The organism is Cellulomonas sp. plas2 (genome assembly GCF_057221735.1).
Genome location: NZ_CM170155.1, coordinates 2,106,830 through 2,337,515 on the forward strand (window position 1 = coordinate 2,106,830; position 230,686 = coordinate 2,337,515).

Consider the following 230,686-nt stretch of genomic DNA (forward strand, 5'->3'; position numbering starts at 1 on the left):
ACGCGTGGATCCTTCCACAGGTCGGGGCCGCCTCCGGCCGTCGCCGCGCAGGGAGCGCGCCCGCGCGCCTACACGTCTGCGAGGCGCCGTTCCGCGCGCTCCCAGGCCGCGGCGCCGGCGGCCGTCGGCTCGTACCGCACGAGGTCGCCCGACGCGCGGACGACCTCGCGGACCGCGGGCAGGCCGCCCTCGAGGTGGCCGAGCGCCACCGCCTGCACGAGCAGGTTGCCCATGGCCGTGCCCTCGACCGGGCCGGCGACCACCGGCAGACCGGTCGCGTCCGCGGTGAGCCGGCACAGCAGCGCGTTGCGCGAGCCGCCGCCGACGACGTGCACCACGTCGACGTCGACCCCCGCCAGCTCACCCGCGGTGCGGACGGCCCGGCGGTAGGCGAGGGCCAGCGAGTCGAGGATGCACCTCGTCACCTCCGCCGGGCTCTCCGGCACGGGCCCGACGCCACCGCCGGTCCGCCGGGCGGCGGCGACGACGCGCGCCGGCATGTCGCCCGGCGGCGCGAAGGCCGGGTCGTCGACGTCGACCACCGCCCGCAGCGGCGGCACCTCCGCGGCTGCGGCGAGCAGGTCCGTCAGCTCCTGGGGGCGGCCCTGCGCCCGCCAGGTGCGCAGGGACTCCTGCAGCAGCCACAGCCCGGCGACGTTGCGCAGGAAGCGGACCGTGCCCTCGACGCCGCGCTCGTTGCTGAAGTTCGCGGCCCGGCCCGCCTCCGACAGCACCGGCTCAGGCCGCTCCAGCCCGACGAGGGACCACGTGCCCGACGAGATGTACGCGGACCGCTCGGACGTCAGCGGGACCGCCGCGACCGCCGACGCCGTGTCGTGCGACCCGACGGCGACGACCTGCGCGCCGGACAGCCCGAGGCCGGCGGCGACGGGGTCCAGCACCGACCCGAGAACGGTCCCCGGGAGGACGACCTCGGGCAGGAGCCGGGACAGGTCCTCCCCCGTGACGGCCTTCAGCGCGTCGAGGGCGGCCCCGCTCCACGTCAGCGTGGCGGCGTCGACCATCGCGGTCGTGGACGCGTTGGTGAGCTCCGCCACGCGGCGGCCGGTGAGCCAGAAGCCCAGGAGGTCGGGGACCAGCAGCAGGTCCTCGGCCGCACGCACCCGGGCGCTGCCCGCCTCGGCCACGAGCTGGAAGAGCGTGTTGAAGGGCTGCACCTGGATGCCCGTCCGCTCGTACAGCGCGGCGGCCGGCAGCGCCTCGAAGAGCCGCTCGGGCGCCCCCTGCGTCCGCGCGTCGCGGTAGTGCACGGGGTTGCCCAGCAGCTCGCCGTCGCCGTCGAGCAGCCCGTAGTCGACCGCCCACGTGTCGACGCCGATGCCGGCGACGGGTCCGTGGTCACGGGCGGCGACGGCCAGCCCTTCGCGCACCCCCTGCCACAGGGAGAGCACGTCCCACGACAGCCGCTCACGGGCGCCGCCCACGCTCCACGCCGTCGTCGTCACCGGGGTGTTGGCGAACCGGCCGACCTCGTGCGTGACCAGCCGTCCCTCGACGAGCCGGCCGGTGAGAACACGTCCGCTGGAGGCCCCGAGGTCGACGGCCGCCAGCGTCGGTGACCGCCGGTCCACTCAGGCCCCCCAGCCGGCCTGCTGCCCGCCCACGCGCTCGGCGACCGTGCGCTCCGCGTAGCCGGACGCCCGGTACGCCGCCAGCGGGTCCGCGGGCAGCCCGCGCTCCTCCCGCCAGGCGGCGAGGTCGGGCCGCACGTCGGTGTAGAAGGCGTCCATGACCAGGCCGTTGGCACCCAGCACGTCCCCGGCGTCCTGCGCCGCCCGCAGCGCCTCCTGGTCGACGAGGAGGGCGCGCGCGGTCATCTCCTGCACGTTGAGCACGGACCGGATCTGGCCGGGGATCTTGTCCTCGACGTTGTGGCACTGGTCGAGCATGAACGCCACCGGCGAGCCCTCCTCCAGGCCGCCCCCGCGGACGACCTCGAAGAGGATGCGGAACAGCTGGAAGGGGTCGGCCGCGCCGACGATGAGGTCGTCGTCGGCGTAGAAGCGGGAGTTGAAGTCGAAGGAGCCCAGCCGGCCCAGGCGGATGAGCTGGGCGACGATGAACTCGATGTTCGTGCTCGGCGCGTGGTGCCCCGTGTCGAGGCACACCATGGCCCGCTCCCCCAGCGCCGTGACGTGCGCGTAGGAGGTGCCCCAGTCCGGCACGTCCATCGTGTAGAAGTACGGCTCGAAGATCTTGTACTCCAGCACGAGCCGCTGCTCGGGGCCCAGCCGGTCGTAGATCGTCCGCAGGGACTCCGCGAGGCGGTCCTGGCGGCCCCGGATGTCCCCCTGCCCCGGGTAGTTGGTGCCGTCCGGCAGCCAGATCTTCAGGTCCTGCGACCCGGTCTCGTGCATGACGTCGATGCACGCGAAGTGGTGGTCGACCGCCTTCCGGCGGATGCGCGGGTCCGTGTGGGTCAGGGAGCCGAGCTTGTAGTCGTCGTCCTGGAACGTGTTGGAGTTGATGGTCCCCAACCGCACGCCCAGGTCCTCGGCGTACGCGGCCAGCTTGCCCCAGTCGTCGACCAGGTCCCACGGGATGTGCAGCGCGACGGACGGCGCCAGCCCTGTGAGGCGGTGGACCTCCGCCGCGTCCTCGAGCTTCTCCTGCACGGTCCGCGGGGTGCCGGGGGTGCTGAACACCTTGAACCGGGTGCCGGCGTTGCCGAAGGCCCAGCTCGGCAGCTCGATGGCCTGCCGCTCGAGCGTGCGCAGGACGGTGGGGTCGATGGTCACGGCAGGTCCTCGGGTGTCTCGACGATGACGACCCGTGAATCGTTTCATCGGCGCGGCCGAGGTGTCAAGCACCGGCGGGAGCAGCAGTCGACCGACGAGGGGGCCGGCCCTCGTCCGGCCGACCCCCTCTGCAAGCCCTCCCGCACGTCCGTCGCGCGGGACCGCTCGTCAGTCCTTCCAGACCTTCCAGGGCGCCTCGTCGGCGTCCCAAAGGGCGTTGAGGTCCGTCCAGTCGCGGAACGTGTCCATGCCGGCCCAGAAGCCGGAGTGCCCGTACACGCCGAGCTGCCCGTCCCGCGCCGCGCGCTGCAGGGGCGCCCGCTCGAGCAGCAGCCCGGGGTCCGTGTCGAGGTAGCGGTCGAGGAACGGCCGCTCGAAGAAGAAGTACCCGCCGCTGACCCAGCCCGTCGTGCTCTGCGGCTTCTCGAGGAAGGCCTCGACCTTCGTCCCCGAGGCGTCGGCCGTCATCTCGCCGAAGCGGCTGGTCGGCCGCACGCCCGTGACGGTCGCGGCCAGGCCGGAGGCCCGGTGCTGCGCCAGCTCGGCGGTGAGGTCGACGTCGCCGACGCCGTCGCCGTACGTCAGCGCGAAGGTCGAGTCGCCGATGTAGTCGGCGACCCGCTTGATGCGGGCGCCCGTACCGGTGAGCAGGCCCGTCTCGGCGAAGGTGACCTCCCAGTCCACGTCGCCGCCCGACCCGTGGAAGCGCGGCGTGTGGTCGCCGCCCACGTGCAGCGTGAAGTCCTCGGAGTGCTCGCGCATGTCGAGGAAGTACCGCTTGATGAGGTCGCCCTTGTAGCCCAGGCAGAGCACGAAGCGCCGGAACCCGTGCGCCTCGTACGTCTTCATGATGTGCCACAGGATCGGCTTGCCGCCGATGTCGACCAGCGGCTTGGGGAGCTTCTCGCTCGCCTCGCGCAGCCGCGTGCCCATGCCGCCGCACAGGATCACCACGGGGATGTCCGCCGGGTCGAGGCCTGTCGTCGGTGCTGCCATGTCGTGCCTTTCCGTCCGTCCGCTGTCGCTCCGACCGTAGGGCGCTCTGCGTCCCTCCGGCGCCCCCGGTGGCCTTTCTCACCCGCGTCTCACCCGTCGGTGCGAGGTGCCCGGTTTGTCCGAGCCTCTACCGTGGGCAGGTCGTCCCGCGTGCGGGAGCACCCCGCGTCCTGGCGGCGACGACCTCCGCGGCCCGCGTCGGGCCGAGAACGAAAGGGACCACGTGCGCATCCTTGTCACCGGCACCGAGGGCTACCTCGGTTGCCTGCTGGCCCCCACGCTCGTCGAGGCGGGGCACCAGGTCGTCGGCCTCGACACCGGGTACTACAAGCAGGGCTGGCTCTACCAGGGCGTGCCGCTCACCGTCGAGACCCTCGCCAAGGACATCCGGGACGTCACGGAGGCCGACTTCGAGGGCGTGGACGCCGTCGTGCACATGGCCGAGCTGTCGAACGACCCGCTCGGCGACCTCCTGGGCGAGATCACCTACCAGGTCAACCACCAGGCGTCCGTGCATGTCGCGACGACGGCCAAGCGCGCCGGCGTCGAGCGGTTCGTGTACATGTCCTCGTGCAGCGTGTACGGCGTGGCGGACGGCACGGTCGACGAGACGTCGCCGGTGAACCCGCAGACGGCCTACGCGGTCTGCAAGTCGCTCGTCGAGCGGGACCTCGCGCCGATGGCGGACGACTCGTTCTCCCCCACGTTCCTGCGCAACGCGACGGCGTTCGGCGCCTCGCCGCGCATGCGGTTCGACATCGTGCTGAACAACCTCTCGGGGCTGGCCTTCACGACGGGTGAGATCGCGATGACCTCCGACGGGACGCCGTGGCGGCCCCTCGTGCACGGCCTGGACATCGCCAAGGCGATCCGCGCCGTGCTCGACGCCCCGCGCGAGGCCGTGCACAACCAGGTCCTCAACGTCGGCAGCGACGCGCAGAACTACCAGGTCCGGGAGATCGCGGAGACCGTCGCGGCCGCGTTCCCGGGGTGCAAGCTGTCCTTCGGGGAGCCCGGCGCCGACAACCGCAGCTACAAGGTGAACTTCGACAAGATCGGCGACGTCCTGCCGGGCTTCACCTGCGACTGGGACGCCGCGCGCGGCGCCCGGCAGCTCGCGGAGGTCTTCTCCCGCATCCAGCTCGACGCGGAGACGTTCACAGGCCGCGGGCACACGCGCCTCAAGCAGCTCCAGCACCTGCTGGACACCCGGCAGCTCGACGACTCCCTGCGGTGGGTGGCCTGATGCGCCTCGAGCCCACCGCCATCGCGGGGGTCTACGTCGTCGAGCTCGAGCTGCGCCAGGACGAGCGCGGCTTCTTCGCGCGGTCCTTCGACCAGGCGGTCTTCGCCGAGCACGGGCTGGAGAACGTCGTCGAGCAGGCCAACGTGAGCTTCAACGTCGCGGCGGGGACGCTCCGCGGGATGCACCTGCAGGTGGCGCCCGCGCCCGAGGCGAAGCTGGTGCGCTGCACGCGGGGCGCGATCGTCGACAAGATCGTCGACGTGCGGGACGGGTCGCCCACGTACCTGCAGCACGTGTCCGTCGAGCTGACGGCCGAGAACCACCGCGCGCTGTACGTGCCGCCGTTCTTCGCGCACGGCTACCAGACGCTCGTGCCGGACACGGAGGTGATCTACCAGGTGAGCGGGCGGTACACCCCGGAGGCGGAGCGCGGCCTGCGGTTCGACGACCCGGTGCTCGGGCTCGAGTGGCCGCTGCCCGTCGACGCGACCTCGCCGAAGGACGCGTCCTGGCCCCTCGTCGACCCGGCGACGCGTCGCCCGCACTTCGCCGGGGAGGCCGCGTGATCCTCCTCGACACGGCGCTCGCGCGCCGGCAGGCCGAGGGCCGCCCGATCCGCGTCGGGATGGTCGGCGCGGGCTTCCAGGGCAAGGGCTTCGCCAACCAGGTCGTCAACAGCGTGCCCGGCATGACGCTCGTCGCCGTCGCCAACCGCACGGTCGAGCGCGGCGTGGCGGCGTACGCCTACGCAGGCGTCGAGGACGTCGAGGTGGTCTCGGCCGCCGACGCCCTCGACCGCGCGATCGCCCACGGCCGCCCCGCCGTCACCGACGACTGGTCGCTCCTCGTCGGCTCCGACGCGGTCGACTGCCTCGTCGACGTCACCGGGGCCGTCGAGTTCGGCGCGCACCTCACGGTCGCCGCCATCGAGGCGGGCAAGCCGCTCGTGACGATGAACGCCGAGCTCGACGGCACCGTCGGCCCGCTGCTGGCCGAACGCGCGCGACGGGCCGGCGTGGTGCTCACCGGCGCCGACGGCGACCAGCCCGGTGTCGAGATGAACCTCCTGCGGTTCGTCCGCGGCATCGGCGCCACGCCGCTCGTCGCCGGCAACATCAAGGGCCTGCAGGACCCCTACCGCAACCCGACGACCCAGAAGGGGTTCGCCGAGCGGTGGGGGCAGGACCCGGCCATGGTGACGAGCTTCGCGGACGGCACCAAGATCTCCTTCGAGCAGGCGATCGTCGCCAACGCCGCGGGGTTCACGGTGCCGAGGCGGGGCATGAACGGCTGGGACCACGCGGGCCACGTCGACGAGCTGGTCTCGCGGTACGACGTCGACGAGCTCGTCGCGCTCGGCGGGGTCGTCGACTACGTGGTCGGCAGCAAGCCGGGGCCGGGGGTCTTCGTGCTCGCCACCCACGACGACCCGAAGCAGCAGCACTACCTCAATCTGTACAAGCTGGGCGAGGGGCCGCTCTACAGCTTCTACACGCCCTACCACCTGTGCCACTTCGAGGTGCCGAACACGGTGGTGCGCGCGGTGGACTTCGCCGACCCGGCCCTGGCGCCGACCGGTGGCCCCCGCGTGGAGGTCGTCACCACGGCCAAGCGCGACCTGCCGGCCGGGCACGTGCTCGACGGGCTGGGCGGCTACGACACCTACGGCCAGGCCGAGGACTACCCGAGGGCCCGGGCCGCGGACCTGCTGCCGCAGGGCGTGGCGGTCGACTGCCGGCTGCGCCGCGCGGTCGCCAAGGACGAGGTGCTCACCTACGCCGACGTCGAGCTCCCGGCGGGGCGGCTCGTCGACCGGCTGCGGGAGGAGCAGACCGCGCTGTTCGGCTGACCCTCCGGACGACCGTTCGGGTGACCGGACGACGAGGGCCGGGCCGCCGGGGACGACGTCCCCCGCGGCCCGGCCCTCGTCGTCGGTCCTACGCCGTGCTGCCGGCCCGCGCCGGTGATGCGCCCCCGGTCGTTCCCGGCGTCGTTCCCGGCGTCGTCCCCGGCACGGAGCGCGGCCGGACGGGGAAGCGCCCGTGCACCGCGTTCCGGGCGACCTCGGCCACCTCGTGCGCGAGCTTGGGCTTCGTGTAGCCGGCGTACCGGCGCAGGGCCCACAGGCACCGCGCGGTCTCGACCGGCGGCAGCCCGGCGCGCCGCAGGCCGCCGAGGAAGCCGCCGAGCAGGTCGAGGTACGGCAGGGGGATCTCCGGCACGTCCCCGCCGGTGAAGACCGGGTAGCGCGTGCGCAGGTCCGTCGAGCGCGTCACCCGACCGCCGAACTCGCGGCGGTGGAAGTGCACCTCGTCGACCTCGACGAGCCGCCCGTGCAGTCCGAGCTCGGCCAGGAGCGCCCGGTCGGAGCTCGGGTACGCGCCGTGCAGGCCCGTCCGGCGCAGCACCTCGATGCGGGTCAGCCCGAAGACCTGCACCGACGGCCAGCCGCGATGGGTGAGCGCCTCGAAGCGCTCGTGCGGCGTCGGCGCGTCCATGGCGATGTCGTTGGGCACGGGGCCGGTGATCGTGCCGTGCTCGTCCATGTCGAGCGTCCGGCAGTGGGCGAGGACGGCCGTCGGGTCGCTCTCCAGCCGCTCCACCGTCGCCCGCAGGTAGCCCGGCAGGTGCACGTCGTCGGCCGCCGCCCACTTGAAGTAGCGGCCGCGCGCCAGGGGGACGGCCCGGTTCCAGTTCCACGCCAGCCCGCGGTTCACCTCCGAGCGCACGTACCGGATCCGCGGGTCCTGCCGCATCCAACCCTCGACCATGGCCCGCGTGCCGTCGGTGGACGCGTTGTCCGTGACGACGAGCTCGAAGTCCTCGAGGTCCTGGGCCAGCAGCGACTCCACCGCCGGGACGAGGAAGCGCTCGGCGTTGTACACCGGCAGCGCGACGGTGACGAGGGGGTCGGTCACGGGCGGGCCTCCGGCAGGATCGGTGCGGGCACGACGAGGGAGCGGTCGAGGGCGGCGACGTCGGGGGACCCGACCAGCGCCATGGCGTGGGACAGCTCGGCGCGCACCTGGTCGAGCAGGTCCGCGACGCCGTCCGCACCGCCCGCCGCGAGCGCCCACAGGACGGGCCGCCCGAGCAGCACCGCGTCGGCCCCGAGGGCGAGGGCGACGAGCACGTCGAGCCCCGAGCGGACGCCGCCGTCGACGAGGACGGGGGCCCGGCCGCCGACCGCGTCGACCACCTCCGCGAGCGCCAGCGCGGCCGGCACCGCCCTGTCGAGCTGGCGACCGCCGTGGTTGGAGACGACGACGCCCGCCGCGCCCGCGTCGAGGCACCGCACGGCCTCGTCGCCGCGCAGGACGCCCTTGACGAGGACCGGCAGCCCGCTGACCTCCTGGAGCCAGGCGATGACGTCGGTGTCGATCGACGGGTCCTGCTCCGTGAGCGCGGGCACGTCGGGGTCGGCCGGCAGGTGCTCGGCGAGGTTGACGAGGAAGTGCTCGGCCGACAGCGGGATGCGTACCCCGCCGACCGCCCGCTTGGCGCCGACGTAGGGCGTGTCGCCGGTGAGCAGCAGAGCGCGCGCCCCGGCGGCCGCCGCCCGCTCGACGAGGGCCCGCGTGAGCGAGCGGTCGCGCATGACGTAGACCTGGAACCACCACGGACCGGCCGCCGCCGCGACGTCCTCGATCCGCAGGGAGCACCGCGTCGACAGGACGAACAGCCCGCCCGTCCGGTCCGTGCCCGCCGCGGTCGCGCGCTCGGCCTCGGGGTGCGCCAGCGCGTGGAAGGCCATGGGGGCGACGCCGACCGGCAGGGCGAGGTCGGTGCCGAGCAGCCGCGCCGCCGTGCTGACGGTCCGCACGTCGCGCAGCGTGCGCGGACGCAGCCGGAAGGCCGACCAGGCGCGCGCGGCCTCCGCGAGCGTCGTCTCGGCGCCGGAGCCGGACGCGTAGTACGCGTACACCTCCGGCGGCAGGAGCGTGCGGGCCAGCTCCTCCCGGTCCGCGGTCCCGGTGCCGGGCCGCTCGGTGAGCGTCTGCGCCACGCGTGGGTCTCCCTCCGTCGCGCGGCGGACCACCGCCGCCGTCGCCGCGTGCACGCTAGCCGAGCGGCCCTCGCGCGCACGCGCCGGACGGGGGTCGCCCCGGTCACACCGGGACGCCGTCCCGCGGTCCCGGCTCGTCGGCGTCGGGCGGACGCACTGCTCCGAACGTGTGGACCGCGCCGCGACGTGCCCCGTCCGGCTCAGGGATTTCACCCGCGCGACCGACCTCCGGAGCATGCCTCGTCGCCGTGCCGCCACCCGTGCCGCCACCCGTGCCGCCACCCGTGCGCCACGCCGCCTGCCCCTGCTCGGCGGGATCACCGCCGTGCTCGCCGCCGCGCTCGTCGCCCCGCTGGCCGCCGCCCCGGCCGCCGCCACGGCCACCACGGACAGCACCGGCACGTCGGCCGTGCGGGTGACCCTCGCCGGCGCACCCTTCCGGGACGCGGCGGGCCGGACGTGGGCGGCGGCGACGGGCACCGTCGGCGGCCGCGCCGCGACGACGCCCCTGACCTCGGTGGCCGGCACCACCGACGACGGCCTCTACGCGCGGCCCCGCGTCGGGCTGTCGGCGCAGCCGGTGCGGGTTCCCGCGGCCGGCACCTACCGCATGACGCTGCACCTCGTCGAGAACTACCACACCGCCGTCGGGCGGCGCGTGCTCTCGGTCACCGCCGAGGGGCGGCCGGTCGTCACGGGGCTGGACCTCGTCGCGACGGCCGGCCCGCGCACGGCCCACCGCGTCACGGCCGACGTCGAGGTGCGCGACGGCGTGCTCGACCTCGCGCTCACGGCGTCGCGCGACCTCACGACGCTGTCAGCGGTCGAGGCCGTGCTCCTGCCGACCACCAGCACGGGCGGTGCGGCCACCGACGCCGCCCCGACCACCCGTCCGGCGTTCCCGCTGCGCGCGTCCGCCGACGGCACCCGCCTCGTCGACGCCGTCGGCGCCCCCTTCACCTACCTCGCCGACACGCCGTGGCTCGCGCCGACGAGCCTCGACCAGGCGGCCACCCGCGCGCTGCTCGACACCCGCGCCGCGCAGGGCTTCACCGCCGTCCAGCTCTCGGCGCTGGCCTTCCTGCACCGCGACGACCCGCGCAACGCGTACGGCGACCTGCCCTTCGTCGGGGGGACGGACCTGGCGCGGCCGCTCGAGGTCGGCGCGCGCACCACCGACCCCGCCAGCCCGGACTACGACTACTGGGACCACCTCGACTGGGTGGTGGACCAGGCGGCCCAGCGCGGGCTCGCCGTGACGCTGGTGCCCTCCTGGTACGGCTACGCCGGGGAGGACTGGCGTCGCCACCTGACGACGACGGCCGCGACGTCCTACGGACGCTTCCTCGCCACCCGCCTCGGCGACGCCCCCAACCTCGTGTGGATGCTCGGCGGGGACAACAACCCGACGTCCGACGACACGGCCCGCGTCCCCGCCGGCGGGGACCGTTCCGACCGCACCGCCGCCACCGACGCCATGGCTGCCGCGATCCGGGCCGCCGAGCCCGTCCGTCACCTCATGACGTACCACGCCCGCCGCACGGTCAGCAGCCTCGTGCACTTCGGCGACCGGCCCTGGCACACCCTCGTCTCCGCCTACGCCGACGAGCGCGTCGCCGCCGCGGTCGCCGCCGCGAGCGGTCGGGGCCGCCCCGTCGTCGTCACCGAGGCCTACTACGACGGCCGGACCAGCACGCCCGTGCTCGACGCGCGCCGGCTGCGCACGCAGGCGTGGGCCGCGGTGCTGGGTGGCGCGGGGTACGCCTACGGGCACGAGGCGGTGTGGGACCTGGACGGCACGTGGCGGACCGCCCTGTCGGCGCCCTCGGCCGCGGACGTGACGCGGCTGCGGACCCTGCTGCGGCCCCTCGGCCCCGTGCGTCCCGGGCCGACGGTCCTCCTCGCCGGCGCGGGCGACCCGGCCACGACGGACCGCGCGGTCACGGGCTGCGCCGGCCGCACCGCCCTCACCTACGTGCCGACGCCCCGCACGCTGACGGTGGACCTCGCCGCGCTCGGCGGCACCACCGTCCGCCTGGCGTGGCTGTCCCCCGCCACGGGCGTGCGCAACGAGCTCGGCGACCGCCCCGCGAGCGGGAGCGTGCGCCTGACGACGCCCGGCACCGCGGACGCCGTGCTCGTCATCGAGGCGCGGTAGGAGAAGGGCCGGTCCGACGCCTGACGCCCGACGCTCGGCGGACAGGGCCCACCGCCCCCGTGACAGGCTGGGCCGGTGCGCGCGTCACGGTCCCCCTCCCCCGGCCCGCTCCCGTCCGTGGCCCTCGTCGCCCTCGTGGCCGCCCTCCTCGTGGTGGTGCTCGTCGTGGTCGTCGTGCTGGTGCGGCGCGACCGGGGCGACGAGGCGCCCGCCGCGCCGGCCTGGCCCCTCGCCGCGTCCGAGGACGGCACGGGGCTGGTCGACGCGGACGGGCGGCCGGTGCTCTACCTGGCCGACACGGTGTGGCTGGCGGCGGCCCGGCTGGACCAGGAGGGCCTGCGCACGCTCGTCGAGACCCGCGCGGAGCAGGGGCTGACCGCGCTGCAGGTGTCCGTCCTGCCCTTCGTGCACCTGCCGGGCCCGGCGGGGTTCGAGGACGACCCGCTGGCCAACGCGTACGGCGACCGCCCGCTCGAGGACGGCGACCTGGGCCGGCCCCTCGAGGTCGGCGGGCGCACGGACGACCCGACGGACGGCGACTACGACTACTGGGACCACGTCGACCACCTCGTGACGCTCGCCGCGGAGCACGGGCTCACCGTCACCCTGGTGCCGTCCTGGTACGGCTACCGCGGCGAGGACTGGCGCGGCGCCCTGGGCGTCGACGACGCCCGCGCCTACGGCGCGTTCCTCGGGGAGCGGCTCGGCCACCACCCGAACCTGCTGTGGCTGCTGGGCGGCGACGACGACGTGCGCGGCGACGTGGACCGCGTCGACCCCGCGGCTGCGGGCCGGGAGGAGGTGCGCGACGCGCGGGCGGCGACGCGGGCGATGGCGGAGGCCATCCGGGACGCGGAGGCCGTGCCGCACCTCATGAGCTACCACGCCTCGCGCGGGACGAGCAGCCTCGTGGACCTCGCGGACGAGGACTGGCAGACCTTCGTCTCGGCCTACTCCGGCACGGCGACGGCAGCCGCGGTGGCGCAGGTGACCGGCACGGGCCGGCCGGTCGTCCTCACGGAGGCGTACTACGACGGCCGCGAGGACGACCCGGTGCTCGACCGGGCGGACCTGCGCGCGCAGGCCTGGGGCGCCGTGCTGGGCGGCGCCGGGTTCGCGGCGGGGCACGAGGGCGTGTGGGACCTGGACCCCGGGCACGGGCCCGACAGCGAGGAGGGCGGCCGGTGGGAGGACCTGCTCGACGCCCCGAGCGCCGGCGACCTCGGCGTCCTCGCGACGGCCGTGCGGGACCGCCTGCCCCTGCGGCCGGCGGCCGGCCTCCTCGCCGGCGGGGAGGACCTGGGCGAGGACCTGGACGACGACGAGCTCGAGGGGGACGCCCGGCCCGCACCCGTGACGGCGGCGGTGTCCGGCGACGGACGCACCGCGCTCGTCCACGTCCCCCGGGGCGGCGAGGTCGACCTCCGGGTCCGCGAGCTGCCCGCCGCCCTGCGGCCCGAGGACGGCCGTCCGGCCGGCGTCGCCTGGCTCGACCCCGCCACCGGGGGTACGACCGACGCGGGCCGCCTCGACCCCGCCGATGCGGACGGGGACGGCGTGGTGACCCTGCGGGCCCCCGAGGGGGCCGGCTCCCCCGACGTCGTGCTCGTGCTCACCGCCGGCTGACCGCGCCCGCGCCTACACCGTGCCGGGGTCCTCCAGCCGCACCGCGAGCAGGGCGATGTCGTCCCCCTCGTCGCCCATGGCCGCCAGCAGGTGGTCGCACAGCGCGTCGGGGTCGGCGGGACCCGCCGCCACGGCTGCGCGCAGCCGGTCGAGCCCGACCTGCAGGTGCTCCCCCCGCCGCTCGACGAGCCCGTCGGTGTAGGCCAGCAGCGTCGTGCCCGGGGGCAGGTGCCGCTCGGCGCTCGTGCGCGGCCCCGGGTCGACGCCCAGCAGGAGGTGGCGGGCCTCGTCCACGGACGCCACCTGCCCGTCGGGGTGGCGCAGCAGCAGGGGCGGGTGGCCCGCGCTCGTGGAGGTCAGCAGCCAGCCGCCGTCCTCGCGGTCGAGCCGGGCGTAGGCCAGGGTCGCGATCGTCGCGATCCCGAGGCCCACGACGAGCTCGTCCACCCGCTCGACGACCGCTGCCGTCGAGCGGCCGGGCGTGCCCCAGGCCGCCGCGCGCAGGAGCCCGCGCAGGTGCCCCATCCGCGCGGCCGCCAGGACGTCGTGCCCCACGACGTCCCCGACCGCCACGCCGACGGCTCCCCCCGGGAGGTCGACGAGCTCGTAGAAGTCGCCGCCGACCTGGGCGCCCGACTCCGAGGCCCGGTACCGGGCCGCCGCCGTCACGCCCGGCACGGCGGGCAGGTCGGGCAGGAGGCTGCGCTGCAACGTCTCGGCGATGCGGTGCTGCGCCTGGTAGAGGCGGGCGTTGTCGAGGATGATGCCGGCCCGCCGGCCGAGCTCGAGCGCGAGGTCCAGGTCGTCATCGGTGTGCGGCGGGGAGGCGGGGCCGCGGGCGAGGACCATCACGTCGGCCACCCGCTGGCGACCGGGCAGGGCGACGATGAGCACCGACGAGCGGCCCAGCCCGTCGCCCTCGTCGAGGACCGACGGGTCGGTCACCCACTCCTCGCGCTCCTCGCGCCGCGACGGCGCGTCGTAGTCCGCGATGCGGCGCGCGAGGCGCCCCTGCAGCAGCGCCGGGATGACCGGTCCGGGCGCCAGGGCCGACCGCACCCGGTCGACGTACGCCTCGAGCTGCGGCGTGCGCGCCGCGTCGCGGTGGCGGGCGGACACCTCCTGGACCCGGCCGCGCTCGTCGGTGGAGGCGATCATGACCCAGTCCCCGAGGCGGGGCAGCACGAGGTCGGCCAGGCGCTCGCGCACCTCGGCCACCTCGAGGCTGCCGGCCAGGCGGGTGGTCGCGCGGGCCAGCAGGTCGAGGCGCTGCTGGGCGCGCTCCGCCAGCGACCGGGCGCGGCGCTCGGCGTCGAGGGCGGCGTCCCGCTCCTCGTCGGCGAGGACGCGGGCGGTCACGTCGGCCTGGATGCCGACGAAGTGGGTCAGCTCCCCGTCCGGGCCGTGGATGGGGCTCATGGCGACCTGGTTCCAGAAGGCCGTGCCGTCCTTGCGGTAGTTGAGCAGGGTGACGGTCACGTCCTGCCCGGCGTCCAGCGCCGTCCGCATGCGCTGCCGCGTCGCGTCGTCGGTGCCCGGACCCTGCAGGAACCGGCAGTTCTTCCCGAGCACCTCCTCCGGCGCGTAGCCCGTCGTGGCCGTGAAGGCAGGGTTCACCCAGACGAGCGGCAGGTCGTCGGCGCGCGCGTCGGCCACGGTGAAGGAGAGCCCCGTGGCCAGGACCGCGCGGTCGCGCAGCTCGGCCTGGGTCTGCGCGGCGTCGATCGCCGCCTGGACCTCCCCGCGGCGCGCCAGCGGCAGCAGGACCACGAGGGCGTGACCGGGCAGCATCGGCGCGTCGAGCATCGGCAGCGCCACCACCCACAGGGGCGCCCGCTCCACGCCGAGCTCGCTGGTGCGGGCGGCGGAGACGGCCTCCCCGGTCACCGGCTCGGAGCGGGCGATGCGGGACAGCGGGTGCGCCGTGTCGGACAGCTCGGCGCCCTCGACGTCGCGCAGGTCCGCCAGGTCCGACCAGGCGTCCAGCCCGACGGGCAGGCGGGCCGCCGGCGCGAGCTGCTCGGCCACCGGGTTGGTGTAGACCACCGTGCGCCGCTCGAGGTCGACGAGCAGGACGGCGGCCGGCGCGGACCCGGTCACGAGGGCCAGGTCCAGCGACGCGGGGACCGCCGCCGCGGTCCCGTCGGGGACGGCGGACGCATCGGGTCCGACCAGCTGCTCGGTCACGGCGAGAGTATGCGGGGGGCGACCTGCGGTCGCCACGCCGACCCGGGGGCGGGACCGTCCGTCGCTCTCAGCCCCGTCCGACGACGACACGCAGGTCGTTGACGATGTCGACGTCAACATCTAGCGTCCTGCGTCAGCGGTGTTGACGTGAACATCGGGGCGACGACGCCCCTGCGGCGAGGAGCCCCCCGGCAATGACGACGGCATGACGACCTTCACCATCGGCGAGCACGACTTCCTCGAGGACGGTCGGCCCGTCCGGCTGCTGTCGGGCGCGCTGCACTTCACGCGCATCCACCCCGGGCACTGGCGCGACCGGGTGCGCACGGCGCGGCTCATGGGGCTCGACACGATCGAGACGTACGTCATGTGGAACGAGCACGCACCGACCCCCGACCGCTTCGACACGGACGGGCGGCTCGACCTCGTCGCCTTCCTGCGGGTCGTGCAGGAGGAGGGCATGCGGGCGATCGTGCGCCCCGGGCCCTACGTGTGCGCGGAGTTCGACAACGGCGGCCTCCCGGCCTGGCTGACCGCCGACCCGCAGGTGGGTCTGCGCCGCCGCGAGCCGCGTTTTATGGCCGCGGTCGAGCGGTACCTGCGCCAGGTGTACGCGCTGGTGGCGCCCCTGCAGGTGGACCGCGGCGGGCCCGTGGTGCTCGTGCAGGTGGAGAACGAGTACGGCGCCTACGGCGACGACCACGACTACCTGCGCGAGCTGGTGCGGATCACCCGCGACGCCGGCATCACGGTGCCGCTGACCTCCATCGACCAGCCCGAGCCCGAGATGCTGCGGGCCGGGTCCGTGCCCGAGCTGCACAGCACCGGGTCCTTCGGCTCACGCGCCGTCGAACGCCTGGCCACGCTGCGCGCCGCCCAGCCGACCGGCCCCCTCATGTGCGCGGAGTTCTGGTGCGGCTGGTTCGACCACTGGGGCGCGCACCACCACACCACCGACGCCGCCGCCTCCGCCGCCGAGCTCGACGCGCTCCTGGCCGCCGGCGCCTCCGTCAACGTCTACATGGTCCACGGCGGCACGAGCTTCGGGCTCACCTCCGGGGCCAACGACAAGGGCGTCTACCAGCCGACGCTGACCAGCTACGACTACGACGCACCGATCGACGAGGCGGGCCGGCCGACGGAGAAGTTCTGGCGGTTCCGGGAGGTGATCGCCCGGTACGCGCCCGTGCCCGACGAGGTGCCGGAGCCGGCCAAGCCGGCTCCGGAGACCAGCGCGCCCCTGCGGCCCGTCGTCGGCCTGCTCGCCGCGGCCGAGCGGCTCGCGCCGTGGCGGGTGCACGACGAGGACGGCGGGCGCACGACCGGGACCGGCCACCGCGGCGCCGGCGTCCCGCCCACCCACGACGACCTCGGGCACTGGCGCGGCTTCGTCGCCTACCGCACGACGCTCACCGGCGGGGACGGCCCGGCGGTGCTGCGGGTGGCCGAGGTGCGCGACCGCGCGCAGGTGCTGCTCGACGGCGCCCCCGTCGGGGTGCTGCACCGCGACCACCACGACACGGCCCTCGTCCTGCCGCGCGGGCACGGCGAGCTGACGGTCCTCGTCGAGGACCAGGGACGCGTGAACTACGGCCCGCGGCTGGGCGAGCCGAAGGGGCTCGTCGGGCCCGTGCGGCTCGACGGGGCACCCGTCGGCGGCTGGTCGACGCTCGCGGTCGACCACGACGGGCTCGTCGGCGTGGTGCACGGCGTCCTCCGCGAGGGCCCGGCGGCCGCCGGGGGCGCGCCCGCCGCGGCGGACGGGCGACCGCTCGCGGGGCCGGTGCTGGCCCGTGCGGAGCTCGTGCTCGACGAGCCCGCCGACCTGTTCCTCGACACGCGCGGCTGGGGCAAGGGCCTCGCCTGGGTGAACGGCTTCGCGCTGGGCCGGTACTGGTCGCGCGGCCCCCAGCGCACGCTCTACGTGCCCGGCCCGGCCACCCGCGCGGGCGTCAACGAGCTCGTCGTGCTCGAGCTCGGGGCCGCCGACGCCGTCGCCCGCACCCTCGCCTGGCCCGACCTCGGGCACACGGAGCAGTAGGCACTGCCCGTCCACCCACCCTCCATCCACCTGCCCACCCGCCCCGACGCCGCCTCGACGAGGAGAGCCGTGACCCAGCCCGCGACGACCGACCCGACCCCCGACCCGACCCCCGACCCGACGACCGGCCCCACGGACGGCGCCCCGCCGCAGGCCGCCGCCACCGCGCGCCTGTCGGAGCGCCTGCAGTACGGCGGGGACTACAACCCCGAGCAGTGGGACCCCGCGGTGTGGGACGAGGACGTCACGCTCATGCAGCAGGCCGGCGTCACGCTGGCCACCGTCGGAGTCTTCTCGTGGGCCCGCCTCGAGCCGCGCCCCAAGGAGTACGACCTCGCGTGGCTCGACGACGTGCTCGACCGCCTGCACCGCGGCGGTGTGCGCGTGCTGCTGGCCACCGCGACGGCCTCGCCGCCGGCATGGCTGGCGCGCGAGCACCCGAGCTCCCTGCCCGTGACGGCCGACGGCGTCACCCTGCACCCGGGCTCGCGCCAGCAGTACAGCCCCTCGTCGTCCGCGTACCGCGAGCACGCGCTGCGCCTCGTCGAGACGCTGGCGGAGCGCTACGGCGACCACCCGGCGCTGGCCGCCTGGCACGTCAACAACGAGTACGGCTGCCACGTCCCCCGCTCCTACGACGCGGAGTCGGTCGCGGCGTTCCGCGCCTGGCTGGCCGAGCGCTACGGCACGGTCGAGCGGCTCAACGAGGCGTGGGGCACGGCCTTCTGGTCGCAGCGCTACGACTCCTTCGACGAGGTCGACGCCCCGCGCGCCATGCCGACGTTCGCGAACCCGACGCAGGTCCTGGACTTCGACCGGTTCAGCTCCGACGCCCTGCTGGCGCTGCACCGGGCCGAGGTGGACGTCCTGCGCCGGGTCACGCCGGCCGTGCCCGTGACGACGAACTTCATGGGCTTCTTCAAGGCCGCCGACTACTGGGCGTGGGCGCCCCACGTCGACGTCGTCACCGACGACGCCTACCCCGACCCCGCGGACCCCGAGGCGTACGTCCGGCTCGCGGCGTCCCGCGACCTCATGCGCTCCCTGCGCGACGGCCAGCCGTGGCTGCTCATGGAGAGCGCGACGAGCGCCGTGAACTGGCGGGCCGCCAACGCGCCCAAGCCCGCGGGCCTGCACCGCGCGCAGTCCCTGCAGGCCGTGGGCCGCGGCGCCGACGGCATCCTGCACTTCCAGTGGCGGCAGTCTGCCGCGGGGGCGGAGAAGTTCCACTCGGGGATGGTCCCGCACGTCGGGCCCGACTCCCGGGTCTTCCGCGAGGTCTGCGCGCTCGGCCGCGAGCTGGCCGAGCTGTCGGCCGAGGTCGCCGGGACGCGTGTGCCGTCCCGGGTCGCGCTCCTGGTCGACTGGGACTCCTGGCGTGCGGTGGAGCAGGAGGCCGTACCGGCCCGGACCGACTACGTCGAGCACCTGCTCGCCTGGTACCGGCCCTTCCTGCGCCGCGGCGTCACCGTCGACCTGCGCCCGCCGGGCGCGGACCTGTCCGGGTACGACCTCGTCGTCGCGCCGCTGCTGCAAGTCGCGTCGACGGAGGAGCTCGAGGGCCTCGACGCCTACGTGCGCGGCGGCGGGCACCTCGTCGTGGGCTACGGCTCGGCGGTGCTCGACCGCGACCTGCACGTGCGCCTCGGGGGCTACCTCGGGCCGCTGCAGGGCACGCTCGGCGTGCGGGTGGAGGAGCAGGCGCCCCTCGTCGGGGCTCCCGGGGCCGCCGCGCCCGTGACGCGGCTGGCCAGCGCGCCGGGCGACGCCGTCGACGGCGGGCTCTCCGGCACGGCGACGACGTGGCAGGAGGTGCTGCAGGTGCAGGACGCGCAGGTGCTCGCGACCTTCGCCGACGGCCACGCCGCCGGCGGGGCGGCGCTCACCCGGCGCGCGCACGGCGCCGGGGCCGCGTGGTACGTCGCGACCCTGCCCGACGAGGCGCTCCTCGACGCGCTCGTCGACCGCTGGACGGGCGAGGCGGGCGTGGAGCCGCTGCTGACCGCGCCGACCGCGGGCGTCGAGGCGGTGCGGCGCGGGGAGGTCCTCGTCGTCGTCAACCACACGCCGCAGGCGGTGCGGGTGCCGCTGGCCGGGGGCGCCCGGACGGTCGCTGGGCACGACGCGCTGGTGCTGCGCGGCTGACGCCGCCGCACCGGCGGGCCGGCGCCACCCTGCGCGGGGTGACGCCGGCCCGTCGCGTCAGGCCCGGTGCCGGCGGCGCACCAGCAGCAGGACCGCCCCGGCGACGAGGCCGGTCCCGGCGACGAGCGCCAGCACCCCGGCCTCCGCACCGGTGCTCGCGAGCCCACCGCGGCCGGGGCGGGCCGCGGCGACCGCGGGCGTCGGGCCGGTCGTGGGACCGGCGGTCGGACCCGTCGTCGGCGCGGCGGTGGGCGCCGCCGTCGGGGAGTCCGTCGGGTCCGGCGCGGCGGTGGGCGTCGGGTCCGGGCCGGGGGTCGGCTCCGGCGTGGGGTCGGGCGCGACGGACCCCGTCGTGAGCGTCCAGTTGGCGTCCGCGAACGTCGCCGGGTCGATCGTCCCCGTGCGCTGCGCCTCCTCGATGAGCAGCTGGCGGATCTCCAGCAGCTCGTCGTACACGACCGGCGCGTCGGCGACGTGCGGGAAGGCCCCGCCGCCGCTCTGCCGGTAGTTGTTGACGGCCAGGACGAACCGGTCCGCGTCGCCGATCGGCCTGCCGTCCGGGTACGTCAGGTCGCGGATGCGCGCGCCCACGGGCTGCGAGACGTCGATCGTGTAGTCGAGGCCCGACAGCACGTCGTAGTTGTAGTCCGGCACGCCCTGGGGGCGGTCGGGGTACGCGGCGTTGGTGCCCGTGGCGGGGTCGAAGGCCGCGCCCGGCGCGGTCTGCACGAAGTACCGGGCCGAGTACTCGAGGTAGTCGCGCACCTGCGCGCCGGTCAGCTCGACGCCGCGCAGGGTGTTCTCGTAGATGTACAGCCCGGCGATGTCGCGGATCGTCACCTCGCCCTGCGGGAAGACGGCGGTCCGGGAGAACGGCGAGGCCTGGCTGATGACGGGCACGTCGGCCAGCGCCGTGCCGTCGAGCGCCGCGTCGAGGGTCCGCGCCTGGACGTCGTTGATGAAGTCGATGATGGGCGTGTCCTCGTAGCGGGAGGTCGCCGCCGGCAGCTCCGTCACGGACGTCGCCACGGGCGTGTTGACGTAGTCCACGGTCGTCGCGTGCTCGTCGGCGACCGCGTCGAGCACGGCCTGGCTCTCGGTCGGCACGTCCTGGCCGTAGCGGGCGACCGCCCGCGGGGCGTCGTCGCCGTCCCAGCTCACCTCGAGGCCGCCGGCGCCGTCGTCGACGAGGTGCAGGGTCGTCTCCGTGACGCCGCGCGCCCAGTAGTACGGCTGGGTCAGCAGCACCTTCTCGCCGGCGACGTTCGTGTACACCTCCTCGGGCACGTCCTGGTGGCTGTGCCCGGCGACGAGCACGTCGATGCCCGGCACCTGCACCGCGATGTTGTTGGCCACGTCCTCGGGCAGCGCCGCGGGGTCGTAGGCGTCGTCGGGCACCGTGCCCTGACCGGTGTGGGCGAGGACGACGACGACGTCGGCCTGCGCGTCGACGACCGGCACCCACTCCTTCGCGGTGGTGACCATGTCGCGGAACTCGAGCACGCCGTCGACGTACTGCTCGTCCCACACGCGCACCCCGGGGGTGACCAGGCCCAGGACGCCGATCGTCACCGTGCGGCCGTCGACCTCCCGCTCGATCAGGGTGTACGGCCGGCCCTCGGGGTCGGTGTGGTACGGCTGCCCGGTCGCGACGTCCACGACGTTCGCGCCCAGCAGCGGCGCGGCGAGGTCGCGGTCGTAGGCGGCCAGCAGGTCCAGGCCGTAGTTGTACTCGTGGTTGCCGACGACCTGCGCGTCGTAGCCGATGGTGTTGAACGCCTGGGCCATCGGGTGGACGGTCGAGCCGGCGAGCACGCCCGCCCGGCCCGGGCCGTAGCCGTACCAGTAGGTCAGGGGCGTGCCCTGGATGGCGTCGCCGTTGTCGACGACGACGACGGACTCCGCCCCGCGCTCGGCGCGGACCTGCTCGACGACGGTGCCGACACGGGTCAGGCCGAGCACGTCGTCGTCGGTGTACTCGGTGTCGGCGAAGTAGTCCCAGTTGCGCACGTGGCCGTGCACGTCGGTCGTCGCCAGGAGGGTGAGCTCGAGGCCCTCGTCGGCGGGGGCCGCGGCGGCCGGGGCGGCGGCGGCGGCGAGGGCGAGGGCGGCGAGCGCGGCGGCGGCCGTGGCGGCGGCCGCGGCGCCGGGGAGCGGACGAGCGGGCATGGGTCTCCCGGGGTGGGGGGACACCGGCGGGCGCCGGCGTCGGTCGGGTGGTGCGCCGGCCGACGTGGGCCCACCCGACCGGGCACGCCGGCTGTGCAGCACCCGTGGGCTGCAGGTGCGTCACCCGTACCCCGTCGGTGCCCCCACCGTACCGCCCGGTACGTCCCCTCTGTCCGGACCCGCCGAGGTGCGGGGCGGCAGCGGCGTGCCTACCGTCGGCGTCGAGGGTGCGCGGACGGCGCGCCGCGACGACGGCCGGCCGGCCGGCAGGACAGGAGACGCAGGGTGCTGACGACCGAGGACATCGCGCCCGTGCTGGCCGGTGGCGGGCACGTGGTGGCCGCCGACGGCAAGGCCGTCGGGCGCGTCCAGGACGTGTTCCTCGGCGCCGGCACCGGACAGCCCGCGTGGGTCGCCGTGCTCGTCGGACGCCTGCGCCACCGGACCGTGCTCGTGCCGCTCGACGACGCGGGCGTCGACGGCGACGCGATCACCGTGCCGTACGACGCCACGCTCCTCAAGCACGCACCGGACGTCACGGCCCCCGACGGGCGTCTCTCCCCCGACGACGAGGCGACGCTGCGCGCGCACTACGTCGCCACGGGCACGGACCACCTGCCCGACCACGACCCCGACGACGACCACCACGACCACCACGACGACCACCACGACGACCACCACCGGACGGACGACGGGGACGGTCCGGCGACGCCGGGCGGCCCGTCCCACGAGACCTCGCGTGCAGCCCATCGCGCCGACGGTCCTGCCCGCTGACCGGCGGGCACCCGACCCCGCGCACCGCGCGCACCCAGGAGGAACCATGAGCACCCCCGTCACCCCGCCGGCCGACGGCCGCGGCACCACCCCCGACCCCGGCGCCTCCGGCACCACCGACCCGACCGGCACCTCCGGTGGGGGCGCCATGTCCGCCAAGGCCTTCGGCCGGGACCGCGCGAGCGTCGTGGCGCGTGAGAAGGAGGCGTTCGGCGGCGTGAAGGTCGGCTCGGCCTTCTTCGGCTGGCTGACCGCGACCGGCACGGCCGTCCTGCTCACCGCCCTCCTGGCGGGCGCCGGCACGGCCGTCAGCGTCGCGACCGACACCACGCTCGACGACGTCGCCTCGCAGCCCGAGACGGTCGGCATCGCCGGCTCGATCGCCCTGCTCGTCATCGTGCTCGTCGCCTACTACTGCGGCGGGTACGTCGCCGGCCGCATGGCGCGGTTCGACGGCGTCAAGCAGGGCATCGCCGTGTGGGTCTGGGCCGTCGTCGTGGCCGTCGTCGTCGCGGTGCTCGGCCTCGTCGCCGGCAACCAGTTCGACGTGCTCGCGCAGCTCAACGCCTTCCCGCGCCTGCCGGTGGGCGAGGGCGAGCTGACGACGAGCGGCGTCGTGGCGGTGCTCATCGTCGCGGCCGCCAGCCTCGTCGGCGCCATCCTCGGCGGCATCGCCGGCATGCGGTTCCACCGCAAGGTCGACAAGGCCGGCCTCGCCAGCTGACGACCCCTCCCGCACGACGACGGCGCGGTCCCCCACCCGGGGGCCGCGCCGTCGTCGTCCCGGGCCGGCCGGACGGTGCGCCGTCAGCCGGCGTAGGGCAGCACGGGCTTCCCGGGCACCTCGACGCGCGCCCGGAACACGGCCCCGGCCTCGGGCTCGGGGTCGTCCAGCCCCTCGCGGGACGTCGTGACGAACAGGTCCCGCCCGTCCTCGCCGCCGAGGGTGCAGGCCGTCACGCCGGACGTCGGCAGCGCGACCTCCGCGAGCGTGCGGCCCTCCGGCGACAGGCAGCGGACCGCCCCGGCGCCGTTGAGCGCGACCCACACGTTCCCGGCCGCGTCGACGACGAGGCCGTCCGGCCGCTCGTCGTCCTGGCCGCGCCACCAGGGCCGCCGCCCCGTCAGCGTGCCGTCCCGCACGTCCAGGACGTCGGTGCCACCGGTCGCCGTGTCGTTGTAGTAGGCCAGGGAGCCGTCCGGGCTGACGTCGATCCCGTTGGAGATCGACACCGGGGTGAGCAGCGGGGCGGCGGTGCCGTCGGCGGCCACCCGCCAGAGCGTCCCCCGCCCCGGGCTCCCGTCCGTGGCCATCGACCCCGCGTACAGCGTGCCGGCCGGGTCGCACCCGCCCTCGTTCATGCGGACGTCCCCCTCTGTCCAGAGCTCGGGCAGCGCCACCGGCGGCGCGTCCACGTCGTCCGCCAGCCCGATCCCGCGCTGCAGCCCGACGACGTAGCCGCCGCGGGTGCGAGGCCGCACGAACGCCGCGAGCGTCCCGACGTGCAGCCGGTCCACGGAGCCGTCCGCCCGCAGCGTGAGCAGGTCCCCGGCGTGCATGTCGACCCAGCGCAGACCGCCCCACGAGGGGTGCCACACCGGCCCCTCCGCGTGGTACGCCAGTGCCTCCGTGACCTGCTCGGCCTGCCCCGTGCCCGTCGCCGCCATGCCCGTGCCCTCCGTCGTCGTCCGCGGCCCGGCACGGGCCGCACCGCCACCCTCCCCGCGGCCGGGGCGGACCGCCACCGCGCGCCCCGCCGGGCCCGGACCCTGGAACCGTCAGGGTGTCGCGCCTCGCACCGCCACCTCCGGGTCCGGCGGAAGCCCCGGCGGGACGCTGCCAGGCCCGGCCTCCGGCGGGCGCGGGACGTCCTGGCGGTGCAGCCGGACACCGACGAGCGCGACGTCGTCGGCCGGCCGCTCGGGCAGCATCCGCCGCACGACCTCGTCGCACAGGGTCTGCAGGGGCGGGTCGCCGGCACCGACCTCGGCGAGCACCGCCCGGAGCTCGTCCATGCCCGCCCGGACGCTGCGGTCCCGCCGCTCGACGAGGCCGTCCGTGTACAGCAGGACCGTCGCGCCGCGCCGCAGCACCGCGACGTGCTCCGTGCGGGAGCACTCGGGCACGACGCCGAGCAACGGGTCGTTCCGGGCGGCGGCGAGGGTCTCCACGGTGCCGTCGGGGTGCAGGACGAGAGGGCTCGGGTGCCCGGCGTTCGACCAGCGCAGCCGGCAGAGCCCCGCGGCGCGCTCCTCGCGCTCCTGCTCCACGCGGGCCACCACCGCCGTCGCGATCGTCGAGGACTGCAGCGTGCGCATCCCCCGGTCGACCAGCGTCAGCAGCTCGGCCGGCCCCGCCCCCGTCGCCACGCCGATCCCGCGCAGCACCGACCGGAGCTGCCCCATCGCCGCGGCCGCGTCCATGTCGTGGCCGGCGACGTCACCCACGACCAGCATCGTGCGCCCGTCGGCCTGCAGGAACGCGTCGTACCAGTCGCCGCCCACCCGCGCCGCGACGGCCGCCGGCTCGTAACGGACGACCACCTCCACGTGGTCCGGCTCGGGCGGGTCGGTGAGCATCGCCCGCTGCAGCGCCTCCGCCAGGTGCCGCTGCTCGCGGTACAGGCGGGCGTTGTCGAGGGCGAGCCCGGCCCGTCCGGCGACCTCCGTGGCGGTGCGCAGGTCCTCGTCGTCGAACGGCGCCCGCTCGGGACCGATGAAGAGGCTGAGCGCACCGAGGGTCCGACCGCGCGCGCGCATGGGCACGACCGCGCCGCCCTCGGGCGCGAGCCGCGCGAGCAGGTCCCGCGCCTCCCCCGGGCGCAGCACGCGCGCCACCTCCGTGTGCGCGGGCCGCGCGACCTGGACCGCCTGGCCCTCCTCGAGCGCCCGCAGCAGGAAGGACCGGTCCTCGAGCGCCGCGAGCCGCGTCGCGGCGTACCGCTCCGCGACGGGCCGCATCGCCGGGTCCCGGTGCCAGGAGCCGACGTCGCGCAGGTCGCGGCGGCTCGCGACGTCCCCGTGGTCCTCGACGAGCGTGACGACGCACCAGTCGGCCAGTGCGGGCACGACGAGGTGCGCGAGCCGGGCGACCGCCTCCTCCGCCTCCAGCGTCTCGCCGAGCCGCGCGCTGACCTCAGCGGTGAGACGGGCGCGCTCCGCCGCCCGGACGACCGCCTCCTCCGTGCGCCGCCGCTCCGTCACGTCCGAGAAGTAGACGGACAGGCCCGCGGGGTTCGGCCAGGCGCGGACCTGGAACCAGGCGAGCAGGGGTTCGGGGTACCAGGCGTCGAAGGCGACCTCCTGCCCCGTCGCCACGGCGCGCCGGTACTGCTCCTCGAACGGCGATCCCGGCGCCGCCGGGAACAGGTCCCACACCACGCCGCCCAGGAGGTCCTCGCGCGTGCGGCCCAGCAGCTTCTCGGCCCGGGCGTTGACGTAGGTGAAGCGCCAGTCCCGGTCGAGGGAGTAGAACGCCGTCGGCATGGTCTCGAGCACGCGCGCCACCTGGGCCTCGCCGTCGCGGCGCAGGGTGGAGTCGAAGGCGGCACCGACGACGCGCTGCGCGGTCCCGTCCGGACCGAGCAGCGCACGACCGCGCGCGGTGAACCAGCGCGGTTCGCCGGCCGCGGTGACCACCCGGTACTCCACCTCGAGGTCCCCGCCCGACGCGAGCGCGGTACCGAGCACCGCTCGCACGGTGGGCAGGTCGTCGGGGTGGACGATGCGCTCGAACGTCTCGATGCGCTGGTCGAACGTCGTCTCGTCGAACCCGGCGATCTGCAGCATCCGCCGGTTCCACAGCAGGCGGCCGGTCGCGACCTCCCAGTCGAAGGTGCCGATGCCCGCGGCCTCGACCGCGGCCGCACCGAGCAGCCCCTCGCGGTCGTCGTCCCCGCCGTCGCGTCGTGCCCGGCCGTCCGCGGGGTCGTCCGCGGGGTCGACGACGGCGCCGTCCGTCGCGTCCATCCGTCCCCCACCCGCCGCGTCGGCCGCTGCTCCGACCCCGTGACCGCTCATCATGGCGGATCCGGGGCGCGCACGCCCGCGACGCGGGCGACGGTGTCGGTGTCGGTGTCGGTGTCGGTAAGGGCTACTCGGCGCGGCGCTGCTCGACCGTCGTCGCGCGCGCCGTCGTCGTGCGCCCGGACCGCTCCCGCAGCCACAGGACGGCGCCGGCGGCGTGCCAGCTGAGCGCGGACGAGCCCGTCATGACCAGGACGAGCCCGATGAAGTGCGTGGCGTCCACGGCAGTCCCCCGGGGTGCGGTGCGCGCCCGCACGTCGCGGGCCGCCTCACCCCCTCCATCGGCAGGCCGGGTCGCGGACCTGAGCGCGTGCCGGCCGTGCGGCCACGACCTGTCTCGCCACGACTGCCACGCAGGCACGGCGCGTCAGGCTGCGGCGTGCGCCCTCACGACGAGGTGCTCCCGCAGCCTCGCGCGGTGCCACGACGCCCAGGCGAGCCGGTGCAGGGCCGACCGCCCTCCGGTACGGTGCAGCTCGACGAGGGCCGGCAGCAGGTCGACCTCGTCCGGCGCGGCGAGCAGCTCGACCACCGGGCCCTGGGCGTCGTCGACGGACACGACCAGGGCCGGCGCGTACTCCCAGGCGGGGCGCACGTGCAGGCGCAGCCCGTCGACCTCGAGGGGCCCGGGCAGGTCGCGGCCGAGCAGGCGCACCCCCGTCAGGGCCGCGCGCACCTGCGTGGCCTCCCGCGGGTCGAGCCCCTCGGTGGCGTCGAGCTCGTCGAGGTCGGCCAGGACCACGCAGTCCAGGCCCGGCTCCTCCCCGTCGGGGTGCCAGGAGCCGTCGAGCTCGACCGTGCAGAAGCCGTCCTCGACGCGCACCGCCGCCGCGAGGAGCGCCAGGCGCTCGGCCAGCGGGGCCCGGCGCAGCGGGTGGCGCCGGACGGAGGCCGCGACGCCGCAGGAGCAGGAGATCGTCACCATGCCCTCAGGGTGCGCCCCGCCACCGACACGGCCGCCCACGACGCGCCGGGACGACCGCGCCCGCAGGGCTGCCCCGTCAGGCGTCGCGCTCGACGACCTTCACGTCCTGGATCGTCACGCCGGGCACCTGCAGGTCCTTGCCCGCCTTGGAGAACGCCGCCACCAGGGAGGACGCGGCGCGGTCCTCGGGACGGATGTCGTCCGGCTGCAGGGAGTCCTCCGGCGTGGAGGCGCGGACCGCGTCGACGAGGGCGTCCTCGTCGGTGATGTCGACCTGGAGCTCGAGCGTGAGGGTGTGCGTCGTCATGCCCCCAGGGTGCTGGACCGGCGCACGCTCGGCCACCCGGCGGGATGCGGGTGCGCGCGACCGGTGCCACGGTGGGGGCGTGCTCGCCCCCACCTCCCCCGTCCGCACGCTCTGGCTGGTCAGGCATGGCGAGAGCCTCGGCAACGTGGCCGCGTCGGAGGCGGAGCGCACCGGCTCGGAGGTCGTCGACGTCGCGACGCGGGACGCGGACACGCCGCTGTCGGACCGGGGCCGGGAGCAGGCGGCCGCCCTCGGCCGGCACCTCGCGGCGCTGCCGGACGGCGAGCGTCCGACCGCCCTCTGGGTCTCCCCCTACGCCCGGACCCGGGCCACGGCGGCGGACGCCCTCGCCGCGGGCGGCCTCGACCTGCCGGTGCGGGTCGACGAGCGGCTGCGCGACCGGGAGCTCGGCGTGCTCGACCGGCTCACCGCGCGCGGCGTCGCCGCCCGCTTCCCGGCGGAGGCCGAGCGGCGCCGGCACCTCGGCAAGACCTACCACCGCCCCCCGGGCGGCGAGTCGTGGTCGGACGTCGCGCTGCGGCTGCGGTCCTGGTGGTCCGACGTGGAGCGCCGCGAGGACCACGAGCGGCTCCTCGTCGTCACCCACGACGCCGTCGTCGTGCTGCTGCGCGCCGTGCTCGAGGGCCTCGACGAGGACGAGCTCATGGCACTGGTCCGCGCCGGCAGCGTCCGCAACGCCTCGGTGACGACCCTCGAGCGGCGTCCCGACGGACGGCAGGACGGCGGCGGGGCCGGCACCGGCGCGTGGCGCGCGCTGCAGGCCGACGAGGTCGGCCACCTCGCGGGCGACGCGCCGGTCACCGAGCACCCCGGACGGAAGGACGACGCATGAGCGACGACCGCGACGGGGACGGCGTGGGCGTGCCGGGCGGGGACCCGGTCGCCCTGACGCCGGCCGTGCTGCGCGACTGGCCGCTGCCCGACCGCCGCGGGTCGAAGGACCGGCGGGGGGCGGTCCTCGTCGTCGGCGGGGCGCGCGGGACGGTCGGCGCCGTGCTGCTCGCCGGCGTCGCCGCGCTCCGCGTGGGGGCCGGGCGGCTGAGCCTGGCGGTGGCGGGGTCCGTCGCCCCGGCGCTCGCGGTGGCCGTGCCCGAGGCGGGCGTCACGGGGCTGCCCGAGACCGCCGCCGGATCTCTCGTCGGGTCCGACGCGGGTCTGCTCGACGGCGACCTGGAGCGGGCGCGTGCCGTCGTCCTCGGGCCGGGGCTCGACGAGCCCGACGGCACGCGGGCGCTGCTGCGGGCGGTCGCGACCCGCACGGGCACGGACGTGCCCGTCCTGCTCGACGCCTTCGCCCTCGGGGTGCTGCCGTCGACGCCCGACGTGCACGACGCGCTCGCCGGCCGCCTCGTCCTCACGCCGAACGGCGCCGAGGCGGACCGGCTGCTCGGCGACGACGAGGGCGGGGCGCACGGGTCCGACCGCGAGGTCGCGCACGCGATCGCGGCGCGCTTCGGTGCGGTCGTGGCCCTCAGCGGCACGGTCGTCGCGCCCGACGGACGCGCGTGGACCTCGCCGACCGGCGCCTCCGGCCTCGGCACGTCGGGCAGCGGGGACGTCCTCGCGGGCGCCGTGGCCGGCCTGCTCGCGGGCGGGACGCCGACCGACCAGGCCGCCTGCTGGGGCGTGTCCATGCACGGCCTCGCCGGCGACCGGCTGGCCGCCCGCGTCGGCCCGCTGGGCTACCTCGCGCGCGAGCTGTGCGAGGAGCTGCCGCGCGTGCTGGTGGAGCTCACCGCCCGCTAGGCGGCGCTCCGGCAGCCGACGCGCGGACCAGCCGCGGGACCCCCCGCGCGGGCGACGGGACGGCTCCCGCGCGACGGCTGCGGTCCCGGTCGGCCCACCGGACGCTCGCCCGGGCGTCCAGCTCGGCGACGACGTCGAGCAGCCGCCGACCGGCCTCGTCGCGCCCGACGGGCTCGTCGGCCTCCATGCGGCGCCGCACGAGCTCGCGCAGCAGGACGTGCAGGTGCTCGCAGGACACGAGCGACAGATCGGACATGACCGCCCCTTGGCGACGCCGACCGTGCGCGATCTTCACCCGGTCGGACGACAACGGTCGCACCTCACGGGCCCCGGGGCAAGACCCCCACGGACTCGCGCACCACGGGTGTCCGGGACCGCACGGCCGCACCGACCGGCACTACGGAGGACCAGCGACGGAGGGAGGTGCAGGCATGGCACGCAGGGACCTGGTGGTGGTGGGCGCGTCGGCCGGAGGGGTCGAGGAACTGCGCACGCTCGTGGCCGGGCTGCCGGCCGACCTGCCCGCGGCGGTCGTGGTGGTGCTCCACCTGCCCCCCTCGGCGGCGAGCCACCTCGCGGCCATCCTGGACCGGTCCGGGGCGCTGCCGGCGCACGAGGCGGTCGAGGGGGACGTCCTCCTGCCCGGGCACGTGTACGTCGCGCCGCCGGACCGGCACGTCGTCGTCGTCGGCGAGACGCTCACGCTCGTGCGCGGGCCGCGCGAGAACGGCCACCGGCCGTCCGTGGACGTCCTCTTCCGCTCGGCCGCCCGCTCGCACGGGCCCCGTGCCGTCGGCGTGGTCCTGTCGGGCACGCTCGACGACGGGACCGTCGGCGCGTTGAGCCTGCACAGCAGGGGCGCCACCTGCCTCGTGCAGGAGCCCGACGACGCCGCGTACCCCGGGATGCCGGCCTCGGTGCTGGCCGCCGACCACCCCGACCACGTCCTGCCGGTCGCCGCGATGCCCGCGCTGCTCGTGCGCCTGCTCGCCGAGGACCTGCCGGGTGGGGGTGGCACCGGCGCTCCGGGAGGCGACGTCGACGGCGGCCTCGACGGCGACCTGGTCGACGTGGAGCTGGCCATCACGCGCATGGAGGACGCGGCGCTGAGCGCCGGCGACCGCCCGGGCGTCCCGTCGCCCTTCGCCTGCCCCGACTGCGCGGGCGTGCTCTTCGAGCTCGTCGACGGGCCGGTGACCCGCTACCGCTGCCGGGTCGGCCACGCGTGGTCCCCCGACAGCCTGTCGGCGCAGCAGTCGACCGCCGTCGAGAGCGCGCTGTGGATGGCGCTGCGCGCCCTGGAGGAGAAGGCCGCGCTGGCCGACCGTCTCGCGGACAACGCGGCCCGTCGGCAGCACCGGCTCACGGAGCACACGTTCACCGTCCAGGCCGGCGAGGCCCGCGCGTCGGCGCTGGTGCTCCGCGACCTCGTCGAGCGGACCTCGGCGCTCACGGCCATGGCGGCCGTGGACAGCGAGGCCGAGCTCGCGGCCGCCCGCGACCTCGCCGCGGAGCTCGCCGGGCGCCGGCCCAGCGCGGGGTACGGGCACGGCTCGGCGGGCGGCCCCGGTGGAGCCGGTGGCCGCGACGAGGAGGGCGGGCGGTGAGCCACGAGGACGACGAGGTCGAGCCCGACGAGGACGGGTCCGCCGCTCTCGGGCCCCTCGTGGCGGAGACGCCCGACCCCCAGCTGACCGCACTGCTCGAGCACCTGCGCGAGCAGCGGGGTTTCGACTTCACCGGCTACAAGTCCGCGAGCCTGGCGCGGCGCATCGGACGCCGGATGGCGGCCGCGGGCGTCGGCTCGTACGAGGACTACCAGGACCGCCTGTCGGTGGACCCGGGTGAGTTCGACGCCCTCTTCGGCACCGTCCTGATCAACGTCACGGCGTTCTTCCGGGACGCCGACGCGTGGGAGCACCTGCGCACGGAGGTCCTGCCGCGCCTGCTGGCGCGCCGCACGGGCCGGCTGCGCGTGTGGAGCGCCGCGTGCGCGAGCGGCCAGGAGCCGTACTCCCTGGCCGTGCTGCTGGCCGAGGCGCTGGGGCCCGAGGAGTTCGCCGACCGCGTGAAGATCTACGCGACCGACGTCGACGAGGTCGCGCTGGCGACGGCCCGCAACGGCCTCTACGACGAGCGCGAGGTCGCCGGCGTGCCGGAGCAGACGCTGGCCCGGTGGTTCGAGCCGGTGGGCGACCGCTTCCAGGTGCGCAAGGAGCTGCGCCGCGCCGTCATCTTCGGCCGGAACGACCTGATCCAGGACGCGCCGATCTCCCACATCGACCTCCTCCTGTGCCGCAACGCGCTCATGTACTTCAACGCGCAGACGCAGGCCCAGATCGTCCGGCGCCTGCACGTCGCGCTCGAGCCGCACGGCGTGCTGTTCCTCGGCAAGGCGGAGATGCTCCTGTCCCACCCGGACCTCTTCCAGCCGCTCGAGCTGCGGCGGCGGTTCTTCCGCAAGGTGGTCGGCGAACCGCGGCGCGTCGCGATGCCGCTGACCGGGGCCGCGCCGGCGGACGCGGTGCCGCCCGAGGACCTGTCGCGGCTGTGGGAGGAGGCCCTGCTCCAGGCCCCGGCCGCGCAGGTCGTCATCGGCCGCGACGGGGTCCTCGTGGCGTCGAACCGCCGCGCGCAGTCCCTCTTCGCCATCGGTCCGCGCGACGCCGGCCGCCCCTTCCACGACCTCGAGATGTCCTACAAGCCGGTCGAGCTGCGGTCCTCGATCGAGCAGGTCCTGGCCGCGCGCGCTCCCCTGTGGCTGCGCGACCTCTCGTGGCAGCGGGTGGGGCAGCGGCCCGTGAGCCTCGACGTCCAGGTCGTCCCGCTGCTGACCTCCGACGGTGAGGTCCTGGGCGTCACGGTGATCTTCAACGACGTCACCCGGTACCGCGAGCTGCAGGACCAGCTCGAGCAGGCCAACCAGCACCTCGAGGCGGCCTACGAGGAGCTGCAGTCCACGAACGAGGAGCTCGAGACCACCAACGAGGAGCTCCAGAGCACCGTCGAAGAGCTGGAGACGACGAACGAGGAGCTCCAGTCGACGAACGAGGAGCTCGAGACGATGAACGAGGAGCTCCAGTCGACGAACGACGAGCTGAACTCGTCGAACGAGGAGCTGCGGCTGCGCACCGCCGAGGTGGGTGAGCTCGCACACTTCCTCGAGGCCGTCCTCGGCGGCCTGCGGGCGGGGGTCGCGGTGCTCGACGACGACCTGCGCGTGCTCGCCTGGAACGAGCGCGCCGCCGACCTGTGGGGGGTGCGCGACGACGAGGCGCTGGGCCGGCCCATGGGCGACCTCGACATCGGGCTCCCGTTCGACCGGCTGCGTCCGCTGCTGGTCGCCCACGCGAACGGCCTGCCCGCCGAGGACGTGGTCCGCGTCGAGGCCGTCAACCGCCGGGGGCGCACGGTTGACCTCGACGTGGCCGTCTCGCCGCTGCGCCGCGGCGGCGCGGGCGCGGACGGCGCCATCGTCGTCATGACCGTCGTCGGCTGACCCCCGGTCGAGCGGGGGCACCGTTCGCGCCGCGCTCCTCCGCAGGCGCGGGGGGCGCGGGCCGGGAGGCGGCGGTCTGCTCGACGAGCGCCGTGGCCAGCACGCGCAGCTTGACGTTGCGCTGCTGGCTCAGGGCCGACAGGAACGCGAACGCCTCGTCCGCCGTGCCGCCGCGGCGCGCCATGATGATGCCCTTCGCCTCGTCGATGACGGCGCGGGAGGTCAACGCCTGGTCGAGCTGAGCGGCCAGGGTCCGCAGACGGTCCTTCTGCGCGACCTCGGCGAGCACCGCGCCCCCGGCCGCCGCGAGCAGCTCGGCGACGTCCACGTCCTCCTCGGTGAAGGCGTCCCGCCGCGTGCTGTACAGGTTGACCGCGCCGACGAGCCCCTCGTCGCCGGTCACCGGGACCGCCAGCACGGAGACCACGGCCGCACCGGCCGCGGTCCGCGCCAGCCCCGCCCACCGGGAGTCGGCCGCGACGTCGCCCGTGACGACGGTCTCGTGCGCCTCGGACGCCGTCACGCACGGCCCCGTCCCGGCCAGCACCTGCGCGCCGTCGAAGGCCGCCGCCAGCTCGGACGTCGACGCGACGGCCGTCGGCTCGGCCGCCGAGCCCAGGTTGACGCTCACCGCCTCCGCCGCCGCCACCGCCCGGTGGGTGACGTCGGCGATCCTCGAGAGGAGCTCCTGCGTACCGCCGGCGCGCGCCGGCAACCAGCACATGTCGGCGAAGGCGCCCGCGAGGGCGAGGGCGCGGCTCGACGCCTGCGCCGCCGGCCGTGACTCGTCGGCCAGGAAGAACGTCCACGCCAGCTCCCCCTCCTCCGCCGTCCAGCCGTCGGAGGTCACCGCGAGGTCGACGACGACGGGCTCGCTCCGTCGCGGCAGCAGCCGTACCCGCAGCCGGACGGGGTCGCCGGAGGCGGTCGCGGAGCCCAGCAGCGAGCGGACCTGCGGGCGGTCCTCCTCGTGCACGAGCAGCGGGAGCGGCTTGCGCACGAGGTGCGCGAGCGCGATGTGCAGCATCTGCCCGGCCGCCGCGTTCGCGGAGACGACGACGCCGGCGCGGTCGGTGACGACCATCGGGACCGGCAGCATCGAGGCCAGCCACTGCCGTTGCAGGCCCGCGGCCCGGCGCTCGGCCAGGAGCCGGGCGATCTGCTCGCGCTGGAGGCGCAGCTCCTCGTCCGCGACCCGCAGCTCCTCGTTGGCGGTGGCGAGCCCCTGGACGGTGGCGTCGTCCATGGGTGCCGCGCCCCCCCGTCCGATCCGGCCGATGAGGTCGTCCAGCGCGCGCAGGTCCCCGGACACCCATGACCTGCTCCCCGGGAGCGGCGTCGTCCGGGGGGTGGTCCGCGGTCGGGGCAGCGCGTGCTCCTCGGTGGTCACCGTGGTCTCCTCTCGCCACTGACGACGGACGGGCGGCCGGGACGAACCGTCCCGACCGCCCGTCCTGGGGGTTCTCGTCCTACCGTAGCCCTAGTCCTTGTGCAGGACGTCCTTGATCTTGCTCGTGACCTTCTCCGCGGTGTTCGGCACCGGCGAGGTGCCGTACAGGCGCGGGTCGGGGACGGTGGGCGGCGGCATGGGCACCCCGGCGGGCGGCTCGGCCACGTAGGTGAACTCGCCCTTGCCGTCCGGGGTGGGGCCCGACGCCCAGGAGCCCTCGGACGCGAGGGGCCCGTTCGAGAAGTTGATGTACTGGTACGACACGTCGCGGTCCTCGTTCGCCAGCGGGAAGTTGCTCGGCACGGGGAACAGCTCGTGCCCCTCCTCCTGCAGCTCCTTCGCGGCCGCCATCCACTGGTTCTGGTGCATGGTGTCGCGGGCGAGGAGGAAGCCGAGCAGGTCCTTCACGCCGTGGTCGTCGGTCATGTGGTACAGCCGGGCCACCTGGAGGCGGCCCTGCATCTCGGCGTTCGCGTTCGCGGTGAAGTCCGCCAGCAGGTTGCCGCTGGCCGTGACGTAGGCGCCGCTCCAGGGGTTGCCGTTGCTGTCGACCGGGCGCGCTCCCGCCCCGGCGACGATGGCGTGCTGGACGTCCATGCCGCCGATGATCGCCGCCACGGTCGGGTCGTCCTGGATGGCCTTCTCCGTGGCGCCCACGGGGGCCTTCTCGAGCAGCTGGGCGATCATCGTCGCGAGGATCTCGACGTGGCCGAACTCCTCCGCGCCGATCCCGTACAGCAGGTCGCGGTACTTGCCGGGCAGGTGGGTGTTCCAGGCCTGGAAGCCGTACTGCATGGCGACCGTGATCTCGCCGTACTGCCCGCCGAGGACCTCCTGCAGCTTGCGCGCGAAGACGGCGTCGGGCTTGTCGGGCTTGGCCTGGTGCTGGAGCTCCTGGCGGTGGAAGAACATGGGGCGGCCACTCCTCCCGCCAGCGCGCGGCCGGCCGGCAGTGCGTGCGCTCCGCCCTGGCGTTGGACGGGGCCGCGGCGACGACGGTCGTCGCTGCCGCTGCTCTCGACGCTAGGTCCGGTCGCCCGGCCCTGCCACCGGGCGACCGGTCCGGCCCGTGGCTACGGTCGGTGACGTGGGACGTCGCGCCGCGCGCTGGGTGACGGCGGGGCCGTCGGGCCTCGTCGCGATCGCCGTCTGCCTGACCTGTGCCGGGTGCGGTGGTCCGGACGGCGACGACGCCGTCCACGTCGCGCTCCAGCTGGAGACGGCTCTGGCCGCCGGTCAGGGGCCGGAGGCCTGCGCGCTCCTGCTGCCGGCCGCGGCGGAGGCGGTGGCCGACCGCACGGGCAACTCCTGCGACGGAGGAGTGGTGGACCTCGTCGGGGTCAGCGGCGCCGACCCGGCGGCCGCTGCGACGACCACGGCACCCCGCGTCGCCGTGGCGGGTCGGCAGGCCCAGGTCGCGCTGTCCGGCGACACCGTCTTCCTCGCGCGCGACGGCGCCCGTTGGACGGTCACGGCGGCGCTGTGCACACCGCGCCCGCAGCGACCGTACGACTGCGCGGTGGAGGCGTCGTGAGGGCCACCCGCGTGCTGTTCGTCCTCGTGCTGGCACTCGTCGTCGTCACCCTCGTCGCGGTGGTGGTGCTCGCGGCGGTCCGCCGATGAGCGGGTCCGCGCCGGGGGCCCGGTGGCGCGCCGCGCTGTGGCGCAACGGCCTGACCCTGGTCTTCCTGCTCCTGCTGCTGCTGTCGCTCGTCGGGCAGGCCGTGGCGGGCGCGCGGCTGTTCGACGAGGAGCAGGTGGCGGCGGGGCTGCGACCCGTCGGCCTGCTCGACTACGTCGGGTCCTCGTCCTTCGCCGTCGACCTCGCGGAGAACTGGCAGTCCGAGTACCTGCAGTTCTTCCTCTTCGTCGTCGCCACGGTGTGGTTGGTGCAGGTCGGCTCGCCCGAGTCCAAGCCGCTCGACGGGGTCGGCCGCGAGTCGGACGAGGAGCAGCGGGTCGGCGAGCACGCCGGCCCGGGCGCGCCGTCGTGGGCGCGCCGTCGCGGCTGGCGGCTCGCGCTCTACTCCCGCTCGCTGAGCCTCGTCATGGGGGGCATCTTCCTGCTCGCCTGGGTCGCGCAGTCCGTGGCGGGCGCTGCCGCCTACAGCGAGGAGCAGATGCGCGACCTGCAGGACCCGGTCACGTGGTGGCAGTACGTCCGCATGCCGGAGTTCTGGAGCCGGACGCTGCAGAACTGGCAGTCGGAGTTCCTCGCCGTGGCGTCGATGGTGCTCTTCGCCGTGTACCTCCGCGAGAGGGGCTCGTCGCAGTCCAAGCCCGTGGGCGCGTCCCACACCACGACCGGCGTCGACGGCTGACGCGGACGGCCGGGATGCCGGGGCCGTGGCCCCCGTCGCGCCCGGACCTCAGCGCGACTGCTGCGGCCGGGCTCCCGTCGCGTAGGCCAGGTGCCCGCCCAGGTAGGCGCCGCCGCCGGCGATGCCGAAGGACGCCAGGCTCGCCGCCACGCCCGCGCGCCGGTGGCCGCGGCGGCGCAGCAGCCACGCGCCGGCGAAGCCGGCGAGGGCCACCCCGTTGAGGGCCGCGTGCACCACGCCGACCCGCCGGACGCCCGTGTCCCCCGCCGACCAGTCCGCGAGCCCGGTGATCACCGCGGGCACGGCCGCCAGGACGCCGAGCCCCAGCAGCCGGTCCGCCGCGTCCTGCGCGCCCTCCCCCCCGACGAGGTCGAGCACCACCGAGGACGTCCACAGCCCGACGGGCGCGTCGGTGAGGACGGGGTGCAGCGGGTGCCCGAGCGCCGCGCCCCTCAGGGTGCGCCACCGGCGCTCCCCGCCGACGACCGGACGCGCGACGGCCTCCAGCACCGCGACGGCGGGGTCGAGGGCCGACCGGCGCTCGAGGGCGTCGGTGAGGTGCCGCGCCGTGGACCGGGAGTACACCCCGGCACCGGCGTGATCGAGGGCTGTGCGGGTCGTGCTCATCCGGGCCTCCGCGCACGGGCCGTGCGCACCGACACGGTCCCGCCCGGGCCTGGACGGGTCGTCGGCGCGTCCCGCTGCGCGGGCCGCCGTGCGCGGCCACCCTCGCAAGGCGGGCCGACGCCCGCCACCGGGGGCGCCGTGCCGGCGTCCGGCGCCGCTCAGGCGGACGGCGCCTCCGCGTCGCCGACGTGCTCGCGCGCGATCCGCGCCACCGCCTTGCGCCCCTCGGGCTCGGTGACCATGGACCGCAGCGCCCTCGCGGCGAGCGCGAGCTCGTACCCCGCCGAGGCGGCCCAGGCCTCGAGGGCCCGGCGCGCCTCGTCCGGCCCGAGGCCGGCGGCCGCCATCAGCACCCCGACGGCCTGGTCGACGACCGCCGTGCCCGCCACCGCGCGCTCGATGGCGCGCCCGGCGGCGTCCGCGGCCGTCCGGCGTGCGTGCTCGGTGAGGTCGACGAGCTGCCCGACGACGACGTCCTCGTCGGACGCACCGTCGGTGCCGACGCCTCGTCCACCGTCGGTCGCGCCGTCAGGCCCGGCGACGGGCCCGGCGCCCGGGCGGTCGGCCAGGAGCGCGACGATCCGCTCCCGGGACCGCGCGTCGCGCAGGGCGTGCACGGACACGAAGGGCTCGAACGGGGCGCCGGCGGCGAAACGCTGCGCGAGCACGTCCCGTGCGGCGGGCTCGACGTGGGCGAGGACGAGGTCCGTGGTGGGCACGACCTCGCCCGGTGCGAAGCCGTGGATGAGGTAGACGGCGTCGGACCAGGTCCAGCGCTGGGCGGTGCGGTCCAGCCGGAAGGCGCCGGCACGCAAGGTGTCCCCCGGGACGGTGTCCGGGGTGGCAGGTTCGAGCACGGGTGCTCCTGGCGCAGGGGTGGTGCAGAGCCGCGTCCTGACTCGGCGGGTGAGGTTACCAGCCGAGTCGCACGCTGCTCGCCGCGCCGAGCACCGGCGGGGAGGCCCGCCGACGGCGCCGGCCGACGTGCGGTCAGGTAGCACTCAGGTACCGTTTCCCGGTCACCCGGTCCGGTGACGTCCGGGGTCCAGAGACGGCCCCGGGCCGCAGGAAGGACCTCGATCATGGTCGTCAACGACATCCGTCCCGCCCCCGGTCCGCACGCGGACCGGGTCGTCCCGGTCCCACCTCCGTCCGCCGCGGTCCCGCGGCGCCCGCAGCCCTCCCCCCGGTCGTCCGGCACGTCCCCGGTGCTCGCGGCGGGCACCGCCGCGGGTGGGAGCACCACACCCGCGCCCTGCTCCGCCCCCCTGCCGGACGCGCTCGCCACCGTCCGGTGCCCCGAGCCGCACCGCCCGCTGCCCCACGGCCGCGCGCACGACCCCGCCGAGGACGTGCTCGCGTGCGTCCACCGCCGGCAGGAGTCCGGCCGGGCGGTCGTCGAGCTGCGCGTGCTGGCACGCGACCACGGGCGGGTCGTCGACGTGAGCGAGGTGTACGACGACCTCGTCGCCCGGGAGGTGGACAGCGCCGTGCGGGCCTCGGTCGTCCACCGCGGGCAGATCGAGCAGGCGAAGGGCATCGTCGTCGCCGAGCTCGGCCTGGACGAGGACCAGGCGTTCGCGCTGCTGCGGCGCCTGTCGAACGAGTCCAACGTCAAGCTGCGGGACGTCGCCGGCCGCATCGTCGCCGCGCGCGCGTGCGCCCCCGTCGTCGCCGCGCTGCGCGCCCCGGAGCAGATCGCCTGACGGCTGCGGCCGGCGGAGCCGTCCGGCGTGCCGGCCGGCGGAGCCGTCCGGCGTGCGGACCCCGGTGGCCGGGGGCGTGGCGGTGTGGTCGCATGAGCGCGTGCTGCGTCCCCGCTCCCCCCGCGTCCTGACCCTCCCCGCCCTCGCCGCCGTGGTGGGGCTCCTCGCGGCCTGCTCCTCGGGCGGCGACGCCGGCGCCCCCGCGTCGGCCGGGGCGTCCGCCGGGTCCTCGGGCGGGTCCGACACCTCGCTGCAGGACGTGCAGGACGCGGGTGAGCTCGTGGTGGCCACGGAGGGGACCTACCGGCCCTTCAGCTACCACGAGGAGGGCTCCGGCGACCTGACGGGCTTCGACGTGGAGGTCGCCCGGGCCGTCGGCGAGCAGCTCGGCGTCGAGGTGCGGTTCGAGGAGACCCAGTGGGACGCGATCTTCGCCGGGCTCGACGCGGGCCGCTTCGACGCCATCGCCAACCAGGTCTCCATCACGCCCGAGCGTGAGGACGCGTACACGTTCTCCGAGCCGTACACGTACTCCCGCGGCGTCGTCGTCGTCCGGGCCGACGACGACTCCATCTCCTCGTTCGAGGACCTCGCGGGGAAGACGACGGCGCAGTCGCTCACCTCCAACTGGTACACGCTGGCGCAGGAGTCCGGCGCGCAGATCGAGGCCGTCGAGGGGTGGGCGCAGTCGGTCGCCCTCGTCGAGCAGGGCCGCGTCGACGCCACCATCAACGACGAGCTGACCTGGCTCGACTACGCGAACACCGACGACGCGTCGGGCCTGAAGGTGGCCGCCGAGACCGAGGACCAGTCGCGCAGCGCCATGGCGTTCCGGCGGGGCAGCGACGCGCTGGCGGGCGCCGTCGACGAGGCGCTGACGGCGCTCGCCGCCGACGGCACGCTGGCCGAGATCTCCGCGGAGTACTTCGGCGACGACGTGACGCAGCCGTGACGACCGCGGAGCTGATCGGCGACTCCCTGTGGCCGATCGTCTCCGGGGCGCTGACCGGGACCATCCCGCTCGCGCTGGTGTCCATGGCCCTCGGGCTCGTGCTGGCACTGCTCGTCGCGCTGGCCCGGCTGTCGCCGCGCGCGTGGCTGCGGGCGCCGGCGCGCGCCTACGTCTCCCTCATCCGCGGGACGCCGCTGCTCGTGCAGCTGTTCGTCGTGTTCTACGGCCTGCCGTCGATCGGGGTGCTCGTCGACCCGTGGCCGAGCGCGATCATCGCGTTCTCGCTCAACGTCGGCGGCTACGCGGCCGAGGTGATCCGCGCGGCGATCCTGTCCGTGCCGCGGGGCCAGTGGGAGGCCGCGCACATGATCGGCATGGACCGGGCCCAGGCCCTGCGACGGATCATCCTCCCGCAGGCCGCGCGGGTGTCCGTCCCGCCGCTGTCCAACACCTTCATCAGCCTCGTGAAGGACACCTCGCTGGCGTCCCTGATCCTGGTGACCGAGCTGTTCCGCCGGGCCGAGCAGATCGCGGCCTTCTCCCAGCAGTTCATGGTGGTCTACATCGAGGCGGCCGCCGTCTACTGGGTGATCTGCCTCGTCCTGTCCGCGGTGCAGAGCCGGCTCGAGACGAGGTTGGACCGCCATGTCGCGCACTGATCGGACGGCCCCGGCCGCACCCTCCCCGCGGCCGCACGGCGCGCAGCCCCTGCTGCGGGTCCGCGGCCTGCAGAAGGCCTTCGACGGCACGCCCGTGCTGCGGTCGGTGGACCTCGAGCTGCGCAGCGGGCAGGTGCTCGCGCTCATCGGGCCGTCGGGGTCGGGCAAGACCACCGTGCTGCGCTGCCTCAACGCGCTGGAGCGCGCGGACGGCGGCGTCGTCGACCTCGACGACGTGCGCGTCGACCTCGGCGCCGCGCCGACGCGGGCGCAGCTCGACGCCCTGCGCGACCGCTCCGCCATGGTGTTCCAGCACTTCCACCTGTTCCCCCATCGGACGGTGCTGCAGAACGTCACCGAGGGGCCCCTCGTCGTGCAGCGCCGGCCCGCGGCCGAGGTGCGGGCCGAGGCGCTGGAGCTGCTCCGGCGCGTGGGCCTCGACGGGCGTGCCGACGCCTACCCGCACGAGCTGTCGGGCGGTCAGCAGCAGCGGGTGGCGATCGTGCGGGCGCTGGCGCTGCGGCCCCAGCTCCTGCTGTTCGACGAGCCGACGTCCGCGCTCGACCCCGAGCTCGTCGGGGACGTGCTGGCGCTCATGTCGGAGCTGGCCCGGGAGGGCTGGACGATGGTCGTCGTCACGCACGAGCTCACCTTCGCCCGGGACGTCGCGGACCAGGTGGCCTTCATGGACGGCGGCCTCGTCGTCGAGCACGGGGCGCCCGCGGACGTGCTGGGACGTCCCCGCCGGCCGCGCACGCAGCAGTTCCTCCGGCGCCTCCTGCGGGGGACGGAGCTGCCGCCCGACGACCCGACCGACGGGGTCCGCACGGTCGCGACCTAGGTCCCAGGTGGAGGGGGGTCCCCCGGGTCGACCCTGGTGGTGTCACCGCACGGTGACCAGGGTCGGGCAGGAGCCGCGGCCCCACCCCCCACGGAGGAGCCCGTCATGACCACCACCACCGCCCCCGTCCGCACCGGCGTCCGCAACGCCGCGGTCGCCCGCGTCGTCGCCCTCGTGGCGATCGTCGCCGGTGCCCTCCTCGTGATCGCCGGCGGCGTCACCTGGGGCATGGTCTCGGCCAAGCTGGCCGACGAGAACATCACCGTCGCCGAGGACGCCTTCGCCTTCGGCGGCCAGCAGGTCACCAACCCCTGGACCGCGTACGCGCAGGCGGACATCATCGCCCACCACGCGCTGGACTCGACCGGCGGCAAGACCTACGCCGAGCTGGACCGGGAGGACCCGCTGCGCGAGGTCGCCATGAACGGCTCGTTCCTGCGGGCCTCGCTGTTCACCTCGGTCGTCGCCTTCGGCATCGCGGCGCTCGTCATGGGCCTCGGGGTCCTGTTCGCCCTGCTCGGCTGGGCCGTGCTGGTCCTCGACCGGCGCACCGCCGCCGTCGCCGCGGCGCCCGCCGGGCGGGAGCCGCAGATCGCCTGAACGGTCGATTGAAGGGTGCGCCGGCCCCGGCCGGCGGCACGCCGCCGACGCCGGTCGTCCCCCGCAGCAGCGCGGGGGCGGCCGGCGTCGTCGTGCGCGCCGGTCTCCCCCGGCCGAGGAGGGCGCCGGTCAGTAGCGGACGCGCTCCGTCAGGTCGAGCCACGCCCGCATGGGGGCGTCGGCGCCGTCGACGCGGTGCGCGACGACGGGCATCGACCAGGTCGCGCGGTCCTGGGCGAACAGCGCGTAGAACGCGGAGTCGTCGAAGCCCGCGCGGGCGGCGTCGTGGCGGTCGGCGGCGAAGACGACGCGGTCGACCCGGGCCCACAGCGTGGCGGCCAGGCACAGGGGGCAGGGCTCGCAGGACGCGTACATCGTCGCGCCGGCCAGGGAGAACGTCCCCAGCGCGCGGCAGGCGTCGCGGATCGCCTGCACCTCGGCGTGCGCCGTCGGGTCCAGGTCACGGGTGACGCGGTTCTGGCCCGTGCCGACGACGCGCCCGTCCACGACGACGACGGCGCCGAACGGGCCGCCGCCCTCCGCGACGTTGCGCGTGGCCAGGTCGACGGCGGCCGCCAGCCAGCGGGCGTCCTGCTCGGTTCCTGCCTCGCTGCCAGCCGGCGGGACAGGCGTCGGGACGGGCGTCAGGACGGCGGGCGCCGCGGCGATCGTGTCGGTCACGAGCCGCATCCTGCAGCGCGCGGGTGTCCGGCGCCGTCCCGAGCCGTTACCACCGTGTTACGGGGCTGTGGCTGCTCTCAGCCGTGGATGACGCCGCCGGTCGCGGTGCCACGATGAGGGCCCGGCGGACCGGGGGCGCGTGACGACGACGGCGGAGGTGCAGGTGCTGGAGCTCGCAGGGCGCCTGCTGGCCGAGCTGGACGCAGGCCGTCGCGTGGCGGTGGCCACCGTGGTCGACGTCGTGGGCTCGGCACCGAGCCTGGGTGGCACGTCGATGGCGCTCACGGACGACGGGCGGGTCCTGGGCAGCATCGCGGGCGGCTGCGTGGAGGGCGCGACGGTGGCCCTGTGCGAGGAGGTGCTGGCGGCGTCGGACCCGGGCGGCACCCACGCGGACTTCGGGGTCTCCGACGCGGACGCGTTCGCCGCGGGCCTCACCTGCGGCGGCACGATCACGGTGCACGTGCGGCTGCTGGGGCCCGACGACAGGCCGGCCCTGCGCGCCGCGGCGGCCGGCGACGAGGCGTGGTCGCTCACGACGTGGTCGGCAGGGCCCGACGCGACGGGGACGGCGGACGCGACGGCCGCGAGGGACGCGACGAGCACCGGCCCGGCGGCCGAGGAGGCGCGGGCGGTCCTGACGGCAGCAGCGGCGGCCCGCGTCGCGCAGGGCCGCTCCGGGCGTGTGGCCGGGGCGTGCGACGACGTCGCGCTGGAGGGCTTCGTCGAGGTGCGGGCCCGGCCCGCACGGCTCCTGCTGTACGGCGCCCTCGAGCTCAGCGCCGCCGTCGCCGTCCTCGCCCGGACCCTGGGTTGGCGCGTCACGGTCTGCGACCCCCGCTCGGCCCTCGCCACGGCCGACAGGCTCCCCGCGGCCGACGAGGTCGTCGTGGACTGGCCCGTCCGGCACCTGGCGGCGGTGGTCGCCGGGCCGGGGCTCGGACCCCGCGACGCCGTGTGCGTGCTGGTGCACGACGACCGTTTCGACACCGAGCTCGTGCTCGCGGCGCTGCGGTCCGGCGCCGGCTTCGTCGGCGCACTGGGGTCGCGGCGCACGCACGGGCGCCGGGTCGCCGCCCTCGTGGCGGCCGGGGCGACGCCGGCCGAGGTCGCCGCGCTGCACTCCCCCGTCGGACTGGACCTCGGAGCCGCCACGCCGCAGGAGACCGCGGTGTCGGTCGTCGCCGGCCTGCTGGCCGCCCGCACGGGCCGCACCGGACGACCGCTCGTCGGGCTCGAGGGGCCCCTGCACAGCCCGGCGCCCGACGTGCGGCCGGCCCCGCGACCGGTGGCCCAGCCGGACCGTCAGACCGGCTGACCCGCGTCCCGCACCAGCCGCCACAGCCGGTCGGCGGTCATCGGCAGCTCGAGGGGTCGCACGCCCAGCGCGTCACGGACGGCGTTGGCGAGCGCCGGCGCCACCGGGTTGTACGGCGCCTCGCTCATCGACTTCGCACCCAGGGGCCCGAGCTCGTCGGAGGTCGCGGCGAACAGGACCTCGGTGGTCGGCAGGTCGCCCATCTGCGGCACGTGGTAGCTGCGCAGCTCGCGGGTGAGGACGCGCCCCTCGTCGTCGAGCCGCACCTCCTCCCACAGCGCGGAGCCGATCCCCTGCGCCACGCCGCCCTCGACCTGACCGCGCAGCTGCTGCGGGTTGAGCACCACGCCGGCGTCGACGGCCTGGATCGAGCGCAGCACGTGCAGGTCGCCCGTCGCGGGGTCCACGGCGACGCGGAACGCCTGGACGTTGAACGCGACGGACCGCGGCGTGCCGTCGTGGCTTCCGCGGCCCTCGAGGTGCGCCCCGGAGGCGGCCAGCTCCGTCAGCGGCACCCGCCCGCCGGGCACGACGACCGCGTCCACCTCCATCGCGCCCGGGGTCCCCACCGCCGTCGGGTCGTCCTGCGGATGGCCGGTGAGCGTCGTCGCCGCCCCGAGCAGGCGGTCGCGCAGGTCGAGCGCCGCGCGGTGCAGCGCCAGCCCCGCGACCACCGTCCCCGCGGAGGCGAAGGCACCCGTGTCGTAGCGGACGACGTCCGTGTCGGACTGCCGCACGACGACGCGGTCGGGCGTGGTGCCCAGGGCCTGCGCGACGAGCTGCGTGTGCACGGTGGTCGTGCCGTTGCCGAACTCGGCGGTCCCGACGCGCACCTCGTAGCGCCCGTCGGGCAGCAGGCGCACGACCGCCTCGGCGTGGTGGCCGCGGGGTGCCACGGTGGCGATCATCGCCAGCGCCATGCCCTCCCCCACCCGGTACCCCGGCGGCACGGGCGGGTCGGCGGACCGGTCGGCGAGCGCCGCCTGGGCCAGTTCCAGGCACTGGTCGAGCCCGTAGCCGTGCAGCCCGAGGTCGCCCTGCTCGTCGGGGTCCGTGACGAGCAGGGGGTCGCCGGGCACGACGACGTTGCGGCGGCGCACCTCGAACGGGTCGATGCCGATCTCACGGGCCAGCTCGTCGAGCGCGCTCTCCACCGCCAGGACCACCTGGCCCAGGCCGTACCCGCGGAAGGCGCCCGACGGCAGCGTGTTGGTGTAGACGACCTCGGCGTCGACGCGCTTGGCCGCGCACCGGTACACCGACAGGGACTCGCTCACGCCGTGGAACATGACGCCCGGCCCGTGGTTGCCGTAGGCGCCGGTGTCGGACAGGACGTCGACGCGCAGCGCCGTGAGCACGCCGGCGTCGTCGGCGCCGAGCTCGACCTCGACGCGGAACGGGTGCCGGGTGGGCACGACCGTCAGCTCGTCCTCGCGCGTCATCTCGTACTGCACGGGCCGGCCCGTCCGCAGCACCGCGAGGGTCACCAGGTCCTCGGTGAGCAGCTCCTGCTTGCCGCCGAACCCGCCGCCGACGCGGCCCGCCACCACGCGGACCCGGGCCGGGTCGAGCCCGAACACGTGCGCGATCTCGTCGCGCACGAGGAACGGGACCTGCGTGCTGGTGCGCAGGACGAGGCGACCGTCGGCGTCGGTCCAGCCGCGGGTCGCGTGCGTCTCGAGGGCGACGTGCGAGACGCGCGCGGTCCGGGTGGTCAGGCGCACGCGGTGCGCTGCGGCGGCGAGTCCGGCGGCGACGTCGCCCATCTCGTCGTGCAGGGCGGCGACGACGTTGCGCCCGGGCTCCGCGATCCGCGACGAGCGGGGCTTGTCCGCGTGCAGGAGCGGGGCGCCCGGCGCGCGGGCGGCCTCGGGGTCCACGACGTGCGGGAGCACCTCGTACTCCACGTCGAGGAGGGCCCGGGCCCGCTCGGCGTCGCGCAGCGTCTCGGCGACGACGGCCGCCACCCGCTGGCCGCGGAACCGCAGCACGGGGTCGAGCACGCGCGTGTCGTCGGGGTCGTCGAGGCGGCTCTCGTGGCGGGCGGTGGAGAACAGGACGTCGGGGCTGTCCTCGTGCGTGAGCACCGCCAGGACGCCGGGCTGCGCCAGGGCGCGGGTGGCGTCGATGCGCACGATGCGGGCGTGGGCGTGAGGGCTGCCGAGCACGGCCAGGTGCGCGACGCCGGTGGCGGGCTCGTCGAGGGTGAACCGCTCGCGGCCGGTGACGACCCGGCGTGCCGCGGGGGCCAGGACGGACCGGCCGACGGCGTCACCCGCGGGGACGTCCTCCGTGGTGCGGCGGCCGGCGAGCGCGTCCCGGATCGAGCGGTACCCGGTGCACCGGCAGAGGTTGCCCTTGAGCGTCCGCGCGGTCCCGGTGGCGTACGCCGGGAGGTGCTCCGCGCCGTCGCCGGCGGGCGCGGCGGTGCCGTCGCCGGTGGTCGCTGCGCCGTCGTCGCCCTCGTCGCCCGTCAGGTCCAGACCGGCGACCGTCGTGACGAAGCCCGCGGTGCAGAACCCGCACTGGAAGGCGGCCGCGTCGGCGAAGGCCCGCTGCACGGGGTGGAGGTGCTCCTCGTCGCCCAGCCCGGCGGCGGTGGTGACCGTGCGGCCGTCGGCACGATGCGCGGGCGTGATGCAGGAGTGCACGGGCCGGCCGTCGAGGAGGACGGTGCACGCGCCGCAGTCGCCGGTGTCGCAGCCCTTCTTCACCGCGGTGGCCCCCTGCGCGCGCAGCAGCGTCCGCAGCGCCTGGCCCGGGTCGGGCTCGACCTCCATCGGCACGCCGTCGAGCGTGAGCCTCATCGCGTCGTCCCCCACCCCTCGTGCGGCACGTCCTGCGGGCCGCCCCCCGCTGCGAGGGCGGCGTGCACCTGGCCCGCCATCCGCAGCGTCATGGCGCGCCGCCAGTCGGGCGCGCCGTGCACGTCGTCGAACCACGCGGGAACGGCCGCGTCGACCGCGGCGACGAGCGCAGCCGCCTCCGGGAGGGCCGGGAACGCGAGCCGGTACGGCCGCGGCACGCCCGCGGTGAGCGTGACCACGACGGACCCGTCGGGGTCGGTGCGCCCGGTGACGATGGCCCCGGACCGACCGAACGGCGCGAGCGACACCCGCCGCAGCACCGCGTGCGCCGCCATGGCGAGCCTCCCGACGTGCAGCGAGCGCAGCACCTCGCCGTCGGCCAGCGCGGTCGTCCCGTCGCCCGTGACGAGCTCGGCGACCGCGACCTGGCGCTCGCCGCCGTCGGGGGTCCAGACGAGAGCCACCGCGTCCAGGGCGACGAGCAGCGTCGTCATCCCGCCGGCCGGCAGCGCGGTGCAGACGTTCCCGCCGACGGTCGCGGCCGCCCAGATCTTCGTCGACGCCACCAGCGCCCGCGCGCACGTGGCGACGAGGTGCTGGGAGCGCCACCCCGGCACCGGAGGAAGGGCGACGAGCTCGGCGACCGTGCACGTCGCGGCGATCGTCACGCCGTCGTCGTCGACCTCGACGGCCGGCCAGCCCAGCGAGGTGAGGTCGACGAGCACCCGCGCCGTCGACCCGGCGTACAGCGCGGTCCCCCCGGCGAGCGGCACCACGTCGCCGCCGACGACGACGTCCGCGCGCGTGCGCGCCAGCCGGACCTCGTCCACCGATGTCAGGTCCATGCCCGTCCCGTCCGCCGTGCCGTCCCGGGACGCGCCCCGGGCGCGACCATCCTGGTCAGCGGCCCGCGAGGGCGCCAGGACCGCACCGCGGGACCTTCCTCACACCGGCCGGCCGGAGCGCCGCGACCCCGAGGCCGCCAGGCAGGTGCGGTGGCGCGGGTCACACGCCGGGGGTGAACCGGGCCGCGGTGGGAACAGCACGGCCCGTACCGTTAGTTGGCGGACCGACGGCACCCGCCGCCCGTCCGCCCCAGCCCCGGAGGCCCCGTGACCCGCACGCTCGAGGAGGAGATGGACGCCGGCGCGCGCAGCACCGGCTCCGCCCCCCAGCGCCTCCTGGCCCGCGTACGCGCGTGGACGGACGGCCGCCCCGGGCGCCGGCTCGCCTACCGCGTGCTGGTCGCGGTCGTCGGGGGTGCCACGGTCGTCGCGGGCATCGCCATGCTCGTGCTGCCCGGGCCGGGCTGGCTCGCGATCTTCCTCGGCCTGAGCATCCTCGCCTCGGAGTTCCCCGTGTTCCGCCCGGTGCTCGACCGGCTGCGCGGCCTCGTCCTGCGCGCGCTCGCCGTCGCGCGGACGTGGTGGGCCCGCCGCCGCGCCGGCCGCAGCTGACGCGCTCCTCTCGGAGGCAGTCGCGTCACGGTGGTTCGGGGATCAACGACGTCCGCTCATGCCGACGAGCGAATAGGATCAGAGAGGACCGGCCGCGAGGGCGATCTGGTCCTCCTCGAGCGGGATCGACGGTGTTCCCGCGACGACCATGTTGGCCCGCTCCCATGGCCGCTGCTGGTCGAGAAAACGGAGCTCCTCGGCCATCCACTCGTGCCAGAACGCGACGGCCTCCTCGGCGTCCCCGTTGACACCCTGCGCGATGTCGCGTGCGATACCTCGCTCTTCAGCCATGGCGAAGTCCGACTGCACCCATACCGTCGCGTCGATCAACCCGGCCAGCTCCCGCTGGTTCGCCCCGACACCTTCTACGATGACGAGGTCGAGTCCGGCAGGGACCTCGATCGATCCGGAGCGGCCGTTCCGCTCCCACGCGGGAGGACGGAAGGACACGGCCTCTCCACGGCGCAGCGGCCTCAGGACGTGATCGGCCAGCAAGTGACCCCACGCGAAGTAGGGCTCGTGCCATGCGACGTCGTCGGTGTGGACGATCGCCGAGCGACCCGTCCCTCGAGACAGGCGCTCGGCAAGCGTCGACTTTCCCGATGCGCCACGACCATCAACAGCCACGACCCTTGGCCGCCCCGCCGGCGACCCGGCCGCCTGCATCAGCAGCTGAAGGAATTGACTTCCCGACACTGCTCTCCAAGGACCTGCAGCTGGCTCTTCCTCACGCAAGGTCATCGATAACATGACTCCAGAATGCCCTAGCGAGCGTCCCCGGACACACGCTGACACTCCCCGTCCAGGGACTTGACCCGGCTATCGGTGGTCGATTGCGGCTTCGGGTGATGGTTGCCGCAGCTGGAGTGGTGCTGGTGCTGCTAGGGACCAGTGGGTGCTACCAGGCCAACCAGGTCACCGAGAACGCCTCGTCGGACGGGTTGCGGCTGGAGCTGGGCGAGCTGCTGATGTCGAACCTGATGGTGTTGACGGCCGATGAGGGCGAGCCAGGGACGTTGCTCGGTGCGGTGAGCAACGACGGTGAGGTGGATGCTGAGGTCGTCGTTTCGATCATGGACCGCGACCCGGCAGCGACCATCGAGGTGGCTGCTGGGCAGACGGTGCTGTTGGGGCCGCGGGACACGCGCGTGCGTCTGGCCGACATGCCGCAGCCTCCGGGCGCGACCGTGGAGATGACATTCGCATCGCCTGAGCACGGCACGGCGACCCTGGAGCTTCCGGTCCTGGACGACACGTTCGAGCGGTACGAGGAGTTGGTGCCCACTTCGAGTGGTCGTTGAGCGACCGGGCCGCCCTACGATCCGCACCGTGCTCACCTCCTCGCGCGGCGCCGCCCGTCCGCCCCGGCGCGCCCGCGCCGCACTGCTCGTCGCCGTCGCCCTGGCCCTCGTCGTCCCCCTCGGCGCCGCCCGGCCCGCCGCGGCGGCCGATCGCGGGAGCTCCCTGCTCGTCGGGCAGGAGCTGCTCGTCGGTGACCGCCTCCTCGGAACCGGCACCGAGCTGGTCCTGCAGGGCGACGGCAACCTGGTGCTCTACGTGTCCGGCACCGCGGCGTGGCACGCGGGGACGGCCGGGACCGATGCGGACCGCTTCGCCGTGCAGACCGACGGCAACGCCGTCCTCTACGACCGGGCGGGGCGCCCGCTGTGGCAGTCCGGGACGCGCGGCGAGGGCGTGCGCCTCGAGGTGGGCACGGGCCCGGGCCTCGATCTGTACGCGGGGGACGGGCGGCTCCTCTGGACCGTCCGGCGGCCGATGGTCCCGGCGGAGGTCGGCCTCGACACACGGGTGACCCAGATGCTCTCGCCGAACGGCGCCGTCCGGCTCTCGGTCGACACCGGCGACTGGTCCGTGCGCGCTCTGGGAGCGACGGCCTGGCACACCCAGACGCGCGGGGGCGACGTCACCCTCGTGCTGCAGGGCGACGGCAACCTCGTGGCCTACCACCCGAGCGGTCGGCCGCTGTGGCAGTCCGGCACCGCGGGACGCGGGGTCGTGCGGCTCGTCCTCCAGGACGACACGAACCTCGTCCTGTACACGGCCGAGGGCCGGGCCGCCTGGTCCTCGTCATGGTCGCCTCGCATGCCCGGCGACTGCCTGTCCTTCGGCAACGCGCTCTGCACCGGTCAGGTGCTCCTGCCCGGGGACGAGCTGCGGACCGGACTGCCCGACGACCCCGCGCCCCACCGGCTCGTGCTGCAGCGCGACGGGAACCTCGTGCGGTACGCGCCCGACGGTCGCGCGACGTGGTCCTCCGGCACCGTCGGCTCCGGCGCCGTCGAGCTCGGCCTGCGTCGTGACGGCGAGGCGGAGCTGCGCCGGGCGGACGGTTCCGTCGTGTGGACGAGCAGGACCGCGGCGGACATGAGCAGGGCCCCGTGGTCCTGGCTGGTCACGCCGTACGTGGGCATCGCCGCCGACGGGTCCCTGTGGGTGGACCGGTTCAGCGGCAGGGCGACCTTCGCCTGACGTCGGCGGGCGTCCGTGCTCGGGCCGGGCGCACCGGAGGAGCGCCGGCGGCGGCCATCGACGCACCCGTCAGGGCCCCTCGTCAACGAGCACGCCCGCGGGGCTCGCGGCCGCGGCGCGCCGGGCCGCCGCCGCCCGGATGCGGGCGCGTCGCAGCACGGCCCACCGACGCCGCAGCACCACCAGCACCCACCCGGCCAGGACGGGCAGCCCTGCGGTGAGCAGGGCCCCCGCCACCACCCACGCCACCAGGCCCCACAGCACGCTCACCCCGTGACTGTCGGTCCCGGTCGCGACCGTGTCCCGGTGGGTGGCCGGCTGTCACCCGGTACATCACCCGTCCGGATGACCCGCGGTCGAGCGAGGGGGTTCGACGGCGCTGCCGCCGCGGGACGGTCAGCGGGCGCCGACCGCCGCTCGCTCCCCCTCGGCGGGCACGGCGTCGTCCATCTCGACGTCGCGGGTCTCCCGCGAGAGCGTCAGGGCGACGAGCGTCACGACGGCCGCGGCGCTGAGGTAGACGCCCACCAGCCACGGGCTGCCGCCGGCCCGCGCCCAGAGCGCGACCGCGACGATCGGCGCGAGCGCCGCGCCGAGGATGGAGCTGACGTTGTAGGCGATGGCCGAACCCGTGTACCGCACGTGGGTCGGGAACAGCTCGGGCAGCAGCGCGCCCATGGGGCCGAAGGTCGCGCCCATGAGCGTGAAGCCCAGGACGAGGAACGCCTGCACGAGCGCGCCCGTGAAAGCCCGGTCGGGCCGGTCGGCGAGGAGCAGCGCGAAGGTCAGCCCGAAGACGGCGATGAGCGCCGTGACGACGAGCAGCAGCCGCCGGCGCCCGACGGTGTCCGCCACGGGCCCGGACAGCAGCGTGAACAGGCCGAAGAACACCACGCCGACGATCTGCATGAGCACGACGTGCGTGTAGGGGATGCCGAGACCCGGCGTCGCGGCGTCCTGCCCGGCGGTGGCGTAGCTCAGCGTGAAGCTCGTCATCAGGTAGAACAGCACGTAGGTCGCCAGCATGATGAACGTCCCGAGGACGAGCGCGCGGCCGTGGTTGCGGACCGCGTCACCGAGCGGCAGGCGACGGATGGCGCCCGCCTCCTCGACCTTCGTGAACGCGGTGGACTCGACCAGCCGCAGCCGCACCCACAGGCCGACGACCACCATCACCGCGGAGAACAGGAACGGGATCCGCCAGCCCCAGGACAGGAACGCCTCGGAGGGCAGGAGCGGGTCCTGCGCGTGCGGCAGGGCGGCGTTGACGCTGAGGAACAAGCCGTTGGCGATGATGAAGCCCAGCGGCGCACCGAGCTGCGGGAACGTGCCGTACCAGGCGCGCTTGCCGCGCGGCGCGTTCTCCGTGGCGACGAGCGCCGCCCCCGACCACTCCCCGCCGAGCGCGAAGCCCTGCGCGAGGCGCAGGACGAGCAGGAGCGCGGGGGCGAGCAGCCCGACCTGGTCGTACGTCGGCAGCACGCCGATGAGGAACGTCGCCACGCCCATCACCAGCAGCGACCCGACGAGCGTCGCCTTGCGGCCCCGTCGGTCCCCCAGGTGCCCGAACACCACGGCTCCGACCGGCCGCGCGACCATCGCGGCGCCGAACACCGCGAAGGAGGCGAGCAGCGCGGTCGTCTCGTTGCCGGTCGGGAAGAACAGCCGCGGGAAGACCAGGACGGCGGCCGTGGCGTAGACGTAGAAGTCGTAGAACTCGATCGTCGTGCCGACGAGGCTGGCGGTGACGACGCGGGACCGGCTGTTCGCCGGGGCGGGGGCTGGTGCGACGGACATGGCCGGCGACGCTACGTCCGTTCCAGCACTCGGACCGGGCGGGACCAGCAGATGGGACGAACCGTCAGAAGTCTCCGCCGTCGAAGCCGCCCGCATCGAAGCCACCCGCATCGAAGCCGCCCGCAACGAAGCCGCCATCGAAGCCGCCGCCGTCGAACCCCGGGTCCTCGTAGCCGCCGCCGTCCGCCTGCACGTCGCCACCTGTGTCGGCGGCGTCGCCGTCGCCGTACCCGTCGCCGTAGCCGTCCGCGTAGGCGTCCTGCATGTCCCCGGCGCCGAACCCGTCACCCATGTCGAACATCGCGTCGGCGATCGCGGTGCCGACGAAGGCGCCGGCCACGCTCGCGAGCAGCGAACCGGCGAGCATGCCGCCCATCGACATGCCACCGCCCCCGAACCCGCCCCCGAACCCGCCGCCGTAGCCGCCGCCGTACCCGCCACCGCCGAAGGACCGCTCGAGCGTGCCCGGCCGGCGCAGCTCGGCGCGCGTGGCCATGCGCGCCAGGGACCGCGGGTCGTCGGCGGTCGACCGCTCCCCCGGCGGCACCTGGTCGGAGAGCTGCTCCAGCACCTGACGCCGCTGCTGCGGCGTGAGGGCCGCGAAGGCCTCCGCGTGCGCCTCCTCGATGCGCTCCGGCGGTGCGGTGCGCAGCAGGTAGCGGTAGCGCTCGACCGCCTGCTCGTCGGACAGGGCGGCACCGCGGCCGCCGGCCGGGCTCCCGGCGCCGCCGGGCGCGGGCGCGCCGGCCCCGCCGGGCGCCTGCCACGGGTCACCGGTGCCGTTCCACCCCGGGGCCGGCGCCGCGGTGGTGGCCCGGCTGCCGCTGTCGCGCCCGTCGCCCTGCCCGTGGCCGCGCCCGTCGCCGCGCACGCGTCCCAGGATCCGGTCGAGCAGTCCCATCGTGGCCTCCGTCGTCGTCGTGCGGCCCGGCGGCCGCGCCCGTCCCCCGGCGCCCACTCTTCCCGGCGGAGGCCGCTCAGGCCACCGCGCGCTCGTGCGCGAGGTGCACGACGGCGGCCGCGAGCGCCGCGATGCCGCGCTCGACGTCGGCGACGGCGACCCCCTCGTCGGGGTGGTGGCTGATGCCGTCCGGGTTGCGCAGGAAGAGCATGCCCACGTCGGTGAGGCGCGCGACGGCCATGCCGTCGTGGCCGGCACGGGAGAACAGGGACGCCGCCTCGCGCTGGCCGGTCGCGCCGATGCCGGCGTGCAGGACGTCCTGGAACAGCCCGCCGCACCGCACCGCCGGCGCGTCGTGCACCGTGCGGGCCGACCACGTCAGTCCCCGGCGCCCGGTGATCGCGTCGAGCTCGGCGGCGATGCGGGTCCAGGTGGCGTCCCGCGTCTCGTCGAGCTCGCCGCGCAGGTCCAGCGACAGGCGCACCTCCCCCGGGACGACGTTCGCCGCTCCCGGGAACGCCTCGAGCTGCCCGACCGTGCCGACGACGTGGTGCTCGCCGCGGCAGATGCGCTCGACGGCGAGCACCGCCTCGCTGGCGCCGACGAGCGCGTCCCGGCGCGCGTCGTAGGGCGTGCCGCCGGCGTGTCGCGCCTCCCCGACGACGGACAGCGCGTACCGCCGCGCGGAGGCGATGGACGTGACGACGCCCAGGGCCTCGCCCTGCCGGTCCAGCTCCGGCCCCTGCTCGATGTGCGCCTCGAGGTACCCCACGAGGTCGGCGGGCGCCCGCGCGGCCTCGGCCACGCGGGCGGGGTCGAGCCCGAAGGCGGTGAGGGCCTCGCGCAGGGTCACGCCGTCGCCGTCGCGCAGGTCCCACCACGCGGGGTCCCACGCACCGGCCAGTGCGGCGCTGCCGAGCAGCGCCCGGCCGAACCGCGCACCCTCCTCGTCCCAGAAGGCGACGACCTCGAGCCCGAACGGCCAGGACGGCACGTGCGCGGCCAGCAGCCGCACGACCTCGACGGCCATGAGGACGCCGACGATGCCGTCGTAGCGGCCCGCGTCGCGCACGGTGTCCAGGTGCGAGCCGAGCAGCAGGACGGGCCCGTCGGGGTCGCGGCCGGGCAGGCGGCCGACGAGGTTGCCGACGGCGTCCTGCCGGGTCGTCAACCCGGCCTCCGTCATCCAGCGGGCCGCGACGCGGTTGGTCCGGGCGTGCTCGGGTGACAGGTAGACGCGCTCGATGCCGCCGGTCATCGACGTGATGGCGGCGAGCTCGTCGCACCGTGCCATCACACGGCGGGCCGCGGCGTGCACGAGGTCCGGCGGCAGCGGCGGCAGGGCGCCGGTGCCGGTGCCGGTGCCGGTGCCGGTGCCGGTGCCGATGGCCGGGCTCACGGGGCGCGCACCTCGTCGTACACCGCGTACGCGGCGTCGACCCCGCCGCCGGGCGGCACCCGCACCCCGCCGCGGCGCAGCACCTGCTCGAGCGCGGCGAGCGTGAGCAGCACGGTGTCCTGGCGGGCGTTGTAGCCCATGGTGCCGATCCGCCACACGCGGCCGTGCAGCGGCCCGAAGGAGGTGCCGATCTCGATGCCGAAGTCGGCGAGCATCGCGGCGCGGCCGGCGTCGCCGTCCAGGCCGGCGGGGATCTCCACCGCGACGACGTTGTGCATCTTGTGCGCCACGTCGCCGAAGACCTGCAGGCCCAGGCCGCGCACGCCGGCCAGCATGGCCCGGCCGTGCAGGGCGTGCCGGTCGATGACGGCCTGCCGGCCCTCCTCGAGCAGGATCCGGGCGCACTCGCGGGCAGCGTAGAGCATGCTCGTCGCCTCCGTGTGGTGGTTCAGGCGCCGCGGCCCCCAGTAGTCGAGGATCATGCCCAGGTCGAAGTAGTTCGAGCGGATGGGGTCGTCGGCGTCCGCGTCGCCCTCCTCGCGGATGCCCGCCTCGACGCGGGAGCGCGCCCGGACGACCTCCACCGCCCGGGGGGACAGGGTGATCGGCGCGCTCCCCGACGGCCCGGCCAGGCACTTCTGCAGGCCGGCGGTCGCCGCGTCCAGGCCCCACGCGTCCGCCTCGAAGGGGTTGCCGCCCAGCGACGCGGTGGCGTCGGTGTAGAACAGCACGCCGTGCCGGGAGCAGATCTCGCCGAGGTCCTCCAACGGCTGGCACATCGTCGTCGACGTGTCCCCCTGCACGACGGCCAGGAGGTGCGGGCGCACGCGCACGACCGCCTCCTCGACCGCCGCCGGCGTGACGACCTGCCCCCACGGCGCCTCGACCGTGTGCACCTCGGCCTGCGCGCGGTGGGCGATCTCCGTCAGCAGGTGCCCGAACCGCCCGAACACGGGGACGAGGACGCGCTGACCCGGCCGCACGAGCGACACGAGCGCCGCCTCGATGCCCGCCCGGGACGTGCCGTCGACGAGGAACGTCGCCTCGTTCGTCGTCGCCCAGACCTGCCGGTACAGCGCCATGGTGTCGTTCATGTAGCCGGTCATCACGGGGTCGTACTGCCCGATCAGCGGCGTCGACAGCGCGCGCAGGACGCGGGGGTCCGCGTCGATGGGACCGGGGCCCATGAGCAGGCGCGCGGGCGGGTTGACCGGGCCGGGCAGGTACGCGGCCGGCAGGGATGTGGCGGGTGCAAGTGTGGCGGGCAGGGCGGTCACGCGGGGCCTCTCGGGTGGTGACGGGGCGGGGCGGTGGGACAGGGGGCGTGGACGAGGGCGAGGCGGTCAGGGCACGCCGGCGAGCGCGCGCCCGTGCCCGACGAGCGCGAGGTCGGACCCGGGCGGGCCGACGAGGCTCACGCCGACCGGCGCGGGCCCGAGCGGCGACGGCACGACGAGCGCCGGCACCGACAGGGCCGGCAGGCCGCCGAGGCCCGCGAGCGCCGTCGTGCGCAGGGTCGCCCCGCGGACGGCCTCGAGGGTCTCGGCGTCCGCCGTCCGGGACGGGGCCGGCCCGGGGGCCGTCGGCAGCACGAGCAGGGCGTCGTCGGCGACGAGGGCCCGCACGCGGTCGCGCAGGACCCCCGCGGCGGCGCGCGCAGCGGCCTCGTCGGCGGACGTGATCGTCGCGGCGACGGCGAACCGCTCGCGCACGCCCGGACCCAGCGCGTCCGGCTGCGCGGTCACCCAGGCGCCGTGGGCGCGCCAGGCCTCGGCGCCCTGCACGATGCGGAAGGCGTCGAGCCAGGGGTCGAGCGGGCCGACCTCGACGGTCTCGACCACGACGCCGTGCCCGTCGCGCACCCCGTCGAGCCAGGCGGTGAAGGCCGCCCGGGTGCCGGGCTCCGCGACGGCGAGGGCTTCGGCCGGCACCCGCAGGCGCAGGGGTCCGCCCGTGGCGTCCGTCGCCCCCGGCAGGCACCAGCGGACCACGGCCTCCAGCGTCGCCCCGTCACGGGTCAGCCACCCCACCGTGTCGAACGACGGCGCCAGGGGCAGCACCCCCTCCCGCGGCACGAGCCCGTGGGTGGTGCGCAGGCCCCACAGGCCCTGGTAGCTCGCGGGCACCCGCACCGAGCCGGCGGTGTCGGTGGCCAGACCCACGTCGGCCTGGCCGGTGGCGACCGCGCTCGCGGGCCCGCTCGACGAGCCCCCCGGCAGGGCGCCCGGCACCGCGCCGTTGACGGGCGTGCCGTGGTGCGCGTTGACGCCGGCGATGCTGTACGCGAGCTCGTCGGTGCGGGCGATGCCGCGCACCGACGCGCCACCGTCCAGCAGGTCGGCGACCGCGGGGGCGTGCGCGCTCTCCGGCGACGCCCTGCGCAGCCACGCGGGGTTGCCGGCACCGACCGGGTGCCCGGCCACGGCGACCACGTCCTTCACCGCGACGTGCAGCCCGGCGAGCGGCCCGGTCGCCGCGCCCGCGTGCAGGGGGTCGCCGACCACCCGCCAGACGGCGCGGTCGAGGGCGGCCGGCCGCCCGGTGACGTGCGCGGCGAGGACCCGCCACGTGCCGTCGTCGTCCGTCCACACCTGCGTCTGCAGGCCCGACCCGCCGCCGGCGTAGGCGGACACCCCGACGAGGAGCCAGGTCCCGGGCGCGAGCCGCCGTGCCTCGAGCCGGGCCGTCCGGCGGGGCGCCACGCCACCGCGCGCGCTGCGGAAGGCGCGGATGGCGTCGTGCCCGACGAGCAGCCCCGCGGCGTCGCCGCGCAGCGTCCCGGGCCCGGCGACGAACGCGTCGTCGAGCGCGACGAGGTCGTCCGCCGCGAGCGCGGCCTCGTAGGCGTCGAGAGCCACCAGCAGCGCCGCGGGCACGGTCTCCCCCGTGCGCGGGTCGACGACGGGATCGGCGGGGGTATCGACGGGGGTATCGACGGGGTCGACCACCGGGCCGGCGGACGGGGCGGTCACCGGTCCCGTCACGGCTGCACGCCCGGCGCCGGCCCCGCGGGCGACGCCGCCACCCCGGGGTCCCCCAGCACGGGCACGGGGGCGGCGGCCGGGGGCACGTCGGCGAAGTCGGCGAGCCGGATGCGCGCGTGCGCCCCGCACACGCGGTCGACGACCTGCGAGATGTCGACGTCGGTGGCCGCGGACAGGTAGGCGAAGGCGAGGTGCTCGGCCATGCCGTACCGGGCGACGAGCACGGCCAGCGCCGCCCGCACGCAGCGGCGCACCGCCTCGTCGAGGTCCGGGTCGAGGCCGGTCGGCACGAGGTGCTCGGGCGTGCGCAGCAGCGGCCCGTCGAGCTCGCCCAGGGCCGCCAGGGCCTGTGCGCGCGGCACGACGTCCACGCGCAGCCGCACCCGCAGGGACGCCTCGAGCGCCGTGAGCGCCACCTCGCCGTCGCCCTGCGCGAAGTGCGGGTCCCCCACGTACAGCCCCGCACCGGGCACCTGCACGGGCAGGTAGAGCGTCGTGCCGACCTGCAGGAGGTTGATGTCGATGTTGCCGCCGTGCGCGCCGGGCGGCACGGAGTGGGCGCGCTCGTCGCCCGCCGTGGCGACGCCGACGATGCCGAGGAACGGCGCGAGCGGCAGCGCCACCACCCGCGGCCCGCCGTCCTGCAGCGGCAGCAGCCCGACGAGGCCGTCGCCGCGACGCCCGACCGGCGTGAACACCGACACCGCGCGCTCGCCGCGCGGCAGCTCCCCCGGCAGCGCGCCGCGGCCGTGGCGGTTGGAGATGACGCCGTAGGGCACGCGGGGGTCGGCGGCGAGGACCGTCACCGCCAGCAGGTCACCCGGCTGCGCCCCCTCCACGTGCACGGGCCCCGTGACGACGTGCGGGCCGTCGGAGGCGGGGTCGCGGTGGCAGGCCGCCGCGACCTCCACGGCGTCGCGCAGCACATGCGGCGCGCTCACGCCGTGCCCGGTGAAGTAGGCGAGCGGGTCCGAGCCCTGGTCCTCGAGCAGGCCCTCGTGGCTGACGGTGTCGACGACGAGCTCGTCGCCCGCGGCCAGGCGCAGCACGGGCGCGTCGGCCGCGCACGGCAGGCGGCCCCACAGCACGGTCCCCGGCGTGGACGGCAGGTAGGCGACGCCCTCCGGCAGGCCCTCGCCGGGCTGCAGCACCGGCACGGCGGGACGCGCGAGGACCGCGACGACCGGTGTGGCGGCCGGTGCGGCGGCCGGTGCGCTCGGCGGGGTGGTCACGGGCGGGTACCTCCGGGGGACGGGACGGGCAGGACCGGAACCGGTCGGACCGGGGCGCGGCGGGCGGCGGCGGGACGGGCGAGGGCGGGACGGGCGGCGGTCGCCGGGTCGGCGGCTGCCAGGATGTGCGCCGTGACCTCCCAGCGCGCCCCCCGTGACCCCGCCCGCCTGCACCTGGTGCTCATGCTGGCGCTGACCTTCACGACCGGGATCGTCGACGCCGTCGGGTACCTCGGCCTGGACCGGGTCTTCACCGCGAACATGACGGGCAACGTCGTCATCCTCGGCATGGCGCTCGCGGGCTCGGACGACCTGCCGGTGCTCGGCCCGGCGCTCGCCCTGGTCGGTTTCATGCTGGGGGCGGCCGTCGGCGGACGCGTCACGGCTCGGGCCCCGCAGGGCTGGAGCGGCCGGTCGACCGGCACCTTCGCGGCGACGGGGGTCCTCGCGCTCGGGCTGGGCGTCGCGGCGCTGCTCGAGCCGCCCGCCGAGCGCACGGTCTGGGCCTTCGCGGTGACGACGGTGCTGGCCGTGGCGATGGGGCTGCAGGCGGCCACCGCCCGCCGGCTCGCGGTCAAGGACGTCACCACCGTCGTCGTCACCTCCACGCTCACGGGGCTGGCGGCCGACTCCCGCCTGGCGGGCGGCACCGGTGCGGGCTGGGCGCGGCGGCTGCTCGCGGTGGTGCTCATCCTGGCCGGTGCGGGGGTCGGCGCGCTGCTGCTGCACGTGGGCGGGCAGTCGGGCGTGGGGACGGGCATGGTCATCGCGGGCGTGGCGACGCTCGTCGCGGCCACCGTCGGCCACCGCTGGGCGCACCACCGCCGCACCCCGGCACCCGCCGCACCGGACGCCGCCCGCGCCTGACGGCCCCGCCTAGGCACCGGCGGGCACCGGGAGCAGGGTCCGGCCGAGCCCGGGCTGCACGACCGCACCGCCCGTGACGACGGGCACGCCGTGCAGCCGGACGTCCCGGACGCGGCCGACGAGGCGCCGGCCGTCGTAGGGCGTCACCTTGTTGCGGTGCTCGAGCCGCTCGACGTCGACGACGTGCTCCTCGTCGGGCGCCCAGGTGACGAGGTGGGCGGGCGCCCCGACGACGAGCTCGCCGAGGCCGGGCAGGCCCGCCACGCGCGCCGGCCCGGTCGTGAACGCCGGCAGCAGGGCCGCGAGCGGCACCCCGCGGCGGCGGGCCTCGTCGGCCACGACCGTGAAGCCGAGCTGCAGGCCGGCGATGCCGCCCCACGACAGCCCGAAGTCCCCGCCCGCGACGTGCTTGAGGTCCGCCGTCGCGGGCGAGTGGTCGGACACGACCGCGTCGATCGTCCCGTCGACGACGGCCTCCCACAGCGCGTCGGCGTTCGACGCCGAGCGGATCGGCGGGCAGCACTTGTACTGCGTGGCGGCGTCCGGGACGTCCTCCGCGTGCAGGACGAGGTAGTGCGGGCAGGTCTCGACGGTGACCGGCAGCCCCTCGGCCCTCGCCGCGCGCAGCAGCGGCAGCGCGCCGGCGTCGGACAGGTGCAGCACGTGGGCCCGCGCACCCGTGCGACGCACGCCCTCGACCACGCGCGCGATCGCCGCCCGCTCGCTCGCCGGCGGCCGGGAGGCGAGGAAGTCGGCGTAGACCGGCCCGAGGCGGCCGTCGGGCGCGGCGGGCAGCAGCGCCTCCGGGTCCTCCGCGTGCACGACGAGGACCGTGCCCAGCGCGGCCACCTCCGCCAGCGCGGCCGCCAGCCCCGCCGGGTCCAGGTGGCCGAACTCGTCCACCCCGGACGGCGTCAGGAACGCCTTGAACCCGCGCACGCCCCGCGCGTGCAGCGGGGCGAGCGACCCGAGGACCTCCGGCACCGCCCCGCCCCAGAACGCGACGTCGACGCTCAGCTTCCCGGCCGCCGCCGCGAGCTTGGCGTCCAGCGCGGCCGGGGTCGTCGTGGGCGGCACCGAGTTCAGCGGCATGTCGACGATCGTCGTCACGCCGCCGGCGGCCGCGGCCCGCGTCGCCGACGTGAAGCCCTCCCACCGCGTGCGGCCCGGCTCGTTGACGTGCACGTGGCTGTCGACGAGACCCGGCAGCAGGACCTCGTCGGCGCCGAGCACGACGTCCGCGTCCGCAGGGCCCGGCGGCGCCGCGAGGGTCTCCACCGCGGCGACCACGCCCCCGTCGACGCGCATCCGCGCCGGGACGAACGCCCCGCCGACCCAGGCCCGGGCCGCGGCCACGGTGAGCGTCGCCCCGGTCGGCCCCTGGACGGACGGGAGCGCCGCCGCGTGGTCGCTCACCGCGCCACCGCCGGCACCCGCGGCGCGACGGCGAACCCGGCGAGCAGGCCGGCCACGGGCTTGGGCGGCGGCGGGGCGTACTCCCCGCCGGCCGCCGGCCGCAGCCCGATCCCGACGAGGGCCGCCACCAGGGCGGTCGCCGCCGCGACCCCGTCCACGACCGGCACGCCGACCTCCGCCGAGACGTGGGCGCACAGCTCCGCCATGCCGGCGCAGCCGAGGACGACGACGTCGGCGCCGTCCTCGACCACCGCGCGCCGGCACCGCTCGGTGACGGCCTCGCGGGCGCCCGAGCGCGGGTCCTCGAGCGCCAGGACGGGGATCTCGACCGCGTGCACCCCGGCGCACGCGCCGGCGAACCCGTACCGGTCGACGAGCTCGCGGGCCCGCCCGACGGTGCGGCCGAGCGTCGTCACGACCGAGAACCGCCGGCCCACCATCGTGGCCGCGTGCAGGGCGGCTTCCGCGATGCCGAGGACCGGGCCGCGGGCCAGCTCGCGCGCGGCGTCGAGGCCCGGGTCGCCGAAGCAGGCCAGGACGTAGCCGTCCACGCCCTCGCGCTCGCCGATCGCGACCTGCTCGAGGACGCCCGGGACCGCCAGGGCCTCCTCGTAGTGGCTCTCGATGGACGCCGGTCCCATGGTGGGCTGCACCGCGTCCACCACCGCGCCGGGCGGGGCCGCTGCGGCCGCCGCCCGGCCGGCGAGCAGCGTCATGCTCGCCGTGGTGTTGGGGTTGATGACCCGGAGGTGCATCAGGCGGTCGCCCGCGTGCTCGTCGCCGGGGCGCCGTCCGCCTGGCCGACCGAGACCTGCGGGTCCGTCGGGTCCAGGAGCGGGATCTGCGGGTTCCGGCGCTCGAGGAGCACCATGACGGCGTACCCCAGCGCGCAGCCGATGAACCAGGAGTACGAGGCGATCCAGCGGACGTCCACCGCGCCCGCGCCGCCGCCGCTGAGGTCGAAGACCGTCTTGGGCAGGACCGCCGAGGCGATGGAGACCACGCCGGCGATGGCCGTGGCGGCCAGGGCGTTGCGGTTGTACCCGCCGGAGAACCAGTACCGGCCCGTGGTCGCCATGGTGAACATGTCGTCCACGTGCACGCGCTGGCGGCCGATGACGTAGTAGCCGGCGATGAGGATGCCGAACAGCGGGCCGATGAGGGCGCCGAGCACGCCGAGCGTGTAGTGGATGGCATCGGCGTTGCCGTACCAGTTCCACGGCGTCAGCAGCACGGAGCCGACCGCGGCGATCATGCCGCCGGCGCGCCAGGAGATCTTCTGCGGCGAGACGTTCGAGAAGTCGAACGCCGGGGAGATGAAGTTCGCGACGATGTTGATGCCGACCGTGGCGGTGACGAAGGTGAGGCCGCCGAGCAGGATCGCGAAGGGCGTGTCGATGGCCTCGACCGTGCGGATGGGGTCGGTGAGGAGCTCCCCGAACACCGGGACCGTCGCCGAGGCGCAGATGACGGTGAGCACGGAGAAGAAGAGGAAGTTCACCGGCAGGCCGAGCAGGTTGCCGCGCTTGACCGCCGCGAAGGAGCGGCCGTACCGCGCGAAGTCGCCGAAGTTCAGCATGGGCCCCGAGAAGTACGACACCACGAGCGCGATCGCCGACAGCATGACCGGGATCGAGGCGGCGAACGACAGCTGCGGCCCGCTCGAGAGGTTGAGCGAGATGTTCTCCCAGCCCGCCTGCGAGACGAGGTAGACGGCCAGGACGATCATCACGACGTAGACGGCGGGGCCGGCCCAGTCGATGAAGCGCCGGATCGTCTCCATGCCGCGCCAGAACAGGGCGGCCTGCGCGACCCAGAGGATCGCGTAGGACACGTAGCCGAGCGCCGACATGCCGAGGAACGTCGGCTCGAGCAGCGCCGCGGAGGACGGGACGAACTTGAGGAAGACGATGTTCAGCGACTCGGCCGCCAGGAACGTCTGCACCCCGTACCAGGCCACCGCGATGAGCCCGCGGATGATGGCCGGGATGTTGGCGCCGAGCACGCCGAACACCGCGCGGTTGATGACGGGGTAGGGGACGCCCGTGCGCTGGCTCGGCTTCGCGACGAGGTTGCAGAAGACCTGGACGATGCAGATGCCGACGACGAGCGAGACGAGCACCTGCCAGGACGCGAGACCGAGCGCGAACAGCGACCCGGCGGTGACGTACCCGCCGACGCTGTGCACGTCGGACATCCAGAAGGCGAAGATGTTGTACGACGACCAGCGCTGGTCGCGCAGCGGCGCGAGGTCCTCGTTGGTCAGGCGGGGGTCGTAGACGGCGTGGCCGTCGGTCGCCGGGGTCGCGGCGACCGCGGTGCGGTCGCCGGCGCTGTCGGTGGGAGCACTCATGGGACACCTCGGGGCAGGAGGGGTGGCGTGGGGGCGGTGCTGATGATGGGCGTCGCGCTCAGGGGCGGGCACGGGCCTGGTGCGGCCCCGCGGCGTCCCGTACGGTGAAGCGCCTCCTGCAGCTGGCGGCTGCTGGGGCGATGCGGTGAACCTATGGCTTCACATCCCCCTGCCGGTTTCATCCGTGTGAACGTTGCGGGTCGTTCGTGCGACACGGGTACGGGGGACGGCAGCGGCACGGGCCGGCACGGCAGCGGCACGGCAGCGGCACGGCAGCGGCAGAGGGCCGGCACGGCGGCGAGGGGAGGCGGGACGGTGCTCGACGAGGTCGCGGCGCTCGAGGGCTTCGACGCGGAGGTGCTCGGCAGCCGGCTGCGGGCGCTGCGGGAGTCCGCCGGCCTGACCCTGCGGGACGTCGCCGGGCGCACCGGCATCTCGACGAGCGCCGTGTCGCAGATCGAGCGCGGCGTGCTCCGCCCGTCGGTGCACCGCCTCTTCTCGCTCGTCACCGCGCTGGACGCCTCGCTCGTCGACGTCTTCGCCAGCGCCGGGGGGCCGCCGACGCTGCCGCGGGACGTACCGGCGGGCGGGGCCTCGGCCACGGCGGACGACCACGGCCTGCACGGCGCCGGGCAGGCCGTCGTCCGCCGGGCCGTCGAGCAGCCCGCCGTCACGCTGGCCGGCGGCGTGACCTTCCGCCGCCTGTCCCCCGGGCCCGTCCACGACGTCGACTTCTTCGAGTCGACCTACCCGCCCGGTGCGACGGCCGGGGACGCCGACGAGCTGCTCGCCCACCGCGGCTACGAGATCGGCACGGTGACCGCCGGCGAGCTCACGCTCGACCTGCCCGACGAGCGCGTCGTCCTGCGCCCCGGCGACTCCGTGTCCTACAGCTGCCGCACCCCGCACCGGCTGAGCAACCGCGGCACGGAGACGGCTGTGGCGACGTGGCTCATCGTGCACCCGGGTCTCGAGGAGCACCCCGCCCTGCGCGCACCGGCCACCGCGCCGCCGGCCTGAGGTCCGGGGACCGCGTCCCGGACACGTGCCGGTCACACCGCCGTCACGGCCCGGTGCCGTCCGGCCGCTACCGTCGCCGCCGTGGACCTCAGCGAGTTCGACACCGCTCCCCCGGACGAGGCGCGCGCGGCGGCCGGCGTGTGGGCGGCCGTGCCGTCCTGGGTCGACGCCCTCGTCGCCGGCCGCCCCTGGGGCGACCTGGAAGCACTCGCCGCCCGCGCCGATGCGCTCGCCCGCACCTGGACCCGCGCGGAGGTGGAGGCCGCGCTCGCCCACCACCCGCGCATCGGCGAGCGGCCCGTCGGGGAGGACGCCGGGGCGGCGGCGTCGCGCCGGGAGCAGGCCGCGGTGGCCCGTGCCGACACGTCCGTGACCGAGGCCCTCGCCGCGGGGAACGCCGCCTACGAGCGCCGCTTCGACCGCGTCTTCCTCATCCGGGCCGCCGGGCGCACGCCGGAGGAAATCCTCGCCCACCTGCGGCGGCGCCTCGACGCCGACCCCGACGAGGAGAGCGCCGAGGTCGCGGACCAGCTCCGGCAGATCGCCCTCCTCCGGCTGCGGACCTCCCTCACGGCCGCTGCGGCCGCCGCACCGGCCGCCACGCCCGCACCGGCGGTGGCCCCGTGACGGGCACGGTGCGCAGCCACGTGACGACCCACGTGCTCGACGGCTCCCGCGGCCGGCCCGCCGTCGGCGTCACGGTCCGCCTCACAGCCCCGGACGGCACGGTCGTGGCGACCGCCGTCACCGACGCCGACGGGCGCGTCGGCGAGCTCGGCCCCCCGGCCCTCGCACCCGGCACCTGGTCGCTCACGTTCGAGACGGGCGCCTACTACGCGGCGCTCGCCGTGGACACCTTCTACCCGGCCGTGACGGTGGCCTTCACGGTCCCGGCCACCGAGGAGGTGCCGGCCCTCGACGCGCCCGGTCCCGCGCGGACGGCCCACCTGCACGTGCCGCTGCTGCTGAGCCCGTACGCCTACTCGACGTACCGCGGCAGCTGAGGGGACCACTGGCAGGACGGCCGGCAGGGCGGGAGGACAGGCACGGGACGGCGGACGACCGGTCCCGCGCCCCCGTCGGCGTGCGGCACGCCCGTGCCGGTGCCACGCTCGGACCATGAGCGAGGACACCACCGGCACCGCCGGCGACCAGGACCAGGACCTGCCCACCTCCGACGAGGTCGGCACCGCGGACGACCCGGACGCGGACCCCGGCATGCTGAACCCCCGCACGGGGGGCGAGGCGTCGGGCGGCGACAGCTCGGGCGACCCGGACGCCGACCCGGACATGCTCAACCCGCGCACGACCTGAGCAGCGCACGGCCGCCGCACGGCCGCCGCACGACGGCCGCACGACGGCCGCACGACGGCCGCACGACGGCCACGCACGACGACGCCGCCCCCGGGAGTCCTCCTCCCGGGGGCGGCGTCGTCGTCCTGCCCGACCGTGCGGGGCAGCCGCGTCAGGCGATGCGGCCGGCCGAGTTCTCGTCGCCGATCTTGTGCACGAGGATCGTGTTCGTCGACCCCACGACGCCCACTGGCGTCCCCGCGACGACGACGACGTAGTCGCCGACCTCCGCCAGGCCCTCGCGCTGCAGCGTCTCGTCCACGTGGTTGACCATCGCGTCCGTGTTCTCCACGTGCGGGACCTGGTAGGTCTTCACACCCCACGACAGGGACAGCACGTTGCGCACGGCCTCGATGGGCGTGAAGGCCAGCAGCGGGATGGCCGAGCGCAGCCGGGACATGCGGCGGGCGGAGTCGCCGGACTGCGTGAACGTGACGAGGTACTTCACGTCGAGCACCCCGCCGATCTCGGCGGCCGCCCGCGTGATCGCGCCACCGCGGGTGTGCGGCGTGGAGCCCAGGGGCGCGATGCGCTCCCGACCCAGCTCCTCGGTGCTCTCGATGATCCGCGCCATCGTGCGGACGGCCTCGATCGGGTAGTCGCCGACCGACGTCTCCCCCGACAGCATGACCGCGTCGGCGCCGTCGAGCACCGCGTTGGCGCAGTCCGAGGCCTCGGCGCGGGTGGGCCGCGGGTTCGTGATCATCGACTCGAGCACCTGCGTGGCGACGATGACGGGCTTCGCGTTGCGGCGGGCCAGCTCGACGGCGCGCTTCTGCACGAGCGGCACCTGCTCGAGCGGCAGCTCCACGCCCAGGTCGCCGCGGGCGACCATGATGCCGTCGAAGGCGGCGACGATCTCGGAGAGGTTTTCCACCGCCTGCGGCTTCTCGACCTTGGCGACCACGGGGACGACGCGCCCCTCCTCGTCCATGATCCGGCGCACGTCGTCGTAGTCGGCCGCGGTGCGGACGAAGGACAGCGCGATGATGTCCGCGCCGATGCGCAGCGCCCAGCGCAGGTCCTCCTCGTCCTTGTCGCTCATCGCGGGGACGGACACCGCGACGCCGGGCAGGTTGAGGCCCTTGTTGTTCGAGACGGGACCGGCCACCTCGACGCGGGTGACGACGCGCGGGCCCTCGACCGCGGTGACGCGCACGAGCACCTTGCCGTCGTCGATGAGGATCGGGTCGCCGACGCGGGCGTCGCCCGGCAGGCCCTTGTGGGTCGTCGAGACGAGCTCCTTCGTGCCCTCGACGTCCTCGGTCGTGATGGTGAAGACGTCCCCCACCGCGAGGTCGTGCTTGCCCTCGACGAACCGCCCGAGTCGGATCTTCGGGCCCTGCAGGTCGACGAGGACCGCCACCGAGCGGCCGGACGCCTGGGCCGCGGCCCGGACGTTCTCGTAGACGCGCGTGTGGGCCTCGGTGTCGCCGTGGCTGCGGTTGATGCGGGCCACGTCCATGCCCGCGTCGACCAGCGCCTGGATCTGCTCGGGGGACTCGGTCGCCGGACCGATGGTGCAGACGATCTTCGCTCTACGCATGTTCAGAGCGTATGCCACCGCGTCCCCCGGACCGGGACGGACGTCCCACGGTGGGACGCCCGTCGCCGTGCCTCAGGGACGCAGCGCGACGGTGCTGGCGCGCACCGGCGCGGGCAGCTCCGTGCAGCCGGACAGGTGCTCGTCGACGGCGGCCGCCGCCGCCCGGCCCTCCGCGATCGCCCACACGATGAGCGACTGCCCGCGACCGGCGTCCCCTGCGACGAAGACGCCGGGCAGCGCGGTGGCGAAGTCGTCGCGCCGCGCGAACGCGCCGCGCGAGGTGACCTCGAGCCCGAGCTGGGCGACCGCGGCCTCCGTCTCGGGCCCCGTGAACCCCATGGCGACGAGCACGAGGTCCGCCGGCAGGTCCTGCTCCGTGCCGGGGGTCGGCACGCGCGAGCCGTCCGGGCGGTACTCCGTGCGGGCCATGCGCAGGGTGCGCACGTGCCCGGCGTCGTCGCCCTCCCCGCCGAGGAACGCCACGGTCGAGGCGAGGAACTCGCGCTCGCCGCCCTCCTCGTAGGAGCTGGAGATCTCGTAGACGACGGGGTCCATGGGCCACGGCTGGCCCTCCGGGCGCTCCTCCGGCGGCCGCTTGCCGATGGCGAGCGTCCGCACGGACGCGGCCCCCTGGCGCAGAGCGGTGCCGACGCAGTCCGACCCGGTGTCGCCGCCGCCGATGACGACGACGTGCAGGCCCTCGGCGGAGATCGGCGTCCGGTCGAGGCGCCCCGCGACGACCTTGTTGGCCGGCGTGAGGAAGTCCATCGCCATGTGCACGCCCGCGAGCTCGTTGCCCGGCACGCGCAGCGCGCGCGGCACCGTGGCGCCCGTCGCGATGACGACGGCGTCGTACCGCGCCCGCAGCTGCTCCCAGCTCACGTCGACACCCACGTGGACACCCGGGCGGAACCGGGTGCCCTCGGCCTCCATCTGCGCCAGCCGGCGGTCGATGTGGTGCTTCTCCAGCTTGAAGTCCGGCACGCCGTAGCGCAGCAGGCCGCCGATGGCGTCGTCCCGCTCGTAGACCGCCACCGTGTGCCCCGCGCGCGTGAGCTGCTGCGCAGCGGCCAGCCCGGCGGGGCCGGACCCGACGACCGCCACCGTGTGACCGGTGAGCCGCTGCGGCACCTGCGGCGCGACGAGCCCCGCGGCGAACGCCTCGTCGATGATCGAGACCTCGACCTGCTTGATCGTCACCGAGGGCTGGTTGATCCCGAGCACGCACGCCGACTCGCACGGGGCGGGGCAGATGCGGCCGGTGAACTCCGGGAAGTTGTTCGTGGCGTGGAGCCGCTCGATGGCCTCGTCCCACTGGCCGCGCCAGACGAGGTCGTTCCACTCGGGGATGAGGTTCCCCAGCGGGCAGCCGTTGTGGCAGAACGGGATGCCGCAGTCCATGCAGCGCCCCGCCTGGCGGTTGAGCACGGGGTCCTGCGACGGGCGGACCGCGAGGTGCTCGTGCACCTCGCGCCAGTCCATGAGTCGCACGGGGACCGGCCGGCTCGGCGGGAGCTCGCGCTCCCGCGTCCGGAGGAACCCCCTCGGGTCAGCCATGCGCCAGCTCCAGGATCTCGTTCCAGGCACCCGGCGCCATCGGGTCGAGGCCGCGCTGCGCCGCCTCGTCCAGGGCGCGGCGGATGCGCGCGTACTCCAGCGGCAGCAGCCGGGTGAAGCGGTGCCGCCAGCCGGCGGCGTCGTCGAGCAGCGCGGTCGCGACCTGCGAGCCGGTCTCCTCGGCGTGCAGGCGCAGCAGGCGCTCGACCGTCGCGGCGTCCTCGTCGTCCAGCGGGTCCAGCGCGAGCTCGCCGCCCGCGGACTGGAGGTTCAGCTGCCCGTGCACGAGGTCGAGCACGTAGGCCGTCCCGCCGGACATGCCGGCGCCGAGGTTGCGGCCCGTCGGGCCCAGGACCAGCACGGTGCCGCCGGTCATGTACTCCAGCCCGTGGTCGCCCACGCCCTCCACGACGAGCGTGGCGCCCGAGTTGCGGACGGCGAAGCGCTCGCCGGCCAGGCCCGAGAGCAGGACCTCGCCGCTCGTCGCGCCGTAGCCGATGACGTTCCCGGCCACGACGTTGCGGTGCGGGGCCAGCTGCGCGCTGCGGTCGGGCCGCACGACGATCCGGCCGCCGGACAGGCCCTTGCCGACGTAGTCGTTCGCGTCGCCCTGCAGCCGCAGCGTGATGCCGCGCGGCAGGAACGCGCCGAACGACTGCCCGGCCGAGCCGGTCAGCGCGATGTCGATGGTGCCCGGGGGCAGCCCGTCGCCGCCGTGCCGGCGCGTGACCTCGTGGCCGAGCATCGTCCCGACGGTGCGGTTGACGTTGCGCACGGGCAGGTCGATGCGGACGGGCTCCCCGCGCTCGAGGGCGTCGGCCGACAGCCGGATGAGCTGCTGGTCGAGCGCCCGCTCCAGGCCGTGGTCCTGCGAGCGGGACCGGTGCAGCGTGGAGCCCTCGGCGGGCTCCGGCGCGGCGAGCACCGGCGACAGGTCGAGCCCGGCGGCCTTCCAGTGGTCCACCGCCTGGCGCGCGTCGAGCAGGTCCACCCGCCCGACGGCCTCCTGCACCGAGCGCAGGCCGAGGGCCGCCAGGTACTCGCGCACCTGCTGGGCCAGGAACTCGAAGAACGTCACGACGAACTCCGGCTTGCCCGTGAAGCGCGCGCGCAGCTCGGGGTTCTGCGTGGCCACGCCCACCGGGCAGGTGTCGAGGTGGCAGACGCGCATCATGACGCAGCCCGACACGACGAGCGGCGCGGTCGCGAACCCGAACTCCTCGGCGCCCAGCAGCGCGCCGATGACGACGTCGCGGCCGGTCTTGAGCTGGCCGTCGACCTGGACGCTCACGCGGTCGCGCAGATCGTTGAGGACGAGGGTCTGCTGCGTCTCGGCCAGGCCGATCTCCCACGGCGTCCCCGCGTGCTTGAGCGACGTCAGCGGGCTCGCGCCCGTGCCGCCGTCGTGGCCCGCGATGAGGACGACGTCCGCGTGCGCCTTGGCCACGCCGGCCGCGACCGTGCCCACGCCGAACTCGCTGACGAGCTTGACGTGCACCCGGGCGGACGGGTTGGCGTTCTTGACGTCGTGGATGAGCTGCTTGAGGTCCTCGATGGAGTAGATGTCGTGGTGCGGGGGCGGCGAGATGAGGCCGACGCCCGGCGTGGAGTGCCGGGTCCGCGCGATCCACGGGTACACCTTGTGGCCGGGCAGCTGGCCGCCCTCGCCGGGCTTGGCGCCCTGGGCGAGCTTGATCTGGATGTCGTCGGCGAAGGTGAGGTACTCGCTGGTGACGCCGAAGCGGCCCGAGGCGACCTGCTTGATCGCCGACCGGCGCTCCGGGTCGTGCAGGCGCTCGCTCTCCTCGCCGCCCTCGCCCGTGTTCGAGCGGCCGCCGAGCCGGTTCATGGCGATCGCGAGCGTCTCGTGCGCCTCGGCGGAGATGGAGCCGTAGGACATGGCGCCGGTCTGGAAGCGCTTTACGATCTCGCTGACCGGCTCGACCTCCTCGACCGGCACGGGCGGCAGGACGCCCTCGCGCAGCTGCAGGAGCCCGCGCAGGGTCATGAGCCGCTCGGACTGCCCGTCGACGCGGTCGGTGTACTCGCGGAACACGTCGTACTGGCGCGAGCGCGTGGCGTGCTGCAGGCGGAACACCGTCTCGGGGTCGAAGAGGTGGTCCTCCCCGTCCCGCCGCCACTGGTACTCGCCGCCGGAGGCGAGGCGCTGGTGCGCCTGGCGGTTGCCCGACGCGGGGTAGGCGTCGGCGTGACGCGCCGCGACCTCGGCCGCGACGACGTCGAGCCCGATGCCGCCGAGCCGGCTCGTCGTGCCGGTGAAGTACTTGTCGACGAAGGGCTGGGACAGGCCGATGGCCTCGAAGACCTGCGCCCCGCGGTAGGAGGCGATCGTCGAGATGCCCATCTTCGACATGACCTTGAGGACGCCCTTGCCGAGGCCCTTGATGAGGTTGGCGACCGCCTTCTCCGGCTCCACCTGCAGGTAGCCGGAGCGCGCCATGTCCTCGACCGTCTCCATGGCGAGGTACGGGTTGACCGCGGCCGCGCCGTAGCCGATGAGCAGCGCGACGTGGTGCACCTCGCGCACGTCGCCGGCCTCGACGACGAGCGAGACCTGCGTGCGCGTGTGCCGGCGCAGGGTGTGGTGGTGCACCGCCGACAGGAGGAGCAGCGACGGGATCGGCGCGAGCTCGGCGTCGGAGTTGCGGTCGGACAGCACGAGGAAGCTCACGCCGTCCGCGATCGCGGCGTCGACCTCGGCGAAAATCTCCTCGAGGCGCGCCTCGAGGACCTCGCCGCCGCCGGAGGCCCGGTAGAGCCCGCGGATGATCGTCGAGCGGAAGCCGTACCGCGGCTCGCGCTGGACGTGCACGATCTTCGCGAGCTGGTCGTTGTCGAGCACGGGGAACGGCAGCACGAGCTTGCGGGCGTGCTCCGGCCCGTCGACGAGCAGGTTCGGCTCGGGACCGATCGCCCCGCCGATCGAGGTGACGAGCTCCTCGCGGATCGCGTCGAGCGGCGGGTTCGTCACCTGCGCGAACATCTGCGTGAAGTAGTCGAACAGCAGCCGCGGGCGCGAGGACAGCACGGCCACCGGGGTGTCGGAACCCATGGCGCCCAGCGGCTCGGCGCCGGTGGCGCCCATGGGGCCGAGGATGACCTTGAGCTCCTCCTCGGTGTACCCGAAGGCGCGCTGGCGCCGGCGTACGGAGGCGGCCGAGTGCGCGACGTGCTCGCGCTCGGGCAGCTGCTCGAGGAAGACGGAGTTCTCCTGCACCCACTGCGCGTAGGGCTTCTGGGCGGCGAGCTGCCCCTTGACCTCGTCGTCGGCGACGATGCGGCCCGTGCCCGTGTCGACGAGGAACATGCGGCCCGGCTCGAGCCGGCCCTTCTGCACGATCGTCGCCGGGTCGAGGTCGAGGACGCCCGCCTCCGACGCGCACACGACGAGCCCGTCCTCCGTGACCCAGAACCGTCCGGGGCGCAGGCCGTTGCGGTCCTGCAGCGAGCCGATGAGCGTGCCGTCGGTGAAGGTCAGCGCGGCCGGGCCGTCCCACGGCTCCATGAGCGTCGAGTGGTACTCGTAGAAGGCACGCCGCGCCGGGTCCATCGTCGCGTGGTTCTCCCACGCCTCCGGGACCATCATGAGGATCGCGTGCGGCAGGGACCGCCCCGCCAGGTGGAGGAGCTCGAGCACCTCGTCGAAGGAGCCGGAGTCCGAGCCCCCGGGCGTGCAGACGGGCAGCAGCGGCGCCAGGTCGCCGAGCGCCTCGGAGGCCAGCCGGCCCTCGCGCGCGGCGACCCAGTTGCGGTTGCCGCGCACGGTGTTGATCTCGCCGTTGTGCGCGATGAGCCGCATGGGCTGCGCGAGCGGCCAGGAGGGGAACGTGTTCGTCGAGAAGCGCGAGTGCACCAGCGCGAGCTCGGAGGCGTAGCGCGGGTCCGAGAGGTCGGCGAAGAACGGCTCGAGCTGCGCGGTGGTGAGCATGCCCTTGTAGGTGAGCGTCCGGGAGGACAGGGACGCGAAGTAGACGCCCGCCTCGCGCTCGGCACGGCGCCGCAGGCGGAAGGCGCGCCGGTCGAGGTCCAGACCCGCCAGGGCGCGGGACGGGTCGGCGACGACGAGCTGGCGGAACGCGGGCATGGACGCGCGAGCCGTGGGCCCGACGAGGTCGGCGGTCACCTGCACGTCGCGCCACGCCAGGACGTCGAGCTTCTCCTCCGCCGCGATCGCGTCGATGCGGCGGCAGGCCTCCGCGCGGGCGGCCTCGTCGGCGGGCAGGAACGCCATGCCGATCGCGTACTGGCCGACCGGCGGCAGCTCCGCGTCGACGACGTCCCGCAGGAAGGCGTCGGGGATCTGCGTGAGGATGCCCGCACCGTCGCCGGAGTCGATCTCGGCGCCGACGGCGCCGCGGTGGTCGAGGTTGAGCAGCGCGGTCAGCCCGGCGTCGACGATGTCGCGCCCCGGCGTGCCGCGCAGCGTCGCGACGAACGCGAAGCCGCACGCGTCGTGCTCGGCCGCGGGGTCGTAGAGACCCTGGGCTCCCGGGACGAGCCCCGGGGGGCTCGCGGGCGTCGTCGACATGGCACCGTCCTCACGGACCCCACGAGGTCCAGCTGTGCAAGGGGATCGCGGGGACGTCGTCGGCCCACCTGTGTGCAGGCGACTATACGGCCACGCACAGGGGCTCGACCGGGTCGTCCCGGCGGGGGCTCTCAGCGCGACCCGAGGGGTCCGTCCGCGGAGCCGGCGGCCTGACCGGCCTGCGTCCCCGTGGCCGGCACGGCGGCCCCGGGGTCCTGCTCGACGTGCTGCTCGACGTCCTGCTCGGGATCGTGCTCGCGGTCCTGCGGCTGCCCGGGTGCGGGGCGCAGGACCTCGGTGTCGCGGTCGGGGTGCCGACGGCCGACGAGCGCGAAGGCTACCAGCGCCCCCAGGCACACCAGGGCGGCGACCCAGACGTTGAGCCGTTGCCCCAGGACCGTCTCCGCGGCGTCGATGCGCAGCAGCTCGATCCAGAGACGCCCGGCCGTGTACAGCGCCACGTACAGCCAGAACACGCGCCCGTGGCCGAGCCGGCGACGACGGTCGACCACGACGAGCACCACGGCGGCCGCCAGGTTCCACAGCAGCTCGTAGAGGAAGGTCGGGTGGAACAGCGTCCCGCTGTCGTACCCGGCCGGCAGGTGCGCGTCGTCGATGCGCAGCCCCCAGGGCAGCGTCGTCGGGCCGCCGAAGAGCTCCTGGTTGAACCAGTTGCCGAGCCGTCCGACCGCCTGGGCGACGAGCAGCCCCGGCGCGAGCGCGTCCGCGAACGGCGGCAGCCGTACGCCCGCACGTCGGCAGCCGATCCAGGCACCGACCGCCCCGAGGGCGATGGCCCCCCAGATGCCGAGGCCGCCCTCCCAGATCGCGAACGCCCGCCAGGGGTCGCCGCCGGGCCCGAAGTAGGCGTCCGGCGAGGACACGACGTGGTAGAGCCGCCCGCCGACGATGCCGAACGGCACCGCCCAGAACGCGATGTCGAGCACCTGCTCGGGCTTGCCGCCGCGGGCGGCCCAGCGCCGCTGCGTGAGCAGCGTCGCGGCGACGATGCCCGCGAGGATGCACAGCGCGTACGCCCGCAGGGGCAGCGGCCCGAGGTGCCACACCCCCTGGGACGGGCTCGGGATGGCGGCCGGCAGCGCGCCGGCCCACGCCGCGAGGGGCATCACCGGTCGCCGCGGGCGGTGGCCGCCGCGCGCACGCCCTCGGCGAGGCCCGCCGTCACCGCCTCCAGCGCGGCGAGGCCGCCGGTGGTGGTCTCCGCGTCGGCCAGCGCGCGCACCAGCGCGGAGCCGACGATGACGCCGTCGGCGTAGGCGGCGACCTCGGCCGCCTGCGCCGGCGTCGAGACGCCCAGCCCGACGCACACGCGTGCGGCCCCGGCTGCCCGGGTGTCCTCGACCAGCCGCTCGGCCTGGGACCCGACCTCGGCGCGCACGCCGGTCACGCCCATCGTGGAGGCGGCGTACACGAAGCCGCGCGAGGCGGCGACGGTGGACGCCAGGCGCTCCGGCGTCGAGCTCGGCGCGACGAGGAACACGCGGTCGAGGCCGTGCTCGTCCGCGGCGGCCAACCAGTCGGCACCCTCGTCGGGCACGAGGTCCGGCGTGATGAGGCCCGCGCCGCCGGCGGCCGCGAGGTCGCGTGCCCACGCCTCGACGCCGTAGCGCAGGACGAGGTTCCAGTACGTCATGACGAGCACGGGGGCGCCGGCGTCCGCGACCTGCTCGACCGCGCGCAGCGTGTCGCGCACGCGGGTGCCGCCGGCCAGCGCCCGCTCCACCGCGTGCTGGATGACCGGTCCGTCCATGAGCGGGTCGGAGTACGGCATCCCGAGCTCGACCACGTCGACGCCCGCGGCGACCATCGTCCGGACCGCCTCGACCGACCCGGGCACGTCGGGGAACCCGACCGGCAGGTAGCCGACGAGCGCGGCCCGGCCGGGGGTGCCGTCCGTGCCGGCGGCCAGCGCGTCGAGGCGGGCGCCCGTCGACGAGGGGCGCGTGCCGGTCGTCGTGCCCGACGGCGTGCGCGTCGTCGTGCCGGTCGTCGTGCTCACAGCTGCTCCCCTTCGCCCGCGTGCAGCGGCTCCTCGTCGTCGATGAGGTCGAACCAGGCGGCCGCCGTCGCGACGTCCTTGTCCCCGCGGCCGGAGAGGTTCACCAGCAGGACCGTCTCGTCCGTGGCCCCGTCGGCGGCGCGGGCGGCCGCCACCTCACGCCCCACCTGCACGGCCCCGGCCAGGGCGTGCGCCGACTCGATGGCCGGGATGATGCCCTCGGTGCGGCACAGGAGCCGGAACGCCTCCATCGCCTCGGCGTCGGTGACGGGCCGGTAGTCGACGCGGCCGATGCTGTGCAGCCAGGCGTGCTCGGGGCCGACGCTCGGGTAGTCGAGGCCGGCGGAGACGGAGTGGCTCGCGCGCGTCTGGCCGTCCTCGTCCTGCAGGACGAACGAGCGGGTGCCCTGCAGCACGCCGGGGCTGCCGCCGGAGAACCGCGCCGCGTGCAGGCCGGAGGTGACGCCCTCGCCGCCCGCCTCGAACCCGAACAGCCGCACCTCGGGGTCGTCGAGGAACGCGTTGAAGATGCCCATGGCGTTGGAGCCGCCGCCCACGCACGCCAGCACGGCGTCGGGCAGCCGCCCGACGGCGTCGAGCACCTGGGCGCGCGCCTCCTCGCCGATGACGGAGTGGAAGTCGCGGACCATCTCGGGGAACGGGTGCGGGCCCGTGACGGTGCCCAGCAGGTAGTGGGTCGTGTCGACGGAGGCCACCCAGTCCCGCAGCGCCTCGTTGATGGCGTCCTTGAGGGTGCGCGAGCCGTTCTGCACGGCGACGACCTCGGCGCCGAGCAGCCGCATGCGCGCGACGTTGAGCGCCTGCCGGCGCGTGTCCTCCTCGCCCATGTAGACGACGCACTCGAGGTCCAGGAGCGCGGCCGCCGTCGCCGTGGCGACGCCGTGCTGACCGGCCCCGGTCTCGGCGATGACACGCGTCTTGCCCATGCGCTTGACCAGCAGCGCCTGCCCGAGCACGTTGTTGATCTTGTGCGAGCCCGTGTGGTTGAGGTCCTCGCGCTTGAGCAGGACCCGCACCCCCTCCCCGACGTGGGCCGCGAACCGCGGGACCTCCGTGACCGGGTTGGGGCGGCCGGTGTAGGTGCGGTGCAGCCGCGACAGCTCCGCGTGGAACGTCGGGTCGGCGAGGGCGGCGTGGTACCGCTCGTCGAGCTCGTCGAGCGCGGCGACGAGCGCCTCCGGCACGAACCGGCCCCCGAACTCCCCGAAGTAGGGGCCCTGCTGGGTGGCGAGCGGGCCGGTCGCGCGCACGGGCACCCGAGGGGCGGCCTGCCCGTCCGTCACCGCCCGCGAGGCGTCGTCGGCACCGATGGACGCGCCGCCGTGCGGTGCGGTCGGCGGTGCCGTCGGCACTGCCTGCGTCGCCGGTGGCGCGTCGGGCGTCGTCGTGCCGCCGTCCGTCGTCCCGACGGCCTCGGCGCCCGCTCGCTGGACGGCGGCCTGCTGGGTCTGGCTCATGCTCTCCTGCTCCGTGGTGCTGCGGGTGGCGCCGACGACCGGCGGACGGCTACTGGCGCACGGCGCGCAGGGACGGGTGCGACCCCGCGGCGACGAGGTCGGCGACGGACTGGCGCGGCGCGTCGTCGGTCACGAGCGCCTCGCCCACCAGGACGGCGTCCGCTCCCGCGCGGGCGTACTCCATGACGTCGCGCGGCCCCCGCACACCCGACTCGGCGATCTTCACCACGTCCGACGGGATGGACGGCGCGAGGCGCATGAACGTCGTGCGGTCTACGTCGAGGGTGCGCAGGTCGCGGGCGTTGACGCCGATGACCGACGCGCCGGCGTCGACCGCGCGGGCGACCTCCTCCTCGTCGTGGACCTCCACGAGGGCGGTCATGCCGAGGGAGTGCACCCGGTCCACCAGGGACTCCAGCACCGTCTGCTCCAGCGCCGCGACGATGAGCAGGACGAGGTCGGCGCCGTGGGCGCGGGCCTCCCACACCTGGTAGGGCGTGACGACGAAGTCCTTGCGCAGGACGAGGCAGTCCACGGCCGCACGCACCGCGTCGAGGTCGGCCAGCGACCCGCCGAACCGCCGCTGCTCGGTGAGCACCGAGATCGCCGTGGCGCCACCGCGCTCGTACTCCACGGCGAGGGCGGCCGGGTCCCCGATGGTCGCCAGGGGGCCCTTGCTGGGGCTCGACCGCTTCACCTCGGCGATGACGGTGACGGCGTCCTCCTGCTTGAGGCGGTCACGGCAGCCCGTGGCCGACTGCCGGCGGGCGGCGAGCTCCTTGAGCCGGTCCAGCGGGGTGGCCGCCTCGCGCACCGCGAGGTCCTCCCGCACACCGGCGACGATGTCGTCCAGAACGGTCATCGGACCCCTTCCCGCGAGCGGCGCTGGCACCGTCCGTCCGTCTGCCGCGACCCGCCCTCCGGCTCGCGACCGTCCGCGACCGGCCCGACGACGGTGCCGCACTCGCGCTCATCGTACGGGCGTCGTCCGACACGTCCGGACGACGCCCACCGCTGCATCCCTCAGCCGGAGCCGGTGCCGCAGGTCAGGGCCCCAGCGCACCCGCCAGCGCCGGGACGTTGCGGAGCACCCCGAAGACGAGGAGAACCACCAGCAGCACGGGCCCGAGGGCCCGCCGGGCGGTCGCCCCGAGGGTCCCGTGGCCCGGCGTGACGTCCGGGCCCCGGCCGCCGGGGGGCACCCGCGTCGGCCGCCCGTCGCGGGGCGCTCGCCCCTGGCGCACCGTCCAGGCCAGCCATGCGAGGACGACGGGCACGACGAGCGCGACGAGCAGCGGGTTGCTCCCCCACGCCCCGGCGACGTCGCCGTGCGCGAGGTCGTGGACCGCCCGCAGGCCGCCGCACAGCGGGCAGGCCAGGCCCGTCAGGGACAGCAGCGGGCACGCGGGCCAGACGCCGGAGGACCGCGGGTCGAGGAGCGCGACGGCCAGCGTGCCCGCCACCGCCAGCCCGCCGAGGACCAGCGGGTCGCGCACCCGTGCCCCGCGGCCGCGTGGGGCCGTGGGCTCCGTCCGGCCGTCCCCTCGGCGGATCACCAGCGCGTCCCGCGACCGGCCCGAGGCGTCCACGACGGTCGCCGCCGGCGTCGCGCGGACGTCCCGTCGCGGGTCCGACGTCAGTGGCCGCGGCCCTCGCGGCGTGCCGCCTCCGCCTTGGCCTTCGTCTTCTCCCCGCCCTGCCCGAACCCCGCACGGCGCAGGGCGAAGCCGACGAGGAGGGCGACGACGACGACGCCCATGCCCACCCAGAACAGCCAGACGAGCGCGAACATGACGCCGAGCGAGGCCAGGACCGCGCCCGCGAGGATCCCGTACACCGTCGTCCAGGCCGCGACCGTGCTGCCGTGGTTGGTCGCCGGGGCGACGGGCGGCAGGTGGACGGCCTCCGTGCGGGTGGCGTTCTGCGCGCGGTGCGCCAGCGAGTTGTCGGCCATGGTGGCGTCCTCCGTGCAGACGTGGGTGCCCACGGGCTGCGGGCAGGTGCTGCCCGTCAGCGTAGCCGAGCCGTGCGTCGGCCGAGGTCCGGGGACCGGGGCGTCCCGGGTGGGACCGGCGTCAGCTGGGGTCCTCGCCCCGGCTGAGCGCGTCCCAGTCGACGGGCCGTGACGCAACGCCCCCGGCTCCCGGGCCCGCGCTCCCCGGCGTCGGGGGATCGCCGGCCTGCGTCCCCGCCGGGGTGCCGCGGACCGCGCGGTGCGACGTCGTGCCGGCCGCCCTGTCCCGCGCCGGGCCGGACGCCCCCCCGGGGGTCAGCCCGTCCGCGACCGCGCCGGGCTGCCCCTGCGTCCGCTCGTGGCGGCGCGAGGGCGCCGACCAGCTGCGGCCGGAGCGCACCACGGCGAGCCCGGACAGGGCCGCCAGCACCCCGACGACCACCGCCACCTCGACCATCGGCGACACGGTCACGGGGCCGGCCAGCACGTCCACCCCGGTCCGCGCGCGGGCGGCGTCCTCCGCGACCGCCTGCGCCCCGCGCCGGACGCCGTCGGACACCACGGCCAGCACGCCCCCGGCCAGCACGAGCACCACGGCGACGAGCCAGCGGCCGACGCGCCCGACGAGCAGCAGGGCCAGCGCGCAGGCCGCCAGCACCAGCGCGACGGCGGGCACCGCCGGCGCGGCGACCGCCCCCGTGACGGACAGCGTCACCGTGCCGTCCACCGGTGTGGTCACCGTGGACCGCACCCAGCCGGCGAGGCTCACGAGGCCGGCGGCTGCGGCCAGCGCCAGCACGCCGACGCTCGTGCGCCCCCGGGACGTCACGGCCGCGCCGCCCCCCGCAGGCGCGCCGCGATCTGGACGGCCCGCACGGCGGCGGCCGCCTTGTTCCGCGACTCCTCGTACTCGGTCACCGGGACGGAGTCGGCGACGATCCCGGCGCCGGCCTGCACGCTGGCGCGCCCGTCCCGCACGAGGGCCGTGCGGATGGCGATGGCCATGTCCATGTCCCCCGCGAAGTCGAAGTAGCCGACGGTCCCGCCGTAGGTGCCGCGACGCGTCGGCTCGATCTCGTCGATGAGCGCGATCGCCCGCGGTTTCGGCGCCCCCGACAGCGTGCCGGCCGGGAAGGTGGCCGTGAACGCGTCGAGCGCCGTGGCGCGCTCGTGCATCCGCCCCACCACGGTCGAGCAGATGTGCTGGATGTGGGAGTACCGGCGGACCGTCATGAACTCGACGACCTCCACCGAGCGGGGGTCGCACACCTTCGCCAGGTCGTTGCGCGACAGGTCGACGAGCATGACGTGCTCGGCGCGCTCCTTCGGGTCGGCCAGCACCTCGTCGCCGAGCCGCCGGTCCTCCTCCGGGGTGGCGCCGCGCGGGCGCGAACCGGCGATCGGGAAGGTCGTGACGTGCCCCGCCTCCACCTTGACGAGCGTCTCCGGGCTGGACCCCACCACCGCGAAGTCGCGCCCGTCCGCGTCCTGGAGGTGGACGCAGTACATGTACGGGCTCGGGTTGAGCGTACGCAGCACCCGGTACACGTCCAGCGGCTCCGCCGGGCAGTCGAGGTCCAGCCGCTGCGAGAGCACCACCTGGAAGACGTCCCCGTCCCGGATCGCGCGCTGCCCGGCGCGCACCGCGTCCTCGAACTCCGCCTGGGTCGTGCGGAACTCGAGCGCGGGCTCCTCCACGTCCGCGAGGGCCGCCAGTGCGGGCGGCGCGGGGTGCCCGAGCGCCGTGTGCATCGCCTCGACGCGGGCGAGCGCGTCCGCGTAGGCCTCGTCCACCCGCTCGTCCGTGCCGTCGGTGTTGACCGCGTCCGCGACGAGCCACACCGACCCGTCGTGGTGGTCCACGACGGCCAGGTCCGTGGCCAGCACGAGCGCGACCTCGGGGACGCCGAGGTCGTCGACCGCGGCCGCGGGCAGCGTCGGCTCCCAGTGCCGCACGACGTCCCAGCCGAGCGAGCCGACGAGGCCGCCCGTGAGGGTGGGCAGGCCGGGGATCCGCGGCGTGCGCAGGACCTCGAGCGTCGTGCGCAGGACGTCGAGCACGTCCCCCTCGGTAGGGATGCCGGCCGGGACCTCGCCCGTCCAGCGGGCGCGGCCCTCGTGGACCGTCAGCGAGGCCATCGACCGCACGCCGACGAAGGAGAACCGGCCCCACGTCCCGTCCGACTCGGCCGACTCGAGGATGAAGGTGCCGGGCCGCCCGGCCGCGAGCGTGCGGAAGAGCCCCACCGGCGTCACGTCGTCGGCGAGCAGGCGCCGCACGACGGGCACGACGCGCCGGTCGCGGGCGAGCCGCCGGAAGGTCGGCAGGTCCGGCCACGTCGCGCCCCAGGGCACGTGGACCGGCGCCTCGTCGGGCAGCCCGTCCGGCGTGCCCGCCTGCGCCCCGGCGCGCACCCCGCCCGGAGCCGTGCCGGCCGTCACCGGACGCCCCCCGTCGCACCGGCCCCGGCGGCGACGACGTCCGTCGTTCCGACCACCGCACCGAGGTCGCCCCCAGCCTCGAAGCACGTCCGCGTCCCCGTGTGGCAGGCGGCTCCCACCTGGTCGACCTCGACGAGCAGGGCGTCGCCGTCGCAGTCGAGGCTGACCCGGTGCACGAGCTGGACGTGCCCGGACGTGTCGCCCTTGCGCCAGTACTCCTGGCGCGACCGGCTCCAGAACGTCACGCGCCCGGTCGTCAGCGTGCGGTGCAGCGCCTCGTCGTCCATCCAGCCCAGCATGAGCACCTCGCGGGTGTCGTGCTGCTGCACGACGGCGGCGACGAGCCCCGACGGGTCGCGGCGCAGCCGGTCGGCGACGGCCGGGTCCAGCGCGCCGGCGGACCGGCCGGTCGGGTGGCCGGTCGGGCTGCCGGTCGGACGGTCGGTGCGCGGGTCGCCGGGACGGTCGTGGGCGTCGGTCGAGGTGGGGTCCACGGTCACCGCGGCATCCTCCCACGCACCTCCGGCACCCCCCGCGCCCACCTCACCGCGTCTGCGCGACCCACGCCGCGTGCAGCGCCGCGTACCGGCCTCCGGCCGCGACGAGCCGCGCGTGCGGCCCGTGCTCGACGACCCGGCCGGCGTCGACGACGACCACCTGGTCGGCGCCCTCGGCGGTCGAGAGGCGGTGCGCGATCGTCACCGTCGTGCGGCCGGCCGTGAGCCGAGCCAGCGCGCGGGCGATGGCCACCTCCGTCGCCGGGTCGACCGCGGAGGTGGCCTCGTCGAGCACGAGGACGTCCGCGTCCGCCGCGTGCGCCCGGGCGAGCGCGACGAGCTGCCGCTCCCCCGCCGACATCGCCTCCCCGCGCTGCCCCACCGGCGTGTGCACCCCGGCGGGCAGCCCGGCCACCCAGGGTCCGAGCCCCAGCTCCTCGAGGACCTGCACGACCCGCGGGTCGTCGGGCCCCGGCGCCGTCCCGTCGGGGGCGTCGGCCGCCAGGCGCAGGCCGTCGGCCACGTTCTGGGCGAGGGTGCCGTCGAACAGGTAGCCCTCCTGCGGGACCAGCACGACCCGGCGGCGCAGGTCCGCGTCGCGCAGCCGGCGCACGTCGACCCCGTCGAGCAGGACCTGCCCCTCCCGCGGGTCGACGAACCGGGCCACGAGCCGCGCGATGGTCGTCTTGCCGGACCCGGTGGTCCCCACGACGGCGACCGAGGAGCCGGGCGCCACGTCGAGGTCGACCCCGTGCAGCACGGTCGGCCCGCCGGGGTAGCCGTAGGAGACGCCCCGCAGCTCGACGCGCCCCGGACCGGTGGACGTCGGCAGGACCTCGTCGTCCGTCGGCTCCGGCACGTCGACCTCGGTCTCGAGGACGCCGAGCACGCGCCGCCAGCCGGCCACCGCGTTCTGCAGCTCCGAGAGGATCTCGGTCGCCATCTGCACGGGCTGCGTGAAGAGCTGCACGAGGAAGAGGAACGCGAGCAGCGCCCCGACGGTGAGGTCGCCGCGGGCGGCGAGCACCGTGCCGACCACGACGACCACCGCGAGCACGCCCGTCGCCACGAGCGTCCCCGAGGAGAAGACGGTCGCGACGAGGTTCTGCGCGCGCACCTGCGCCGCGCGCGTGTCCTCGATGCGGGCGTCCAGCGTGCGCTGCGTGCGGTCGGCGACCCCGTAGGCACGGATGGTCTCGGCCCCGACCACGGCCTCCGACACCGCGGCGAGCATGGCGCCGTAGCGCTCGCGCACGCGCGTGTAGCGGCGGTTCACCCGCGGCTGGACGCGGTGCAGCACGACCGCCAGCGGCACGAAGGTGCACCAGACGACGAGCGTGAGCTGCCAGGAGTAGACGGCCATGAGGACGGTCGCCACCGTCACCTGCAGCACGGAGACGAGCAGCATGAGCCCGCCCCACTGCACGAACAGCGAGATCGTGTCGACGTCCGACGTCACGCGGGACACGAGGGCGCCGCGGCGCTCGGTGCCCTGCGTGAGCACCGACAGCCGGTGGACGTGGTCGAACGCGGCGACCCGCAGCGTGCGCAGCCCGGCCTCGGCACGCCGGATGAGGCGCCCGTTGACGGCGGTGGTGCAGGCGCCGGCCACGAGGAGCCCCACCGCCGCGGCCGCCAGGAGCCGCCACACCCGCGGCAGGTCGGGCCCGCCGTCGGCCAGCAGCGCGCCGTCCACGACCCGCTGCACCGCGACGGGCACGAGCACGCGCCCGCCGGCCGCCAGCACGGCGAGGAGCAGGGTCAGCCAGATCCCCTGCACGAGCTCCGGCGAGACCTGGGCGGCCCGGCGCAGGGTCGCACCGACGCCGAGCTCGCTCGCGGAGGTGAACCGGCCCTCGCGCGGGAGCGCCCGCCCCGCGGCGGGCGGGGCGTCGGCGGTCCCGGACGGGGTCCCCGTCGTCGTGCTGGTCACGCCCGTCCCCCTGCCGTCGCGCGCGGGCGGCCCGCGTCGTCGTCCTGCTCGCGCGTGCGGCGGGCGGACTCCGCCTCGTACGCCGTGGCCAGCTCCCGGTACCCCGGGTCGCGCGCCAGCAGCTCGGCGTGGGTGCCGCGCCCGACCACCCGACCGTCGCGCACGTGCACGACCTCGTCCGCGAGCAGCACGGAGCTCATCCGGTAGGCGACCAGCAGCACGGTCGGCCCGGCGCCGCCGCGTTCGCGCAGCCCGGTGAGCACGTCGCGCTCCACCTGCGGGTCGACGGCCGAGGTCGCGTCGTCGAGCACGAGCACCGAGGGCCTCCGGACGAGGGCGCGCGCCAGGGCGAGGCGCTGCCGCTGGCCGCCCGAGAGGTTGGCCCCGCGCTCGCCGAGCGGCGTGTCGAGGCCCGCGGGCAGGCCGCGGACGACGTCGTCGACGCGCGCGAGGCGCAGCGCGTCCCAGACGGCCGTGTCGTCGGGCGCGCCCGGGTCCTCCGGGTCGGCGAGCGTCACGTTGCCGCGGACGGTGTCCTCGAAGACGAAGGTCTGCTGCGACACGTACGCCACGTGCCGCGACACGTCCGCCGGCTCGATCTCGCGCAGGTCCGTGCCGTCGAGCAGGACGGCCCCGGTCGTCGGGTGCGAGAGGCCCGCGACGAGCGAGACGGCGGTCGTCTTGCCGGCGCCCGTGGGCCCGACCACGGCGACGACGCGACCGGCAGGCACGTCCAGGTCGAGCCCGTGCAGGATCTCGACCGGGCCGTCCGGCGTCTCGACCCCGGCGCGCACGTCGCGCATCCGGACGGCCGCGGCGCCGCGCTCGGGCGTCCAGCGCCGCCGTCCGGGGGCCGCCGGGGGCGTCGCGTCGAGGACGTCCGCGATCCGGCCGTAGCCGACGAGCGCGCGCGGCAGGTCGCCGAGCACCCAGCCGAAGCTGCGCACCCCCGTGCCCAGGAGGGTCAGCAGGTACGCCGCACCGACGACGTCGCCCGTGCCGATGGCGCCCGCCGCGACGCGGGTGGCCCCCACGCCCAGGACGAGCAGCGTCCCGACGCTCGGCAGCAGCTCGATGACCGGGTCGAACCAGGCCCGGACGAGGCCGGCCCGGACGTTCGCCCCGGCGAGGGCGTCCGCGCGTCCGGAGAAGCGGCGGACCTCCCGCTCGCGCAGGCCCAGCGCCTTGACGAGCGCGGCGCCGTCGATGCTCTCGTGCGCGACGTCCGCGACCTGCGCCCGCAGGCGCTGCGCGTCCTGCACGTGCGGGGACATGCGGCGCTGGAAGACGACGTTCGCCCCGGTCGCCAGGGGCAGGACGACGAGCGCGGCCAGCGCGAGCCACGGGTCGGTGAGCACGAGCCCCACGGCGGCCACGACGATCATGACGACGACGCCGAGCGCGAACGGCAGCGGGTTGAACACGGCCGTCGCCGCCTCGACGTCCGCGCTCGTGTGCGACAGCAGCTGCCCGGCGGGCCGGCCGCGGTGCCAGGCCATGGGCAGCCGGACGAGCTGGCGCGTCACGCCGGTGCGGTGGTCGGCCTGGATCGCCGCGAACCCCTGCCCGGCGTAGATGCGCCGTCCGGCGACCGTCAGCGCGAGCAGCAGCGCCACGCCGAGCAGCGCGACCCCCGCCCAGGGCAGCTGGGCCCGCGCCGCCGCGTCACCCTGCGCGGCGGGCACGACGACCCGGTCCGTCACGACCCCGAGCACCCGCCCGACGAGGACGGTCGCGACGCCGAAGACCGCGGAGATGCCGACGGCCACGACGTACAGCCACGGGTGCGCCCGCATCCCGCGCCACACGACCGCGGCGGCCCGCCGCGTGGTCGTCCCCGTCAGGCCGTGGCTGCGCCGCGCGGCGGACGTCGGCGCCGGGTCCGCCGGTGCGCCGGCGGTGGTCAGGGGCGGGTGGGGGGCGGGCGAACGCCGGTCGGGCGTCGGTGGCACGTGCGGCTCCAGGTGGTACCGGGGGGTGGCGTCGATCCTCGCACGCGCGTCCGACACGGTCCTGCCGACGGATCCTCGACGGGGGCCTCCGACGGGGGCCTCGGACGAGGCCTCGGCGCGGTCCTCGGCGCGGTCCTCAGCGGGGCCTTCGGCGGCGTCCTCGCCGGGTCCTCCGCGCCGGTCCTCAGGGCACCGGCCGAGCCGCCCTGGCAGAGTGCCCGCGTGACCGCCCTGCACCTGCGCACGCGCGCCCGCCTCGCCGCCCTGCTCGCCGCCGCCGCGCCCACCGACCCGACGGTGTGCACCGGGTGGCAGGCGCGGCACCTGGCCGCCCACCTGCACCTGCGCGAGCACGCGCCCCTCGTGGCCGCCGGCGTCGTCGTGCCGGCGCTCGCCGGGCGCACCGCCGCCGCCGTCGACGCCCTCGCCGACCGGTCCGCGGACCCCGTGGCCTACGCGGCCCTCGTGGCGCAGGTCGCCGCGCCCCCGGCCCGGCTCTCGCCGTTCTCCTGGGCCGGCCGCGTCGTCGACGTCGTGGAGCACGTCGTCCACGCCGAGGACGTGCGCCGCGGAGCCGGCGCCGACGACCCGACCGCCTCCGACGGCGGCCCCGTCAGGGACGACGCCGACCGCGACGCCCGCCTCGCCGCCTGGGCCGCCGAGGCCTCCCCCGACGGCGGTCCCGACGGCGGTCCCGGCACCCTGGCCGACGCCGGGCTCGGCGACGCGCTCTGGCGCGGCGTGCGCACCACCGGCCGCCTCGCCTTCCGCCGGCCCGGTCCGGGCGTCGTCGTGGTCCTGCCCGACGGCCGTCGCGCAGCCCTGCGCCGACCTGCCCCCGGCCGCGGCACGGTCGTGGTCCGGGGCGGCGTCGTCGAGCTGCAGCTCTGGCTCTCCGGCCGCGGCCGCGTGGCCGACGTGACGGTCACCGGCGACCCCGCCGACGCCCGCGACGTCGCCACGTCCCTCGGCGCACCCTGATCGACGCCCGCGACCACCCGGCACTCCTCCGCGCATCCGGCCGTCACGGCCGACGCGATACCACCGGCTTGCCGGGGGGCGACGAGCCCGGCCGCCGTCAACGCACGACGACCCCCGCCGCGGCCAGCGCCGCCTTCACGTCCCCGACGGTCATGGTGCCGAAGTGGAACACGCTCGCGGCGAGCACGGCGTCGGCCCCGGCCCGCGCCGCCTCGACGAAGTGCTCCGGCGTCCCGGCCCCTCCGCTCGCGATGAGCGGGACCCCGACGCGCGCGCGCACGGCGCGCAGCATCTCGAGGTCGAACCCGGCGGTCGTGCCGTCCGCGTCCATGGAGTTGAGCAGGATCTCCCCGGCACCCAGACCGGCGGCGCGCTCGGCCCACTCGACGGCATCGATGCCAGTGCCCCGCCGACCACCGTGCGTCGTGACCTCGAACCCGGACGGCGTGGGCGGGCCGTCGACGACGCGCCGGGCGTCGACGGACAGCACGAGCACCTGCGACCCGAACCGCTCGGCGATCTCGGCGACGAGCGCGGGCCGGGCGATCGCCGCGGTGTTCACCCCGACCTTGTCGGCCCCGGCCCGGAGCAGGCGGTCCACGTCCGCCGTGGACCGCACGCCGCCGCCCACGGTCAGCGGGACGAAGACCTCCTCCGCCGTGCGCCGCACGACGTCGTAGGTCGTCTCGCGGTCCGACGACGAGGCCGACACGTCGAGGAAGGTCACCTCGTCGGCGCCCTCAAGGTCGTACCGCCGGGCCAGCTCGACCGGGTCGCCGGCGTCGCGCAGCTGCGTGAAGTTGACCCCTTTGACGACCCGCCCGGCGTCGACGTCCAGGCACGGGATGACCCGCAGCGCCAGCGTCACGACGTCGCCCCCGCCGTCGCCCCCGCCGTCGGCGCCGCCTGCGCGGCCGGCAGCCCGCCGACCGGCCGTGCGGCCAGGACGTCCACCACGAACACCACCGTCTGACCCGCCAGGCGGGCCCCCTCCGTCGTCACCCCGAGAGGATACGAGGGCGGCACGACCAGGAGGACCTGACTCCCGACGGTCTGCTCGGTGAGGCCCGCCTGCCAGGACGGCACGTCGGCCAGCGCGAACGACACCGGCTCGCGCGTCTCCCACGTCGTGTCGAACCCCTCGCCGTTCCAGGCGAAGCCCGCGTACTGCACGGTCACGACGTCGTCGGCGGCCACCTGGGGTCCCGCGCCCCGCAGCAGCGGCTGGGCGACGAGGTCCGCCGGCGGCGGGTCGGCCACGGGGACGAGCGTCGGGCGGCCCGCCTCGTCGAGCGTCACGGTCGGCAGGCCGGCCCTGGCCTCCACCGCGGTCCCCTGTGCCCGCAGCGGCAGCACGTCGATGACCGTCACCGTCGGCCCCGACGGTCCCGCGGCCCCCGTCGCCGCGGAGGTCGCCCCGGGCGTCGCCGCCGGGTCACCACCCCCCGCGGCCGCCGTCGCGCCGACGGTCCCCGCCCCGACCTGCAGCAGCCGCGCTCCTGGCGCGGCACCGGTCAGCGTCCGCGCGAGGTCGGCGCCGAGCTCCTCCGGCGAGACCGTGCGCACCTCGGGGGTGCCCGACCACGTGTCCGCCAGTACCGCGCCGGTGCGCGCGTCCTGCAGGAGGTAGTCGAGCAGCACGGTGTCACCGGTCGCCACCGGGTCCCCGGACCCCGGCCACACCGTCTCCCGCAGCGTCCGCGGCACGACGAGGGGCGTGTCGTACACGAGCGTCGGCCGCTCCCCGGGCAGCCCTTGGACCGTCACCTCGGGGTCCGGCACGGGCTCCTCGTCGGCCGTGCACGCCGCCAGCGACCCGACGGCGAGCAGCGCGGCCGCGAGCCCCGCGACCGCCCGCACCCGCCGGCTCACATCGACTCGATCAGCCGGTCCACGCGGTCGTCGACGCTGCGGAAGGGGTCCTTGCACAGCACCGTCCGCTGGGCCTGGTCGTTGAGCTTGAGGTGCACCCAGTCCACCGTGTAGTCGCGGCGCGCCTCCTGCGCCGCGCGCACGAACTCCCCGCGCAGCCGCGCCCGCGTGGTCTGCGGCGGCACGCTCGTCGCCTCGAACACCTCGAGGTCGCTCGTCACCCGGTCGACGAGCCCCTTGGCCGCCATGAGGTTGTACAGCCCCTCGGTGCGCGAGATGTCGTGGTAGGCCAGGTCCAGCCGCTGCACGCGCACGTCGCCGAGGTCCAGCCCGTGCTTGGCGCGGTACCGCTCGACGAGGTTGTACTTGATGACCCAGTCCAGCTCGCGGTCGACGAGCGACAGGTCGTCCTCGCGCAGCGCCCGCAGCCCCCGCTCCCACAGGTCGAGCACCGCCTTGACCGTGGGGGTGACGTCCATCTCCGTGGCCGCGAAGTCGGTGGCCCGCTGCAGGTACTCCGCCTGCACGTCCACCGCCGTCACCGTGTGCCCGTTGGCCAGCGTCACCGGCGCACGGCCCGTCACGTCGTGGCTGATCTCGCGGATGGCGCGGATCGGGTTCTCGAGCGACAGGTCCCGGAGCTGCAGGCCCGCCTCGACCATGCGCAACACGAGGTCGGTCGCGCCGACCTTGAGCATCGTCGTCGGCTCGGCCATCGACGAGTCGCCGACGATGACGTGCAGCCGGCGGTACTGCTCCGCGTCGGCGTGCGGCTCGTCGCGCGTGTTGATGATGGGGCGCGACCGGGTGGTGGCCGACGAGACCGCCTCCCAGATGTGGTCGGCGCGCTGCGACAGGCAGAAGGTGGCGCCGCGCGGCGTCACGACGACCTTGCCGGCGCCCGTGAGCACCTGCCGCGTGATGAGGAACGGCACGAGCACGTCCGACAGGCGCGAGAAGTCCCCCTGGCGGCGCACGAGGTAGTTCTCGTGGCAGCCGTAGGAGTTGCCCGCCGAGTCGGTGTTGTTCTTGAACAGGTGGATGCGGCCGGGCAGCCCCTCGTGCTCCAGCCGCTGCTGGGCGTCCGCGACGAGGCCCTCGAGGATCCGCTCGCCCGCACGGTCGTGCGTGACGAGCTGGCGCACGTCGTCGCACTCGGCCGTCGCGTACTCGGGGTGCGACCCGACGTCGAGGTAGAGCCGCGACCCGTTGCGCAGGAACACGTTCGACGAGCGGCCCCACGCGACGACCTTGCGGAACAGGTAGCGCGCCACCTCGTCCGCGGACAGGCCGCGTCCGTCCTGGGCCGCGCACGTGACCCCGTACTCCGTCTCGAGCCCGAAGATGCGTCGGTCCACGCTGCTCCTCCCGCTGCCTCGTCGTGCCGGTCCAGGTCCCGGTCCTGCCGCTGCTGGACCATGCACGGCACCGTGCACGCACCGTGCCGTGCGCATCGTCGCACCCCGTCGGGGGCACGGCGACGCCGGCGGACCTACGCCGGTCCGCCCACGGGCGCCGCCAGCAGCTCCTCCAGCAGCCCGCCGGCCAGCCGCCGGAAGGTGCGCCGCGGCCGCGTCCGGTCGAGCACCGCGACCTCGAGCTGCGCCGCCGCCAGGGTCCGCGGCTCACCGCCCTCCTCCGCCGGCGCACCCAGCGCCCGCAGCGCGAGCGCCAGCACCTCCGCCAGCGTCAGCCCCGGCCGCCACCCCGCCTGGAGGATCCCGTTCAGGCGCTCGGCCTGGCCGCCCATGACGACGTACCCGTGCTCGTCGGCCACGGAGCCGTCGTAGGAGAGCCGGTACACCTGGTCGTCGGCCGCGGTGGCGCCGACCTCGGCGACGACGATCTCCACCTCCAGCGGCTTGGACTCCGTCGTGAACACGGTGCCGAGCGTCTGCGCGTACGCGTTGGCCAGGCCGCGCGCCGTGACGTCCTGCCGGGCGTAGGAGTAGCCGCGCAGGTCCGCGTAGCGCACGCCCGCCACCCGCAGGTTCTCGAACTCGTTGTACTTGCCGACCGCCGCGAAGGCGATGCGGTCGTAGATCTCCGAGACCTTGTGCAGGGCCCGCGACGGGTTCTCCGTCGCGAAGGCGATCCCCTCGTCGTACTGCAGCACCACCACCGAGCGACCGCGCGCGATGCCCTTGCGCGCGTAGTCCGCCCGGTCCTTCATGAGCTGCTCGGGCGAGACGTAGAACGGCATGCTCATCGGGCGGCCTCCGGGTCCGTGCTGGGGGCGGGGTGCGCCTGCCGGTGCAGCGCACGGCGCTCGTCGAGCAGCGCGGCCACGTGCCCGGCCAGCTCCGCGTCCGGCACGCGCAGGTACCCGGCCTGCGTCACGGTCGCGACGACCGGGTAGACGTCGCGCAGCGTGTCCGGCCCGCCCGTCGCCGAGTCGTCGTCGGACGCGTCGAGCAGCGCCTCCACCGCGACGCGCACCGCACCGGCGGCGTCGAGCCCCGGGCGCCACCGCTTCTTCAGGGAGCCGCGCGCGAACAGCGAGCCGGACCCGACGCTGTGGTGGTCGTGCTCCTCGTACCGCCCACCGGTGACGTCGAAGGAGAAGATGCGCCCGTGCCGCCGGTCGAGGTCGTACCCGGCGAACAGCGGCACGACGGCCAGTCCCTGCATGGCCAGCCCGAGGTTGCCGCGGATCATCGTCGACAGCCGGTTCGCCTTGCCGTCGAGCGAGAGCAGGCTGCCCTCGATCTTCTCGTAGTGCTCCAGCTCGAGCTGGAAGAGCCGCACGAGCTCGACCGCCAGGCCCGCCGTGCCGGCGATGCCCACCGCCGAGTACTCGTCGGCCGGGAAGACCTTCTCGATCTCCCGGCTGGCGATGACGTTGCCCATGGTCGCCCGCCGGTCGCCGGCGAGGACAGCGCCGCCCTCGAAGGTCAGCGCCACGATCGTCGTGCCGTGCGGCGCCAGCGGCGTGCCCGCCGCGCCCGCCGCCGCGCTCAGGCGGCCCGGGACCAGGTCCGGCGCGTGCCCCTGCAGGAACTCCAGGAACGACGCCGACCCGGCGGTGGTGTACGCCTGGGGCAGGCGACCGTCGACCATGCTGACCTCCCTGTCGTGCTCAGCGACGGCGGGCGGCCGTCACTGGCCGCCCTTCTGGACGAACCCGCGGACGAACTGCTCCGCGTTGGTCTCCAGGACGTCGTCGATCTCCTCCAGCAGCGCGTCGACCTCGGCGTCGCGGTCCTGCGCGGACGGGGCCGCCGGCACGGGGACGCCGGCGCCGTCGTCCGGCTCCTCGTCGTCCCGGCGGGACTGGGCGTACTCCTGACCTGCCATGGTGACCTCCCGGGTGGGTCGTTGACCTGCTCCACCCTATGCCCGCGAGGGACGCGCGCCCGGCCGCGGCCCGCGGGTGTGACGCGGTCGCCAGGCCGCCCACAGGTGACCTCCGCGCCGGTCGGGACGCCCGGCCCGCGGCGGGACGTCACCGGCCGAGGGCCTCCAGCAGCGTGCGGGCGTCGGGGCTGGCGTCGAGCAGGTCCCCCACGTGCGCCCGCGTGCCGCGCAGCGGGTCACGCATGGGCACCCGCTGCAGCGTCGCGGCCCCGGGCACGTCGAAGACGATCGAGTCCCAGCTCGCCGCGCTGATGTGCGCGCCGTAGCGGGCGACCGCCTCGCCCCGGAAGTAGGCCCGCGTCGCCTCGGGCGGCCGCCGGACCGCGGCCGCCACGTCGTCCGGCGCCAGGAGCAGCTCCACCGCGCCCGCCCCGACGAGGCGGTGGTACAGCCCGCGCTCCGGCCGCAGGTCCGACCACTGCAGGTCGACGGCCGCGAGCCGGGGGTGGTCCCACCCGAGGTGGTCCCGCCGGCGCATGCCCTCCAGCAGCCGCAGCTTGGCCAGCCACTCGACCTCCCGCGCGCACGACGCGGGGTCGGTGCCCAGCCGGTCGAGGAGCGAGGCCCACCGTCGCAGGACGTCGGCCGTCTCGTCGTCGGCGCCGTCCGGTCTGCCGGTGACGGCCGCCAGGCCCGCGCGCACCGCGTCGAGGTAGGCGCGCTGCACCTCCAGCGCGGTGAGCGACCGGCCGTCCACCAGCGGCAGCCGGGCCGTCAGCGTGAGGTCGTGCGACACGGTGTGCACCGCCGTCACCGGGTCGCGCAGCGCGAGCGCGTCGAGCGCCTCGGCCAGCGGGCCGTGCTCCCCGGCGGTGTCCTGCTCGAGCAGCCACAGCACGAGCGAGGTCGTGCCGAGCCGGACGTACGTGGCGGCCTCCAGCATCGTCGCGTCCCCGACGATGACGTGCAGCCGGCGCCACCGGTCCGGGTCGGCGTGCGGCTCGTCGCGGGTGTTGACGATGGGCCGACGCAGGGTCGTCTCCAGCCCGATCTCGGCCTCGACGTAGTCCGCGCGCTGGGAGAGCTGGTACCCCGCGCGCTCCCCGTGCTGGCCCAGGCCCACGCGCCCGGCGCCCGTGTAGACCTGCCGCGTGGCCAGGAACGGGATGAGGCGTGCGGCCAGCGACGCGAAGGGCACCGCACGCTCGACCAGGTAGTTCTCGTGCATGCCGTACGTGGCGCCCTTGCCGTCGACGTTGTTCTTGTACAGCGTCACGTCCGGCAGCGCCGGGTTGGCCGCGAGCGCCCGCACCGACGCGAGCATGACCTGCTCGCCCGCCCGGTCGTACCGGACGGCCTCGCGCGGGCTGAGCACCTCGGGCGAGGAGTACTCCGGGTGCGCGTGGTCGACGTACAGCCGCGCCCCGTTGGTGAGGATGACGTTGGCGGCGCCGGGGTCGTCGTACTCCTCCACCACAGAGCGCGGCAGGTCCTGCAGCCCGTCGCCGGACGGGCCCGCCGGCGCCGGGCGCGACGGGTCGTCCGTGAGCAGGGACGGGTGCGCGGAGGCCCGCTCCAGGCGGAAGCCGCGCGCGTCGTGCAGCGGGTCCTCGTCGTCGTAGTCCCACCGCGCCCGGGTCCGCGCGCCCTCCCGCGCCGAGGCGTGCACCGCCACCACGTGGCTCGACATCAGCATCGGGTTCGCCATCGGGTTGCCCGGCTGCAGCACCCCGTACTCGGTCTCGATCCCCATCACCCGCTGCACCGTCACGGCGTCAGCCTAGGCGCGGCACGGGGGCGGGCCGTCGCGCCGACGGCCCGCCCCCCGGGGCGTCCCTACAGGTACTGCCCCGTGCTCGTCACCGTCTCGATGGTGCGCGCGCCCTCCTGGCCCTTCTTGCCCTGGACGATCGTGCGGATGAACACGATCCGCTCGCCCTTCTTGCCGGAGATGCGCGCCCAGTCGTCGGGGTTCGTCGTGTTGGGCAGGTCCTCGTTCTCCTTGAACTCGTCGACGACGGCCGCGAGCAGGTGGTCCACCCGGATGCCGCGCTGACCCGTGGCCAGGAGGTCCTTGATGGCCGTCTTCTTCGCGCGGTCGACGATGTTCTGGATCATCGCGCCGGAGTTGAAGTCCTTGAAGTACAGGACCTCCTTGTCGCCGCTGGCGTACGTGACCTCGAGGAACCGGTTCTCGTCGCTCTCGGAGTACATGCGCTCCACGACGCGGCCGATCATCCCCTCGACCGTGGCGCGCGCGTCGCCCCCGTGCTCGGCCAGGTCGTCGGCGTGGACGGGCAGGTCCGGCGTGAGGTACTTCGCGAACACCTCGCGGGCGCCCTCGGCGTCGGGCCGCTCGATCTTGATCTTCACGTCGAGGCGGCCGGGACGCAGGATCGCGGGGTCGATCATGTCCTCGCGGTTGGAGGCGCCGATCACGATGACGTTCTCGAGCCGCTCGACGCCGTCGATCTCCGCCAGGAGCTGCGGCACGATCGTCGTCTCGACGTCCGAGGAGACGCCCGTCCCGCGGGTGCGGAAGAGGGACTCCATCTCGTCGAAGAAGACGACGACGGGGTTGCCCTGCGACGCCTTCTCCCGGGCGCGGGCGAAGATGAGCCGGATGTGCCGCTCGGTCTCCCCCACGTACTTGTTGAGCAGCTCGGGGCCCTTGACGTTGAGGAAGTAGCTGCGGGTGTCGGTGACGCCCTCCTCGCCGCGCAGCCGGGCCGCCGTCTGCGCCAGCGAGTGCGCCACGGCCTTCGCGATGAGCGTCTTGCCGCAGCCGGGCGGGCCGTAGAGCAGCACGCCCTTCGGCGGCTTGAGGCCGTGCTCGCGGAACAGCTCGGGGTGCAGGAAGGGCAGCTCCACCGCGTCGCGGATGGCCTCGATCTGCGGGCCGAGGCCGCCGATGTCCTCGTACTCGATGTCCGGGACCTCCTCGAGGACGAGCTCCTCGACCTCGGCCTTGGGGATCACCTCGAACACGAACCCGGAGCGGGAGTCGACCGTCAGCGCGTCGCCGACGCGCACGCGGGCGTCGGCCACCTGGCCGGCGAACCGCACGACCCGCTCCTCGTCGCCCCGCCCGACGACGAGCGCCCGCCCGTCCCCCAGCAGCTCCTTGACGGTGACGAGCTCGCCGACCTTCTCGTACCCGCCCGCCTCGACGACGGTGAGCGCCTCGTTGAGCATGACCTCCTGGCCGGGCCGCAGGGCGCCGACCTCGAGCGTCGGGCTGGCGCCCACGTGCATCTTGCGGCCCGCCGAGACGATGTCCACGCTGCCGTCGGCGCGAGCGCCGAGGAAGGTGGCGTACGTCCCCGGGGGCTTGGCCAGGTCGTCCACCTGCCGCTTGAGCTCGACGATCTGCTCGCGCGCCGCCAGGAGCGCCTCCGTCAGGCGCTCGTTCTTCGCGGCGAGCACCGCCAGCTGGCGGGCCGTCTCGGCACCGCCCCGGTCGTCCATGCCCGTCATCGCGTCCGTCATCGCGTCGGCCTCCGTCCGTCGTGGCGCGCCGGCCCCCGCGGACTGGTCCGAGGACCCGGCCCCGCCGACCCTAGTGCGGCCCGCGGTCCGACGACGAGCCGTGCAGCCGCGTCGTCACCGGACCGACACACGGGTGCCCGGCCCGTCACACCGCCGCAACGCGGCGCGTGACCGCCACCACGCCCCGACGGCCAGGACGGGCGCAGGCGGTGCGGCTGCTCGCGACGAGGACCGGGGGGCGGACCGTCAGGCGTCGGCCGGCGGCTGCCCGACGGCGCGTCGCGCGCGCCGCACGTGCTTGTCGGACGGCAGCCGCTCGCCGAGGCCCTCGGCGGTCCACAGCTCGTCCTCCCCGCCGTCGTCGCCCGGGCGGCCGTCGGGCGCCACCGGGTAGGAGCCCTTCGCCGGGCGCCGCTTGCGCAGCGGCGCCTCGACCCCGTCGGCCAGGCGGCGGGTGGTCAGCAGGAAGCCCGTGTGCCCGACCATCCGGTGCTGCGGCCGCACGGCGAGCCCCTCGAGGTGCCAGCCCCGCACCATCGACTCCCAGGCCTCCGGCTCGGTGAACCGGCCGTCGCTGCGCAGGTCCTCGGCGGTGCGGGACAGCTGCGTGGTCGTCGCGACGTAGGCGATGAGCACGCCGCCCGGCGCGAGCACACCGGCCACCGCGTCGATGTTCTCCCACGGCGCAAGCATGTCGAGCACGACGCGGTCGACCTCCCCGCGGCCGTGCGCCGTCGGGGCCACGTCCGCGAGGTCCCCGACCGACAGCGTCCACGCCGGGTGCGGACCGCCGAAGAAGCCCTCGACGTTCCCGCGCGCGATGGCCGCGAAGTCCTCGCGGCGCTCGACGCTGTGCACGGCACCCTCGTCGCCCACGGCCCGCAGCAGGGACATGGTCAGCGCGCCGGAACCGACGCCCGCCTCGAGCACGCGCGCCCCGGGGTAGATGTCCGCCATGGCGACGACCTGCCCGGCGTCCTTGGGGTAGACCACCGCGGCCCCGCGCGGCATGGACAGCACGTGGTCGGCCAGCAGCGGCCGCAGCGCGAGGTACTCCACGCCCGACGTGTTCTGCACGACCGTGCCCTCCGGCGCGCCGACGAGCAGGTCGTGCCGCAGGTAGCCCCGGTGGGTGTGGAAGGCGCCGTCCTCGGTGAGGGTGATCGTGCTCAGCCGCCCCCGCGCGTCCGTGAGCTGGACCCGCTCCCCGAGGCGGAAGACCCCGCGGCGCAGGTGGGCGCCCGTCGGGCCGGAGGGGGCGGGGGGTGTGGTCACGACGGGCCAGTCTAGGTGCGCGCCCTCAGGTGGGCGACGACGTCGACGGCGCTGACGAGCCCGACGACGCGGCCGTCCACCACGGCCACGGCCACGTCGGAGTGCTCGCAGGCCGCCACGAGCGCCCGCATGAGGGCGGGCCCCGCGAGCCGGCCGTCGACCGCGGCGCCGGCCGGCAGCGCGGCGGTGACCGCCGACACCGGGGTGGTCGCCGCGGCGGCCGGGGGCACGGCGAGGGCGTCGGGCCGGCGGACCCGACCGACGGGCCGTCCCGCCTGGTCGAGCACGACGATCTCCCCCGCCCCCGCGGCGGCCGCCGTGCCCACCGCGTGCGCCACGCTGGCGCCGGCGGGCACCGTGACCGCCGGCCGCACGACCGCCTCGAGCCGCAGGGCGTCGCGGCGGCGCTCCCACCGGTCGGCCGCGAGCGCGTCGCGGGCGCCCTGGAACAGGTGGGCGCCGAGCAGGCAGGACCACACGGCACCGAGCAGGCTCGGCCGCTCGCCGCGCAGCAGCGGCCCGCCGAGCACCCACACGGGCACGCCGACGGCGAGCACGACGCCCGCCCACGCCGCCACGCGCGTACCCGTCGACCGGTCGTGGACCGCGCCCCACACCGCCGCCTCGACCACCCGTCCCCCGTCGAGCGGGAGCCCGGGCAGCAGGTTGAACAGGGCGACGAAGGCGTTGGCGACGCCGAGCCCCCACAGGAGCAGGTCCGCCACGCCGCCCGGTGCCACGAGCGAGGCGCCCGCGAACCCGACCCCCGCGAGCACGAGGTTCGCGGCCGGCCCGGCGACGGCCACGAGCGCGCTGGTCAGCGGCGTCGGCGACGCCCCCCCGAAGGACGTGTGCCCGCCCCACAGCGTCAGCACGAACTCGTGCGGCTGCTGCCCGCGCGACCGCGCGACGAAGCCGTGCGCCAGCTCGTGCACGAGCACGGAGGCGAACAGCAGCACCGTGAACACCAGCGCGATGCCGTAGGCACCCACCCCGAGCCCCGGGAACTGGCTCCCGACGACCGGCAGGAACACCACCGCGAGCACGAGCGCGGCCACGACCGAGCTCGGCGCGAGGACGACGGGCGCACCGGCGACGCGCCCCAGGACCCAGCCCGGGCTGCGCGTGCCCGTCCGCCCCGGGGCCGCCACGGGCCGGGCGGCGGAGGGGGGCGGGGGCGCGCTGACCGGGTCGCTCACCGGGTCAGGGTAGGTGGCGCGGGGTCCGGGCGCGGCGCGGTGCCCGGGCGTTCCCAGCCCGGTGCCAGCCGGGTGCCAGCCGGATGCCAGCCGGGTGCCAGGCGTGGCACGGGGTGTGCTGTCGGGTGTGCTGCGCGGTGTCCTGCGCGGGTGTCCTGCCGGGGCGTGTCGGTGGGGCCACCTACCCTCGACGCGTGACCATCGACGCACCCGTCCGCCCCGACCTCGACGCGGGACCCGCGCGGCGGCCGGGGCTCTCCCCCTCCCGGGCCGGTGACTTCCAGCGGTGCCCGCTGCTGTTCCGCTACCGCTCGGTGGACCGGCTGCCGGAGCCGGCCAGCCCGGCCGCGGCCCGCGGCACCCTCGTGCACGCCGTGCTCGAGGACCTGTTCGACCTGCCGGCGGCGGAGCGCACGCCGGCCGCCGCGCGGGCGATGGTGGCGGGCCGCTGGGAGCAGCTCCTGCTCGAGGACCCGCGCTGCACCGCCCTGTTCGACGACCCCGCGGCGCTGTCCGCGTGGCTGCGCTCCGCCGAGGCGCTGCTCGACACCTACTTCCGCCTCGAGGACCCGACGCGGCTGGAGCCCTCGGAGCGGGAGCTCGCCGTGCTGCACGACCTCGAGGACGGGCCCCAGCTGCGCGGCATCGTCGACCGCGTCGACGTGGCGCCGAACGGCTGGGTGCGGGTCGTGGACTACAAGACCGGCCGCTCGCCCTCGCCCGGGTTCGAGGCGTCCGCCCTGTTCCAGATGCGCTTCTACGCGCTGGTGCTGTGGCGGACCCGGGGCGTCGTGCCCAAGCTCCTGCAGCTCGAGTACCTCGGCGACGGCACGGTCGTGCGGCACGAGCCCACGGAGGCCGAGCTGCTCGTCCTCGAGCAGCGCGTGCGCGCGGTGTGGGCCGCGGTGCAGGAGGCCGCCCGCACGGGCCGGTGGGAGGCGCGGCCCTCGCGCCTGTGCGACTGGTGCTCCTTCCGGGACCGGTGCCCGTCCTTCGGCGGGACCGTCGTGCCGCCGGACCCCGACGCGGTCGAGCACGCCACGGGGGTCCGGCCGCTCGACGCGGCCCCCGCAGCCTGACGGCGGGGGGGGCAGCGCCCGTCAGGCCGCGTCGGCCCGGCGCAGCACCTCGCCCGCCGCGACGCGCGCGAGGACGGCGAGGTCGACGTCCACGAGCGAGCGCACCACGCTGAGCCCGGGCTGCTCCTGCACGGGAACGACCGCCTCCACCGCCAGGGTGCGGGCCCCGGAGGCGAGCGCGGACGCGATGCCCGACGGCGAGTCCTCGAGCGCGACGCACGCGGTGACGTCCACGCCCAGCAGGTCGGCGCCGCGCAGGTAGGGCTCGGGGTCCGGCTTGGGGTGCTCGACGTCGTCCCCGGCGACGACCACGTCGAACAGGCCGGTGGCCGCGGCGAACGGATCGGCGAGCGTGCGGAAGGACGACGTCACGAGCGCCGTGGGCACGCCCGCGGCGCGGACCGCGCGGACCAGCTCCAGCGCGCCGGGCTGCCACGGCGTGCGCGCCGCGACGGCGGCGGCCATGCGCGCGTTGAGCTCGGCGACGATCTCCTCGACCCCGAGGTCGACCCCGCGGGCCTGCAGGACGCCGGCGGAGTACCGCATCGGCCGGCCGACCAGCGCCATGCCGTCGGCGTGCGACCACGTGCCGCCGTGCGCGGTGACGAGGTCGGTCTCCGCCGCGATCCAGAACGGCTCGCTGTCGATGAGCGTCCCGTCCATGTCGAACAGGACGGCGGCGGGCAGGACGGCGGGCAGCTCGGCAGGCGTGACGGGCGTGGGGTGCACGGGGCTCCTCGGGACGGTGGGGGCGACCCTCGGAGCGGGAGGCCCGCGCGGGGCGGCCACGCCGTCGGGGCACCGTCAGCCTACCGGGGCACCCGCCGCCTAGGCTGGGCGGGTGACCGAGCACGTGCCCGCCGAGGGCGGGACCCTGTCGTCCGACGACACCGTGATGCTGGCGGCCTTCGAGGGCTGGAACGACGCGGGCAGCGCCGCGTCGCTCGCGCTGGAGCACCTCGCGGACGCGTGGGGCGCGGAGCAGGTCGACGAGCTCGACCCGGAGGAGTACCACGACTTCCAGGTGAACCGCCCCACCGTCGGCCCGGGTCCGGACGGCGAGCGCCGGCTGACGTGGCCCACGACGAAGGTGTCCGTCGCGACGCTGCCCGGCGGGCGCCAGGTCGTCCTCGTGCACGGGATCGAGCCGTCGATGCGGTGGCGCCGCTACTGCGCCGAGCTGCTCGACATCGCGACGAACCTGCACGTGGGCTCCGTGGTGACGGTCGGGGCCCTGCTGGCGGACGTGCCGCACACCCGCCCCATCCCGGTGTCGGCGACGACGGACGACCCGGACCTGCGCGACGCGCTCGGCCTCGGGGCCAACACCTACGAGGGTCCGACCGGGATCGTCGGCGTGCTGCAGCACGAGGCGCGGGCGCAGGGCCGGCGCGCGCTGTCGCTGTGGGCCGCGGTGCCGCACTACGTCGCCCACCCGCCGTCGCCGAAGGCGACGCTGGCGATCCTGCACAAGATCGAGCAGGTCATCGGGGCGACGGTGCCCCTGGGCGAGCTGGTCGAGGACGCGGTCGCGTGGCAGCACGGGGTCGACGAGCTCGCGGGCGAGGACAGCGAGATCGGCGACTACGTGCGCCAGCTCGAGGAGGCCAAGGACACCGCGGAGCTGCCCGAGGCGTCCGGCGAGGCGATCGCGCAGGAGTTCGAGCGCTACCTGCGCCGGCGGGACCGCGGCACCAACGGCTGACGCGGGGCGGCGACGGCTCCCGCTACGCGCCCGAGCCGGGGGCCGTCAGAGGCGGACGCCGAGCAGGGCGTCGATCGTGCGCGCCACGAGCCCGGGCGCGCCCTCGTCCCAGCCGGTGCCGCCGGTGCCGCCGGTCCCGTCGGTCGCGCTACCGGCCGACGTGCGCTCCGCCCACGCGTCGACGGCCGCGAGCGCCGTCGGGGTGTCGAGGTCGTCGGCGACCGCCGCCCGCACCGCGGCGAGCGTGCCCGACGCCTCCGCGCCGCCGTTCCCGCCGAGCGCGTCGCGCCAGCGCGCGAGCCGCTCCTGCGCCGTCGCGAGCACCTCGTCGGTCCACTCCCAGTCGTCCCGGTACCGGTGGGCGAGGATCGCCAGCCGGACGGCCATGGGGTCGACGCCCCGCGCGCGCAGGACGGAGACGAGGACGAGGTTGCCCTTGGACTTGCTCATCTTCTCGCCGTGCAGCCCCACCATGCCCGTGTGCAGGTGCGTGCGCGCCGAGGCGCCGTCGTCGAGCACCCGGGCGTGGGACGAGCTCATCTCGTGGTGCGGGAAGACGAGGTCGCTGCCGCCGCCCTGCACGTCGAACGGCAGGCCCAGCCCGTCCCGGGCGATGACGGCGCACTCGATGTGCCACCCGGGCCGGCCGCGACCCAGCACCCCGCCGTCCCACGCCGGCTCCCCGGCGCGCTCCCGCCGCCACAGCAGCGGGTCGAGCGGGGACCGCTTGCCCGGCCGGTCCGGGTCGCCCCCGCGCTCGGCGAACACCGCGCGCATGCCCGCCGCGTCCAGCCCGGCGGGGGTGCCGGGCCCGGCCAGCGCGCCGAATGCGGGGTCGACGGCGAGGTCGGCGTACACGTCGCCGCGCGCCGGGTCGTCGTCGAGGGCGTCCGGCGACGGCACGCGGTACGCGGCCCCGGCGGCGAGCAGCGCCTCCACGGCAACGACGACCGCGGGCACGGACTCCACCGCGCCGGTCCACACGTCCGGCGGCACGACGCCGAGCGCGGCCATGTCCTGCCCGTACAGCGCCACCTGCTCGGCGGCCAGCTCGCGCCAGTCGCGCCCGGTGGCGGCGGCGCGCTCCAGCAGCGGGTCGTCCACGTCGGTCACGTTGGAGGCGTACCGCACGGCCAGGCCGGCGTCCCGCCAGGCGCGGACGAGCACGTCGAAGGCGACGTAGGTGGCCGCGTGGCCGAGGTGCGTCGCGTCGTAGGGCGTGATCCCGCAGACGTAGAGGGACGCCGTCGGGCCGTCGGCCGGCACTACCGTCCCCGTCGCGGAGTCGCGCAGCCGCACGGGGTCCCCCCGGCCCGGGAGCGCAGGGATCTGCGGGGCCGGCCAGGTGAGCACCGGTCGAGCCTACCGGCGTCCCACGAGCACCTCGTCGCCCTCCACCCGGACCGGGTACGTCCCGAGCCGCACGCCGGGGTCGTCGAGGCACTCCCCCGTGCGCAGGTCGAAGACCTGCTTGTACAGCGGCCCCGCCACGGTCGCCCGGCCGCCCCGCGTCCCGACCAGCCCGCGCGCCACCACGTTGGCGCCCGAGACGGGGTCCCGGTGGTCGACGGCCAGCACCTCGTCGTCGACGAGGCGGAACAGGGCCACCTGGTGCCCGTCGACGAGCGCCGCCGCGCCGCGCTCGGGCACGAGGTCCGCCAGCCGGCACACCCGGACCCAGGTGACGTCGGCGGTGGAGGCCGCCGCGTCCTCGGGCGCGGACGACCCGGCGGGAGGCGCGGGGGCGGGCAGGGTCGTCGTCATCGCGTCATCACCTCGAGGGTCGGGCCGGCGACGAGCACCGCGCCGCCGGCGGCGCGCTCGGCCGGGGTCGCGGGGCGGCGCTGGCCCCGCTCCGGGACGTAGGCCAGGTCGGGGTCGGCGGCGTCTGGGGCGTTGACGAACGACGCGAACCGCCGCAGCCGCTCGGGGTCGGCGAGCGTGGCCGCCCACTCGTCCGTGTAGCCCTCGACGTGCCGCGCCATCTGCGCGTCGAGCTCGGCCGCGATGCCCAGGGAGTCCTCGAGGACGACCGCGCGGACGTGCGCGAGCCCGCCCTCGACCTCCTCGAGCCACGGGGCCGTGCGCTGCAGCCGGTCGGCCGTGCGGACGTAGTACAGGAGGAACCGGTCGATGGTGCGCACGAGCGCCTCGTCGTCCAGGTCCTCCGCGAGGAGCTGCGCGTGGCGCGGGGTGAAGCCGCCGTTGCCGCCGACGTAGACGTTCCACCCCTTGTCGGTGGCGATGACGCCGACGTCCTTGCCGCGGGCCTCGGCGCACTCGCGGGCGCAGCCCGACACCCCGAGCTTGAGCTTGTGCGGGCTGCGCAGGCCCCGGTACCGCAGCTCGAGCAGCACGGCCATGGCCACGGAGTCCTGGACGCCGAACCGGCACCACGTCGAGCCCACGCACGACTTCACGGTCCGCAGGGACTTGCCGTAGGCGTGGCCGGACTCGAACCCCGCGGCGACGAGCCGCTCCCAGATCGCCGGCAGCTGCTCGATCCGCGCGCCGAACAGGTCGATGCGCTGGCCGCCGGTGATCTTCGTGTAGAGCCCGAAGTCCTCCGCCACCTGCCCGATCGCGACGAGCCCGGCGGGCGTCACCTCCCCGCCGGGGATGCGCGGCACGACGGAGTACGTGCCGTCCTTCTGCATGTTGGCCATGACGTGATCGTTCGTGTCCTGCAGCGCGGCGGCCTCGCCGTCGAGCACGTGGCCGCCGACGAGGGACGCGAGGAGGGAGGCCACCACGGGCCGGCAGATGTCGCAGCCGCGCCCGGACCCGTACCGCTCGACGAGCTCGGTGAACGTCGTGATGCCCGTGACGCGCACGATGTCGAACAGCTGCGCCCGGCTCTGCGCGAAGTGCTCGCACAGCCCGCGCGACACGGCCACGCCGGCGGCCTCGAGCTCGGTCGTGACCAGCCGCTTGACCAGCGGCAGGCAGGACCCGCAGCTCGTGCCGGCGCGCGTGCACGCCTTCACGGCGCCCACGTCGGTGCACCCGTCGCAGCGGACGGCGTCGCGGACGCGGCCGGCGGTGACGTTGTTGCAGGAGCAGACCGTCGCCTCGTCGGGCAGGGCGGTCCGCGCCGCGGCGCCGCCCTCCGCGCCCTCGGGCAGCAGCCAGGCCGCCGGGTCCCCGCCCAGCTCGGTCCCGAGCAGCGGCCGCAGCCCGGCGTAGGCGGACGCGTCGCCGACGAGGACGCCGCCGAGCAGGGTGCGCGCGTCGTCGGAGAGCACGAGCTTCTTGTAGACGCCGGCCACCGGGTCGGCGTAGACGACCGCCAGCGCACCCGGGGCAGCGCCCATCGCGTCGCCGAAGCTCGCGACGTCGACCCCGAGCAGCTTGAGCTTCGTCGACAGGTCGGCTCCCGGGAACGAGGCCCCGCCGCCGAGCAGCCGGTCGACGACCACCTCGGCCATCGAGTACCCGGGGGCGACGAGCCCCAGGCACCGGCCCTCCAGGCACGCCACCTCCCCGACGGCCCACACGGCAGGGTCGTCGGTCCGGCACGCGTCGTCCACCACGACCCCGCCGCGCGGCCCGACGGGCAGGCCCGCCGCCCGCGCCAGCTCGTCGCGCGGGCGCACACCGGCGGCCACGACGACGACGTCGACGTCGAGGACGTCGCCCCGGTCCTCGCCCGGCCGGGGCGCGAACTCCATCGCCCCGACGTGTGCGGCGCGGGTCGCCGCGTCGGGGGCGTCCGCGGCCACCGGGTGCAGCCGCGCGGTGGCCGTGCCCGTGTGCACGGTGACCCCGAGACGCTCGACGAGGCGGCGCAACGCCTCGCCGCCGCCCTCGTCGACCTGCAGGGGCATGAGCCGGGGGGCGAACTCGACGACGTGGCTCGTCGCGCCGAGGGCCGCGAGCGCCCCGGCGGCCTCGAGCCCGAGGAGCCCGCCGCCGACGACCGCGCCGACGACCGGCCGGCCCTCCGCCGCGCGCCGCGCGGCCAGGTCCGTCACGTAGGCCCGCAGCGCCTCGACGTCGTCGAGCGTGCGGTAGACGAACACGCCGGGCAGGTCCGTGCCGGGCACCGGCGGCACGAACGCCGACGAGCCCGTCGCCAGGACGAGGGCGTCGTAGGCGAACGCCGCCCCCGTGGAGGTGACGACCGTCCGCGCCGCCCGGTCGATCCCCGTCGCCGCCTCGCCGAGCCGCAGGTCGACACGGCGGTCGGCCCACAGCGCACGGTCCCCGAGCACGAGCTCGTCGGGGGTCCGGCCCGCGAAGAAGGACGTGAGCGCCACGCGGTCGTACGGGACCCGGGTCTCCTCGGCCAGGACGGTCACGCGCCAGCCGGGTCCGGCGGCGCCGGGCGTGCCGGTCCCGGCCGACCCCTCGTCGAGCCGGGCCAGCAGGGCCTCGACGAGCCGCTGGGCGACCATGCCGCCCCCGACCACGACGAGGTGCCGGGCGGCTGTGCTGTCGGCGCCCATCAGGCGCCGATCGCACGGGCGGCGGCGCCCCTGCGCAGGTAGAAGGCCCACGTGACGACGAGCATGACGACGAAGACGCCGACGTAGAGCTGCAGCGCCGGCATGATCGAGCCGGTGCTCGCCTTCGCCCAGGCGTAGCAGATGGGGACGAGGAACCCGCCGAACGCGCCGACCGAGGAGATGATGCCCAGCGCGCCGGCGGCCTCCCGCTTCGTGGCGACGAGCTCGTCGGGACCCGCGCCGCGGGCCAGGGCCTGGGAGCGGAAGATCGCCGGGATCATGCGGTACGTCGAGCCGTTGCCGATGCCTGTGGCGACGAACAGCAGCATGAACGCCGCGAAGAAGACGGGCAGCCGCGCGGTCTGGACGCCCACGATGGCCAGCACGCCGCCCACCGTCATGAGGCCGAAGCTCAGCGCCGTGATGAGCGCGCCGCCGTACCGGTCCGACAGCTTGCCGCCGATCGGCCGTGCGACCGAGCCGATGCCCGCCCCGAGGAAGCCCCAGGCCAGCGCGATGTCGGCGCGGTCGAAGGCGCTCTTCAGCAGCGACGGGAACGCGGAGGAGTAGCCGATGAAGGAGCCGAAGGTGCCGATGTAGAGGAAGGACAGCACCCAGGTGTGCAGGCGGCGCGTGGAGTCCACGACGGGGCGCCAGTCCGCCTTGGCCTCGGTGAGGTTGTCCATGAAGAGGAACGCGAGCACCGCGGCGGCCACGGCCAGCGGCACGTACATGAGCCCGGCCCGTGCCAGCACCAGCCCGCCGCCGGCGACCACCACCAGGGGCACGACCTTCTGCACGACGGCGACGCCGATGTTGCCGCCCGCCGCGTTGAGCCCGAGCGCGAAGCCCTTCTCCCGCTCGGGGTAGAAGAACGAGATGTTCGCCATGGACGAGGCGAAGTTCCCGCCGCCGAGGCCCGCCGTCGCCGCGACGGCCAGCAGCAGCCCGAAGGGGATGCCGGGGTTCGACACCGCCCAGGCCAGGCCCAGGCACGGGATGACGAGCAGCAGCGCGGACACGACGGTCCAGTTGCGCCCGCCGAAGACCGGCACTGCGAAGGTGTACGGGATGCGCAGCAGCGCGCCCACGCCGGACGGCACGGCCACGAGCCACAGCGCCTGGCTCGTGGTCAGGTCCCAGCCGGGCGCCGCGGACAGGCCCGTCGTCGCGTCGGCGGTCATCTGGACGACGACGATGCTCCACAGCAGCCAGACGGAGAAGCCGATGTGCTCGGCCAGGACGGACCAGACGAGGTTGCGGCGGGCGACGGCGCGACCGGTCCGCTCCCAGAACCCCTGGTCCTCGGGGTCCCAGTGGTCGATCCAGCGGCCGCGCCGGCGGCCGGACGGGGAGGGCGGTGCGGGTGTCGCCTCGAGCGTGGGGACGGCCATGTCGGCTCCTCGGGAGCGTGCGGGGGGCAGCGGGGCGTGCGTGGCCGGCGGTGCCGGCGGTGCCTCCGCACCGTCAGGCGGTGCGGGCGGTGGTGCCCTGTGACGTCCCCGACGCTACGAGCGCGGTGTTACACCGCGAGGTGCGCGTCGTTTCTTCGTCGGAACGGTTGTCTCTCACCCGGCCCGGGGCCGGTGTGAGCGCGGCCGGGTCAGGCGGCCGAGGCGCCCGACAGCGGCTCCAGCACGCCGACCAGCAGCAGGACGACGACGAGCGCCGCCAGGCCCAGCCGGTACCAGACGAACGGCCAGTAGCTGCGGGTGGAGACGAGCTTGAGGAAGCCGATGATGACCACGTAGCCGACGACGAACGAGATGACCGTGGCGACGAGGGTCGGCAGCGCGCCGGGCGTCCCCGCCGTCCCCAGGTCGCCCGCGCTCTTGACGAGCTGGAACAGCCCCGAGCCGAACACGGCCGGCAGCGCGAGCAGGAAGGAGTACCGGGCCGCGGCCTCGCGGGTGTAGCCCATGAGCAGCCCGAAGGTGATGGTGCCGCCCGAGCGGGAGACGCCGGGCACGAGCGCCAGCGCCTGCGCCAGGCCGAAGTACAGCGCGTGCTTCGGCGTCAGCTCCTCGAGCGTGCGCCGCTTGGCGCCGACGCGGTCGGCCCAGCCGAGCACGAGCGCGAAGACCGCCAGCGTCCCCGCGATGAGCCAGAGGTTGCGGAACGGCTCCTCGATCTGCTCCTGGAAGGCGAGCCCGAGCACGACGATGGGCACCGAGCCGAGGATGACGAACCAGCCCATGAGCGCGTCGTGGTCCTGCGCCCGTCCCCGGGGAGCCCCGAGCCGGGACCGCAGGTCCGTGCCCAGCCGACCGGTCAGCGCCCGCCACCACGCCGCGACGATGCGGGCGATGTCCTTGCGGAAGTAGAGGAGCACGGCGAGCTCGGTGCCGAGCTGGATGATCGCCGTGAAGGCCGCCCCCGGGTCGGAGCCCATGAGCTCCCCGACGATCCGCAGGTGCGCGCTGGAGGAGATGGGCAGGAACTCGGTCAGCCCCTGGACCAGACCCAGGACCGCCGCCTCGATGACTCCCATGCCGTTCTCCACGAGCGCCGACCCTAACCGCCCCCGCCGCGGCGCCCCCGGTCCCCGTGACGAGGGCTGCCTCACACCACCTGGCCCCACGGGCGGTTGCGTAGGGTGACCGGCCATGGAGCAGCGCCACCTCGGTCGGACCGGGCTGCAGGTGTCCCGGCTCGGCCTCGGGACGATGACCTGGAGCCGCGACACCGACCCGCACGACGCCGGGGAGCAGCTGCGCACCTTCCTCGACGCGGGCGGGACCCTCGTCGACACCGCGGCCTCCTACGCGGACGGCGGTGCCGAGGAGCTGCTGGGCGAGCTGCTGCGCGGCGCCGTGGCGCGCGAGGACGTCGTGCTGTGCACGAAGGCGGGCGTCCGGTCGACCGCGGGCGGCGGGGTGGTCGACGCCTCGCGCGGGGCCATGCTCGCGTCGCTGGACGCGTCGCTGCGCCGGCTGGGCACCGACCACGTCGACCTCTGGCTGGTGCAGGGGCCGGACGCGCGCACGCCGCTGGAGGAGACGGTGGCGACCCTGCGGCTGGCCGTGAGCACCGGCCGGGCCCGGTACGTCGGCCTCGCCAATCATCCCGGGTGGCAGGTCGCGCGGGCCGCGGGCCTGCTCGACGACGGCACGGGCCTGGCCGCGGTGCAGGCGGAGTACAACCTCCTGCAGCGCGGCGTCGAGCGGGAGGTGCTGCCCGCGGCGCAGGCGCTGGGCGCGGGGCTGCTGGCCTGGTCGGCGCTCGGCCGCGGGGTGCTGACCGGCAAGTACCGCCGCACCGTGCCGCCGGACTCCCGCGCCGCCTCCACCCACCTGGCGGGGTTCGTCGAGCCCTACCTCACGCGTGCCGCCGCGACCGTGGTCGAGGCGTGCGCGACCGCGGCGGCCGGGCTCGAGGTGTCCCCGCTGGACGTCGCGCTGGCGTGGGTGCGGGACCGGCCGGGCGTCGCCGCGGCGCTCGTCGGGCCGCGCACCACCGGGCAGCTCCGCGCGTGCCTGGCGGCCGACGACGTCGTGCTCCCGCCGCAGATCCGCGCCGCCCTCGACGAGGTGACGGCACCGGTCGTCGGCTACCCGGAGCGGTTCGGCCCCACCGCCGGGCCCTGAGCCCGACGCTGAGCCCGGCCGTGAGCCCGGCCGTGAGCCTGGCCGTGAGCCCGGCCGTGAGCCCGGTCCCGCGCGCGGGCGGCGCCCGGGGTCAGCGCGCCGGCGCGGGGGCGTCCTCGTCGAGGTCGTCGTCCTCGAGGTCGTCCTCGTCGTCGAGGTCGTCGCCCTCCTCGTCGTCCTCGGCGAGGTAGAACGGCGTCGCCTCCCCGTGGACGGTGCCGAGCGCGTCGTCGTAGACCTCGAACGCGTCCGCCAGCACGTCGTACGCGTCGTCGACGGCCGGGTCGTCCTCCCCCTGGCGCTGGGCGACGGCCGCGTAGTGCGCCTCGAGGGCGGCGATGAGGCGGTCCAGGGCGGCGCGCGGGTCGACGGTCATGCCCTGACCGTAGCGCCGGGGGCACGTGGTCGGCACCTGCGGGAACGGTCCTCGGGACCGACGTCGGCACGGGGTCCGCGGGACGCCGGCGGGAACAGCCCGGCCAGCGGTGGCGTTCGGTCACCGGACGACGGCAGGATCTGCCGGGACGCGGAGGGACGGAGGGCGCGCATGCGCGGACGGCACGACGACGGCACGGACGGGGTCGTCCCCGGGCGCCCGTTCCTGGGCACCGGGTCGAGCACCGGATCAGGCACCGGGTCGGGGACGGGCGCTGGGACGGCGGGGGGCGCGCGGGTGCGCAGCACGTGGGCGGACCAGGGCGCGGCCTACGAGTACCGCGTGCTGACCCTTCCTGGCAGCACGAGCCGCTCCGACGCCACGCGGCTGCTGTCCGAGCAGGCCGAGTACGGCCGCTGGGAGCTGGCACGCACCCGCCTCTTCGCGGGCGGGCTGCGCAAGGTGTGGTTGCGCCGCCGCATCATCCGCGTGCGCAGCACGCTCGGGGAGCACTAGGGGGACGCCGCCGCCTGCGGCGGGTCAGCAGGTCCGCAGCAGCCGGTCCAGCACGCGCGTGCCGAAGACGAGCGAGTCGACGGGGACGCGCTCGTCGACGCCGTGGAACATGCCCGGGAAGTCCAGCTCCGGCGGCAGCAGCAGCGGCACGAACCCGTAGCCGGCGATGCCGAGGCGGGACAGGGCCTTGTTGTCGGTGCCGGCCGACAGCGTGTACGGCAGCACGGCGGCGTCCGGGTCCTCGGCCAGCAGCGCGTCGACCATGGCGTCCATGAGGTCGCCCGACACCGGCGCCTCGAGGGCGACGTCGCGGTTGATCTCCTCGACCTGCACGTGGTCGCCGGCGAGGTCCTTCATGGTCCGGTCGAAGTCGTCCTCGAGCCCGGGCAGGAACCGGGCGTCGACGGTGGCCTCCGCGGTGCGCGGGATGACGTTCGCCTTGTACCCGGCGCCGAGCTGCGTGGGGTTGGTCGTGTGCCGCAGCGTGGCGCCGACGAAGCGCGCGGCCGGCCCGAGCGCCGCGACGAGCGCGTCGATCGTCGTCGGGTCCTCGGGGTCGAACGGCAGGCCGGTGAGGTCGGCCACCCCCTCGAGCAGGGTGCGGACCGTGGGCGTGAGGTGCAGCGGCCACGCGTACCGGCCGATGCGGGCCACCGCCTCGGCCAGGTGCGTCACGGCGTTGTCCGGCGCGACCTGGCTGCCGTGCCCCGCGCGCCCCTCGGCGAGCAGCCGCAGCCACGCGATGCCCTTCTCGGCGGTCTGCACGAGGTACAGGCGCCGCCCCTGCACGTCGACGGAGTAGCCGCCGACCTCGCTGACCGCCTCGGTCGCCCCCTCGAACAGCTCCGGCCGGTGCTCGACCGTCCAGCGCGAGCCCCAGACGCCGCCGGCCTCCTCGTCGGCGAACATGGCGACGACGACGTCGCGCGCGGGCCGGCGGCCCTCGCGGGCCATCTGCCGCACGACGGACAGGATCATCGCGTCCATGTCCTTCATGTCGACGGCGCCGCGGCCCCAGACCATGCCGTCGGCGACCTCCGCCGCGAAGGGGTCGACGGTCCACTCCTCGGCGCGCGCCGGCACGACGTCGGTGTGCCCGTGCAGGACGAGGGCGGGCCGCGACGGGTCCTCCCCCGCGATGCGGGCGACGACGCTCGTGCGGCCGGGCGCGGACTCGAAGACCTCAGGCGTGATGCCGACCTCGTCGAGCAGGCCTGCGACGTGCTCGGCCGCCGCCCGCTCACCGGGCCCGGACCCGTCGCCGTAGTTCGACGTGTCGAACCGGATGAGGTCCCGGCAGATGCCGAGGACCTCGTCGGCGGCGGTGGGGTGCGGTGCGGCCATGGGGCCCACCCTATGCAGACACCTGCGCGGACACCCTGTCCCGCGACCGCCCGGTCAGGCCGCCGCCCCGGTGAGGCCGCGCCGCACGAGCAGGGGCTCGATGCTGGCGTCGCGCCCGCGCAGGTCGCGGAACGAGGTGAGCGGGTGCTGGGCGTGCCCGCGCGAGAGCAGCCGGGCGCGGAAGATGTCCCCGTTCTCCCGCCGCAGGCCCCCGTTCTCCCGGAACCACTCCACCGTGTCGGCGTCGAGCACCTCCGACCAGATGTAGGAGTAGTAGCCGGCCGCGTAGCCCCCGGCGAAGACGTGCGCGAAGTACGTGGACCGGTACCGCGTCGGGATGGCGTGCACGGTCAGGCCCGCGCGCTCGAGCGCCGCGGCCTCGAACGCCTCGACCTCGGCGACGTCGCCCGGCACCTCCTCGGGCGCCAGCCGGTGCCACGCCTGGTCCAGCAGCGCGGCCGACAGGTAGGTCGTCGTCGCGTAGCCCTCCCCGTCCTGCCGGGCCGCGAGCAGCGTGTCGACCCACTCCGCCGGCATCGGCTCGCCCGTCGCGTGGTGCACCGCGAAGGACCGCAGCACCTCGGGCTCCCACGCCCACATCTCGTTGACCTGCGAGGGGTACTCGACGAAGTCGCGCGGCACGTTCGTGCCCGACTGGGACGGCCAGCGGACGGACGAGAACAGCCCGTGCAGCGCGTGCCCGAACTCGTGGAACATCGTGATGACCTCGTCCCAGGTCAGCAGCACGGGCTCGCCCGGCGGCGGCTTGGGCACGTTGAGGTTGTTGATCACGACGGGCCGCTCGTCGAGCAGCGTGGACTGGTGGACGAGGTGGTTCATCCAGGCCCCGCCCTTCTTCGTGTCCCGGGTGAACCAGTCGCCGAGGAACAGGCCGACGCCGGTGCCGTCGGCGTCGCGCACCTCGAAGACCCGCACGTCCGGGTGGTAGCCGACGAGGTCGTCGCGCTCGGCGAAGGTGAGGCCGTAGAGCCGGTGGGCGGCCGCGAACACACCGTCGCGCAGGACGCGGTCGAGCTCGAGGTAGGGCCGCGTCTGGGCGTCGGTGACCGACCCGCGGTCGGCGCCGACCCGCTCGGCGTAGAACGCCCAGTCCCACGGCTCGAGGGTCGCACCCGGCACGTCCCGCTCGAGCGCGGCCTGCAGCTCGGCCGCCTCGCGGTGCCCGTTGGCGACCGCCGGCGGCGTCACGCGCGCGAGCATCTCGGCCACCGCCTCCGCCGACCCCGCCGTCGCGTCCTGCGCCACGTACGCCGCGTGGTGCTCGGCGCCGAGCAGCCGGGCGCGCTCGGCGCGCAGCCGGGCCAGGGCGAGCAGGTGCGGACGGGTGTCGTGCTCGCCGCCCAGGCCCCGCTCGACCGTCGCGCGGTACAGGCGCTCGCGCACGGACCGGTCCTCGAGCCAGGCCAGCGCCGGCTGCTGCGAGGGGAGGACGAGCTCGACGAGCCAGCCCTCCTGCCCGCGCCCGGCCGCCGCCTGCCGGGCCGCCGCGAGCGCACCGGCCGGCATGCCGGCGGTCTCCGCCTCGTCGGTGAGCAGGAGCGCGCCGGCGTTCGTCGCCGCCTGGAGCGTGCGCTCGAAGGCCGTGGAGTGCCGGCTGATCTCCGTGTTGAGCTCCGTCAGGTGCGCGCGCTGCGCGTCGTCGAGCTGCGCCCCGGCGCGCACGAGCCGGCGGTGGGTGCGCGTCAGCAACCAGGCGGTGTCGGGCTCGAGCACCAGGTCGCCCGCCGCGGCCTGCGCGCGCAGCGCGTCCACGCGCGCGAAGAGGCGCGGGTCCAGCTCGATGGCGTCGTGGTGCGCGGCGAGCAGCGGCGCCAGCTCGACCTGCAGCGCCTCGACGTCGGGCGTGCCGTGAGAGCTGACGAGCGTGAAGAACACGGACAGCACCCGGTCCAGCAGCCGGCCGGAGCGCTCGAGCGCCTCGAGGGTGTTCTCCACCGTCGGTGCCGCGGGGTCGGTGACGAGCGCCTCCACCTCGGCCCGCTGCTGCGCCATGCCCGCGAGCGCGGCGGGACGCACGTGCTCCACGCGGATCGCGCGGAAGTCCGGCAGCCCGTAGGGCAGCACGGACGGCGCCGCGAAGGGGTTGGACGGGTCGAGCGCCCTGTCGGTCAGCGAGTGGTCGGCGGGCTCGGGGGCGGTGGTGCCGTCGGTCATGCCCCCATCATCACCCGCCCGTCGCCGTGCTCCCCTCCTGCCCGTGCGCCAGGCTGGGGCGGTGACCTCGCACGACCGCCGGCCCGGGACCCCCGAGTTCCGCAAGGCACGGACGGGAGCGCCCCCCGGGTTCTTCCGCCGGGAAGCCGCCGGCCTGCGCTGGCTGGCCGCCGCGGGCGGGGCGGCCGTGGTCGCGGTGCGGGACGTCGACGAGGGGTCGCTCACCCTCGACCGCCTCGAGCCGGCGGCCCCCACCGCCGCCGCGGCCGCCGCCTTCGGCACGGCCCTCGCACGGACGCACGACGCGGGTGCGCCGGCGTTCGGGGCGGCGCCGCCGGACGCACCCGGCCCCTTCTTCTTCGGCCCCCTCGACGACCCGCTCACGCTGCCGGGCGACACGGCGTCGTCCTGGGGGGAGCTGCTGGCGGACGCGCGCCTCCTGCCGACCGTGCGCGAGGGCGTGACGCGCGGGGTGCTCGGCGCCGACGACCTCGCCGCGGCCGGGCGCGTCGCCGACCGGCTGCGCGCCGGCCTCGGCGGCGACGACGAGCCGCCGGCGCGGCTGCACGGCGACCTGTGGTCCGGCAACGTCGTGTGGACCGCCGACGGCGCGGTGCTCGTCGACCCCGCGGCGCACGGCGGCCACCGCGAGGACGACCTCGCGATGCTCGCGCTGTTCGGCCTGCCGCACCTGGACGCCGTGCTCGCGGCCTACGACGCCGCCCACCCGCTGCGGCCGGGCTGGCAGGGGCGCACGTCGCTGCACCAGCTCTTCCCGCTCGCGGTGCACGCCGTGCTGTTCGGCGGCGGGTACGTGGGCCGGCTGCGCTCGCTGCTGGAACGGTGGTCGGGCCGGTGACCCCCGAGGAGGTGCTGGGCCGGCCGGTGGTCCTCGTGCACGGGACGCGCACCTCGTCGGCCATCTGGTCCGGGCAGGCGGCGGCGCTGGCCGCGCACGGGCACCCCGTCCACGCCATCGACCTGCCCGGCCACGGCACGCGCAGCGGGGAGCGGCTGACCCGGCGGGGCGCCCTGGAGGCCATCGACGCCGCCGTCCGCGGGTGCGAGGTGCCGCCGCTGCTCGTCGGGCTCTCGCTCGGGGGGTACCTGTGCCTGGCGTACGCGGCCGCGGGCGGCGACCACCTCGCGGGCGTCGTGCTGGCCGGGTGCTCGACGCAGCTGCGCGGCAAGCCGCTGCGCGCCTACCGCGAGCTGTCGCGGTACGTCACGCGGACGTTCGGCCTCGGCGGCGGGACGTGGCACGTGGTGACGGACATGCTCACGACGCTGGCGGGCTACTCGCCGCTGGACGACCTGCGCCGGCTCACCGTGCCCGTGTGGGTGGTCAACGGCCGCCGCGACCCCCTCCGGTTCGACGAGTGGCGCTACCGCCGCGCTGTGCCCGGGCTGCGGGTGCACGTCGTGCCCGGCGCCGGCCACGACGTCAACAGCGAGCACCCGGTCGCGTTCAACCGGCTCCTGCTCGACGTGGTGCACGGCCTGCGCCCCGTCGCGGTCCCGCCGCCCGACGTGCCTGGTGGCACGCGACCCGACGACGGCGCCCGCCCCTAGACGCGGGCGGGTGCGGCGCCCTCCTCGTCGGGCACGCCGTCCCCCCGCTCGCCGACGTGCTCGACGAGGGGGTCCTCGTCCTCGTCGGGCAGCGGGGGGTCGACGGTCCGCAGCCGGGAGAAGATCGCCCAGGCCACGGACACGAGCGGGACGGCCACGACCGCCCCGAGGATTCCCGCGGTCAGCGTCCCCGCCGTCACCGCCACCGCCACCATGACCGGGTGCAGGGACACCTGCTTGCCCATGATGAGCGGCTGCAGGACGTGCCCCTCGATCTGCCCGATGCCCGCGATCCCCAGGCCGACGACCACGGCCGCCCAGAACCCGTTCGCCGCGAGCGCGACGATCATGGCCACGACCATGGCCAGGGGGGCGCCGATGAGCGGGATGAACGCGCCGACGAACACGAGGACGGCCAGGGGCGCGGCGAGCGGCACCTGCAGGGCCGAGAGGAACACGAGCGCCAGCAGCCCGTCGGACAGGGCGACGAAGACGATGCCGCGCGTGTAGCCCGAGAAGGTGCTCCACCCCGCGTCCGCCGCCTCCTGCCAGGTGCCGCGCACGCGGGCGGGGAGCTGGTTGAGGAACCACGTCCACATCGACGTGCCGCGGGCCAGGAAGAACACGGCGCAGAAGATCGCCAGCGCCAGCCCGGTGAAGATCTCGACGACCGACCCCGCCCGCTCGGCCGCCTGGGACGCCAGCTCCCCGGAGTGCTCCTGGACCCACACCTGGGCGTTGGCGACCCACTCGGCGATCTGGTCACGGTCGATGACGAAGGGCAGCGAGCCGCCCTCGAGGTAGTCCGTGATCTGCTCGATGCCCTGCCCGAACTGCCGCTGCAGCGCGCTCCACTGGTCGGCGACGGAGTAGGCCACGTACGCGACGAGACCGGCGAAGAACGCGAAGCCGGCCAGCAGGCCGATCGCCGTGGCGATCCCCCGCGGCATCACCCGGTCCAGCAGGTCGACCAGGGGCCGCAGCACGGCGGTGAAGACGAGCGCGAGGAACAGCGCGACGAACAGCAGCTGCACCTGCGCGGTGGCGTAGAAGACGAGGGACACCGCGGCGACGACGACGAGCAGCCGCCACGAGACGGCCGCGAGCACCTGCAGCCACTGCGGGGCCGGTGCACCGGGGGCCGGCACGGGCCGGGGCCGGTGCCCGGCGACGCGGCGGACCACCGGGCGTCCCGCCACGGTCGTGCGCGGGCCGGCGCCCGTCCCGGTGCTGTCGGACATGGCTGGCCGCTCCTCGTCGCCCGTGGGGCCGGTCGGCACCCATCGGTCAGTCTGCCCTCTGCGCGGGCCGGGCGCGCCCGTGGTGCAGCCGGGCCCCAGGACGTGCCGAGCAGGCGGACGGCCCCGGGCCCCGCGACGTCGTCGCAGGGACCGGGGCCGTGGCGGACCGCGAGGGGTGGGCTACTCCTCGCCCGACGCCGCGAGGACGTCGGTGATCTCGTCGGCGCTGCGGGCGGCGAGGACCTTGTCCACCTCGGCCGGCTCGCAGAACACCTGCGCGATCGAGGACAGGATCTCCAGGTGCTCGTCCTCGGCCCCCGCGATGCCGACGACCACCCGGACGGGTCCGCCGCCCCAGTCGATGGGCTCGTCGTACCGCACGAGGCAGACCGCCGAGCGGCGGATCTCCTTCTTGGCGTCGTTCGTGCCGTGCGGGATGGCCAGGAGGCTGCCCATGTACGTCGAGATGGTCCGCTCCCGCTCCGCCATGGCGTCCACGTACGCCGGGCCGACGGCGCCCGCCTCGACCAGGAGCTCCCCGGCCTCGCGGATCGCCTCGTCCTTCGTGCGGGCCCGTCCCCCGAGCCGGACGAGCTCGCGCGTCAGCACGGCGGTCACAGGCCCGCACCCTCCCGGTCGGAGGACGACCGCACGAGCTGCACGACCTCGTCGTAGACGGGGCTGTTCATGAAGTTGTCCACGGACAGGTGCACCGCGTGCGGCGCCTGGTGCCGCGCCCGGTCCGTCAGCTCGCGCTGGCTGATGACGAGCTCGGCCTCGCCGTCCGTGAGGTTCGCGACGGCCCGGTTGACGACCGTGACGCCCTCCACCCCGGCGGTCTTCAGCTTCTTGCGCAGGACGCTGGCGCCCATCGCGCTTCGGGCCGGCGGCCTCGACCTCGGCGGCGAGCGCGTCGGACAGGCCGGTGTCGGTGATGACGGCATCGACCGACGCCAGCGGGCACACGTGCGCGAAGTCGCGACGGCCGATCTTCGTGTGGTCGGCCAGCACGACCGTGCGGCGCGACCGCTCGACGAGGGCCCGCTTGACGGTCGCCTCCGCCAGGTCCGGCGTCGTCAGACCGTGATCCGCGCTCAGCCCGTTCGTGCCGAGGAACGCGACGTCGACGAAGAGGGAGCCCAGCGACTCGCGCGCCCAGTCCCCCACCGCCGCCAGCGTCCGGGTGCGCACCACGCCGCCCAGCAGGTGGACGGTGACGTTCGGCCGCGGCGCCAGCAACGAGGCCACCGGCACCGCGTGCGTGACCACCGTCAGCTCGCGGTCGGTGGGCAGCAGCTGGGCGAGCCGGACCGTGGTGGTGCCCGCGTCGAGGACGACGGACCCGCCGTCCGGCAGCTCGTCGAGCGCGGCCGTGGCGATGCGCTCCTTCTCGGCCGTCATCCGCCCCTCGCGCTCGGCCACCGGCGGCTCGAGGTCGAGGCGCTCGGCCGGGATCGCGCCGCCGTGGACGCGGCGCAGCAGGCCGGCCTGCTCGAGGGTCGTCAGGTCCCGCCGCACCGTCTCCTGCGTCACCTCGAGGCTCTGCGCCAGGCCGCGGACGTCCACCCGTCCGACGGCGCGCGCGAGCGAGACGATCTCGCGCTGGCGCTCCGGTGCGTACACGGCCCTGTCCTCCTCGCCTCGTCGTCGTGGCAAGGCTGTGTCTACGCCCGTTCTGCTGTGCTATCAATCACTTCCTCGTGTCATCCGGAACCAACCGGGTCCGGTCCGCGTGTCCGTTCGGGCATCCGCCGTGCCCGATGTCCGTTCCCGCCCGGACGCCGCCCAGACCGCGGCGCCGGCGCCGAACCGTGCCGTCGAGGCGCGTCGCCGACCGGGGGCGGACGCGACGGGACCCCGGCGCGGCGGTGGCCGGCCGGGGTCGGTGGGCGACGGTGCCGGGGTGCGAGGCCCGGCGCGAGGGCTCAGGCCCGCGAGGACCGCCAGGTCGTCGAGGGCACGAGGGGCAGGGGTGCCGGGCGGTCCGGGGCCGTGGTGAGGGTGATCCGCCGCCCCTCGTCGGCCGACCGCAGCAGCCCCGTCATGAGCTCGGTGACGTGCAGGGCGACCGCACCGCCGGCACGCGGCTCCTCCGGGGCCGCGCCCAGCCCGGCCGCGCCCACCATCTCCAGGAGCCCGACGCCACGCCCCGCGTCCACGAACCCCGCGCTCGGCCGCAGCACCTCCCACTCCCCCGACGACCGCGCGAACAGCTCGACGTCCCCGGCGAAGGTGTTGGGGTCGGGCACCGCCAGCGAGCCCTCCTCGCCGTGCACCTCGATCGGGCGGGCTCGCGTCCGGGCACCGTCGAAGCTCATCGTCACCGTGGACACGGTGCCGCCGGCGTGCTCGAGGGTGCCCGCCACGTGCGTGGCCACCTCGACCGGGATGACCTCGCCCGCCCGCGGGCCGCTGGCGATCGTGCGGGTGGTGCGGAGCATCGCGGCCGTCCCCGTCACCGCGACGACCGGGCCCAGCAGGTGCACGAGGCTCGTCAGGTAGTAGGGACCCATGTCGAGCAGGGGCCCGCCTCCGGCCCGGTAGTAGAAGTCCGGCTGCGGGTGCCAGGCCTCGTGCCCGGGCGAGATCCACGTGGCGACGGCCGCCGTCGGCCGGCCGATCCGCCCGGCGTCGACAGCCGCGCGGGCCGTCTGGACGCCCGTCCCCAGCACCGTGTCGGGCGCGCACCCCACCCGCGTGCCGGCGGCCGCCGCGGCCGCCACGACGCGCTGCGCGTCCTCCCACGTGGCTGCCAGCGGCTTCTCCCCGTAGTGGTCCTTGCCCGCCGCGGAGCACGCGAGCGCGACGTCGGCGTGGGCGCCGGGGGTCGTCAGGTCCAGGACGGTCGCGACCTCGTCGTCGGTCATGAGCTCGGCCACCGTGCAGGGCCGCGCCCCCGGGACGCGCGCGGCGACCGCCCGCGCCCGCTCGGGGTCGAGGTCGGCCACGGCGGCCAGACGCACGCCCGGGTGGTCGGCCAGGGTCACGAGGTACTGCTCGAGGATGACCCCGAGCCCGACGACGCCTACCGCGTGCGGCTCGCCCACAGCAGCCCCCTCTCGACGACGGCCCGGATCACGGGCTGCTCCAGCACGTCCGGCGAGTGCCCGGGCGTGGCGACGAAGACGCGCCCGGCACCCCACGACCGCGTCCACACCGCCGGCGAGACGATCGGCCGGTGCCAGGGGTGCCACGGCTGGACGGGGTGCGTCGTGGTGGCGAGGATGTCGATGAGGTCGTCGTGCAGCACCCAGTACTGCTCGGTCTCGAGCTCGACGTCGGGCAGCCCGGCGGTGACGGGGTGCTCCTTGCCCAGCGCCGTGAACTCGACCGTGTGCCGGAGGAAGTTGTCGGACGCGTCGCCGTGCCGCTGCCCGGGCTCGCGGCCCGGGTGCGTCGCGAACTGGCCGCCCACGAGCTGCAGGTAGTCCGAGCTCGCGCGGTAGGAGTCGGCGATGCCCCCGTGCCAGCCGGCCAAGCCCGTGCCCGCCTCGACGGCGGCGCGCAGGCCCGCGAGCGCCGGGCCGCTGATCTCCGACATCGTCACGCACTGCAGGACGAGGTCCGTCGCCGCCATGCGGTCCGCGTCGGCGTACACCTCGTTGTCGGTCTCCACGTCGACCGTGAAGCCCTGGTCGCGCAGGAAGGGGATGAACAGGTCGGTCGCCGCCTCCGGCTGGTGCCCGTCCCACCCGCCACGCACGACGAGCGCCCGCCGCGTCGTGCCGTCCGTCGTGCCGTCAGTGCCGTCCGTGCCGTCCGTCGTGCCGTGGTCCGAGCCCGCGACCATGCGGTGCCCCTCTCCGTCGTGGTGCGCCCCCTGCGGGTCGCACCGGCGCCCGTCGATCCTCGCACCGCAGCAGGCGGGGCACCCGGACGACCGCGCCGTCCGGGTGCCCCGCTGCCGCTGCGACCGTCAGGCCGTGCGCGGCGCCGAGTCCGTGGTCGCGAGGACCTCGAGCAGGGCACGCAGCTGCGGCTTCGGGTTGAGGTGGTCGTCGTAGAGCAGCGCCGCACCCTCGCCCGGGAAGACGCCCGGGATCCAGGAGTTGGCGTCCGCCACCCCCCAGACGGTGTAGGAGATGCAGGACGGCACCGCGAGGCAGGCCTCGAGCGTGCCGACCCAGTACTCCTCCTGCTGCCGCTGCAGGGCGGGCGTCAGCGGGGCGTCCCCGTACTCGCCGGGGTGGCCAGGATGCTCGGCCACGGAGGTGCGGACGTCCACCTCCGTGAGCGCGACCTTCAGGCCGAGGTCGGCGAACCGGTCGAGGTTGGCCTCGAGGTCTGGGAACCCGTAGGCGGTCGACAGGTGCGTCTGGAAACCGACGCCGTCGATCGGGACGCCCTGCGCGAGGAGGTCCTGCACGAGCGCCTACAGCGCGTTGCTCTTCGGCTCCGTGAACTCGATGTTGTAGTCGTTGTAGAACAGCAGCGCCTCCGGGTCGGCCTCGTGGGCCCAGCGGAAGGAGTCGGCGATGTAGCCGAGCGGGTCGAGCCCGAGCGCCCGGTAGGCCTCGGACCACACCGTGACGCGGGGCGTGCCGTCCTCGTTGAACGCCTCGTTGACGACGTCCCACTGCCAGATGTCGCCGGCGAAGTGGCCGGCCTCGGCCAGGACGTGCTGGCGCAGGATCTCGCGCAGCTCCGCCGGGGAGTACGACCAGTGCACCTGGTCGGTGGACAGCCACTGCGGCAGCTGCGAGTGCCACACGAGGGTGTGGCCGCGCACGAGCTGCCCGTTGGCCTGGGCGGCGGCGACGAGCGCGTCGCCGTCGGCCCAGTCGTACTGCCCGCGCACGGGCTCGACGGACTCCCACTTCATGGCGTTCTCGGCCGTGACCGACGAGAACTGTCCGTCGACGAGCTTCGTGTACTTGCGGTCGGTGCCGTACTGGTCGGCGGCGACCGCCACGCCGATCTCCAGGCCGGAGGCCTCGGCGAGGCTCGCCAGCGTCGATCGCTGGAGGGCCGGCGACCGGTCGATCGCGCGGGGTCGGCGGGGGCTGCGGCGGCGGTCGACGCGCCGGCGGTGAGGACCGCCAGCGTGAGGGTGCCGACGAGCAGGGGGTGACGGAGGGACACGTCATGCTCCTTCGCATGCGACGCCGAAGAGGCGCCTTCCGGACTTGGATGCCAGCTCTGGTGCCCGGCCGGGACCTGACGACCGAATGTTCCGCCGGAAAGTTTCGCAACCGTTGTCGATACCGTTTTCGGCAGGCAGTCGTTCCTCGAGGTGCGTGCGCGGTGGACGCGCCGGCCGTTCCACGCTCCGACGACGGGCGGGTGGGGCGCGTGGCCGCAGCGGCGGCACGACGGGCGCCGCACGACGACGAGAGCCCCTGCTCCGGTCCATGACCGGAGCAGGGGCTCTCGTCGTGATGCTCCCGGGACGCGCCCGCGGCGGTGTCCGGAGGGGGACTTGAACCCCCACGCCCTTTCGGGCACTAGCACCTCAAGCTAGCGCGTCTGCCATTCCGCCACCCGGACAGGTGGTCACGCTCCGGCCCCTCCCACCAGCACGGACAGGCCGTACCGATCACGTCCTGGCCGGGCGTGCGGTCGGAAACGATAGCAGACCTCCTGGGTGCTCCCGGCACCGGCGTCCGATGCCGTGCGGCGGGTGCCGCCGGGCGGCGCGGGGCGTCGATCAGGCCTCGACCACCGACAGCACGTTGCCCGCGGGGTCGGTGAACCAGGCGATGAGCGGACCCCGCCGCGGAACACGCCCTCGTCGTCGGTCGCGACGGGCGTGCCCTCGTAGCGCTCGATGCGGACGCCGCGGGCGGTCAGCTCGCGGACGGTGCCGGGGACGTCGTCGACCGGGAAGTTGAGCACGGTGAACGACGCCGGGGCGTGCGCGGGGCCCTTGGGGTAGACGAGGACGGTGCGGGGGCCCAGCTCCAGGCGCAGCATCCCGTCGCGCACGTCGACGGGCACGCCGAGCACGTCCCGGTAGAACGGCACGACGCGCTCGACGTCGTCGACGGAGAAGCCGCTGAAGGCGGTCGTCGGGTCCAGCACGGCGGACTCCCTCCGCTGGCCCCCGGCGGACCCGGCTCGACGTCAGTGTGGCGCGGGCGACGAGCGGGGGGAAGGGCGTTCGACCCGCTCGGCAGGCGCCGTCAGGCGCGCGCGGCGGGTGCGCGCTCCCCGACGGGCACCGGCGCGGCCAGGGTGTTGCCCTCACCCGGCAGCGGGCACGCCCACGCCGGGTCGTACGCGCACGAGGGGTTGTAGGCGAAGTTGAGGTCCACGACGAGGGCGTCGGGCGCACCGCCCAGGTCTGCGCCCTTGATCGTGTCCAGCACGTAGCGCCCGCCGCCGTAGGCCGCGGTCCCCGGCGCGTCCGCCGGGTCGGGGAGGCCGCAGGTCGCGTCCAGCAGCGGCAGGAAGACCCCGCCGCCGTAGGTGCGCAGCGCCCAGACGTCCAGCGTGCCGAGGTCGCCGAGCCGCACCGTGCCGATCCTGTCGAACGGCACGACGCCGTCCGTGCCGGTCGCGACGTCCCGGTGCTGCGGCGCGCCGGGCTCGAGGGCGACGACGAACCGGAAGGCCGGGTCGTAGGGCGCGACCGGCACCCCGGTGAAGCCCGCGCGGTCGTCGGGCATGACCGGCGACGCCGGGTGCGAGGCCAGCAGGGCGTCGCGGCCGGCGACCCAGCGGGCGTGGGCGGCGGCGGGGTCCTGCGCGGCCTGCTCGCGGACGGCGGCGTACAGGGCGGCGGTCCGTCGTCGCCAGTCGACGACGTCGAGGACCGTGGCGGCGGCCGGCACGGCGGCGGGGGCGAGGGCGGCGGTCGCGTCGACGAGCTTCACGCGACGACCGTGCCACACGGGGCTGCCCGACACAGGTCGAGCGGCCGTCGCCGCCGGTCGTCACGATCGGGTGAACTCACGACCCGAACGGCTCAAGCCGTCGGCGGCGGCCGCCGATGGACGGGGTGTACCACCCGGACGGCGACCGGCACCAGCACCTGGTCCCGCCCGGCCCGGTCGCGGAGCACGCACCTCTACGAGAGGGGTGGACGGACGCGGACCGGGGAGCGGTCACCGACGGTCCCCAGGCCCGGGACGGTCAGACGGCGCCGACGAGGACAAGCGGGCGCCGCGGGCGGTGGCACGTGCTGGCCCCGGCGGGCGGGAATGGATCGGACGTCCCGCCGGTTGGGGAGGACAACTGAAGACTCCCGAGCGGACCGGCGGTGCAGCATCCCGTCGTCGCCGGCTCGGACCGGGCACGGAGCACGCACCCCTGCGAGAGGGGTGGACGGACGTGGCCCGCGTGGCAGCCACCGACGGTCCCCAAGAGCCGGGGACGGGTCAGCACGCACCGACGAGGACAAGCGGGTGCGGCGGGCGGTGGCGGATGCTGATGACGACGACGGCCCCGGCCCGCGGTGACGCGGACCGGGGCCGTCGGAGCACCCGGGGTGCAGCACCCGGGGCGGCCGACCACCGCGTCGGGTGTCCCCGGACACCGCGTCGTCCGGCGTCCCGGTCACTGGAAGTCGCGCGACCGGGAGCGGACCCGCAGCGACAGCGGCGCCACGTGCTCGGCGACGAGGTTCGTCGCGCCGTCCACCCGCTCGACCTTCCCCCGCACGACGAGGGCGCGCGAGGTCCGCGCCACCGTGCGGAACCGCTGCCACAGCCCGGCGGAGCACACGACGTTGAGCAGGCCGGTCTCGTCCTCGAGGGACAGGAACGTCACGCCGTGCGCGGTCCCCGGCCGCTGGCGGTGCGTCACCACGCCCGCCACGGCCACGCGCCCGCCGGTCTCGCTGCGGAACAGCTCCGCCACCCGCACGACGCCGGCCTCGTCGAGCCCCTCGCGCACGAACTGCGTGGGGTAGGAGTCGACGGAGATCCCCGTCGCCCACACGTCGGCCGTCGCCGTCTCGACGAGGTCCAGGCCCGGCAGCGTCGGTGCCTCCACGCCCACGGACACGCCGGGCAGGGTGTCGGGGCCCTCCTGGCTCAGCGCGCCGGCGGCCCACAGCGCTTCGCGCCGGTCCACGCCGAGGCCGTCGAGGGCTCCCGCGGTGGCCAGGGCCTCGAGCTGCGGCGTCGTGAGCCGGACGCGCCGGACCAGGTCGCGCAGGTCGACGAACGGCCCGTGCGCGTCGCGCTCGGCGACGAGGGTCTCCGCCAGCTCCTCGCCGATGCCCCGGACCGACGACAGCCCGAGCCGGACCGCCAGCGTGCGGCCGTCGGGCACGGCGGGCGCCTCCCCCGCGACGGCTCCCTCGTCGGGCCTCACGCCACCGGACCCGCCGGCACCGTCGCGGCCGCCGCGCCGCCCGCCCAGCGGGAGGACGGGTGCCGTGCCGCCGGGGACGGGCACGAGCACGGGCTCGCCGTCGGGCGGTGCCGGCGCGACCCGCTCGACGCAAGCCAGCGCGCGCGACGCCTGCACGTCGGCGCGCAGCACCTCCACCCCGTGCCGGCGGGCGTCCGCGACGAGCGTCTGCGGGGAGTAGAAGCCCATGGGCTGGGCCGCCAGCAGCCCGGCGTAGAAGGCCGCGGCGTGGTGCACCTTGAGCCACGCGCTGGCGTACACGAGGAAGGCGAAGGAGAAGGCGTGCGACTCGGGGAAGCCGAAGTCGGCGAACGCCTTGAGCTTGTCGTAGATCTCCTGCTGGGCGTCGGCGGGGATGCCGTTGGCGGTCATGCCGGCCACGAGCCGCTCGCGCAGCGCCTCCATGCGGTCCAGCGAGCGCTTGGACCCCATGGCCCGCCGGAGCTGGTCGGCCTCGGCGCCGGTGAAGTCCGCGACGTCGATGGCCATCTGCATGAGCTGCTCCTGGAACAGCGGCACGCCGAGGGTGCGCTCCAACGAGGGGACGAGCAGCGGGTGCAGGTACGTCACCGGCTGCCGCTCGTGGTACCGCTCGATGTACGGGTGCACCGACCCGCCCTGGATGGGGCCGGGGCGGATGAGCGCGACCTCGATGACGATGTCGTAGAACCGGCGCGGCTGCAGGCGCGGCAGCGTGCCCATCTGCGCGCGGGACTCGACCTGGAACACCCCGACGGTGTCGGCCGCGCACAGGAGGTCGTACACCAGCGGGTCCTCGTGCGGCAGCGCGTGCAGGTCCAGCTCGACGCCCTCGAGGTCCCGGACGAACCCGAAGCCGAGCCGCAGCGCCGTGAGCATGCCCAGACCCAGGAGGTCGAACTTCACCAGGCCCGCGTCGGCGCAGTCCTCCTTGTCCCACTGCAGCACCGTGCGCCCCGGCATCCGCGCCCACTCCACGGGGCACACCTCGACGACCGGCCGGTCGCACATGACCATGCCGCCGGAGTGGATGCCCAGGTGCCGCGGCAGGCGCAGGAAGCGCTCGGCGAGGTCGAGCACGGGGTCGGGGATCTCCGCCAGCTCGGCCGGCGGCGTCGGCGGCAGAGCCACGTCGTGACGGTCGACGGTCGGCTGACGGCCGAGCGTCGGTGACCACGCGCCGTCGGCGGCGCGGTCCGGCCACGGCGACGGCCCGGACGCCGCGCTGCTCGCCCCGACGGTGCCCGAGCGGTACATCGTCCACCAGGGGCTGGGTTTCTCCGTGCCCCGCAGGGTCCCCCACCGCTCGATGCTCCCGCTCCACGCGTCCTGCTGACCCGTGTCGTACCCGAGCGCGCGCGCCGCGTCGCGAACCGCGGAGCGCGGCCGGTAGGAGATGACGTTGGCCACCTGCGCCGCGTGCGAGCGGCCGTGGCGCTCGTAGACGTGCTGGATGACCTCCTCCCGGCGGGCGGACTCGATGTCGACGTCGATGTCCGGCGGCCCGTCGCGCTCGGGCGCCAGGAAGCGTTCGAAGAGCAGGCCGTGGCGCACGGGGTCGACGGCGGTGATCCGCAGGACGTAGCAGACGGCCGAGTTGGCCGCCGATCCCCGGCCCTGCGCGAGGATCCCGTTGCGGCGGCAGAAGTCGACGAGCTCGTGCACGACGAGGAAGTACCCCGGGAAGCCGAGCTGCTCGATGACGTCCAGCTCGTGCTCGACCTGGGCGTGGGCGCCCGCGACCGTCTCGTCGTCCGGGGGGCCGTACAGCTCGTCGGCGCCCCGCCGCACCAGCTCGCGCAGCCAGGTCGCCTCCGTGTGCCCGGGCGGCACGGGGTGCGGGGGTAGCGACGGGGCGACGAGCGAGAGGTCGAACGCCAGCTCGGCCCCGAGCGCGGCCGCCGCCGCCACGGCCTGCGGGTACCGCCGGTGCCGCGCGAGCATCTCGGCGGCCGAGCGCAGGTACGCGCCCGGCGCCGCCGGCAGCCAGCCGTCCATGTCGTCGAGGGAGGACCGGGCGCGCACGGCGGCCAGCGCGGCGGCCAGGTCCGCGTCGCGCGGCGTCGCGTAGTGGACGTTGCCCGTGGCGACGAGGGGCAGCCGCGCCCGGGCGGCGAGCTCGGCGAGGGCGTCGGCGCGCTCGGCGTCGTGGGCGTCGCCGACGGCGGTCGTCTCCACCGCGACGTTGTCCCGGCCGAACAGGGCGACGAGCCGGTCCAGCTCACGGCCCGCCGCCTCGAGGCCGGCCGTCGTCACCGGGGTGGTGCCCGACGGGTCGCCCCCGGCCAGCGCCCGGCGGACGGCCCCCTTGCGACAGCCGGTGAGCACGAGCCAGCGTCCTGCGGCGGCCGCCGCGAGCTCCTCCAGGTGGTACTCGGCGGCGCCCTTGCGGCCCGTGCGCAGGTGACCCTCGGCGACGGCGGCGGACAGCGAGCGGTACCCGTCCGGCCCCCGCGCCAGCAGGAGCAGGTGCTCCGCCCGCGGGTCGGGCACCGCGGTCGGCGGGTCGAGGACGGGCAGGCCGGGGACCGTGCGGGCGCGGTCCCGCGCGCTCTCCCGGCCGTGCCGCCGGCCGTCGGGCGCGGGAAGGTGCAGCTCGGCGCCGAACACGGTCGGCAGGCCGACGGCCCGCGCCGCCTGGGCGAACCGGACCACGCCGTACAGCCCGTCGTGGTCGGTGAGGGCGAGGGCGCGCAGGCCGAGCCGGGCCGCCTCCGCGACCAGCTCCTCGGGCTGGCTGGCGCCGTCGAGGAAGCTGAAGGCCGAGTGCGCGTGCAGCTCGGCGTACGCCGGGGCCGGGCCGGTCACCAGGTCGGTCGTCGACGCGTCAGTCATACGTCGCCTCGCAGGTCCAGCCCTCGGCGGTGCCCGTCAGCAGCAGCGCCCGGCGGTCGTCGAGCGCGACCTGCAGGTGCGCGCGGACCTGCCCGGCGGCGCCGAGGACCCACCACCGCTCGAGGACCAGCCACGGCCCGGCCCAGCCGACGACGCGTCGGCTGCCACCACCCCCGTCGCTCCCCCTGTCGTCGCCCCGGGCGCCACCCCTGTCGTCACCCCGGGCGCCGTCGCCGGTCCAGCGCAGGACGGCTGGGTCCCCGCTGAGCGACTGCCGGGGGTCGACGCGGACGGGCCGCCCGTGCGCGTCGAGCACCTCCACGGGCACGGGCTCGGCGAGCACGCACGCCGGTGCCGGGTCGGGCAGGCGCCCCGGCCACGGCCGGTCCACCGGGCGCGGGGCTGCCTCCTGCTCCCCCCAGGCACGCAGGTGCACCTGGTCGCGCACGTCGCGGCCGCCCTGCAGGCTCGCCAGCAGCACGCCGTCGACCCCAACGATGCCCTGGACGCGGTCCAGCGCCCGGTGCGCGCGCAGGTCCCCGCCCGACGGGCCGCCCCACAGCCGGCCCTGCTCCGCCCCGGCGGGGGCGACGTCGAGCGCCGTCACGGCGAGGTGCACGAGCGTGACGCCCGGGGTGTCCACGTCGAGCGCGGGAGGTGCGTCCGGCCCGTCGGCGTCGACCCCGCCGGCGCCGGGCGTCCGCAGGCCCGACGACCGGCCCGACATCCGGCCCGACATCCGGCCGGAGGACAGGCCCGTCGTCCGGCCCGCCTCGCGGTCGGCCCGCGCCCGGGCCGCGCGAGCAGCACGTCCCGCCTCGGCCGCGGCGGAGGCCAGCCACCCCTCGAGCTGCCAGCGGATGCGGTCGGTGATCCGGGCGGGGGTCAGCCCGCCCCAGCCACCCATGTCCGTCCGCCACGTCCGGCTGAGCTCCTCCCCGGCCTCCGTGCGGGCGTCGATCCGCAGCCGCCCGCACGTGAGCGCCCGTGCGACGAGCGCGGCGTGCAGCTCCTCGGCGAGCCGGCGCCCGGCGAAGGTCGCCTGGTCGACGCGGTCGAGCGGCGGGTCGAGCGCCGTGGCGGCCTCCACGTCCGCCTCGGGGCGGCGCCGGACCGGCGGCCGCTCGTCCTCGCCACGGGCCAGCGTCTGCGCCCACGTGCCCCGGCGGCCGAACCGGGCGTGCACGGCAGCGGGCGGCAGCGCGGCCAGACGGCCCAGGTGGCGCAGACCCAGCCGGTGCAGGAGGTCGACGAGCTCGAGGACCTCGGCCGCGTCCTCGTCCGTCACGGCCGCGTGCACGAGGTCCGCCATCGGCCGGCCCGCGAGGAAGGCCGGGGACGCCCCGGGCGGCACCACCTCCCCCGTCCGCGCCGCCAGCACCGCCGCCAGCAGCCCGTCGGCCGTCCCGACCGCGCACTCGTGGCCCGTGCGTTCGGCGACGGCGCTGACCAGCAGCTCCGCGAGCCGGTCCTCCGAGCCGTGGTACCGGCTGGCCCCGCCCGCGGGCAGCAGCAGCAGGCCGGCGCGGACCACCTCGACCCCGCTGACGACCGTCTCGGCCGCCGCGGCGACGGGCTCGAACATCCGCACGTCCCGCGGCTCGTCGGCGTCGAGCAGCACGAGCGCCGGGCACAGCCCCTGGGCCTGGCGCCGCTGCATGCCCCGGCGCACGCCCTCCGCACGGGCGCCCGCGGACACCGCGACGAGGCGGCGGCCGTCGTGGACCGCGGTGGGCACGTCGGCCGGGACGCCCTCCAGGGTCGCGGCCGCCACGACGGGCCAGTCGGGCACCCACAGCACCGTCGTGCGGGTGGCGGCCGGGCGGGGGGCGCGGGTGCCGGACGGACGGGCGCCTGTCGTGGAGGGGCCGGACCTGCGTGCGTCCGGCGTGCGTGCCTCCGGCGTGCGGGTGGCGGCGGGGGGCGGGGCCGGGGTCGTCGGGCGCCCCGTGGTGGGTGCGCTCATCCGACGAGCCTCAGCCGGCCCTGCACGAACCCGTCGGCGTCCTCGTGGCCCTCGTCGGGAGCCTGCGGCACGGCCTGGGACGCGACCTGGGACGCGACCTGGGGCACGACCTGGGGCACGGACGGTGCCGCGGGTGCGACGGGCAGCGCGCCCGGCACGGGCAGCGGGAGCTCCAGCTCCAGCCCGGCGTCCCCTGGTGCCGCGCCCCGCCCGGTGCGGCGCACCTGCAGGCGGTGGGAGCGCAGGTGCCCCTCGCCGTCGGCCAACCCGGTCCAGCCCAGCGGCCGCGCGTCGAGCACCGCCGTCGCCCCCGGCCAGGCGGTGCTCGTCAGCAGGACCGCCCCCCGCTCGCGCACCCGCGCGGTTAGCCGGCGCCGGTCGGCGTCGGTGAGCACCGCCCCCGCACCCACGACGACGACGTCCAGCCCGTCGACGAGCGCGGCCACGACGGCCGGGCTGTCGGCACCGGGACGCGGCACGAGCGCCAGCCGGTCGAGCTCGACCCCGGCCTGCGCGGCCGCGAGCAGGCCGATCGACGGCTGCCCGACGACCGCGGCCCACGCCCCGCCGGCCGAGGCCTGCGCCAGCAGGGCCAGGAGCAGCGACGTCGACCCCGTCACCACCGTGGCCCCGCCGCGGCGCAGCCCCTCGGGCAGGAGCGGCACCAGCGCGGGCGGCACCGCGAGCGGCGGGCGCTCGGTGGTGAGCAGTGCCGTCGGCAGCGCGGTCGAGGACGGCCCGGACGGCGCGGATGGCGCGGGCGGCACGGACGGCGCCGGTGCCGGAACCGCCGTCACGGCCGCCGGCGTTCCGGGACGGGTGCCGAGCGCCAGGCTGCGGGCGCCCGTCCGCAGCTCGGCACGAGCCAGCACCTCGCGGGCGCGGGCGGCCCGGGAGCGGTGGTCCTCCGCAGCGGCGGCCGTCGGCACCACGACCACCTCCCGTACCCTCGTGCTACATCCTGACGACCCGCCAAGACCCTCCGGCCGCCGGCTCGGAGCGGTCGCGGAGGCGACCGGGCACCGACCACATCGGCCGTGTTCGAACGCGTGTTCGATAACTAGTACACGCGCCCGGCGACCCGGTGTCAATCCGTCGAGCGCCCCCGTGGACACCCTCCCGCCGACCACCGACACGACCTCGCGAACGACCCTCGACGCCGTCGCGCGACGGCGGACCGCTGCGGAGCACGGCCGTCCGTGGCCCTCGCTCCAGCGTGTCGTCGGCGCGTCGGCCCGGGACCGAGCGCGCTCCGCACCGACCCGCCACCGGCCCTCGGACGGTGCCCGTAGGAAGGGCCGCCCGGGACGGACGGCCCGGTCCGGGCCCCGCTGTCGTCGCTACCCTGCCCCCGTGCCCTCCCCCACGTCCCTCGCCCCCGGGTCGCTGCCCTGGGGCCCGGCGCTCGCCCGCCCCGACCTGCTCGCCCCCGCCACGCGCGCAGCCCTCGAGCGGTGGGCGGCCGTGGAGCCCCTCGTCGCCACCGCCGTCCTCGTCGCGGAGATCGATCCCGACCTGGCGGACACCGCGCCACTGACCGAGGCGTTCGCGCTGCCGCCGTCGGCGTCGGCCAACTGCGTGCTCGTCGCCGGCCGCCGCGCGGGCGAGGAGCGGATCGCCGCCGCCGTGGTCCGCGCCACCACCCGCGCGGACGTCAACACCGCCGTCAAGCGCCTGCTGGACGTGCGCAAGGCGTCGTTCCTGCCCACGGACCGCGCGACCACCGAGTCCGGGATGGAGTACGGCGGCATCACCCCGCTCGGCCTGCCGGGCGGCTGGCGCGTCCTCGTCGACGAGGCCGTCACCGTGCCCGACGAGGCCGGGGACCACGTCGTCGTCGGCAGCGGGGTCCGCCGCTCGAAGATCGCCCTGCCCGGTGCGCTCCTGGGGTCCGCCCCGGGGGTCGAGGTCGTGGCCGGGCTGGCCCTACCATCGGCTGCGACAGAGGAGGCGCCATGAGCGCGGTCGAGCGCGGGCTCCGGGACGACGACGTCCGCACCCCCGAGGACGACGTCGACGCCCTCATCGAGCAGCTCCTGCACCATGCCGACACGCACCGGGCCGACATGCACCATGCCGACGCGCACCGTGGCCGGCACCTCGTCCCCTGGCACGTGCTGCCGGAGCACCGGCTGTCCACCGACCTGGCGCTCCTGCACCTCGAGGCGGCGCGGCGCGACGGCGCGGCGCTGCCCCCCGAGGACGTCCGCCGCCTGGCGACGTGGCGCCACCGGCTCGAGGTGGCCGACCTCGTCCTCGACTACGACCCGTCCACCGAGGACGGCTTCCGGTACGTCCCGCGCCGGCACGGGGTCGACGTCGACCTCGTCCGCGCCCCGGGCCACCGGCGCCACGACGCCGACCCGGCCCTCGACCGCGTCGTGGAGGACCTCGTCGACGAGACGATCGCGCGCGTCCTGGCCCCGTCGGCACCGGCCGACCCGCTGGGCGTCTAGCCCGCCGGCACCCGCACCGCCCAGAACGCCACCGCGGCCGCCGCGGCCACGTTGAGGCTGTCCACGCCCCCCGCCATGGGGATACGCACGACGAGGTCCGACCCCGCGACCGTGGCCGCCCCCAGGCCGTCACCCTCCGCGCCGAGGACCAGCGCGAGCCGTTCGGGCGGCGCGGCCACGAGCTCGTCGAGGGTCGTGGCGTGCTCGGCCAGCGCGAGCGAGGCCGTGACGAACCCCAGGCCGCGCAGCACGTCCAGGCCCTCGGGCCAGGGATCGATGCGCGTCCACGGCACCTGGAAGACCGTGCCCATCGACACCCGCACCGACCGGCGGTAGAGCGGGTCCGCGCACCGCGGCGTCACGAGCACGGCGTCGACGCCCAGCGCGGCCGCCGACCGGAAGGCTGCCCCGACGTTCGTGTGGTCGACGAGGTCCTCGAGCACGGCCACCCGACGCGCGCCCGCACCGCCCCGCGCGCCGGCCAGCACGTCCGCCACCGGTGCCAGCGCGGGCCGGTGCATGGCGGCCAGCGCGCCGCGGTGCACGTGGAAGCCTGTGATGGCCTCGAGCAGCGCCTCGTCCGCCACGTACACCGGCACGGGGGCCGTGTCGCGACCGGAGGCGGGCTCGTCGGGCAGCTCCGCCAGCAGCGCCTGCAGGTCCGGCACCCAGCGCGGGGCCAGGAGGACCGACCGCGGCCGGTGCCCGGCCCGCAGCGCCCGGCCCAGGACCGTCGAGCTCTCGGCGATGTAGAGGCCGCGCTCGGGCTCGAACCGCCGCCGCAGCGCCACGTCGGTCAGCGCGACGTAGTCCGCCAGCCGCGCGTCGTCGGGGTCGGTCAGCGGGAGGAGCTCGTGACGCACCGCGTCATCCTGCCAGCCCCGCCCGGGGCGCCCGGCCCGTCGGAGGCTGCCGTCAGACGCCGTCCGCCGCCGTCGCGGCCGCGAACTGCGAGCGGTACAGCCGGGCGTACGCGCCGTCGGCGGCCAGCAGCGCCGCGTGCGACCCCTGCTCGACGATCGCGCCGTGCTCCATGACGAGGATGACGTCCGCGTCGCGGATCGTGGACAGCCGGTGCGCGATGACGAACGACGTCCGACCCTGCCGCAGGGCGTTCATCGCGCCCTGCACCAGCACCTCGGTGCGGGTGTCCACCGAGGACGTGGCCTCGTCGAGGACGAGCAGCGCCGGGTCGGCCAGGAACGCGCGCGCGATGGTGATGAGCTGCTTCTCCCCCGCGCTGACGTTGCCGCCCTCCTCGTCGATGACGGTCTCGTACCCGTCGGGCAGCGCGTGCACGAACCGGTCGACGTAGGTGGCGCGGGCCGCCGCCAGCATCCGCTCGCGGTCGCGCCCGCCGGGGCCGGCGTCGGCGCCCGTGCCGTAGGCGATGTTCTCCGCGATCGTCCCGCCGAACAGCCAGGTGTCCTGCAGGACCATGCCCACCTGCGAGCGCAGGTCGGCCCGGCGCATCGCGGCGGTGTCGACGCCGTCGAGCGTGATGCGCCCGCCGTCGACCTCGTAGAACCGCATGAGGAGGTTGACGAGGGTGGTCTTGCCGGCGCCCGTCGGCCCGACGATCGCAACCGTCTGGCCCGGCTCGGCGACGAGGTCGAGGTGCTCGATGAGCGGGGTGTCGGCGACGTACCGGAACGAGACGTCCTCGAAGGCGACGCGGCCCCGCACGGGCTGCGCCACCGCCGCCGGCGGCACCGGGTCCGGGCGCTGCTCGGGCTCGTCGAGGAGCTCGAACACGCGCTCGGCGGACGCGACGCCCGACTGCAGGAGGTTGGCCATCGACGCGACCTGGGTGATCGGCTGCGTGAACTGCCGGGAGTACTGGATGAAGGCCTGCACCGAGCCCAGCGTCATCGCGCCGCCCGCCACCTGCAGGGCCCCGACGACGGCGATGACGACGTAGCCGATGTTCGAGATGAACATCATCGCCGGCTGGATGGCCCCCGAGATGAACTGCGCGCGGAACGACGCCTCGTACAGGCGCTCGTTCTCCGCGCGGAAGGTCGCCGCGACCGCCTCCTGCCGGCCGAAGACCTTCACGAGCGTGTGACCGGTGAACATCTCCTCGACGTGGGCGTTGACCTTGCCGGTCGAGGCCCACTGGGCGACGAACTGCGGCTGCGAGCGCTTCGCGATGAGCACCGTGACCCAGGCCGACAGCGGCACCGTCACGAGCGCCACGACGGCGAGCAGCGGGGAGATCCAGACCATCATCGCCAGGACGCCGACGATGGTCAGCAGCGAGGTGATGAGCTGGCTCAGCGTCTGCTGCATGGTCTGCGCGACGTTGTCGATGTCGTTGGTGACGCGCGAGAGGATCTCGCCGCGCTGGTGCCGGTCGACGTAGGACAGCGGCAGCCGGCCGAGCTTGGCCTGCACGTCGCGGCGCATGCGGAAGACGGTCCGCTGGACGAGCTGCGTGGTGAGCACGCCCTGGAGGTAGCCGAGCAGCGACGCCGCGAGGTACAGCCCGAGGACCACGAGGAGCACCTGGCCGAGGCGGTCGAAGTCGATCCCCTGCCCGGGGACGACGTCCATGGGGCGCAGCAGGTCCGCCTGCGCGGTGTCGCCGCGGGACTCGAGCGCGGCCAGCGCCTGCGCCTTCGTCGTCCCGGCCGGGAACACCTCGCCCAGCCGACGCCCGACGACGCCCTCGAAGACGACGTCGGTCGCGTGCCCGAGGATCCGCGGGCCCAGCACGCTGAGCGTCACGCCGACCGCCGTCAGGGCCAGCACGACGAGCAGCACCGCGCGCTCGGGCCGGAGCATCCCGACGAGCCGCCGCAGCGACCCCCGGAAGTCCATCGCCTTGGCGACGGGCACGCCCATCATCCCGCCGGGCCGCCCGCCCATGGGGCCACCCATCGGCCCACGCGCCGGTCCGCCGGGGGGCGGGCCGCCGGCCGCGGGGCCACCGGGCGCCGGGGACCCGGGCCTCGTCCGCGTCGGCGCGCTCACGCCGCCTCCTCCACGCTCACCTGGGACAGGACGATCTCGCGGTACGTCTCGTCCGACGCCATGAGCTCGGTGTGGGTGCCGGTCCCGACGACGCGCCCGTCGTCGAGCACGACGATGCGGTCCGCTCCCCGGACCGTGCTCACGCGCTGGGCGACGACGAGCACCGTCGCATCCCGGGTCTCCGGGACGAGGGCGGCCCGCAGCGCGGCGTCGGTGGCGACGTCGAGCGCGGAGAAGCAGTCGTCGAACAGGTAGATCGCCGGGCGGCGGACCAGGGCCCGCGCGATCGCCAGGCGCTGGCGCTGACCGCCGGAGACGTTCGTGCCGCCCTGCGTCACCGGCGCCTCGAGCCCGCCGAGCTCGCGGACGAAGTCCGCCGCCTGCGCGACCTCGAGCGCGTGCCAGAGCTCGTCCTCCGTCGCGTCACCCTTGCCCATGCGCAGGTTCGAGGCGACCGTGCCCGAGAAGAGGAAGGGCTTCTGCGGCACGAGGCCGATGGCGGACCACAGCACCTGCGGGTCGAGCTCGCGCACGTCCACCCCGCCGACGAGCACCGCGCCGCCGGTCACGTCGACGAGCCGCGGCACGAGCTCGACGAGCGTCGTCTTGCCCGCGCCGGTGGCGCCGATGATCGCCGTGGTCTGCCCGACGGGGGCCAGGAGGTCGACGTCGTGCAGGACCGGCGCCTCGGCGCCCGGGTAGCCGAAGGTGACCCCGCGCAGCTCCACCCCGCCGCGCTGCACGAAGGGACGGCCGCCGCCGGCGGGCGGGCGGATGGAGGGCTCGGTCTCGAGGACCTCGGTGATGCGGCCAGCGCTGACCTCGGCCCGCGGCACGATCATCAGCATCATGGTCGAGAAGAGCACCGCCATGAGGATCTGCATGAGGTAGGAGATGAAGGCGGTCAGCGATCCCACCTGCATCCGCCCCGCGTCGATCTGCTGCCCGCCGAACCAGATGACGGCGACGCTCGACAGGTTCAGCACGAGCATCACCACGGGGAACATGAGCGCCATGAGCCGCCCGACGGCGACGGCGACCTCCTGCAGCTCGTCGTTCGCGGCGCCGAAGCGGGCCGCCTCCGCGTCCTCGCGCACGAAGGCCCGCACGACGCGGATGCCCGTGATCTGCTCGCGCAGCACGCGGTTGATGGCGTCGAGGCGGGTCTGCATGGAGGCGAACAGGGGCCGCATCCGTCGGATGGTCAGCCCCAGCACGACGAGCAGGACCGGCACGATGACGAGCAGGACCATCGACAGCCGCGCGTCCTCGCGCACCGCCATGATGACGCCGCCGACGAGGGTGACGGGCGCGGCGACGAGGAACGCCAGACCCATCATGACGAGCATCTGCACCTGCTGGACGTCGTTGCTCTCGCGGGTGATGAGCGACGGCGCCCCGAACCGGCCGACCTCCTGCGCCGAGAACTCCTGCACGCGGGCGAACACCGCGCCGCGCAGGTCACGGCCCACCGACATCGCCACGCGGGCCGCGAAGAAGACGGCGACCACGGCGCAGAGCACCTGCAGGACGGTCACGGCGAGCATCACCCCGCCGGTCCGCAGGACGTAGCCCGTGTCCCCCGTGACGACGCCCTGGTCGATGATCCGGGCGTTGAGGGTCGGCAGCCAGAGGTTGCTCAGCGCCTGCGCCGCCTGCAGCACGACGACGACGAGCAGGGCGGTCCGGTAGGGCCGCAGGTGGGTCCGCAGCAGTCGGGTCAGCATGGTCGCCTCGCGAGGTCGGTGCCGTCGGGGGTGGTGGTGCGCAGGGGTCCGGCCAGGACCTCGTCGAGCGGGCGGTCGTCGGGGTGGAGCTCGGGCGCCGGGCTGTGCGCCAGGCCGCGGACCACGACCGCGGCCACGAGCTCCGGCGGCAGCAGCCCGACGCCGGCCATCCCCGGCGGCCCCAGCCCCACCGCCAGGTTGAGCAGGACGCGCGCCGCTGTCCAGGAGTTTCCGCCGAGCCGGTCCGCGTGCGGCTCCAGCCGGTCCGCGGTGCAGCGCAGGAGGGCCAGCACGTGCTCGACGTGCGGGCCGTGCCGCGGCCCGGCGGCGCCGGCCGTCCCGGGTGCGGCGCCCTCGCCGCGCAGCACCTGCGCGAAGATGCTGCGCACCGCGTGCATGACGCGCGTGCGCTCGATCATCCCCTCCTGGAGGACGCGCGCCACGGACGCGACGAGCTCCTCCAGCGGGGCGTCGGGCAGCGCGGCGACGGCGGCGCACGTGGGCGCGGCGTCCATCGCGGCCAGCGCGGCCGCGTGCAGGAGCTCCGTCTTGTCGTCGAACGCCTTGAACAGCGTGCCCTCCGCGACGCCGGCGGCCTCGGCGATCTGCCGGGTCGTCACGTCCGCCCCCAGCTCGGAGAGCAGGGGCACGGTGGCCACGACGATGGCCGAGCGCCGCTCGTCGCGGGACATGCGGGGTGCTCGGGTCGGCACGGGCAGCAACCTATGGTGAGTGAGCACTCACTCGCGAGGTCCGCCACGTCGCACAGCGGTCGTACAGCGGGAACCGGCCGGGCACCGGGGCGCCCTGCCTAGACATGCCGCATGCCCCGACACCGACCTCGCACCGCCCCGGAACAAACCCCGACGAGCCCGCGCCGCCGCGCCCTGCGCCGGACCGCGGTCGCCGTCACCGCCGGCCTCGTGCTCGCCGCCGGCGTCACGGCCTCGTGGGCGCTCGACCGCTTCGTCGTCGACCACGTCCAGATCGCCGACGTCGACGCCTACGAGGCCGCGCAGTCCGCCGCCGCCGGGACCACGACGACGACGGACGGCACGACGACGGGGACCACCACGGACGCCAGCAGGGACACGAGCACGGGCGCCGGCACCCTCACGTCGACGTCCTACACCGCCGCCGACGGCACGAGCGTCACGATCTCTACCGTCGTCACCGGCTCGGGCGACGACCAGGTGACCTCCTACGTGGCCGACGTCGTCCTGGCCGACGCGACCGACCTGCGCTCGGCCTTCGCGCAGAACGCGTTCGGCACGAACATCACCGAGACCACCAGCGACATCGCCGCCGACAACGACGCGGTCTTCGCCGTGAACGGGGACTACTACGGGTTCCGCGACACGGGCATCGTCATCCGCAACGGCGTCGTCTACCGCGACGAGGGTGCCCGCGAGGGGCTGGCGTTCTACACCGACGGCCACGTGGAGGTGTACGACGAGACGGAGACCTCCGCCGACGAGCTGGTCGCCGCCGGGGTGTGGAACACGCTGTCGTTCGGCCCGGCCATCGTCGAGGACGGGGCCGTCGTCGACGGGATCGAGGACGTCGAGGTCGACACGAACGTCGGCAACCACTCCATCCAGGGCGACCAGCCGCGCACGCTCGTCGGCGTCGTCGACGACAACCACCTGCTCTTCGTCGTCGTCGACGGCCGCAGCCCCGGGTACAGCGCGGGCGTGACCATGACCGAGGCGGCGCAGATGATGCTCGACCTCGGCGCCACCACCGCCTACAACCTCGACGGCGGCGGGTCCTCGACCATGGTGTTCGACGGCGCGCTCGTCAACGACCCGCTCGGCAAGGGCACGGAGCGCGGCACCTCCGACATCCTCTACCTGGGCTACTGAGGCCGGCCGTGATCGTCCTCGTCCCCGCGCTCGACCCCGACGAGCGCCTCGTCGCCCTCGTCGACGCGCTGCACGCCGCCGCCACGTCCGTCCCCCCGCTCGAGGTCGTCGTCGTCGACGACGGCTCCGGGCCGTCCGGCGCCGCGGCGCTGGCCGCCGTCCGCGCCCGGGGCGTCGTCGTCCTCACCCACCCGGCCAACCGCGGGAAGGGCACCGCGCTGCGCACCGGCGTCGCGTGGGTCCTGGCGCACCGATCCGGTCGGGACGTCGTCTGCGCCGACAGCGACGGCCAGCACGCGCCGGCCGACGTGCTGGCCGTCGCCCGCCGCGTGGCCATCGGCGGCGGGGCGGTGGTGCTCGGCGTGCGCGCGTTCACCGGCCCGGTCCCGCTGCGCAGCCGCGTCGGCAACGAGGCCTCCCGCCTGCTGTTCCGGCTCAGCACGGGCCAGGACGTCGTCGACACGCAGACGGGCCTGCGCGGCTACCCGGCCGCGCTGCTGCCGGACCTGCTGACGGTGACCGGCGACCGCTTCGAGTACGAGCTGCGCCTCCTGCTGCACCTGGCCCGGAGCGGGGTCGTCGTCGAGCAGCACCCCATCGCCACGATCTACCTCGAGAGCAACGCGTCGTCGCACTTCCGGCCCGTCGCCGACTCCCTGCGCGTCATGGCACCGCTCGTCGCCTTCGCGCTGTCCTCGCTGCTCGGGGCGGCGGTCGACGTCGCGGCCTTCGCCGCGCTGCTGCCCCTGACGGGCTCGCTCGCGGTCGCGGTGGGCGGGGCGCGCGCGGTGTCGGCGGCCGTGAACTTCCTCGTCAACCGCCACGCCGTCTTCGCGTCGCCCGGCGGCGCGAGGGCGCCGCTCCGCCGGGCGGCGGGGCGTTACGTCGCCCTCGCGCTGCTGCTGCTCGCGGGCTCCCTCGGCGTCGTGACGGCGCTGACGGACCTCGGCGTGCCGGCCGTGATCGCCAAGGTGCTCGCGGACCTCTCGCTCTTCGTGCTGGCCTACGGCCTGCAGAGCCAGGTGGTCTTCGCGGGCCCGGCCGACGTCAGGCGGGACCGCCCGGCCCTGCCGCCGACGACCCCGACGGCCCCGGTCCCTCCGGCGGAGGACCGCCCGCCGACGGCGTCCCGCCGTTGACGCCGCCCGGCCCGGCCAGGCCGCCGGCTCCCGTGGCCGCCTGCCCCCGCTCGGCCTCGGCGCTGAACGGCCGGCCGCTGCGGGTGCCCGAGCTCGTGGCCTCCTCCGTCGCGCGCTCGGACTCCCGGCGGGCGCGCTCCAGCGCCTCGCGCGGGTCCTCCAGCGCGCTCGGCGGCAGGTCCTCGGGCCGCACCGGTGAGGCCTTGCGGGCCCGCCGACCCGACCCGTCGCCGCCGCCCGTCCCGGCGAAGCCGTCCGCGAGCTGCCCCAGCACGCCGCTCAGCTCCGACGGCAGGAACCACAGCTTGTTCGCCGGAGTCGCCGCGATCTTCGGCAGCGTCTGCAGGTACTGGTAGGCGAGCAGCTGCGGGTCGGCGTCGCCGCGGTGCACGGCGTCGAAGACCTGGAGGATCGCGCGCGACTCGCCCTCGGCGGTGAGGATCGCGGACTGGGCCGCGCCCTCCGCCCGCAGGATCGCGGCCTGCTTCTCGCCCTCGGCGGTGAGGATCTGCGACTGCTTGACACCCTCGGCGGTGAGGATCGTCGCGCGGCGGTCCCGCTCGGCGCGCATCTGCGCCTCCATGGCGCCCTGCACGGACTGGGGCGGGTCGATGCTCTTGAGCTCCACGCGGTTGACGCGGATGCCCCACCGGCCCGTCGCCTCGTCGAGCACGCCGCGGAGCTGGCCGTTGATCTGGTCGCGGCTCGTCAGCGTCTGCTCGAGGTCCAGCGACCCGACGACGTTGCGCAGCGTCGTGACGGTGAGCTGCTCGACGCCCTGGATGTAGTTGGCGATCTCGTAGACCGCCGACTTGGGGTCCGTGACCTGGAAGTAGATGACCGTGTCGATGTTGACGACGAGGTTGTCCGAGGTGATGACCGGCTGCGGCGGGAACGAGACCACCTGCTCGCGCAGGTCCACGCCGGCACGGACCCGGTCGACGAACGGGATGAGCAGGTGCAGGCCCGCGTCCATGGTCCGGGAGTACCGGCCGAGGCGCTCGACGATCATCGCCACCGCCTGGGGCACGATCCGCACGGACCGCACGAGGGCGACGACGACGAACAGGACGAGCAGCGCCAGCACCACGACGGTCGCGATGCCGACGGCGCCGCCGCCGTCCCCGTCGGCGGCCGCGGCCAGCACGGGTGCGTGGGCCGCCGCGGCGGTCAGGTCGGTCATGAGGTCCCCCTCCTCGGGTCGGGCGCGACGACGGCCGTCGCCCCCTCGATGCGCAGGACGACCGCGGGCGCGTCGGCCGGCAGCTCCCCCGGTCCGTCGAGACGCGCGCTCCAGACCTCGCCGTGGATCTTCACGCGCCCGCCGTCGGCGTCGACGGCGCTCAGTGCCAGCGCCGGTCGCCCGACGAGGGCCGCCACGTTCGTCTCCTGCAGCGGCACGCGGTCGCGCAGGTGGCGCAGGAGCAGCGGTCGCAACGTGGTCAGCAGCACCACCGAGGACACGGCGGCGACGAGCACCTGGACCGACAGCGGGGCGCCGAACGCGGCGGCGATCCCGCCCGCCACGGCGCCGCCCGCGAACATCATGAGCACGAGGTCGAGCGAGAGGACCTCGACGACGGCCAGCAGCGCCGCCCCGCCCATCCACCAGAGCCAGGCCATGGCCTCCCCCTCCCGCTCGTCGGCGGCCACCCCGGGGCGACGACGCCGCGGCGCCTCCCTGGGCGTCGCGGTCCCACCGTACCCAGCGGACCTGAGGAGCACCATGCCCGGCGTACACGAGCGCATGACCGTGTGCAGGGCGAGTGCTGGTGGTCGCGCCTCGTGGCGCGGACGGCCCCGGCGGAGGGACGGCCGCGGCACCGAGGTCAGCGGGCGGCGGCGCGCGCCCCCGTCAGCGCGGCCGGCAGGGCCCGCGCGGCCCAGCGGCCGCCGCCTCGCTGCACGGCCAGCGGGACGCCGAAGGTGGCCGACAGCTCGTCGGCGGTGAGGACCTCCGCGACGGGGCCCGCCGCCTGCGCGCGGCCGTCGCGCAGCAGCAGCGCGTGCGTGAAGCCGGGCGGGACCTCCTCGACGTGGTGCGTGACCAGCACGATCACCGGCGAGCGGGGGTCGGCGGCCAGCTCGGCGAGCGCCGCGACCAGCTCCTCGCGCCCGCCGAGGTCCAGGCCGGCCGCGGGCTCGTCGAGCAGCAGGAGCTCGGGGTCGGACATGAGGGCCCGGGCGATCTGGACGCGCTTGCGCTCGCCCTCGCTCAGCGTGCCGAAGTACCGGGCGGCGAGGTGCTCGACGCCGAACGCGCGCAGCAGCTCGTGGGCGCGCGCCTCGTCCTGCTCCTCGTAGCTCTCCCGCCAGCGACCGGTGTAGCCGTAGGAGGCGGTCAGCACCACGTCGAGGACCGTCTCCCCCGACGGGATGCGGTCCGCGAGCGCGGCGGAGGACAGCCCGATGCGCGGCCGCAGCTCGAAGACGTCGACCCCGCCCAGGCGCTCGCCCAGCAGGTGCGCCGTGCCGGACGTGGGGTGCATGCGGCCGGAGCACACCTGCAGCAGGGAGGTCTTGCCGGCGCCGTTGCGTCCCAGCACCACCCAGCGCTCGCCGTCGCGGATCTGCCAGGAGAGCCCGTCGAGGATGGTGGTGGCACCGCGTCGCACGGTGACGTCCTGCAGGTCGAGCACGTCGGTCATGGCCCCGACCCTAGTGCGCGCCCGGGGCACGACCGCTCGCTAGCGTGGGCGCGTGCCCGTCCTGGACGTCCCCCGCTCGGTGCTGCTCGCCGCCTGGCTGACCGGCCCCTTCGACCGCGCCCGCCTGGTCGCGGCCGTGCAGCGCGACGACGAGCCGCACCGCGTCGTCGGCCTCGCCGACGACGACCGGCCCCTGTCGCGGCTGGTCGACGCGTGCGCCGACGAGCCGCGCGAGGTCGCCTGCCTGCTGCCCGGCCCCGGCGACCCGCCGCCCGGGCTCCCGCCGGCCCTGACCGCGGCCGCGGTCGCGGCGGGCGAGTGCCTCCTCGTGCGGACCCCGACCGTCTGCCTGGCCGCCGTGCCGGAGGTGCAGCGGTTCGGCAGCGCGCTCGAGCCCGGCCACCTCGTGACGTGGCAGGTCGCGCCGGTCCCCGACTGGCGGCGTCCCGTGCTGGGGGCCGTCCCGCTGCTCGACGAGGCCGACCGCGCCCTGCGCACGGGCCTCGCGGAGGCCACGGACGCCCTCGTGCGGCTGGACGTCGCCCGGTGGCGCCCCGAGCTCGGCGAGCGCCTGGCCGAGCTGCGCGCGGACTCCTCGGTGACGTCCCTGCTGCCGCCGGGGTTGGCGGGGGCGCGGGTCCGCCTGCTGCTCAGCGCCGTGCGGCTGCGCGCGGTCGTCGCGCTGGCCACCGTCGACGACGGCGCCGCCGTCACCGTCGGCCAGGCCGACCGCCGCCTCGGCGCGCTGCGCGACGTGGACCGCTCGGCACGCCGGGCGCTCGGCGCCGCCGTGACGAGCGAGCTGCGCACCCCCTGACGCGCCGGGCCCGGCCCGTCACCCGAGCACCGAGCGGTACACCTCCACCGTCCGGGCGGCGACGGCCTCCCACGTGAAGTGCTCCTCGACCCGCCGGCGGGACGCGGCGCCGAAGGCCGCCGCCCGCTCGCGGTCCGCGCAGGCCGTGGTCAGCGCGGCGGCCACGTCGGCGACGAACCGGTCGGGGTCCGTCGGCGTGCCCGTGCCGTCCTGCACCTGGTCGATCGGCACGAGCCAGCCCGTCTCGCCGTCGACCACGACCTCGGGGATGCCGCCCGTCGCGGTCCCGACGACGGGCACGCCCACGGCCATCGCCTCGAGGTTGACGATGCCCAGGGGCTCGTACACCGACGGGCACGCGAAGACGGTGGCGGCGGACAGCACGGCCACGACCTGCTCCCGCGGCAGCATCTCCCGGATCCACACGACGCCCGAGCGCCGCTCGCGCAGGCCCGCGACGAGCCCCTCCACCTCGGCGAGGATCTCCGGGGTGTCCGGGGCGCCGGCGCACAGCACCACCTGCACCTCCGGCGGGAGCTGCTCGCACGCGCGCAGCAGGTACGGCAGGCCCTTCTGCCGCGTGATCCGCCCCACGAAGACGACGGTCGGCCGGTCGGGGTCGATGCCGAGCCGGGCCTGCGTCGCGGCGTCCCGTTCGAGGTCCTCGGGCGACGTCGGGCGGCGCCAGAGGTCGAGGTCGATGCCGTTGTGCACGACGTGCACCTTCGCCGGGTCCACCTCCGGGTAGGCCCGCAGGATGTCCTCGCGCATGCCGGCCGACACCGCGATGACCGCGGCGGCACCGACGTAGGCGGTGCGCTCCGCCCACGACGAGAGCGCGTAGCCGCCGCCGAGCTGCTCGGCCTTCCACGGCCGCAGCGGCTCGAGGGAGTGCGCCGTCAGGACGTGCGGCACGCCCTGGAGCAGACCCGCGAGGTGCCCGGCCAGGTTGGCGTACCAGGTGTGGGAGTGGACGAGGTCGGTGGCGACGCCGTCGGCGCCGACGGCGGCCACCCCCGCGACCATCTCGAGGTCGACCCCGAAGGTTCCCAGCGCCGCGTTCGCCCCCGCGAGGCCGGGTGGCACGTCGTAGCCGACCACGCCCTCGTCGGCGCCCTCGTCGGCGCCCTCGTCGGCGCCGGTGCGCGGGCCGTCGAAGCAGTGCACCCGCACGTCCAGCGTCCGGCGCAGCACCTCCGTCAGCCCGACCACGTGCACGCCGGCACCGCCGTACACGTGCGGCGGGTACTCCCGGGTCAGCAGATCGACTCGCACCTTCGTGACTCCCCTCGTCGCGGGCGCACCGCCGACGGGCGCCGGTGACCTCGGCCGACACGCTAGCGCCGACCGGGCGAGGTGGCGCGCATCACGTCGCTACCCCCTATCGTGAGCGGCATGGCAGCGCCGCGCGTCCTCGCGATCGTCCTCGCAGGTGGGGAGGGCAAGCGCCTCATGCCCCTCACCGCCGCCCGTGCCAAGCCGGCGGTGCCCTTCGGCGGCATCTACCGGCTCGTCGACTTCGCCCTGTCGAACGTCATCAGCTCCGGCTACCTGCACGTCATCGTGCTCACGCAGTACAAGTCCCACAGCCTCGACCGGCACGTGGCCCAGACGTGGCGGATGTCCTCGCTGCTCGGCAACTACGTGGCCGCGGTGCCGGCGCAGCAGCGCGTCGGCAAGCACTGGTACCTCGGCTCCGCGGACGCCATCTACCAGTGCCTGAACATCATCGACGACGAGCGGCCCGACATCGTCGTGGTGGTCGGCGCGGACCACGTGTACCGCATGGACTTCTCCCAGATGGTCGACGCCCACATCGCCTCGGGTGCCGAGCTCACGGTCGCCGGCATCCGCCAGCCGATCGGCCTGGCGGACCAGTTCGGCGTCATCGAGACCGACCCGCAGGACCCGACCCGCATCGCCGCGTTCCGGGAGAAGCCGTCGGACCCCGTCCCGGTGCCGGACTCCCCGCAGGAGATCCTCGCTTCGATGGGCAACTACGTCTTCGACGCGGCCGCCCTGGTGCGGGCGGTGACGGCGGACGCGGACGACCCCGCCTCCAAGCACGACATGGGCGGGGACATCGTGCCCGCGTTCGTCGCGAAGGGGACCGCGGGCGTCTACGACTTCATCCGCAACGACGTGCCGGGCTCCGCGCCGCGCGACAAGGACTACTGGCGGGACGTCGGGACCCTCGACGCGTACTTCGAGGCGAACATGGACCTCATCGCGATCGAGCCCGTGTTCAACCTCTACAACGACGAGTGGCCGCTCTACACGGGCTACACGGGCCTGCCGCCGGCGAAGTTCGTGCACGCGGGCGAGGGGCGCCTGGGCCACGCGGCCGACTCCATCGTCTCCCCGGGCGTCGTCGTCTCGGGGGCCCAGGTGAGCCGCTCCATCGTGTCCCCGGGCGTGCGGATGCGCTCGTACTCGCACGTGACGGACTCCGTCCTTATGAACGACGTCCACGTGGAGCGCGGCGCCGAGGTGCACCGCGCGATCCTCGACAAGAACGTCGTGGTGCCGGCGGGCGTCAAGGTCGGCGTCGACCGGGAGCACGACCTCGCCCGCGGCTTCACCGTCACGGACTCGGGCATCACCGTGGTCCCCAAGGGCACGGTCATCCACGACTGACGGCGTCGCCCGCCTGCACCACCCGCCCGGCCCCGGCCCGGTGCCGCCCCCCCGGCGGCGCCGGGCCGGCTCCGCGAGATGCGCGACGTCCTCGACGTCGCCGACCGCATCGCGGCCACGAGCAGCGCGCAGGACGGGGCCGACGACCGCACGGCGGCGGACGGGACGGACCTCCGCGAGCGCCTGGCGGCGCACGTCGAGGCCGCCCGCACGCGGCGGGCCGACCTCGCCCGCAAGCTGGCCATGGCCGACGAGTTCATCGGGCTGCTCACCGCGCTCTGAACGCCCGGGCCGCGCGGGGTGCGCCGGCGGCTAGCCTGCCGCCCGTGCCCCCCCCGCCCGCACGCCGCCTCGTCGTCATGGACGTCGACTCCACCCTCATCACGGGTGAGGTGATCGAGATGCTCGCCGAGCGGGCCGGGACGCGGGCGCTGGTCGCGGCCGTCACCGAGCGGGCGATGCGCGGCGAGATCGACTTCGCCCGGTCGCTGCACGAGCGGGTGGCGACGCTGGCCGGCGTCCCCGTCACCGTGCTCGCCGACGTGCTCGACGAGGTCGAGCTGAGCCCCGGGGCGAAGGAGCTCGTCGCGGGGCTGGCGGCCCGTGGCTGGCCGCTGGCCCTCGTGTCGGGCGGGTTCACGGAGGTCGTGGGCCCCCTCGCGGCGCGGCTGGGCATCACCCGCTACCGCGCGAACCGGCTCGAGGTGGCCGACGGCGTGCTGACGGGCCGCGTGGCCGGCGAGGTCGTCGACCGGGCGGCCAAGGCCGTGGCGCTGCGCGCGTGGGCCGACGAGCTCAGGGTGCCGCTCGAGCGCACGGTCGCCATCGGCGACGGTGCGAACGACCTCGACATGCTGGCGGCGGCCGGGACGGGCATCGCCTACCGCGCGAAGCCGCTCGTCGCCGCGGCCGCCGACCACGCGCTCGAGGGCCGGCTCGACGAGGTCCTCACGCTGCCCGCGCTGGCGTCCTGAGGTCGCCGCGGACCGACCCGGGCGGCCGGGTCAGTCCGGGCTGCCCGCGCGCACCAGCGCCGCCGCCCGCGGGGCCAGCGTCGGCCACCCGCCCCCGAGCGTGAGGAGGGTCCAGCCGGCCGTCGGCAGCCCGGTGCGCACCCGGGCGACCACCGCCTCGTCCGACCCGGGCCCGGCCAGCGCGGCCGACGCCATCGAGATCGTCGGCTCGTGCCCGACGACGAGGACCGTGCGCGCGTCCGCCGGCGCGCCGCCGACGAGCGCCACGAGCTCGGCCAGCCCCGACTCGTAGAGCGCGTCGCGGACCTCGACCGGTGGGGACCCGGCAGGCGTGCCGAGCCCCTGCCGGACGAGCTCCCAGGTCTGCCGCGTGCGCAGGGCCGAGGAGCAGAGGACGAGGTCCGGCACGAGCCCGAGGCCGGCCAGCGTCGCACCGACGGCCTGGGCCTGGCGCCGCCCCTCGACCGCCAGCGGCCGCACGTGGTCCGCACCGGTGGTGTGCTCGGCGCGGGCGTGGCGCAGCAGGACGAGGCGTCGCGGGTCGTCGGCGGTCACGGCGTCATGGTCGCACGGCCCGTCACTGCCCCATCGCGTGGACGCCGCCGTCCACGTGGACGACCTCGCCCGTCGTCGCCGGGAACCAGTCGGACAGCAGCGCCGCGACCGCGCGGGCCGCCGGCTCGGGGTCGGACACGTCCCAGCCCAGGGGGGCGCGGTCGGGCCAGCCACCCTCCATCTGCGCGAACCCGGGGATCGACTTCGCCGCGGTGGTGCGGATCGGTCCGGCCGACACGAGGTTCACGCGGATGCCCTCGGGACCGAGGTCGCGCGCCAGGTAGCGGGCCGTCGACTCGAACGCCGCCTTCGCGACGCCCATCCAGTCGTACACGGGCCAGGCGTACCGGGCGTCGAAGGTGAGCCCGACGAGGGCCGACCCCCGCGTGAGCAGCGGCTGCGTGGCCACCGCGAGGGACTTCAGGGAGAACGCGCTGATCTCCAGCGCCGTGGCGACGTCCGCCCACTCGCCGGCCAGGAAGTTGCCGCCCATGACCGACTGGGGCGCGAAGCCGATGGAGTGCACCGCGCCGTCGAGGTGGTCGGCGTGCTCGCGCACCCGCTCGGGCAGCGCCGCCAGGTCCTCGGCCGACGTCACGTCGAGCTGGAGCACCGGCACGGGCTGCGGCAGCCGGCGGGCCATGACCTCCGTGAGCCGGTGCTGCCGGCCGAAGGAGGTCAGCAGGACCGTGGCCCCCTGCTCCTGCGCCAGCCGCGCGACGTGGAAGGCGATGGAGCCGTCCGTGAGGACGCCGGTCACGAGGAGGGTCTTGCCGTCGAGCAGCCCCATGGGGGTGGTCTCCGTCCGTCGGGGGTGGGTGGTGCGGGCTGCGCCGGGAGGCGCGGGTCGTGCGGGCGCTCAGTGCCCCATGCCGAGGCCGCCGTCGACCGGGACGACGGCGCCGGAGATGTAGCCGGCGGCGGGCGAGGCGAGGAACTCCACGACGCCGGCCACCTCGTCGGCCTCGGCGAAGCGTCCGGCGGGGATGGCCGCCCGGTACACCTCCTGCTGGGCCTCGGGCAGCGCGCGGGTCATGTCGGTGTCGATGAAGCCGGGCGCGACGACGTTGGCGGTGATGCCGCGCCCGCCCAGCTCGCGCGTGACCGACCGCGCCATGCCGACGAGGCCGGCCTTCGAGGCGGCGTAGTTGACCTGGCCGCTCCCGCCGTAGAGCCCCACGACGGAGGAGATGAGCACGATGCGGCCGCGGCGCAGCCGGATCATGCCCTTGCTGGCCCGGCGCACGCAGCGGAAGGTGCCGGTGAGGTTGACGTCGAGCACGTCGCCGAAGTCCTCGTCGGACATCCGCATGAGCAGGCCGTCGCGGGTCACGCCGGCGTTGGCGACGAGCACCTCGACGGGGCCGTGCTCGGACTCGGCCTCGGCGAAGGCGGCGTCGACCGAGGCGGTGTCGCGCACGTCGCCGATGAGCCCGAGCACGCCCTCGGGAAGGTCGCCGCCGCGGTAGATCGTGGCCACCCGGTCCCCGGCGGCGACGAACCGCTCCGCGATCGCCCGGCCGATGCCGCGGGCGGCCCCGGTGACGAGGACGCTGCGGGGGGCGTGCGGGGGGTGCGGGGCGGAGGTCGTCTCGGGCACGCGTCGACGCTAGTCGACGCCCGGGTCGCCCGGCGTACCGGCCCGGACCGTGTCGTCACCGCCGGTTTGTCGCAACGCGACAACTCCTCCCCCGCCTGTTCCCGCTCCGCACCTGCTGAGGGGCCGTCCGGCACAGCGGTACCTCAGCGCGACCGACCTACGATCACCGGGTGACCAAGCGCGAGCGGCCGGACGAGGCCGTCCAGTCCATCACCTCCGCTCCCGAGCCCCTGTGGGAGGACGTCGCCCGGCGGCAGCGGCGCTACCTGTGGCAGATGTCCCTCCGGGCGGTCTGCTTCGTCGTCGCCGCGGTCACCTGGAACGTCGTCCCCGTCTGGGCGTCGCTCCTCATGATCGTCGCCGCGACGGTCCTGCCCTACTTCGCCGTCCTGCTCGCCAACGCCGGCCGGGAGAACCCGGGCCAGGGCCCGACGGCCGTGGACCGGCCCGCGATCGCCGCGGCCCCCGCCCCGACCCGCGTCCTCGAGGGCGGGTGGTGAGCGGGGACGGCACCCCGCTCGCCTGCTCGGCCCGCGGGTGCCGGGCACCCGCGTCCTGGGGCGTCCGCTGGAACAACCCCCGGCTGCACACGCCCGAGCGCCGCAAGGTGTGGCTGGCGTGCGACGACCACCGCGGCTCGCTCGAGGAGTTCCTCCGCGCGCGGGCCTTCCACCGCGACACGCTCCCCGTGGCGGACCTGCCCGAGGACCCCGGCCCTGCGGGGCCGACGCCCGGCGACCGCCCCGAGGGGGCATCCTGAGGGCATGGTGACCGGTCGGGTGGTGCGGGCGATCACGCGGTCGCGCGGGGCGGTGCGGGCATGAGCCCCGCGCGCCGCCGAGCCGCCGGCCTGGTCGCGGTCGCCGTCGCGCTCGCCGTGGCCTGCACGTTCCTCGGCCGCTGGCAGTGGCACCGGCACGTCGACCGCGCCGCCGCGGTGGACCTCGTCGAGACGAACTGGCGTGCGCCCGCCGTGCCGCTGGAGCAGCTCGTCGACCCGGGCGGTGCCATCGACCCGGACCTGCAGTGGCGCACCGTCACGGTCGTCGGCAGGTACGTCGGCGAGGGCGTGCTGCTGCGGAACCGGCCCGTCGAGGCACGCCCCGCGTACCACGTGCTCGGGCTCGTGGAGGTCGCGTCGACGGGGGCCCTGCTCGTCGTCGACCGCGGGTGGGTGCCGGCCTCGACCGGTGCCGCCCGGGCGCCGGCCGCGCCGACCGGCGAGGTGACGCTCACGGTCCGGCTGCGTCCCCTGGAGGACGCGGGCACCCGGTCCGCCCCGGCCGGGCAGGTGCAGACCATCGCCGTCGCGCCGGTCGCCGCCGCCGCGGGGGTGCCCGCGCCCGCCGCCGGGGACGCCTACGGCGCGTTCGGGACCCAGGCCGGTCCCGACCCCGTGACGGCGTCGACCCCCGACGCGGACGCCCTCGGCCAGCTCCCGCCACCCGACGTCGACCTCGGCTCCCACCTGTCCTACGCGTTCCAGTGGTGGGTCTTCGCCCTCGGCGCTCTCGTGTCGTTCTCCCTGCTCGCCCGGCGCGAGCTCGTGGACGAGCGCGCGGAGGCGGAGGAGGGTGCCCTGCCGGGCCCGGCCGGCGACGAGCCCGTGCCGGCGCCCGAGCCGCGTCCCGTCGGCGCCCGCCGCGCCCCCCGGCGCGAGGGCCGCGCCGAGGAGGAGGAGGACCGGCTCGTGGACGCCTGGCTGCAGGGCGGCGACCGCCGCTGACGTGCCGGCGGTCCCGGACGGGCCGCCCTCAGGCGAGGGTGATGAGGTCCAGGTAGTCCGGGCCGAACAGGTCCTCGTCGCCGTCGGGCAGCAGCAGGACGCGCTCGGGGTCCAGCGCCGCCACCGCGCCCTCGTCGTGGCTGACCAGCACGACGGCGCCCTTGTACCCGCGCAGGGCCGCCAGGATCTCCTCGCGGGAGGCCGGGTCGAGGTTGTTCGTCGGCTCGTCGAGGAGCAGGACGTTCGCCGCCGAGACGACGAGCGCGGCCAGCGCGAGCCGGGTCTTCTCCCCGCCCGACAGCACCCGCGCCGGCTTGTCGGCGTCGTCGCCCGAGAACAGGAACGACCCCAGGACGGACCGCACCTGCGTATCGGTGAGGTCGGGCGCCGACGAGCGCAGGTTCTCCACCACCGTGCGGTCCAGGTCGAGCGTCTCGTGCTCCTGGGCGTAGTAGCCGAGCTTGAGCCCGTGCCCGGGGCGCACCTCCCCCGTGTCCGGCTGCTCGACGCCGCCGAGGATCCGCAGCAGCGTCGTCTTGCCGGCGCCGTTGAGGCCGAGCACGACAACGCGCGAGCCCCGGTCGATCGCCAGGTCGACGCCCGTGAACACCTCCTGCGACCCGTAGGACTTCGACAGGTCGGCGGCGGTGATCGGTGTGCGGCCGCACGGCGCCGGGTCGGGGAAGCGCAGGCGGGCCACCTTGTCCGAGACGCGCACCTCGTCGAGCCCCGAGAGCAGGCGCTCAGCACGGCGGGCCATGTTCTGGGCGGCCGTCGCCTTCGTGGCCTTGGCACCCATCTTCGCGGCCTGCGCGAGCAGGACGCCGGCCTTCTTCTCGGCGTTGGCGCGCTCGCGGCGGCGGCGCTTCTCGTCCGTCTCGCGCTGCTGCAGGTACGCGTCCCAGCCCAGGGCGTACTGGTCCAGCGCGCTGCGGTTGGCGTCCAGGTGGAACACCTTGTTCACCGTGGCGCGCAGCAGCTCGACGTCGTGGCTGATGACCACGAACCCGCCGGAGTAGCCCTTGAGGTAGTCGCGCAGCCAGGCGATGGAGTCGGCGTCGAGGTGGTTCGTCGGCTCGTCGAGCAGGAGGGTCTCGGCACCCGAGAACAGGATCCGCGCGAGCTCCACGCGGCGGCGCTGCCCGCCGGACAGGGTGCCGAGCGTCTGGGACAGCACGCGGTCGTCGAGCGCGAGGTTCGCGGTGATGCGGTGCGCCTCGCTCTCGGCGGCGTAGCCCCCGCCGGCGACGAAGCGCGCCTCGAGCTTCGGGTACCGCTCCAGGGCGCGCTCCTGCACGACGGGGTCGGTGCTCGCCATCGCCGCCTCGGTCTCGCGCATCGCGCGCAGGATCGCGTCGAGCCCCCGGGCCGAGAGGACGCGGTCGAGCGCGAGCTGGTCGAGGTCGCCGCTGCTGGGGTCCTGCGGCAGGTAGCCGATCTCCCCCGACGCCGTGATGGTCCCGCCTGTCGGCTGCGTCTCCCCCGCGAGCGTCTTCGTCAGCGTCGTCTTGCCCGCGCCGTTGCGCCCGACGAGGCCGACGCGGTCCCCGGCGGCGACGCGGAAGCTCGTCGGCTCGAGCAGGACGCGGGCGCCGATGCGCATCTCGACGGACGTGGCGACGATCACGGGGCTCCTCGGGTGCCGCGGGCGCGGCGGGTCGACCTCCTCGCCGGAGGTCAGGACGACGATCAGGACGGCTGTCGGGACGACGTGCGGCTGCCGCCGGGGCGGGCTGGCGTCTCCGCACCACGGGCGGGCCCGGATCCTGTCCGTGGGCACCACCGGTGAGGAGTCTACGACCGGCTACCTTGACGCCCATGTCGACCCCTCCCCCGCGGGCCAGCAGGACCGCCCTCCCGGCCGAGGCGGCCCTGCCCGCGCCGGCCGCGCGTCGCCGCACGCTCGCGCAGGACCTCGCGCTCGTGGCGGTCCTCGCCGCCTTCGTCGTGGTCTGCACGGTCGTCCCGGCGATCCCGACGCCGTTCGACGTGCCGGTGACGCTGCAGACCTTCGCCGTGGTGCTCGCCGGCTTCGTGCTCGGGTCGCGGCGCGGCGCGCTCGCCGTCCTGCTGTACCTCGCGCTGGGCCTGGCGGGGCTGCCGGTCTTCGCGCAGGGCGCGTCGGGGCTCGGGGCCCTGGCGGGGCCGAGCGTCGGCTACCTCGTGACGTTCCCGCTGCTGGCGGCCGTCGCCGGGCTCGGCCGCCGAGCGGCCCTGCGGCGGCTGGGCGCCGTCCCCGGGCTCGTCCTCGCCGGCCTGGCCGGCACGCTCCTCGTCAACCACCCCGCGGGGATCGCCGGCCTGCACGCCCGTCTCGGGCTGGGGTGGCGGGAGGCCGCCGCGCTCGACCTCACCTTCCTGCCGGGCGACGTGGCCAAGGTCGTCCTCGCGGCGGTCGTGGCCGCCGCCGTCCTGCGCGCCTTCCCCGACCTGCTGCCCGCGCGCCGTGCCGCCGGTGCGCCGGGAGTCGAGGGGGCGGCGCGGCCCTGACCGAGGGCGTCGTCGAGCTGGACGACGTCCTCGTCACCGCCTACGCCTCGGCCGCCGCGGACGCGCCCGTCGTGCGGCTGCTCGGGCCGGTGACGCTGCGGCTGACCGAGCGGCGGGTCGCGGTCGTGGGGGCCAACGGGTCGGGCAAGTCGACCCTGGCCCGGCTGCTCAACGGCCTCGTGCTGCCCAGCCGGGGACGTGTCCTCGTGGACGGCCTCGACACCGACACCGACGGGCCCGCCGTGCGCCGCCGCGTCGGCTTCCTCCTGACCGACCCCGCCGCGCAGGTGGTGCTGCCCACGCCGCTGGAGGACGTGGCCCTCTCCCTGCGGCGCCGGCTGCCGGACGCCCGCGCGCGGGAGGCGGAGGCCCGGGCCGTGCTCGCCCGCTTCGGGCTGGCCCACCGCGCCGACACGCCCGTGCAGGCGCTGTCCGGCGGGCAGCGCCAGCTCCTGGCCCTGGCGGGCGTGCTGGCCGTGGAGCCCGCGCTGCTCGTCGCCGACGAGCCGACGACCCTCCTCGACCTGCGCTGGCGCCGGCACGTCGACGCGCTGCTCGAGGGGCTGCCGCAGCGGGTGGTGCAGGTCACGCACGACCTCGCGGCGGCGGCGCGCGCCGACCGGGTCCTCGTCGTCGACGACGGCCGCATCGTCTTCGACGGCGACGCCGCGGAGGGCGTCGCGCACTACCGGGACGTGGTGTGCGGCGTCGACGGGTAGGCCGCGGAGGAGGACGTGCGCGCCGGCGTGCTGCCGGAGGAGGCGCCGGGAGGGGTCCCCTGCGCCCCGCATGGGCCGGTCCGCTGTCGGTGCACCAGCCGGGGGGCTCGCCCCTGCACCGGGCGCCGGCGGGCCCGAAGCTCCTCGCGCTGGTCGCGCTCGGCGTGCTCACGGTCGTGCCGCGCGGGCCCCTGACCGCGGTCGCCCTGCTCGCGGCGGCGGTGGGGGCGCACGGGCTGGCCCGGCTGCGGGTGCGGCCGACGCTGCGGGCGCTGGTGCCCCTCCTGGTCGTCGCCGCGCTCGCCGGGGGGTGGGCGTGGTGGTCGCGCGGGGCGGGCGCCGCGGTGGAGGTCGCGGCGGACCTGCTGGCGGTGGTCGTGGGGGCCCTCGTCGTGCAGGCCACCACCCCGACCGACCGCCTGGTCGACGCGCTCGTGCGCGCCGCGACGCCGCTGCGGCACGTCGGCCTGGCGCCGCAGACGGTGGCGCTGGCGGTGGCCCTCACCCTGCGCACGGTGCCGCTGCTCGTCGCCACGACGCTGGAGACGCGCGACGCCGCCCGGGCCCGCGGCCTCGAGCGCGACCCGCGGGCCCTGCTCGTGCCGGCGGCGGTGCGCGTCGTCGCCCACGCGCGCGCGACGGGCGAGGCCCTCGCGGCCCGCGGCCTCGGCGAGGACTGAGGGCGTCCCTCGCCCGGGCGGGGCCCCCGGGTCCGGCCTACGCTCCCGGCATGACGTTCCAGGAGGGCGGCCAGTTCGAGGGCGGTCGCGTGCAGTCGCGGCGCGGGGGCGGCGGCGGCGGGCGCGGCATCGCGGTCGGCGGCGGCGTGGGCGGCCTCGTCGTCGTCGCGCTCGTCGTGCTGCTCAACGGCGGCGGCGTCGGGGACGTGCTCAACGCCGTCGGCGGGGCCGCCGGGGGCGGCGGCGGGGTCGAGCAGAGCACGGAGCTCGGCGCCTGCACGGCGGAGCAGGCGAACACGCAGCGGGACTGCCGGCTGTCGGCGACCCTGCAGGCCCTCGACGCGTACTGGCCCACGGCGCTCGCCGGCACCGCTGCGGCCGACCTGCCGGTGCCGGAGGCGGTGGAGTTCCAGGAGGGCACGCAGAGCGCGTGCGGCCCCGCCTCGGCCTCGACCGGGCCCTTCTACTGCCCGCCGGACCAGACGATCTACCTCGACCTGGGCTTCTACGACCTGCTGGCCTCCCGGTTCGGCGCGCAGGACGGCCCCCTGGCCGAGATCTACGTGACGGCGCACGAGTACGGCCACCACGTGCAGAACGTGCTCGGCACCTTCGACGCCGCCGACCGCAGCGGGACCGGGGCCTCGTCGGACTCCGTGCGGCTCGAGCTGCAGGCCGACTGCTACGCGGGCATGTTCGTCGGCGACGCCGCCACCACCGTCGACCCCGACACCGGCGTGACGTTCCTCGAGCCGGTCACCACCCAGCAGCTCCAGGACGCCCTGGGCGCGGCCGCCGCGGTCGGCGACGACCACATCCAGGCGCAGTCGGGCGGCGTGGACCCGCACACCTGGACGCACGGCTCGAGCGAGCAGCGGCAGCGGTGGTTCACCGTCGGGTACGAGCAGGGCTCGCTGCAGGCCTGCGACACCTTCGCGGTGCAGACGCCCTGACGGCGCCGCCCTCCGCGGCGTGCGCTGTGACGTGCGCCGTGACGTGCGCTGTGACGTGACCGAACATGGTTGAGGTAAGGCTTACCTTCCGCGTACGGTGAGGCCATGACCGTCACCACGGCCACCCCCTCGACGCACCTGCCGTTCCGGCTGTTCGACGTCGAGGTGGCGCGGGTCACCCAGCTCTGCCCGAGCTTCCGGCGCCTCACCTTCACCGGCCCGGACCTGCACGAGTTCGCGGACAACGGGTTCGACCAGCGGATCAAGTTCTTCCTCCCGCTGGCGGACCGCGGCTACGAGCGGCTGCCGCGCGGCGGGGACTGGTACGCCCAGTGGCGCGACCTGCCCGACGACGACCGCCACCCGATCCGCACGTACACCGTGCGGGCCGTGCGCCAGGCGAGCCGCGAGGTCGACGTGGACGTCGTCCTGCACGGGGACCTCGGGCCGGCGTCGCGCTGGGCCGGTGCCGCCCGTCCCGGCGACCCGCTGGTGATCCTCGGCCCCGACGCGCTGCACGGCGGCCCCTACGGCGGCGTCGACTTCGTCCCGCCGCCCCGTGCCGACCGCCTCCTCCTCGCCGGCGACGAGACCGCGGTGCCCGCCATCTGCTCCGTCCTGGAGCGGCTGCCGCGCGACGCCCGCGGAGAGGCGCTGCTCGAGGTCCCCTGCGCCGGTGACGTCCTGCCCCACGACGCCCCCGACGGCGTGACCGTGCGGTGGCTGCCGCGCGACGGCGCCGCGCACGGCGCACGCCTCGTCCCGGCGGTGCAGGCCGCGTGCGCCCGGCTCATGCCTGGGCAGGCGCCCGTGCCCGCCGGGCTCGAGCTGGAGGACGTGGACGTCGACCACGGCATCCTGTGGGAGGTGCCGGTCGACGACCAGGGCGCTCCCCTGCAGCACTCGGCCGCGCTGTACGCGTGGCTGGCCGGCGAGGCGTGCGCGATCAAGACGCTGCGCCGGCACCTCGTCGCCACCTGCGGGGTCGACCGCCGGTCGGTGGCGTTCATGGGCTACTGGCGCGAGGGGCGCAGCGAGGGCGCCTGACCCGCCCGCCCGTCGCCGACTCCCAGCACGACGACGCGCCCCGGCCGGAGGGACGGGGCGCGTCGTCGTCGTGGAGAGAGGCCCTCAGATGTTGAAGCCGAGCGCGCGCATCTGCTCGCGGCCGTCGGGCGTGATCTTCTCCGGGCCCCACGGCGGCATCCACACCCAGTTGATCCGGAAGCTGTCGACGAGGCCGTCGAGCGCCTGGGCCGACTGGTCCTCGATGACGTCCGTGAGCGGGCAGGCCGCCGACGTCAGGGTCATGTCGATGACCGCGGCGCCCTGGTCGACGGCCACGCCGTAGACGAGCCCGAGGTCGACCACGTTGATGCCGAGCTCCGGGTCGATGACGTCGTGCAGCGCCTCCTCGACGTCGGCAGCCGTGGCGGCACCAGCTGGGGCGGGCGCGGATGGGACCGACGGCGCCGCGGTCGCCGTGGCGACCTCGTCCGCTCCGAGGGCAGCGGTGGGGTCGGTGGTCGTCATGCGGGCTCCTTCGTCGGGACGGTGGCGCCGGTGCGGATGAGGGCGTCGTTGAGGGCTGCCCAGCCGAGCAGGGCGCACTTGATGCGGGCGGGGTAGCGGGACACGCCGGTGAAGGCCGCGGCGTCGCCGAGCTCCTCCTCCGTGGCCTCGTCCACGCCCTGCCCGCGGGACTGCATGAGGAGGCGGAAGTGCCCGGCGAGCTCGTCGACCCGGCCCAGGTCGGCGCCGACGACGAGGTCGTGCAGCACCGAGACGGACGCCTGGCTGATCGAGCAGCCCTGCCCCTCCCAGGCCACGCCGGACACCACCGGCCGGGTGCCGCTGGTGTCGAGGTCGACGCGCAGCGTCACCTCGTCGCCGCAGGTCGGGTTGACCTGGTGCGACTGGGCGGCGCACGTGCCGTGGTCGAGCACCGCGGTCGCGGACGCGCCGACGGGGCCGAGGCCGTCGGCCGGGAGCCCCCGCCCGCGCGGGAACTTCGCGTGGTCGAGGATGACCTGCTGGTACAGCTGCTCCATCGAGCTGCTCATCGTGCTCCTACCACCGTCCTGCCGTCTGTGCCTGCCGTGCCGCCGGACGCGTCGTCGGGCGCGTCCTCCAGACCGAAGAACGCCCGGACCCCCGCCAGTGCTTCCCGGAACGCGGTGACGTCCGCCTCGCTGGTGTAGACGCCCGCCGTGGCGCGGGCCGTGGCGGCGACGCCGAACCTCCGGTGCAGGGGCTGGGCGCAGTGGTGGCCGACGCGGACGGCCACGCCGGCGTCGTCGAGCACCTGCCCCACGTCGTGCGCGTGCACGCCGTCGACCACGAACGCGACCGTCGCCAGGCGCTCGCGCGCGTCCGCCGGGCCGATGAGCCGCACGCCCGGGACGGAGGCCACCGCGTCGAGCAGGAGCTGCGTGAGGTGCTGCTCGTGCGCCTCGACGGCGTCCATGCCGAGCTCGGCCAGGTAGGTCGCCGCGGCACCCATGCCGATGGCCTGGGAGACCATCTGCGTGCCCGCCTCGAACCGCCCGGGGGGCGGCGCGTAGGTGGTGGCCTCCATCGTCACGACCTCGACCATGGAGCCGCCGGTGGTGACGGGCGGCATGGCCTCCAGCAGCTCGCGGCGGCCGTAGAGCGCGCCCACCCCCGTCGGGCCGAGCATCTTGTGCCCGGAGAAGGCGGCGAAGTCGACGCCGAGGGCGTGCAGGTCCACCGGCATGTGCGGCACGGACTGGCAGGCGTCGAGCACCGTGAGCGCCCCGACCTCGCGGGCCCGCGCGACGAAGGGCGCCACGCGGGTGACCGCGCCGGTGACGTTCGAGGCGTGCGAGAAGGCCACGACCTTCGTGCGGGGCCTCACCACCTCGTCGAGCTGGTCGACCCGCAGCCGGCCCTCGTCGTCCACGCCGATCCAGCGCAGCACGGCGCCCGTGCGGGCCGCGAGCTCCTGCCACGGCACGAGGTTCGCGTGGTGCTCGGCCTCCGTCACGACGATCTCGTCGCCGGGGGCCAGCGCGAACCGGCGCGCGGCGTCACCGCCGCGGCCGAGCGAGGCGTTGCCCATGGCGTACGCGACGAGGTTGATCGCGGCCGTCGCGTTCGACGTCCAGACGATCTCGCCCGGGTCGGCCCCGACGAACCGCGCGACCTGCTCGCGCGCGGCCTCGAAGGCCTCCGTCGCCTCCTCGGCGAGCTGGTGGGCACCGCGGTGCACGGCGGCGTTGCGCTGGGTGTAGAAGTCCTGCTCGGCGTCGAGGACGACGTCGGGCTTCTGGGAGGTGGCCCCCGAGTCGAGGTACACCAGCGGCCTGCCGTCGCGCAGCGTGCGCTGCAGGAGGGGGAAGTCCGCCCGGACCGCCGCGAGCTCGGCCGCGCTCAGCCGCCGACGGGGCGGCGCGGCCGCGTCGGTGCCGTCGGGGTGCGTCGCGTCGCCCACGGACGGCGTCGCGGCATCGATCGTGCTGGTCACGTCGGGCCCCCTCCTGGGGATCGAGCAGGTGCTGCGGGGTCGCACGGGTCCCGGGGGGACCGGCGAGGTGCGGGCGGGCGCGGCCGACGGGTGCCGTCGGCCGCGCCCCGCGCGTCAGACCGCTGCCGTGAGGAAGCGGTCGTAGCCCTCGTTCTCGAGGCGCTCGGCGAGCTCGGGCCCGCCCTCCTCGGCGACGCGACCGTCGACGAAGACGTGCACGAAGTCGGGCTGGATGTACTTGAGGATGCGTGTGTAGTGCGTGATGAGCAGGACGCCGACCTCGGTCGTCGCCTTGGCGCGGTTCACGCCCTCGGACACGATGCGCAGCGCGTCGACGTCGAGGCCCGAGTCGGTCTCGTCGAGGATCGCGAAGCGCGGCTTGAGGAGCTCCATCTGGAGGATCTCGTGGCGCTTCTTCTCGCCGCCGGAGAAGCCCTCGTTGACCGAGCGCTCGGCGAAGGCGGCGTCCATGCGCAGGTTGTCCATCGCGCCGCGCACGTCCTTGACCCACGAGCGGAGCGCGGGCGCCTCACCGTCGATCGCCGTCTTCGCGGTGCGCAGGAAGTTCGACACGGACACGCCCGGCACCTCGACGGGGTACTGCATCGCGAGGAACAGGCCCGCGCGGGCGCGCTCGTCGACGGACATGGCGAGCAGGTCCTCGCCGTCGAGCGTCACCGTGCCGCCGGTGATCGTGTACTTCGGGTGGCCGGCGATGGAGTAGGCCAGCGTGGACTTGCCGGACCCGTTGGGGCCCATGATCGCGTGCGTCTCGCCGCTGCCGATCGTGAGGTCGACGCCGCGCAGGATGGGCTTGGCGCCCTCCTTCGTCTCGACGCTGACGTGCAGGTCGCGGATCTCCAGGGTGGACATCTCGGGGTTCCTCCGGGGGGTCAGAGCGGGGCGTCGACGTCGACGAGCACGCGCTCGCCGTCGACGGTCACGGGGTAGACGGGGACGGGGCGGATCGCGGGCGGGCCCAGCGGCTTGCCGGTGCGCAGGTCGAAGCTCGACCCGTGCAGCCAGCACTCCACGGCGCAGCCCTCGACCTCGCCCTCGGCCAGGGAGACCTGGCCGTGGGAGCAGACGTCGCTGATCGCGTGCCAGTCGCCGTCCTCGTCGCGGACGACGGCGACCTCGACGGACGTGCCGTCGGCCGCGTCGAGCTCGACGCGCAGCGTCTCGGCGGGAGCCAGGTCGGCGGTGTCGCAGACGTGCTGAGCGGTCACGCGCGGGTCTCCGCGTCGCCGGCCGCCGCCTCCGCCGTGCCGGGCGCCGCGGTGGCGGCGACGGGCTCGTTCTCGACGAGGAGGCCGACGCCGGGCAGGGCGTCGCCGGCGTCCGTCGCGACCGTCGTCGAGCCGACGAGCTCGCTCATGGAGCGCTCGAGCTGGGACTCGATGGAGGCGAGCAGGCGCTCCTCGACCTCGGGCACGCCGATCTCGTGCAGGAGCTCCGCGAAGAACCCGCGCACGACGAGGCGCCGGGCGTCGGACTCGGGGATGCCGCGCGAGCGCAGGTAGAACAGCTGCTCGTCGTCGAACCGACCCGTGGCGCTGGCGTGGCCCGCGCCCTCGATGAGGCCGGTCTCGATCTCGAGGTTGGGCACGGAGTCCGCGCGGGCGCCGTCGGTGAGCACGAGGTTGCGGTTCAGCTCGTACGTGTCGGTGCCCTCGGCGGCCGCCCGGATGAGCACGTCGCCGACCCAGACGGTGTGCGCGCCCTCACCCTGCAGCGCGCCCTTGTAGGTGACGCGGGAGGTGCAGCTCGGGACGGCGTGGTCGACGAAGAGCCGGTGCTCCTGGTGCTGGCCGGCGTCGGCGAAGTACAGGCCGAGCTTGGTCACCGACGCACCCTCGGCCGTGAACTCCGTGTCCGGCGTGACGCGCACGACGTCGCCGCCGAGCGTCACGACGATGTGCTTGACCGTCGCGTCACGACCCAGCCGCAGCCGGTGCGAGGCCGCGTGCACCGAGCCCTCCGCCCAGTCCTGCACGGACACGACCGTCAGGTGCGCGCCGTCCTCGGCGACGATCTCGACCGTCTCCGTGAGCGCGGCGTGCCCGACGTGGTCGAGCAGCACGGTGGCCTGCGACAGCGGCTGCGCGTGCACGAGCAGGTGCGCCGCGGTCGGCTCGAGTGACGGGGCCCGGGTGCCGGCGCCCTCGACGCCCTCGACGCGGACCGAGGTCACCTGCGAGGCGACCGCACCCTGCGGGACGGTCACCACCGTGGCGCGGTCGAAGGACGCCCACGCGACGGCGGCGGCCCGGTCCCCCGGGACGCCGGCCGTGCCGAGCCGTGCGTCGTCGCGCTCCACGACCTCGACGCGCACCTCCGGCGCCTCGACGACGGTCGTCAGCACGCCGTGGCCGTCGAGCACGCCGTCGGACGACGCGGCGAACAGCGGGGCGAGCCGGTCGACGGGCGTGAACCGCCACTCCTCCTCGCGCCCGGTCGGCACGGCGAAGTCGGTGACGTCGAAGGACGTGCGGCGCTCCGCGCGCGACGCCTCCGGCACGGCGCCCGGCCCGTGGGAGTGCGCGGTGTCCGAGATGGCGGCGCCGTGCTCGAGCGGCAGCGCGACCTCGTCGGACAGGGCCGCCGGCGTCCGGGGGGCGCGGGTCGTGGCGGGGGTGTTCGTGGTGGTCGTCATCAGCCGACGGCCCCTTCCATCTGCAGCTCGATGAGGCGGTTCAGCTCGAGGGCGTACTCCATGGGCAGCTCGCGCGCGATGGGCTCGACGAACCCGCGCACGATCATCGCCATGGCCTCGGTCTCGGCCATGCCGCGGGACATGAGGTAGAAGAGCTGGTCCTCGCTCACGCGCGACACCGTCGCCTCGTGGCCCATGGACACGTCGTCCTCGCGGACGTCGACGTAGGGGTACGTGTCCGACCGGGAGATCTGGTCGACCAGCAGCGCGTCGCACAGGACGTTGGACGCGCTGTGGTGCGCGCCCTCGAGGATCTGCACGAGCCCGCGGTAGGACGTGCGCCCACCGCCGCGCGCCACGGACTTCGAGACGATCGACGAGGACGTGTGCGGGGCGGCGTGCACCATCTTCGAGCCGGCGTCCTGGTGCTGGCCCTCGCCGGCGAAGGCGATGGACAGCGTCTCGCCGCGCGCGTGCTCACCCATGAGGTAGATGGCCGGGTACTTCATGGTCACCTTGGACCCGATGTTGCCGTCGACCCACTCCATGGTGGCGCCCTCGGCCGCCGTGGCCCGCTTCGTCACGAGGTTGTAGACGTTGTTCGACCAGTTCTGGATGGTCGTGTAGCGGACGCGGGCGTTCTTCTTGACGATGATCTCGACGACCGCGGAGTGCAGCGAGTCGCTCTGGTAGATCGGCGCCGTGCAGCCCTCGACGTAGTGCACGTACGAGCCCTCGTCGGCGATGATGAGCGTCCGCTCGAACTGGCCCATGTTCTCCGTGTTGATGCGGAAGTAGGCCTGCAGCGGGATCTCGACGTGGACGCCCGGCGGCACGTAGACGAACGAGCCGCCCGACCACACCGCGGTGTTCAGCGAGGCGAACTTGTTGTCCCCGGGCGGGATGACCGAGCCGAAGTACTGCTCGAACAGCTCCGGGTACTCCCGCAGACCGGTGTCGGTGTCGACGAAGATGACGCCCTGCGCCTCCAGCGACTCCTGGATCTGGTGGTAGACGACCTCGGACTCGTACTGCGCGGCGACGCCGGCGACGAGGCGCTGCTTCTCGGCCTCCGGGATGCCCAGGCGGTCGTACGTGCTGCGGATGTCCTCGGGCAGGTCCTCCCAGCTCGTGGCCTGCTTCTCCGTGGACCGCACGAAGTACTTGATGTTGTCGAAGTCGATGCCCGACAGGTCCGCGCCCCACGAGGGCATGGGCTTCTTGTCGAACAGGCGCAGGCCCTTGAGGCGGGTCTTCAGCATCCACTCGGGCTCGTTCTTCAGCGCCGAGATGTTGCGGACGACCTCCTCCGACAGCCCGCGCCGGGCGGTGCTGCCGGCCAGGTCCTCGTCGTGCCAGCCGTAGCCGTACGTGCCCAGGGACGCGATGGTCTCGTCCTGGGTCATCGCCTGGGGTGCGGCGTCCTGGGTGGGTGCGCTCATGCGAGGGGTCCTTCCGTGCGTCGCGCGGGGATCGGGATGCGGGTCGGGATGCTCGTCGTGCAGACGTGGCCCCCGCCCGCCAGGGTCGAGAGGCGTTGGACGTGGACGCCGAGGAGGCGGGAGAACCCGCGCGCCTCGGCCTCGCACAGCTGGGGGAACTCGCGGGCCACGTCCTGCACGGGGCAGTGGCCCTGGCAGAGCTGGACGGCGGCGCCGCCGGGGACGGGCCGGGCGCTGGCGGCGTAGCCGTGGCCCGTCAGCTCGTCGGCCAGTGCCGCCACCCGGTCGCCGACCGGCAGCGAGACGTCCGCGACCGCCGGGGCGAGCCGGGCCTCGAGCTGGCGCGCGCGGTGCTCGGCGAACGCCTCGACCGCGTCGGGCCCGCCGGTCTCGACGAGGAACCGCAGGGCCGACGAGGCGAGCTCGGCGTACCGCTGCGACAGGACGGTCTGCCCGTCCTCGGTCACGATCCAGCGCCGGGCGGGCCGGCCGCGGCGTCCGGCCGGGCCGGCGGCGGGCGTGCGGTGCACCTCGATCTGACCGCCCTGCTCGAGCGTGCCGAGGTGCCGGCGGACCGCCACCGCGCTGAGGGACAGGGCCGCGGCGAGCTCGGGCGCGGAGACCGGGCCCTCGGACGCGACGAGCTGCAGGACACGGCGACGCGTGCCCGCGTCGGCGTCGTGGGGCGTGGTGGGGGCCGCGGTCGTGGCCGTGGCGGCCACCGTGGCGGCCGTCGGGATCGCCGTCGCCGTGCTCGTCATGCCACCTCCGTCGCCGTCCTCGTGCCGCCCGTCCTGACCGGGGGCGTCCGCGCGGGCGCACCAGCGCCCTCGATTTCGCAACATCCTTGTTGCCGAAATCCATCCCCGCAAGGAAGGTCGCCCTCACCGCCGGGGGACGCCCTCAGCACGGCCCCGGCGGACGGGGCCTCTGCCGGGGCCGCGCCTGAGCGCGGCGCGCGCCCGTGCCCGCGCCGTCACCGAGGACAGGGGCGCCCCGCCTAGACTGCCCGCTCGTGCACGACTCCCCCGCCGTGGAGGTCCGCGGCCTGGTCAAGCGCTACGGCGCCCGGCCCGTCGTCGACGGGCTCGACCTCGTCGCCCGGCGCGGTGCGGTCACGGCCGTCCTCGGCCCCAACGGCGCCGGCAAGACCACGACCGTCGAGTGCTGCGAGGGCCTGCGCCGTCCCGACAGCGGGACGGTCCGCGTGCTCGGCCTCGACCCGGTCACCGACGGTGCGGCGCTGCGGCCCCGGGTCGGCGTCATGCTGCAGGACGGGGGCCTGCCCACCGGTGCCCGCGCCCAGGACGTCCTGGCCCACGTGAGCCGCATGTACGCGGCGCCGCGCAGCACCGCCGAGCTCGCGGAGCGCCTCGGCCTGCACGCCTTCGCCCGCACGACGGTGCGCCGGCTGTCCGGCGGGCAGCGCCAGCGCCTCGCGCTCGCCGCCGCGCTCGTCGGCCGCCCCGAGCTCGTGTTCCTCGACGAGCCCAGCGCCGGCATGGACCCGCAGTCGCGCCGGGCCGTGTGGGACCTCGTGCGGGAGCTGCGCGACGAGGGCGTGGCGGTCGTGCTGACCACGCACCTCATGGACGAGGCCGAGGACCTGGCCGACCACGTCGTCGTCGTCGACGGCGGCCGCGTCGTGGCGCAGGGGTCGGTCGCCGAGCTCACCACCGGCGCGGGCCTGGCCCCGGGCGGCTCCGCCGGGCGCGCCGACGAGCGGACCCTCGTCCTGCGCATCGCGGGCCCCGTGCAGCCGGCGGACCTGGCAGGTGTCGTCGGGGGCGCGTTCGCCGTGGCCTCGCCCGCCGCGGGCACGCTCACGGTGACCGGCCCCGTCGACCCGGTCGCGGTGGCCGCGGTGACGGCCGAGCTCGCCCGCCGCGACGTCCTCGTCGGGAGCCTCGTCGTGGGTCGTCGCACGCTCGAGGACGTCTTCCTCGACCTCACCGGCCGGAGCCTGCGATGACGACGACCGCCCCGTCCACGCCCGCGGCGCCCCGGGCCGCCGGCGCCGCCCCCGCCGCGCGGCGGGTGCTGGCGCAGACGGCCTTCGAGGCGCGGGCCGTGCTGCGCAACGGCGAGCAGCTGCTCGTCACGCTCGTCGTCCCGGTGCTGCTCCTCGTCGGGCTCACCCGCAGCTCCTTCGTCGAGATCGGCACGGGCGGGGCGGCGCGCGTCGACGTGCTGGCGCCGAGCGTGCTGGCCCTGGCCGTCATGACCACCTCCTTCACCTCGCAGGCCATCGCCACCGCCTTCGACCGGCGCAACGGGGTGCTGCGGCTCCTGGCCACGACGCCGCTGGGCCGGCCCGGCCTGCTGCTCGGCAAGGCCGGCGGGGTCCTCGTCGTCGAGGCCGTGCAGCTCCTGGTGATCGGGGCGACGGCGCTCGCGCTCGGGTGGCGGCCGGCGGCGGCCGGCGTCCTGCCCGCGCTGCTGGCCGCCGTCCTGGGGACGGTCGCGTTCGTGGCGCTCGCGCTCCTGGTGGCCGGCACCCTGCGCGCGGAGGCCGTGCTGGCCGTCGCGAACCTCCTGCTCCTGCTGCTCGCGCTCGCCGGTGGCGTCGTCGTGCCGCTGGCGGACCTGCCGCCGGGGCTCGCGGCCGTCGCCGCCTGGCTGCCGTCGGGGGCGCTGGGCGAGGCGATGCGCGTCGCGCTCGTCGAGGGCCGGGTCGCGGTGGCGCCGCTGGCCGTGCTGGCGGGCTGGGCGGCCCTGCTCGTCGCCGCCGCGGCGCGGCTGTTCCGCTGGTCCTGAGCCGGCGTCGACCGGGCACGGGCCGGCCACCTGAGCGGCGCCTGCCGGTCCCGCCGGGCACTGCGGGGCCGCGCCTATCCTTGACGCCGTGAGCACGCCCGCCCCTGCCCGCGACCGGCTCGTCCCCCGGGTCCTCGACCGGGTGAGCACCCGTGTCGGCGCCCGCGTCGACCGCTTCCGCCCCTGGACGCGCCGCGTGCTCCTCGTCAACCTCGTCGCCCAGATCGGCATCGTCGCCACGGGCGGGCTCGTCCGGCTGACGAGCTCCGGCCTGGGCTGCGTCACCTGGCCCCAGTGCCAGCCGGGCAGCTTCGTCCCCGTCGCGCACGGACCCGCGCCCTTCCACCAGGGCGTCGAGTTCGGCAACCGGCTGCTGACCTTCGTCGTCGGCGCCGCGGCCCTCGCCGTGCTGCTGCTCGTCGGCACCGACCGCACGCGGACGCGTCCCTACCGCCGCCTCGGCGCCGCCCCGCTGCTCGGCGTGGTCGTGCAGGCCGTGGTCGGCGGCGTGTCCGTCCTCCTGCACCTCGCGCCCTGGGTGGTGGGGCTGCACTTCCTCATCTCGATGGTCCTCGTCGTCGCCTCGGCCTGGCTGCTCGTCCGGCACGACGAGGGCGACGCGCCACCCGTCCCCCTCGTCGACAGCACCACGCGGCGCCTGGTCGCGGCCCTCGGCGTCGTCACCGCGGTCGTGCTCGCCCTGGGTGTCGTCGTGACGGGAGCCGGGCCGCACTCCGGCGACGACGAGCTCGGCTACCGGTTCGCCGTCGACCCGTACCTGACCGCGCGTGTGCACGCCGCGAGCGTGTGGGTGTTCGTCGCCCTGCTCGTCGCGGTGCTGCTGCGGCTGCGGCGGGACGGCGCCGCACGGCCCCTGCGCACGGGGCTCGTGCTGATGGCGGTCACCCTCGCGCAGGCGCTCGTCGGCTACGTGCAGCTCTTCACCGGGCTGCCCATCGCGCTGGTGAACCTGCACATGATCGGCGCGGCGCTGCTGACCGCGGGGGTCACCCGTCTCGTGGGGGCGTGCCGCTCCCGCGGGGCGCTCGGCGCCGGTGCCGGGTCGCCCGTCGTGGACGACCCGGCGCTGCTCACGCGCTGAGCCGGACGGGACGCAGGTCCGTCCAACCGCCGGCCCTGGCCGCCGCGGCCGCCAGGACGCCGACGACCGTCGTCGGGCAGCGCAGGCGTCCCGCGAGGACGCCGGCCACCGCCTCGTCCAGCGGCACCCAGACGGGCCGCATCGTGGCCTCCTCGTCGACGCGGGCGTAGCGCTCGGCCTCCGGCACGGGCGACAGGTCGCGCGCGAGGAACAGCTGGATCCGCTCGCTCGAGGACCCCGGCGTGGAGAAGATCTCCGTCAGCCGCCACCAGGAGGCGGCGCGCAGGTCGGCCTCCTCCGCGAGCTCCCGGGCAGCCGCGGCGACCGGGTCCTCCCCCGCGACGTCGAGCAGCCCGGCCGGCGGCTCCCAGAGCTCCTGCCGGACGGCGTGGCGGTACTGGTCGAGCAGGAGGACGCGGTCGTCGTCGTCGAGCACGACGACCGCCACGGCGCCGGGGTGCGCCAGGTACTCCCGCGTGACCTGCGTGTCGCCGAGGTCGACGACGTCGGCGACGAGGTCGAAGATCCGCCCGGCGTGCACCGTGCGGTGCTCGACGACCGGGCGCTCGGACGGGCGGTCCGCCGTCCCGGCGTCGGGGACGGCGGCGTCCGCCGCGCTCACGCCTGCCCGCTCGCGGCCGCCGGCTCCAGGCCCTCGGCCGGGCTGCCGGCCGCGGGTGCCGCGTCGGGCGCGGATGCCGCGTCGGGCGCGGATGCCGCGTCGGGCGCGGATGCCGCGTCGGCCGCCGCCCGCCGCCCCGAGGGCATGCTCGACCTGGTGATCGCCGCGGCGACGAGGCCTGCGAAGAGCGGGTGCGCCCGCGTCGGACGGGACTTGAACTCCGGGTGCGCCTGCGTCGCGACGTAGTACGGGTGCACGTCCCGCGGCAGCTCGACGAACTCCACGAGCGACCGGTCCGGGAGCGTGCCGGAGATGACGAGGCCCGCCTCCTCCAGCCGCCCGCGGTAGGCGTTGTTGACCTCGTACCGGTGGCGGTGGCGCTCGGAGACGTGCGTGCTGCCGTACGCGGCGGCCGCGACGGAGCCGGGCTCCAGCACGGCGTCGTACGCGCCGAGGCGCATCGTCCCGCCCAGGTCGCCGGCGCCCCCGACGAAGGCCAGCTGCTCCTCCATCGTGGCGACGACCGGGTCCGGGGTGCCCTCGTCGAACTCCGTCGACGAGGCCTGCGGCAGGCCGAGGACGTTCCGGGCGTACTCGATGACCATGCACTGCAGGCCGAGGCAGATGCCCAGGGTCGGCACGCGGTTCTCGCGCGCCCACCGCAGGGCGCCCAGCTTGCCCTCGATGCCCCGCACCCCGAAGCCGCCGGGGACGAGCACGGCGTCGACGCCGCCCAGCGCGAGCTCGGCGCCCTCGGGCGTGTCGCAGTCGTCCGACCGCACCCAGCGCAGGACGACCTTCGCGTCGTGGTGGAAGCCGCCCGCGCGCAGCGCCTCCGTCACGGACAGGTAGGCGTCGGGCAGGTCGATGTACTTGCCGACGAGCGCGATCTCCACCTGCCGCGCGGGCTCGTGGACCCGCTGGAGGAGGCCGTCCCAGAGCCGCCAGTCGACGTCGCGGAAGGGCAGCGCGAGGCGCTGGACGACGTACGCGTCCAGGCCCTCGGCGTGCAGCACGCGGGGGATGTCGTAGATGCTCGGCGCGTCCTTGGCGGTGACGACGCCCTCGACGTCGACGTCGCACATGAGGGCGATCTTCCGCTTCGTGGACTCCGGCACCTCGCGGTCCGCCCGCAGGACGATCGCGTCGGGCTGGATGCCGATGCTGCGCAGCGCGGCGACGGAGTGCTGGGTGGGCTTCGTCTTCAGCTCGCCCGACGGGCCGATGTACGGCACGAGCGAGACGTGCAGGAAGAAGACGTTCGCCCTGCCGAGGTCGTGGCGCACCTGCCGCGCGGCCTCGAGGAACGGCTGGGACTCGATGTCGCCGACCGTGCCGCCGATCTCGGTGATGATGACGTCGACGTCGTCCCCCGCCTGCTCGCGCATGCGGGTCTTGATCTCGTCCGTGATGTGCGGGATGACCTGCACCGTGTCGCCGAGGAACTCCCCGCGCCGCTCCTTGGCGATCACGTGCGAGTAGATCTGGCCCGTCGTGACGTTGGCGGAGCCGATGAGGTCCACGTCGAGGAAGCGCTCGTAGTGCCCGACGTCGAGGTCGGTCTCCGCGCCGTCCTCGGTGACGAAGACCTCACCGTGCTGGAACGGGTTCATCGTGCCCGGGTCCACGTTGAGGTACGGGTCGAGCTTCTGCATCGTGACCCGCAGCCCGCGCGAGCGCAGGAGCCGCCCGAGGCTGCTGGCCGTCAGGCCCTTGCCGAGCGAGGAGGCGACGCCCCCCGTGACGAAGATGTGCCGGGTCAGGGAGTCCGACCGCCCGGAGAGTCGGTGCGCGCGCTCTGTCACGGGCCTCCAGCCTACCCGACGGGTGCGTCGGCACCACGGCCGAGGCGCGCGAGCCGTCGTAACGCCGCGCGGTCGAGGAGGGCGAGGACCGCGACGAGCACGACGAGCGCGACGAGCGCGCCGCCGACCGCGCCGGCTACCACCGTCGGGAGGCCGTCCCCGGCCACGGCGGGCACGGCGTCGGTGACCCACCGGCCGGCCACGGCACCGCCCGCGCCCCCGACGACGAGGGCCGCCGTCGTCCGTGCCAGGCCCGCCACGGCGGCGGGCCCCGCCACCCGGCGCACCGCGGCGAGCACCACCACGCCCCCGACGAGCATCCCCGTCGTGTGCGCCGCGCCGAGCGCGACCAGCACGCGCAGCGCGTCGGGCCCGTCGGCGGTGAGCACGAGCCCGAGCGCCACGGTGGCGAGCGCGACCGCGCCCCAGCCCGCCGCGGTCGTCGCGACCGCCGCCCGCCCGTGCTCGGCGGCGTACAGGGTGCGCGAGCCGTGGAACACGGCCGCGAACCCCACGAGCCCGGGCACCATCACGGTCAGCGTGCTCGCCATGCCCTGCCCGACGACCTGCCCGACGAGACGTCCGTCGCCCTGTTCGACGGCGACGAACACGGCCGCCACACCGGGGGCAGCCGCGGCGACGGCGGCCGCCCCGGCCGCCGCGGCTGTGAGGACGGCGGCGGTCGTGCGCGCGGTCAGCGCCGCGAAGCCGGCGCGGTCCTCGTCGGCCCAGCGCTCGGCCAGCCGCGGGAAGCTCGAGGTGGCCAGCGGCACCACCAGGACGGCGTACGGCAGCAGGTAGAGCTGCTGCGTCCACGTCCAGACGGTGAAGGCGCCGTCGCCGCCCCGCGCGGTCGCGACGCCCATGGCGACGAGGACGGCGACCTGCTGGGCGACGAGCGCCCCCACCCCGGCGAGCGCCAGGGACCGGAAGCGCCGGCCCGCGCCCGCCGGGAACCGCCACGAGGGCGCCACGCGGACACCGAGCCGGTGCACGGGCACGAGCATCGGCAGGCACATCGCCGCGACGCCGGCCGTCGTGCCCCAGGCGAGGACCTCGACCGAGCCGCCCGGCAGCGCGCCGGGGTCGTCGCGCACACCGCCGGAGAGCGCGCCGTAGACGAGGTAGGTCGTGATGACGACGAGCGAGGACATCACGGGCGCGAAGGCCGGCCAGAAGAACCGTCGGTGCGCCTGGAGCACGCCGTAGAGGAGCACCGCGAGCCCGTACATCGGCACCTGCGGGGCGAAGACCAGGAGGAACGTCCGCACGAGTGCGGTCAGCCCGGGGTCGCCGGACGGGGTGAGCAGGGTCGCGAGCGGCCCGCTGAGGGCGGCGAGCAGCAGCCCGAGCGGGACCAGGACGGTGAGGGTCCAGCCGACCGCCGCCCGCACCACCGCGTCGACCTCCACGCGGTCGCGGCGCCGCAGGGGGCCTGCCAGCAGCGGCACCACGGCCCCCGCGAGCGCGCCGCCGGCGGCGACCTCGAAGAGCACGTTCGGCAGCAGGTTGGCGCGGTTGTACGCGTCCGCGATGGCACCCGCGCCGACCCCGTCCGCCATGGCGAGGGACCGGACGAAGCCGAGGACCCGGCTGACCACCGTCACGGCGGCGATGAGCGCGGCGGCGCCCGCCAGACCGGGGGCGGCGCGCCGCAGGAGCCGGTTCACCGTCCGGAGGGCGCGGGCGGGCGGCGCCCCCAGGCGTCCAGCTCGCGCAGGACCGGCGTCGCCTCGATGACGCGGGTGAAGCTGACCCGCTCGCTGGCGAGCGTCAGGGCGACGAGCGCGCCCAGGACGGCCACCCGCGTGCGCGGGCCGGTGCCGGCGACGACGAGGGTGCCGAGCGCGGCGCCGAGGGCGTTCGCGCCGCCGTCACCGAGCATGTCGCGCTCGTCGAGGTCGGCCGGCAGCGCGGCCACGACGACGCCGAGCAGCCCGACGGCGGCCGGGCGCACCGCCCCCGCTCCCGATCCCGACCCCAGCAGGGACGTGGCCGCCACCGCCGACGCCTTCAGGGCGCGACCGGGCCGCAGGTCGAGGAGGTTCACGAGGTTGGCGGCCGCCGCGACGAGCGCACCCGAGACGAGGACGTCGGCGAGCGTCCCGGGCCGCCCGCGGCGGTCCGCCGGGACGGACGGCAGCACGACGAGGGCCGCCGCGGCCAGGCCGCCCGCCCCGATGCCGAGCACCTTGGCGCCGCCGGTGGTCAGCCGCCCCCGCGCGAGCGCCCCCAGGTGGCCCCGCAGGCCCTTCGTGCGCGTCGCGGGGTCCTCCGACAGGTCGTCGACGACCCCGAGCGCGCCGGCCGTCACCGTCGCCGTGGTGAGGGCCAGGGCGAGCGGACCGGGTGCACCCCGCCCCGTCCCGCTCCGCCCGCCGAGCAGTGCGCCCGCGGCACCGCCCACCGCGGTGGCGGCGGCGACGGCCGGCCCGGCGAGGAGGCTGACGGGCTCGCCCCGGTGGTTCGTCCGCGTCCACCGTCCGGCCCCGCCCGGCGTCCGGGAGCGCAGGGCCGCGCGCGCCGCCCGGCACGTCAGCGCACCGGCCACGGCAGCGGCGGCCCCGGCGGCGGCTGCGCTCACCCCTCGCCCGTCCCGGCGTCGGCGCCGTCGGTGGGCTGCTCGGGCACGGACGTCGGGGTGCGATCCGGTGCCGGCAGGGTCACGGAGGGCGGCAGCACCGTCTCACCGTCGCCGGTGCCGTAGTGCCCCACGGTCCCCGCGATGTCGGCCGCGAGGGCGAGCGGCAGGACGGTCTGCCCCACGACGCCCTGCGTCCCGGTCACCGTCGTGAGCTCGGCCGCCAGGTCGGCGTCGGCGAGAACGGCCGTGGTGAGCGTGTCACCCGTCTCGGGGCCGTCCGCCAGGACCGCACCCTCGGCGTAGGTCCCACCGGCCCGCAGCAGCGCGACGGCGGCCTCTGTCGAGTCCGTCGTCGGCGTCGCGACGGGGTCGGTGACGTTGCCCGCGTCGTCGGTCTGCAGGGGCTGCAGGACGACGACCGCGTCGGCGGGCGCGGTGACCGGGTCCTGCAGGGTCACCAGCGCGTTGTCGCCGGTGCTGAGGAGCTCGAGCAGCAGCGAGGCGTCCTGCCCCAGGGCGTCGGGGTTGGCCGCGTCGCCCCGGACGAGGCCCTGCACGAGGGCCGCGGCGAGCTCGGCGGCCGTGCCCGCGTCCTCGGCGGGAGCCGGGTCGAGGTACTCCACGAGGTTGCCGACGAGCGCGGTGCGGTAGGGCCGCTGCTCCGGGTCGGTCCAGGCGTCCGTGAGCGTCACTCGCGCGGAGGTGGTGGCGCCGGCGGCCGCGAGCGCGGCGTCCACGGCCGCCACGCGCTCCGGCGACGACTCCCCGAGCTGCACGAGGGCGACGCGCCGGCCGGCGAGGGCGCCCTCGAGCAGCTGCGGCCCGGTGGCTGCGGCGAAGGCCTCGAGGTCCTGCTGCTCCGCCTCCGACTGCTGGAGCTGCGTGCGCAGCTCCTCGCGCTCGACCCGGAGCTGGTCCACCTGACCCGTGAGGGTGTCGCCGATGGTCTCCTCCAGCGGCCCGGCGCCGAGGGCGATGCCGACCGCCAGGGCGAGGAACACCGAGATGAGGGAGACGAGGTGGTAGCGGAAGTCGATCACGGTCGGTGCTCTCGGTCGAGGGGGCGGGCGGGCGCGGGAGGTGCCAGGTGCGGCATCACGCGCCCCCGAACAGCCCGGTGAACCAGGACGCGACGTCGTCCAGGCGTGCGGCGGTCAGGCCCAGCAGCGTCTGACCCGCCTCGGTGGAGGCGAGCGCGACGCCGAGCGCGAGCAGGCCGGCCAGGACCAGGAGCACCACCTGGAGGTTCGAGATGCGGTGGTGGTAGAGCCGGGACACGCCCTTGGCGTCGATGAGCTTGCTGCCCACGCGCAGGCGCGTGAGGAACGTGCTGGCCATGCCCGAACGGCCCTTGTCGAGGAACTCCACGAGGGTGGCGTGGGTGCCGACCGCGACGATGAGCTCGGCGCCCTTGTCGTCGGCGAGCAGCATCGCCACGTCCTCGCTCGTGCCGGTCGCGGGGAAGACGAGGTGCGGCACGCCGAGCTGCTCCACGCGCGCCAGGCCGGGCGCGCGGCCGTCGCGGTAGGCGTGCACGACGACCTCCGCGCCGCACGACAGCGCCCGGTCGGAGACGGAGTCCATGTCGCCGACGATCATGTCGGGCCGCAGCCCCGCCTCGAGGATCGCGTCGGCGCCCCCGTCCACCCCGATGAGCACCGGCCGGTACTCGCGGATGTACGAGCGCAGGACGACGAGGTCCTCCTTGTAGTGGTAGCCGCGCACGACGATGAGCGCGTGCCGCCCCTCGAGGTCCGTGCGCACGTCCGGCACGCCGACCCCGTCGAGCAGGAGCTCCCGCTCCCGGCGCAGGTAGTCCATGGTGTTCGCGGCGAACGACTCGAGCTGCACCGACAGGCCCTCGCGCGCCTCGGCCATCGCCGCGGCCACGGTCGTGTCCGTCTGCAGCACGCCCTCGGCGACGAGGGTCTCGCCGTCGTACACCGCGCCCTCGACCAGCCGCAGCTCGTGCCCCTCGGGCACGGTCATGACGTCGGGCCCGAGGTCGTCGACGAGGGGCACGCCCGCCGCCAGGAGGATCTCCGGCCCCAGGTTGGGGTACCGCCCGGAGGTGGAGCGTGCGGCGTTGAGCACGGCGGCCGGCTGGCAGGCCGCGAGCGCCTCGGCGGAGACGCGGTCGAGGTCGAGGTGGTCGATCACCGCGACGTCGCCGGGTCGCAGCCGCTTCGTCAGGTTCTTGGTGCGGTGGTCCACGCGCGCCGGCCCGACCACGTCGGCGCCGTCGACGACGGGGGCAGCCTTGCGCAGGGAGAATCTCATCGTCGGTCATCGTCCCACGGACGACGCCTCCAGGAGCTCAGCCGCGTGGGCGCGCGCCACGTCGGAGTCCTCCTGGCCGGACAGCATCCGCGCCAGCTCGCGCACCCGCTCGTCGTCGGCCACGACCCGCACGTCGGACGCGGTCACGACGTCCACGCCGCCGGCGCTCGACTTGCTGACGACGAGGTGGTGGTCGGCGAAGGCGGCGACCTGCGCGAGGTGGGTGACCACGAGGACCTGGGCCGTGCGCGCCAGGGACGCGAGACGTCGGCCGATCTCGACGGCCGCGCGGCCGCCGACGCCGGCGTCGACCTCGTCGAACACGAACGTGCCCGGCCCGGCCCCGCGCTCCCCCTGCTCGCCGGCGAGCGCCACCTCGATGGCCAGCATCACCCGGGACAGCTCCCCGCCCGAGGCGCCCTTGCCGAGCGGGCGCGCGGGTGCGCCGGCGTGCGGCACGAGGAGCATCTCGACACGGTCGGCCCCGTGCGGCCCCGGCTCGTCGGCCGGCTCCACCCGCACCTCGAGGCGGGCGCCGGCCATGGCCAGGCCGGCCAGCTCCGCGCCCACGGCGGACGCCAGGCGGCCGGCGGCCTCCCGACGGCGCTCGCCGAGGAGGGCCGCCCGCTCGGCCAGCTCCTGCGTCAGGGTGTCGAGCTCCGCGCGCAGCCCGGCGACGCGGCTGTCGCCGCCCTCGAGGTCGGTGAGGCGGCGCACCGCCTCGCCCGACCAGGCCAGCACGGCGTCGACGTCGCCGCCGTGCCGGCGGGCGAGCGCGGCCAGCTCGGCGCGGCGGGCCTGCGCGGCGTCCAGGCGCAACGGATCGGCGGCCAGGTCCGACACGTAGACGGACAGCTCCGTCGCCACGTCGGCGAGGAGGTAGCCGGCCTCCGCGACCCGCGTGGCGAGCTCGGCCAGCCGGGCGTCGTGGTGGCCCTGCGCCTCCAGGACCCGGCGTGCGTGCTCGACGACGGCGACCGCGCTCGTCGCCTCGCCGGCCGGGTCGTCCCCGCCGGTGAGCGCGGCACGGGCCCCCGTCGCGGCGGACCGCAGGTCCTCGGCGTGCGCGAGCCGGCCGATCTCGGCGTCGAGGTCCACGTCCTCGTGCGGCTGGGGGTCGACGCGCTCGACCTCCTCCAGGCCGAGGCGGAGGAGCTCGGCCTCGCGCGCCCGGTCCTCGGCCCGGTCCACGAGCTCGGCGAGCTCGGTCGCGAGGCGCGCGCGCCGCGCCCACCGCTCCCGGTACGCCGCCAGCTCCGCCCCGTGCTCCGGCCCCGCGAACGCGTCCAGGGCCTCGCGCTGGTGCGACGGCGAGCGCAGCCGGGCCTGGTCGGCCTGGCCGTGCACCGTGACGAGCGCGTCGGCGAGCTCACCCAGCACGGCCTGGGGCACCGACCGCCCGCCGAGGAACGCGCGCGAGCGGCCCGTGCCGCCGTCGCCCGTCGAACCGACGGTCCGGACGACGACGAGCGAGCCGTCCTCGTCGAGCTCCGCGCCGGCCTCGACGGCGCGCTCCCCGACGGCGGTGCCTGCGGCCGCCGCCACCCGGCCCTCCACGGACGCGGCCCGCGCCCCGGTGCGCACCACCGCGGGGTCGGCCTTCGCGCCGAGCAGCAGGCCCAGCGCCGTCAGCACCATCGTCTTGCCCGCGCCGGTCTCCCCCGTCAGCACGGTCAGCCCCGGCCCCAGCCGGACCTCGGCGGCACCGATGACGCCCAGGTCGGCGATGCGGATCTCCTCGATCACCCGGCCTCCTCCGGACGCGGCGCCGACCGCAGGGTGACAGGACGTCCCCGCCAGCCCTCGACCGGCAGCCCGAACTTGTGCACGAGCCGGGTCGTGAAGGGCGCCGGGCTCAGCCGGGCCATGCGCACGGGGACGGGGCTGCGGCGCACCTCGACCCGGGAGCCGCGGGGTACCTCGATGCGACGCCGCCCGTCGCACGTGAGCGCGCCGCCGGCCGCCGACTCCTCGAGCAGCTCGACCGCGAGCACCGACCGCGGCCCGAGCACGAGGGGCCGCGCGAACAGGGCGTGCGCGGAGACCGGCACGACGATCATGCCGTCGACGTCCGGCCACACGACGGGTCCGCCCGCGGAGAACGCGTGCGCCGTGGACCCGGTCGAGGTCGCGACGATGATGCCGTCGCAGCCGAACGACGACAGGGGCCGCTCGTCCACCGCGACGACCACCTCGATCATGCGCGCGCGCTCGACCTTCTCCAGCGCCACCTCGTTGAGGGCCCAACCCGTCGAGACGGAGCCGTCCGGGGCGTGCACCCGCACGTCGACGGTCGTGCGCGCCTCGATGGTGAAGGCGCCGGAGGTCAGGCGACGGACCGAGGAGACGACGTCGTCGCGCTCCGCCTCGGCCAGGAAGCCCACGTGCCCCAGGTTGATGCCGAGCAGGGGCGCACCCGTGCCCCGCGTCAGCTCGGCCGCGCGCAGGATCGTCCCGTCGCCGCCCAGGACGATGACGAGGTCGACCGCGGGCACCGGGTCGGGCGCCGGCTCGTCGTCGCCGGCGACGAGCGCGTCGACGTCGGCCCGCGCGAGCTCCGCGAGGACCTCGTCCATGGCCTGCCGTGCCTCCGCGCGACCCAGGTGGACGACGACCAGGGCCGTGCGCCTCATGCCGGCACCGCCCCGGTCCGCCGCGCCACCCATGCCAGGTCCGGGGGGACCGCAGCGGGGAGCGGCCGCAGGTGCGCGACGTGCTCCCGGTTGCCGTGCGTCCCGACCACGGGACTGGGGACGAGGCCCGCGGTCGCCAGGCCGTGCCCGGCGGCGGCGACGAGGACGCGGTGGACGGCTGCGGCGGCGGCCCCCGCGTCCCGGACGACCCCGCCGCTGCCCAGCCGCTCGCGGCCCACCTCGAACTGCGGCTTGACCAGCAGCAGGACGTCCGAGGACGGGTGCAGCAGGGCGGCGACGGGCCCGAGGACGAGCGTCAGCGAGATGAAGGACAGGTCGCCGACGACGAGGTCGGGCGTCGGCACGTCGCCGGGTCGCAGGTGGCGCACGTTGACCCCCTCGCGGGCGTCGACGCGCGGGTCCTCGCGCAGGCGCGGCAGCAGCTGGCCGTGCCCGACGTCGACCGCCGTCACGTGAGCCGCCCCGCGCCGCAGGAGCACGTCGGTGAACCCGCCGGTGCTCGCGCCCAGGTCCAGGCAGGTCCGCCCCGCGACCGCCGGCGCCGCGGCCCCCAGGGCCTCGAGGGCGCCCACGAGCTTCAACGCGGCCCTGCTGGCCCAGTCGGCGTCGTCCGGGTCGGCCAGCACGTCGAGGTGCGCCTCCGGCGCCACCGCCCGCGCGGCCTTGCCCACCGCCCGCCCGTCCACCTGCACGCGCCCGGCGTCCAGCAGCTCCCCGGCGTGCCGGCGCGACCGCGCCAGCCCGCGGCGGACCAGCTCGGCGTCCAGCCGCGCCGTCACCCGTGCGTCCTCCACCGCGACGCTCACCGGCCGGGGTCCGCGAGCCGGTCCTGCAGCGCTGCGTGGACCGCCTCGTACGCCCCGGGGTGCTCGGCCAGCGGCCGGTCGACGAGGCCGTCCAGGGTCCGCAAGGCCTCCTCGACGGCGACGTCGTACTCGTCGGCGATCGCGGCGTCCTCGGTAGCAACGGCTCGGTCGGGCGTGCCGGCGTCGGCGGACGGACGTGCGAGAGCCGCCCGCGGCACGGGCGGACGCGGGACCGGTCGCGCCAGGGGGCGCGGGTCCGTGGTCGGCTGGCTCATCGAGGCCGTCCACCCTCTCCTGTCGGTGCTCGGTGCGCCTCGCGGTCGTCGCACGCGCCGGGCCGGACGAGGGCGACGACGTGCACGGGAGGACCCGGGCGCGCGTTCACGGTACCTGCTGGCACCCGCGCGCCCCGTCCCGGCACGCCCCGCCGGTGACCACCCGGCAGGATCCGGGCTGGGGACGGCTCGGCGTGCTCGGCGTACGGTCAGGACGTGGCGACGAGGTCCGGCACCGAGACGGGGTCCACCGCCCGGCCCTCGTCGACCGCCGCCCACACCGCGGCGCAGGCCGCCCGCGCCACGTCCACCGCGGGCTCGAGGTCGTCGTCCGCGGAGACGCGGGTCGGGCCGCGCAGCTCGAGCCGCCCGTCCACCACCCGCGCGGCCGCCGCGCGGCACGTCCACCACCCCTCCGCGCCCGGCACGGGCACCGGGTGCCGCACGAGCAGGGCGCGCAGGTCGGCCCCCAGCAGGTGCGGACGCAGGTGCGGCGGGGCCAGGACGGCGTCCCGCGCGCTGCTGACGCCCGTGAGCACGTGCAGCCCGTCGTACCCCCCGCCCCGCGCGCCCGCGAGGTCGGTGTCCAACCGGTCCCCCACGACGAGGACGCGCCGTGCCCCCGCCCGCTGGACCGCGAGGTGGTACATGGTCGGCTCCGGCTTGCCGGCGCTCGCCGGCTCGACGCCGGTCGCCGCCACGACCGCCGCCACCAACGAGCCGTTGCCCGGCGCCGTGCCGCGCGCCGTGGGGATCGACAGGTCACGGTTGGAGGCCACGTGCCACGCCCCGCGCTGCACCGCGTACGCGGCCTCGGCCAGCTGCGTCCACCCGACCTCCAGGGCGAACCCCTGGGCGACGGCGACGGGATCGTCGTCGGCCGACGACACCACCGTGAACCCCGCCTCGCGGACCGCGGTGAGCAGCCCCGCACCGCCGACGACCAGCACCCGCGAGCCCGGCGCGAGCCGGGTGAGCAGCAGCTGGGCGCACGCCTGCGCGGCCGTCATGACCTCCTCGGGGGTGGTCGGGATGTCGAGGCCCGACAGGTGCTCCGCCACCGTCCCCGGCTCGCGCGACGCGTTGTTCGTGACGAACACCAGCCGCATCCCGCGGGCGCGCGCCGTCGTCAGGCTGGCGGCGGCGTGCTCGATCGGCTCCGGGCCCCGGTAGGCCACCCCGTCGAGATCGACGAGCGCGAGGTCGTACCCCTCCGCCGGGGGCTGCGGGCTGGCGACGAGCCCGCCGCTCACGCCTCGTCCCCTCGCACGTCCGCGTCCTGCTGCCCGCGCTGCTCGCCGTCCCGCACCTCGTCGCGCTGCCCGTCCCGCACCTCGTCGGGCTGCTCGTCGGCGGGCTGGCCGTCCTGCTCGTCGTCCTGCTCGTCATCCGGCTCGCCGGCGGGCTGGCCGTCCTGCTCGTCGTCCGGCTCGCCGGCGGGCCGGCCGTCCTGCTCGTCGTCCTCGTCGGCGAGGTCCCAGACGACGAGGTCGTCGTCGTCGTCGACCCGGCCGCCGGCCGCCGCGAGCTGGGCCGCGTCGAAGCCGGCGAGCTCCGCCGCGGCCTCCTCGGCACGGCCGGCCGCCTCGAGCGCCGTCGCGCGCGCCTGTGCCACCCGGACCCCGAGCACCCCGCCCGCCGCGCGCACCTCCGGCGTCCCCAGCGCGGCGAGGGCGGCGTCGGGCTCCCCGAGGTCGAGCCGTGCACCGCTGACGACCATGGCGAGCTCCACCCGGCCCGCGGGGTCGAGCCCGGCGGCACCCTCGTCCTGCGCCAGGGCGAGAGCGCGCTCGGGGCGCCCGAGACCCCGCTCGCAGTCCGCCATGACCGGCAGGTGCTCGGACGACCCGTTCAGGCGGCGCACCGTCCGCAGCTCGCGGAGCGCCTCCGCCCACCGGCCGGTGCGGTACGCCGCGAGCCCGGCCGCCTCGCGCACCACGTCGACGCGGCCGCCACGGACGACCGCCGCCGTGGCGTGCGCGTACGCCGCCTCTGGGTCGTCGTCCAGGAGCCGCGCGACCATCACGAGGTGACGTCCCACGACGTCGGCGTTCTCCTTCGTCAGGGTGCGCAGACGCCCCCGCACGTCCCGGTCGAGCATGCCGAAGACCACGTCCTCGGGGATCGCCGGCCCGGCGGCCGGCCGCGCCGACCGCAGCGCGCCCCGCTGCTCGGGGGCGCCCCCGGCCCTGTCTGTCTGACGGTCGTCACCGCCGCGAGCACCCACGGCTCGGCCCGACCACGGCCGACCGCTGTCGCGGTCGTCCCGCCGCGGCCCTGCTGCACCCTCGCGCCGCTCCCAGGAGCGGCCCGCACCGCCCCCGGGCCCACCGCGATCCGGCCGGCCGGGCCGCCCACGACCGGCGTCCGCGCCGCCCCGTCCTCCGCGGTCCGTCGCGCGGTCGTCCGCGTCGCGACGGCCCCAGGGTCGGTCCTCACCCGACTGCCAGGGTCGGTCCGAGGACCGACCACCGCTCCGCAAACCCGCTGCTGCACCGCCGGCGCGGTCGTCACGGCCCCGGTACCCGCCCGTCGCCCCGGCGTCGCGCCGCGGGGACCCGCCGCCGGCACGGCCGTCCCGGCCCTGAGAACGACCCGGCCGGTCCTCACGGCCGGGGTACCCACCCGCACGGTCGTCCCGGCGCTGGTAGCCGCCCGGTCGGTCGTCCCGGCGCTCGTACCCACCCGCACGCTCAGACGAGCGCGGGTCCCCACCGCCCCCGTCGCGACGCTGGAAACCGCCACCCCCCGCACGCTGATCACGACGCGGGTCACCGCCGGCGCCGCGACGGTCGTCGCGACGCTGGTACCCCGAACCCGCACCGCCCTCAGGGCGGCCGAAGCCAGCCCCTCCCCGCCCGCCTCGCGGAGCGGCGCCCCCGCCCGAGCCGGCGCCCGGTTGGCCGCCCCTGCCGGAGACCGCCCGCGACCGGGAGGAGCCGCCGTCCTCGCGCGGACCCCCGCGTCGCTCCGACGTGCCGGCCGCTCCGGACCAGCGGTCCCCCGCAAAGCCCCGCCCGTCCCGTCCCGACAACCGGGGTGCACCGCCGGCGTCGCCGCCCGGACGGCCCCTCGAGGGACGCCCTGACGCGTACCCGTCACCCGTCGCCCGCGGACCTCCGGCTGCGGCGCGTCGCCCGCCCGGTGCCTCGCCCGCGATCCGACGACGAGGGCCGTCCAGCCCCTGCTGGTCGCGGCTCCGGCCCGCTCCCCCGGGAGCGCCCTGGCCCGCGCGGCCGCCGGCCGTCGGGCGTCGCCCCTCGTCGTCCCCGCGCCTCGTGGCCCGGTCGTCGTCGCTGTTCATCTGGAGACCTCTCGTCGTACGTCGGCACCCATGGTCCCACGGACGGCGGGCAGCCCTCCCAGGCAACACCTGTGTGCGACCGACGCGCTGCGCGCCGACGTCGTCCCGTATCGCAAGAGACACGCTCGGTCCGGGAACGACGAAAGGCCACCCCGTGTCGGGGTGGCCTTTCGTGGTAATGGTTGTCCGGCGGCGTCCTACTCTCCCACACCCTGGCGGGTGCAGTACCATCGGCGCTGGTGGGCTTAGCTTCCGGGTTCGGAATGGGACCGGGCGTTTCCCCACCGCTATGACCGCCGTAACGGGGTCGAACCTGGCACCCCGCGCACCCGGCCACCTGGTGGTGGCGGGTGGGGGTGGGTCGTGGTTCGGGAACCGCACAGTGGACGCGTAGCAGTGAATGGTGTGAGCAAGCTGTCGGCTGATTAGTACCGGTCAGCTGCGGCAGTCGTTGGTCCTGCCTTCCACATCCGGCCTATCGACCCCGTGGTCTACGGGGAGCCTCTCACCCCACGAAGGGGGCGTGGAAACCTCATCTTGAAGCAGGCTTCCCGCTTAGATGCTTTCAGCGGTTATCCCTTCCGAACGTAGCCAACCAGCCGTGCTCCTGGCGGAACAACTGGCACACCAGAGGTTCGTCCGTCCCGGTCCTCTCGTACTAGGGACAGCCCTTCTCAAGTTTCCTGCGCGCGCAGCGGATAGGGACCGAACTGTCTCACGACGTTCTAAACCCAGCTCGCGTACCGCTTTAATGGGCGAACAGCCCAACCCTTGGGACCTACTCCAGCCCCAGGATGCGACGAGCCGACATCGAGGTGCCAAACCATGCCGTCGATATGGACTCTTGGGCAAGATCAGCCTGTTATCCCCGGGGTACCTTTTATCCGTTGAGCGACGGCGCTTCCACAAGCCACCGCCGGATCACTAGTCCCGACTTTCGTCCCTGCTCGACCTGTCGGTCTCACAGTCAAGCTCCCTTGTGCACTTGCACTCGCCACCTGATTGCCAACCAGGCTGAGGGAACCTTTGGGCGCCTCCGTTACATTTTAGGAGGCAACCGCCCCAGTTAAACTACCCACCAGGCACTGTCCCTGGTCCGGATCACGGACCGAGGTTAGACATCCGAAGCGGTCAGAGTGGTATTTCAACGATGACTCCACGGACACTGGCGTGCCCGCTTCACAGTCTCCCACCTATCCTACACAAACCGCACCGAACACCAATACCAAGCTATAGTAAAGGTCCCGGGGTCTTTCCGTCCTGCTGCGCGTAACGAGCATCTTTACTCGTAGTGCAATTTCGCCGAGTTCGCGGTTGAGACAGCGGAGAAGTCGTTACGCCATTCGTGCAGGTCGGAACTTACCCGACAAGGAATTTCGCTACCTTAGGATGGTTATAGTTACCACCGCCGTTTACTGGGGCTTAAATTCTGAGCTTCGCAACTTGCGTTGCTGACCCGTCCTCTTAACCTTCCAGCACCGGGCAGGCGTCAGTCCGTATACATCGTCTTGCGACTTCGCACGGACCTGTGTTTTTAGTAAACAGTCGCTTCTCCCTGGTCTCTGCGGCCCTCCGTGCTGCCCCGGGCATGCCGGTTCACACATCAGGCCCCCCTTCTCCCGAAGTTACGGGGGCATTTTGCCGAGTTCCTTAACCACGATTGTCTCGATCGCCTTGGTATTCTCTACCTGACCACCTGAGTCGGTTTGGGGTACGGGCGGCTAGAACCTCGCGTCGAGGCTTTTCTTGGCAGCATAGGATCACCCTGTTCCCGCGAGTGCGGTCACCATCAGCTCTCAGGCACATGCCCGGCGGATTTGCCTACCGGACGCCCTACAGCCTTGGACGTGGACTACCATCGCCACGCCGGACTACCTTCCTGCGTCACCCCTGTTAACACGCTTACCTACTACCGGATCAGGTCCCAGCACGCACCCCCGGTGTCCCCGAAGGGACGGTGGGAGCACGCGGTGGTTAGTGTCACCGGGCTCGGTATGGGCGGTTCTTCGCCGGTACGGGAATATCAACCCGTTGTCCATCGACTACGCCTGTCGGCCTCGCCTTAGGTCCCGACTTACCCAGGGCGGATGAACCTGGCCCTGGAACCCTTGGTCATTCGGCGGACGGGTTTCTCACCCGTCATTCGCTACTCATGCCTGCATTCTCACTCGTGTGGTCTCCACCGCTGGATCACTCCGCGGCTTCACCGCCCACACGACGTCCCCTACCCACCTGCACGCCTGAACCCTTGCGGGCTGAGCTGTTGTGCACGTGTCACGGCTTCGGCGGTGTGCTTGAGCCCCGCTACATTGTCGGCGCGGAATCACTTGACCAGTGAGCTATTACGCACTCTTTCAAGGGTGGCTGCTTCTAAGCCAACCTCCTGGTTGTCAGTGCAACTCCACATCCTTTCCCACTTAGCACACGCTTAGGGGCCTTAGCCGGTGATCTGGGCTGTTTCCCTCTCGACTACGGAGCTTATCCCCCGCAGTCTCACTGCCACGCTGTGGCTTACCGGCATTCGGAGTTTGGCTAACGTCAGTAACCTGGTGGGGCCCATCGGCTATCCAGTAGCTCTACCTCCGGCAAGGAACGCGTGACGCTGCACCTAAATGCATTTCGGGGAGAACCAGCTATCACGAAGTTTGATTGGCCTTTCACCCCTAACCACAGGTCATCCCCCAGGTTTTCAACCCTGGTGGGTTCGGGCCTCCACACGGTCTTACCCGCGCTTCACCCTGCCCATGGCTAGATCACTTCGCTTCGGGTCTAGAGCACGCGACTACCTCGCCCTGTTCGGACTCGCTTTCGCTACGGCTTCCCCACACGGGTTAACCTCGCCACGTACCACTAACTCGCAGGCTCATTCTTCAAAAGGCACGCCGTCACCCCTGCTAGGGAGGCTCCGACGGATTGTAGGCACACGGTTTCAGGTACTATTTCACTCCCCTCCCGGGGTACTTTTCACCTTTCCCTCACGGTACTTGTCCGCTATCGGTCACCAGGTAGTATTTAGGCTTACACAGTGGTCTGTGCAGATTCACTCCAGGTTTCTCGGGCCCGGAGCTACTTGGGATCCCTCACGGGAGGCCACACCATTTCGTCTACGGGGGTACCACCCTCTGTGCCCGGCCATTCAAAGCCGTTCGACTATGGCGCGACTTTCTCACTCCCCGGGCCGGCGGCAGCCAGCCCAGCAAGGTCCCACAACCCCGTACGCGCAACCCCTGCCGGGTATCACACGCGCACGGTTTGGCCTGATCCGCTTTCGCTCGCCACTACTCACGGAATATCTCTTCCTGCCGGTACTGAGATGTTTCACTTCCCGGCGTTCCCTCCACACACCCTATATATTCAGGTGCGGGTCACAGCACATGACTGCTGCGGGGTTCCCCCATTCGGACATCCTCGGATCACAGTCTGTTTGCCGACTCCCCGAGGCTTATCGCAGGCTACCACGTCCTTCTTCGGCTCCTGATGCCAAGGCATCCACCCTGTGCCCTTAAAAACTTGCCACAAAGATCATTCAAAGATGCTCGCGTCCACTGTGCAGTTCTCAAACAACGACCACCACGACCGGATCCGGCACCGCCAGCACCCACCCCCGACCCCCTCACGACGGAAGAGGACCAGGCATGAGCCGGTACGAGCACCCCGGCCATGGCCCCGAGACGAACACACCACCCGACCGGGCAGCTGCTCCCTCAGGACCCAACAGCGTGTCAGCCGACCCCCAGACCACCCCGGCCACCCGTTCCCACCCGCGCACCGCACCCCACCCCCCACCAGGAGGAGCAAGGACACGACCACACGACGTACTAGGGTCACCCGGGCCCGCAGGACCGGCAGCAGTCGATGTTCCACCCTCGAGCACCACCCCCAGCACGCACGGCCAGGGCATGGTCCTGCACGCACCACCCCCACCCACGACAGGCAAGGACGCGCGTCAGATGCTCCTTAGAAAGGAGGTGATCCAGCCGCACCTTCCGGTACGGCTACCTTGTTACGACTTAGTCCCAATCGCCAGTCCCACCTTCGACAGCTCCCCCCTCACGAGGAGGTTGGGCCACCGGCTTCGGGTGTTACCGACTTTCGTGACTTGACGGGCGGTGTGTACAAGGCCCGGGAACGTATTCACCGCAGCGTTGCTGATCTGCGATTACTAGCGACTCCGACTTCATGGGGTCGAGTTGCAGACCCCAATCCGAACTGAGACCGGCTTTTTGGGATTCGCTCCACCTCGCGGTATCGCAGCCCTTTGTACCGGCCATTGTAGCATGCGTGAAGCCCAAGACATAAGGGGCATGATGATTTGACGTCATCCCCACCTTCCTCCGAGTTGACCCCGGCAGTCTCCCATGAGTCCCCGGCACGACCCGCTGGCAACATGGAACGAGGGTTGCGCTCGTTGCGGGACTTAACCCAACATCTCACGACACGAGCTGACGACAACCATGCACCACCTGTGCACCGACCTTGCGGGGCACCCATCTCTGAGTGTTACCGGTGCATGTCAAGCCTTGGTAAGGTTCTTCGCGTTGCATCGAATTAATCCGCATGCTCCGCCGCTTGTGCGGGCCCCCGTCAATTTCTTTGAGTTTTAGCCTTGCGGCCGTACTCCCCAGGCGGGGCACTTAATGCGTTTGCTGCGGCACGGAATCCGTGGAATGGACCCCACACCTAGTGCCCAACGTTTACGGCATGGACTACCAGGGTATCTAATCCTGTTCGCTCCCCATGCTTTCGCTCCTCAGCGTCAGTTGCGGCCCAGTGACCTGCCTTCGCCATCGGTGTTCCTCCTGATATCTGCGCATTCCACCGCTACACCAGGAATTCCAGTCACCCCTACCGCACTCTAGTGTGCCCGTACCCACTGCAAGCCCCAGGTTGAGCCTGAGGATTTCACAGCAGACGCGACACACCGCCTACGAGCTCTTTACGCCCAATAATTCCGGACAACGCTTGCGCCCTACGTATTACCGCGGCTGCTGGCACGTAGTTAGCCGGCGCTTCTTCTGCAGGTACCGTCACTCTCGCTTCTTCCCTGCTGAAAGAGGTTTACAACCCGAAGGCCGTCATCCCTCACGCGGCGTCGCTGCATCAGGCTTTCGCCCATTGTGCAATATTCCCCACTGCTGCCTCCCGTAGGAGTCTGGGCCGTGTCTCAGTCCCAGTGTGGCCGGTCGCCCTCTCAGGCCGGCTACCCGTCGTCGCCTTGGTAGGCCATCACCCCACCAACAAGCTGATAGGCCGCGAGCCCATCCCTGACCGAAAAACTTTCCACGCACACCCATGCAGGCACACGTCATATCCGGTATTAGCCACCGTTTCCAGCAGTTATCCCAGAGTCAGGGGCAGGTTACTCACGTGTTACTCACCCGTTCGCCACTGATCACCCCAGCAAGCTGGAGATCACCGTTCGACTTGCATGTGTTAAGCACGCCGCCAGCGTTCGTCCTGAGCCAGAATCAAACTCTCCGTCAATGATAGACAACAACCACACCACCACACCCGAGAGCGCAGCAGCACGGCAGTCGACAAACACAGAGAAAAACCCCAGCTGACAGAACAAGCCATCTGGCCTGTCCAGATCAACCAAACAACAACCCACCCCCACAAGCACCAACCCCCACAACAGGGACCAGCACCAGCACAGGCAGGCGATTTGGCATCGACTACTTGACACACTGTTGAGTTCTCAAGGAACAGACGCACACCACCTCGACCACGTCACCGCGATCTCGCCTGGGGCTCGTTCTCGCCGCATCCGGACCGAAGTCCCGACGCGTCCAGCGGGCCGGACGCAAGGCGCCCGACTCATCGTGCTGGGGAGGCCGCCTCAGCGGGACCGGCCACCGGGTTGAACCCTGGTGTCCTTTCCTCCCTGCCGGGCGACGTCGTAGAACATTACGCGGATGTTGCGGGGCGTGCAAACCCGCGTGCATCCCGGGCGTGTCGCGCGGCCGCGACCACGGTCACCAGGATCCTGACCTGCAGCGACGCCGCTCCGACGGCGGTCCGCGACGTACGCCCGTCGCGCACCCGTCGACCGGGGCGGGCCGGTGCGCCGCGCGAGGCCGACGCCCCGGCCGGCGGCAGCGCCGCCCGGGGCCGGCGACCTCGCGGACGCGGCGACCTCACGGACGCGGCGACCTCACGGACGCGGCGACCCGGCCGGGCCGGCGTCGACCACGGCGAGGGTGCGCTTGCCCCGGCGCAGCAGCGCCCAGCGCCCGGCCAGGAGGTCGGGCTCCTGCAGGGTCGCATCTGCGTCGGTGATGCGCGCGTTGTTGAGGGAGGCCCCGCCCTCGCCGATCGCGCGGCGGGCGGCGGCCTTGCTCGCGACGACGCCCGTGGCCGCGAGGAGGTCGACGAGCGGGTCACCCGGCCGGCCCGGAGCGGTGGGCAGCCCCGCGACCGCGGCAGCGAGGACGTCGGGATCGAGGTCGGCCAGCGCGCCGCGACCGAAGAGCGCCTCGCTGGCGTCGACGACCGCCTGCGCCACCGCCGCACCGTGCACGAGCGCGGTGACGTCCCACGCGAGGGCACGCTGCGCCGCCCGGGCGGCCGGCCGGGCGCGCACGTCCTCTTCGAGCGCCTCGATCTCCTCGCGACTGCGGAAGGTGAACACCTTCAGGTAGCGCACCACGTCGGCGTCGTCCGCCTGGAGCCAGAACTGGTAGAAGGCGTACGGCGTCGTCATCGTCGGGTCCAGCCAGACCGTGCCGGACTCCGTCTTGCCGAACTTCGTGCCGTCCGCCTTGGTGATGAGCGGCGTGGTGAGGGCGTGCACCGCTGCGCCCTCCGAGCGGCGCACCAGCTCCACGCCCGAGAGCAGGTTGCCCCACTGGTCGCTCCCCCCGGTCTGCAGCGTGACGCCGTGCCGGCGGTGCAGCTCGAGGAAGTCCATGCCCTGCAGGATCTGGTAGCTGAACTCGGTGAAGCTGATGCCCTGCTCGCTCTGCAGGCGGCGCGCGACCGTGTCCTTCGCGAGCATCGTGCCGAGCCGGTAGTGCCGACCGACGTCGCGCAGGAAGGTGATCGCGGACAGGTCCTGCGTCCAGTCGAGGTTGTTGACCATCGTCGCGGCGCCCTCGCCCTCGAACCGCAGCAGCGGCTCGATCTGGCGACGGATGCGGGCGACCCAGCCCGCGACGAGCTCGGGTGCGTTGAGCGTCCGCTCCCCCGTCATCTTGGGGTCGCCGATGAGACCGGTGGCCCCGCCGACGAGCGCGAAGGGGCGGTGCCCGGCGTCCTGGAGGCGGCGCACCGTGAGGATCTGGACGAGGTTGCCGATGTGCAGGCTCGGCGCCGTCGGGTCGAAGCCGCAGTAGAACGAGACGGGTCCGGCCGCCAGCGCCTCGCGCAGGGCGTCGGTGTCCGTCGTCTGGGCGACGAGGCCGCGCCAGGCGAGCTCGTCGAGCACGGAGGGCTGCGCCTCCGCGCGTGCGGGCACGGCGTCCGGCAGGTGGCCGGGCAGATCGGCGGGCAGGTCGGCGGGCAGGGCGTCGCGCACGGCGGACGCCGCGCCGGCGTCGTCGGGCAGGGCGTCGGGAAGGGCGGGGTGGACGGGCTGGGTCATGTCGGGGCCTTCCCCGCCGCGCGGGTCGCGGGCGAGAGGGTCGGGGCGGGCGGACGCGTCAGGCCGACGCCGTCGCCCCGTCGGGGGCGTCTGCCGGCGCCGGCGAGCGATACGCCGGGCGGTACGGGGACACCGTTGGCTCGTTCTGCAGCCAGAACCGCCACGGGAAGCGCCCGGCGTCGCCGCCGGTGCCGGACACGCCGACCCGGGGGCCGGTGGCGTGCTGGGCATGGGTGGTCCCCGGGCGGTGGACGACGACCGCCCCCTCGGGCTCCGTGACGTCCGCACCGTTGTCCTGCAGGTCCAGGCCCAGGCAGACCGCGAGACGAGCCGGCCCGCGGGCGAGCTGCCGCCGGGAGTCGACCACGCCGACGCGTTCGCGGCGCTCCCACGCCAGGTCTTCGCCGTCGACGACCTCCCCTGCGCGCAGGAGGACCGCGGCGGGCGACCCCGTGGGCTGCGCGACGACGTTGACGCAGTGGTGCAGGCCGAGGTGCCGGTAGACGTAGAGCCGGCCCGGCTCGGCGAACATGACGCCGTTGCGCGCGGTGCGGCCCCGGAAGGCGTGCGACCCCGGGTCCTCGGAGCCCGCGTACGCCTCGACCTCCGTCACGCGGACCGTGACGTCGCCCTCGGGGCTGCGGCGCGTGACGTAGGCACCCAGCAGGTCCCGGGCGACGACGAGCACGTCCCGCGCGTACCAGACGCGCGCAGGGGTCGTGACCGTCGCGCCGGGGGGCAGCGCGGAGGCCACCGACCAGGGCCGCACGACCGGACCGGTGCGCGCGCCGGTGCGCGAGCGTGGGGGCTGGTCGTGCGGCACACCCGCGGGCGGCGTGCCCGTGCCCGGCTGCGTGTCCACGTGCCCATCCTGCCCCACGCCGCGCGCCTCTCCCGGACGCGTGCTCACGGGAGCACCAGCCCGTCGCGGTCCACGCGCACGTCCGCGCGGGCACGCGTGTCCTCGCGGACGAAGTGCTGGGCCTCGTCGGCCATCCACGCCTCCCACTGCGGCCGCGTGTCGGCGCCGTCGCGGGCCAGCCCGCGCTCGAGGCGGAGCGCGGCCGGTGCCTCGACCCACACCCGCAGGGTCGCGACCGGGTCGGCCGCACGCCGCGCCGACCCGCACCCCTCGAGGACCAGCACGTCCGGCACGGGGACGTCGACGTGGTCGGCGAAGGCGCCGGCGGGCCAGTCCCAGCGGCGGTACCGTCCGGGTCGCCGGGCGGCCAGCGGCCCCAGCACCTCGGCCTGCAGCCGCGGCCACAGGCTGCCCTCCAGCCCGCTCCACCCCTCGTAGAGGTCGTCCAGGTGCACGACGCCGACCGCGAGCCCCGCGGCCGTCAGCCGCTCGCGGACCCGGGCGGCGAGGGTCGTCTTGCCCGAGCCGGCCGGCCCGTCGACGCACAGCAGCCGGACGGCACCCAGGCGCGCGGGTCCTGCCGCCACGCGCTCGGCGACGAGGGGCGCGGCCGGCACCGAGCGCCCACCGGCCGGGGTACTGCCCGGGGTGCCGCCCGCGGTGCCGCCCGCGGTGCCGGCCGCGGTGCCGGCCGACGTGCCGCCCGACGTGCCGTCCGGCACGGCGGCCGACGACGCGCCGGGTCGGACGCCCGTCCCCGCGTCCGACGTCATGCCCGGTCGCGCAGCGCCGCCGCCCGGGCGCGCGCGGCTTCCAGCTGCTCGGCGACCCGGACGGGCGCCGTCCCGCCGACCGCGTCGCGCGAGGCCACGGAACCGGCGACGGTCAGCACCTCGCGGACCTCGGGGCGCAGGTGCGGGCTGATCGCCGCGAGCTCGTCGTCGGTGAGCTCGTGCAGCTCGACCGGCGGCGTGTGCGCCTCGCACGCCCGCACGCAGGCCCCCGCGACCTCGTGCGCCTCGCGGAACGGCACGTGCTGCCGGACGAGCCACTCGGCGACGTCGGTCGCGAGGGAGAACCCCCGGGGCGCGAGCTCGGCCATGCGCGCGGTGTCGAACGTGAGCGTCGCGACCATCCCGGCGAAGGCGGGCAGCAGCACCCTGAGCTGGTCCACCTGGTCGAAGACGGGCTCCTTGTCCTCCTGCAGGTCGCGGTTGTACGCGAGGGGCAGCCCCTTGAGCGTCGTGAGCAGCCCGGTGAGGTCGCCGACGACCCGACCGGCCTTGCCGCGCGCGAGCTCGGCCACGTCCGGGTTCTTCTTCTGCGGCATGATGCTCGACCCGGTCGAGTACGCGTCGTGCAGCCGCACGAAGCCGAACTCGACGGTCGACCACAGGACGACCTCCTCGGCCAGCCGCGAGAGGTCCACGGCGGTCATCGCGGCGACGAAGGCGAACTCCGCCACCACGTCGCGGGACGCCGTGCCGTCGATGGAGTTCTCGACGGGCCCGGCGAAGCCCAGCTCGGCGGCCACGGCGGCCGGGTCCAGCCCGAGCGAGGACCCGGCGAGCGCCCCCGACCCGTACGGGGAGCGGGCGGCACGCGCGTCCCAGTCGGCCCAGCGCTCGACGTCGCGCAGCAGCGGCCACGCGTGCGCGAGCAGGTGGTGCGCGAGCAGGACGGGCTGGGCGTGCTGGAGGTGCGTGCGGCCGGGCAGCACCGCCTCGCCGGCCCGCGCCGCCTGCTCGACGAGGGCGTCGACGACGTCGAGCACCAGGCCCGAGAGCACCCGCGACTGCTCGCGCAGGTACATGCGCACGAGCGTGGCGATCTGGTCGTTGCGCGAGCGGCCGGCGCGCAGGCGGCCGCCGAGCTCCGCACCGGCCCGCTCGACGAGACCCCGCTCGAGCGCGGTGTGGACGTCCTCGTCGTCCGGCGTCGGACCGAAGGCGCCCGACGCCACGTCCGCGCGCAGCCGCTCGAGCGCGGCCACCATGTCGCGGACCTCGTCGTCGGACAGCAGGCCGGCCGCGTGCAGGACGTGCGCGTGCGCCACCGAGCCCGTGATGTCGTGGTCGGCCAGCCGCCAGTCGAAGTGCGTCGAGCGCGACAGGTCCGCCAGCGCGGCCGCGGGTCCGGCGCTGAACCGACCGCCCCACAGCGCGGCGGACGACGCGGCGGCGGCGCCGGCCGGCGCGCCCGGCGCGCCCGGCGACAGGGGCGTCTCAGGCACCCTCGACCGTCCCGATGCCGCCGGCCTGCCCCAGGTCGGGCGCGTTGCCGAACTTCACGTCGCGCGCGGCGGCGAGCTTGCTCGACAGCCCGTAGATCTCGATGAAGCCCTTCGCGGCGGACTGGTCGAAGGAGTCGCCCGTGTCGTACGTCGCGAGGTTGAAGTCGTAGAGGCTGGCCTCCGACCGGCGCCCCGTGACGGTCGCGCGGCCACCGTGCAGCATCAGGCGCACCTCGCCCGAGACGTAGCGCTGCGTGTCGGCGATGAAGACGTCGAGGGAGCGCTTGAGCGGGCTGAACCACTGGCCGTCGTACACGAGCTCGGTCCAGCGCTGCTCGACGCCGCGCTTGAACCGCGCCTGCTCCCGCTCGACGGTGACGTTCTCGAGCTCCTGGTGCGCGGCGATGAGGGCGATCGCACCCGGGGCCTCGTACACCTCGCGGCTCTTGATGCCGACGAGGCGGTCCTCGACGATGTCGATGCGGCCGACGCCCTGCGCCCCGGCGCGGCGGTTCATCTCCTGGATCGCCTGCAGCGGCGTCACGGCCACGCCGTCGATGGCGACGGGCACGCCGGCCTCGAAGGTGAGGACGAGCTCGTCGGCGACCGGCGGGAACGTCGGGTCGTCCGTGTAGGAGTAGACGTCCTTCGTCGGGCCGTTCCAGATGTCCTCGAGGTAGCCCGTCTCGACCGCGCGGCCCCAGACGTTCTGGTCGATGGAGAACGGGTTGTGCTTCGTCGTCGCGATGGGCAGGTTCTTGCGCTCCGCGAACTCGATGGCCTTGTCCCGCGTCAGCGCCAGGTCGCGGACGGGCGCGAGGCACGTGAGGTCGGGGGCCAGCGACGTGATGCCGACCTCGAACCGCACCTGGTCGTTGCCCTTGCCGGTGCAGCCGTGCGCCACGGTCGTCGCGCCGAACTGCCGCGCCGCCCGGACGAGGTGCTTGACGATGACCGGCCGCGACAGCGCGGAGACCAGCGGGTACCTGTCGAGGTACAGGCCGTTGGCCTGCAGCGCCGGCATGCAGTACTCCTCGGCGAACTCGTCGCGGGCGTCGGCGACGTACGCCTCCACGGCGCCGCAGTCCAGCGCGCGGCGCCGGATGACCTCGAGGTCCTCCCCGCCCTGGCCGACGTCCACGGCGACGGCGACGACCTCGGCGCCCGTCGCCTCGGCGATCCAGCCGATGCCCACGGAGGTGTCCAGGCCGCCGGAGTAGGCGAGCACGACGCGGTCGGTCATGGTGGTGGTCTCTCTCGTTCTCTCGTGCCCGTGCAGGTGGGTCCTGCCGGTGCGTGTGCGTGGTGCGGGGGTGGTGGACGGGGGGTGCGTGGGGGGCGCGGGCGGTGCCGCGTCAGGACGACGCGAGCGCCAGGAAGCGGGCCGCGAGCGCGGGCCCGCCGGGCTCGGCCGGGTCGTCCGTCTCGCGGGCGACGACGAGCACGGTGTCGTCGCCCGCGATCGTGCCCAGCACCGCCGGCAGGACGGAGTGGTCGATCGCGGAGGCGAGGAACTGGGCGGCCCCGGGCGGGGTGCGCAGCACGACGAGGTTGCCGGACGACTCCGCGGTCACGAGCAGCTCGGCGCACAGGCGGGCCAGCCGGGCCGCGAGGACCTCCGGGGAGCCCGGTCCGCCGGGGGCCCCGGCCGGGCCGCCGCGGTCCTGCCACGCGCCGCCCTCCGGCGGCAGGGCGTAGGCCAGCGCCCCGGCGGGCGTGCGGGTCTTGACGGCCCGCAGCTCGACGAGGTCCCGGGACAGGGTGGCCTGCGTGACCACGACGCCCTCGGCGGCCAGCCGCTCGGCGAGCTCGGTCTGGCTGTGCACCGTCCCGCGCGTGAGCAGCGTGGTGATGAGCGCGTGCCGGGCCGCCTTCGTCCCCGGGGCCGCGAGGGTGCCGCCGGCGGCCGGCGGGGCGCTCACGCCCGCTCCAGCAGCCAGGTCAGCAGCGCCTTCTGGGCGTGCAGCCGGTTCTCGGCCTCGTCCCACACCACCGACTGCGGCCCGTCGAGCACCTCGGCGGTGATCTCCTTGCCGCGGTAGGCCGGCAGGCAGTGCAGGACGAGCGCCCCGGGCGCGGCGAGCGCGAGGACGTCCGCGTCGACCCGGAACGGCACGAAGGGGGTCTCGCGGTCGCCCGCCTCGTCCTCCTGGCCCATGGAGACCCAGGTGTCGGTGGCCACCGCGTCGGCGCCGGCGACGGCCTCGGCCACGTCGTGCACGACGCGCACCGACCCGCCCGTCGTCGCCGCGACATCCTGGGCCCGGGCGACCACGGCGGCGTCGGGCCGGTAGAGCGCCGGCGTGCCGATCCGGACGTGCAGCCCGGCCGTCGCACCGCCCAGCAGGTACGAGTGCGCCATGTTGTTCGAGCCGTCGCCGACGTAGGCGAGCGTCGTGCCCGCCAGGCCCGCGGTGCCCCCGCGGTGCTGCGCGAGCGTGAGCAGGTCGGCGAGCACCTGGCAGGGGTGGAAGTCGTCCGTGAGCGCGTTGACCACGGGGACGCCGGCGTGCGCCGCCATCTCGTCCAGCCGCGCCTGCGCGTGCGTGCGCCACACCACCGCCGCGACCTGCCGGCCGAGCACCCGCGCGGTGTCCGCGACCGACTCGCGCTGCCCGATCCGCGCGAGCGTGCCGTCGACCGTCAGCGGGAACCCGCCGAGCTCGGCGATGCCGGTGAGGAAGGAGACCTGCGTGCGCAGGGTGGGCTTGTCGAAGATGACCGCGACCGCCCGCGGCCCGGCCAGCGGCGTCCGCGCCTGCCGGTCGTCCCGGAACGCGAGGGCCAGGTCGAGGACCTCGCGCTGCTCGGCGGGCGACAGGTCGTCGTCGCGCAGGAGGTGGCGGGTCATGCCGGGTCCCCCACGTCGGCGCCGAGGTCGGCCGGCAGGCCCGCCAGGAAGGCCAGGAGGTCCCCGGCCTGGTCGCGCGTCAGCACGTACGGGGGGGCGAGCCGCAGGACCTCGGGCGTGCAGGGGTTGACGATGAGCCCGGCCTCCAGCGCCCGCGCGGCGACGAGGGCCGCGACCGGCCGCGTCAGCACGACCCCCAGGAGCAGGCCCTCCCCGCGGACGCCGGCGACGAGCGGGTGGCCCAGGCCCTGCACCTCCGCCCGCAGCCAGGCGCCGAGGTCCGTGACGTGCGCCAGGAGCCCGTCGCGCTCGACGACGCCCATGACCGCCAGGGCGGCCGCGGCCGCGACGGGGTTCCCGCCGAAGGTCGTCCCGTGCTGGCCGCGGCCGAGCAGCGTGGCCGCGTGCTCCCCCAGCGCGACGAGCGCCCCGACGGGGAAGCCGCCGCCGAGCCCCTTGGCGAGCGTGACGACGTCGGGGACGACCCCGCCGCCGAGGTGCGGGTGCTGGTGCGCGAACCAGCGGCCGGTGCGGCCCATGCCCGACTGCACCTCGTCGAGCACGAGCAGCGCGCCGTGCTCCGCGGTGAGGCGGCGGGCGGCGGCGAGCCAGCCGGCGGGCAGCGGGCGCACGCCCGCCTCCCCCTGCACGGGCTCGACGACGAGGCCCGCGACCTGCGCGCCGTCGGTGGCGAAGGCCGCCTCGAGCGCGTCGAGGTCGCCGAAGGGCAGGAACTCCACGCCGCCGGGCAGCGGCTCGAACGGCTCGCGGTACGCGGCCTTGTGCGTCAGCGCGAGCGCACCCATCGTCCGGCCGTGGAACGCGCCCTCGAGCGCGAGGACGCGCGGGCGCTCCGGGCCGCCGTGCCGGCGCAGCAGCTTGAACGCCGCCTCGTTGGCCTCCGCGCCGGAGTTCGTGAGGAACACGCGCGAGCCGGCGGGCGCGCCGAGCAGGCCCAGCAGGCGTTCGGCGAGCGTGATCTGCGTCGGCGTGCCGAAGAAGTTCGACACGTGCCCGAGCGTGCCCAGCTGCGCGCTGATCGCGGCCGTGAGGGTCGGGTGGGCGTGGCCGAGGCTGTTGACGGCGATGCCGCCGAGCAGGTCGAGGTAGCGCCGGCCGTCGGCGTCCCAGACGTACGGGCCCTCGCCGCGGACGAGGACGCGCTGCGGCGGGCCGAAGGTGTCCATGACCGCGTGCGTGTAGCGGTCCGTCCACCCGGCGACGTCGACGTCGCCGGCGGTGGTGGTCGTCATGCCGGTGGTGAGCGCGGCGGGGGTCACGGGTGGTCCTCTCCGACGACGGGGACGGGCGTGGTGCGGGGCAGCGGGGCCGGCTCCTGGTCGGGCAGGACCATGGTGCCGACGCCGTCGGAGGTGAAGACCTCCACGAGGATGGAGTGCGGCTGGCGGCCGTCGATGACGTGGGCGCGGCCGACGCCGCCCCGGACCGCCCGCAGGCACGCCTCCATCTTGGGCTTCATGCCGCTGTCGAGGCCGGGCAGCATCTCGGCCAGCTCCGTGGCGCGCAGGCGCCGGACCAGCGAGGAGCGGTCGGGCCACGCCGCGTAGAGCCCCTCCACGTCCGTCAGCACGACGAGCTTGCGCGCCCCGAGGGCGACCGCGAGCGCGGCCGCCGCGGTGTCCGCGTTGACGTTGAGCACCTGGGTCGGGTCCTCGAGGTCCGGCGCGACCGTCGAGACCACGGGGATCCGGCCGGCGTCGAGCAGGTCGAGGACCGCGCCGGGGTTCACCTGCACGACGTCCCCGACGAGGCCGACGTCCACGCGCTCGCCGTCGACGACGACGGTGCGCCGCCGCGCCTGCAGCAGCCCCCCGTCCTCGCCGGACAGGCCCACGGCGTGCGGCCCGTGCGCGTTGAGCAGCCCGACGAGCTCGCGCGAGACCTGGCCCGTGAGGACCATGCGCACGACGTCCATGGCCTCGGGCGTCGTCACGCGCAGCCCGGCGCGGAACTCGCTGGCGATGCCGAGCCGGTCGAGCATCGCGTTGATCTGCGGCCCGCCGCCGTGCACGACCACCGGCCGCAGGCCGACCTGCCGCAGGAAGACCATGTCCTGCGCGAAGGCGCGCTTGAGCTCGTCGTCGACCATGGCGTTGCCGCCGTACTTGACGACGACGAGCGCGCCGGCGAACTGCTGCAGCCACGGCAGGGCCTCGACGAGGACCTCCGCCTTCTGGTCCGCGCGCAGGTCCGTGCGCGTGTTGAAGACGAAGTCGGGGTCGAGCGCCGGGGCGGCGTCCGCGGTGCCGGGCTCGTCGTGCGTCGTCGTGCCGTCCGTCGTGGTGCCGCTCATGTGGAGTACGCGCTGTTCTCGTGGACGTAGTCGTGGGTGAGGTCGTTCGTCCAGACCGTCGCCGCATGGGTGCCGGCGTGCAGGTCCACCTCGACGCGCACCTCGCGCGCGGCGGCGAGGTCGACGAGCTCGCGCGGGTCGCCGACGCCGCCCGCCCGGCACACCTGCACGCCGTTGATCCGCACGTCGAGGGCGGCGGGGTCGAACGGCGCGACGATCTCCGGGACTGTCCCCACGGCGGCCAGCACGCGGCCCCAGTTCGGGTCGTTGCCGAACACCGCGGCCTTGAACAGGTTCGACCGCGTCACCGCGCGGGCCACGGACACGGCGGCCTCGTCGTCGGAGGCGTTGACGACCGTCACGGCGATGTCGTGGGACGCGCCCTCCGCGTCGGCGACGAGCATGCGCGCGAGGTCGGCGCAGACCCTGCGGACGGCGACGGCGAGCTCGTCGTCGCGCGGGGCCTGGCCGCTCGCGCCCGAGGCGAGCAGCAGGACCGTGTCGTTGGTGGACATGCAGCCGTCCGAGTCCACGCGGTCGAAGGTCGTGCGCGTCGCCGCGCGCAGGACGGCGTCCGCCTGCGCCGCGGTCAGCACCGCGTCGGTGGTGAGCACGACGAGCATCGTCGCCAGCCCCGGCGCGAGCATGCCCGCGCCCTTGGCCATGCCCCCGACCGACCAGCCGTCGGGGGTCGTCACGTGCGCCTGCTTCGCGACGGTGTCCGTCGTCATGATGGCCGCCGCCGCCGCGTCGCCGCCGTCGACCGCGAGCGCCGTGGCGGCGTCCCCGATGCCCGGCAGGAGCAGGTCCATCGGCAGCCGCTCGCCGATGAGGCCCGTGGAGCACACGAGGACGTCGGCCGCGCCCACGCCGAGCAGGTCGGCCACGTGCTCGGCGGTGCGGTGGGTGTCCGCGAAGCCCTCGGGCCCCGTGCACGCGTTGGCACCGCCCGAGTTGAGGACGACCGCCGACGCGACGCCGTCGGACACGGCCTGCCGGGACCACAGCACCGGCGCGGCCTGCACACGGTTGGAGGTGAACACGCCGGCCGCCACCTGCAGCGGGCCGTCGTTGACGACGAGCGCCACGTCCGGCCGCCCGGAGGCCTTGAGCCCGGCGGTCACGCCCGCCGCGCGGAACCCGGCCGGGACGGTGACGCTCACGGCGCGACCCCCTCGAGCGGCAGACCGAGGGTCTCGGGCAGCCCGAGGGCGAGGTTGAGGGACTGCACGGCGCCTCCTGCGGTGCCCTTGACGAGGTTGTCGATGGCGGTGACGGTGACGACCCGGCCGGCGCGCTCGTCGACCGCGACGCCGACGAGGGCGGTGCTGGCCCCCGCCACGGCGGCGGTGCTCGGCCAGGTCCCCTCGGGGAGCAGGTGGACGAACGGCTCGTCGGCGTAGGCGCTCTCCCAGGCCTCCCGCACCGCGGCCGGGCTCGTGCCGGGCACGAGGCGGGCGGTGGCGGTGGCGAGGATGCCGCGGGACATCGGCACGAGCGTGGGCGTGAAGGAGATGCTCACGCGCGCGGCGCCGGCGCTGCGCAGGTTCTGCGCGATCTCCGGGATGTGCCGGTGCGTGCCGCCCACGGCGTAGGGCGCCGCGGCGCCGAGCGCCTCGGACGCGAGCAGGTGCGTCTTGGGCGAGCGCCCGGCGCCGGAGTACCCGTTGGCGAGGACCGCGACGAGGTCCTCCGGCTCGACGACGCCCGCGGCGATGCCCGGCTGCAGGCCGAGCGTGACGGCGGTGACGTTGCAGCCCGGGACCGCGATACGGGTGGCACCGGCGAGGGCGGCGCGCTGCGCGGCGGCCACCCGCTCGCCCGGGTGCAGCAGCTCGGGCAGCCCGTACGGCCAGGTGCCCGCGTGCTCGCCGCCGTAGTAGGCGGCCCACTCCGCGGCGTCGACGAGGCGGTGGTCGGCGCCGAGGTCGACGACGACGGGGTCGGCGCCCGTGGCCGCCAGCGCGGCGGCGACGGCACCGGACGCGCCGTGCGGCAGCGCGAGCACGACGACGTCGTGCCCCGCTAGGTGCTCGACCTCGGTCGGCAGCAGCCGGACCTCCGCCAGCCGGCGCAGGTGCGGCTGGTGCTCGCCGAGCGTCGTGCCGGCACTGGCGTTCGCCGTGAGGGCGCCGATGCGGGCCTCGGGGTGGTTCAGCAGCAGACGCAGCGTCTCGCCGCCGGCGTAGCCGCTGGCGCCGGCGACGGCCACGGAGAAGGACATGTGCATGACCATACACAGGAGCGAGTGACGATACGAAAACGGGACGCGGCGCGTCGCTCCCTGTGCGAGGGTGAGGCGCATGCGCGCCGTCGTCGCCACCGCCGCGGGCGGTCCCGAGGTCCTCGAGCTCCGCGAGCTGCCCGACCCCTCCCCCGACGCGGGTGAGGTGGTCGTCGCCGTCCGGGCGGCCGGCGTGAACTTCATCGACACCTACCGCCGCAGCGGCACGTACGCGATGGACTTCCCGCACGTCGTCGGGAGCGAGGGTGCGGGCGAGGTCGTCGCCGTGGGCGCGGACGTCGACGGCGTGGTCGTCGGGGACCGGGTGGCGTGGGCGTCGTCGCCGGGGTCCTACGCCGAGCTGCAGCGCGTCCCCGCCCGGGAGCTGCTGCCCGTGCCCGACGGCGTCGACGACCGGGTGGCGGCGGCGCTGCCGCTGCAGGGGATGACGGCGCACTACCTCGTGCGCAGCACGGTGCAGCTCGGTCCGGGGGACGAGGTCCTCGTGCATGCGGCGGCCGGCGGCGTGGGGCTGCTCCTCACCCAGCTCGCGACGGCGGCCGGCGCGCGCGTCGTCGCCACGGTCGGGTCGGCGGAGAAGGAGGCGCTGGCACGCGGTGCCGGCGCCGCCGAGGTCATCCGCTACCGCGAGCTCGACGACCTCGGCCGAGACCTGCCCGCAGCGGTCCGCGAGCTCACGGGCGGGCGGGGCGTGCGCGCCGTCTACGACGGCGTCGGCCGCGACACGTTCGACGCGTCCCTGGCCAGCCTGCGCCCGCGGGGCGTGCTCGTGCTGTTCGGCGCGTCGTCGGGACCCGTCCCGCCCGTGGACCCGCAGCGCCTCAACACCGGCGGGTCCCTGTTCCTCACCCGCCCGACGCTCGGCTCCTACACCGCCACGCGGGAGGAGCTGACCTGGCGCGCGGGCGAGCTGTTCGACGCCGTCGTCGCCGGTCACCTCGACGTCCGCATCGGGGCCACCTACCCGCTCGACGAGGCCGCCGAGGCCCACCGCGCGCTGGAGGGCCGTGCCACGACCGGCAAGGTCCTCGTGCTCCCCTGAGGGACGGTCCGCCCCCCGCACCCGCACCGCCGCGAGAGGACCACCGTGCCCGAGCCGCTCCCCCTGCCCGCCCACCCGCCCCTGCTCGACCTGCGCCCCGTCGTCGAGGCCGACCTGCCCGCACTGGCCCGGCTCAACGACGGCGCCGTCCCGGCGGTCAACGGCATCGGGACCGACGGGCTCGCGCGCCTCGTCGCGATGTCGGCCCTCGCGCTGACCGCCGGTCCGGCCGACGACCCCGCCGCGCTCCTGCTGGCCCTCGCGCCCGGCGCGGACTACGCCTCCGAGAACTACCGCTGGTTCTCCCGGCACCGGCCGGGGTCCCTGTACGTCGACCGCGTGGTCGTCGCGGACGCGGTGCGCGGCTCGGGCCTCGGCTCCGCGCTGTACGCCGTCGTCCTGGCCGAGGCCGTGAGGCGCGGGCTGGGCGAGGTCACGTGCGAGGTCAACCTCGAGCCGCCGAACCCCGGGTCCCTGCGGTTCCACACGCGGCTCGGCTTCGTGCCCGTCGGCGAGCAGGACACCGACGGCGGCGCCAAGCGCGTGGTCATGCTCGCCCGGGGCGTCCAGGGCTGACCGCCTCCCTCGACGACTCCCGCCCCGACGACGACGGCCCGGCCCACCGCGAGGTGGACCGGGCCGTCGGTCGTCCGGCCACCCGCGCAGACGTCGGCGTGACGTCAGCGCGGGTGCCGAGGTGACGTCAGCGCGACGTCACCACCAGCCGCACCGGCGCCGACTGCGACGGCGCCGAGGTCGACGTCCCGGCGTACCGGGCGACGAGCTCGTACGTCCCGGGCGCGAGCCGCGCCGGGAGCGCGAGGGTGGCGGACCCGTTGGTGCCGATCGACGCGGAGCCCAGCACGGTGCCGCCCGACACGAGCTCGACCGTGCCGGTGAGCTTCTTCGTCGCACCCTTGACCGTTGCGCTGACCTTCACCGTGCCGACCTTGGCCTGCGCCACGGTCGTCCTCGTGACCGACAGCGTGGTGGTCGTCGCCGCGCGGGCGGCGGTGACCGTCAGGGGCAGCGTGACGACGGTGCCGGACGGCGCCGCCGTGAGCGTCAGCGTGCGCGTCCCGGCGGTCGTCGCCCGGGGCACCGCCACCGTGACCGTGGCAGTGCCGCCGGAGACGGTCGCCGTGCCGATCGCGGTGCCGTCCAGCCGGACGGCGAGCGACGTGTTCCGCGGCGCGCCGAGGCTGGTCAGGTCGAGCCCGGTGACCGGGACCGTGAACGCCGTGCCGGCCTCGACGGAGGCGGGCAGCGCCGGCACGCCGACGGCCCGCTCCGCGAAGCTCGGCGCGAGGCCGGGGTGGCCCTGCAGGTAGGACACCCAGGCGTCCCGGTCGATGAGCCCCGAGTCGGCCGTCCCGGTCCCCTGGGTGAAGACGCGGAAGTTGTCCCCGCCCTGCGCCAGGAAGCTGAACGTGCCGATGCGGTAGGCGGCGGCCGGGTCGAGCGGCTTGCCGTCGACCGTGACCGACGTGATGCGGTCGCCCGCCGGGCGGCCCTCGTCGTACGTGTAGGTCACGTTGTCGGAGAGGCCGAGCTGCAGGTACGGCCGCGTCGGGATGGTCCCGTCGGCGTTGGTCTGCCACTGCTGCTCGAGCATCGTCGTGACCTGGGCGCCCGTGAGCGTGGTCGTCCAGAGGTTGTTGACGAAGGGCAGGACCGCGTTGGCCTCGGCGTAGGTGATGGTGCCGTCGGGCGCGTAGAGGAGCTCGTTGCGCAGGCCGCCGGGGTTCACGACGCCGATCTGCGCGCCGCCCCGCTCGGGCGCCGCGAGGGTCTCCTTGAGCGACTGCGCCACGAGGTCGCCCAGCGTGGACTCCCTGCTGCGGTCGTCGCGGCTGCCGCCGGCGTAGCCGCCGGTCCCGTACGCGCCGCCGGAGAACGCCGTGGTGATGTCCGCCGTGACGGACCCGACCTTCTGGTTGCCCACCGCGGTGGCGTTGGCCAGCGCGGCGTCGACGATCGTCTTCACGGCGGCGACCTTCGGGTACGCCTTCACGAGGTCCGCGTCCGCCGTCGTCGTGCGGGCCACGTTCGTCGCCGTGGAGCCCGTGACCTCGCCGGAGGCGCGGTCGTAGGTCAGGACGACCTTGCCGAGGAACTCGCCGTAGGAGCCCGTCTGCAGGACCGGGCGCGTGGCACCGGGCTCACCCGGCACCGGCGCCTGCCACGCGTACTGCTTGTGCGTGTGACCCGTGAAGATCGCGTCGACCGACGCCGAGGTGCCGGTGACGATGTCCGCGAACGCGCCGCCCGCGGCGACCTCCTGCTCGAGGGTCGCGCCATCCGGCGTGCCGGCCCCCGCGCCCTCGTGGTACTCGGCGACGAGGACGTCGGCCTCGCCGTTGGCCGGGTCGCCGTCGGTGAGCCGGGCCGCGACGCGGTTGACGGCCTCGACCGGATCGCCGAAGTCGATCGTCGCCACGCCACCGGGCGAGACGAGGGTCGGGGTCTCCTGCGTGATCGCCCCGATGACGGCGACGTCGACGCCACCCATGTCGAGCAGCTCGTACTCGGGCAGCGCCGGGGTCGTCGTGCCCTTCGCGTACACGTTGGCGCCCAGGTACGGGAACGCCGCGGTCTCGTCCACCCGCCCGACGAGGTCCGCGAGGCCCTGGTCGAACTCGTGGTTGCCGACGGCCGAGGCCGCGAGGCCCAGCGTGTTCAGCACCTCGAGCGTCGGGCTGTCCTGCGCGAGGGCGGACGCGAACAGCGACGCGCCGATGTTGTCGCCCGCGGACAGGAGGGCCGTCGGGCCCGTGGCCGCCGCCCGCTGCTGCTCGACCGTGCCCGCGACCTTCACCGTGTTGGCGTCGATGCGGCCGTGGAAGTCGTTGATGTTGAGCAGCGTGAGCTGGACCGGCGGGGTCGTCGCCCGCAGCCCGACGAGCACCGGGTCGTGGTCGGAGGACCGGTACACGTCCGGCGCGTAGAACGTCGTGCCGTGGTACCCGTAGCGGCTGTACTCGAGCGCCAGGGCCTCCTCGGCGTTGATCTCCCACACGTCGGCACCGGTCGCCCGGGCACCTGCCGCCTCGTTGAGCAGCACGTGGTCCAGGGAGCCCGACAGGCCGGAGAAGGAGTACGACCACTGGTCGTCCGCCAGCGTGGAGGCCGCGTCGACGTAGCCCGCGGCGTAGAGGACCTGGAGCGGGTCCTCCTGCGTGTAGGCGTTGAAGTCGCCGACGAGCGCGACGGCCTCACCGGCCCAGGTCTTCCCGACCCAGTCCCGCAGGGCGGTGGCCTGCGCGACGCGGGACGCGTTGGACGCGCCCTGGCCGTCGCCGGCGTCGGCGTCGCCCGGGAGCGGGCCCGCCGAGCCCTTGGACTTGAAGTGGTTGACGACGACGACGAACGGCTCGCCGCCGCCGACCGGCGCGAACTCCTGCGCGATCGGCTCACGGGCGTTGACGAACGCGTCGGGAGTCGCCGTGCTGGTGTCGAGGGCGCGCGAGCGCCCGACCGTCGTCACGGCCGCCGGACGGTAGATGAGCGCGCTGGTGATGACGTCCTGCGTCGACGCGGCCGGCAGGTCCGTCGACGAGGGCACGAACGCCCACGTACCGGCACCGGCGGCGGCGTTGAGCGCCGCGGTCAGGGTCGCCAGGGCCTCGTCCGTCGCCTCGCCCAGCGCCGCGGAGTTCTCGATCTCGAGGAGCCCGACGACGTCCGCGTCCAGCGCGTTGATCGCCGCGACGATCTTGGCCTGCTGGCGCGCGAGATCCTCGCCGTCCCAGGCACCGCGCTGCGCGCAGCCGCCGTTGACCGTGACCCCGTCCTTCTGGAAGCCGGACGTGTAGGGCGTGCAGGTGGTCGTCTGCGTGCCCAGCGTCGTGAAGTAGTTGAGGACGTTGAACGACGCGACGGTCAGGTCGCCGCCCACGGCCTCGGGAGCCTTCGTGCGGGTGTTCGCGAACGTCACCGGGGCCTGCCCGCCCGCGACCACGGGGGCCGCCGGGTTGAGCTTCCATGCGCTGTTGCGATAGTCCACGACGACCGGCGCGGTGAACGTCACCCCGGCGCCGACGCGGATCGGGTTCTGCAGCGAGATGTAGGGAGGCGTCAGCGCCGCGTTGGCGGCCGTGAGGAAGTTCGTCGACGCCCCGTCGTCAAGCACCACCGCGCGGGCGGCGTTGTCCGCGGCCACCGCGGCGGCCTCCGCCGAGCCGGCGTCCGCGATGTCCGTGGGCTGGATCAGGGGCCTCGTGCCGGAGGCCAGGCCGACCTCGCCGTACTGGTTCGTCGAGTACGTGTTCGTGATGGTGAACGCCGACGTCGGCTGGTACAGCATCGACTCGAGGACCTCGCGGGCCTCGGCCGACGCGGGCCACGGCGAGTCCACCGGCGTCACCGGCGCGAGGGCGTCGGCGCGCACGGCGACGTCCGCCGCCGCGCCCACGACGACCTGGGTCAGCCCGTTGAACTCCGCGACCTGCCCGGTGACGTCGACGGACGCCCCGACGGCCGGCACGGTGAGCCCGGGCGCGTACACGAACACCGCGTCGGACGCGGTGCGTGTCCCGGACCCGCCGGTTCCTGCGGTCTGCACGACGAACCCGTTCAGCCCGCCGGTGGGGTAGGACGCGGTGACGACGCCCGTGGTGGTGACGCTCTGCCCGACGAGCGGGCTCGCCGTCCCGGTGCCCTGGATCTGCGCGATCGTCGCCGCGACGGGAGCGGGCGTCGGCTCGGGCTCGGGGTCCGGCTCGGGCTCGGGGTCGGGGGTGACGGCCGAGCGCTGGGGCGTGGGCGCGCCGGCGACGAAGTCCGCGGCGTTGTCGGCGGTGTTGACGTGTGCGCGCCGCGCGATCGACGTGCTGTTCGACGGGGCCGGCGCCGGCCTCGTGCCCGCGAAGCCCGTGGCGGTGCCGAAGCCGACCAGGTCGACGACCGACGGCTCGGCGGCGCACGTGGTGACACAGGTGAGGAGCGTCGTGGAGCTGACGAGGGCCACCTTGCCAGCGGTTCCGCTCATCCCGATCGTCCCGGCGACGTCGCCCTCGACCGGCACCGTTCCGCCGGCACCCTTCGCCTGCGCGACGAGGTAGCTGCCCCCGGGAGCGATGCTGCCCGTCAGCGCGGTGTGCGCCCAGCTGCTGCCCGTCGCGGAGGCATACTGGACGCTCCAACCGGACAGGTCCACCGGGGACGTGCCCGGGTTGTACAGCTCGATGAAGTCGTTCTGGAGCGTGGCGCCGCTGTTGCCGCCGCCGCCGTAGACCTCGTCGATCACCACCGGTGCGGTGGGGCTGACCGCCGCGGTGGCGGCCGGCACACCGACCGCCACCGTCCCCGCCATCACCAGGCCGAGGGCGAGACCGCCCCCGACCGCTCGTCTTGACGCTCTGCGCACGTCCACTCTTCTCGTCGACTCTCTGGGGCGCCTGCGGGCGCCGCGGGTCACCCTCACCCGGGTGTTACCGGTCAGTCAACGGTCCGGACGTTGCGATCACGTGAACTTCCTGGCGGCCCCTCAGGCCCGTAGCGTGCCGCCGAACCGGCGACCCACCTCGGCGACGACCGCGTCGCGCACGCCCGCCGTGTCGGCCGCGGTGAGCGTCCGGTCCGCCGCCCGCAGCCGGAGCGCGAACGCGAGGGACCGCGTCCCCGTCGGCACCTGGTCCCCGGTGTAGACGTCGAACAGGCGCACGTCCTCGAGCACGTCACCGGCGGGACCCGCGGCGGCTCCCGCCCGTACGGCGTCCGTCACCTCGGCGGCGGGCACCGCGGCGTCGACGACGAGCGCGACGTCCTCCTTGGCGACGGGGTACGTCGCCACGGGTGCCGCCTGCACGGGCTCGGCCGGGAGACGCGCCACGAGCGCGTCGAGGTCCAGCTCGAACGCCACCGCCCGCGCGGGAAGGCCGAGCGCCGCGACGACCTGCGGGTGCAGCTCGCCGACGTGGCCCACGACCGCGCCGTCCGCCGTCTCCACCCGCGCGCAGCGCCCCGGGTGCCACGGCGCCCGGGTGTCGGCGACGAGCCGCACGGGCACCCCGAGGGTCCCGGCGACGGTCTGCACCGCCGCGACGGCGTCCGTGTGGTCGACGCGGCGACCGGGCCCCCACGGACCGGTCCGCTCGCGCGCACCCGCGAGCACCCCGGCCACCTGGCGGGGCTGGTCGGGCACGGCGGCCCGGACCGCGGCGAGCACCTCGTCGGAGGGGCGCGTCCCGCCCGGGGGGGTCGGTGCGGGGGCCGCCGCCGGCTGCGGGTGCGTGGCGAGGCCGATCTCGAACGCCGCCAGGTCCGTCGTCCCGCGGCCGACGTTGCGCCGCGCGGTGTCGAGCAGCGTGACGAGGACGGACGTGCGCAGGTAGGGCTGCTGCTCGGCGATCGGGTTGACCAGGCGCAGGCCCAGCCGACGCGGGTCCTCGTCGTCCAGGCCGAGCTCGTCGAGCTGCGCCGCCCCGACGAACGGGTAGGAGAGCACCTCGACGAGGCCCTCGCCGACGAGCGCGTCCGCGACCGCCCGGCGTGCGCGCTGGCCCGGGGTCAGGCCGCGCCCGCCCGTGGCCCGCGGCAGCACGGACGGCACCGCGTCGTAGCCGCGCAGGCGGGCGACCTCCTCCACGAGGTCGACGTCGGCCGTGAGGTCGGGGCGCCAGGTCGGCACCTGCACCTCGACCGTCCCACCTGTCGTCCCGTCGGTCGTGCCGTCGGTCGTGCCCGACGCGTCGTCGGGCAGCACGCAGCCGATCGCGCGCAGCGTCGTGACGACCTCGTCCCGCGTGTACGGCACCCCGACGAGCCGTCCCGGCAGACCGAGGTCGAGCCGGACGGGCGCCGGCGGCGTGGTCCGGTCGACGTCGGCGAGGTCCGCGTCCGGGGTCCCGCCGCCGTGCTCGACGAGCAGCGCCACCACCCGCGCGACCGCCACCCGCGGCAACCGCGGGTCCACGCCGCGCTCGAAGCGCTTGGCCGCCTCGCTGCTGAGCCGGTGCCGGCGCGCGGTCCGCGCGACGGAGACCGGGTCGAAGTGCGCGGCCTCGACGAGCAGGTCCCGCGTGCTCGGCCCGACCTCGCTCTCCCCGCCGCCCATGACGCCGGCCAGGCCGAGGACGCGCGACGCCCGCGCGCCGCCGGGGCTGTCGGTGACGAGGAGGTCCTCCGGGTCCAGCGCACGGTCGACACCGTCGAGCGTCGTCAGGCGCTCCCCCGCCGCGGCCCGCCGCACGACCACCGGCTCCGCGACGCGGGCCAGGTCGTAGGCGTGCAGGGGCTGCCCGAGGTCGAGCATGACGTAGTTCGTCACGTCGACGGCCAGGTTGATCGGCCGCATGCCGGCCTGGGTCAGACGCGCCTGCATCCACGCCGGCGAGGGGGCGGTCGCGTCGACCCCCCGGACGACCTGGGCGACGAACCGGTCGCAGCCCGGCACGCCGTGCACGGGCGCGACGTCGTCGAGCTCGACGGCCGGCCCGGCTCCCGTCGGCGTGTCGTCGCCCACCGCCTCGTCGTCCGCCTGGTCGCCCGCCGGCAGCCCGCGGTCGGTGAAGGCCGCCCCCGTCGACAGGGCGTACTCCCGGGCGATCCCGCGCATCGAGAAGCAGTAGCCGCGGTCGGGCGTCACGTTGACCTCGAGCACCTCCTCGCCGAGGCCGAGGAGCCGCAGCGCGTCCGTGCCGGGCGCCGTCTGCGCGTCGTCGAACCCGAGGCGCGACAGCACGATGATGCCGTCGTGGTCCTCACCGAGGCCGAGCTCGCGTGCGGAGCAGATCATCCCGTCGCTCACGTGGCCGTACGTCTTGCGGCTCGCGATGGGGAACGGTCCGGGCAGCACCGCGCCGGGCAGCGCGACGACCACGCGGTCGCCGACGTCGAAGTTGTGCGCGCCGCACACGATGCCGCGTGGGCCGACGCCGCCGTCCTCGCGGACCTCGCCGTGCTCTGGGCCGACGTCGACGCGGCACCAGTTGATGGTCTTGCCGTTCTTCTGCGGCTCGGGCGTGCGCTCGACGACCTGCCCGACGACGAGGGGCCCGGTCACGCCCGAGGTGTGCACCGCCTCCTCCTCGAGCCCGACGCGCACCAGGTCGGCCGCCAGCGCCTCGGCGGTCAGGCCCTCGGGCAGCGCGACGTGCTCACCCAGCCACGACAGCGGGACGCGCGGCATCAGAGCACCCCCCGCAGCCCGAGCGAGAAGCGGACGTCGCCCTCGACCATGTCGTGCATGTCCGCGATGCCGTGGCGCAGCATGAGCGTGCGCTCGATGCCCATCCCGAACGCGAAGCCGGAGTACTCCCCCGGGTCGATCCCGGCTGACCGCAGCACGTCCGGGTTGACCATCCCGCACCCTCCCCACTCGATCCAGCCCGGCCCGCCCTTCTTCTGCGGGAACCACAGGTCCATCTCCGCCGACGGCTCCGTGAACGGGAAGTACGACGGGCGCAGGCGCGTGCGCGCCTCCGGCCCGAACATCGCGCGCGCGAAGTGGTCGAGGGTGCCCTTGAGGTGCGCCATCGTCAGCCCCCGGTCCACCGCCAGGCCCTCGACCTGGTGGAAGACCGGCGTGTGCGTCGCGTCGAGGGCGTCCGTGCGGAACACCTTGCCCGGGCAGGCGATGTAGACCGGCAGCTCCCGGTCGAGCAGCGTGCGCGCCTGCACCGGCGACGTGTGGGTCCGCAGCACCAGGCCCGATCCCGAGGTGGCCGCCGCGGCGGCGCCGGAGCCCGCGGCCCCCGCGCGCTCCGCGCCCGCGACGAAGAAGGTGTCCTGCATCTGGCGCGCAGGGTGGTCGGGGCCGAAGTTGAGGGCGTCGAAGTTGAACCACTCCGCCTCGACCTCGGGGCCCTCCGCGATCTCCCAGCCCATGGCGACGAACACGTCCGCGACGCGCTGCTGCAGCACCTCCAGCGGGTGGCGGGCCCCGGGCGCGCGGCGGTCGGCCGGCAGCGTCATGTCGACGCGCTCCTCGACGAGCACGCGCGCGTCGCGCTCGGCCTCGAGCGCCGCCTCCCGCTCCGCCAGCGCCCGGCCGAGGCGCCCGCGTGCACCGCCGAGCAGCTTGCCCGCCGCGGCCTTGTCCGGGCCGGGCAGCGTCCCGATGGCCCGGTTGGCGAGGGCCAGGGGGCTGCGCTCCCCGAGGTGGGCGGTCCGCGCGGCGCGCAGGGCCTCCAGGTCGCCGGCCGTCGCGACCGCGGCCAGCGCCGCGTCGACGGCCGCCGCGACGCCGGCCTCGTCGAGCGGCGAGAGCGCGGCGGCGTCGCCGGCCGGTGCGTCGGGACGGTCGGCCACCGGCGCGGCGACGGGTGCGGAGGCCGGTTCGGAGGCCGGTGCGGAGGCCGGCACGGCGGCGGGATCGGTGTCGGGCATGGGGCCTCTCCGGACGACGGGCGGCCGACGCCCCCGGCGCCGGCCCGGACGGCGCGCACGCAGGCGGCCGCGACCAGCGCAGGAGTCTAGTCGTGCGGGCCGCCCGGCCCCTCGTCGCCGGCGACGGGGAAGGACGCGACGTCCTCGTAGAGCGGGCCCCCGTTACGCCCCTCGCCCGGGCGCGAGCGGACGAGGAGGACCGTGTCCACGGTCCACGCCGGCCCGGCGTACACGGCGAGCGCACGCACCACGTCGGTCGTCGGGTCCGCATCGGCCCGCGCCCGGCCACGGCGCGGGCCACCGGCGTGCCCTCCGAGTGCACCACCGGACCCACCGCCGTGCCCACCTCGGCTCCCGGAGGGGCCACCGCGACCCGTGGGCCTCGGTCCCGGCCGCACCCGGCCCACCGTGAGATGCGGACGGTGCCGCTCGCGCGCGTCGGACCAGGTGCCCAGCCCCTCGCCGAGCTCGACGGCCTCCGCGGACAGGGCCGCCTGGGTCTCGACGTCCCCGCCCACCCCCACCCACACCGTCCGGTGCGCGAACACCCCGGCGCCCCGCAGGTGCAGCGACCACGGCGCCCGGCGTGCGGCGAGCTCCGCGAGGCCGTCGGCCAGCGCGGGCACCGTGCCCTCGGGCACCTCGCCGTAGAACGCGGCGGTCAGGTGCCAGTTCTCCCGCACGGTCCAGCGCAGCGAGGCCGAGGGGCCGGCGCCGCCGCGCAGGCCCGACAACGCCAGCTCGAGGTGGTCGAGCACCTCGGCGGGCGGCCGGACGGCGACGAACAGACGCATGCGCCCACTGTGCCAGCCCGTCGGCGGGGACGGCTCAGCGCTGGGCGCGCACGCTGGCGTGCAGGCACAGCGCGGCCGCCGTCGCGAGGTTGAGCGACTCCGCGCGGCCCCGCAGGTCCACCCGTACGACGGCGTCGGCCAGCTCGGCCAGGTCCGCGGGCCGTTCGTCCCCGTCGGCCCCGTCGGCCCGGTCGGCCCCGGCGGGTCGCAGCCCCCACGCCTCGTTGCCGAACACCCACGCGGTCGGGCGCCGCAGGTCCGGCCCGGCCGGGGCCTCCCGCTCCCGCATCGCTCCGTCCCCGGCCTCGCCCGCGCGGGCGGCGGCGGCCTCGTCGAGCAGGGTGTCGACGTCGTGCGTCCCGCGGCCGTCGGCGGCCAGCACCGCCAGCCCGGCCGCCCGCAGCGCCGCCACGGCCACGTCCGGCGCGACCCCGGTGACCACGGGGAGGTGGAACAGCGAACCGGCGGTCGAGCGGACGACCTTGGGGTTGTGCACGTCCACGCTCGCGGAGGTCAGCACGACGGCGTCGGCCCCGAGCGCGTCCGCGGTGCGCAGCACGGTCCCGGCGTTGCCGGGGTCGCGGACGTGGGCCAGCACCGCGACGAGTCGCGGCCGTGCGGCCAGCACGTCCTCCAGCCGGTGGTCCAGGAGGTCGGCGACCGCGACCACGCCCTGCGCGTCGGGGCTCATCGCGGCCAGCACCTCCTCGGTGCCCAGCCGCACGGCCAGCCCGCGCGCGGCCGCCGCGGCGACGACCTCGTGGTAGCGCCCGGCCGCGGCGGGCGTGAGGTACAGCTCGCGGACGACGACCGCCGGCACCGCCACGGCCTCGCGCACCGCCTGCGGCCCCTCGACGAGGAACCGGCCCGCCCGCACACGCGCCGGACGCCCGGCCAGGGCCCGGACCGACCGCACCCGCTCGGCGCGGGGGTTGGTCAGCTCGGGCCCGGACCGGGCGTCCGGAGGGGTGCCGGCGGGGCCGACGGAGGTGCTGCGGGAGGTCACGCAGCCGCGCGGGGCGCGTTCACGTCCGCGGGCAGCGCACCCTTGGCGAGCTCGACGAGCGCCGTGAAGGCCGCGGCGTCGGTGACGGCGAGGTCCGCCAGGACGCGACGGTCCACCTCGACACCCGCGAGCTTGAGGCCCTGGATGAGGCGGTTGTACGTCATGCCCTGCTCGCGGGCCGCCGCGTTGATGCGCTGGATCCACAGCTTGCGGAAGTCGCCCTTGCGCGCCTTGCGGTCGCGGTACGCGTAGACGAGGGAGTGGGTGACCTGCTCCTTCGCCTTGCGGTACAGGCGCGAGCGCTGGCCGCGGTAGCCGCTGGCGAGCTCGAGGGTCGTACGGCGCTTCTTCTGGGCGTTGACCGCCCGCTTCACGCGTGCCACGTGATGCTCCTTGCTGGTCTAGGGCCGGCTGGTGCGTCCGGGGCCGTCAGGCCCGCGGGCTCACTTGCCGAGCAGCTTCTTGATCTTGGTGGAGTCGGCGGGGGAGACGACGACGTCGCCGGCGATGCGGCGGGTCCGGCGGCTCGACTTGTGCTCGAGCAGGTGGCGGCCGTTGGCCTGCTCGCGCATGACCTTGCCCGTCCCCGTCACGCGGAAGCGCTTCTTGGCACCGGAGTGCGTCTTGTTCTTCGGCATGGCTGCCGTTCTCCTTGTCGTCAGGCATCGCGCGCCGGGGCGTGCGACTCGTTCGGGCGGGACGGCCGTGCGGCCCTCCCGCGGATCAGCCGGCGTCGGACGTCGTGCTGCGGGGCTGGGACGGACGGGGTCCGGGCACCGGGGCCGCACCGCGCGGACCGGGCCGGGGCGCCGGACGCGGCGTGGGGGCCGCGCCGTCGCTCGTGCGGGGGGTGGCGGCCGGGGCCGCGGGACGCGGCGCGGGAGCCGCCGAGGGGCGCGGGGCCGCGGAGGGCCGGGGCGACGACGTCCCGTCCGCCGCGGGCCGCGGCGCGGAGGCCGGACGCGGCGACGAGGCGGGGCGGGGCGTGGACGACGGCCGCGGGGCGGACCCGCCGGACGCCGGGCGCGGGGCCGAGCCCGGCCGCGGGGCCGACGGTGACGAGGACGCCGGCCGCGGGGCGGACGGCGACACCGCGGCCGGACGCGGGGCCGACGAGGCCGGGCGCGGCGCGGCGGTCGCCGGGCGCGGGGCCGACGCCGGGCGCGGGGCGGCCGGCCGCTCCGAGGCCGCCGCGGGCGCGGGCGCCGCGGCGGGGACGGAGACCGGGGCCGACGCAGCCGCGGGGGCGGCGGCCGGCACGGGCGCCGCGGCGGGCGCCTCGGTCGCACCGGTCGACGCGTCGACCGTCACGTCCTCGTCCGCCTCGTCCTGCGGCAGCGGCGGGCGCTCCGACCGGCGCGGACGCTCGGCCTGCTCGGCACGGCGCTGCTCGGCCTTCTTCTTCGTCGGGCCGAGCACCATGATCATGTTGCGGCCGTCCTGCTTCGGCATGCTCTCGATGAAGCCGAGCTCCGACACGTCGTCGGCCAGGCGCTGCAGGAGGCGTACGCCGGCGTCCGGGCGCGACTGCTCGCGGCCGCGGAACATGATCATGACCTTGACCTTGTCCCCGGCGGACAGGAAGCGCTCGACGTGGCCCTTCTTCGTGCCGTAGTCGTGCGGGTCGATCTTGAGCCGGAAACGGATCTCCTTCAGGACCGTGTTGGCCTGGTTCCGTCGCGCCTCACGGGCCTTCATGTCGGCCTCGTACTTGAACTTCCCGTAGTCCATGATCTTGCACACGGGCGGGCGGGCCGTCGGCGCGACCTCGACGAGGTCGAGGTCCGCGTCCTGGGCCAGGCGCAGCGCGTCCTCCACGCGGACGATGCCGACCTGCTCGCCGTTCGGGCCGACCAGGCGGACCTCGGCGACGCGGATCCGATCGTTGATGCGAGGCTCGCTGATGGGGGTGCTCCTCAAGTCGTGGTGGGCGACCGCCAGGACGAGGAAAGGGCCCCCGTCCTGAGCGCAGACGAGGACCCCACAGCACCGGCCGCCGGGGCCGGCGACGCCGGCACGGCGGGCGCACGGCACCCCGGGGAGCGCCGTGCTGGACCGGACCTGGCCCCTGTCGGCGACCCGGAGGGCCGCCCGTCGGAGCGCAGGTGGGAGAGGGATCTCCGCTTGCACGCCTGCCCGCTCCCCCGGACCCGGCACCGAGGGCGGTACCGGACGAACGCACGGACAGGTCAGTCGATGGACCAGCGTAGCAGACGCGTCCCCGAACCCCTCGGGACGGAGGTGCGCACCGGGAGGGTGCGACGATCGTCGCATGCACAGCGAGCCCGGCCAGCCCGACGGCGGCCCCGTCGAGCCCATCGACCCCGTCCTGCCCGCCCCGTCCGCCGACCCGGCGCCCGCGGCCGGCCCGAGCGCCGGGACCGGCGGGGTCGACCCCTCCGTGTCGGCGACGCGCGACATCGCCGACGTCGCGGCGGTCGAGGTCATCACGACCGCCGCCGTCCACCTCATGAGCGCGGCCGCGGTCAAGTGCGGGCTCGCGGAGGACGGGCCGCAGGGGCGGGGGGCGGACTACCTCGACCTCGACGAGGCCCGCAAGCTCATCACCGCGCTCGCCGCGCTGGTCACCGCGGCCGCGCCCGACATCGGCAACCAGCACGCCCGGTCCCTGCGCGACGGGCTGCGGTCCCTGCAGCTCGCCTTCCGGGAGGCCTCGGCCTTCCCGGACGCCCCGGGCGAGGGCCCCGGGGAGCGGTTCACGGGCTCCGTGGTCTGACGCGTTCCTCCTAGCCGCGGCAACGGTCGCGGAGGACTGGCGGAGGACCTGGCGGCGCCGGGAGCCCGGCGGCGCTCAGGCCGCCGCGCGGACCCGCAGCTCGAGGGAGTCGACCCGTCCGGCGACGAGCTCGTCGGCCGCGAGGGCGGCGTTCACGCGCGCCAGCGTCGCGTCGAGGCCGGCGCGATCGAGGCCCGGGGCGAGCGCCAGGTGCACCGCGACCTCGGCGCGGGCGCCCGGCGCCGTCGCGACGGCCACGACGGCCGGCAGCCCGGCGAGCGCGGTGCGCACCGCCGTGTCCACCTCGGGCGCGACGACCCCGGCGACGACCGCCGGCGCCCAGGACCGTCCCTGGGCCAGCGCCCAGACGGCCGGCCGCGGCACGACCGCGGCCACGGGACCGGCGGGGTCGACGACGAGCACCTCCCAGCCCTCGTGCACCGCCGACAGCGCGGCCTTCGGGCCGTGCGTGGGGACGGGGCGAGCGCTCGCGCGCCAGGCCGTCATGGCCGCCGTGCCGGAGAAGACGGGCAGGGCCGTCCGCCCGTCGGGCACGCGGAGGGCGACCACGCCCGCGGACGCCTCCTTGTCGACGGCCAGCTCGACGGCCGCCCCCCCGACGTCGTGTCCGACGGCTCCCGCCACCTCCACCTGCGCCAGGACGGGCACGAGCACGCGGGCGCCGGCCAGGGCGGCGACGACCGCGGCGAGATCACCGTGCTCGGCGGCCGCGTGCGCGGCGAGCGCTGCCGCCAGCGCCGGGTCCGGCGACCCGTCGTCACCGGCGAAGGGGCTCGTCGGCGGCAGCGCCCGCCCGCTCACGGACGGCCGGCGACGTCGAGCGCCTCGGGCAGCGTGAAGGCCCCGGCGTACAGCGCCTTGCCGACGATCGCGCCCTCGAGCCCCTCGTCGACGAGCCCGCGCAGCGCGACGAGGTCGTCGAGCGAGGAGATGCCGCCCGACGCCACCACGGGCGCGTCCGTGCGGGCGCACACCTGCCGCAGCAGGTCGACGTTGGGCCCGCGCAGCGTGCCGTCCTTCGTCACGTCGGTCACGACGTACCGGGCGCACCCGGCGTCCTCCAGGCGCGCGAGGACCTCCCACAGGTCGCCGCCCTCCTGCGTCCAGCCGCGGGCGGCCAGGGTGGTGCCGCGCACGTCGAGCCCGACGGCGACCTGCGCCCGGTGCCGCGCGATGACGTCGGCGGTCCAGGCGGGGTCCTCGAGCGCCGCCGTGCCGAGGTTGACGCGGGTCGCGCCCGTCGCCAGCGCGCGCTCGAGGGACGCGTCGTCGCGGATGCCCCCGGACAGCTCGACGCGCACGCCGCGCCGGACCAGCTCCGCGGTCACCTCGGCGAGCTGCGCCGCGTTCGAGCCGCGGCCGAAGGCGGCGTCGAGGTCGACGAGGTGCACCCACTCCGCCCCGCCGGCCTGCCAGTCGAGCGCGGCCGCGAGGGGGTCGCCGTAGGAGGTCTCGGACCCCGCCTCGCCCTGGACGAGGCGCACCGCCTGCCCGTCGGCGACGTCGACGGCGGGCAGCAGCTCGAGACGGGTCATGCGGGTGGTCCTCCGGGGCTCGTGCCCGCGCGGTCGCGAGGGCGAGATGGTCGGGCTGGGGTGGTCGGGCTGGGTGGGCCGAGGGTGCACGGCGGGCGGGCACCGCGGGGCGCCGGTGTCAGCGCAGGCCGTCGACCCAGCGCTCGAGCAGCGCGGCACCCGCGTCGCCCGACTTCTCGGGGTGGAACTGCGTGGCGGACAGCGGTCCGTTCTCGACGGCGGCGACGAAGGGCTCGCCGTGCTCGGACCACGTGACCAGCGGCGGCGCCAGCGGCGTGTCGCGCGGCTCGTCGTGCAGGGGAAAGCGGCGCGCGGCGTAGGAGTGCACGAAGTAGAAGCGCTGGTCCTCGAGGCCGGCGAAGAGCGTCGACCCCTCGGGCGCCCGGACCTCCGCCCAGCCCATGTGTGGGACGACGGGCGCCTCGAGCCGCTCGACGACGCCGGGCCACTCCCCCAGGCCCGGCGTGCGGACGCCGTGCTCGACCCCCTCGTCGAACATGACCTGCATGCCGACGCAGATGCCGAGGACGGGCCGGCCGCCCGCGAGGCGGCGGTCGACGACCTGGTCCCCGCCGACCTGCCGCAGCCCGGCCATGACCGCCGCGAACGCGCCGACGCCGGGGACGACGAGCCCGTCGGCCTCCTGCGCCGCGGCCTTGTCCGCGGTCAGCTCGACCTCGGCACCCACGCGCTCCAGCGCGCGGACCGCCGAGCGGACGTTGCCGAAGCCGTAGTCCAGGACGACGACGGAAGGGGCTGCGCTCACGCCCCCAGGCTACCCGCGGGGCCGGCGCCGGCCGGCACGGGCGAGGACCGCCATGGCCTTGAACCGCGACATGCCGACACTGCTCACGACGCCGTCGAAGCCCGAGACGTCGGCCTCGGCGACGAGCAGGTCCTCGAGCTGCGAGGGTGCGTAGGCCAGCAGGAGGCCGGGCTCCTCGACGTCCTTCTGCACGGCGCCGCCCACCCACTGCTGGGCGCTGATCTGCGAGGCGCGGCGCTCGAACAGCACCACCGGGGCCGTGCGCAGCAGCTGGGAGATCGCGGCGGCACCGGCGCCGCCGGCGGTCGGGTCGCGCAGCACGGCGAGCGCGCCCTCCGGCGTGGGCACCACGTCGGCGTCGACCTGCGCCAGCGCGCACGCCGCCGCAAGCGGCGCGGCCGCGGCGACCTGCGTGAGCACCAGCGCACGGGTCGGCCGTGGCTGCGCCGACGCCAGCGTCAGGGGCTCCTCGTCGGCGGGGGCGTCGTCATCACCGGGAGCGTCCGCGTCGCCGGAGGCGTGCCCGTCGTCCGGGCTGCCGGCGTCCGCGGCGAACTGGGCCTCGAGGGCGGCCAGCACGTCGTCGTCGGGGCGGTCCTCGTCGGGACGGCCCTCGTCGGGGGCCGTGCCGGCGGCGCTCACAGCGCGCCCTTCGTCGACGGGACGCCCTCGACGCGCGGGTCGAGGGCGACCGCGGCGCGCAGGGCCCGCGCCAGCGCCTTGAACTGCGCCTCGACGACGTGGTGCGGGTCGCGGCCGGCCAGGACGCGCACGTGGACGGTGAAGGCGGCGTGGTGGGCGATCGACTCGAGCACGTGCCGGGTGAGCGAGCCCGTGAAGTGCCCGCCGATGAGGTGCAGCTCCTGGCCGGCGGGCTCGCCCGAGTGGACGAGGTACGGCCGTCCCGAGACGTCGACCACGGCGTGCGCGAGGGCCTCGTCGAGCGGGACCGTGGCGTCCCCGTAGCGGGAGATGCCCACCTTGTCCCCCAGGGCGATCCGCAGCGCCTGGCCGAGGGTGATCGCGACGTCCTCCACGGTGTGGTGGGCGTCGATGTGGGTGTCCCCCGTCGCGCGGACGGTGAGGTCGATGAGCGAGTGCTTGCCGAGCGCCGTGAGCATGTGGTCGTAGAACGGCACGGACGTGGCGACGTCGGTGCGCCCCCGCCCGTCCAGGTCCAGCTCGACGACGACGCTCGACTCGCTCGTCGTCCGCTCGACGCGGGCCGTGCGCCCGCCGGTCGTGCCGCTCACAGGCCGCCCACCTCGCTCAGGGCGGCCCGGAAGGCCGCCGTCTCCTGCGGCGTGCCGACCGACACCCGCAGCCACCCCTCGGGCCCGGTCTCCCGGACGAGGACGCCCCGGTCCAGCAGCCCCTGCCAGACCGCGTGGCGGTCCGGGAACGTGCCGAACAGGACGAAGTTCGCGTCGGAGTCCGCGGCGCGCAGCCCGCGGGCGCGCAGCCAGGCGACGAGGTCGTCGCGCTCCTGCCGCAGGCTGCCCACCTGCGCCATGAGGGCGGGCGCGTGCCGCAGCGCCGCGCGGGCCGTCGCCTGCGTCACCGCGGACAGGTGGTACGGCAGGCGCACGACGCGCAGCGCGTCGACGAGCGCGGTGCTCGCGGCCAGGTAGCCCACCCGGGCGCCCGCCAGGCCGAACGCCTTGGACATCGTGCGACTCACGGCCAGGTGCGGGTGCTCGGCCAGGAGCGCCAGCGCCGACGGGGTGCCGCGACGGCGGAACTCCCCGTAGGCCTCGTCGACGACGACGACGCAGCCGCCCGGCACGTCCGCCGCCGCCCCGAGCACCGCCTCCAGCGTGGCGGGCGGCAGGGCGGTGCCCGTCGGGTTGTTCGGGCTGGCCAGCAGCACCACGGACGGCGCGACCTCGGCGACGAGGTCGCACGCGGCCGCAGCGTCGACGGAGAAGTCCTCCGCGCGGCGCCCGACCTGCCACGCCGTACCCGTGTCACGCGCGTACTCGGGGTACATGGAGTACGTCGGCGCGAAGGACAGCGCCGTCCGGCCCGGCCCGCCGAAGGCCTGCAGCAGGTGCAGCATCACCTCGTTGGACCCGTTCGCGGCCCACACCTGCTCCGGCGCGACGCGCACGCCGGACTCGACGGCGAGGTAGCCGGCCAGGTCCGCGCGCAGCCCGAGCGCCTCCCGGTCCGGGTAGCGGTTGAGGCCGTGGGCCGCCTCCGCCACGGCGGCCGCGATGTCGGCGACCACCTCGTCGGAGGGGGCGTAGGGGTTCTCGTTGACGTTGAGCAGCACCGGGACGTCGAGCTGCGGTGCGCCGTACGGCTCGAGGCCGGCGAGCTCCGGCCGCAGCGGGAGCGTCGCCCGCTGCGGGCGGGCGGGGGCGTCGGTCACGGGGGCGAGTCTAGGGCGGGGCGTCAGAACCGGGCGCGCACGGCCTCGCCGTGGGCGGGCAGGCCCTCGGCGTCCGCCAGCGCCACGACCCGGTCCGCGACGGCGGCCAGCGCGTCGTGGTCGTACTCGACCACCTGCACCGCGCGCAGGAAGGAGTGCACGCCGAGGCCCGACGAGAAGTGCGCGCAGCCGCCCGTGGGCAGCACGTGGTTGGAGCCCGCCATGTAGTCCCCGAGCGACACCGGCGACCACGCCCCGACGAACACCGCGCCCGCGCTGGTGACGCGGTCGGCGACGGCGGAGGCGTCGGCGGTCTGGATCTCCAGGTGCTCGGCGCCGTAGGCGTTGACGACCTCCAGGCCGGCGTCGAGGTCGTCGACGAGCACGATCGCGCTCTGCGGCCCCGACAGCGCCACCTGCACCCGCGCCGCGTTGCGCGTGCCCTCGACGCGGTCCGCGAGCCGCGCCTCGACCGCGCCGGCCAGCTCCACGCTGGTCGTCACGAGGACGGCGGCGGCCAGCGGGTCGTGCTCGGCCTGCGAGACGAGGTCGGCGGCGACGTGGGTGGCGTCGGCGGTGCCGTCCGCGAGGATCGCGATCTCCGTGGGGCCGGCCTCGGAGTCGATGCCGACCACGCCGCGGACGAGGCGCTTGGCGGCGGCGACGTAGACGTTGCCGGGACCCGTGATGACGTCGACGGGCTCGCACAGGACCTCGCCGTCGACGTCGTCGGAGCCGGCGGCGCCGTACGCGAGCAGGGCGACGGCCTGCGCCCCGCCGGCCGCGTAGACCTCGTCGACGCCGAGCAGCGCGCAGGTGGCGAGCACGACCGGGTCCGGCAGGCCGTCGCGGTCCTTCTGCGGGGGCGACACGACGGCCAGCGACCCGACGCCCGCCTCCTGCGCGGCGACCACGTTCATGACGACGGACGAGGGGTACACGGCCAGGCCGCCGGGCACGTAGAGCCCCACGCGGCGGACCGGCAGCCAGCGCTGGCGCACCTGCGCCCCGGGCGCCACGTCGACCGTGAGGTCCGCCGGCCGCTGGGCGGCGTGGACCCGCCGGACGCGCGCGATGGTCTCCTCCAGCGCGGCACGCACCGCCGGGTCGAGCGCCTCCGACGCCGCGGCGAAGGCCTCGGCCGGCACCCGCAGGTGCGTCGGCCGGACGCCGTCGAAGCGCGCCGCGAGGTCGCGCAGCGCCGCGGCCCCCCGCTCCCGTACGTCCGCGACCAGCGGGGCGACCTGCTGGGCCGCCTGCTCGACGTCCACCTCCGCCCGCGGGAGCGTCTCGAGCAGGGCTCGACGGGACAGGGTGCGGCCGCGCAGGTCGATCCGGGAGATCACGGCCCCAGGGTACTGACCGGGGCAGGACCGGAGCGCGATCGGGGCCGGTCCCGCCCGGGCCCGGCCTCAGGCGCCCGACGCGGCCCGGTACAGCGGCAGCAGCGCCGTGAAGCGCTCGTCCCACGTGAGGCCCCCTCCGGTGCCGCCCGGGCCGTCCTCGGTCGCCTGGTGCGCGGGTGCGTCCACCGTGGCGTCGGCGAGCGAGCCGGCGAGCACGTCGAGGTACGCGTGCCACCCGGCGCCGTACCCGACGGCGGACACCGACGGCAGCCGGTGGTGGGTGAGCACGAGGCGGGCGCCACCCGGGTCGGCGGTCACGCGCAGCTCGACCTGGGAGAGGTCCTCCCCGGGCCACGTCCAGCCGACGAGGAGGTGCTCCGGCGCGCGGCACGTGCGGATCTCCCCCGCCGCGTGGTCGTCGGGGTCCGGGCCGAGCACGACGTGGTACCGCCCGCCCTCGCGCAGGTCCCCGGTCACCGGGCCGAGCCAGCGCGCGAGGCGGGCCGGCGTCGTCAGCGCCTCCCACAGGTCCGCCGGGTCGGTGGCGTAGGTGCGCTCGAAGCGGACGTCCGTCCGGTCCCCGTCGGGGCGCAGCACCCCGAGCGGGCCGTCGTCGGTGGTGGTCATGGCGGTCCTCCCCCTGCCCGGCGCGCGCGGCGTCCCCGGGCGATCTCGGTGGCGAGAGCGTCCAGCCGCGGCGCCCAGTGCCCGCGCACCCGCTCGACCCAGGCCCCGACCTCGTCGAGCGCCTCGGCCCGCACCGCGTAGAGGCGGACGGGTCCCGCCGCCGTGACACTGACCACGCCGGCCTCGCGCAGGACGCGCAGGTGCCGGGAGGTGGCGGGCTGGGAGATGCCGAACTCGGCCCCGACCGCGGCCGCCAGGTCGCCCGCCGGCCGCTCGCCGGAGGCGAGCAGCTCCAGCAGGCGACGGCGGACGGGGTCGCCGAGCGCGTCCAGCGGGTGCACGTCCCCAGCCTGCCCGCCCCTTTCCTATAACGCAAGGGTTATACGACGCGCGGCCGTGCCCCTGCCGAGGGCGTCAGCGGGCGAGGCAGCTCGGACCCAGGAGGGCCTTGAGGTCGCCGTACAGGGACGGGTCGCGGGCGACGCGGTAGGTGTCGTCGAGGCGCATGACCGTCGCCCGGCCCGGCTGCGTGAGGCGGACGTGGACCTCGGTGACGCCCGGGTGCGTGGACAGCACCTCGCGCAGGCGCTCGACGACGGGCTGCGTGCACCGGGCGACGGGCATCGAGACCACCACCGGCGAGTCGGGGGTGGCCGAGACGTCGGGCAGCGTCACCTCCATGGCCTGCAGCTGCATGGTGTCGTCGCGCCGGCGGACGCGTCCGCGCACCACGACGACCGCGTCCTCGGCCAAGACGGTCGAGTAGGCGAGGTACGTCTCCCCGAAGAACATGATCTCGACGGCGCCCTCGAGGTCCTCGAGCGTCACGGCCGCCCACGGGTTGCCCTGCTTGGACATCTTGCGCTGCAGCGACGTGATGAGCCCGGCGACGACGACCGTCGACCCGTCGGGACGCTGCTCGTCGGCCATGAGCGAGGCGACCGAGACGTCCGCCGCCGAGGCCAGCACGTGCTCCAGCCCGGAGAGCGGGTGGTCGGACACGTACAGGCCGAGCATCTCCCGCTCGAAGGCGAGACGCTGCTTCTTGTCCCAGTCGGGCACGTCGGGCACGGTGACGGAGAAGCCGCCCGCGTCGTCGTCGCCGCCGAAGACGTCGGCGAACAGGTCGAACTGCCCCTCCGCCTCCTTGCGCTTGACCCCGATGACGGAGTCGACCGCCTGCTCGTGCACGAGCAGCAGCGCGCGCCGGCTGTGCCCGAGCGAGTCGAAGGCCCCGGCCTTGATGAGCGACTCGATCGTGCGCTTGTTGCACACGACGGCGGGCACCTTGTCGAGGAAGTCCGTGAACGAGGTGTAGGCGCCCTTGGCCTCCCGCGTCGCGACGACCGCGTCGACGACGTTCGCGCCGACGTTGCGCACCGCGGTCAGCCCGAACCGGATGTCGTGCCCGACGGCCGTGAACAGCGCCGAGGAGTCGTTGACGTCCGGCGGCAGGACGGTGATGCCCATGCGACGGCACTCGCCGAGGTACAGCGCCGACTTGTCCTTGTCGTCGCGGACGCTGGTCAGCAGCGCCGCCATGTACTCGGTCGGGTAGTTCGCCTTGAGGTAGGCCGTCCAGTAGGAGACGACGCCGTACGCGGCCGAGTGCGCCTTGTTGAACGCGTACCCGGCGAAGGGGACGAGCACGTCCCACACCGCCTGGATGGCGCCGTCGGAGTAGCCCCGCTCGCGCATGCCCGCCTGGAAGGGCACGAACTCCTTGTCGAGGATCTCCTTCTTCTTCTTGCCCATCGCGCGCCGCAGCAGGTCGGCCTGGCCCAGGCTGTAGCCCGCCAGGACCTGGGCGGCCTTCTGCACCTGCTCCTGGTAGACGATCAGGCCGTGGGTGATCCCCACGACCTCCTCGAGCGGCTCGGCGAGCTCGGGGTGGATCGGCTCGACCTCCTGCAGGCCGTTCTTGCGCAGGGCGTAGTTCGTGTGGGAGTTCATGCCCATCGGTCCCGGGCGGTACAGGGCGATGACCGCGGAGATGTCCTCGAAGTTGTCGGGGCGCATCTGGCGCAGCAGGGCACGCATGGGCCCGCCGTCGAGCTGGAACACCCCCAGGGTGTCCCCGCGCTGCAGCAGCTCGTACGTCGGCCCGTCCTCGAGCCCGATGGTCTCGAGGTCCAGCGGCGGCTTGCCGTTGGCGACGATGTTGTCCAGCGCGTCGTCGAGGATCGTCAGGTTGCGCAGGCCGAGGAAGTCCATCTTGATCAGGCCCAGCGCCTCGGACCCCGGCTGGTCGAACTGCGTGATGATCGCGCCGTCCTGCGGGCGCTTCATGATGGGCAGGATGTCCAGCAGCGGCTCGCTCGACATGATGACGCCGGCGGCGTGCACGCCCCACTGGCGCTTGAGGTTCTCCAGGCCGCGGGCGGTCTCCACGACGCGGGCCACGTCCGGGTCCGTGGCGACGAGCTGGCGGAACTCCTCGGCCTCGGCGTACCGCTCGTGCCCCGTGTCGAAGATCCCCGACAGCGGGATGTCCTTGCCCATGACGGCCGGGGGCATGGCCTTCGTCAGCCGCTCGCCCATCGCGAAGGGGAAGCCCAGCACCCGGGATGCGTCCTTGAGGGCCTGCTTGGCCTTGATGGATCCGTAGGTGACGATCTGGGCGACGCGGTCCTCGCCGTACTTGTCCGTCACGTAGCGGATGACCTCGCCGCGCCGGCGCTCGTCGAAGTCGACGTCGACGTCGGGCCAGGACACGCGCTCGGGATTGAGGAAGCGCTCGAAGATGAGTCCGTGGCGCAGCGGGTCGAGCTCCGTGATGCCCATGGCGTACGAGGCCATGGAGCCGGCGGCCGAGCCACGGCCCGGGCCGACGCGGATGCCCTGCGCCTTGGCCCAGTTGATGAAGTCCGCGACGACGAGGAAGTAGCCGGAGAAGCCGAGGCTGGTGATGACGCCCGTCTCGTACTCCGCCTGGCGGCGCACGTCGTCGGGCACGGCCCCCGCGTACCGGCGCTGCAGGCCCCGCTCGACCTCCTTGACGAACCAGGAGTCCTCGCCCTCCCCCTCGGGCGTGGGGAACCGCGGCATGAAGTTGGCCTCGGTGTTGAACGAGATGTCGCACTGCTCGGCGATGAGCAGCGTGTTGTCGCACGCCTCCGGCACCTCGGACCACACCCGCCGCATCTCCGCGGCGGACTTCAGGTAGAACTGGTCCGCGTCGAACTTGAAGCGGTCGGGGTCGGCCAGCGTCGAGCCGGACTGCACGCACAGCAGCACCTCGTGGGCGTGGCTGTCCTCGTGCTTCGTGTAGTGCAGGTCGTTCGTCGCCACGACGGGGGCGCCGATCGCCTCGGCCAGGCGGCGCAGGTCCTTGACCACCCGGCGCTCGATCTCCAGCCCGTGGTCCATGAGCTCGACGTACAGGTTCTCCTTGCCGAAGAGGTCCTGCAGCTCCCCCGCGGCCCGCACGGCCTCGTCCCACTGGCCCAGGCGCAGGCGGGTCTGCACCTCGCCCGAGGGGCAGCCCGTCGTCGCGATCAGGCCGTCGGCGTAGGTGCTCAGCAGCTCGCGGTCCATGCGCGGCCACTTGCCCATCTGGCCCTCGAGCGAGGCCAGGGAGGACATGCGGAAGAGGTTGTGCATGCCGGCGGTGGTGCGCGCCAGCAGCGTCATGTGCGTGTACGCGCCACGCGCCGACACGTCGTCCGACGCCTGGTGCTGCTCGCCCCAGCGCACGCGCGTCTGGTCGAACCGGCTGGTCCCCGGGGTCACGTACGCCTCGACGCCGATGATCGGCTTGATGCCGTAGGCCTTGCTCTTCTTCCAGAAGTCGAAGGCCCCGAACAGGTAGCCGTGGTCGGTGATGGCGACGGCCCGCTGTCCCAGCCGCTGCGCCTCCGCGAACAGGTCGTCGACCCGCGCCGCGCCGTCCAGCATGGAGAACTCGGTGTGGACGTGGAGGTGGACGAAGTCGTCGGTCGAGCTCCCCGCGGACACCATGGCGGTCATCCTAGGCGGCGCCCCCGACACCCCCGGCGGGCCCCGCGACACCCCGGCGGGCGTGTCGCGCCGGCCCGGCGCGTCGTCGGCGCGTCGCTCAGCGCCAGCCGGCCGCGAGCACCTCGAGGGCGTGCTCGAGGTCGTCGGGGTACGTGCTCTCCAGCTCGAGCCACGTCCCGGTCCCGGGGTGCTCGAACCCGAGGCGGACCGCGTGCAGCCACTGCCGGGCCAGGCCCGTCCGGGCCGCGAGGGCCGGGTCCGCGCCGTACGTCGTGTCCCCGACGAGCGGGTGCCGCAGCGCCGCGAGGTGCACGCGGATCTGGTGCGTGCGGCCCGTCTCGAGGTGCACCTCGAGGAGGGAGGCGGCCGGCAGCATCTCGAGCAGGGCGTAGTGCGTGACCGACGGCTTGCCGTCGGCCACGACCGCGAACCGCCAGTCCGCGCTCGGGTGCCTGCCGATGGGCGCGTCGATGGTGCCGCTCGTCGGCTCCGGGTGGCCCTGGGCGAGCGCGTGGTACACCTTCTCGACCGTGCGCTCCTTGAAGGCGCGCTTGAGGGCGGTGTAGGCGTGCTCGCTCTTGGCGACGACCATGAGGCCCGAGGTGCCCGCGTCGAGCCGGTGCACCACGCCCTGGCGCTCCGCCGCACCGGACGTGGCGATGCGGTAGCCCGCGGCCGCCAGCGCCCCGACGACCGTCGGCCCGGTCCAGCCCGGGGACGGGTGCGCGGCCACGCCGACGGGCTTGTCCACGACCACGAGGTCGTCGTCGTCGTGGACCACGCGCATGCCCGGAACCGGTGTCTCGACCACCGCGGCCGCCACCGGTGCCACCGGCGGCAGCTCCACCTCCAGCCAGGCGCCGCCCGGCAACCGGTCCGACTTGCCGACCGCGCGCCCGTCGACGAGCACGGAGCCCGCCTCCGCGAGCTCCGCCGCCCGCGTCCGTGACAGGCCCAGCAGGCGCGAGAGGGCGGCGTCGACCCGCTCGCCCGCGAGCCCGTCCGGGACGGGCAGGGCGCGGACCTCGCCGCCGGCGCCGCTCACGCCCCGGCCCGCCGGCCGTCCAGCCCCGTGCCCCGCACCGCGAGCAGCACGACGAGCACCGCGGCGGCGACGATCGCGATGTCGGCGACGTTGCCGACGAAGAAGTTGCCGTAGGCGAGGAAGTCCACGACGTGCCCGCGCGCGAAGCCCGGCGGACGGAAGAGCCGGTCCCCGAGGTTGCCCAGCGCGCCCCCGAGCAGCAGACCCAGGGCGACGGCCCACGCGCCCGAGCCGATCCGGCGCGCCGCCCGCGCCACGACGAGCACCACGACCACCGCCACGAGGGTCAGCACCCACGTCAGCCCCGTCGCGATGGACAGCGCGGCACCCGGGTTGAAGACGAGCTGCAGCCCCAGCAGGTCGCCCAGCACGGGCCGGCGCTGCGAGGTCGACAGGGCGTCCAGCGCCCACGCCTTCGACAGCTGGTCGGCCGCGAGGACCGCAGCGGCCAGGACGACGAGGCCGGCGAGCAGCCGCCGCCGACGGGCCGGGGGCACCGTCGCCGCGTCGGCCGTGGCGCCGTCCGCGTCGACCGGGTCCGTGGCGCCCCCGTCCACCGCCGCGGACGGGGTGGTGGCGCGGGCGTCGTCGGCGGCGTCGGGAGCGTCGGGCACCGCAGGAGTCTAGGTGAGACGCACGACGACCCCGCCGCGGTCCTCGCCGGGACCGGGACGGGGCCGTCCGGTGCTCGTGCGCGCGACCTGTGCGGACGCGCGCCGCGCTCAGGTCAGCGGCGCTCCTCGCGCTGCTTGTCCTCGACGCAGAGCGTCGCGCGCGGGAACGCCTCGAGGCGTGCCTTGCCGATCGCACGGCCGCACTGCTCGCACGTGCCGTAGGTGCCCCTGGCCATCCGGCCGAGGGCGTGCTGGGTCTGGGCGAGCAGGTCGCGCGTGTTGTTGACCAGGGTCAGCTCGTGCTCGCGCTCCAGGGCGCTCGAACCGGAGTCGGCCTGGTCGTCGCCCGCGCCGTCGCCGGAGTTGCGCAGCAGCTCCGACAGCCCCTGGTCGGCGGCGGCGAGCTCCTCGGTGAGGCGCTCGACGTCGGACGTCAGCCCGGCGGCCACGGCGCGCAGCTCCTCGGGGGTCCACGGCTCCTCGCCGTCACGGACCAGCAGCTCCCCCGCCAGCCGGTCGAGGTCCGGCTCCAGGTCCGTCACGGTCGCGCTGCTCAGCGCGTTGTCGGGCATCCACGTCCCCCTTGTCGTCGAAGTCCCGTGACCGTACTGCCGCGGTGCCGGACGCACAACACGGCACGCCCGCGGTGCGGGCGTGCCGTGCTGGTGGCCGTGCTGGTGGCCGTGCTGGTGGTGCTGCGCGCGCGGCAGGAGCCGCGACGGACGCGGTCCGTCAGATGCCGGCGTTCTCGCTGACGCCCTGGCCGCCGCGGGGCGGCAGCGCGCTGGCCCGGTTGTCGAGGTCCCCGAGCAGGTTCTCGAGGTAGCTCTTCAGGCGCGTGCGGTAGTCCCGCTCGAACACCCGCAGCTCGTCGATCTTGCGCTCGAGGAGCGAGCGCTCCTGCTCGAGCTGGCCGAGCGTCCGCTGCGACGTCTCCTCGGCCTCGCGGACGATGCGCGTGGCCTGGGCCTTCGCGTCGCCGACGAGCCGCTCGGACTCCTCCTGGCCGTTGCGCACGTACTCGTCGTGCAGCTTCTGGGCCAGCGCGAGCATGCCGGTGGCCGACTCCGTGTCGTTGCGGCCGCCGGCGGCCTGCACCGGGGCGGGCACGGAGGCGGGCACGGAGGCGGGCACGGACGCGGTCGCCGTGGCACCGGTCGCCGGGGCGACGGCGGGGACCGCCGGGGCCGTCTGGGGCACGGGCGCCGAGACGGGCGCGGGCTCGGGCTCCGGCTCGGGCGCCGCCTCGGCGGCGGGCTCCGGGGCCGGCGCCGCGACGGGGGCCGGTGCCGAGGACGCCACGCCGTCGTGGTCCTCGCCGGCGGCCGCGAGGCGCGCCTTCAGCGACTCGTTCTCGGCCTGCAGCTCCCGCAGGGTCGAGACGACCTCGTCCAGGAAGTCGTCGACCTCGTCCTGGTCGTACCCCTCACGGAACTTGGTCGCCTGGAACTTCTTGTTCAGGACGTCGTCTGCGGTCAGCAGTGCCATCGTCGTCACCTCTGTCGGTCGAACGGTCTGACCGGCGGCTATGGATTCCACCGACCGCCTCGGGCCACGGTAGCGGAGTTTGTCCCGGCCGGACGCCACAGGGGCGTCCCGCCGGCCGTGGACGGGCGCTCCGGACGTGCCGGACCACCCGGGCGGGGACCGGCACGTCCCCACCGCCGTCTGCTGCTGGTGGCGCCCGGCCCTGGACGGGCCGGCACCACCCCTACGAGAACGCGAGGCCGCGCAGGACCCCCATGAGGACCACGCAGGCGATGAACAGCACCGTGAAGGCGAGGTCGAGGCGGATGCCCCCGAACCCGATCGGCGGCAGGACCCGCCGCAGCGCACGCAGCGGCGGGTCCGTCACGGAGTACGTCAGCTCCGCCACGACCAGGGCGAACCCCGAGGGCCGCCACTGCCGCGCGAGCATCTGGACCCAGTCCAGCACGAGCCGGACCAGCAGCAGGAGGAAGTAGACGAGGACGACCAGGTAGAGCAGGCCGAAGAGGAGGCGCACGGTCAGCTCTGGTTGAAGAACCCGGTCCGCGGCGCGGGGTCGGCGGCCGCGGCCACCTCGCCGGCGATCTCGACCGTGGCGGGGCTGAGCAGGAAGACCTTGCTGGTCACGCGCTCGATCGCGCCGTGCAGGCCGAAGATGAGGCCCGCGGAGAAGTCGACGAGGCGCTTGGCGTCCGCGTCGTCCATGTCGGTGAGGTTCATGATGACGGGGGTGCCGCCGCGGAACGCCTCGCCGATGGTGCGGGCGTCGTTGTAGGAGCGCGGGTGGATCGTCGTGATCCGCCGCAGCTCGTGGGAGGGCGCCTCGGGCGTGGCGACGGCCGCCACCGGCGTCGCACGCCGCAGCGGGGTGACCTGGGCCTCGTGCTCGTGAGCCACGTCCGTCTCCGTCTCGTCGGTGGTGGTGCCGTCGTAGCCGTCCGCCTCGGCGCGGTCGTCCGCCAGCCCCAGGTACAGCATCGTCTTGCGCAGCGTTCCGGCCATGGCCAGCCTCTCCTGTCGAGTCCCCGCGTCGTCTCCGCGTCGTGCACCGCACGGCCGGCGCGCGGCTGCTGCCCCGCACGTCCTGCCGGGCCCGACGCTAGCAACGGGCGGCCGCACCGCCCCGGACGACACGCCCGGGCGTCACACGAGCCCGACGACCCCGGCGCTGCGCCCGGTCGCGCCGCCGCCGGCCCGGCGGTACGAGAACTGGTCGGCGTCGGCGAAGGTGTCGACCCCGACGTCCACCACGGACGTGACCCCGAGGCCCGCCAGGACGCCCCGCACGCCCGCGGGCAGGTCGAGCGCCGGCGTGCCCCACGCGGTGGTGGCGGCGGCCGCGGGCACGAGGTCGGCGACCTCCTCGCGCAGGGTGGCCGGCACCTCGTAGGAGCGCCCCGCGACGGCCGGCCCGAGGGCGGCCCGCACCCGGTCGTCCCGGGCGCCGCGCGCCGTCATGGCACCGAGCGCTGCCGCCAGCACCCCGGCCACGAGCCCGCGGCGCCCGACGTGCACCGCCGCGGCGACCCCCGCCGCCGCGTCCGCCAGCAGGACCGGTACGCAGTCCGCCACGAGCACCGCCCCGGCCGTCCCCGGGTGCGCGACGAGGAGCGCGTCGGCCTCCCCGAGGTCGTCCGGCCCGTCCCCCTGCCCGTGGTCCTGGCCGGGGCCCTGCTCGTGGTCCTGCCCGTCGCCGTCCGCGCCGGCGCCCGTCGCGGCGCCGGCGGGCGGCACGACGAGCACCGCCGTGCCGTGCACCTGCCGGGCCCACGAGACGGGCAGCCCCAGCACGCCCTCGAGCCGCCGCCGGTTCTCGCGCACGGCCGCGGGGTCGTCGCCCACGTGCAGGCCGAGGTCGAGGGCGTCCCACGGGGGACGGCTCACGCCACCACGCCGCGTCGTGAACGCGGCGACGACGCCCGGCCCGAGGTCGACCCGCCGCAGCGGGACCGGCGCACCCGTCCCGTCCGGCCGGCGCGACGTGAGGGGTGCCACCGGCTACTTGAGGAAGTCCGGCACGTCCAGGTCGTCGCCGCGCTGGCGGCGCGGCTCGTCCGTGAACGTGCGCGGCACCTCGAGGGCGCCCGTCACCGGCACCGGCTCGCGCTCCGGCGAGAGGAAGCCGGGGACGTCCGACGGCGCGGGGCTCACCGGGACGGGCCGCGTGGTGGGCGCACCCGTCGGGGCGGCGAGCGGCGCGGCCGTGCGCGCGATGTCCTCGCGGTCCTCCAGCACCGGGCGCGGCGGCACCGGCGGCGGCGACGGCAGGGCCCGCGCGGCCGACGACCCGCTGACCTGCCCGAGCGCGCGGGCGTCGCCGCGGACCGAGGGGCTGCCGCTGTCGAAGCCGGCGGCGATGACGGTCACGCGCACCTCGTCGCCGAGGGAGTCGTCGATGACCGCGCCGAAGATGATGTTGGCCTCGGGGTGCGCCGCCTCGTGCACGAGACGCGCGGCCTCGTTGATCTCGAAGAGGCCGAGGTCGGAGCCGCCCTGGATGGACAGCAGCACGCCGTGGGCGCCGTCGATGCTCGCCTCGAGCAGCGGGGAGCTGATCGCCATCTCCGCGGCCTGCACCGCGCGGTCGTCGCCCCGGGCGAAGCCGATGCCCATGAGCGCCGAGCCCGCGTCCTGCATGACCGACTTCACGTCGGCGAAGTCGAGGTTGATCAGACCCGGCGTGGTGATCAGGTCCGTGATGCCCTGGACGCCGGACAGCAGCACCTGGTCGGCGGAGTGGAAGGCGTCGAGCACCGAGACCGAGCGGTCGGAGATCGACAGCAGGCGGTCGTTGGGGATGACGATGAGCGTGTCGACCTCGGCGCGCAGGGCGTCGATGCCCGTGTCGGCCTGCACGCCCCGGCGGCGCCCCTCGAACGTGAACGGCCGCGTGACGACACCGATGGTGAGGGCGCCGAGCGAGCGGGCGATCCGGGCGACGACGGGGGCGCCGCCCGTGCCGGTGCCGCCGCCCTCCCCCGCGGTGACGAAGACCATGTCCGCCCCGCGCAGGACGTCCTCGATCTCCTCCATGTGGTCCTCGGCGGCCTTGCGCCCCACCTCGGGGTCGGCACCGGCGCCGAGACCGCGGGTCAGCTCGCGACCGACGTCGAGCTTGACGTCCGCGTCGGACATGAGCAGGGCCTGGGCGTCG

General features: G+C 75.6%; 201 protein-coding genes, 1 tRNA gene, 3 rRNA genes and 3 pseudogenes (2 of these 208 cut by a window edge). 58 read left to right on the forward strand and 150 right to left on the reverse strand.

Annotated elements, in window-relative coordinates; genetic code table 11:
• The 4 genes from AC2TDM_RS09475 to AC2TDM_RS09490 all read right to left on the reverse strand — a co-directional run.
• Positions 1-2, reverse strand: a 2-nt sliver of a protein-coding gene (locus AC2TDM_RS09475; protein WP_484634455.1) for a LacI family DNA-binding transcriptional regulator. 1,072 nt of this gene lie to the left of the window's left edge; just 2 of its 1,074 coding nucleotides fall inside the window; only part of the start codon is in view: it crosses the left edge, with 2 bases visible at positions 1-2; its stop codon lies beyond the left edge, outside the window.
• 66 nt (positions 3-68) lie between these two features.
• A complete protein-coding gene (locus AC2TDM_RS09480) occupies positions 69-1,592 on the reverse strand; it encodes a rhamnulokinase (protein ID WP_484634456.1) in 1,524 nt (507 codons plus the stop codon).
• The gene (rhaI, locus tag AC2TDM_RS09485; RefSeq protein ID WP_484634457.1) at positions 1,593-2,759 is read right to left on the reverse strand and encodes an L-rhamnose isomerase; all 1,167 of its coding nucleotides are present in this window, start codon (positions 2,757-2,759) and stop codon (positions 1,593-1,595) included. It abuts the gene before it with no gap.
• Between the two features lie 168 nt (positions 2,760-2,927).
• The gene (locus tag AC2TDM_RS09490) at positions 2,928-3,755 is read right to left on the reverse strand and encodes a glucose-1-phosphate cytidylyltransferase (RefSeq protein WP_484634458.1); all 828 of its coding nucleotides are present in this window, start codon (positions 3,753-3,755) and stop codon (positions 2,928-2,930) included.
• Positions 3,756-3,978: 223 nt separating this feature from the next.
• On the opposite strand from AC2TDM_RS09490, the gene AC2TDM_RS09495 reads away from it, so the two are divergent.
• From AC2TDM_RS09495 to AC2TDM_RS09505, 3 genes are read left to right on the forward strand one after another with little or no spacing between them, the layout of a single operon-like run.
• Positions 3,979-5,001, forward strand: coding sequence for an NAD-dependent epimerase/dehydratase family protein (locus AC2TDM_RS09495; protein WP_484634459.1), 1,023 nt, complete (start codon positions 3,979-3,981; stop codon positions 4,999-5,001).
• The gene (locus tag AC2TDM_RS09500; protein WP_484634460.1) at positions 5,001-5,567 is read left to right on the forward strand and encodes a dTDP-4-dehydrorhamnose 3,5-epimerase family protein; all 567 of its coding nucleotides are present in this window, start codon (positions 5,001-5,003) and stop codon (positions 5,565-5,567) included. Before AC2TDM_RS09495 ends, AC2TDM_RS09500 begins: the two co-directional genes overlap by 1 nt.
• Positions 5,564-6,850, forward strand: coding sequence for an NAD(P)H-dependent oxidoreductase (locus AC2TDM_RS09505; RefSeq protein WP_484634461.1), 1,287 nt, complete (start codon positions 5,564-5,566; stop codon positions 6,848-6,850). Before AC2TDM_RS09500 ends, AC2TDM_RS09505 begins: the two co-directional genes overlap by 4 nt.
• Positions 6,851-6,938: 88 nt before the next feature.
• Here AC2TDM_RS09505 and AC2TDM_RS09510 read toward each other — a convergent pair whose 3' ends face one another.
• Entirely contained in the window at positions 6,939-7,919 is a 981-nt protein-coding gene (locus AC2TDM_RS09510; RefSeq protein ID WP_090034385.1) for a glycosyltransferase family 2 protein, read from the reverse strand.
• Positions 7,916-9,007 carry an alpha-hydroxy acid oxidase gene (locus AC2TDM_RS09515; protein WP_484634462.1) on the reverse strand — a complete coding sequence of 364 codons (1,092 nt, stop codon included), beginning with the start codon at positions 9,005-9,007 and terminating at the stop codon, positions 7,916-7,918. The genes AC2TDM_RS09510 and AC2TDM_RS09515 overlap by 4 nt, the downstream gene beginning before the upstream one ends.
• Before the next feature lie 235 nt (positions 9,008-9,242).
• Here AC2TDM_RS09515 and AC2TDM_RS09520 point away from each other — a divergent pair, with 235 nt between their 5' ends.
• Together AC2TDM_RS09520 and AC2TDM_RS09525 are read left to right on the forward strand one after the other, a co-directional pair.
• Positions 9,243-11,165 carry an apiosidase-like domain-containing protein gene (locus AC2TDM_RS09520; protein WP_484634463.1) on the forward strand — a complete coding sequence of 641 codons (1,923 nt, stop codon included), beginning with the start codon at positions 9,243-9,245 and terminating at the stop codon, positions 11,163-11,165.
• Between the two features lie 117 nt (positions 11,166-11,282).
• On the forward strand, positions 11,283-12,791 hold the full coding sequence (locus tag AC2TDM_RS09525) for an apiosidase-like domain-containing protein (protein WP_484634464.1): 1,509 nt from the start codon (positions 11,283-11,285) through the stop codon (positions 12,789-12,791).
• Positions 12,792-12,803: 12 nt separating this feature from the next.
• Here the strand turns inward: AC2TDM_RS09525 and AC2TDM_RS09530 are convergent, their stop codons facing one another.
• Positions 12,804-14,978 carry a PP2C family protein-serine/threonine phosphatase gene (locus AC2TDM_RS09530; RefSeq protein ID WP_484634465.1) on the reverse strand — a complete coding sequence of 725 codons (2,175 nt, stop codon included), beginning with the start codon at positions 14,976-14,978 and terminating at the stop codon, positions 12,804-12,806.
• A 205-nt stretch (positions 14,979-15,183) separates the two neighbouring features.
• On the opposite strand from AC2TDM_RS09530, the gene AC2TDM_RS09535 reads away from it, so the two are divergent.
• Positions 15,184-17,019, forward strand: a complete 1,836-nt coding sequence (locus AC2TDM_RS09535) for a glycoside hydrolase family 35 protein (protein ID WP_484634466.1) — start codon at positions 15,184-15,186, stop codon at positions 17,017-17,019.
• A 69-nt stretch (positions 17,020-17,088) separates the two neighbouring features.
• Positions 17,089-19,164 (forward strand): beta-galactosidase, encoded by a 2,076-nt coding sequence (locus tag AC2TDM_RS09540; protein WP_484634467.1) that lies wholly within the window; start codon positions 17,089-17,091, stop codon positions 19,162-19,164.
• Between the two features lie 57 nt (positions 19,165-19,221).
• Here the strand turns inward: AC2TDM_RS09540 and AC2TDM_RS09545 are convergent, their stop codons facing one another.
• Positions 19,222-21,333, reverse strand: coding sequence for a 5'-nucleotidase C-terminal domain-containing protein (locus tag AC2TDM_RS09545; protein WP_484634468.1), 2,112 nt, complete (start codon positions 21,331-21,333; stop codon positions 19,222-19,224).
• Positions 21,334-21,618: 285 nt separating this feature from the next.
• On the opposite strand from AC2TDM_RS09545, the gene AC2TDM_RS09550 reads away from it, so the two are divergent.
• Together AC2TDM_RS09550 and AC2TDM_RS09555 are read left to right on the forward strand one after the other, a co-directional pair.
• Positions 21,619-22,107 carry a PRC-barrel domain-containing protein gene (locus AC2TDM_RS09550; RefSeq protein ID WP_484634469.1) on the forward strand — a complete coding sequence of 163 codons (489 nt, stop codon included), beginning with the start codon at positions 21,619-21,621 and terminating at the stop codon, positions 22,105-22,107.
• 46 nt (positions 22,108-22,153) lie between these two features.
• Positions 22,154-22,831 carry a hypothetical protein gene (locus tag AC2TDM_RS09555; RefSeq protein ID WP_484634470.1) on the forward strand — a complete coding sequence of 226 codons (678 nt, stop codon included), beginning with the start codon at positions 22,154-22,156 and terminating at the stop codon, positions 22,829-22,831.
• A gap of 83 nt (positions 22,832-22,914) precedes the next feature.
• On the opposite strand, the gene AC2TDM_RS09560 is transcribed toward AC2TDM_RS09555, so the two are convergent.
• From AC2TDM_RS09560 to AC2TDM_RS09580, 5 genes are all read right to left on the reverse strand, one after another.
• Positions 22,915-23,853, reverse strand: a complete 939-nt coding sequence (locus AC2TDM_RS09560; RefSeq protein WP_484634471.1) for an SMP-30/gluconolactonase/LRE family protein — start codon at positions 23,851-23,853, stop codon at positions 22,915-22,917.
• Between the two features lie 33 nt (positions 23,854-23,886).
• Positions 23,887-26,076 (reverse strand): SpoIIE family protein phosphatase, encoded by a 2,190-nt coding sequence (locus AC2TDM_RS09565; protein WP_484634472.1) that lies wholly within the window; start codon positions 26,074-26,076, stop codon positions 23,887-23,889.
• 124 nt (positions 26,077-26,200) lie between these two features.
• Positions 26,201-26,356 (reverse strand): hypothetical protein, encoded by a 156-nt coding sequence (locus tag AC2TDM_RS09570; protein ID WP_175499580.1) that lies wholly within the window; start codon positions 26,354-26,356, stop codon positions 26,201-26,203.
• A 144-nt stretch (positions 26,357-26,500) separates the two neighbouring features.
• A complete protein-coding gene (locus AC2TDM_RS09575; protein ID WP_484634473.1) occupies positions 26,501-27,058 on the reverse strand; it encodes a hypothetical protein in 558 nt (185 codons plus the stop codon).
• A gap of 76 nt (positions 27,059-27,134) precedes the next feature.
• On the reverse strand, positions 27,135-27,365 hold the full coding sequence (locus AC2TDM_RS09580; RefSeq protein ID WP_484634474.1) for a hypothetical protein: 231 nt from the start codon (positions 27,363-27,365) through the stop codon (positions 27,135-27,137).
• Positions 27,366-27,444: 79 nt separating this feature from the next.
• Here AC2TDM_RS09580 and AC2TDM_RS09585 point away from each other — a divergent pair, with 79 nt between their 5' ends.
• Both AC2TDM_RS09585 and AC2TDM_RS09590 read left to right on the forward strand, forming a co-directional pair.
• The gene (locus AC2TDM_RS09585; RefSeq protein WP_239078908.1) at positions 27,445-28,218 is read left to right on the forward strand and encodes a histidine phosphatase family protein; all 774 of its coding nucleotides are present in this window, start codon (positions 27,445-27,447) and stop codon (positions 28,216-28,218) included.
• Complete coding sequence (locus tag AC2TDM_RS09590; protein WP_175499581.1) at positions 28,215-29,132, forward strand: NAD(P)H-hydrate dehydratase; 918 nt, start codon at positions 28,215-28,217, stop codon at positions 29,130-29,132. Before AC2TDM_RS09585 ends, AC2TDM_RS09590 begins: the two co-directional genes overlap by 4 nt.
• Here the strand turns inward: AC2TDM_RS09590 and AC2TDM_RS09595 are convergent.
• The gene (locus AC2TDM_RS09595) at positions 29,119-29,388 is read right to left on the reverse strand and encodes a hypothetical protein (RefSeq protein ID WP_484634475.1); all 270 of its coding nucleotides are present in this window, start codon (positions 29,386-29,388) and stop codon (positions 29,119-29,121) included. The two genes, AC2TDM_RS09590 and AC2TDM_RS09595, sit on opposite strands and share 14 nt — an antisense overlap.
• Before the next feature lie 175 nt (positions 29,389-29,563).
• Here AC2TDM_RS09595 and AC2TDM_RS09600 point away from each other — a divergent pair, with 175 nt between their 5' ends.
• The gene (locus tag AC2TDM_RS09600) at positions 29,564-30,739 is read left to right on the forward strand and encodes a chemotaxis protein CheB (protein ID WP_484634476.1); all 1,176 of its coding nucleotides are present in this window, start codon (positions 29,564-29,566) and stop codon (positions 30,737-30,739) included.
• A complete protein-coding gene (locus AC2TDM_RS09605; protein ID WP_484634477.1) occupies positions 30,736-32,631 on the forward strand; it encodes a CheR family methyltransferase in 1,896 nt (631 codons plus the stop codon). Before AC2TDM_RS09600 ends, AC2TDM_RS09605 begins: the two co-directional genes overlap by 4 nt.
• On the opposite strand, the gene AC2TDM_RS09610 is transcribed toward AC2TDM_RS09605, so the two are convergent.
• Both AC2TDM_RS09610 and AC2TDM_RS09615 read right to left on the reverse strand, forming a co-directional pair.
• A complete protein-coding gene (locus AC2TDM_RS09610; protein ID WP_484634478.1) occupies positions 32,612-34,021 on the reverse strand; it encodes an ANTAR domain-containing protein in 1,410 nt (469 codons plus the stop codon). The two genes, AC2TDM_RS09605 and AC2TDM_RS09610, sit on opposite strands and share 20 nt — an antisense overlap.
• Before the next feature lie 90 nt (positions 34,022-34,111).
• Positions 34,112-34,993: a manganese catalase gene (locus AC2TDM_RS09615; protein ID WP_090034402.1), complete on the reverse strand. Its 882-nt coding sequence runs from the start codon at positions 34,991-34,993 to the stop codon at positions 34,112-34,114.
• Between the two features lie 175 nt (positions 34,994-35,168).
• Here AC2TDM_RS09615 and AC2TDM_RS09620 point away from each other — a divergent pair, with 175 nt between their 5' ends.
• Together AC2TDM_RS09620 and AC2TDM_RS09625 are read left to right on the forward strand one after the other, a co-directional pair.
• Positions 35,169-35,615 carry a hypothetical protein gene (locus AC2TDM_RS09620; RefSeq protein WP_484634479.1) on the forward strand — a complete coding sequence of 149 codons (447 nt, stop codon included), beginning with the start codon at positions 35,169-35,171 and terminating at the stop codon, positions 35,613-35,615.
• An 85-nt stretch (positions 35,616-35,700) separates the two neighbouring features.
• A complete protein-coding gene (locus AC2TDM_RS09625) occupies positions 35,701-36,402 on the forward strand; it encodes a DUF6766 family protein (protein ID WP_484634480.1) in 702 nt (233 codons plus the stop codon).
• A gap of 48 nt (positions 36,403-36,450) precedes the next feature.
• Here AC2TDM_RS09625 and AC2TDM_RS09630 read toward each other — a convergent pair whose 3' ends face one another.
• Positions 36,451-37,029: a DUF2231 domain-containing protein gene (locus tag AC2TDM_RS09630; RefSeq protein WP_203708916.1), complete on the reverse strand. Its 579-nt coding sequence runs from the start codon at positions 37,027-37,029 to the stop codon at positions 36,451-36,453.
• Positions 37,030-37,187: 158 nt separating this feature from the next.
• Positions 37,188-37,886 (reverse strand): ANTAR domain-containing protein, encoded by a 699-nt coding sequence (locus AC2TDM_RS09635; protein WP_484634481.1) that lies wholly within the window; start codon positions 37,884-37,886, stop codon positions 37,188-37,190.
• Positions 37,887-38,111: 225 nt separating this feature from the next.
• Here AC2TDM_RS09635 and AC2TDM_RS09640 point away from each other — a divergent pair, with 225 nt between their 5' ends.
• The 5 genes from AC2TDM_RS09640 to AC2TDM_RS09660 all read left to right on the forward strand — a co-directional run bounded on the left by AC2TDM_RS09640 (position 38,112) and on the right by AC2TDM_RS09660 (position 41,787).
• Entirely contained in the window at positions 38,112-38,735 is a 624-nt protein-coding gene (locus AC2TDM_RS09640; protein WP_484634482.1) for an ANTAR domain-containing protein, read from the forward strand.
• 103 nt (positions 38,736-38,838) lie between these two features.
• Positions 38,839-39,687 carry an amino acid ABC transporter substrate-binding protein gene (locus AC2TDM_RS09645; protein ID WP_484636426.1) on the forward strand — a complete coding sequence of 283 codons (849 nt, stop codon included), beginning with the start codon at positions 38,839-38,841 and terminating at the stop codon, positions 39,685-39,687.
• Positions 39,684-40,346, forward strand: a complete 663-nt coding sequence (locus AC2TDM_RS09650) for an amino acid ABC transporter permease (RefSeq protein ID WP_090034414.1) — start codon at positions 39,684-39,686, stop codon at positions 40,344-40,346. Before AC2TDM_RS09645 ends, AC2TDM_RS09650 begins: the two co-directional genes overlap by 4 nt.
• The gene (locus AC2TDM_RS09655) at positions 40,333-41,187 is read left to right on the forward strand and encodes an amino acid ABC transporter ATP-binding protein (protein ID WP_484634483.1); all 855 of its coding nucleotides are present in this window, start codon (positions 40,333-40,335) and stop codon (positions 41,185-41,187) included. The genes AC2TDM_RS09650 and AC2TDM_RS09655 overlap by 14 nt, the downstream gene beginning before the upstream one ends.
• Positions 41,188-41,292: 105 nt before the next feature.
• Entirely contained in the window at positions 41,293-41,787 is a 495-nt protein-coding gene (locus AC2TDM_RS09660) for an aromatic ring-opening dioxygenase LigA (RefSeq protein ID WP_484634484.1), read from the forward strand.
• Between the two features lie 129 nt (positions 41,788-41,916).
• On the opposite strand, the gene AC2TDM_RS09665 is transcribed toward AC2TDM_RS09660, so the two are convergent.
• Positions 41,917-42,477, reverse strand: a complete 561-nt coding sequence (locus tag AC2TDM_RS09665) for a nucleoside deaminase (protein ID WP_484634485.1) — start codon at positions 42,475-42,477, stop codon at positions 41,917-41,919.
• Between the two features lie 130 nt (positions 42,478-42,607).
• On the opposite strand from AC2TDM_RS09665, the gene AC2TDM_RS09670 reads away from it, so the two are divergent.
• Positions 42,608-43,786, forward strand: a complete 1,179-nt coding sequence (locus tag AC2TDM_RS09670; protein ID WP_484634486.1) for an XdhC family protein — start codon at positions 42,608-42,610, stop codon at positions 43,784-43,786.
• On the opposite strand, the gene AC2TDM_RS09675 is transcribed toward AC2TDM_RS09670, so the two are convergent.
• Entirely contained in the window at positions 43,774-46,593 is a 2,820-nt protein-coding gene (locus tag AC2TDM_RS09675) for a molybdopterin-dependent oxidoreductase (RefSeq protein WP_484634487.1), read from the reverse strand. The genes AC2TDM_RS09670 and AC2TDM_RS09675 overlap by 13 nt on opposite strands.
• Entirely contained in the window at positions 46,590-47,438 is an 849-nt protein-coding gene (locus tag AC2TDM_RS09680; protein ID WP_484634488.1) for an FAD binding domain-containing protein, read from the reverse strand. Before AC2TDM_RS09680 ends, AC2TDM_RS09675 begins: the two co-directional genes overlap by 4 nt.
• Before the next feature lie 267 nt (positions 47,439-47,705).
• Here AC2TDM_RS09680 and AC2TDM_RS09685 point away from each other — a divergent pair, with 267 nt between their 5' ends.
• A complete protein-coding gene (locus tag AC2TDM_RS09685) occupies positions 47,706-48,050 on the forward strand; it encodes a PGPGW domain-containing protein (protein WP_484634489.1) in 345 nt (114 codons plus the stop codon).
• A 78-nt stretch (positions 48,051-48,128) separates the two neighbouring features.
• On the opposite strand, the gene AC2TDM_RS09690 is transcribed toward AC2TDM_RS09685, so the two are convergent.
• Positions 48,129-48,800, reverse strand: coding sequence for a uridine kinase family protein (locus AC2TDM_RS09690; RefSeq protein WP_203708914.1), 672 nt, complete (start codon positions 48,798-48,800; stop codon positions 48,129-48,131).
• 119 nt (positions 48,801-48,919) lie between these two features.
• Here AC2TDM_RS09690 and AC2TDM_RS09695 point away from each other — a divergent pair, with 119 nt between their 5' ends.
• On the forward strand, positions 48,920-49,351 hold the full coding sequence (locus tag AC2TDM_RS09695; protein WP_484634490.1) for a hypothetical protein: 432 nt from the start codon (positions 48,920-48,922) through the stop codon (positions 49,349-49,351).
• 28 nt (positions 49,352-49,379) lie between these two features.
• Positions 49,380-50,540, forward strand: coding sequence for a hypothetical protein (locus tag AC2TDM_RS09700; protein ID WP_484634491.1), 1,161 nt, complete (start codon positions 49,380-49,382; stop codon positions 50,538-50,540).
• Positions 50,541-50,609: 69 nt separating this feature from the next.
• Here the strand turns inward: AC2TDM_RS09700 and AC2TDM_RS09705 are convergent, their stop codons facing one another.
• The 7 genes from AC2TDM_RS09705 to AC2TDM_RS09735 form a co-directional block, all read right to left on the reverse strand.
• Positions 50,610-50,810, reverse strand: a complete 201-nt coding sequence (locus tag AC2TDM_RS09705) for a hypothetical protein (RefSeq protein ID WP_484634492.1) — start codon at positions 50,808-50,810, stop codon at positions 50,610-50,612.
• Between the two features lie 126 nt (positions 50,811-50,936).
• The gene (locus AC2TDM_RS09710) at positions 50,937-52,337 is read right to left on the reverse strand and encodes an MFS transporter (RefSeq protein WP_484634493.1); all 1,401 of its coding nucleotides are present in this window, start codon (positions 52,335-52,337) and stop codon (positions 50,937-50,939) included.
• Positions 52,338-52,401: 64 nt separating this feature from the next.
• Positions 52,402-53,238 carry a hypothetical protein gene (locus AC2TDM_RS09715; RefSeq protein WP_484634494.1) on the reverse strand — a complete coding sequence of 279 codons (837 nt, stop codon included), beginning with the start codon at positions 53,236-53,238 and terminating at the stop codon, positions 52,402-52,404.
• Between the two features lie 76 nt (positions 53,239-53,314).
• Positions 53,315-54,637, reverse strand: coding sequence for an allantoate amidohydrolase (locus AC2TDM_RS09720; RefSeq protein ID WP_484634495.1), 1,323 nt, complete (start codon positions 54,635-54,637; stop codon positions 53,315-53,317).
• Positions 54,634-55,824 (reverse strand): pyridoxal-phosphate-dependent aminotransferase family protein, encoded by a 1,191-nt coding sequence (locus AC2TDM_RS09725; protein WP_484636427.1) that lies wholly within the window; start codon positions 55,822-55,824, stop codon positions 54,634-54,636. Before AC2TDM_RS09725 ends, AC2TDM_RS09720 begins: the two co-directional genes overlap by 4 nt.
• 156 nt (positions 55,825-55,980) lie before the next feature.
• Complete coding sequence (locus AC2TDM_RS09730) at positions 55,981-57,609, reverse strand: AtzH-like domain-containing protein (protein WP_484634496.1); 1,629 nt, start codon at positions 57,607-57,609, stop codon at positions 55,981-55,983.
• 8 nt (positions 57,610-57,617) lie between these two features.
• Positions 57,618-58,778 (reverse strand): acetamidase/formamidase family protein, encoded by a 1,161-nt coding sequence (locus AC2TDM_RS09735; protein ID WP_484636428.1) that lies wholly within the window; start codon positions 58,776-58,778, stop codon positions 57,618-57,620.
• A gap of 207 nt (positions 58,779-58,985) precedes the next feature.
• Here AC2TDM_RS09735 and AC2TDM_RS09740 point away from each other — a divergent pair, with 207 nt between their 5' ends.
• Complete coding sequence (locus tag AC2TDM_RS09740; protein WP_484634497.1) at positions 58,986-59,720, forward strand: YoaK family protein; 735 nt, start codon at positions 58,986-58,988, stop codon at positions 59,718-59,720.
• 9 nt (positions 59,721-59,729) lie between these two features.
• On the opposite strand, the gene allB is transcribed toward AC2TDM_RS09740, so the two are convergent.
• The 3 genes from allB to AC2TDM_RS09755 are packed head-to-tail and all read right to left on the reverse strand — an operon-like array spanning position 59,730 to position 63,489.
• On the reverse strand, positions 59,730-61,136 hold the full coding sequence (gene allB, locus AC2TDM_RS09745; RefSeq protein WP_484634498.1) for an allantoinase AllB: 1,407 nt from the start codon (positions 61,134-61,136) through the stop codon (positions 59,730-59,732).
• Positions 61,133-61,891, reverse strand: coding sequence for an aspartate/glutamate racemase family protein (locus AC2TDM_RS09750; protein ID WP_484634499.1), 759 nt, complete (start codon positions 61,889-61,891; stop codon positions 61,133-61,135). Before AC2TDM_RS09750 ends, allB begins: the two co-directional genes overlap by 4 nt.
• A complete protein-coding gene (locus AC2TDM_RS09755) occupies positions 61,891-63,489 on the reverse strand; it encodes an NCS1 family nucleobase:cation symporter-1 (protein ID WP_484634500.1) in 1,599 nt (532 codons plus the stop codon). Before AC2TDM_RS09755 ends, AC2TDM_RS09750 begins: the two co-directional genes overlap by 1 nt.
• A gap of 315 nt (positions 63,490-63,804) precedes the next feature.
• Here AC2TDM_RS09755 and AC2TDM_RS09760 point away from each other — a divergent pair, with 315 nt between their 5' ends.
• The 4 genes from AC2TDM_RS09760 (at position 63,805) to AC2TDM_RS09775 (ending at position 65,823) form a co-directional block, all read left to right on the forward strand.
• Entirely contained in the window at positions 63,805-64,509 is a 705-nt protein-coding gene (locus AC2TDM_RS09760) for a helix-turn-helix domain-containing protein (protein WP_239078792.1), read from the forward strand.
• 81 nt (positions 64,510-64,590) lie between these two features.
• A complete protein-coding gene (gene uraD, locus AC2TDM_RS09765) occupies positions 64,591-65,136 on the forward strand; it encodes a 2-oxo-4-hydroxy-4-carboxy-5-ureidoimidazoline decarboxylase (protein ID WP_484634501.1) in 546 nt (181 codons plus the stop codon).
• Positions 65,133-65,513, forward strand: coding sequence for a hydroxyisourate hydrolase (uraH, locus tag AC2TDM_RS09770; RefSeq protein ID WP_239078791.1), 381 nt, complete (start codon positions 65,133-65,135; stop codon positions 65,511-65,513). Before uraD ends, uraH begins: the two co-directional genes overlap by 4 nt.
• A 115-nt stretch (positions 65,514-65,628) precedes the next feature.
• Entirely contained in the window at positions 65,629-65,823 is a 195-nt protein-coding gene (locus AC2TDM_RS09775) for a hypothetical protein (protein ID WP_090033691.1), read from the forward strand.
• Positions 65,824-65,974: 151 nt separating this feature from the next.
• Here the strand turns inward: AC2TDM_RS09775 and pyk are convergent, their stop codons facing one another.
• From pyk to AC2TDM_RS09845, 14 genes are all read right to left on the reverse strand, one after another.
• The gene (gene pyk, locus AC2TDM_RS09780) at positions 65,975-67,408 is read right to left on the reverse strand and encodes a pyruvate kinase (RefSeq protein WP_090033692.1); all 1,434 of its coding nucleotides are present in this window, start codon (positions 67,406-67,408) and stop codon (positions 65,975-65,977) included.
• A gap of 72 nt (positions 67,409-67,480) precedes the next feature.
• Positions 67,481-68,965 (reverse strand): glutamate synthase subunit beta, encoded by a 1,485-nt coding sequence (locus AC2TDM_RS09785; RefSeq protein WP_484634502.1) that lies wholly within the window; start codon positions 68,963-68,965, stop codon positions 67,481-67,483.
• On the reverse strand, positions 68,958-73,514 hold the full coding sequence (gltB, locus tag AC2TDM_RS09790; RefSeq protein WP_484634503.1) for a glutamate synthase large subunit: 4,557 nt from the start codon (positions 73,512-73,514) through the stop codon (positions 68,958-68,960). Before gltB ends, AC2TDM_RS09785 begins: the two co-directional genes overlap by 8 nt.
• A gap of 131 nt (positions 73,515-73,645) precedes the next feature.
• Positions 73,646-74,641: a prolipoprotein diacylglyceryl transferase gene (lgt, locus tag AC2TDM_RS09795; protein ID WP_484634504.1), complete on the reverse strand. Its 996-nt coding sequence runs from the start codon at positions 74,639-74,641 to the stop codon at positions 73,646-73,648.
• Positions 74,641-75,444, reverse strand: coding sequence for a tryptophan synthase subunit alpha (gene trpA / locus AC2TDM_RS09800; protein WP_484636429.1), 804 nt, complete (start codon positions 75,442-75,444; stop codon positions 74,641-74,643). The genes lgt and trpA overlap by 1 nt, the downstream gene beginning before the upstream one ends.
• 86 nt (positions 75,445-75,530) lie before the next feature.
• Positions 75,531-77,012 carry a tryptophan synthase subunit beta gene (trpB, locus tag AC2TDM_RS09805; RefSeq protein ID WP_484634505.1) on the reverse strand — a complete coding sequence of 494 codons (1,482 nt, stop codon included), beginning with the start codon at positions 77,010-77,012 and terminating at the stop codon, positions 75,531-75,533.
• A 49-nt stretch (positions 77,013-77,061) separates the two neighbouring features.
• A complete protein-coding gene (gene trpC, locus AC2TDM_RS09810; protein ID WP_090033698.1) occupies positions 77,062-77,874 on the reverse strand; it encodes an indole-3-glycerol phosphate synthase TrpC in 813 nt (270 codons plus the stop codon).
• A 184-nt stretch (positions 77,875-78,058) separates the two neighbouring features.
• Positions 78,059-78,508, reverse strand: a complete 450-nt coding sequence (locus tag AC2TDM_RS09815) for a DUF2752 domain-containing protein (protein ID WP_090033820.1) — start codon at positions 78,506-78,508, stop codon at positions 78,059-78,061.
• A gap of 140 nt (positions 78,509-78,648) precedes the next feature.
• Positions 78,649-78,966, reverse strand: a complete 318-nt coding sequence (locus AC2TDM_RS09820) for an HGxxPAAW family protein (RefSeq protein WP_090033699.1) — start codon at positions 78,964-78,966, stop codon at positions 78,649-78,651.
• Positions 78,967-79,087: 121 nt separating this feature from the next.
• Positions 79,088-79,795 carry a Trp biosynthesis-associated membrane protein gene (locus tag AC2TDM_RS09825; RefSeq protein WP_484634506.1) on the reverse strand — a complete coding sequence of 236 codons (708 nt, stop codon included), beginning with the start codon at positions 79,793-79,795 and terminating at the stop codon, positions 79,088-79,090.
• Positions 79,792-81,345 carry an anthranilate synthase component I gene (locus AC2TDM_RS09830; RefSeq protein WP_484636430.1) on the reverse strand — a complete coding sequence of 518 codons (1,554 nt, stop codon included), beginning with the start codon at positions 81,343-81,345 and terminating at the stop codon, positions 79,792-79,794. Before AC2TDM_RS09830 ends, AC2TDM_RS09825 begins: the two co-directional genes overlap by 4 nt.
• 59 nt (positions 81,346-81,404) lie before the next feature.
• Positions 81,405-81,797 carry a phosphoribosyl-AMP cyclohydrolase gene (gene hisI, locus AC2TDM_RS09835; protein ID WP_484636431.1) on the reverse strand — a complete coding sequence of 131 codons (393 nt, stop codon included), beginning with the start codon at positions 81,795-81,797 and terminating at the stop codon, positions 81,405-81,407.
• Between the two features lie 154 nt (positions 81,798-81,951).
• Positions 81,952-83,718: an ABC transporter ATP-binding protein gene (locus AC2TDM_RS09840; protein ID WP_484636432.1), complete on the reverse strand. Its 1,767-nt coding sequence runs from the start codon at positions 83,716-83,718 to the stop codon at positions 81,952-81,954.
• 116 nt (positions 83,719-83,834) lie between these two features.
• Complete coding sequence (locus AC2TDM_RS09845) at positions 83,835-85,634, reverse strand: ABC transporter ATP-binding protein (protein WP_484636433.1); 1,800 nt, start codon at positions 85,632-85,634, stop codon at positions 83,835-83,837.
• Positions 85,635-86,012: 378 nt separating this feature from the next.
• Here AC2TDM_RS09845 and AC2TDM_RS09850 point away from each other — a divergent pair, with 378 nt between their 5' ends.
• Entirely contained in the window at positions 86,013-86,771 is a 759-nt protein-coding gene (locus AC2TDM_RS09850; protein WP_139224455.1) for a TIGR03085 family metal-binding protein, read from the forward strand.
• A 97-nt stretch (positions 86,772-86,868) separates the two neighbouring features.
• Here AC2TDM_RS09850 and hisF read toward each other — a convergent pair whose 3' ends face one another.
• The 10 genes from hisF to AC2TDM_RS09900 form a co-directional block, all read right to left on the reverse strand.
• A complete protein-coding gene (gene hisF, locus AC2TDM_RS09855) occupies positions 86,869-87,639 on the reverse strand; it encodes an imidazole glycerol phosphate synthase subunit HisF (protein WP_484634507.1) in 771 nt (256 codons plus the stop codon).
• Positions 87,636-88,643: an FKBP-type peptidyl-prolyl cis-trans isomerase gene (locus AC2TDM_RS09860; RefSeq protein ID WP_484634508.1), complete on the reverse strand. Its 1,008-nt coding sequence runs from the start codon at positions 88,641-88,643 to the stop codon at positions 87,636-87,638. Before AC2TDM_RS09860 ends, hisF begins: the two co-directional genes overlap by 4 nt.
• Positions 88,640-90,001, reverse strand: coding sequence for a Pup--protein ligase (gene pafA, locus AC2TDM_RS09865; protein WP_090033707.1), 1,362 nt, complete (start codon positions 89,999-90,001; stop codon positions 88,640-88,642). Before pafA ends, AC2TDM_RS09860 begins: the two co-directional genes overlap by 4 nt.
• A gap of 134 nt (positions 90,002-90,135) precedes the next feature.
• Positions 90,136-90,852 carry a proteasome subunit alpha gene (gene prcA, locus AC2TDM_RS09870; protein ID WP_090033709.1) on the reverse strand — a complete coding sequence of 239 codons (717 nt, stop codon included), beginning with the start codon at positions 90,850-90,852 and terminating at the stop codon, positions 90,136-90,138.
• The gene (gene prcB / locus AC2TDM_RS09875) at positions 90,849-91,703 is read right to left on the reverse strand and encodes a proteasome subunit beta (protein WP_090033710.1); all 855 of its coding nucleotides are present in this window, start codon (positions 91,701-91,703) and stop codon (positions 90,849-90,851) included. The genes prcA and prcB overlap by 4 nt, the downstream gene beginning before the upstream one ends.
• A gap of 39 nt (positions 91,704-91,742) precedes the next feature.
• Positions 91,743-91,940, reverse strand: coding sequence for a ubiquitin-like protein Pup (locus AC2TDM_RS09880; RefSeq protein WP_484634509.1), 198 nt, complete (start codon positions 91,938-91,940; stop codon positions 91,743-91,745).
• Between the two features lie 148 nt (positions 91,941-92,088).
• Positions 92,089-93,711 carry a depupylase/deamidase Dop gene (dop, locus tag AC2TDM_RS09885; protein ID WP_484634510.1) on the reverse strand — a complete coding sequence of 541 codons (1,623 nt, stop codon included), beginning with the start codon at positions 93,709-93,711 and terminating at the stop codon, positions 92,089-92,091.
• Positions 93,712-93,776: 65 nt separating this feature from the next.
• On the reverse strand, positions 93,777-95,429 hold the full coding sequence (arc, locus tag AC2TDM_RS09890; protein ID WP_239078789.1) for a proteasome ATPase: 1,653 nt from the start codon (positions 95,427-95,429) through the stop codon (positions 93,777-93,779).
• Positions 95,430-95,675: 246 nt separating this feature from the next.
• Positions 95,676-96,704: a tRNA (adenine-N1)-methyltransferase gene (locus AC2TDM_RS09895; RefSeq protein WP_484634511.1), complete on the reverse strand. Its 1,029-nt coding sequence runs from the start codon at positions 96,702-96,704 to the stop codon at positions 95,676-95,678.
• Between the two features lie 11 nt (positions 96,705-96,715).
• Entirely contained in the window at positions 96,716-97,903 is a 1,188-nt protein-coding gene (locus AC2TDM_RS09900; RefSeq protein ID WP_484634512.1) for a site-2 protease family protein, read from the reverse strand.
• Between the two features lie 194 nt (positions 97,904-98,097).
• Here AC2TDM_RS09900 and AC2TDM_RS09905 point away from each other — a divergent pair, with 194 nt between their 5' ends.
• Positions 98,098-98,982, forward strand: a complete 885-nt coding sequence (locus tag AC2TDM_RS09905; RefSeq protein ID WP_239078787.1) for a RecB family exonuclease — start codon at positions 98,098-98,100, stop codon at positions 98,980-98,982.
• Positions 98,983-99,003: 21 nt separating this feature from the next.
• On the opposite strand, the gene AC2TDM_RS09910 is transcribed toward AC2TDM_RS09905, so the two are convergent.
• Entirely contained in the window at positions 99,004-99,711 is a 708-nt protein-coding gene (locus tag AC2TDM_RS09910) for an HAD family hydrolase (protein ID WP_275407338.1), read from the reverse strand.
• Positions 99,712-99,877: 166 nt separating this feature from the next.
• Here AC2TDM_RS09910 and AC2TDM_RS09915 point away from each other — a divergent pair, with 166 nt between their 5' ends.
• Positions 99,878-100,687, forward strand: a complete 810-nt coding sequence (locus AC2TDM_RS09915; protein ID WP_484636434.1) for a PAC2 family protein — start codon at positions 99,878-99,880, stop codon at positions 100,685-100,687.
• Positions 100,688-100,732: 45 nt separating this feature from the next.
• On the opposite strand, the gene mshC is transcribed toward AC2TDM_RS09915, so the two are convergent.
• The 5 genes from mshC to AC2TDM_RS09940 all read right to left on the reverse strand — a co-directional run bounded on the left by mshC (position 100,733) and on the right by AC2TDM_RS09940 (position 107,626).
• Complete coding sequence (gene mshC / locus AC2TDM_RS09920; RefSeq protein ID WP_484634513.1) at positions 100,733-102,040, reverse strand: cysteine--1-D-myo-inosityl 2-amino-2-deoxy-alpha-D-glucopyranoside ligase; 1,308 nt, start codon at positions 102,038-102,040, stop codon at positions 100,733-100,735.
• A 9-nt stretch (positions 102,041-102,049) separates the two neighbouring features.
• Positions 102,050-102,451: a nitrite reductase small subunit NirD gene (gene nirD / locus AC2TDM_RS09925; RefSeq protein ID WP_484634514.1), complete on the reverse strand. Its 402-nt coding sequence runs from the start codon at positions 102,449-102,451 to the stop codon at positions 102,050-102,052.
• Positions 102,448-105,135 (reverse strand): nitrite reductase large subunit NirB, encoded by a 2,688-nt coding sequence (gene nirB, locus AC2TDM_RS09930; protein WP_484634515.1) that lies wholly within the window; start codon positions 105,133-105,135, stop codon positions 102,448-102,450. The genes nirD and nirB overlap by 4 nt, the downstream gene beginning before the upstream one ends.
• Positions 105,135-106,529: an MFS transporter gene (locus AC2TDM_RS09935; RefSeq protein WP_484634516.1), complete on the reverse strand. Its 1,395-nt coding sequence runs from the start codon at positions 106,527-106,529 to the stop codon at positions 105,135-105,137. The genes nirB and AC2TDM_RS09935 overlap by 1 nt, the downstream gene beginning before the upstream one ends.
• 209 nt (positions 106,530-106,738) lie before the next feature.
• The gene (locus AC2TDM_RS09940) at positions 106,739-107,626 is read right to left on the reverse strand and encodes an undecaprenyl-diphosphate phosphatase (protein WP_484634517.1); all 888 of its coding nucleotides are present in this window, start codon (positions 107,624-107,626) and stop codon (positions 106,739-106,741) included.
• 115 nt (positions 107,627-107,741) lie between these two features.
• Between AC2TDM_RS09940 and AC2TDM_RS09945 the strand changes: the two genes are divergently transcribed.
• Entirely contained in the window at positions 107,742-108,722 is a 981-nt protein-coding gene (locus tag AC2TDM_RS09945; protein WP_484634518.1) for an aldo/keto reductase, read from the forward strand.
• 91 nt (positions 108,723-108,813) lie between these two features.
• Here the strand turns inward: AC2TDM_RS09945 and AC2TDM_RS09950 are convergent, their stop codons facing one another.
• Positions 108,814-109,098 carry a primosomal protein gene (locus AC2TDM_RS09950; RefSeq protein WP_090033830.1) on the reverse strand — a complete coding sequence of 95 codons (285 nt, stop codon included), beginning with the start codon at positions 109,096-109,098 and terminating at the stop codon, positions 108,814-108,816.
• A gap of 171 nt (positions 109,099-109,269) precedes the next feature.
• Between AC2TDM_RS09950 and AC2TDM_RS09955 the strand changes: the two genes are divergently transcribed.
• On the forward strand, positions 109,270-109,614 hold the full coding sequence (locus tag AC2TDM_RS09955) for a DUF5703 family protein (RefSeq protein ID WP_308439506.1): 345 nt from the start codon (positions 109,270-109,272) through the stop codon (positions 109,612-109,614).
• A gap of 24 nt (positions 109,615-109,638) precedes the next feature.
• On the opposite strand, the gene AC2TDM_RS09960 is transcribed toward AC2TDM_RS09955, so the two are convergent.
• Entirely contained in the window at positions 109,639-110,958 is a 1,320-nt protein-coding gene (locus tag AC2TDM_RS09960; RefSeq protein WP_484634519.1) for a M20/M25/M40 family metallo-hydrolase, read from the reverse strand.
• 54 nt (positions 110,959-111,012) lie between these two features.
• Positions 111,013-113,133 (reverse strand): M3 family metallopeptidase, encoded by a 2,121-nt coding sequence (locus tag AC2TDM_RS09965; RefSeq protein ID WP_484634520.1) that lies wholly within the window; start codon positions 113,131-113,133, stop codon positions 111,013-111,015.
• Between the two features lie 61 nt (positions 113,134-113,194).
• On the opposite strand from AC2TDM_RS09965, the gene AC2TDM_RS09970 reads away from it, so the two are divergent.
• Positions 113,195-113,992 carry a fructosamine kinase family protein gene (locus AC2TDM_RS09970; protein WP_484634521.1) on the forward strand — a complete coding sequence of 266 codons (798 nt, stop codon included), beginning with the start codon at positions 113,195-113,197 and terminating at the stop codon, positions 113,990-113,992.
• Entirely contained in the window at positions 113,989-114,705 is a 717-nt protein-coding gene (locus AC2TDM_RS09975) for an alpha/beta fold hydrolase (RefSeq protein WP_239078785.1), read from the forward strand. The genes AC2TDM_RS09970 and AC2TDM_RS09975 overlap by 4 nt, the downstream gene beginning before the upstream one ends.
• Here AC2TDM_RS09975 and AC2TDM_RS09980 read toward each other — a convergent pair.
• The 13 genes and pseudogenes from AC2TDM_RS09980 to AC2TDM_RS10040 form a co-directional block, all read right to left on the reverse strand.
• Positions 114,702-115,946: an AI-2E family transporter gene (locus tag AC2TDM_RS09980; protein WP_090033729.1), complete on the reverse strand. Its 1,245-nt coding sequence runs from the start codon at positions 115,944-115,946 to the stop codon at positions 114,702-114,704. The two genes, AC2TDM_RS09975 and AC2TDM_RS09980, sit on opposite strands and share 4 nt — an antisense overlap.
• A gap of 180 nt (positions 115,947-116,126) precedes the next feature.
• Positions 116,127-116,564 carry a PTS mannitol transporter subunit IIA gene (locus AC2TDM_RS09985; RefSeq protein ID WP_484636435.1) on the reverse strand — a complete coding sequence of 146 codons (438 nt, stop codon included), beginning with the start codon at positions 116,562-116,564 and terminating at the stop codon, positions 116,127-116,129.
• A pseudogene (locus AC2TDM_RS09990) lies at positions 116,561-116,824 on the reverse strand (PTS mannitol transporter subunit IIB); the annotation flags it as partial. The pseudogene AC2TDM_RS09990 and the gene AC2TDM_RS09985, both read right to left, overlap by 4 nt.
• Positions 116,825-116,882: 58 nt before the next feature.
• Positions 116,883-117,569: pseudogene (locus tag AC2TDM_RS09995) on the reverse strand (DeoR/GlpR family DNA-binding transcription regulator); the annotation flags it as partial.
• A gap of 302 nt (positions 117,570-117,871) precedes the next feature.
• The gene (locus AC2TDM_RS10000; protein WP_484634522.1) at positions 117,872-118,993 is read right to left on the reverse strand and encodes a Gfo/Idh/MocA family protein; all 1,122 of its coding nucleotides are present in this window, start codon (positions 118,991-118,993) and stop codon (positions 117,872-117,874) included.
• The gene (locus AC2TDM_RS10005) at positions 118,972-119,736 is read right to left on the reverse strand and encodes a ThuA domain-containing protein (RefSeq protein ID WP_484634523.1); all 765 of its coding nucleotides are present in this window, start codon (positions 119,734-119,736) and stop codon (positions 118,972-118,974) included. Before AC2TDM_RS10005 ends, AC2TDM_RS10000 begins: the two co-directional genes overlap by 22 nt.
• 126 nt (positions 119,737-119,862) lie before the next feature.
• Positions 119,863-120,858 (reverse strand): annotated as a pseudogene (locus AC2TDM_RS10010) (endo-1,4-beta-xylanase).
• A gap of 492 nt (positions 120,859-121,350) precedes the next feature.
• A tRNA-Leu gene (locus AC2TDM_RS10015) sits at positions 121,351-121,433 on the reverse strand.
• 6 nt (positions 121,434-121,439) lie between these two features.
• The gene (locus AC2TDM_RS10020; RefSeq protein ID WP_484634524.1) at positions 121,440-121,967 is read right to left on the reverse strand and encodes a VOC family protein; all 528 of its coding nucleotides are present in this window, start codon (positions 121,965-121,967) and stop codon (positions 121,440-121,442) included.
• A gap of 101 nt (positions 121,968-122,068) precedes the next feature.
• Positions 122,069-122,761, reverse strand: coding sequence for a DUF1684 domain-containing protein (locus tag AC2TDM_RS10025; RefSeq protein WP_484634525.1), 693 nt, complete (start codon positions 122,759-122,761; stop codon positions 122,069-122,071).
• A gap of 682 nt (positions 122,762-123,443) precedes the next feature.
• A complete protein-coding gene (gene dnaE / locus AC2TDM_RS10030; protein WP_484634526.1) occupies positions 123,444-127,058 on the reverse strand; it encodes a DNA polymerase III subunit alpha in 3,615 nt (1,204 codons plus the stop codon).
• Positions 127,051-129,024 carry a DNA polymerase Y family protein gene (locus AC2TDM_RS10035; protein ID WP_484634527.1) on the reverse strand — a complete coding sequence of 658 codons (1,974 nt, stop codon included), beginning with the start codon at positions 129,022-129,024 and terminating at the stop codon, positions 127,051-127,053. Before AC2TDM_RS10035 ends, dnaE (AC2TDM_RS10030) begins: the two co-directional genes overlap by 8 nt.
• On the reverse strand, positions 129,021-129,953 hold the full coding sequence (locus tag AC2TDM_RS10040; RefSeq protein WP_484634528.1) for a hypothetical protein: 933 nt from the start codon (positions 129,951-129,953) through the stop codon (positions 129,021-129,023). The genes AC2TDM_RS10035 and AC2TDM_RS10040 overlap by 4 nt, the downstream gene beginning before the upstream one ends.
• 424 nt (positions 129,954-130,377) lie before the next feature.
• Here AC2TDM_RS10040 and AC2TDM_RS10045 point away from each other — a divergent pair, with 424 nt between their 5' ends.
• Both AC2TDM_RS10045 and AC2TDM_RS10050 read left to right on the forward strand, forming a co-directional pair.
• Positions 130,378-130,983 carry a YbaK/EbsC family protein gene (locus AC2TDM_RS10045; protein ID WP_484634529.1) on the forward strand — a complete coding sequence of 202 codons (606 nt, stop codon included), beginning with the start codon at positions 130,378-130,380 and terminating at the stop codon, positions 130,981-130,983.
• The gene (locus tag AC2TDM_RS10050; protein WP_484634530.1) at positions 130,980-131,480 is read left to right on the forward strand and encodes a hypothetical protein; all 501 of its coding nucleotides are present in this window, start codon (positions 130,980-130,982) and stop codon (positions 131,478-131,480) included. Before AC2TDM_RS10045 ends, AC2TDM_RS10050 begins: the two co-directional genes overlap by 4 nt.
• Here AC2TDM_RS10050 and AC2TDM_RS10055 read toward each other — a convergent pair.
• From AC2TDM_RS10055 to AC2TDM_RS10070, 4 genes are all read right to left on the reverse strand, one after another.
• Positions 131,477-132,343, reverse strand: coding sequence for a TrmH family RNA methyltransferase (locus AC2TDM_RS10055; protein ID WP_484634531.1), 867 nt, complete (start codon positions 132,341-132,343; stop codon positions 131,477-131,479). The genes AC2TDM_RS10050 and AC2TDM_RS10055 overlap by 4 nt on opposite strands.
• 52 nt (positions 132,344-132,395) lie before the next feature.
• Positions 132,396-134,351, reverse strand: coding sequence for an ABC transporter ATP-binding protein (locus tag AC2TDM_RS10060; RefSeq protein ID WP_484634532.1), 1,956 nt, complete (start codon positions 134,349-134,351; stop codon positions 132,396-132,398).
• A gap of 101 nt (positions 134,352-134,452) precedes the next feature.
• Complete coding sequence (locus tag AC2TDM_RS10065) at positions 134,453-136,183, reverse strand: ABC transporter ATP-binding protein (RefSeq protein ID WP_484634533.1); 1,731 nt, start codon at positions 136,181-136,183, stop codon at positions 134,453-134,455.
• The gene (locus AC2TDM_RS10070) at positions 136,177-136,875 is read right to left on the reverse strand and encodes a TetR/AcrR family transcriptional regulator (protein WP_484634534.1); all 699 of its coding nucleotides are present in this window, start codon (positions 136,873-136,875) and stop codon (positions 136,177-136,179) included. Before AC2TDM_RS10070 ends, AC2TDM_RS10065 begins: the two co-directional genes overlap by 7 nt.
• 132 nt (positions 136,876-137,007) lie before the next feature.
• Between AC2TDM_RS10070 and AC2TDM_RS10075 the strand changes: the two genes are divergently transcribed.
• Positions 137,008-138,048 carry a phosphodiester glycosidase family protein gene (locus tag AC2TDM_RS10075; protein WP_484634535.1) on the forward strand — a complete coding sequence of 347 codons (1,041 nt, stop codon included), beginning with the start codon at positions 137,008-137,010 and terminating at the stop codon, positions 138,046-138,048.
• Positions 138,049-138,056: 8 nt separating this feature from the next.
• The gene (locus AC2TDM_RS10080) at positions 138,057-139,187 is read left to right on the forward strand and encodes a glycosyltransferase (RefSeq protein WP_484634536.1); all 1,131 of its coding nucleotides are present in this window, start codon (positions 138,057-138,059) and stop codon (positions 139,185-139,187) included.
• On the opposite strand, the gene AC2TDM_RS10085 is transcribed toward AC2TDM_RS10080, so the two are convergent.
• The 3 genes from AC2TDM_RS10085 to AC2TDM_RS10095 form a co-directional block, all read right to left on the reverse strand.
• Positions 139,096-140,370: an SPFH domain-containing protein gene (locus tag AC2TDM_RS10085; protein WP_484634537.1), complete on the reverse strand. Its 1,275-nt coding sequence runs from the start codon at positions 140,368-140,370 to the stop codon at positions 139,096-139,098. The genes AC2TDM_RS10080 and AC2TDM_RS10085 overlap by 92 nt on opposite strands.
• Positions 140,367-140,810, reverse strand: coding sequence for an NfeD family protein (locus AC2TDM_RS10090; RefSeq protein ID WP_484634538.1), 444 nt, complete (start codon positions 140,808-140,810; stop codon positions 140,367-140,369). Before AC2TDM_RS10090 ends, AC2TDM_RS10085 begins: the two co-directional genes overlap by 4 nt.
• A 206-nt stretch (positions 140,811-141,016) precedes the next feature.
• On the reverse strand, positions 141,017-141,835 hold the full coding sequence (locus tag AC2TDM_RS10095; RefSeq protein WP_090033753.1) for an ABC transporter ATP-binding protein: 819 nt from the start codon (positions 141,833-141,835) through the stop codon (positions 141,017-141,019).
• A 52-nt stretch (positions 141,836-141,887) separates the two neighbouring features.
• Between AC2TDM_RS10095 and AC2TDM_RS10100 the strand changes: the two genes are divergently transcribed.
• Entirely contained in the window at positions 141,888-142,652 is a 765-nt protein-coding gene (locus tag AC2TDM_RS10100) for a hypothetical protein (protein ID WP_090033754.1), read from the forward strand.
• Between the two features lie 18 nt (positions 142,653-142,670).
• Here the strand turns inward: AC2TDM_RS10100 and glgA are convergent, their stop codons facing one another.
• Positions 142,671-143,927, reverse strand: coding sequence for a glycogen synthase (gene glgA, locus AC2TDM_RS10105; RefSeq protein WP_484634539.1), 1,257 nt, complete (start codon positions 143,925-143,927; stop codon positions 142,671-142,673).
• Between the two features lie 120 nt (positions 143,928-144,047).
• Here glgA and glgC point away from each other — a divergent pair, with 120 nt between their 5' ends.
• The 3 genes from glgC to serB all read left to right on the forward strand — a co-directional run bounded on the left by glgC (position 144,048) and on the right by serB (position 146,263).
• A complete protein-coding gene (glgC, locus tag AC2TDM_RS10110) occupies positions 144,048-145,289 on the forward strand; it encodes a glucose-1-phosphate adenylyltransferase (RefSeq protein WP_484634540.1) in 1,242 nt (413 codons plus the stop codon).
• 78 nt (positions 145,290-145,367) lie between these two features.
• Positions 145,368-145,571 carry a hypothetical protein gene (locus AC2TDM_RS10115; protein ID WP_090033758.1) on the forward strand — a complete coding sequence of 68 codons (204 nt, stop codon included), beginning with the start codon at positions 145,368-145,370 and terminating at the stop codon, positions 145,569-145,571.
• Positions 145,572-145,615: 44 nt separating this feature from the next.
• Positions 145,616-146,263 carry a phosphoserine phosphatase SerB gene (serB, locus tag AC2TDM_RS10120; protein WP_275407337.1) on the forward strand — a complete coding sequence of 216 codons (648 nt, stop codon included), beginning with the start codon at positions 145,616-145,618 and terminating at the stop codon, positions 146,261-146,263.
• 30 nt (positions 146,264-146,293) lie between these two features.
• Here serB and AC2TDM_RS10125 read toward each other — a convergent pair whose 3' ends face one another.
• The 3 genes from AC2TDM_RS10125 to fabG all read right to left on the reverse strand — a co-directional run bounded on the left by AC2TDM_RS10125 (position 146,294) and on the right by fabG (position 148,418).
• The gene (locus tag AC2TDM_RS10125) at positions 146,294-146,818 is read right to left on the reverse strand and encodes a SixA phosphatase family protein (RefSeq protein WP_090033761.1); all 525 of its coding nucleotides are present in this window, start codon (positions 146,816-146,818) and stop codon (positions 146,294-146,296) included.
• Between the two features lie 22 nt (positions 146,819-146,840).
• The gene (fabI, locus tag AC2TDM_RS10130) at positions 146,841-147,608 is read right to left on the reverse strand and encodes an enoyl-ACP reductase FabI (protein ID WP_090033763.1); all 768 of its coding nucleotides are present in this window, start codon (positions 147,606-147,608) and stop codon (positions 146,841-146,843) included.
• A 69-nt stretch (positions 147,609-147,677) separates the two neighbouring features.
• Complete coding sequence (fabG, locus tag AC2TDM_RS10135; protein WP_090033764.1) at positions 147,678-148,418, reverse strand: 3-oxoacyl-ACP reductase FabG; 741 nt, start codon at positions 148,416-148,418, stop codon at positions 147,678-147,680.
• Positions 148,419-148,588: 170 nt separating this feature from the next.
• Here fabG and AC2TDM_RS10140 point away from each other — a divergent pair, with 170 nt between their 5' ends.
• The 3 genes from AC2TDM_RS10140 to AC2TDM_RS10150 are packed head-to-tail and all read left to right on the forward strand — an operon-like array spanning position 148,589 to position 150,144.
• Positions 148,589-148,918, forward strand: coding sequence for a DUF3099 domain-containing protein (locus tag AC2TDM_RS10140; protein WP_090033765.1), 330 nt, complete (start codon positions 148,589-148,591; stop codon positions 148,916-148,918).
• Positions 148,915-149,178, forward strand: a complete 264-nt coding sequence (locus tag AC2TDM_RS10145) for a hypothetical protein (RefSeq protein WP_308439504.1) — start codon at positions 148,915-148,917, stop codon at positions 149,176-149,178. The genes AC2TDM_RS10140 and AC2TDM_RS10145 overlap by 4 nt, the downstream gene beginning before the upstream one ends.
• A 60-nt stretch (positions 149,179-149,238) precedes the next feature.
• A complete protein-coding gene (locus AC2TDM_RS10150; protein ID WP_090033768.1) occupies positions 149,239-150,144 on the forward strand; it encodes an SURF1 family cytochrome oxidase biogenesis protein in 906 nt (301 codons plus the stop codon).
• A gap of 28 nt (positions 150,145-150,172) precedes the next feature.
• Here AC2TDM_RS10150 and AC2TDM_RS10155 read toward each other — a convergent pair whose 3' ends face one another.
• Positions 150,173-151,771, reverse strand: coding sequence for an ABC-F family ATP-binding cassette domain-containing protein (locus AC2TDM_RS10155; RefSeq protein ID WP_090033845.1), 1,599 nt, complete (start codon positions 151,769-151,771; stop codon positions 150,173-150,175).
• 191 nt (positions 151,772-151,962) lie between these two features.
• Here AC2TDM_RS10155 and AC2TDM_RS10160 point away from each other — a divergent pair, with 191 nt between their 5' ends.
• The 5 genes from AC2TDM_RS10160 (at position 151,963) to AC2TDM_RS10180 (ending at position 156,033) form a co-directional block, all read left to right on the forward strand.
• Entirely contained in the window at positions 151,963-152,634 is a 672-nt protein-coding gene (locus AC2TDM_RS10160; RefSeq protein ID WP_090033769.1) for a biotin transporter BioY, read from the forward strand.
• 17 nt (positions 152,635-152,651) lie between these two features.
• Positions 152,652-153,353 carry an energy-coupling factor ABC transporter ATP-binding protein gene (locus AC2TDM_RS10165; RefSeq protein WP_239078798.1) on the forward strand — a complete coding sequence of 234 codons (702 nt, stop codon included), beginning with the start codon at positions 152,652-152,654 and terminating at the stop codon, positions 153,351-153,353.
• 89 nt (positions 153,354-153,442) lie between these two features.
• The gene (locus AC2TDM_RS10170) at positions 153,443-154,033 is read left to right on the forward strand and encodes an energy-coupling factor transporter transmembrane component T (RefSeq protein WP_239078782.1); all 591 of its coding nucleotides are present in this window, start codon (positions 153,443-153,445) and stop codon (positions 154,031-154,033) included.
• Positions 154,034-154,083: 50 nt separating this feature from the next.
• Entirely contained in the window at positions 154,084-154,986 is a 903-nt protein-coding gene (gene ypfJ, locus AC2TDM_RS10175; RefSeq protein WP_090033773.1) for a KPN_02809 family neutral zinc metallopeptidase, read from the forward strand.
• A 105-nt stretch (positions 154,987-155,091) separates the two neighbouring features.
• Complete coding sequence (locus tag AC2TDM_RS10180; RefSeq protein WP_090033775.1) at positions 155,092-156,033, forward strand: siderophore-interacting protein; 942 nt, start codon at positions 155,092-155,094, stop codon at positions 156,031-156,033.
• Between the two features lie 84 nt (positions 156,034-156,117).
• On the opposite strand, the gene AC2TDM_RS10185 is transcribed toward AC2TDM_RS10180, so the two are convergent.
• The 8 genes from AC2TDM_RS10185 to AC2TDM_RS10220 form a co-directional block, all read right to left on the reverse strand.
• Positions 156,118-156,519, reverse strand: coding sequence for a metal-sulfur cluster assembly factor (locus AC2TDM_RS10185; protein WP_090033776.1), 402 nt, complete (start codon positions 156,517-156,519; stop codon positions 156,118-156,120).
• Positions 156,516-157,049 carry a Fe-S cluster assembly sulfur transfer protein SufU gene (gene sufU / locus AC2TDM_RS10190; protein ID WP_090033777.1) on the reverse strand — a complete coding sequence of 178 codons (534 nt, stop codon included), beginning with the start codon at positions 157,047-157,049 and terminating at the stop codon, positions 156,516-156,518. Before sufU ends, AC2TDM_RS10185 begins: the two co-directional genes overlap by 4 nt.
• Positions 157,046-158,473: a SufS family cysteine desulfurase gene (locus tag AC2TDM_RS10195; RefSeq protein ID WP_373308418.1), complete on the reverse strand. Its 1,428-nt coding sequence runs from the start codon at positions 158,471-158,473 to the stop codon at positions 157,046-157,048. Before AC2TDM_RS10195 ends, sufU begins: the two co-directional genes overlap by 4 nt.
• 114 nt (positions 158,474-158,587) lie before the next feature.
• Entirely contained in the window at positions 158,588-159,346 is a 759-nt protein-coding gene (gene sufC / locus AC2TDM_RS10200) for a Fe-S cluster assembly ATPase SufC (RefSeq protein WP_090033782.1), read from the reverse strand.
• A 20-nt stretch (positions 159,347-159,366) separates the two neighbouring features.
• Complete coding sequence (locus AC2TDM_RS10205) at positions 159,367-159,702, reverse strand: non-heme iron oxygenase ferredoxin subunit (protein WP_090033783.1); 336 nt, start codon at positions 159,700-159,702, stop codon at positions 159,367-159,369.
• The gene (sufD, locus tag AC2TDM_RS10210; protein ID WP_090033785.1) at positions 159,699-161,129 is read right to left on the reverse strand and encodes a Fe-S cluster assembly protein SufD; all 1,431 of its coding nucleotides are present in this window, start codon (positions 161,127-161,129) and stop codon (positions 159,699-159,701) included. The genes AC2TDM_RS10205 and sufD overlap by 4 nt, the downstream gene beginning before the upstream one ends.
• Complete coding sequence (sufB, locus tag AC2TDM_RS10215; protein ID WP_090033786.1) at positions 161,129-162,571, reverse strand: Fe-S cluster assembly protein SufB; 1,443 nt, start codon at positions 162,569-162,571, stop codon at positions 161,129-161,131. The genes sufD and sufB overlap by 1 nt, the downstream gene beginning before the upstream one ends.
• Positions 162,568-163,332, reverse strand: a complete 765-nt coding sequence (locus AC2TDM_RS10220; RefSeq protein ID WP_090033788.1) for a helix-turn-helix transcriptional regulator — start codon at positions 163,330-163,332, stop codon at positions 162,568-162,570. Before AC2TDM_RS10220 ends, sufB begins: the two co-directional genes overlap by 4 nt.
• Positions 163,333-163,586: 254 nt before the next feature.
• On the opposite strand from AC2TDM_RS10220, the gene AC2TDM_RS10225 reads away from it, so the two are divergent.
• The 3 genes from AC2TDM_RS10225 to AC2TDM_RS10235 all read left to right on the forward strand — a co-directional run bounded on the left by AC2TDM_RS10225 (position 163,587) and on the right by AC2TDM_RS10235 (position 166,430).
• Complete coding sequence (locus AC2TDM_RS10225; RefSeq protein ID WP_090033789.1) at positions 163,587-164,543, forward strand: ABC transporter ATP-binding protein; 957 nt, start codon at positions 163,587-163,589, stop codon at positions 164,541-164,543.
• A complete protein-coding gene (locus AC2TDM_RS10230) occupies positions 164,540-165,328 on the forward strand; it encodes an ABC transporter permease (protein WP_484634541.1) in 789 nt (262 codons plus the stop codon). Before AC2TDM_RS10225 ends, AC2TDM_RS10230 begins: the two co-directional genes overlap by 4 nt.
• Before the next feature lie 88 nt (positions 165,329-165,416).
• Positions 165,417-166,430 carry a COX15/CtaA family protein gene (locus tag AC2TDM_RS10235; protein WP_484634542.1) on the forward strand — a complete coding sequence of 338 codons (1,014 nt, stop codon included), beginning with the start codon at positions 165,417-165,419 and terminating at the stop codon, positions 166,428-166,430.
• On the opposite strand, the gene AC2TDM_RS10240 is transcribed toward AC2TDM_RS10235, so the two are convergent.
• The 26 genes from AC2TDM_RS10240 to argC form a co-directional block, all read right to left on the reverse strand.
• Entirely contained in the window at positions 166,420-167,052 is a 633-nt protein-coding gene (locus AC2TDM_RS10240) for an NUDIX domain-containing protein (RefSeq protein ID WP_484634543.1), read from the reverse strand. The genes AC2TDM_RS10235 and AC2TDM_RS10240 overlap by 11 nt on opposite strands.
• Entirely contained in the window at positions 167,049-168,857 is a 1,809-nt protein-coding gene (gene pyrG / locus AC2TDM_RS10245) for a CTP synthase (protein ID WP_484634544.1), read from the reverse strand. The genes AC2TDM_RS10240 and pyrG overlap by 4 nt, the downstream gene beginning before the upstream one ends.
• 11 nt (positions 168,858-168,868) lie before the next feature.
• Positions 168,869-170,527 (reverse strand): murein biosynthesis integral membrane protein MurJ, encoded by a 1,659-nt coding sequence (murJ, locus tag AC2TDM_RS10250; RefSeq protein WP_484634545.1) that lies wholly within the window; start codon positions 170,525-170,527, stop codon positions 168,869-168,871.
• Positions 170,524-171,441 carry a hypothetical protein gene (locus tag AC2TDM_RS10255; RefSeq protein ID WP_484634546.1) on the reverse strand — a complete coding sequence of 306 codons (918 nt, stop codon included), beginning with the start codon at positions 171,439-171,441 and terminating at the stop codon, positions 170,524-170,526. The genes murJ and AC2TDM_RS10255 overlap by 4 nt, the downstream gene beginning before the upstream one ends.
• Positions 171,438-172,481, reverse strand: a complete 1,044-nt coding sequence (locus tag AC2TDM_RS10260; RefSeq protein ID WP_090033798.1) for a copper transporter — start codon at positions 172,479-172,481, stop codon at positions 171,438-171,440. Before AC2TDM_RS10260 ends, AC2TDM_RS10255 begins: the two co-directional genes overlap by 4 nt.
• Positions 172,482-172,536: 55 nt before the next feature.
• Positions 172,537-173,721: a putative cytokinetic ring protein SteA gene (steA, locus tag AC2TDM_RS10265; RefSeq protein ID WP_484634547.1), complete on the reverse strand. Its 1,185-nt coding sequence runs from the start codon at positions 173,719-173,721 to the stop codon at positions 172,537-172,539.
• A 6-nt stretch (positions 173,722-173,727) separates the two neighbouring features.
• Positions 173,728-175,467, reverse strand: coding sequence for a DNA repair protein RecN (gene recN, locus AC2TDM_RS10270; protein ID WP_484634548.1), 1,740 nt, complete (start codon positions 175,465-175,467; stop codon positions 173,728-173,730).
• On the reverse strand, positions 175,464-176,354 hold the full coding sequence (locus tag AC2TDM_RS10275) for an NAD kinase (protein WP_090033851.1): 891 nt from the start codon (positions 176,352-176,354) through the stop codon (positions 175,464-175,466). The genes recN and AC2TDM_RS10275 overlap by 4 nt, the downstream gene beginning before the upstream one ends.
• Positions 176,351-177,154, reverse strand: a complete 804-nt coding sequence (locus tag AC2TDM_RS10280) for a TlyA family RNA methyltransferase (RefSeq protein WP_090033853.1) — start codon at positions 177,152-177,154, stop codon at positions 176,351-176,353. Before AC2TDM_RS10280 ends, AC2TDM_RS10275 begins: the two co-directional genes overlap by 4 nt.
• A gap of 23 nt (positions 177,155-177,177) precedes the next feature.
• The gene (locus AC2TDM_RS10285; RefSeq protein WP_090033803.1) at positions 177,178-177,456 is read right to left on the reverse strand and encodes a hypothetical protein; all 279 of its coding nucleotides are present in this window, start codon (positions 177,454-177,456) and stop codon (positions 177,178-177,180) included.
• A 209-nt stretch (positions 177,457-177,665) separates the two neighbouring features.
• Complete coding sequence (locus AC2TDM_RS10290; RefSeq protein WP_484634549.1) at positions 177,666-178,709, reverse strand: HAD-IIA family hydrolase; 1,044 nt, start codon at positions 178,707-178,709, stop codon at positions 177,666-177,668.
• Positions 178,706-179,683 carry a hypothetical protein gene (locus AC2TDM_RS10295; protein WP_484634550.1) on the reverse strand — a complete coding sequence of 326 codons (978 nt, stop codon included), beginning with the start codon at positions 179,681-179,683 and terminating at the stop codon, positions 178,706-178,708. The genes AC2TDM_RS10290 and AC2TDM_RS10295 overlap by 4 nt, the downstream gene beginning before the upstream one ends.
• 1,261 nt (positions 179,684-180,944) lie before the next feature.
• Positions 180,945-181,061: ribosomal RNA gene (gene rrf / locus AC2TDM_RS10300) — 5S ribosomal RNA — on the reverse strand.
• A gap of 104 nt (positions 181,062-181,165) precedes the next feature.
• Positions 181,166-184,276, reverse strand: a 23S ribosomal RNA gene (locus AC2TDM_RS10305).
• Between the two features lie 445 nt (positions 184,277-184,721).
• Positions 184,722-186,244, reverse strand: a 16S ribosomal RNA gene (locus AC2TDM_RS10310).
• Together the 16S, 23S and 5S rRNA genes form the textbook arrangement of a ribosomal RNA operon.
• A 670-nt stretch (positions 186,245-186,914) precedes the next feature.
• The gene (tyrS, locus tag AC2TDM_RS10315; protein WP_484634551.1) at positions 186,915-188,342 is read right to left on the reverse strand and encodes a tyrosine--tRNA ligase; all 1,428 of its coding nucleotides are present in this window, start codon (positions 188,340-188,342) and stop codon (positions 186,915-186,917) included.
• Positions 188,343-188,400: 58 nt separating this feature from the next.
• Positions 188,401-189,096: a DNA-3-methyladenine glycosylase gene (locus AC2TDM_RS10320; protein WP_175499219.1), complete on the reverse strand. Its 696-nt coding sequence runs from the start codon at positions 189,094-189,096 to the stop codon at positions 188,401-188,403.
• A gap of 152 nt (positions 189,097-189,248) precedes the next feature.
• Entirely contained in the window at positions 189,249-189,977 is a 729-nt protein-coding gene (locus AC2TDM_RS10325) for a nucleoside/nucleotide kinase family protein (protein WP_484634552.1), read from the reverse strand.
• The gene (gene argH / locus AC2TDM_RS10330) at positions 189,974-191,422 is read right to left on the reverse strand and encodes an argininosuccinate lyase (RefSeq protein WP_484636436.1); all 1,449 of its coding nucleotides are present in this window, start codon (positions 191,420-191,422) and stop codon (positions 189,974-189,976) included. The genes AC2TDM_RS10325 and argH overlap by 4 nt, the downstream gene beginning before the upstream one ends.
• Before the next feature lie 7 nt (positions 191,423-191,429).
• The gene (locus AC2TDM_RS10335) at positions 191,430-192,680 is read right to left on the reverse strand and encodes an argininosuccinate synthase (RefSeq protein ID WP_090030336.1); all 1,251 of its coding nucleotides are present in this window, start codon (positions 192,678-192,680) and stop codon (positions 191,430-191,432) included.
• Between the two features lie 112 nt (positions 192,681-192,792).
• A complete protein-coding gene (locus AC2TDM_RS10340; RefSeq protein WP_484634553.1) occupies positions 192,793-193,359 on the reverse strand; it encodes an arginine repressor in 567 nt (188 codons plus the stop codon).
• Complete coding sequence (gene argF, locus AC2TDM_RS10345) at positions 193,356-194,288, reverse strand: ornithine carbamoyltransferase (protein WP_484634554.1); 933 nt, start codon at positions 194,286-194,288, stop codon at positions 193,356-193,358. Before argF ends, AC2TDM_RS10340 begins: the two co-directional genes overlap by 4 nt.
• Positions 194,285-195,541 (reverse strand): acetylornithine transaminase, encoded by a 1,257-nt coding sequence (locus tag AC2TDM_RS10350; RefSeq protein WP_484636437.1) that lies wholly within the window; start codon positions 195,539-195,541, stop codon positions 194,285-194,287. The genes argF and AC2TDM_RS10350 overlap by 4 nt, the downstream gene beginning before the upstream one ends.
• Before the next feature lie 23 nt (positions 195,542-195,564).
• Complete coding sequence (gene argB / locus AC2TDM_RS10355) at positions 195,565-196,602, reverse strand: acetylglutamate kinase (protein ID WP_484634555.1); 1,038 nt, start codon at positions 196,600-196,602, stop codon at positions 195,565-195,567.
• Positions 196,599-197,765: a bifunctional glutamate N-acetyltransferase/amino-acid acetyltransferase ArgJ gene (gene argJ / locus AC2TDM_RS10360; protein ID WP_484634556.1), complete on the reverse strand. Its 1,167-nt coding sequence runs from the start codon at positions 197,763-197,765 to the stop codon at positions 196,599-196,601. The genes argB and argJ overlap by 4 nt, the downstream gene beginning before the upstream one ends.
• On the reverse strand, positions 197,762-198,826 hold the full coding sequence (gene argC / locus AC2TDM_RS10365) for an N-acetyl-gamma-glutamyl-phosphate reductase (RefSeq protein WP_203708703.1): 1,065 nt from the start codon (positions 198,824-198,826) through the stop codon (positions 197,762-197,764). Before argC ends, argJ begins: the two co-directional genes overlap by 4 nt.
• A 79-nt stretch (positions 198,827-198,905) precedes the next feature.
• Between argC and AC2TDM_RS10370 the strand changes: the two genes are divergently transcribed.
• Together AC2TDM_RS10370 and AC2TDM_RS10375 are read left to right on the forward strand one after the other, a co-directional pair.
• Positions 198,906-199,889 carry a quinone oxidoreductase family protein gene (locus AC2TDM_RS10370; protein ID WP_090030326.1) on the forward strand — a complete coding sequence of 328 codons (984 nt, stop codon included), beginning with the start codon at positions 198,906-198,908 and terminating at the stop codon, positions 199,887-199,889.
• Positions 199,890-199,934: 45 nt separating this feature from the next.
• The gene (locus AC2TDM_RS10375) at positions 199,935-200,465 is read left to right on the forward strand and encodes a GNAT family N-acetyltransferase (protein ID WP_484634557.1); all 531 of its coding nucleotides are present in this window, start codon (positions 199,935-199,937) and stop codon (positions 200,463-200,465) included.
• Positions 200,466-200,592: 127 nt separating this feature from the next.
• Here AC2TDM_RS10375 and AC2TDM_RS10380 read toward each other — a convergent pair whose 3' ends face one another.
• The 8 genes from AC2TDM_RS10380 to infC form a co-directional block, all read right to left on the reverse strand.
• Positions 200,593-205,257 (reverse strand): ExeM/NucH family extracellular endonuclease, encoded by a 4,665-nt coding sequence (locus AC2TDM_RS10380; protein ID WP_484636438.1) that lies wholly within the window; start codon positions 205,255-205,257, stop codon positions 200,593-200,595.
• Between the two features lie 120 nt (positions 205,258-205,377).
• Positions 205,378-208,020: a phenylalanine--tRNA ligase subunit beta gene (gene pheT / locus AC2TDM_RS10385; RefSeq protein WP_090030320.1), complete on the reverse strand. Its 2,643-nt coding sequence runs from the start codon at positions 208,018-208,020 to the stop codon at positions 205,378-205,380.
• Positions 208,020-209,219 (reverse strand): phenylalanine--tRNA ligase subunit alpha, encoded by a 1,200-nt coding sequence (pheS, locus tag AC2TDM_RS10390; RefSeq protein ID WP_484634558.1) that lies wholly within the window; start codon positions 209,217-209,219, stop codon positions 208,020-208,022. The genes pheT and pheS overlap by 1 nt, the downstream gene beginning before the upstream one ends.
• A gap of 86 nt (positions 209,220-209,305) precedes the next feature.
• A complete protein-coding gene (gene thpR, locus AC2TDM_RS10395) occupies positions 209,306-210,013 on the reverse strand; it encodes an RNA 2',3'-cyclic phosphodiesterase (RefSeq protein ID WP_484634559.1) in 708 nt (235 codons plus the stop codon).
• Positions 210,014-210,047: 34 nt separating this feature from the next.
• Entirely contained in the window at positions 210,048-210,953 is a 906-nt protein-coding gene (locus tag AC2TDM_RS10400) for a TrmH family RNA methyltransferase (protein WP_484636439.1), read from the reverse strand.
• A gap of 62 nt (positions 210,954-211,015) precedes the next feature.
• Complete coding sequence (gene rplT / locus AC2TDM_RS10405) at positions 211,016-211,402, reverse strand: 50S ribosomal protein L20 (RefSeq protein WP_090030314.1); 387 nt, start codon at positions 211,400-211,402, stop codon at positions 211,016-211,018.
• Between the two features lie 60 nt (positions 211,403-211,462).
• Positions 211,463-211,657 (reverse strand): 50S ribosomal protein L35, encoded by a 195-nt coding sequence (gene rpmI, locus AC2TDM_RS10410; RefSeq protein WP_090030311.1) that lies wholly within the window; start codon positions 211,655-211,657, stop codon positions 211,463-211,465.
• A gap of 85 nt (positions 211,658-211,742) precedes the next feature.
• Positions 211,743-212,939: a translation initiation factor IF-3 gene (infC, locus tag AC2TDM_RS10415; RefSeq protein WP_484634560.1), complete on the reverse strand. Its 1,197-nt coding sequence runs from the start codon at positions 212,937-212,939 to the stop codon at positions 211,743-211,745.
• Between the two features lie 352 nt (positions 212,940-213,291).
• Here infC and AC2TDM_RS10420 point away from each other — a divergent pair, with 352 nt between their 5' ends.
• Entirely contained in the window at positions 213,292-213,756 is a 465-nt protein-coding gene (locus AC2TDM_RS10420) for a DUF1844 domain-containing protein (protein ID WP_484634561.1), read from the forward strand.
• A 75-nt stretch (positions 213,757-213,831) separates the two neighbouring features.
• Here the strand turns inward: AC2TDM_RS10420 and AC2TDM_RS10425 are convergent, their stop codons facing one another.
• From AC2TDM_RS10425 to ftsZ, 18 genes are all read right to left on the reverse strand, one after another.
• Complete coding sequence (locus tag AC2TDM_RS10425) at positions 213,832-214,578, reverse strand: SseB family protein (protein ID WP_484634562.1); 747 nt, start codon at positions 214,576-214,578, stop codon at positions 213,832-213,834.
• Positions 214,575-215,312 (reverse strand): bifunctional 1-(5-phosphoribosyl)-5-((5-phosphoribosylamino)methylideneamino)imidazole-4-carboxamide isomerase/phosphoribosylanthranilate isomerase PriA, encoded by a 738-nt coding sequence (gene priA, locus AC2TDM_RS10430; RefSeq protein ID WP_090030307.1) that lies wholly within the window; start codon positions 215,310-215,312, stop codon positions 214,575-214,577. The genes AC2TDM_RS10425 and priA overlap by 4 nt, the downstream gene beginning before the upstream one ends.
• Positions 215,313-215,430: 118 nt before the next feature.
• On the reverse strand, positions 215,431-216,078 hold the full coding sequence (gene hisH / locus AC2TDM_RS10435) for an imidazole glycerol phosphate synthase subunit HisH (protein ID WP_090030305.1): 648 nt from the start codon (positions 216,076-216,078) through the stop codon (positions 215,431-215,433).
• A gap of 9 nt (positions 216,079-216,087) precedes the next feature.
• Complete coding sequence (locus AC2TDM_RS10440; protein WP_484634563.1) at positions 216,088-216,720, reverse strand: hypothetical protein; 633 nt, start codon at positions 216,718-216,720, stop codon at positions 216,088-216,090.
• Positions 216,717-217,331: an imidazoleglycerol-phosphate dehydratase HisB gene (gene hisB, locus AC2TDM_RS10445; protein ID WP_484634564.1), complete on the reverse strand. Its 615-nt coding sequence runs from the start codon at positions 217,329-217,331 to the stop codon at positions 216,717-216,719. Before hisB ends, AC2TDM_RS10440 begins: the two co-directional genes overlap by 4 nt.
• A complete protein-coding gene (locus tag AC2TDM_RS10450) occupies positions 217,328-218,452 on the reverse strand; it encodes a histidinol-phosphate transaminase (protein ID WP_484634565.1) in 1,125 nt (374 codons plus the stop codon). Before AC2TDM_RS10450 ends, hisB begins: the two co-directional genes overlap by 4 nt.
• 23 nt (positions 218,453-218,475) lie before the next feature.
• Positions 218,476-219,798: a histidinol dehydrogenase gene (gene hisD / locus AC2TDM_RS10455; RefSeq protein WP_484634566.1), complete on the reverse strand. Its 1,323-nt coding sequence runs from the start codon at positions 219,796-219,798 to the stop codon at positions 218,476-218,478.
• Positions 219,799-219,864: 66 nt separating this feature from the next.
• Positions 219,865-220,425 (reverse strand): SRPBCC family protein, encoded by a 561-nt coding sequence (locus tag AC2TDM_RS10460; RefSeq protein WP_484634567.1) that lies wholly within the window; start codon positions 220,423-220,425, stop codon positions 219,865-219,867.
• Positions 220,422-220,766 carry an ArsR/SmtB family transcription factor gene (locus AC2TDM_RS10465; RefSeq protein ID WP_484634568.1) on the reverse strand — a complete coding sequence of 115 codons (345 nt, stop codon included), beginning with the start codon at positions 220,764-220,766 and terminating at the stop codon, positions 220,422-220,424. Before AC2TDM_RS10465 ends, AC2TDM_RS10460 begins: the two co-directional genes overlap by 4 nt.
• A 73-nt stretch (positions 220,767-220,839) precedes the next feature.
• Positions 220,840-224,385 (reverse strand): DNA polymerase III subunit alpha, encoded by a 3,546-nt coding sequence (dnaE, locus tag AC2TDM_RS10470; protein WP_484634569.1) that lies wholly within the window; start codon positions 224,383-224,385, stop codon positions 220,840-220,842.
• Between the two features lie 97 nt (positions 224,386-224,482).
• Positions 224,483-225,430 carry an RluA family pseudouridine synthase gene (locus AC2TDM_RS10475; protein WP_090030291.1) on the reverse strand — a complete coding sequence of 316 codons (948 nt, stop codon included), beginning with the start codon at positions 225,428-225,430 and terminating at the stop codon, positions 224,483-224,485.
• Complete coding sequence (locus AC2TDM_RS10480) at positions 225,427-226,044, reverse strand: signal peptidase II (RefSeq protein ID WP_484634570.1); 618 nt, start codon at positions 226,042-226,044, stop codon at positions 225,427-225,429. Before AC2TDM_RS10480 ends, AC2TDM_RS10475 begins: the two co-directional genes overlap by 4 nt.
• 113 nt (positions 226,045-226,157) lie before the next feature.
• On the reverse strand, positions 226,158-226,616 hold the full coding sequence (locus AC2TDM_RS10485; RefSeq protein ID WP_484634571.1) for a TraR/DksA family transcriptional regulator: 459 nt from the start codon (positions 226,614-226,616) through the stop codon (positions 226,158-226,160).
• A 160-nt stretch (positions 226,617-226,776) separates the two neighbouring features.
• Positions 226,777-227,532 (reverse strand): DivIVA domain-containing protein, encoded by a 756-nt coding sequence (locus AC2TDM_RS10490; protein WP_090030539.1) that lies wholly within the window; start codon positions 227,530-227,532, stop codon positions 226,777-226,779.
• A 223-nt stretch (positions 227,533-227,755) separates the two neighbouring features.
• On the reverse strand, positions 227,756-228,049 hold the full coding sequence (locus AC2TDM_RS10495) for a YggT family protein (protein ID WP_090030287.1): 294 nt from the start codon (positions 228,047-228,049) through the stop codon (positions 227,756-227,758).
• A 2-nt stretch (positions 228,050-228,051) separates the two neighbouring features.
• Positions 228,052-228,534: a cell division protein SepF gene (locus tag AC2TDM_RS10500; RefSeq protein ID WP_090030285.1), complete on the reverse strand. Its 483-nt coding sequence runs from the start codon at positions 228,532-228,534 to the stop codon at positions 228,052-228,054.
• Between the two features lie 141 nt (positions 228,535-228,675).
• Positions 228,676-229,527, reverse strand: coding sequence for a purine nucleoside phosphorylase YfiH/LACC1 family protein (locus tag AC2TDM_RS10505; protein ID WP_484634572.1), 852 nt, complete (start codon positions 229,525-229,527; stop codon positions 228,676-228,678).
• 3 nt (positions 229,528-229,530) lie between these two features.
• Positions 229,531-230,686 carry the 3' portion of a cell division protein FtsZ gene (gene ftsZ / locus AC2TDM_RS10510; RefSeq protein ID WP_090030281.1) on the reverse strand. It continues 125 nt past the right edge of the window, so 1,156 of the gene's 1,281 nt are visible here — the last part of the coding sequence; its start codon lies off the right edge, out of view; it ends in the stop codon at positions 229,531-229,533.

Bases quoted from the DNA above. Each gene is read 5' to 3' on its own strand.
- AC2TDM_RS09615 (WP_090034402.1), bottom strand. From the start codon at position 34,993: ATGTTCTTCCACCGCCAGGAGCTCCAGCACCAGGCCAAGCCCGACAAG.
- trpC (WP_090033698.1), bottom strand. From the start codon at position 77,874: ATGACCGTTCTGGACGACATCGTCGCCGGTGTGCGGGAGGACCTCGCG.
- AC2TDM_RS09880 (WP_484634509.1), bottom strand. From the start codon at position 91,940: ATGGCAGGTCAGGAGTACGCCCAGTCCCGCCGGGACGACGAGGAGCCG.
- nirD (WP_484634514.1), bottom strand. From the start codon at position 102,451: ATGACGACGACCCTGCCCGCCCCCGCGCCTCCCGCCGGGTCGTCCGCG.
- AC2TDM_RS10090 (WP_484634538.1), bottom strand. From the start codon at position 140,810: ATGGCCTGGCTCTGGTGGATGGGCGGGGCGGCGCTGCTGGCCGTCGTC.
- AC2TDM_RS09665 (WP_484634485.1), bottom strand. From the start codon at position 42,477: ATGCGGCTCGTGACCGACACGATCGCCGCGGCGCCCGCCGTCCTGACG.
- prcA (WP_090033709.1), bottom strand. From the start codon at position 90,852: ATGAGCATGCCGTTCTACGTCTCGCCCGAGCAGCTCATGAAGGACCGG.
- AC2TDM_RS10065 (WP_484634533.1), bottom strand. From the start codon at position 136,183: ATGCTGACCCGACTGCTGCGGACCCACCTGCGGCCCTACCGGACCGCC.
- AC2TDM_RS09490 (WP_484634458.1), bottom strand. From the start codon at position 3,755: ATGGCAGCACCGACGACAGGCCTCGACCCGGCGGACATCCCCGTGGTG.
- AC2TDM_RS09675 (WP_484634487.1), bottom strand. From the start codon at position 46,593: ATGAGGCTCACGCTCGACGGCGTGCCGATGGAGGTCGAGCCCGACCCG.
- AC2TDM_RS10060 (WP_484634532.1), bottom strand. From the start codon at position 134,351: ATGGGCGGGCGGCCCGGCGGGATGATGGGCGTGCCCGTCGCCAAGGCG.
- prcB (WP_090033710.1), bottom strand. From the start codon at position 91,703: ATGGTCGACGGTCGCCTGCCCCAGGCGTACACCACCGCCGGGTCGGCG.
- lgt (WP_484634504.1), bottom strand. From the start codon at position 74,641: ATGCCCCTCGCGGCGTGGGCCGGCGCGCTGCCGGCCGCCATCCCGAGC.
- AC2TDM_RS09945 (WP_484634518.1), top strand. From the start codon at position 107,742: ATGGAGCAGCGCCACCTCGGTCGGACCGGGCTGCAGGTGTCCCGGCTC.
- AC2TDM_RS10335 (WP_090030336.1), bottom strand. From the start codon at position 192,680: ATGACCGACCGCGTCGTGCTCGCCTACTCCGGCGGCCTGGACACCTCC.
- AC2TDM_RS09935 (WP_484634516.1), bottom strand. From the start codon at position 106,529: ATGGCCGTCCCCACGCTCGAGGCGACACCCGCACCGCCCTCCCCGTCC.
- sufU (WP_090033777.1), bottom strand. From the start codon at position 157,049: ATGAGCAGCTCGATGGAGCAGCTGTACCAGCAGGTCATCCTCGACCAC.
- AC2TDM_RS10325 (WP_484634552.1), bottom strand. From the start codon at position 189,977: ATGACGTCGGACGCGGGGACGGGCGTCCGACCCGGCGCGTCGTCGGCC.
- dnaE (WP_484634569.1), bottom strand. From the start codon at position 224,385: ATGGTGTCCGCGGGGAGCTCGACCGACGACTTCGTCCACCTCCACGTC.
- steA (WP_484634547.1), bottom strand. From the start codon at position 173,721: ATGAGATTCTCCCTGCGCAAGGCTGCCCCCGTCGTCGACGGCGCCGAC.
- AC2TDM_RS10285 (WP_090033803.1), bottom strand. From the start codon at position 177,456: ATGAGCCAGCCGACCACGGACCCGCGCCCCCTGGCGCGACCGGTCCCG.
- AC2TDM_RS10005 (WP_484634523.1), bottom strand. From the start codon at position 119,736: ATGGTCGCGGGCTCGGACCACGGCACGACGGACGGCACGGACGGCACT.
- AC2TDM_RS09575 (WP_484634473.1), bottom strand. From the start codon at position 27,058: ATGGTGACGATCTCCTGCTCCTGCGGCGTCGCGGCCTCCGTCCGGCGC.
- AC2TDM_RS09500 (WP_484634460.1), top strand. From the start codon at position 5,001: ATGCGCCTCGAGCCCACCGCCATCGCGGGGGTCTACGTCGTCGAGCTC.
- AC2TDM_RS09785 (WP_484634502.1), bottom strand. From the start codon at position 68,965: ATGGCTGACCCGAGGGGGTTCCTCCGGACGCGGGAGCGCGAGCTCCCG.
- AC2TDM_RS09580 (WP_484634474.1), bottom strand. From the start codon at position 27,365: ATGACGACGCACACCCTCACGCTCGAGCTCCAGGTCGACATCACCGAC.
- pyk (WP_090033692.1), bottom strand. From the start codon at position 67,408: ATGCGTAGAGCGAAGATCGTCTGCACCATCGGTCCGGCGACCGAGTCC.
- pheT (WP_090030320.1), bottom strand. From the start codon at position 208,020: ATGCCGCGCGTCCCGCTGTCGTGGCTGGGTGAGCACGTCGCGCTGCCC.
- AC2TDM_RS10150 (WP_090033768.1), top strand. From the start codon at position 149,239: ATGAGCCCCGCGCGCCGCCGAGCCGCCGGCCTGGTCGCGGTCGCCGTC.
- argB (WP_484634555.1), bottom strand. From the start codon at position 196,602: ATGAGCGGCACCACGACGGACGGCACGACGACGCACGACGAGCCCGGC.
- ypfJ (WP_090033773.1), top strand. From the start codon at position 154,084: ATGACGTTCCAGGAGGGCGGCCAGTTCGAGGGCGGTCGCGTGCAGTCG.
- AC2TDM_RS09950 (WP_090033830.1), bottom strand. From the start codon at position 109,098: ATGACCGTCGACCCGCGCGCCGCCCTGGACCGCCTCATCGCCGCCCTC.
- sufD (WP_090033785.1), bottom strand. From the start codon at position 161,129: ATGACGACCACCACGAACACCCCCGCCACGACCCGCGCCCCCCGGACG.
- AC2TDM_RS09640 (WP_484634482.1), top strand. From the start codon at position 38,112: ATGGTCGTCAACGACATCCGTCCCGCCCCCGGTCCGCACGCGGACCGG.
- AC2TDM_RS09535 (WP_484634466.1), top strand. From the start codon at position 15,184: ATGACGACCTTCACCATCGGCGAGCACGACTTCCTCGAGGACGGTCGG.
- AC2TDM_RS10460 (WP_484634567.1), bottom strand. From the start codon at position 220,425: ATGACCACCACCGACGACGGCCCGCTCGGGGTGCTGCGCCCCGACGGG.
- AC2TDM_RS09845 (WP_484636433.1), bottom strand. From the start codon at position 85,634: ATGCGGGCGCACCCGTGGCTGTACGTCGTGGCCGTCGGCATCTCCGCG.
- AC2TDM_RS09630 (WP_203708916.1), bottom strand. From the start codon at position 37,029: ATGAGCACGACCCGCACAGCCCTCGATCACGCCGGTGCCGGGGTGTAC.
- AC2TDM_RS10230 (WP_484634541.1), top strand. From the start codon at position 164,540: ATGACGACGACCGCCCCGTCCACGCCCGCGGCGCCCCGGGCCGCCGGC.
- argC (WP_203708703.1), bottom strand. From the start codon at position 198,826: ATGTCCTTCTCCGTGGCCGTCGCCGGCGCCAGCGGCTACGCCGGCGGC.
- AC2TDM_RS09625 (WP_484634480.1), top strand. From the start codon at position 35,701: ATGAGCGGGTCCGCGCCGGGGGCCCGGTGGCGCGCCGCGCTGTGGCGC.
- fabI (WP_090033763.1), bottom strand. From the start codon at position 147,608: ATGGGGCTGCTCGACGGCAAGACCCTCCTCGTGACCGGCGTCCTCACG.
- gltB (WP_484634503.1), bottom strand. From the start codon at position 73,514: ATGTCGACGACGCCCGCGAGCCCCCCGGGGCTCGTCCCGGGAGCCCAG.
- nirB (WP_484634515.1), bottom strand. From the start codon at position 105,135: ATGGGCGCCGACAGCACAGCCGCCCGGCACCTCGTCGTGGTCGGGGGC.
- AC2TDM_RS10485 (WP_484634571.1), bottom strand. From the start codon at position 226,616: ATGCCCGACAACGCGCTGAGCAGCGCGACCGTGACGGACCTGGAGCCG.
- AC2TDM_RS09755 (WP_484634500.1), bottom strand. From the start codon at position 63,489: ATGAGTGCTCCCACCGACAGCGCCGGCGACCGCACCGCGGTCGCCGCG.
- AC2TDM_RS09965 (WP_484634520.1), bottom strand. From the start codon at position 113,133: ATGACCGACGGCACCACCGCCCCCGAGCCCGCCGACCACTCGCTGACC.
- AC2TDM_RS10180 (WP_090033775.1), top strand. From the start codon at position 155,092: ATGACCGTCACCACGGCCACCCCCTCGACGCACCTGCCGTTCCGGCTG.
- sufC (WP_090033782.1), bottom strand. From the start codon at position 159,346: ATGTCCACCCTGGAGATCCGCGACCTGCACGTCAGCGTCGAGACGAAG.
- AC2TDM_RS09565 (WP_484634472.1), bottom strand. From the start codon at position 26,076: ATGGACGCGACGGACGGCGCCGTCGTCGACCCCGCGGACGACCCCGCG.
- AC2TDM_RS09960 (WP_484634519.1), bottom strand. From the start codon at position 110,958: ATGGCCGCACCGCACCCCACCGCCGCCGACGAGGTCCTCGGCATCTGC.
- pheS (WP_484634558.1), bottom strand. From the start codon at position 209,219: ATGCCCGACACCGATCCCGCCGCCGTGCCGGCCTCCGCACCGGCCTCC.
- AC2TDM_RS09980 (WP_090033729.1), bottom strand. From the start codon at position 115,946: ATGTCCGACAGCACCGGGACGGGCGCCGGCCCGCGCACGACCGTGGCG.
- AC2TDM_RS09595 (WP_484634475.1), bottom strand. From the start codon at position 29,388: ATGTCCGATCTGTCGCTCGTGTCCTGCGAGCACCTGCACGTCCTGCTG.
- priA (WP_090030307.1), bottom strand. From the start codon at position 215,312: ATGACCCGTCTCGAGCTGCTGCCCGCCGTCGACGTCGCCGACGGGCAG.
- AC2TDM_RS09750 (WP_484634499.1), bottom strand. From the start codon at position 61,891: ATGCACCTCCGGGTCATCAACCCCAACACCACGGCGAGCATGACGCTG.
- AC2TDM_RS09715 (WP_484634494.1), bottom strand. From the start codon at position 53,238: ATGGGACTGCTCGACCGGATCCTGGGACGCGTGCGCGGCGACGGGCGC.
- AC2TDM_RS09520 (WP_484634463.1), top strand. From the start codon at position 9,243: ATGCCTCGTCGCCGTGCCGCCACCCGTGCCGCCACCCGTGCCGCCACC.
- AC2TDM_RS09775 (WP_090033691.1), top strand. From the start codon at position 65,629: ATGAGCGAGGACACCACCGGCACCGCCGGCGACCAGGACCAGGACCTG.
- AC2TDM_RS10050 (WP_484634530.1), top strand. From the start codon at position 130,980: ATGAGCGCGGTCGAGCGCGGGCTCCGGGACGACGACGTCCGCACCCCC.
- AC2TDM_RS10070 (WP_484634534.1), bottom strand. From the start codon at position 136,875: ATGTCCCGCGACGAGCGGCGCTCGGCCATCGTCGTGGCCACCGTGCCC.
- AC2TDM_RS10275 (WP_090033851.1), bottom strand. From the start codon at position 176,354: ATGAGGCGCACGGCCCTGGTCGTCGTCCACCTGGGTCGCGCGGAGGCA.
- AC2TDM_RS10035 (WP_484634527.1), bottom strand. From the start codon at position 129,024: ATGAGCGCACCCACCACGGGGCGCCCGACGACCCCGGCCCCGCCCCCC.
- rpmI (WP_090030311.1), bottom strand. From the start codon at position 211,657: ATGCCGAAGAACAAGACGCACTCCGGTGCCAAGAAGCGCTTCCGCGTG.
- thpR (WP_484634559.1), bottom strand. From the start codon at position 210,013: ATGCGTCTGTTCGTCGCCGTCCGGCCGCCCGCCGAGGTGCTCGACCAC.
- AC2TDM_RS09680 (WP_484634488.1), bottom strand. From the start codon at position 47,438: ATGGACCTGACATCGGTGGACGAGGTCCGGCTGGCGCGCACGCGCGCG.
- trpB (WP_484634505.1), bottom strand. From the start codon at position 77,012: ATGAGCCAGACCCAGCAGGCCGCCGTCCAGCGAGCGGGCGCCGAGGCC.
- AC2TDM_RS09545 (WP_484634468.1), bottom strand. From the start codon at position 21,333: ATGCCCGCTCGTCCGCTCCCCGGCGCCGCGGCCGCCGCCACGGCCGCC.
- argF (WP_484634554.1), bottom strand. From the start codon at position 194,288: ATGACCCGCCACCTCCTGCGCGACGACGACCTGTCGCCCGCCGAGCAG.
- AC2TDM_RS09820 (WP_090033699.1), bottom strand. From the start codon at position 78,966: ATGGCCGACAACTCGCTGGCGCACCGCGCGCAGAACGCCACCCGCACG.
- AC2TDM_RS10420 (WP_484634561.1), top strand. From the start codon at position 213,292: ATGCACAGCGAGCCCGGCCAGCCCGACGGCGGCCCCGTCGAGCCCATC.
- AC2TDM_RS09690 (WP_203708914.1), bottom strand. From the start codon at position 48,800: ATGTTATCGATGACCTTGCGTGAGGAAGAGCCAGCTGCAGGTCCTTGG.
- dnaE (WP_484634526.1), bottom strand. From the start codon at position 127,058: ATGACTGACGCGTCGACGACCGACCTGGTGACCGGCCCGGCCCCGGCG.
- AC2TDM_RS09710 (WP_484634493.1), bottom strand. From the start codon at position 52,337: ATGTCCGTCGCACCAGCCCCCGCCCCGGCGAACAGCCGGTCCCGCGTC.
- AC2TDM_RS10185 (WP_090033776.1), bottom strand. From the start codon at position 156,519: ATGACGACCACCGACCCCACCGCTGCCCTCGGAGCGGACGAGGTCGCC.
- AC2TDM_RS10500 (WP_090030285.1), bottom strand. From the start codon at position 228,534: ATGGCCGGAACGCTGCGCAAGACGATGCTGTACCTGGGGCTGGCGGAC.
- arc (WP_239078789.1), bottom strand. From the start codon at position 95,429: ATGACGGACGCGATGACGGGCATGGACGACCGGGGCGGTGCCGAGACG.
- AC2TDM_RS09555 (WP_484634470.1), top strand. From the start codon at position 22,154: ATGAGCACCCCCGTCACCCCGCCGGCCGACGGCCGCGGCACCACCCCC.
- sufB (WP_090033786.1), bottom strand. From the start codon at position 162,571: ATGAGCGCACCCACCCAGGACGCCGCACCCCAGGCGATGACCCAGGAC.
- AC2TDM_RS09660 (WP_484634484.1), top strand. From the start codon at position 41,293: ATGACCACCACCACCGCCCCCGTCCGCACCGGCGTCCGCAACGCCGCG.
- AC2TDM_RS10350 (WP_484636437.1), bottom strand. From the start codon at position 195,541: ATGACGACCACCACCGCCGGCGACGTCGACGTCGCCGGGTGGACGGAC.
- AC2TDM_RS10075 (WP_484634535.1), top strand. From the start codon at position 137,008: ATGCCCCGACACCGACCTCGCACCGCCCCGGAACAAACCCCGACGAGC.
- AC2TDM_RS09600 (WP_484634476.1), top strand. From the start codon at position 29,564: ATGGCACGCAGGGACCTGGTGGTGGTGGGCGCGTCGGCCGGAGGGGTC.
- AC2TDM_RS09655 (WP_484634483.1), top strand. From the start codon at position 40,333: ATGTCGCGCACTGATCGGACGGCCCCGGCCGCACCCTCCCCGCGGCCG.
- AC2TDM_RS10160 (WP_090033769.1), top strand. From the start codon at position 151,963: ATGTCGACCCCTCCCCCGCGGGCCAGCAGGACCGCCCTCCCGGCCGAG.
- AC2TDM_RS10085 (WP_484634537.1), bottom strand. From the start codon at position 140,370: ATGACCGACCTGACCGCCGCGGCGGCCCACGCACCCGTGCTGGCCGCG.
- AC2TDM_RS10220 (WP_090033788.1), bottom strand. From the start codon at position 163,332: ATGACGAGCACGGCGACGGCGATCCCGACGGCCGCCACGGTGGCCGCC.
- tyrS (WP_484634551.1), bottom strand. From the start codon at position 188,342: ATGACCCAGCCCGTCCACCCCGCCCTTCCCGACGCCCTGCCCGACGAC.
- AC2TDM_RS09725 (WP_484636427.1), bottom strand. From the start codon at position 55,824: ATGGGCCCCGGTCCCATCGACGCGGACCCCCGCGTCCTGCGCGCGCTG.
- AC2TDM_RS10115 (WP_090033758.1), top strand. From the start codon at position 145,368: ATGCGCGACGTCCTCGACGTCGCCGACCGCATCGCGGCCACGAGCAGC.
- AC2TDM_RS09915 (WP_484636434.1), top strand. From the start codon at position 99,878: ATGCTGGCGGCCTTCGAGGGCTGGAACGACGCGGGCAGCGCCGCGTCG.
- AC2TDM_RS10370 (WP_090030326.1), top strand. From the start codon at position 198,906: ATGCGCGCCGTCGTCGCCACCGCCGCGGGCGGTCCCGAGGTCCTCGAG.
- AC2TDM_RS09590 (WP_175499581.1), top strand. From the start codon at position 28,215: ATGAGCGACGACCGCGACGGGGACGGCGTGGGCGTGCCGGGCGGGGAC.
- AC2TDM_RS09955 (WP_308439506.1), top strand. From the start codon at position 109,270: ATGCGCGGACGGCACGACGACGGCACGGACGGGGTCGTCCCCGGGCGC.
- AC2TDM_RS10095 (WP_090033753.1), bottom strand. From the start codon at position 141,835: ATGACCGACGTGCTCGACCTGCAGGACGTCACCGTGCGACGCGGTGCC.
- AC2TDM_RS09940 (WP_484634517.1), bottom strand. From the start codon at position 107,626: ATGGGAGTCATCGAGGCGGCGGTCCTGGGTCTGGTCCAGGGGCTGACC.
- glgC (WP_484634540.1), top strand. From the start codon at position 144,048: ATGGCAGCGCCGCGCGTCCTCGCGATCGTCCTCGCAGGTGGGGAGGGC.
- AC2TDM_RS10490 (WP_090030539.1), bottom strand. From the start codon at position 227,532: ATGGCACTGCTGACCGCAGACGACGTCCTGAACAAGAAGTTCCAGGCG.